Origin of the sequence: Microbulbifer magnicolonia, assembly GCF_035117725.1 — a bacterium.
Lineage (GTDB): Bacteria > Pseudomonadota > Gammaproteobacteria > Pseudomonadales > Cellvibrionaceae > Microbulbifer > Microbulbifer magnicolonia.
In genome coordinates this window covers 114,716-345,401 of the sequence record NZ_JAYEFD010000002.1, presented here as the reverse complement: position 1 = coordinate 345,401, position 230,686 = coordinate 114,716, and the positions used below count along the sequence as shown (strand labels likewise).

At 62.2% G+C, this 230,686-nt stretch carries 185 protein-coding genes, 2 tRNA genes and 1 pseudogene (2 of these 188 cut by a window edge); 133 read left to right on the top strand and 55 right to left on the bottom strand.

Features of this window, described 5'->3' with window-relative positions; translation table 11 throughout:
- Nucleotides 1-339 carry the beginning of an energy transducer TonB gene (locus RRF64_RS10755; protein WP_323845886.1) on the bottom strand. The gene continues 570 nt to the left of window position 1, outside the view, so only the first 339 of its 909 coding nucleotides appear in the window; the start codon lies at nt 337-339; its stop codon lies off the left edge, out of view.
- Nucleotides 340-400: 61 nt separating this feature from the next.
- Complete coding sequence (gene gshB / locus RRF64_RS10750; protein ID WP_323845885.1) at nt 401-1,357, bottom strand: glutathione synthase; 957 nt, start codon at nt 1,355-1,357, stop codon at nt 401-403.
- Between the two features lie 360 nt (nt 1,358-1,717).
- Between gshB and pilG the strand changes: the two genes are divergently transcribed.
- From pilG to RRF64_RS10720, 6 genes are all read left to right on the top strand, one after another.
- Nucleotides 1,718-2,113, top strand: coding sequence for a twitching motility response regulator PilG (pilG, locus tag RRF64_RS10745; protein WP_067084389.1), 396 nt, complete (start codon nt 1,718-1,720; stop codon nt 2,111-2,113).
- A 259-nt stretch (nt 2,114-2,372) separates the two neighbouring features.
- A complete protein-coding gene (pilH, locus tag RRF64_RS10740) occupies nt 2,373-2,735 on the top strand; it encodes a twitching motility response regulator PilH (RefSeq protein WP_323845884.1) in 363 nt (120 codons plus the stop codon).
- Nucleotides 2,736-2,752: 17 nt separating this feature from the next.
- Nucleotides 2,753-3,292 (top strand): chemotaxis protein CheW, encoded by a 540-nt coding sequence (locus RRF64_RS10735; protein ID WP_323845883.1) that lies wholly within the window; start codon nt 2,753-2,755, stop codon nt 3,290-3,292.
- 157 nt (nt 3,293-3,449) lie between these two features.
- Nucleotides 3,450-5,594: a methyl-accepting chemotaxis protein gene (locus RRF64_RS10730; RefSeq protein ID WP_323845882.1), complete on the top strand. Its 2,145-nt coding sequence runs from the start codon at nt 3,450-3,452 to the stop codon at nt 5,592-5,594.
- Nucleotides 5,595-5,744: 150 nt separating this feature from the next.
- A complete protein-coding gene (locus tag RRF64_RS10725) occupies nt 5,745-11,867 on the top strand; it encodes an Hpt domain-containing protein (protein WP_323845881.1) in 6,123 nt (2,040 codons plus the stop codon).
- Between the two features lie 59 nt (nt 11,868-11,926).
- Nucleotides 11,927-12,409, top strand: coding sequence for a chemotaxis protein CheW (locus tag RRF64_RS10720; protein WP_323845880.1), 483 nt, complete (start codon nt 11,927-11,929; stop codon nt 12,407-12,409).
- A gap of 95 nt (nt 12,410-12,504) precedes the next feature.
- Here the strand turns inward: RRF64_RS10720 and RRF64_RS10715 are convergent, their stop codons facing one another.
- Nucleotides 12,505-15,174, bottom strand: coding sequence for a penicillin-binding protein 1A (locus RRF64_RS10715; protein WP_323845879.1), 2,670 nt, complete (start codon nt 15,172-15,174; stop codon nt 12,505-12,507).
- Between the two features lie 146 nt (nt 15,175-15,320).
- Between RRF64_RS10715 and RRF64_RS10710 the strand changes: the two genes are divergently transcribed.
- From RRF64_RS10710 to RRF64_RS10660, 11 genes are all read left to right on the top strand, one after another.
- Entirely contained in the window at nt 15,321-16,397 is a 1,077-nt protein-coding gene (locus RRF64_RS10710) for a pilus assembly protein PilM (RefSeq protein WP_323845878.1), read from the top strand.
- Between the two features lies 1 nt (nt 16,398).
- Nucleotides 16,399-16,992, top strand: a complete 594-nt coding sequence (locus RRF64_RS10705) for a PilN domain-containing protein (protein ID WP_323845877.1) — start codon at nt 16,399-16,401, stop codon at nt 16,990-16,992.
- 2 nt (nt 16,993-16,994) lie between these two features.
- On the top strand, nt 16,995-17,615 hold the full coding sequence (locus tag RRF64_RS10700) for a type IV pilus inner membrane component PilO (protein ID WP_323845876.1): 621 nt from the start codon (nt 16,995-16,997) through the stop codon (nt 17,613-17,615).
- Nucleotides 17,612-18,142, top strand: a complete 531-nt coding sequence (locus tag RRF64_RS10695) for a pilus assembly protein PilP (protein WP_323845875.1) — start codon at nt 17,612-17,614, stop codon at nt 18,140-18,142. The genes RRF64_RS10700 and RRF64_RS10695 overlap by 4 nt, the downstream gene beginning before the upstream one ends.
- Nucleotides 18,142-20,358 (top strand): type IV pilus secretin PilQ, encoded by a 2,217-nt coding sequence (locus RRF64_RS10690; protein WP_323845874.1) that lies wholly within the window; start codon nt 18,142-18,144, stop codon nt 20,356-20,358. The genes RRF64_RS10695 and RRF64_RS10690 overlap by 1 nt, the downstream gene beginning before the upstream one ends.
- Nucleotides 20,358-20,882 carry a shikimate kinase AroK gene (gene aroK, locus RRF64_RS10685; protein ID WP_323846690.1) on the top strand — a complete coding sequence of 175 codons (525 nt, stop codon included), beginning with the start codon at nt 20,358-20,360 and terminating at the stop codon, nt 20,880-20,882. Before RRF64_RS10690 ends, aroK begins: the two co-directional genes overlap by 1 nt.
- 96 nt (nt 20,883-20,978) lie before the next feature.
- Entirely contained in the window at nt 20,979-22,064 is a 1,086-nt protein-coding gene (gene aroB / locus RRF64_RS10680; RefSeq protein ID WP_323845873.1) for a 3-dehydroquinate synthase, read from the top strand.
- Nucleotides 22,065-22,372: 308 nt separating this feature from the next.
- Nucleotides 22,373-26,821: a glutamate synthase large subunit gene (gltB, locus tag RRF64_RS10675; protein ID WP_323845872.1), complete on the top strand. Its 4,449-nt coding sequence runs from the start codon at nt 22,373-22,375 to the stop codon at nt 26,819-26,821.
- A 15-nt stretch (nt 26,822-26,836) separates the two neighbouring features.
- Nucleotides 26,837-28,255 carry an FAD-dependent oxidoreductase gene (locus tag RRF64_RS10670; RefSeq protein ID WP_323845871.1) on the top strand — a complete coding sequence of 473 codons (1,419 nt, stop codon included), beginning with the start codon at nt 26,837-26,839 and terminating at the stop codon, nt 28,253-28,255.
- 320 nt (nt 28,256-28,575) lie between these two features.
- Nucleotides 28,576-29,655: a uroporphyrinogen decarboxylase gene (gene hemE / locus RRF64_RS10665; protein ID WP_323845870.1), complete on the top strand. Its 1,080-nt coding sequence runs from the start codon at nt 28,576-28,578 to the stop codon at nt 29,653-29,655.
- A gap of 195 nt (nt 29,656-29,850) precedes the next feature.
- Nucleotides 29,851-31,221, top strand: coding sequence for a cyclic di-GMP phosphodiesterase (locus RRF64_RS10660; protein ID WP_323845869.1), 1,371 nt, complete (start codon nt 29,851-29,853; stop codon nt 31,219-31,221).
- A gap of 82 nt (nt 31,222-31,303) precedes the next feature.
- Here RRF64_RS10660 and asd read toward each other — a convergent pair whose 3' ends face one another.
- Genes asd through rsgA form a run of 3 tightly spaced genes read right to left on the bottom strand, consistent with a single transcriptional unit; the run spans nt 31,304 to nt 34,048 of the window.
- Complete coding sequence (gene asd, locus RRF64_RS10655) at nt 31,304-32,167, bottom strand: archaetidylserine decarboxylase (protein ID WP_323845868.1); 864 nt, start codon at nt 32,165-32,167, stop codon at nt 31,304-31,306.
- A gap of 37 nt (nt 32,168-32,204) precedes the next feature.
- Nucleotides 32,205-32,999 (bottom strand): sulfurtransferase, encoded by a 795-nt coding sequence (locus tag RRF64_RS10650; protein ID WP_323845867.1) that lies wholly within the window; start codon nt 32,997-32,999, stop codon nt 32,205-32,207.
- Nucleotides 33,000-33,001: 2 nt separating this feature from the next.
- Nucleotides 33,002-34,048, bottom strand: a complete 1,047-nt coding sequence (gene rsgA / locus RRF64_RS10645; RefSeq protein WP_323845866.1) for a small ribosomal subunit biogenesis GTPase RsgA — start codon at nt 34,046-34,048, stop codon at nt 33,002-33,004.
- Nucleotides 34,049-34,201: 153 nt separating this feature from the next.
- Between rsgA and orn the strand changes: the two genes are divergently transcribed.
- Nucleotides 34,202-34,741, top strand: a complete 540-nt coding sequence (gene orn / locus RRF64_RS10640) for an oligoribonuclease (protein WP_323845865.1) — start codon at nt 34,202-34,204, stop codon at nt 34,739-34,741.
- A gap of 201 nt (nt 34,742-34,942) precedes the next feature.
- Here orn and queG read toward each other — a convergent pair whose 3' ends face one another.
- The gene (queG, locus tag RRF64_RS10635) at nt 34,943-36,061 is read right to left on the bottom strand and encodes a tRNA epoxyqueuosine(34) reductase QueG (RefSeq protein WP_323845864.1); all 1,119 of its coding nucleotides are present in this window, start codon (nt 36,059-36,061) and stop codon (nt 34,943-34,945) included.
- Nucleotides 36,062-36,215: 154 nt separating this feature from the next.
- Here queG and RRF64_RS10630 point away from each other — a divergent pair, with 154 nt between their 5' ends.
- The 13 genes from RRF64_RS10630 (at nt 36,216) to RRF64_RS10570 (ending at nt 52,016) form a co-directional block, all read left to right on the top strand.
- Nucleotides 36,216-37,709, top strand: coding sequence for an NAD(P)H-hydrate dehydratase (locus RRF64_RS10630; RefSeq protein WP_323845863.1), 1,494 nt, complete (start codon nt 36,216-36,218; stop codon nt 37,707-37,709).
- Complete coding sequence (tsaE, locus tag RRF64_RS10625) at nt 37,709-38,212, top strand: tRNA (adenosine(37)-N6)-threonylcarbamoyltransferase complex ATPase subunit type 1 TsaE (RefSeq protein ID WP_323845862.1); 504 nt, start codon at nt 37,709-37,711, stop codon at nt 38,210-38,212. Before RRF64_RS10630 ends, tsaE begins: the two co-directional genes overlap by 1 nt.
- A gap of 230 nt (nt 38,213-38,442) precedes the next feature.
- Nucleotides 38,443-39,753 carry an N-acetylmuramoyl-L-alanine amidase gene (locus RRF64_RS10620; RefSeq protein ID WP_323845861.1) on the top strand — a complete coding sequence of 437 codons (1,311 nt, stop codon included), beginning with the start codon at nt 38,443-38,445 and terminating at the stop codon, nt 39,751-39,753.
- A gap of 114 nt (nt 39,754-39,867) precedes the next feature.
- Nucleotides 39,868-41,766 (top strand): DNA mismatch repair endonuclease MutL, encoded by a 1,899-nt coding sequence (gene mutL, locus RRF64_RS10615; protein WP_323845860.1) that lies wholly within the window; start codon nt 39,868-39,870, stop codon nt 41,764-41,766.
- Nucleotides 41,767-41,790: 24 nt separating this feature from the next.
- Complete coding sequence (gene miaA, locus RRF64_RS10610; protein WP_422732625.1) at nt 41,791-42,789, top strand: tRNA (adenosine(37)-N6)-dimethylallyltransferase MiaA; 999 nt, start codon at nt 41,791-41,793, stop codon at nt 42,787-42,789.
- 171 nt (nt 42,790-42,960) lie between these two features.
- Nucleotides 42,961-43,242, top strand: a complete 282-nt coding sequence (hfq, locus tag RRF64_RS10605) for an RNA chaperone Hfq (protein WP_323845859.1) — start codon at nt 42,961-42,963, stop codon at nt 43,240-43,242.
- A 139-nt stretch (nt 43,243-43,381) separates the two neighbouring features.
- Entirely contained in the window at nt 43,382-44,713 is a 1,332-nt protein-coding gene (hflX, locus tag RRF64_RS10600; protein ID WP_323845858.1) for a ribosome rescue GTPase HflX, read from the top strand.
- Between the two features lie 138 nt (nt 44,714-44,851).
- Nucleotides 44,852-45,997: an FtsH protease activity modulator HflK gene (gene hflK / locus RRF64_RS10595; RefSeq protein ID WP_323845857.1), complete on the top strand. Its 1,146-nt coding sequence runs from the start codon at nt 44,852-44,854 to the stop codon at nt 45,995-45,997.
- A 12-nt stretch (nt 45,998-46,009) separates the two neighbouring features.
- Nucleotides 46,010-46,882 carry a protease modulator HflC gene (hflC, locus tag RRF64_RS10590; protein ID WP_323845856.1) on the top strand — a complete coding sequence of 291 codons (873 nt, stop codon included), beginning with the start codon at nt 46,010-46,012 and terminating at the stop codon, nt 46,880-46,882.
- A 303-nt stretch (nt 46,883-47,185) separates the two neighbouring features.
- Nucleotides 47,186-48,382, top strand: a complete 1,197-nt coding sequence (locus RRF64_RS10585; RefSeq protein ID WP_323845855.1) for an ATP phosphoribosyltransferase regulatory subunit — start codon at nt 47,186-47,188, stop codon at nt 48,380-48,382.
- 164 nt (nt 48,383-48,546) lie between these two features.
- Nucleotides 48,547-49,869 (top strand): adenylosuccinate synthase, encoded by a 1,323-nt coding sequence (locus tag RRF64_RS10580; protein WP_323845854.1) that lies wholly within the window; start codon nt 48,547-48,549, stop codon nt 49,867-49,869.
- A gap of 155 nt (nt 49,870-50,024) precedes the next feature.
- Nucleotides 50,025-50,690: a PAQR family membrane homeostasis protein TrhA gene (gene trhA, locus RRF64_RS10575; protein WP_323845853.1), complete on the top strand. Its 666-nt coding sequence runs from the start codon at nt 50,025-50,027 to the stop codon at nt 50,688-50,690.
- A gap of 102 nt (nt 50,691-50,792) precedes the next feature.
- Nucleotides 50,793-52,016, top strand: a complete 1,224-nt coding sequence (locus RRF64_RS10570; protein ID WP_323845852.1) for a lytic murein transglycosylase — start codon at nt 50,793-50,795, stop codon at nt 52,014-52,016.
- Between the two features lie 48 nt (nt 52,017-52,064).
- On the opposite strand, the gene RRF64_RS10565 is transcribed toward RRF64_RS10570, so the two are convergent.
- Nucleotides 52,065-53,081, bottom strand: coding sequence for a succinylglutamate desuccinylase/aspartoacylase family protein (locus RRF64_RS10565; protein WP_323845851.1), 1,017 nt, complete (start codon nt 53,079-53,081; stop codon nt 52,065-52,067).
- Nucleotides 53,082-53,371: 290 nt separating this feature from the next.
- Nucleotides 53,372-54,229 (bottom strand): Stp1/IreP family PP2C-type Ser/Thr phosphatase, encoded by an 858-nt coding sequence (locus RRF64_RS10560; RefSeq protein WP_323845850.1) that lies wholly within the window; start codon nt 54,227-54,229, stop codon nt 53,372-53,374.
- 345 nt (nt 54,230-54,574) lie between these two features.
- Here RRF64_RS10560 and RRF64_RS10555 point away from each other — a divergent pair, with 345 nt between their 5' ends.
- The 7 genes from RRF64_RS10555 to ppc all read left to right on the top strand — a co-directional run bounded on the left by RRF64_RS10555 (nt 54,575) and on the right by ppc (nt 63,462).
- Nucleotides 54,575-54,706 carry a hypothetical protein gene (locus RRF64_RS10555; protein ID WP_323845849.1) on the top strand — a complete coding sequence of 44 codons (132 nt, stop codon included), beginning with the start codon at nt 54,575-54,577 and terminating at the stop codon, nt 54,704-54,706.
- A gap of 522 nt (nt 54,707-55,228) precedes the next feature.
- Entirely contained in the window at nt 55,229-55,690 is a 462-nt protein-coding gene (locus RRF64_RS10550) for a hypothetical protein (RefSeq protein ID WP_323845848.1), read from the top strand.
- A 62-nt stretch (nt 55,691-55,752) separates the two neighbouring features.
- A complete protein-coding gene (locus RRF64_RS10545) occupies nt 55,753-56,442 on the top strand; it encodes a fimbrial biogenesis chaperone (protein ID WP_323845847.1) in 690 nt (229 codons plus the stop codon).
- 2 nt (nt 56,443-56,444) lie between these two features.
- Nucleotides 56,445-57,137 carry a fimbrial biogenesis chaperone gene (locus RRF64_RS10540; protein WP_323845846.1) on the top strand — a complete coding sequence of 231 codons (693 nt, stop codon included), beginning with the start codon at nt 56,445-56,447 and terminating at the stop codon, nt 57,135-57,137.
- Between the two features lie 176 nt (nt 57,138-57,313).
- A complete protein-coding gene (locus RRF64_RS10535) occupies nt 57,314-59,632 on the top strand; it encodes a fimbria/pilus outer membrane usher protein (protein ID WP_323845845.1) in 2,319 nt (772 codons plus the stop codon).
- On the top strand, nt 59,629-60,513 hold the full coding sequence (locus RRF64_RS10530) for a hypothetical protein (protein ID WP_323845844.1): 885 nt from the start codon (nt 59,629-59,631) through the stop codon (nt 60,511-60,513). Before RRF64_RS10535 ends, RRF64_RS10530 begins: the two co-directional genes overlap by 4 nt.
- A 285-nt stretch (nt 60,514-60,798) precedes the next feature.
- Entirely contained in the window at nt 60,799-63,462 is a 2,664-nt protein-coding gene (ppc, locus tag RRF64_RS10525; RefSeq protein WP_323845843.1) for a phosphoenolpyruvate carboxylase, read from the top strand.
- Between the two features lie 70 nt (nt 63,463-63,532).
- Here the strand turns inward: ppc and RRF64_RS10520 are convergent.
- Nucleotides 63,533-63,619 (bottom strand) — tRNA-Leu (locus RRF64_RS10520).
- A gap of 178 nt (nt 63,620-63,797) precedes the next feature.
- Nucleotides 63,798-63,884, bottom strand: a tRNA-Leu gene (locus RRF64_RS10515).
- A 246-nt stretch (nt 63,885-64,130) separates the two neighbouring features.
- Between RRF64_RS10515 and rnr the strand changes: the two genes are divergently transcribed.
- The 5 genes from rnr to RRF64_RS10490 all read left to right on the top strand — a co-directional run bounded on the left by rnr (nt 64,131) and on the right by RRF64_RS10490 (nt 70,700).
- Nucleotides 64,131-66,824 (top strand): ribonuclease R, encoded by a 2,694-nt coding sequence (gene rnr / locus RRF64_RS10510; RefSeq protein ID WP_323845842.1) that lies wholly within the window; start codon nt 64,131-64,133, stop codon nt 66,822-66,824.
- A gap of 12 nt (nt 66,825-66,836) precedes the next feature.
- Nucleotides 66,837-67,592: a 23S rRNA (guanosine(2251)-2'-O)-methyltransferase RlmB gene (rlmB, locus tag RRF64_RS10505; protein ID WP_323845841.1), complete on the top strand. Its 756-nt coding sequence runs from the start codon at nt 66,837-66,839 to the stop codon at nt 67,590-67,592.
- Nucleotides 67,593-68,054: 462 nt separating this feature from the next.
- Nucleotides 68,055-68,549 (top strand): RNA polymerase sigma factor, encoded by a 495-nt coding sequence (locus tag RRF64_RS10500; RefSeq protein ID WP_323845840.1) that lies wholly within the window; start codon nt 68,055-68,057, stop codon nt 68,547-68,549.
- Between the two features lie 213 nt (nt 68,550-68,762).
- Nucleotides 68,763-69,317 (top strand): hypothetical protein, encoded by a 555-nt coding sequence (locus tag RRF64_RS10495; RefSeq protein ID WP_323845839.1) that lies wholly within the window; start codon nt 68,763-68,765, stop codon nt 69,315-69,317.
- 135 nt (nt 69,318-69,452) lie between these two features.
- Nucleotides 69,453-70,700: a tetratricopeptide repeat protein gene (locus RRF64_RS10490; RefSeq protein ID WP_323845838.1), complete on the top strand. Its 1,248-nt coding sequence runs from the start codon at nt 69,453-69,455 to the stop codon at nt 70,698-70,700.
- A gap of 17 nt (nt 70,701-70,717) precedes the next feature.
- Here the strand turns inward: RRF64_RS10490 and RRF64_RS10485 are convergent, their stop codons facing one another.
- Together RRF64_RS10485 and RRF64_RS10480 are read right to left on the bottom strand one after the other, a co-directional pair.
- Nucleotides 70,718-71,476 carry a 2OG-Fe(II) oxygenase gene (locus RRF64_RS10485; RefSeq protein ID WP_323845837.1) on the bottom strand — a complete coding sequence of 253 codons (759 nt, stop codon included), beginning with the start codon at nt 71,474-71,476 and terminating at the stop codon, nt 70,718-70,720.
- Nucleotides 71,477-71,560: 84 nt separating this feature from the next.
- On the bottom strand, nt 71,561-72,679 hold the full coding sequence (locus tag RRF64_RS10480) for a S8 family serine peptidase (protein WP_323845836.1): 1,119 nt from the start codon (nt 72,677-72,679) through the stop codon (nt 71,561-71,563).
- 483 nt (nt 72,680-73,162) lie between these two features.
- Between RRF64_RS10480 and RRF64_RS10475 the strand changes: the two genes are divergently transcribed.
- From RRF64_RS10475 to RRF64_RS10460, 4 genes are all read left to right on the top strand, one after another.
- The gene (locus tag RRF64_RS10475; RefSeq protein WP_323845835.1) at nt 73,163-73,729 is read left to right on the top strand and encodes an RNA polymerase sigma factor; all 567 of its coding nucleotides are present in this window, start codon (nt 73,163-73,165) and stop codon (nt 73,727-73,729) included.
- A 20-nt stretch (nt 73,730-73,749) separates the two neighbouring features.
- The gene (locus RRF64_RS10470) at nt 73,750-74,379 is read left to right on the top strand and encodes a hypothetical protein (protein WP_323845834.1); all 630 of its coding nucleotides are present in this window, start codon (nt 73,750-73,752) and stop codon (nt 74,377-74,379) included.
- Between the two features lie 43 nt (nt 74,380-74,422).
- Nucleotides 74,423-74,968, top strand: a complete 546-nt coding sequence (locus RRF64_RS10465; protein WP_323845833.1) for a hypothetical protein — start codon at nt 74,423-74,425, stop codon at nt 74,966-74,968.
- An 89-nt stretch (nt 74,969-75,057) separates the two neighbouring features.
- Entirely contained in the window at nt 75,058-76,377 is a 1,320-nt protein-coding gene (locus RRF64_RS10460; RefSeq protein WP_323845832.1) for a tetratricopeptide repeat protein, read from the top strand.
- A gap of 511 nt (nt 76,378-76,888) precedes the next feature.
- On the opposite strand, the gene RRF64_RS10455 is transcribed toward RRF64_RS10460, so the two are convergent.
- Complete coding sequence (locus tag RRF64_RS10455; RefSeq protein ID WP_323845831.1) at nt 76,889-77,764, bottom strand: alpha/beta fold hydrolase; 876 nt, start codon at nt 77,762-77,764, stop codon at nt 76,889-76,891.
- A gap of 255 nt (nt 77,765-78,019) precedes the next feature.
- On the opposite strand from RRF64_RS10455, the gene rpsF reads away from it, so the two are divergent.
- From rpsF to RRF64_RS10425, 6 genes are all read left to right on the top strand, one after another.
- Nucleotides 78,020-78,466, top strand: coding sequence for a 30S ribosomal protein S6 (rpsF, locus tag RRF64_RS10450; RefSeq protein WP_323845830.1), 447 nt, complete (start codon nt 78,020-78,022; stop codon nt 78,464-78,466).
- A 12-nt stretch (nt 78,467-78,478) separates the two neighbouring features.
- Nucleotides 78,479-78,709, top strand: a complete 231-nt coding sequence (gene rpsR / locus RRF64_RS10445) for a 30S ribosomal protein S18 (protein WP_020411626.1) — start codon at nt 78,479-78,481, stop codon at nt 78,707-78,709.
- A gap of 54 nt (nt 78,710-78,763) precedes the next feature.
- A complete protein-coding gene (locus RRF64_RS10440) occupies nt 78,764-79,597 on the top strand; it encodes a hypothetical protein (protein WP_323845829.1) in 834 nt (277 codons plus the stop codon).
- A 37-nt stretch (nt 79,598-79,634) separates the two neighbouring features.
- Nucleotides 79,635-80,081, top strand: coding sequence for a 50S ribosomal protein L9 (gene rplI, locus RRF64_RS10435; RefSeq protein ID WP_323845828.1), 447 nt, complete (start codon nt 79,635-79,637; stop codon nt 80,079-80,081).
- Between the two features lie 209 nt (nt 80,082-80,290).
- Nucleotides 80,291-81,733, top strand: coding sequence for a replicative DNA helicase (gene dnaB, locus RRF64_RS10430; RefSeq protein WP_323845827.1), 1,443 nt, complete (start codon nt 80,291-80,293; stop codon nt 81,731-81,733).
- Between the two features lie 18 nt (nt 81,734-81,751).
- The gene (locus RRF64_RS10425; protein WP_323845826.1) at nt 81,752-82,849 is read left to right on the top strand and encodes a winged helix-turn-helix domain-containing protein; all 1,098 of its coding nucleotides are present in this window, start codon (nt 81,752-81,754) and stop codon (nt 82,847-82,849) included.
- Between the two features lie 113 nt (nt 82,850-82,962).
- On the opposite strand, the gene RRF64_RS10420 is transcribed toward RRF64_RS10425, so the two are convergent.
- The 6 genes from RRF64_RS10420 to RRF64_RS10395 all read right to left on the bottom strand — a co-directional run bounded on the left by RRF64_RS10420 (nt 82,963) and on the right by RRF64_RS10395 (nt 90,677).
- The gene (locus RRF64_RS10420) at nt 82,963-83,631 is read right to left on the bottom strand and encodes a DUF6515 family protein (protein WP_323845825.1); all 669 of its coding nucleotides are present in this window, start codon (nt 83,629-83,631) and stop codon (nt 82,963-82,965) included.
- A gap of 214 nt (nt 83,632-83,845) precedes the next feature.
- Nucleotides 83,846-84,724: an agmatinase gene (gene speB, locus RRF64_RS10415; protein WP_323845824.1), complete on the bottom strand. Its 879-nt coding sequence runs from the start codon at nt 84,722-84,724 to the stop codon at nt 83,846-83,848.
- A 117-nt stretch (nt 84,725-84,841) separates the two neighbouring features.
- Nucleotides 84,842-86,092, bottom strand: a complete 1,251-nt coding sequence (nspC, locus tag RRF64_RS10410; protein ID WP_323845823.1) for a carboxynorspermidine decarboxylase — start codon at nt 86,090-86,092, stop codon at nt 84,842-84,844.
- A 128-nt stretch (nt 86,093-86,220) separates the two neighbouring features.
- Nucleotides 86,221-87,429, bottom strand: coding sequence for a saccharopine dehydrogenase family protein (locus RRF64_RS10405; RefSeq protein WP_323845822.1), 1,209 nt, complete (start codon nt 87,427-87,429; stop codon nt 86,221-86,223).
- A 237-nt stretch (nt 87,430-87,666) separates the two neighbouring features.
- Nucleotides 87,667-89,589, bottom strand: coding sequence for a biosynthetic arginine decarboxylase (speA, locus tag RRF64_RS10400; protein ID WP_323845821.1), 1,923 nt, complete (start codon nt 89,587-89,589; stop codon nt 87,667-87,669).
- A gap of 287 nt (nt 89,590-89,876) precedes the next feature.
- Nucleotides 89,877-90,677 (bottom strand): DUF6515 family protein, encoded by an 801-nt coding sequence (locus RRF64_RS10395; RefSeq protein WP_323845820.1) that lies wholly within the window; start codon nt 90,675-90,677, stop codon nt 89,877-89,879.
- A gap of 311 nt (nt 90,678-90,988) precedes the next feature.
- Between RRF64_RS10395 and panC the strand changes: the two genes are divergently transcribed.
- From panC to RRF64_RS10380, 3 genes are all read left to right on the top strand, one after another.
- Nucleotides 90,989-91,837: a pantoate--beta-alanine ligase gene (gene panC, locus RRF64_RS10390; RefSeq protein ID WP_323845819.1), complete on the top strand. Its 849-nt coding sequence runs from the start codon at nt 90,989-90,991 to the stop codon at nt 91,835-91,837.
- A gap of 11 nt (nt 91,838-91,848) precedes the next feature.
- A complete protein-coding gene (gene panD, locus RRF64_RS10385) occupies nt 91,849-92,235 on the top strand; it encodes an aspartate 1-decarboxylase (protein ID WP_323845818.1) in 387 nt (128 codons plus the stop codon).
- 92 nt (nt 92,236-92,327) lie between these two features.
- Nucleotides 92,328-92,963 (top strand): LysE family translocator, encoded by a 636-nt coding sequence (locus tag RRF64_RS10380; RefSeq protein ID WP_323845817.1) that lies wholly within the window; start codon nt 92,328-92,330, stop codon nt 92,961-92,963.
- A gap of 59 nt (nt 92,964-93,022) precedes the next feature.
- Here RRF64_RS10380 and RRF64_RS10375 read toward each other — a convergent pair whose 3' ends face one another.
- A complete protein-coding gene (locus RRF64_RS10375) occupies nt 93,023-93,376 on the bottom strand; it encodes a cupin domain-containing protein (protein WP_323845816.1) in 354 nt (117 codons plus the stop codon).
- Nucleotides 93,377-93,624: 248 nt separating this feature from the next.
- Here RRF64_RS10375 and acs point away from each other — a divergent pair, with 248 nt between their 5' ends.
- The 3 genes from acs to RRF64_RS10360 all read left to right on the top strand — a co-directional run bounded on the left by acs (nt 93,625) and on the right by RRF64_RS10360 (nt 96,272).
- Entirely contained in the window at nt 93,625-95,562 is a 1,938-nt protein-coding gene (acs, locus tag RRF64_RS10370) for an acetate--CoA ligase (RefSeq protein WP_323845815.1), read from the top strand.
- Between the two features lie 102 nt (nt 95,563-95,664).
- Complete coding sequence (locus RRF64_RS10365) at nt 95,665-95,889, top strand: DUF433 domain-containing protein (RefSeq protein ID WP_323845814.1); 225 nt, start codon at nt 95,665-95,667, stop codon at nt 95,887-95,889.
- Entirely contained in the window at nt 95,886-96,272 is a 387-nt protein-coding gene (locus tag RRF64_RS10360) for a DUF5615 family PIN-like protein (RefSeq protein WP_323845813.1), read from the top strand. The genes RRF64_RS10365 and RRF64_RS10360 overlap by 4 nt, the downstream gene beginning before the upstream one ends.
- A 77-nt stretch (nt 96,273-96,349) precedes the next feature.
- Here RRF64_RS10360 and RRF64_RS10355 read toward each other — a convergent pair whose 3' ends face one another.
- The 4 genes from RRF64_RS10355 to RRF64_RS10340 form a co-directional block, all read right to left on the bottom strand.
- Entirely contained in the window at nt 96,350-96,721 is a 372-nt protein-coding gene (locus RRF64_RS10355; protein ID WP_323845812.1) for a hypothetical protein, read from the bottom strand.
- A gap of 120 nt (nt 96,722-96,841) precedes the next feature.
- The gene (locus RRF64_RS10350) at nt 96,842-97,330 is read right to left on the bottom strand and encodes a hypothetical protein (protein WP_323845811.1); all 489 of its coding nucleotides are present in this window, start codon (nt 97,328-97,330) and stop codon (nt 96,842-96,844) included.
- A gap of 187 nt (nt 97,331-97,517) precedes the next feature.
- The gene (locus RRF64_RS10345; protein ID WP_323845810.1) at nt 97,518-98,216 is read right to left on the bottom strand and encodes a hypothetical protein; all 699 of its coding nucleotides are present in this window, start codon (nt 98,214-98,216) and stop codon (nt 97,518-97,520) included.
- Nucleotides 98,217-98,691: 475 nt separating this feature from the next.
- Nucleotides 98,692-98,952: a Rossmann-fold NAD(P)-binding domain-containing protein gene (locus tag RRF64_RS10340; protein ID WP_323845809.1), complete on the bottom strand. Its 261-nt coding sequence runs from the start codon at nt 98,950-98,952 to the stop codon at nt 98,692-98,694.
- 215 nt (nt 98,953-99,167) lie between these two features.
- On the opposite strand from RRF64_RS10340, the gene RRF64_RS10335 reads away from it, so the two are divergent.
- The 11 genes and pseudogenes from RRF64_RS10335 to RRF64_RS10285 all read left to right on the top strand — a co-directional run bounded on the left by RRF64_RS10335 (nt 99,168) and on the right by RRF64_RS10285 (nt 109,992).
- Entirely contained in the window at nt 99,168-99,539 is a 372-nt protein-coding gene (locus RRF64_RS10335; RefSeq protein ID WP_323845808.1) for a GFA family protein, read from the top strand.
- Between the two features lie 39 nt (nt 99,540-99,578).
- On the top strand, nt 99,579-100,022 hold the full coding sequence (locus RRF64_RS10330) for a hypothetical protein (protein WP_323845807.1): 444 nt from the start codon (nt 99,579-99,581) through the stop codon (nt 100,020-100,022).
- A complete protein-coding gene (locus RRF64_RS10325; protein ID WP_323845806.1) occupies nt 100,019-100,525 on the top strand; it encodes a DNA-deoxyinosine glycosylase in 507 nt (168 codons plus the stop codon). The genes RRF64_RS10330 and RRF64_RS10325 overlap by 4 nt, the downstream gene beginning before the upstream one ends.
- A gap of 63 nt (nt 100,526-100,588) precedes the next feature.
- Nucleotides 100,589-101,572 carry a TIGR00341 family protein gene (locus RRF64_RS10320; RefSeq protein ID WP_323845805.1) on the top strand — a complete coding sequence of 328 codons (984 nt, stop codon included), beginning with the start codon at nt 100,589-100,591 and terminating at the stop codon, nt 101,570-101,572.
- A 125-nt stretch (nt 101,573-101,697) separates the two neighbouring features.
- Complete coding sequence (locus RRF64_RS10315; protein WP_323845804.1) at nt 101,698-103,728, top strand: TonB-dependent receptor; 2,031 nt, start codon at nt 101,698-101,700, stop codon at nt 103,726-103,728.
- Between the two features lie 21 nt (nt 103,729-103,749).
- Nucleotides 103,750-104,127: a VOC family protein gene (locus RRF64_RS10310; protein ID WP_323845803.1), complete on the top strand. Its 378-nt coding sequence runs from the start codon at nt 103,750-103,752 to the stop codon at nt 104,125-104,127.
- A gap of 51 nt (nt 104,128-104,178) precedes the next feature.
- A complete protein-coding gene (locus RRF64_RS10305) occupies nt 104,179-104,562 on the top strand; it encodes a DUF6632 domain-containing protein (RefSeq protein ID WP_323845802.1) in 384 nt (127 codons plus the stop codon).
- 173 nt (nt 104,563-104,735) lie between these two features.
- Nucleotides 104,736-106,934: pseudogene (gene katG / locus RRF64_RS10300) on the top strand (catalase/peroxidase HPI).
- Between the two features lie 138 nt (nt 106,935-107,072).
- A complete protein-coding gene (locus RRF64_RS10295; protein WP_323845801.1) occupies nt 107,073-108,071 on the top strand; it encodes a serine/threonine protein kinase in 999 nt (332 codons plus the stop codon).
- A 191-nt stretch (nt 108,072-108,262) separates the two neighbouring features.
- A complete protein-coding gene (cysE, locus tag RRF64_RS10290; RefSeq protein WP_323845800.1) occupies nt 108,263-109,084 on the top strand; it encodes a serine O-acetyltransferase in 822 nt (273 codons plus the stop codon).
- A gap of 107 nt (nt 109,085-109,191) precedes the next feature.
- Nucleotides 109,192-109,992, top strand: coding sequence for a GNAT family N-acetyltransferase (locus RRF64_RS10285; protein WP_323845799.1), 801 nt, complete (start codon nt 109,192-109,194; stop codon nt 109,990-109,992).
- A 6-nt stretch (nt 109,993-109,998) separates the two neighbouring features.
- Here RRF64_RS10285 and epmA read toward each other — a convergent pair whose 3' ends face one another.
- A complete protein-coding gene (gene epmA, locus RRF64_RS10280; protein WP_323845798.1) occupies nt 109,999-110,952 on the bottom strand; it encodes an EF-P lysine aminoacylase EpmA in 954 nt (317 codons plus the stop codon).
- 121 nt (nt 110,953-111,073) lie between these two features.
- Nucleotides 111,074-111,643 carry an elongation factor P gene (gene efp, locus RRF64_RS10275; protein ID WP_323845797.1) on the bottom strand — a complete coding sequence of 190 codons (570 nt, stop codon included), beginning with the start codon at nt 111,641-111,643 and terminating at the stop codon, nt 111,074-111,076.
- Nucleotides 111,644-111,784: 141 nt separating this feature from the next.
- Between efp and epmB the strand changes: the two genes are divergently transcribed.
- From epmB to RRF64_RS10240, 7 genes are all read left to right on the top strand, one after another.
- Nucleotides 111,785-112,828, top strand: coding sequence for an EF-P beta-lysylation protein EpmB (gene epmB / locus RRF64_RS10270; RefSeq protein WP_323845796.1), 1,044 nt, complete (start codon nt 111,785-111,787; stop codon nt 112,826-112,828).
- 130 nt (nt 112,829-112,958) lie between these two features.
- Complete coding sequence (locus RRF64_RS10265; protein ID WP_323845795.1) at nt 112,959-114,683, top strand: hypothetical protein; 1,725 nt, start codon at nt 112,959-112,961, stop codon at nt 114,681-114,683.
- 109 nt (nt 114,684-114,792) lie between these two features.
- Entirely contained in the window at nt 114,793-116,880 is a 2,088-nt protein-coding gene (locus tag RRF64_RS10260; RefSeq protein ID WP_323845794.1) for an EAL domain-containing response regulator, read from the top strand.
- Between the two features lie 295 nt (nt 116,881-117,175).
- The gene (locus tag RRF64_RS10255; RefSeq protein WP_323845793.1) at nt 117,176-119,131 is read left to right on the top strand and encodes a M1 family metallopeptidase; all 1,956 of its coding nucleotides are present in this window, start codon (nt 117,176-117,178) and stop codon (nt 119,129-119,131) included.
- A gap of 257 nt (nt 119,132-119,388) precedes the next feature.
- The gene (locus RRF64_RS10250) at nt 119,389-120,426 is read left to right on the top strand and encodes an efflux RND transporter periplasmic adaptor subunit (RefSeq protein WP_323845792.1); all 1,038 of its coding nucleotides are present in this window, start codon (nt 119,389-119,391) and stop codon (nt 120,424-120,426) included.
- Nucleotides 120,423-123,527 (top strand): efflux RND transporter permease subunit, encoded by a 3,105-nt coding sequence (locus RRF64_RS10245; protein WP_323845791.1) that lies wholly within the window; start codon nt 120,423-120,425, stop codon nt 123,525-123,527. Before RRF64_RS10250 ends, RRF64_RS10245 begins: the two co-directional genes overlap by 4 nt.
- 26 nt (nt 123,528-123,553) lie before the next feature.
- Entirely contained in the window at nt 123,554-123,676 is a 123-nt protein-coding gene (locus tag RRF64_RS10240) for a hypothetical protein (protein ID WP_323845790.1), read from the top strand.
- 13 nt (nt 123,677-123,689) lie between these two features.
- Here RRF64_RS10240 and RRF64_RS10235 read toward each other — a convergent pair whose 3' ends face one another.
- On the bottom strand, nt 123,690-125,006 hold the full coding sequence (locus RRF64_RS10235; protein ID WP_323845789.1) for an erythromycin esterase family protein: 1,317 nt from the start codon (nt 125,004-125,006) through the stop codon (nt 123,690-123,692).
- 215 nt (nt 125,007-125,221) lie between these two features.
- Here RRF64_RS10235 and RRF64_RS10230 point away from each other — a divergent pair, with 215 nt between their 5' ends.
- On the top strand, nt 125,222-125,347 hold the full coding sequence (locus RRF64_RS10230; protein ID WP_323845788.1) for a hypothetical protein: 126 nt from the start codon (nt 125,222-125,224) through the stop codon (nt 125,345-125,347).
- A 56-nt stretch (nt 125,348-125,403) separates the two neighbouring features.
- Here the strand turns inward: RRF64_RS10230 and serB are convergent, their stop codons facing one another.
- Nucleotides 125,404-126,552 carry a phosphoserine phosphatase SerB gene (gene serB / locus RRF64_RS10225; RefSeq protein ID WP_323845787.1) on the bottom strand — a complete coding sequence of 383 codons (1,149 nt, stop codon included), beginning with the start codon at nt 126,550-126,552 and terminating at the stop codon, nt 125,404-125,406.
- 71 nt (nt 126,553-126,623) lie between these two features.
- Here serB and RRF64_RS10220 point away from each other — a divergent pair, with 71 nt between their 5' ends.
- From RRF64_RS10220 to RRF64_RS10185, 8 genes are all read left to right on the top strand, one after another.
- The gene (locus RRF64_RS10220; protein ID WP_323845786.1) at nt 126,624-127,727 is read left to right on the top strand and encodes a hypothetical protein; all 1,104 of its coding nucleotides are present in this window, start codon (nt 126,624-126,626) and stop codon (nt 127,725-127,727) included.
- A 129-nt stretch (nt 127,728-127,856) separates the two neighbouring features.
- A complete protein-coding gene (locus RRF64_RS10215) occupies nt 127,857-128,270 on the top strand; it encodes a MerR family transcriptional regulator (protein ID WP_323845785.1) in 414 nt (137 codons plus the stop codon).
- A 24-nt stretch (nt 128,271-128,294) separates the two neighbouring features.
- Nucleotides 128,295-129,464, top strand: a complete 1,170-nt coding sequence (locus RRF64_RS10210) for an isovaleryl-CoA dehydrogenase (protein WP_323845784.1) — start codon at nt 128,295-128,297, stop codon at nt 129,462-129,464.
- A gap of 258 nt (nt 129,465-129,722) precedes the next feature.
- Entirely contained in the window at nt 129,723-131,330 is a 1,608-nt protein-coding gene (locus tag RRF64_RS10205) for a carboxyl transferase domain-containing protein (RefSeq protein WP_323845783.1), read from the top strand.
- Nucleotides 131,331-131,459: 129 nt separating this feature from the next.
- Entirely contained in the window at nt 131,460-132,251 is a 792-nt protein-coding gene (locus tag RRF64_RS10200; RefSeq protein WP_323845782.1) for an enoyl-CoA hydratase/isomerase family protein, read from the top strand.
- A gap of 31 nt (nt 132,252-132,282) precedes the next feature.
- Nucleotides 132,283-134,280, top strand: a complete 1,998-nt coding sequence (locus RRF64_RS10195) for an acetyl/propionyl/methylcrotonyl-CoA carboxylase subunit alpha (protein WP_323845781.1) — start codon at nt 132,283-132,285, stop codon at nt 134,278-134,280.
- A gap of 2 nt (nt 134,281-134,282) precedes the next feature.
- On the top strand, nt 134,283-135,182 hold the full coding sequence (locus RRF64_RS10190) for a hydroxymethylglutaryl-CoA lyase (protein ID WP_323845780.1): 900 nt from the start codon (nt 134,283-134,285) through the stop codon (nt 135,180-135,182).
- An 89-nt stretch (nt 135,183-135,271) separates the two neighbouring features.
- Nucleotides 135,272-136,519 carry a DUF945 family protein gene (locus RRF64_RS10185; protein ID WP_323845779.1) on the top strand — a complete coding sequence of 416 codons (1,248 nt, stop codon included), beginning with the start codon at nt 135,272-135,274 and terminating at the stop codon, nt 136,517-136,519.
- A gap of 192 nt (nt 136,520-136,711) precedes the next feature.
- Here RRF64_RS10185 and RRF64_RS10180 read toward each other — a convergent pair whose 3' ends face one another.
- The 4 genes from RRF64_RS10180 to alaE all read right to left on the bottom strand — a co-directional run bounded on the left by RRF64_RS10180 (nt 136,712) and on the right by alaE (nt 140,013).
- Nucleotides 136,712-137,065, bottom strand: coding sequence for a DUF4870 family protein (locus RRF64_RS10180; protein ID WP_323845778.1), 354 nt, complete (start codon nt 137,063-137,065; stop codon nt 136,712-136,714).
- Nucleotides 137,066-137,211: 146 nt separating this feature from the next.
- A complete protein-coding gene (locus tag RRF64_RS10175) occupies nt 137,212-138,594 on the bottom strand; it encodes a response regulator (RefSeq protein ID WP_323845777.1) in 1,383 nt (460 codons plus the stop codon).
- A gap of 205 nt (nt 138,595-138,799) precedes the next feature.
- On the bottom strand, nt 138,800-139,492 hold the full coding sequence (locus tag RRF64_RS10170) for an aspartate/glutamate racemase family protein (protein ID WP_323845776.1): 693 nt from the start codon (nt 139,490-139,492) through the stop codon (nt 138,800-138,802).
- Between the two features lie 23 nt (nt 139,493-139,515).
- On the bottom strand, nt 139,516-140,013 hold the full coding sequence (alaE, locus tag RRF64_RS10165; RefSeq protein WP_323845775.1) for an L-alanine exporter AlaE: 498 nt from the start codon (nt 140,011-140,013) through the stop codon (nt 139,516-139,518).
- A gap of 260 nt (nt 140,014-140,273) precedes the next feature.
- On the opposite strand from alaE, the gene RRF64_RS10160 reads away from it, so the two are divergent.
- Both RRF64_RS10160 and RRF64_RS10155 read left to right on the top strand, forming a co-directional pair.
- Nucleotides 140,274-140,810, top strand: a complete 537-nt coding sequence (locus tag RRF64_RS10160; RefSeq protein ID WP_323845774.1) for a PadR family transcriptional regulator — start codon at nt 140,274-140,276, stop codon at nt 140,808-140,810.
- Between the two features lie 142 nt (nt 140,811-140,952).
- Nucleotides 140,953-141,435: a DUF1203 domain-containing protein gene (locus tag RRF64_RS10155; RefSeq protein ID WP_323845773.1), complete on the top strand. Its 483-nt coding sequence runs from the start codon at nt 140,953-140,955 to the stop codon at nt 141,433-141,435.
- Nucleotides 141,436-141,731: 296 nt separating this feature from the next.
- On the opposite strand, the gene RRF64_RS10150 is transcribed toward RRF64_RS10155, so the two are convergent.
- Both RRF64_RS10150 and RRF64_RS10145 read right to left on the bottom strand, forming a co-directional pair.
- Entirely contained in the window at nt 141,732-142,877 is a 1,146-nt protein-coding gene (locus RRF64_RS10150) for a beta-ketoacyl-ACP synthase III (RefSeq protein ID WP_323845772.1), read from the bottom strand.
- Nucleotides 142,878-143,110: 233 nt separating this feature from the next.
- Nucleotides 143,111-143,812 (bottom strand): ComF family protein, encoded by a 702-nt coding sequence (locus RRF64_RS10145; RefSeq protein ID WP_323845771.1) that lies wholly within the window; start codon nt 143,810-143,812, stop codon nt 143,111-143,113.
- A 178-nt stretch (nt 143,813-143,990) separates the two neighbouring features.
- Between RRF64_RS10145 and bioB the strand changes: the two genes are divergently transcribed.
- Genes bioB through bioC form a run of 3 tightly spaced genes read left to right on the top strand, consistent with a single transcriptional unit; the run spans nt 143,991 to nt 147,846 of the window.
- Nucleotides 143,991-145,031, top strand: coding sequence for a biotin synthase BioB (bioB, locus tag RRF64_RS10140; RefSeq protein WP_422732631.1), 1,041 nt, complete (start codon nt 143,991-143,993; stop codon nt 145,029-145,031).
- Nucleotides 145,028-146,233, top strand: a complete 1,206-nt coding sequence (bioF, locus tag RRF64_RS10135) for an 8-amino-7-oxononanoate synthase (protein ID WP_323845770.1) — start codon at nt 145,028-145,030, stop codon at nt 146,231-146,233. Before bioB ends, bioF begins: the two co-directional genes overlap by 4 nt.
- Entirely contained in the window at nt 146,230-147,846 is a 1,617-nt protein-coding gene (gene bioC / locus RRF64_RS10130; protein WP_323845769.1) for a malonyl-ACP O-methyltransferase BioC, read from the top strand. Before bioF ends, bioC begins: the two co-directional genes overlap by 4 nt.
- Before the next feature lie 30 nt (nt 147,847-147,876).
- Here the strand turns inward: bioC and RRF64_RS10125 are convergent, their stop codons facing one another.
- Nucleotides 147,877-148,362: a L,D-transpeptidase family protein gene (locus RRF64_RS10125; RefSeq protein ID WP_323845768.1), complete on the bottom strand. Its 486-nt coding sequence runs from the start codon at nt 148,360-148,362 to the stop codon at nt 147,877-147,879.
- A 283-nt stretch (nt 148,363-148,645) separates the two neighbouring features.
- Between RRF64_RS10125 and bioD the strand changes: the two genes are divergently transcribed.
- The 4 genes from bioD (at nt 148,646) to RRF64_RS10105 (ending at nt 152,357) form a co-directional block, all read left to right on the top strand.
- Nucleotides 148,646-149,335, top strand: a complete 690-nt coding sequence (gene bioD, locus RRF64_RS10120; protein WP_323845767.1) for a dethiobiotin synthase — start codon at nt 148,646-148,648, stop codon at nt 149,333-149,335.
- A gap of 105 nt (nt 149,336-149,440) precedes the next feature.
- Nucleotides 149,441-151,222, top strand: coding sequence for an acyl-CoA dehydrogenase C-terminal domain-containing protein (locus RRF64_RS10115; protein ID WP_323845766.1), 1,782 nt, complete (start codon nt 149,441-149,443; stop codon nt 151,220-151,222).
- A 261-nt stretch (nt 151,223-151,483) separates the two neighbouring features.
- A complete protein-coding gene (locus tag RRF64_RS10110; RefSeq protein ID WP_323845765.1) occupies nt 151,484-151,675 on the top strand; it encodes a DUF3094 family protein in 192 nt (63 codons plus the stop codon).
- A gap of 13 nt (nt 151,676-151,688) precedes the next feature.
- On the top strand, nt 151,689-152,357 hold the full coding sequence (locus tag RRF64_RS10105; RefSeq protein WP_323845764.1) for a nitroreductase family protein: 669 nt from the start codon (nt 151,689-151,691) through the stop codon (nt 152,355-152,357).
- Nucleotides 152,358-152,598: 241 nt separating this feature from the next.
- On the opposite strand, the gene RRF64_RS10100 is transcribed toward RRF64_RS10105, so the two are convergent.
- Entirely contained in the window at nt 152,599-153,060 is a 462-nt protein-coding gene (locus tag RRF64_RS10100; protein WP_323845763.1) for an EVE domain-containing protein, read from the bottom strand.
- 134 nt (nt 153,061-153,194) lie between these two features.
- Between RRF64_RS10100 and RRF64_RS10095 the strand changes: the two genes are divergently transcribed.
- The 9 genes from RRF64_RS10095 to RRF64_RS10055 all read left to right on the top strand — a co-directional run bounded on the left by RRF64_RS10095 (nt 153,195) and on the right by RRF64_RS10055 (nt 166,788).
- Nucleotides 153,195-154,295, top strand: a complete 1,101-nt coding sequence (locus tag RRF64_RS10095; RefSeq protein WP_323845762.1) for a sensor histidine kinase — start codon at nt 153,195-153,197, stop codon at nt 154,293-154,295.
- 4 nt (nt 154,296-154,299) lie between these two features.
- A complete protein-coding gene (locus RRF64_RS10090) occupies nt 154,300-155,130 on the top strand; it encodes a LytR/AlgR family response regulator transcription factor (RefSeq protein WP_323845761.1) in 831 nt (276 codons plus the stop codon).
- Nucleotides 155,131-155,236: 106 nt separating this feature from the next.
- A complete protein-coding gene (locus RRF64_RS10085) occupies nt 155,237-155,611 on the top strand; it encodes a hypothetical protein (protein WP_323845760.1) in 375 nt (124 codons plus the stop codon).
- Between the two features lie 215 nt (nt 155,612-155,826).
- Entirely contained in the window at nt 155,827-158,922 is a 3,096-nt protein-coding gene (locus tag RRF64_RS10080; protein WP_323845759.1) for an efflux RND transporter permease subunit, read from the top strand.
- A complete protein-coding gene (locus RRF64_RS10075) occupies nt 158,919-160,040 on the top strand; it encodes an efflux RND transporter periplasmic adaptor subunit (RefSeq protein WP_323845758.1) in 1,122 nt (373 codons plus the stop codon). The genes RRF64_RS10080 and RRF64_RS10075 overlap by 4 nt, the downstream gene beginning before the upstream one ends.
- A gap of 144 nt (nt 160,041-160,184) precedes the next feature.
- Nucleotides 160,185-160,853 carry a DUF6515 family protein gene (locus tag RRF64_RS10070; RefSeq protein ID WP_323845757.1) on the top strand — a complete coding sequence of 223 codons (669 nt, stop codon included), beginning with the start codon at nt 160,185-160,187 and terminating at the stop codon, nt 160,851-160,853.
- A 144-nt stretch (nt 160,854-160,997) separates the two neighbouring features.
- Nucleotides 160,998-162,935, top strand: a complete 1,938-nt coding sequence (locus RRF64_RS10065; protein ID WP_323845756.1) for a hypothetical protein — start codon at nt 160,998-161,000, stop codon at nt 162,933-162,935.
- 76 nt (nt 162,936-163,011) lie between these two features.
- A complete protein-coding gene (locus tag RRF64_RS10060; RefSeq protein WP_323845755.1) occupies nt 163,012-165,198 on the top strand; it encodes a mechanosensitive ion channel domain-containing protein in 2,187 nt (728 codons plus the stop codon).
- Nucleotides 165,199-165,378: 180 nt separating this feature from the next.
- Nucleotides 165,379-166,788: a rhomboid family intramembrane serine protease gene (locus tag RRF64_RS10055; RefSeq protein ID WP_323845754.1), complete on the top strand. Its 1,410-nt coding sequence runs from the start codon at nt 165,379-165,381 to the stop codon at nt 166,786-166,788.
- 31 nt (nt 166,789-166,819) lie between these two features.
- Here the strand turns inward: RRF64_RS10055 and RRF64_RS10050 are convergent, their stop codons facing one another.
- The 5 genes from RRF64_RS10050 to RRF64_RS10030 form a co-directional block, all read right to left on the bottom strand.
- Nucleotides 166,820-167,173, bottom strand: a complete 354-nt coding sequence (locus RRF64_RS10050) for a 2OG-Fe(II) oxygenase family protein (protein WP_323845753.1) — start codon at nt 167,171-167,173, stop codon at nt 166,820-166,822.
- A 15-nt stretch (nt 167,174-167,188) separates the two neighbouring features.
- Entirely contained in the window at nt 167,189-167,707 is a 519-nt protein-coding gene (locus tag RRF64_RS10045) for a P-loop NTPase family protein (RefSeq protein WP_323845752.1), read from the bottom strand.
- 338 nt (nt 167,708-168,045) lie between these two features.
- Nucleotides 168,046-168,579, bottom strand: a complete 534-nt coding sequence (locus tag RRF64_RS10040; RefSeq protein ID WP_323845751.1) for a hypothetical protein — start codon at nt 168,577-168,579, stop codon at nt 168,046-168,048.
- Nucleotides 168,580-168,681: 102 nt separating this feature from the next.
- The gene (locus RRF64_RS10035) at nt 168,682-168,969 is read right to left on the bottom strand and encodes a hypothetical protein (RefSeq protein ID WP_323845750.1); all 288 of its coding nucleotides are present in this window, start codon (nt 168,967-168,969) and stop codon (nt 168,682-168,684) included.
- Nucleotides 168,970-169,255: 286 nt separating this feature from the next.
- Nucleotides 169,256-170,674, bottom strand: a complete 1,419-nt coding sequence (locus RRF64_RS10030) for a hypothetical protein (protein WP_323845749.1) — start codon at nt 170,672-170,674, stop codon at nt 169,256-169,258.
- Nucleotides 170,675-170,835: 161 nt separating this feature from the next.
- Between RRF64_RS10030 and pepB the strand changes: the two genes are divergently transcribed.
- A complete protein-coding gene (pepB, locus tag RRF64_RS10025; RefSeq protein WP_323845748.1) occupies nt 170,836-172,146 on the top strand; it encodes an aminopeptidase PepB in 1,311 nt (436 codons plus the stop codon).
- A gap of 175 nt (nt 172,147-172,321) precedes the next feature.
- Nucleotides 172,322-173,470 (top strand): DUF3667 domain-containing protein, encoded by a 1,149-nt coding sequence (locus RRF64_RS10020; RefSeq protein ID WP_323845747.1) that lies wholly within the window; start codon nt 172,322-172,324, stop codon nt 173,468-173,470.
- A gap of 19 nt (nt 173,471-173,489) precedes the next feature.
- On the opposite strand, the gene RRF64_RS10015 is transcribed toward RRF64_RS10020, so the two are convergent.
- On the bottom strand, nt 173,490-175,013 hold the full coding sequence (locus tag RRF64_RS10015) for a UxaA family hydrolase (RefSeq protein ID WP_323845746.1): 1,524 nt from the start codon (nt 175,011-175,013) through the stop codon (nt 173,490-173,492).
- Between the two features lie 219 nt (nt 175,014-175,232).
- Between RRF64_RS10015 and RRF64_RS10010 the strand changes: the two genes are divergently transcribed.
- From RRF64_RS10010 to RRF64_RS09980, 7 genes are all read left to right on the top strand, one after another.
- Entirely contained in the window at nt 175,233-175,970 is a 738-nt protein-coding gene (locus tag RRF64_RS10010) for a FadR/GntR family transcriptional regulator (protein ID WP_323845745.1), read from the top strand.
- A gap of 241 nt (nt 175,971-176,211) precedes the next feature.
- Nucleotides 176,212-177,633: a glycoside hydrolase family 28 protein gene (locus RRF64_RS10005; RefSeq protein WP_323845744.1), complete on the top strand. Its 1,422-nt coding sequence runs from the start codon at nt 176,212-176,214 to the stop codon at nt 177,631-177,633.
- A 193-nt stretch (nt 177,634-177,826) separates the two neighbouring features.
- Entirely contained in the window at nt 177,827-180,340 is a 2,514-nt protein-coding gene (locus tag RRF64_RS10000; protein WP_323845743.1) for a glycoside hydrolase family 88 protein, read from the top strand.
- Between the two features lie 11 nt (nt 180,341-180,351).
- Complete coding sequence (kduI, locus tag RRF64_RS09995) at nt 180,352-181,194, top strand: 5-dehydro-4-deoxy-D-glucuronate isomerase (protein WP_323845742.1); 843 nt, start codon at nt 180,352-180,354, stop codon at nt 181,192-181,194.
- A gap of 105 nt (nt 181,195-181,299) precedes the next feature.
- Complete coding sequence (locus RRF64_RS09990) at nt 181,300-182,091, top strand: gluconate 5-dehydrogenase (RefSeq protein ID WP_323845741.1); 792 nt, start codon at nt 181,300-181,302, stop codon at nt 182,089-182,091.
- 110 nt (nt 182,092-182,201) lie between these two features.
- Complete coding sequence (locus RRF64_RS09985) at nt 182,202-183,581, top strand: glycoside hydrolase family 28 protein (RefSeq protein WP_323845740.1); 1,380 nt, start codon at nt 182,202-182,204, stop codon at nt 183,579-183,581.
- Nucleotides 183,582-183,602: 21 nt separating this feature from the next.
- Entirely contained in the window at nt 183,603-186,407 is a 2,805-nt protein-coding gene (locus RRF64_RS09980) for a TonB-dependent receptor (protein WP_323845739.1), read from the top strand.
- A gap of 249 nt (nt 186,408-186,656) precedes the next feature.
- Here the strand turns inward: RRF64_RS09980 and RRF64_RS09975 are convergent, their stop codons facing one another.
- From RRF64_RS09975 to RRF64_RS09950, 6 genes are all read right to left on the bottom strand, one after another.
- On the bottom strand, nt 186,657-188,150 hold the full coding sequence (locus tag RRF64_RS09975; RefSeq protein ID WP_323845738.1) for a mannitol dehydrogenase family protein: 1,494 nt from the start codon (nt 188,148-188,150) through the stop codon (nt 186,657-186,659).
- A 134-nt stretch (nt 188,151-188,284) separates the two neighbouring features.
- Nucleotides 188,285-189,700, bottom strand: a complete 1,416-nt coding sequence (gene uxaC, locus RRF64_RS09970) for a glucuronate isomerase (RefSeq protein WP_323845737.1) — start codon at nt 189,698-189,700, stop codon at nt 188,285-188,287.
- Nucleotides 189,701-190,107: 407 nt separating this feature from the next.
- Nucleotides 190,108-191,868 (bottom strand): sodium:solute symporter family protein, encoded by a 1,761-nt coding sequence (locus tag RRF64_RS09965; protein WP_323845736.1) that lies wholly within the window; start codon nt 191,866-191,868, stop codon nt 190,108-190,110.
- Between the two features lie 96 nt (nt 191,869-191,964).
- Entirely contained in the window at nt 191,965-192,759 is a 795-nt protein-coding gene (locus RRF64_RS09960) for a gluconate 5-dehydrogenase (protein WP_323846687.1), read from the bottom strand.
- The gene (kduI, locus tag RRF64_RS09955; RefSeq protein WP_323845735.1) at nt 192,759-193,616 is read right to left on the bottom strand and encodes a 5-dehydro-4-deoxy-D-glucuronate isomerase; all 858 of its coding nucleotides are present in this window, start codon (nt 193,614-193,616) and stop codon (nt 192,759-192,761) included. The genes RRF64_RS09960 and kduI (RRF64_RS09955) overlap by 1 nt, the downstream gene beginning before the upstream one ends.
- A 58-nt stretch (nt 193,617-193,674) precedes the next feature.
- Nucleotides 193,675-194,979, bottom strand: a complete 1,305-nt coding sequence (locus RRF64_RS09950) for a DUF4861 domain-containing protein (protein WP_323845734.1) — start codon at nt 194,977-194,979, stop codon at nt 193,675-193,677.
- Between the two features lie 1,019 nt (nt 194,980-195,998).
- On the opposite strand from RRF64_RS09950, the gene RRF64_RS09945 reads away from it, so the two are divergent.
- The 3 genes from RRF64_RS09945 to RRF64_RS09935 are packed head-to-tail and all read left to right on the top strand — an operon-like array spanning nt 195,999 to nt 198,783.
- Nucleotides 195,999-197,144 carry a mandelate racemase/muconate lactonizing enzyme family protein gene (locus RRF64_RS09945; RefSeq protein WP_323845733.1) on the top strand — a complete coding sequence of 382 codons (1,146 nt, stop codon included), beginning with the start codon at nt 195,999-196,001 and terminating at the stop codon, nt 197,142-197,144.
- Between the two features lie 11 nt (nt 197,145-197,155).
- Nucleotides 197,156-198,025, top strand: a complete 870-nt coding sequence (locus RRF64_RS09940) for a RidA family protein (RefSeq protein ID WP_323845732.1) — start codon at nt 197,156-197,158, stop codon at nt 198,023-198,025.
- On the top strand, nt 198,022-198,783 hold the full coding sequence (locus RRF64_RS09935; protein ID WP_323845731.1) for a creatininase family protein: 762 nt from the start codon (nt 198,022-198,024) through the stop codon (nt 198,781-198,783). The genes RRF64_RS09940 and RRF64_RS09935 overlap by 4 nt, the downstream gene beginning before the upstream one ends.
- A gap of 72 nt (nt 198,784-198,855) precedes the next feature.
- Here RRF64_RS09935 and RRF64_RS09930 read toward each other — a convergent pair whose 3' ends face one another.
- From RRF64_RS09930 to RRF64_RS09915, 4 genes are all read right to left on the bottom strand, one after another.
- Nucleotides 198,856-199,764 carry a sugar phosphate isomerase/epimerase family protein gene (locus tag RRF64_RS09930; RefSeq protein WP_323845730.1) on the bottom strand — a complete coding sequence of 303 codons (909 nt, stop codon included), beginning with the start codon at nt 199,762-199,764 and terminating at the stop codon, nt 198,856-198,858.
- Between the two features lie 17 nt (nt 199,765-199,781).
- A complete protein-coding gene (locus RRF64_RS09925; RefSeq protein ID WP_323845729.1) occupies nt 199,782-201,086 on the bottom strand; it encodes an Nramp family divalent metal transporter in 1,305 nt (434 codons plus the stop codon).
- Between the two features lie 191 nt (nt 201,087-201,277).
- Nucleotides 201,278-202,045 carry a FadR/GntR family transcriptional regulator gene (locus tag RRF64_RS09920; RefSeq protein WP_323845728.1) on the bottom strand — a complete coding sequence of 256 codons (768 nt, stop codon included), beginning with the start codon at nt 202,043-202,045 and terminating at the stop codon, nt 201,278-201,280.
- A gap of 44 nt (nt 202,046-202,089) precedes the next feature.
- Nucleotides 202,090-203,970: a glycoside hydrolase family 88/105 protein gene (locus RRF64_RS09915; protein ID WP_323845727.1), complete on the bottom strand. Its 1,881-nt coding sequence runs from the start codon at nt 203,968-203,970 to the stop codon at nt 202,090-202,092.
- Between the two features lie 333 nt (nt 203,971-204,303).
- On the opposite strand from RRF64_RS09915, the gene uidA reads away from it, so the two are divergent.
- From uidA to RRF64_RS09875, 8 genes are all read left to right on the top strand, one after another.
- Nucleotides 204,304-206,088, top strand: coding sequence for a beta-glucuronidase (gene uidA / locus RRF64_RS09910; protein WP_323845726.1), 1,785 nt, complete (start codon nt 204,304-204,306; stop codon nt 206,086-206,088).
- A gap of 11 nt (nt 206,089-206,099) precedes the next feature.
- The gene (locus RRF64_RS09905; protein ID WP_323845725.1) at nt 206,100-207,800 is read left to right on the top strand and encodes a sodium:solute symporter family protein; all 1,701 of its coding nucleotides are present in this window, start codon (nt 206,100-206,102) and stop codon (nt 207,798-207,800) included.
- Between the two features lie 15 nt (nt 207,801-207,815).
- Nucleotides 207,816-210,359: a beta-N-acetylhexosaminidase gene (locus RRF64_RS09900; protein WP_323845724.1), complete on the top strand. Its 2,544-nt coding sequence runs from the start codon at nt 207,816-207,818 to the stop codon at nt 210,357-210,359.
- Between the two features lie 132 nt (nt 210,360-210,491).
- Nucleotides 210,492-211,271, top strand: coding sequence for an SDR family NAD(P)-dependent oxidoreductase (locus tag RRF64_RS09895; protein ID WP_323845723.1), 780 nt, complete (start codon nt 210,492-210,494; stop codon nt 211,269-211,271).
- A gap of 54 nt (nt 211,272-211,325) precedes the next feature.
- Entirely contained in the window at nt 211,326-212,072 is a 747-nt protein-coding gene (locus RRF64_RS09890) for an SDR family oxidoreductase (protein ID WP_323845722.1), read from the top strand.
- A gap of 11 nt (nt 212,073-212,083) precedes the next feature.
- Complete coding sequence (locus RRF64_RS09885; RefSeq protein WP_323845721.1) at nt 212,084-212,926, top strand: fumarylacetoacetate hydrolase family protein; 843 nt, start codon at nt 212,084-212,086, stop codon at nt 212,924-212,926.
- Between the two features lie 20 nt (nt 212,927-212,946).
- Nucleotides 212,947-214,224, top strand: coding sequence for a phosphopyruvate hydratase (eno, locus tag RRF64_RS09880; RefSeq protein ID WP_323845720.1), 1,278 nt, complete (start codon nt 212,947-212,949; stop codon nt 214,222-214,224).
- A gap of 3 nt (nt 214,225-214,227) precedes the next feature.
- Nucleotides 214,228-215,247: a phosphotransferase family protein gene (locus RRF64_RS09875; RefSeq protein ID WP_323845719.1), complete on the top strand. Its 1,020-nt coding sequence runs from the start codon at nt 214,228-214,230 to the stop codon at nt 215,245-215,247.
- Nucleotides 215,248-215,336: 89 nt separating this feature from the next.
- Here RRF64_RS09875 and RRF64_RS09870 read toward each other — a convergent pair whose 3' ends face one another.
- A complete protein-coding gene (locus tag RRF64_RS09870; RefSeq protein ID WP_323845718.1) occupies nt 215,337-217,922 on the bottom strand; it encodes a hypothetical protein in 2,586 nt (861 codons plus the stop codon).
- 218 nt (nt 217,923-218,140) lie between these two features.
- Here RRF64_RS09870 and RRF64_RS09865 point away from each other — a divergent pair, with 218 nt between their 5' ends.
- The 9 genes from RRF64_RS09865 to RRF64_RS09825 all read left to right on the top strand — a co-directional run bounded on the left by RRF64_RS09865 (nt 218,141) and on the right by RRF64_RS09825 (nt 230,577).
- On the top strand, nt 218,141-218,890 hold the full coding sequence (locus RRF64_RS09865; protein ID WP_323845717.1) for a 6-phosphogluconolactonase: 750 nt from the start codon (nt 218,141-218,143) through the stop codon (nt 218,888-218,890).
- A 485-nt stretch (nt 218,891-219,375) separates the two neighbouring features.
- On the top strand, nt 219,376-222,099 hold the full coding sequence (locus RRF64_RS09860; RefSeq protein WP_323845716.1) for a TonB-dependent receptor: 2,724 nt from the start codon (nt 219,376-219,378) through the stop codon (nt 222,097-222,099).
- 134 nt (nt 222,100-222,233) lie between these two features.
- Nucleotides 222,234-223,421, top strand: coding sequence for a mannonate dehydratase (uxuA, locus tag RRF64_RS09855; RefSeq protein WP_323845715.1), 1,188 nt, complete (start codon nt 222,234-222,236; stop codon nt 223,419-223,421).
- Nucleotides 223,422-223,436: 15 nt separating this feature from the next.
- Nucleotides 223,437-224,957, top strand: coding sequence for a mannitol dehydrogenase family protein (locus RRF64_RS09850; RefSeq protein ID WP_323845714.1), 1,521 nt, complete (start codon nt 223,437-223,439; stop codon nt 224,955-224,957).
- Between the two features lie 259 nt (nt 224,958-225,216).
- Nucleotides 225,217-226,185: a sugar kinase gene (locus tag RRF64_RS09845; protein WP_323845713.1), complete on the top strand. Its 969-nt coding sequence runs from the start codon at nt 225,217-225,219 to the stop codon at nt 226,183-226,185.
- A 151-nt stretch (nt 226,186-226,336) separates the two neighbouring features.
- Entirely contained in the window at nt 226,337-227,317 is a 981-nt protein-coding gene (locus tag RRF64_RS09840; protein ID WP_323846686.1) for a TRAP transporter substrate-binding protein, read from the top strand.
- 157 nt (nt 227,318-227,474) lie between these two features.
- Nucleotides 227,475-227,990 carry a TRAP transporter small permease gene (locus tag RRF64_RS09835; RefSeq protein ID WP_323846685.1) on the top strand — a complete coding sequence of 172 codons (516 nt, stop codon included), beginning with the start codon at nt 227,475-227,477 and terminating at the stop codon, nt 227,988-227,990.
- 15 nt (nt 227,991-228,005) lie between these two features.
- Nucleotides 228,006-229,307 (top strand): TRAP transporter large permease, encoded by a 1,302-nt coding sequence (locus RRF64_RS09830; RefSeq protein ID WP_323845712.1) that lies wholly within the window; start codon nt 228,006-228,008, stop codon nt 229,305-229,307.
- Nucleotides 229,308-229,365: 58 nt separating this feature from the next.
- Nucleotides 229,366-230,577: a PQQ-dependent sugar dehydrogenase gene (locus RRF64_RS09825; protein WP_323845711.1), complete on the top strand. Its 1,212-nt coding sequence runs from the start codon at nt 229,366-229,368 to the stop codon at nt 230,575-230,577.
- Between the two features lie 73 nt (nt 230,578-230,650).
- Here the strand turns inward: RRF64_RS09825 and RRF64_RS09820 are convergent, their stop codons facing one another.
- Nucleotides 230,651-230,686: the end of a pectinesterase family protein gene (locus RRF64_RS09820; protein ID WP_323845710.1), read on the bottom strand. Its footprint extends 1,068 nt past the window's final position; only the last 36 of its 1,104 coding nucleotides appear in the window; its start codon lies off the right edge, out of view — the gene reads right to left on this strand; the stop codon is at nt 230,651-230,653.

Sequence of the window (230,686 nt, the reverse complement as noted above, 5' to 3'; positions counted from 1 at the left end):
CGGTCGCGCCATCTGCTGTTGTGGCAGCGGATTCACATCGCGGATCACCGTGTCCGCGATCTCGGCGCGGCGGTTACTGGACAGTTCCTTGGGGGGGTCGGCTGTACCGCTGGCCTGCTGGTTGTGCTGGGCCAGGTAGTCGGCATCCTCGGGGGCCTGGGCTGTGTGGTGTTGCGCCAGGGTCACCTCCAGCGTGGGCGGCGCCTGCCGGCCCTCCGGGGCGGCAAAAGCGACACCGAAAATCACCAGCGCGTGGAAGGCGCCGGCGAGAAACAGGGCGAACACAAAGCGGTCGTGCTGGGCGGCCTGAAGTTGCGTGCTGTTGGCGGTCGAATTCATTGTTCGTTATGGATTACTGCTTTTTATGTTCCGCTCAGCCTGTTCGCTGGGGCCGGCTAGTTTACCCCTTTTGGTCCAGCCGGTCTGTGACGGCGCTCATCAGCAGGCCGCCGATATCGGTGCCGTAGGCCGCATCTATCTCCCGTACGCAGGTGGGGCTGGTCACGTTGATTTCGGTCAGATATTCACCGATCACGTCCAGGCCCACGAACAGCAGCCCCCGTTCCTTCAGTGATGGTGCCACCTGCTCGACGATCCAGCGGTCGCGATCGGTCAGCGGGCGGGCTTCGCCGCGGCCGCCGGCCGCGAGGTTGCCGCGGGTTTCACCCGCCTCGGGAATGCGGGCGAGACAGTAGGGCACCGCTTCGCCGTCCACCACCAGTATGCGCTTGTCGCCGTTCTTGATCGCGGGGATATAGCGCTGGCCCATGATTTGCCTGCGGCCCCGGTCGGTGAGCATTTCCAGTATCGCGCCCAGGTTGGCGCCGTCCGGTTTGCAGTGAAAAACGCCGGTGCCGCCCATGCCGTCCAGAGGCTTGAAGATGGCATCCCGGTGGAGGTTGTGAAACTCGCGCAGCTTCTGCATGTCGCGGCTGACGATCAGCGGCGGGCAACATTGTGGAAAAGTGGTGGCAAAAATCTTCTCGTTGCAGTCGCGCAGCGCCTGCGGTTTGTTCACTATCAGTGCGCCTTCGCGTTCCGCCGCTTCGAGGATATAGGTCGAGTAGATGTACTCGTTGTCGAAGGGCGGATCTACCCGCATCAGCATGGTGTCGAGTTCACCGAGCGGCAATTCTGTGGCTTCCCCCAGTTCGAACCAGCGCGCGGGATCGTCGAATACCTGCAGCGCGCGGCCGCGCCCCATGGCGCGGCCGTTGTCTAGGTAGAGGTCACCCTGTTCAAAATAAAACAGCGCAAAGCCACTGCGCTGTGCGGCCTGCAGCAGTGCCAGCGTTGTGTCCTTCTTAAAGTTAATCTTGGCGATGGGATCCATCACCACTCCGAGAGAGTAACTCATACCGGTTTCCGTGCTGGTTGGAATTTCTTGAACAGGCGCCGCGTCTTGTCTGGAGCGCAGAGGCTTTCGGCCAGTGTCCGGCCTGCCGGGTAAGTAAGGTAAGAGTAGCCCGCCGCCGGTGCAACTCTTTAACGGTCGACCGCGCGCGACCCGGTCGCAGGTTGGCGATAAATTGTACTGTGTCGACGCGTGCCCGCTGCCTCCGGTGGATTCACTTGGGGTTCTGTGATAAAAGTTCCTCCCTATGTGCGACCTTGGCCAACCGAGGCGACCAGACCCCGCAAGTGGTTGAACAAAGGGTGCCGCTGGATCACTTTCAGGTGTGCCCGAAAATAAGTAAACAGGGGATTCAATAACACTATGGAGCTCAACTGGGAAAGCCTGACGGTGATGGTGATTGACGATAGTAAGACTATTCGTCGCACCGCGGAGACCCTGCTGCAAAAAGCGGGTTGCACGGTAGTCACCGCAACAGACGGTTTCGACGCGCTGGCAAAAATCGCCGACTCCCGTCCGGATATCATTTTTGTCGATATCATGATGCCGCGCCTGGATGGTTACCAGACCTGTGCGCTGATCAAGAACAACAGCGAATTCCGCTCGACGCCCGTGGTGATGTTATCGAGCAAGGACGGCCTCTTTGATAAAGCCAAGGGACGTGTAGTCGGCTGTGATCAATATTTGACCAAGCCGTTTAGCAAAAGCGAACTGCTGGGTGCAATCTCTGCCCATGCCAAGCCACATCACGCGGCCTGAGTGGTGAGCAGATAATAGTTGCGGCGAGTTGCTTCTCGTCGCGGAAGCATTCCAGGTTTCACCACCAGGCATCGGCCTGGGGAGGTGGTGCTGCAGAAAGCCCTGTTCCTTGTCCTGTTGGCGGGAATCGGGTGGCAATTGATCTAGGGCGAGTGAGCGGGGCGCGAATGGGTGCGTCGCTTGCTGATAATGACAACAAACCCGCGCAGTGCGGCGATCGCCGGTGCTGTTGCGGACAAGAAAAAGTCGCGGGGAACCAATGGCAAGAGTATTAATCGTTGACGACTCTCCAACAGAAACGCACAAGCTGACCACGATTCTGGAGAAGAATGGTCACGCCGTGATCGCTGCAACTAACGGCGAAAATGGTGTGGATGTCGCTCGCCAGGAGCGTCCCGATGTGATCCTGATGGATATTGTGATGCCGGGTCTGAATGGCTTCCAGGCCACTCGCCAGCTGAGCAAGGATGGGAGCACTGCGGGTATCCCGATCATTATCGTGACCACCAAGGACCAGGACACCGACCGCGTCTGGGGTATGCGCCAGGGAGCCCGCGCCTATCTGACCAAGCCTGTGGACGAGGGTAAGTTGCTGGGCACCATCGAGGAGGTGTTGGCCTAGCGGCCAGCTGCTTGCACGTGCAGTCACAGTCTCCCTATCTCGCACTGGTTGAGATCGCCAGGCGCGCCAAAGCGCAGGCTGCCGGCCTGCCCGGCCGTCAGGAAGTAAAACCCTACTGGACCGGCATCGGTTTCTCGCTGCTGGGTCATCGTTTTGTCGCGTCGATGGATGAGGTGGTGGAACTGCTCGAGGTGCCCCAGTACACGTTCATCCCGGGGGTTCAGTCCTGGGTGCGCGGGGTGGCCAACGTGCGCGGCCGCCTGCTGCCGCTGTTCGACCTGGCGGCGTTCTTTGGTGGTCATCTCAGCGGGCCGCGCCAGCGCCGGCGCGTGCTGGTCATCGAGCACGATAAGACGTATGCGGGATTGATTGTCGACGAGCTGCACGGAATGCAGCACTTGGCACTCGAATATGCCAAGGACGCGCCCGGCGACTTGCTGGAACCTTTCGCGCCGATGGTGAACGGTCAGTTTGTGCTGCAGCAGGGCCGCTGGCTGGTGTTTGATATGCAGGCACTGATCGGCGATTTTCAGTTTACAGATGCCGCGGCTCATTGAGTCGCGGCATGTTGATTTTCCGTCAGGAAACAATTCCGGGATCCGCAGGCAGTGTGAATTGTCGCACGATGACTGTGAGGTTTGTCTCGGGCAAAGCGTTAAATACGTTGGTGATAAAAAGAATTGGCCTGATGCACAGGTCCGCCAGGAGTAAATTATGAAAACAGGCTCCCAGAGTTCCTTTTCCGCGCTGCGCAGTAACCCCGCCGCGTTGTTTATGGGTCTGCTGGTACTCGCCACACTGGCGGGACTGATTGTCAGTATCTACCTGGTGCAGACCCAGGGCGATCGCGATAAGGGGTATCTGCAGCAGGTCGCGGAACTGCGTGCACTTTCCTATCAGGTGGTTTCCCACGCGCCGGCGGCGACAGCCGGTAACGAGGAGGCATTTGCCGAGCTGGAAAAGGTTATCGGTCAGATGGCCGCCACCTGGAGCCAGCTGCAGGGGGCGGATGCGGACACCCGTCGCGCGCTGGAATCCGAGCTGGCCGCTTACGGACAGGTCTGGCGTCAGGTGCGCGAGCAGGCCGACACCATTATCGGCAACAAGGACTCGATCATCTTCCTGAACGATGTGGCCAGTACCCTGAACGACTCGCTGCCGGAGCTGCAGGCCGAGCACAACAACATCGTGGAAATCCTGCTGGCCAATAACGCGCCGGCCAATCAGGTCGAGCAGGCCCAGTTGCAGGTCTGGCGCGCGGAGCGTATCGGCCGGAACATCGACAAGATGCTGCAGGGTGGCGATGACGCCGAGTCCGCGGCAGACCAGTTCAATACCGACGCCAGCCTGTTCGGTAAGGTGGTAGAGGGCATGAAGAGCGGTGACGTGGTGATGGGTATCTCCCGCGTGACCGACGAAGAGGCCCGCCAGTCCCTGGATGAAATTACCGAGCTGTTCGAGTTCGTGAGTTCCTCGGTGCGCGAGATCTTCGAAGCCACGCCGGCACTGTTCGCCACTCGCCAGGCCGCCGACGGCATCATCGCCTCCTCGCCACAGCTGCTGGAATCTCTGAGTACACTGAATGACCGCATCGTGAACCTGTCCGGTGAGCGCCAGCCGAACAACCAAACCATCGCCATCATCGCGGGTGTGTTCGTGCTGCTGATCTTCGGCATGATGATCGCGGCCTTCTCCGGTACCCGCCGCAGCCTGCGTGAAGAATCCGATACCAATGAGCGCAACCAGCAGGCCATTATGCAGTTGCTGGACGAGCTGGCCGATCTCGCCGACGGTGACCTGACCACCTCCGCCACGGTGACCGAGGCCTTCACCGGTGCAATTGCCGACTCCATCAACTACACGATCGACCAGCTGCGGGTACTTGTAAGCCGAATCAACGGTGCGGCCCAGGAAGTATCCGGCCTGTCGCAGGAAACCCAGCAGACCGCCCTGCACCTGGCCGAGGCGTCCGAGCACCAGGCCCAGGAAATTGCCGGTGCCTCCGCGGCCGTGAACGAAATGGCCGTGACCATTGACCAGGTATCGGCCAACGCCGCCGAATCGGCCCAGGTAGCGGAGCGCTCGGTACAGATCGCGAGCAACGGCGCCAAGGTGGTACAGAACACCATCAAGGGCATGGATACCATCCGCGAGCAGATTCAGGACACCTCCAAGCGAATCAAGCGGCTGGGTGAATCCTCCCAGGAGATTGGTGACATCGTAAGCCTGATTAACGACATTGCCGACCAGACCAACATTCTGGCCCTTAACGCCGCCATTCAGGCCAGCATGGCCGGCGACGCGGGCCGCGGCTTCGCGGTGGTTGCGGACGAGGTACAGCGCCTCGCGGAACGTTCCGCCGCGGCGACCAAGCAGATCGAGGGTCTGGTAAAGGCGATTCAGTCGGACACCAACGAAGCCGTAGTCTCGATGGAGCAGACCACCACCGAAGTTGTGCGCGGTGCCCGTCTGGCGCAGGACGCCGGTGTTGCCCTGGAAGAGATCGAGAGCGTATCCACAAACCTGGCATCGTTGATTCAGAACATTTCCAACGCGGCGCGCCAGCAGGCCTCCTCCGCGGGTCACATCTCCAACACGATGAATGTGATTCAGGAGATTACCTCGCAGACTTCGGCCGGTACCCAGGCTACCGCCCAATCCATTGGTAACCTCGCCAAAACCGCCAACGCCCTGCGCGAATCCGTCGCCGGCTTCAAGCTGCCGGAAGTGGAGAGCGTCGAGGACAATGGCGAACTGTACGATGTGGAATTGCCGGAAATGGGCGATGAGGATTTCTCACTGCTGGACAGTGACGAAGTCGATGCCCTCGAGACACGCGATGATCGGGTCCTGGCCTGATCGGCACTGAAAGTGTGTTCGATGCCCGATATGCGCTGAGCGGTGCAGGGCAGAAGATGGCGCACGGAATTACTTCCGGGTTTTCGCGGGCTGAAAACCGCACCGGGAAGCATTGCGCCCGCGTACAGAATGAATTACTGAGGACTTGGCGTGAGTCACGACAATCCGAACTTCCTGGCCCTCGACTGGCTGACGGGCGAGATCAATGAGACGCTGGCGCAGGCGCGCCAGCAGCTGGAGACGTTTGCCTCGAACGCCGGTGGCGCCGACGGAGAGTCCGCGGACACGGCGCTGCTGAAAAACTGCCTCGAGTTGATCCACCAGGTGCACGGCAGTCTGCACATGGCCGAGCTGACCGGCGCCGCCATGCTCGCAGAGGAAATGGAGCAGCTGGTTCAGGCACTGGCCAGCGGTGAAGTGGAAAACAGTGACGAAACGCGCGAGTTTCTGATGCGCGCTCTACTCGAGCTGCCACTGTACCTCGAAAAAGTATCCTTCCAGCGTCGCGACAATGCGGTGCTGTTGCTGCCCCTGCTCAACGATTTGCGCGCGGTACGCCGCGAGCGTCTCATCACCGAGGGCGCGCTTTTCTCCCCGGACCTCTCCCTGCTGGATGAGATCTCTGGCAAGCGCCAGCCACTCACCGCCGACAGCGCCAGGCTGCAGGAACTGGTGGGCAAACTGCGCAAGATGTACCACGTGGCCGGTGCGGGCCTGATTCGCGACGTCAACAGCGGGGAGAGCCTTGCCTATCTGGTCAAGGTGACCGAGAAGATGTCGCTGCTGTACAGCGGCAGTCCGCGCCAATCTCTGTGGGGAATTCTGCTCGGCATCTTCGAGGCCATCGGCGAACACCGCATCAACGTCCTGCCGGCGCTGCGCCAGCTGTTGCGCCGCATCGATGTGGAATTCCGCCTGCTGCAGGGCCGCGGCGCCAAGGTGCTGGACGCGCGACCGGATCGCGACCTGGCGCGCAACCTGCTGTTCTACGTGTATCTGGCGGGCCCGAATGGCACGCGCTGCCAGTCGCTGTACAAGACCTATGCGCTGGATAAGGCCGTCCCGGGTACCCCGCGTCCCGATACCGAGGACGCGCTGGCGATGGGTCCCGACGCGCTGGGAACCGCCGTGGCGGCGCTGCGCGAAGAACTGCAACTGGTGCGCGAAGCGCTTGAGCCCGGCACCGCCGGCGCGGAGCGGCCGCCGCTATCCGACACCGCCGCCATTGCCAAGCGCCTGGCGGATACACTCGGGGTGTTGGGCCTGGAAAGCCAGCGCGGTCGCGCGCGCGCGATTTACGAATGCCTGCGCGACGCCTCCCGCGGTGGAGATCTGGATGAGCTGCTGATGCGGGCCGCCGGCGACCTTGTGCAACTGGACAGCGCGCTGGCGGCGACCGTCGCGCGCAACAAGCGCGTGGATGACGATCAGCCGCTGATGGGCGACGCCACCGATACGGTACTGCGCGAGGCGCGCCTGGGGTTGGAGGCGGTCAAAGAGGCGGTGGTGGAGTACATCGCCAGCCACTGGGACGTCAGTTACCTGAACCGGGTGCCGGAGCGGCTGCAAGAGGTCTGCGGCGGCCTGGATATGGTGGGCTACAACCGCGCCGGTGAAATTGTCGGTGCCTGTAAACGCTATATCACTGAGCAGCTGATCGATGCGGCGGAGCAGCCGGAGTGGAAGCTGCTGGATACCCTGGCCGATGCGATCACCAGTGTCGAATACTACCTGGAGCGCCGCGCGGACGGCATCGAAGATGCCGACATGCTGCTGGCACTGGCCGAAGACAGTGTAGCCACGCTGGGCTTCGCAGTGACCGATGAAAGTCTGGTGTCGGCGGCGACCAGCCCGGTGAGTCCGGCCGGAATTGGGCCGGGGGGAAATACCGCCGATGAAGACGCGGTGTTGGACGGCTTCACCCTGGATGAAGATTTCGACAGCGCACCGGCGCGAGGCGCCGATGAGATCGCAGCCAGTGGCGAGGAGGACAGTTGGTTTGCCACTGCCGAGCCCGCTGAGGCCGACGGCGCCGATGCGCACGCTGCTGAGTCGGAAGACGCAGAGGCAATCAGCCCCCGCGCGGCAGCTGTTTCTGTGGTCCGCGAAACTGAAGCGGAAAGTGTGTCTGTGGCGCCAGTGCAGAACACGCCCACGCCGGTTCTGGCCGATGACGACGACAGTTTGATCGACGATGAAATTGTCGAGATATTTCTTGAGGAGGCGGCCGAAGTTCTCGACACCATCGGCCACTACTTCCCGCAGTGGGCAGCCAACTTTGCCGACCGGGATGCGCTGGTGGAATTCCGTCGCGGCTTCCACACCCTGAAGGGCTCGGGCCGCATGGTGGAAGCGCTCGAGATCGGCGAACTCGCCTGGGCTGTGGAAAGCATGCTCAACCGGGTGATCGACGAGACTGTCAAGCCGCAGCGCGCCCATGCGGAACTGGTCGAACAGGTGCGTCAGAAGCTGCCGTCGATGATCGAAGGTTTCCGCCTCGGCAGCGGCGACCCGGACGCGGCGCGCACGGCGCAGCTGGAGGGTTGGGCCAAGCAGCTGTCGCGGGGGGAAATACCGGCGGATCTGCCACTGCAGGACGCTCCGCATACTTCGGCAGCGGAGCGAGAAGAGCGAGCGCCACTCGGTGAAGACAACGACCAGTTGTGGGAGATCTTCGCCCAGGAGGCGGAGACGCACTTGGCGGCGGTGGAGGAATTCCTCGCAGACATGCGCGCTGCGGCCCCGCTCTACGGCGTGCCATCGGATCCGCTGCATCGCGCGCTGCACACCTTAAAGGGTTCCGCCCACATGGCGGAGGTAACGGTGGTGGCGCAGCTGGTGGCACCGTTGGAGCGCTTCGCCAAGGAGTTGCGCACCTATCAGGTAGCGATCGATGCCGACATTTACGACCTGATCAGCGACGGCGCGGACTATGTCCGCGAAGCGCTGGAGCAGATTCGCGCGGGCGAAGCGCTGGCGATCGAAAAATCCGAGCAGTTCCTCGCGCGTGTGACGGAACTTCAGGAGCGCGCTGTCGGCCACCTGATCCGCGAGCGCGAGGCCAATGAGCCGAGAGCGGTGGATCCACAGCTGCTGGCCGTCATCATGGCCGACGGCATGAAGGTACTGCTGGACGCCGATCAGATGCTGAATCAGTGGCGCGCCCACCCGGGCGAAAAGTCGCTGCTGACGCCGGTGGCGGAAGAACTGCATATCCTGCAGGAGGCGGCGAGCCGCGCGCAGTTGCCGACACTCGCCGAGCTGGCGCAGCTGCTGCTCGACGTCTACCGCAAGGTTATCGACGGCAGCCTGGAAGAGGAGCCCGCACTCTGGGCCGCGCTCGAGCAGGGCCACAACGAGTTGCTGGATCTGGTCGACGCAGTCGCCGCGGCGCAGGATCTGCCCGAAGTCAGCGAGGCCGTGGGCGAAGCGCTGCGCTATCTCGCCCAGGGTGAGAGTGGCACGGCCGACGAAGATGACTTCGACTGGGCGGAACTCGGTATCGACAGCGTCGATCTGCCGACCACCGATGCGACTTCGCACGAGAACAGCAGTGCGGAAGACTCCGACTTTGGCGAGCTGAGTTTCGACGACCTGGTCGTCGCCGAGGGTTCGCACGGCGCGGATCCGCTTCCCGCGGAGGCGCTCGAAGAGGCGCCGCCGGCCGCAACCGTCGAATTTGTCGAAGAGCCGACTGCGCCGGAAGAGAGTGCGGCGACCAAAGCTGCGCCCCTCGACGACATCGAGCTGCAAAAAGTGATCGCGGAGATCGATCCGGACGTAGTCGATGTATTTATGGAGGAGGCCGGCGAGCTGACCGATGAACTGGAAGAGCTGATCCAGGCGTGGGAGCAGGAGCCGGCCGATCGCAGTCAGGCGGAAGCGCTGAAGCGCGTACTGCATACTTTCAAGGGCGGTGCGCGTATGGCCGGCCTGATGGGGCTCGGCGAGGTAGCGCACCGCTTCGAAACCGTTATCGAGGGTATGCAGGGCAGCGCCCAGCCGTCGGCCGAGTTCTTTGCCGATGCGCACGCGATCTATGATCGCCTCGCCGGCGGCGTCGAAACCGTGCGCGCCTGGATGGCGGGTGAGCAGCTGGACGCCTTTGCGCAGCTGCTCAGCACCCGCTGGGCAGACGAGCAGCTGGCCGAAGATGCCGACCCCGAAGACTACGGCATCGAGTCGCGCGGCCTGCCGGGCGCGGCGGATCACAGCAGTGCTCCGGTGCTCGAGCCGGAAGTGGAAATGCCGCTGATCCAGGAGCAGGCAGAAGCCTCCGATGCGCCCGCGGCTGTGCCCGCCGCGCAATTGCCGGAACCGACTGCGGCTGCGCCCGCGGCGGAAGCCGGCAGCAATGTGCTGCCCTTCATCCGCAAGAAAAACCGGCTGGGCGAGCGCGATTCCGGCAATCCGTCGAGAAATCAGCCGCAGGAGATGGTGCGGGTCGCCGCTGAACTGCTCGAGGAACTGGTAAACCTCGCCGGCGAGACGTCAATCTCCCGCGGTCGCCTCGAGGAGCAGGTGAGTGAATTCGGCTTTGCGCTGGACGAGATGGATGCGACCCTGCAGCGCCTGAACGAACAGCTGCGCCGGCTCGATGCTGAAACGGAAGCACAGATCCTGTTCCGCCAGGAACAGCTCGCGGAGCAGGACGACTCCTTCGACCCGCTGGAGATGGACCGCTACTCCTCCCTGCAGCAGCTGTCGCGCTCGCTGCTGGAATCGACGTCGGACCTGATGGAATTGCGCTCCACACTCGGCAACAAGACGCGCGACACCGAGACGCTGTTGCTGCAGCAGTCGCGGGTCAATACCGAGCTGCAGGAGGGCCTGATGCGCAGCCGCATGGTGCCTTTCTCGCGCCTGGTGCCGCGTCTGCGCCGCATCGTGCGCCAGGTCAGCGCCGAGCTGGGCAAGCAGGTGGACCTGGTATTCTCCAACGTCGAAGGCGAGCTGGACAGGTCGATGCTCGAGCGGATGGTAGCGCCGCTGGAGCATATGTTGCGCAATGCGGTGGACCACGGTATCGAGACGCCGGAGCGGCGCGCCGCAACCGGCAAGCCGGAGCGCGGGCGCATCAATGTCGCGCTGGCACGCGAGGGCAGCGAGGTGGTGCTCACCATCAGTGATGACGGTGCCGGTATCAATCTGATGAAAGTTCGCCAGAAAGCGGTGGACAGCGGCCTGATGCGGCCCGACGCCGAGCTGTCAAACAGCGAGATCATGCAGTTCATCCTGCAGGCGGGCTTCAGTACCGCGGACAAGGTTACCCAGATCTCCGGTCGCGGCGTGGGTATGGACGTGGTGTCCGCGGAGATCAAGCTGATCGGCGGTACCGTGCATATCAATTCCCAGGCCGGCCTCGGCACGGAATTCGTCGTGCGGCTGCCTTTCACCGTCTCGGTCAACCGGGCGCTGATGGTCAAGATCGGCGAGGACCTGTTCGCGCTGCCGCTCAACACGATCGAAGGTATCGTCCGCCTGAGCCCGTTCGAACTGGAGCACTACTACCGCTCCAGCGATGCCCGCTTCGAATATGCGGGAGAGCCCTATCAGGTGAGCTACTTCGGCACGCTGCTGCAGTCGGAGGCGCAGCCGAAGCTGAGTGTCGAGGATATGCAGTTGCCGGTACTGCTGGTGCGCTCCGAGGACCATGCGATGGCGCTGCAGGTGGACGCGATCATGGGCAGCCGCGAGATCGTGGTGAAGAGCCTAGGGCCGCAGTTCGCCAGTGTGCAGGGGGTTTCCGGCGCTACGGTTACCGGTGACGGCACGGTGGTGGTGATCCTCGACGCCCACGCTCTGCTGCGGCGTCAGGCCGCGCAGCTGGCGCGGCCCGATATGCCGCGACTGGAGGTCGAATCCAAGGCGGAGGCGAAGCCGGAACAGCGGCAGCAGACGGTCATGGTGGTGGATGACTCGGTGACCGTGCGCAAGGTGACTTCCCGCTTCCTTGAGCGCGAGGGTTATCAGGTCAGCACGGCCAAAGACGGCCAGGACGCGGTGATCCAGTTGCAGGATCACATTCCGGACTTGATTCTGCTGGACATCGAGATGCCGCGTATGGACGGCTTCGAGGTGGCGCGGCATATCCGCTCCAGCAGCCGCCTGCGGGATATACCCATAGTGATGATCACCTCGCGTACCGGTAAGAAGCACCGCGACCACGCGATGTCACTAGGTGTGAATCACTATCTGGGCAAGCCCTACCAGGAAGAAGTGCTGCTGGCGACGATCCGCGAATACACCGGCGAGTCGGCGGTCGGCGGTTAGCGATTGGTAAACTTGTCCGAAGGTAGAGCTCCGGATGAATAACGCAAAAGAGATGGGCGATGAGTGGAGTTGAAGCACTGCCAGTGGATGTGCCGCAGGAAGTGAGCAGCTTGCTGCTGCCGCTGGCGGACGGCCAGCTACTGGTTCCGGTAGACACCTTGTCAGAGGTGATCGCGATGCAGACCCCGGTGGCCGCCTACGATGCGCCGACCTGGTATCTGGGCGAACTGAATTGGCGCGAGCAGCGCCTGCCACTGCTGTCGTTTGAAGTCATGCGCGGCCAGCCGCTGACCGCTGCCAGTTACAGCGGGCGCATCGCCGTGTTGAATACCGGCAATCCCCGCGGTGACCTGCCGTTCTTTGCGTTGATACTGCAGGGCACGCCGCGCCTGGTGCGGGTCACTCCGGATGAGCTGGCCCGGCGCGAGCGGGCCTGCCGCCAGGGTGAGTTGATGCATGTGGCACTGTCCGGTGAGGAGGCGGTAATTCCCGACTTGTCCGAACTTGAGCGCGCCTGTCTCGAGTACCGCGGCCGGCGGTAAAAAATGCCGGGGGCGAGTGCTTGCGGCCGCTTCGAAGACCGCAATTAGAAACGGGGCCAATTGGCCCCGTTTCTAGTTGCGGTGATAGGTGCAAGTCAGAACAGCTCTTCCGGCAGGGATTCGCTCGGCTGCTCGTCCCGCGGCTCGCCGTCGCCGTCACCGTCGCCGTCGTCATTGGAGTAGGCCGGCTGGTAGGAGCTGTATGTCTGGCGCCCCGGCACTCGGTCCGCGCGGAATATCTCGAACGTGCCGCCGCCCGAAGTCCGCAGCCCGGTGCGGGGATTGATGCGCACAGTCACGATGTCATCTGGCTGTGGCAGATGGCGTTCGGGCATTCCCTCCAGCGCGGTGGTCATAAAGTCGATCCAGATCGGCAGCGCCGCGGAGCCGCCATACTCATTCTTGCCCAGCTCACCATTGGAATCGAAGCCGACCCAGGCACTGGTGGCCAGGTGCGGGCTGTAGCCGGAGAACCAGGCGTCGCGGGGCCCGTTAGTGGTACCCGTCTTGCCGGCGATATCGCCGCGCTTCATCGCCAGCGCGCGACGCCCGGTGCCCTTCTTGATCACGTCCTTCAGGATCGAGTCCATGATATAGGTTGTCTGTGCCGACATGGCCCGCGGCGCGCGCGGGCGGGCCTGCTCGCTCGCGCCATCGAGCGGGCCGACTGCCAGGGTGCGCAGCTCGACCGGCTCCTCGCCGGGCTCCATCGCACTGGCCTCCATCTGCAGATCGGCCAGATCCAGCGGCTCCCGCGACAGTGGCCTGTCGTCGCCCGGCTCCGGGCATTCGTGGCAGACGGTCAGCGGCAGGGCCTGGTAGACGACCTCGCCATTGACGTCCAGAACGCGGTCGACCAGATAGGGCTCAACGCGATAGCCGCCGTTGGCAAAAGCCGCATAGCCACGCACCATCTCCAGCGGCGTCAGCGCCGAGCTGCCCAGTGCGATCGTCAGGTTGCGCGCCAACTTGCTGCGTTCGAAACCGAAGCGCTCCACGAAACCGAGCGCATAGTCGATGCCGAGCGCCTGCAGCAATCGGATGGAGACCATGTTGCGGGACATGTACAGCGCCTTGCGCAGCGGGGTCGGGCCGAGAAAGGTGCCGCCATCATTCTCCGGCCGCCAGACGTCCTGCAGGTTGGTTTCCTCGAATATGATCGGTGCGTCGTTGACCATACTGGCCGCGGTATAACCCTTCTCGATCGCCGAGGCGTAAATGAACGGCTTGAAGTTGGAACCGGGTTGGCGCGCGGCCTGGGTTACGCGGTTGAAGTGACTCTGGCGGAAGTCGTAGCCGCCGACCAGGGCGCGGATGGCGCCATCCTCGGGGGCGAGAGAGACCAGTGCGCCCTGCGCGGCGGGCACCTGCGCCAGATGCCATTCCTCCCGCACCCGCGGGTCTGCGGTATCTACACTCTGTTCGCCGGGATCGGCGAAGGGGTCGGGGGTCGGCGCTTCGCCGGCTTCGCTGAGCGCTTCAGCCGGGATTTCCGCCGCAGCGGCGCTCACCTCCACCCGGCGCAGGCGCACCACATCGCCGGGCGCAAACATCTCGTCGGCGGATTGCAGGCGCGGCCCGCGGGCATTTTCGGACAGATAGGGGCGAATGGACTCGAGCCCATTTTCCCAGGGGATCTCGACGACCCGCCGGTCGCGCAACTGCACCTGCAGGCGCTGCGCCTCGACGGCGGTGACCACTGCGGGTTCCAGACCGCCGAGGACTGGAATCTCATTGAGCAGATCGACCAGCTGATCGCTGTCGGTCAGCAGCTCCGGGTCCAGCCGCTGTTCCGGGCCGCGATAGCCGTGGCGGGCATCGTAGGTTTCCAGCCCGTGTTGCAGCGCCTCGCGCGCGGCATCCTGCAGGCGGCTGTCGACGGTGGTAATGATCTGGTAACCGTCGGTATAGGCACTGTCTCCGAACAGCTCAACGGCTTCCTTGCGGGCCATTTCGGCGATATAGGGAGCATCTAGGTCCAGATCCCGGCCGTGGTAACTGGCCGTGACCGGTGCGGTAATGGAGTTCTTGTACTCGTCCTGGTCGATATAGCCCAGCTCCAGCATGCGCTTGAGGATCCAGTTGCGGCGGAGCAGCGCGCGGGTCGGGTTGGCGATCGGGTTGTAGGTGGAGGGCGCCTTCGGCAGGCCGGCCATCATGGCCCACTGGGCCAGGTTCAGCTCATTGATGTCCCGGCCGTAATACACATGGGCGGCGGCCTGGAAGCCGTAGGCGCGGTTGCCGAGAAAGATCTTGTTGATATACAGCTCGAGAATGTCGTCCTTGGACAATTCCTGCTCGATCTGCAGCGATAGCAGGATTTCATTGAACTTGCGCACGAAGCGCTGTTCGCGGGTGAGGAAGAAATTGCGCGCGACCTGCATGGTCAGGGTGCTGCCGCCGGACTGGATCGAGCCGGTTTGCAATAATTGTGAAACAGCTCTCATCAACCCTTTAATAGAAACGCCGTTGTGGGAGTAAAATCCCGCGTCCTCGGCGGCCAGTACGGCCTTGATGAACAGCTCCGGTGTCTGCTCGATATTAATCGGGTTGCGCCGCTTCTCGCCGAACTCCCCGATCAGCTTCATATCTCGCGAGTAGACGCGCAGCGGGGTCTGCAGGCGGATATCGCGCAGACTCTCTACCGAGGGCAGGCCGGGCTTCAGGTACAGGTAGATGCTGGCAAAGGCCATGGCTGCTGCGGCGGCACCGGCGAGGCCAAGCCAGAGCAGGGATAGCAGGCGATTGCGGGCTTTTTCGGTCATGGAATCGCTTCTGTGTACGTCTTAGTAAGATCGGGTGAATAATTATACGAATATTGTGCGCTGATACCTATGCAATTGGCGGTTGCAGCTGTAATTTAAAGTGCTATAACATCAAACTCTCATAACCCACGGAAAAGATAAGAAAAATGGGGATGCTCCCTTTTCTCAACAAAGGCCCTAAGGCCATGCTGGGACTCGATATTAGCTCCACCGCGGTCAAGTTGCTGGAGCTAAGTCGCAATGGCGACAAATACCGGGTCGAATGTTACGCCGTAGAGCCCCTGCCTCCGAACGCGGTTGTGGACAAGAATATCAACGATATAGGCGCCACTGCCGAGGCCATCCGCAAGGTGGTGCGCCGCTCGAAGACACGCCTCCGCCAGGCCGCGGTGGCCGTATCCGGCTCGGCGGTCATCACCAAAACCCTGGAAATGCCCGCCGATCTTTCCCAGGACGCCCTGGAAGCGCAGATAGCGCTGGAAGCGGACCAGTACATCCCCTATCCGCTCGACGAAGTGAACCTGGATTTCGAAGTCCAGGGGCCATCGGACAAGGGCGAAGGCCAGGTGGAGGTACTGCTGGCGGCCTGTCGCAGCGAGAATATCGAACAGCGGGTATCCGCCCTCGGTGAGGCCGAGCTCCAGGCCGGGGTGGTGGATGTGGAAGCCTACGCGATCGAGCGGGCCTACACGCTGCTGGAGCGCCAGTTCCCGCCCCAGGAACAGCTGGTGGTGGCGGTGATCGATATCGGTGCGACCATGAGCGCCCTGTCGGTCCTGGTGGACGGTCGGACCGTGTACACCCGCGAGCAGTTATTCGGTGGGCGCCAGTTGACCGATGAGATACAGCGCCGCTACGGGCTCTCCGCCGAGGAGGCCGGGCTGGCCAAGCGCCAGGGCGGCAGCGGCCTGCCGGACGATTACTACCCCGAGGTGCTGGAACCCTTCCGCGACGCGGTAGTCCAGCAGGTCACCCGCTCCCTGCAGTTCTTCTACTCCTCCACCTCCTACAGCGACGTCGATTACATCCTGCTCGGCGGCGGCGTTGCGGCGATGGACGGGCTGGCGGATCTGGTCAGTCAAAAGCTCAACAAGCCCGCTGTCGTGGCCAATCCATTTCTGGACATGGCGGTGGCCTCCCGGGTCAACCGTCAGGCGCTGGCGAGCGAGGCGCCGTCGCTGATGATTGCCGCCGGCCTGGCTATGCGCGAGAAGGAGTACTGAGATGGCCAAGATTAACCTCTTGCCCTGGCGCCAGGAGTACCGCGCACAGAAACAGAAGGAATTCCAGCAGGTCGCCCTGCTGGTGGTGATGGCGGCCGGTGTCTTCGCCTTCTTGTGGATGAAGACCGTAGACGGTCAGGTGGCCAGCCAGAACGAGCGCAATCAGCTATTGCAGACGGAGATCGCCGCACTCGACAAGCAGGTACGGGAAATCAAGGACCTGAAGAAGCGCCGTCAGCAGCTCATCGACCGCATGCGCGTGATCCAGGAGTTGCAGGGCAACCGCCCGCTGGCGGTACGCTACTTCGACGAAATGGTGCGCGCGACACCAGAGGGCCTGTGGCTCACCGATTTGAAACGCAAAGGGAACGCGATGGAAATCGCCGGCGTGGCGGAATCCAATAATCGCGTGTCCTCCTTCATGCGCAACCTGGATCAGTCCGACTGGTACGAGTCTCCCAATCTCACCGGTGTAACCGCCAAGCCGGAGTTTGGTGAACAGGCCAGTGCCTTCCAGTTGACGGTCAATGTCAGCGGGCGCAAAAAAGAAGAGCAAGAAGACGCCGGTAACGACCTGGCTAAGAAAGGACCCTGATCATGGCACTGGAGGATTCGCTCAAGAAATTGAATGAACTCGATATCAACGATATCGACTTCTCGCGGGTTGGGGTCTGGCCGCTCGCCGGGCGCATTGCATTGTTGATTGTGATCGCGGCACTGTTGGTTGGTGGCGGTTACTATTTCATGATCAGCGACCGCTATCAGCAGCTGGAGTTTGCTGTAAATAAGGAAAGAGAGCTGTTTACGCAGTTCGAGAAAAAATCTTTCGAGGCGGCCAACCTGGATGCCTACCGCGAGCAGCTGGCGGAGATGGAGGAGACATTCGGTGCGCTCTTGAAGCAGCTGCCGAAGGACACCGAAGTGCCGGGATTGCTCGAGGATATCGATGAATTTGGTCGCGGCAGCGGCCTCACCATCCAGAAAGTCGCGCTGGAAAATGAGCAGGTCGGCGAATTCTACGTAGAGCTGCCGATCCGCATCGAAGTGCAGGGCGGCTATCACGAATTCGGTGCATTCGTGAGTGGCATAGCCGGCATGCCGCGCATCGTGACTCTGCACGATTTCGAGATCAAGGCAAATAAAAATAGCGGTACCCTGCTCAGTATGGTGATTAATGCCAAGACCTACCGCTATAAGGATCAGGGGGAAGAGGGATGAGTAAATACATTGCCCTGTTAGCCGCCCTCCTGGCGATGGGCGGCTGCAGCATTGATGGCGATCACAGCGATCTGCGCCAGAAGATGGTCGCGGTCAAGCACAAGCCCAAAGGCCAGATAGAGCCCATACCGACATTCACCCCCTACAGCCCCTATGTGTATAGCGCTGCCGCGCAGCGCAGCCCGTTTACCCGACCGGTACTGGAATCGGATCAGCGGCTGGTAGGCCGCCGGCTGGATATAGCGCCGGATCAGAACCGCCAGCGCGAACTGCTGGAAGGCTTCAATTTTGATGCTCTGTCGTTGGTGGGCACGCTGTCGCGAAGTGGTCAGCTGTGGGCGCTGATCGATGACGGCGAGGGCGGTATCCACCGCATCACCACCGGCAACTTTTTGGGCAAGAACCACGGGCGGGTGGTCAACGCCACCGCGTCACAGCTCGACGTATTGGAAATAGTACCGGATGGCACCGGTGGCTGGATTGAAAGGCCGCGGGCGCTGACTTTGGAAGAGAAGGACAACCGATAATGATCAACAAGCAACTCGCCAGAGTATTGGCTCCCTTCCGGGTTCTGTTGCTGGGAATGGCATTGATGCCCGGGGTATTGCAGGCACAGGTCAATCAGCTCAACGATATCCAGTTTTCCGAACTGCCCGGCGGTCGCGCCCAGCTGCGGCTGACCTTCAGTGATGTTCCGCCGGAACCGACCGGCTACACCATCGAACAGCCGGCGCGCATCGTCATGGATTTCGCCGGTGTGGAAAGCGCTCTGCCGCAGAAAAAATACTCTCTCGGAATCGGCAGTGCGCGCAGCGCGGTGGTGGTTTCCGGCGAGGACCGCACACGACTGATCGTCAACCTGGATGAGCTGCCGGTGTACACCAGCGAGCGCAAGGGCAATCAAGTCGTGCTGGAAATCGGTGCTGACTCTGCGACGGCGGCTGCTACCGTTGCCGCAGCACCCGTGCGACAGGCTCACGAGGAGGGAATGAGCCTCGGCGGACAGAAGCAGTTCCGTGCCGCAGGCAAGGTCTCCATCAGCAATGTGGATTTCCGCCGCGGCGAAGGCGGTGAAGGCAAGGTGATCGTCAGTCTTACCGATCCGGCGGTGAATATCGATGTAGAGCGGACCAAGGGCAAGATCTACCTGACCTTCCTCGGCGCCGAGCTGCCCGAATCCCTGCGCCAGCGCCTGGACGTCACTGACTTCGCCACCCCGGTCAACTCCATCACCGTGGACTTCGATGGTCGCAACACCGTGATCGCGGTCGATCCCGCCGGAACGGATTACGACTACCTGGCTTACCAGGCAGACAATGAATATGTGTTGAGCGTCAAACCGCTGTCCGCGGTGGCGGTACGTGAGAAACAGAAGGAGTTCCAGTTCAGCGGTGAGAAGCTGTCGCTGAACTTCCAGGACATCGAGGTGCGCTCGGTCCTGCAGTTGATTGCGGACTTCACCGACCTCAATCTGGTTGCCAGCGACACGGTACAGGGTCGCATCACCCTGCGCCTCGACGGCGTGCCCTGGGATCAGGCGCTCGAACTGATCCTGAAGGCTAAGGGGCTGGACAAGCGTCAGGAAGGCAACGTGATTATGGTGGCGCCGGCGGCGGAAATCGCCGAGCGCGAGCGCCAGGAACTGGAAACCCGCAAGCAACTGGAAGAATTGGCGCCGCTGCGCACCGAATATATTCACGTGCGCTATGCGGATGCGCGCGAGTTGTTTACTCTTTTCCAGGGTGACCGCCAGGGTGGGGGCGGTGGCGGTTTTAACCAGGGCAATTTTGCCGGCGGCCGCCAGGATGCCGATCAGCGCAGTATCCTTTCAACCCGCGGCAGCGCCATCGTCGACGAGCGCACCAATACCATCATCCTGACGGACACCGAGGAGAGGATTGCCCAGTTCCGCCAGCTGATCGAGGCGATCGACATCCCGATCCGGCAGGTGATGATCGAGGCGCGCATCGTCAATGCCAACTCCGATTTCCTGCGCGAGTTTGGGGTGCGCTGGAACTACACCGAGAGCCACAATATCGATGACGACAAGATCGGTATCGGCTCCGGTGCGCAGGACAGCTCCAGCGTTATCGGCAACGGTTCCGTGCCCAGCGTTTCCTCCCCGATCAGTATCCACGATTCGCCGCTGGTGGATCTGGGGATCGCCAACCCGGCCGGCAGCGTTGCCTATGCAATCCTGAAGGACAACTTGTATATCGGCCTGGAGCTGCAAGCTCTGGAAGATGTGGGCAAAGCTGAAGTTGTGTCTCAGCCCAAGGTGGTCACCGGCGACAAGCAGCGGGCCACTATCGAGTCCGGCACCGAGATCCCCTACCTGGAGGCGACCTCTTCCGGTGCCGCTTCGGTCACCTTCCGCGAGGCGGTGCTGGGACTGGACGTGACGCCCCAGATTACGCCGGACAACAACATCATTATGGAGCTACAAGTTAATCAGAATAGCGTCGGTGAGATTTTTTCATTGGGTGAAAATGTTCAGGTCCCACTGATCAACGTCAATTCGCTACAAACCAAAGTGCTCGTGCGCAACGGCGAGACCATTGTGCTGGGCGGCATCTTCGAGAGCAGCGTCGTGGAGGGCGAGACCAAGATCCCGCTGCTCGGCGATATGCCCTTTATCGGCCACCTGTTCAAGACCACCTCACGCCAGGATGACAAGCGCGAGCTGCTGATGTTCATCACGCCGCGCATCATGGAAGACGACATTTTCTACGACGCTAAGTGATCAACCGCGCCATCTTTCTTGTCGGTCCCATGGGGGCCGGCAAGTCCACCATCGGCAAACTGCTGGCGGCTCAGTTGCAACTGCCATTTGCCGACTCCGACAAGGTGCTGGAGGAACGTACCGGCGCCGATATTCCCTGGATCTTTGATGTCGAGGGCGAGGCGGGCTTTCGCCGACGCGAGAGCGAAGTGCTGCGGGAGCTCTGCCGCGGCCCTACCCAGGTGGTGGCCACCGGCGGTGGCATAGTGCTGATGGAAGAGAACCGGCGACGCCTGCAGAAGTACGGCTTGGTGGTCTACCTGCAGGCGAGTGTGGAACAGTTGTTGGAGCGCACGTCGAAGAGCGGCAACCGTCCGCTGCTGCAGGTCGAGGATCCGCGCGCACGTATCATCGAGCTGCTGCAGCAGCGCGATCCGCTGTACCGCGAAGTGGCGGATATTATCTGCGATACCGACCACTGTACCCCCAAGCAGGCTGCCCTGATGGTCGCCGAGCGCTTAGCGCAGGACGAGACCTCCCAATAGTCATCCGCGACCCTGTGCTAAAGTGCCTTCCGGTTTCGCACCGGCGGCGCCGCTGCGCGCGTGCGAAGTTCAACTCTGGCCAATTAGGAGGGCGCCGTGCACTGCCTGAATGTGGAACTGGGAGAGCGCAGCTATCCCATCGTTATCGGATCGCAACTGTTGGGGAACCCGCAGTATCTGCTGCCCTATATCCGCGGCAAGCAGGTTTGTGTGGTGACCAACGAAACTGTCGCCCCGCTGTATCTGTCCCGCCTGCTGGCCGGGCTGTCTGAATTCGATCGGGTCGATACTATCGAGCTGCCCGACGGTGAAGCCTTCAAAACCCTCGACACCGTCAACCGCATTTTCGACCTGCTGCTCGAACGCCGGCACAACCGCAGCACCACGCTGATCGCGCTCGGTGGTGGAGTCATCGGCGATATGACCGGCTTTGCGGCCGCCTGCTACCAGCGCGGCGTCGACTTCGTCCAGGTGCCGACGACGCTGCTGGCGCAGGTGGATTCCTCTGTCGGCGGCAAGACCGGCGTCAATCACCCGCTCGGCAAGAACATGATCGGCGCTTTCTACCAGCCGCGGGTGGTACTGGCGGACATGGATACTCTGGCGACGCTGCCGGAACGGGAGCTCTCTGCCGGCATCGCCGAGGTGATCAAATACGGCCTTATCTGCGACGAACCCTTTTTCCACTGGCTGGAGGACAACGTCGCGCGGCTGATGGCGCGGGAGCCGCAGGCGCTGGCCTACGCGGTGGACCGCAGCTGTCGCGACAAGGCCGCGGTGGTGACGGAAGACGAGCGCGAGTCCGGTCGCCGGGCGATGCTCAACTTCGGCCATACCTTCGGCCACGCCATAGAAACGGTGCAGGGCTACGGCCAGTGGCTGCACGGCGAAGCGGTGGCCGCGGGCATGGTCATGGCCGCGGAGCTGTCACGGCTGCGCGGCACTATCGAGGCTGAGCTGGTAGACCGCCTGCGCGCCCTGCTGGCCGCGGCAAAGCTGCCGCAGGCGGCACCGCGCGGCATGTCAGTGCAGCAGTTCCTCGACGCCATGGCGGTAGACAAGAAAGTACTGGACGGCCGGCTGCGCCTGATCCTGCTGCGCGCACTGGGCGACGCGCAGATCGTTGAAGATACGCCGAAGGAGCTGATTGCGCGGGCACTGCGCAACTGCGGCGCCGTGTGATATGCCGCACGCCATCCGGCTCTGTGTGAGGACTGATTACCATTGCCGGTCGTCAAAAGAAGATAAGTCGGTTTTGCTGCCCGTTGGCAGACGATAAGTCTGTCAAATCTTGCAATTGCAGATGTACGCAAGTAATATTGCGCGCCCCCGCGGAAAAACCGACGGGAAGGACAAAGCCAACAAGAACAAAAAAGCCCCGCAAGCGGGCTTTTTTTGTCTGGGGTAACAGGAAAGCGCGCGCGGTCTGCGGCGATTTCTCACTCAGGACATTAGTGCCGGGTCCCCGAACGATAACGATGAGGAATTCTATGGGTAGCGGTCTGTATCGGTTGGATGAGTTCAAGGACAACTGTGGTTTCGGTCTGATTGCGCACTTGAAAGGCGAGACCAGTCACAAACTGGTGCAGACAGCCATCGAGTCCCTGACCTGTATGACCCACCGCGGCGGCATCGCTGCCGACGGCAAGACCGGTGATGGCTGCGGCCTGTTGTTGCAGAAACCCGATGCATTCCTGCGCGCCGAAGCGCGCAATCTGCTGGGCGCCGAACTGACCGATACCTACGCCGTCGGCGCCGTCATGCTGCCGCTGGACGACGCGGCCGCGCAAGCGGGCCGCGATATTCTCGAACGCGAACTGCAGGCGCAGGGTCTGCGCATAGCCGGCTGGCGCCCGGTACCCACCAACCCGGAGTGTCTCGGCCCCATCGCCCGTGAGTCGCTGCCGCGTTTCGAACACCTGCTGATCAACGATGCGGAGCAAGCGCTGGGAGAGGCCGGGTTCAACGCTCGCCTGTTTGTCGCCCGGCGCAGGGCGGAGCAGCGGCTCAGTGGCGACGTTTATATCGCCAGTCTGTCCACCGGTGTGCTCTCGTACAAGGGCCTGATGATGCCGGCGGATCTGCCGAAATTTTTCCCGGAACTGGCCGACCCGCGGCTGGAGAGCGCCATCTGCGTGTTCCACCAGCGCTTCTCCACCAACACCATGCCGCGCTGGCCACTGGCGCAGCCTTTCCGCCTGCTGGCCCACAACGGCGAGATCAACACCATCACCGGCAACCGCAACTGGTCGGTCGCGCGCACGAGCAAGTTCGCGACAAAACTGATTCCGGAACTGGCCGAACTGGCGCCGCTGGTGAACCGCGAAGGCTCCGATTCCTCCAGCCTCGACAATATGCTGGAGATGCTGCTCGCCGGCGGCATGGAGCTGCACCGCGCGGTGCGCATGCTGGTGCCGCCGGCCTGGCAGAACGTCGAGGGCATGGACTCGGACCTGCGCGCCTTCTACGAGTACATCTCCATGCATATGGAGCCCTGGGACGGTCCCGCCGGCCTGGTGATGACCGACGGCCGCTACGCGGTGTGCACCCTCGACCGCAACGGCCTGCGCCCCTCGCGCTGGGTGATTACCAGGGACGACGTGATCACGGTAGCCTCGGAGATCGGCGTCTACGACTATGCGCCGGAAGACGTGGTCGCCAAGGGCCGCCTCGGCCCGGGACAGATGCTGTCGGTGGATACCCGCGACGGCAAGCTGCTGCACACGGCGGATATCGACAACATGCTGAAGCGCGCCCAGCCCTATAAGCGCTGGCTGAAGGACAAGGCGCGCCGCATCCGCTCGACCCTGGTGACCGCGCCGGTGGACAACAACTTCTCCTACGAGCAGTTCAAGGTCTACCAGAAGCTGTTCAGCTCCTCCCTGGAAGAGCGCAACAATGTGGTGCTCCCCATGGCGGAGTCCGCCCAGGAGGCGGTGGGTTCCATGGGCGACGACACGCCGATGGCCGTGCTGTCACACCACAACCGCTCGCTGTACGACTACTTCCGCCAGCAGTTTGCCCAGGTCACCAACCCGCCGATCGACCCGCTGCGGGAGACCATCGTGATGTCTCTGGAGACCTGCCTGGGGCGCGAGAAGTCGGTATTCGAGGAGACGCCCGAGCACGCGGACCGGGTCATCCTGGCCTCGCCGGTGCTGTCGCACATGAAGTACACGGCACTGCTGGAGCTGGACCGGCCCGGTTTCGAGGCCAAGATCTTCGACCTCAACTTCGACGCGGCACAGCTGGACTTGAAGAGCGCGATCGAGAAGCTCTGCGCCGATGTCGAGGCGTCCGTGCGCGCCGGCACCGTGATCGTCGTGCTGTCGGACCGCAATATCCGCGAGGACCGGCTGCCGATCGACGCGCTGCTCGCCACCGGCGCCGTGCATCACCACCTGGTGCACGCCGGCCTGCGCTGCGACTCCAACGTGGTGGTGGATACGGCCAGCGCCCGCGACGCCCACCAGCTCGCCTGCCTGATCGGCGTCGGCGCCACCGCCGTGCACCCCTATTTCTCCTACAGCATCATCAACCACCTGATCGACACCGGCGAGCTGCTGCTGGACGCGGCCGAGGCGCAGAAAAACTACCGCAAGGGCATCATCAAGGGGCTGCTGAAGATACTGTCGAAGATGGGTATCTCCACCGTGGCCTCCTACAGAGGCGCACTGCTGTTCGAGCTGGTTGGCCTGGACCGCGAGATCGTCGATCTGTGTTTCCCGGGTGCGCCCAGCCGCATTCGGGGCGCCGGCTTTGCCGAGCTGCAGAGCGATACGGCCGCCCGTGCGAAGAGCGCCTGGAAGCCGCGCAAGCCGGTGTCGCCGGGCGGCCTGCACAAATTCGTCTGGGGCCAGGAGTACCACACCTTCAACCCGGACGTGGTGAATACCCTGCGCCGCGCCGCGCGCACTGGCGACTACGCCGCCTACCGCGATTACGCCGAGCTGGTGAATCGGCGCCCGGTGGCGACGCTGCGCGACCTGCTGGGTTTCAGGGAGGGTATCGAGTCGGTTGCGCTGAATGAAGTGGAGCCGGCGGCAAACATACTGCTGCGCTTCGACTCTGCCGGCATGTCGCTGGGCGCGCTGTCGCCGGAGGCCCACGAGTCCCTGGCACAGGCGATGAACCGCCTCGGCGGCCGCTCCAACAGCGGCGAGGGCGGCGAGGACCCGGCGCGCTTCGGCACCGACAAGGTGTCCAAGATCAAGCAGGTGGCCTCGGGCCGCTTCGGCGTCACTCCGCACTACCTGGTCAACGCCGAGGTGCTGCAGATCAAGATCGCCCAGGGCGCCAAGCCCGGCGAGGGCGGCCAGCTGCCCGGCGGCAAGGTCAACGACCTGATCGCGCGCCTGCGCTACTCGGTGCCCGGTGTGACCCTGATCTCGCCGCCACCGCACCACGATATCTACTCGATCGAGGACCTGGCGCAGCTGATCTTCGACCTGAAACAGGTCAACCCGGATGCGCTGGTGTCGGTGAAACTGGTGTCGCGCCCCGGCGTCGGCACCATTGCCGCGGGCGTGGCGAAGGCCTATGCGGACCTGATCACCATTTCCGGCTACGACGGCGGCACCGCGGCCAGCCCGATCACATCGATCCGCTACGCCGGCTCCCCCTGGGAGCTGGGCCTGGCGGAAACCCACCAGACGCTGCGCGCCAACGACCTGCGCGACAAGGTGCGGGTGCAGACAGATGGCGGTCTCAAGACCGGCCTGGACGTGGTCAAGGCGGCGATCCTCGGCGCCGAGAGTTTCGGCTTTGGCACCGCGCCGATGGTGGCGCTGGGCTGCAAATACCTGCGAATCTGTCACCTGAACAACTGCGCCACCGGCGTCGCCACCCAGAACAAGGACCTGCGCGACGAGCACTATATCGGCACCGCCGAGATGGCGATGAACTTCTTCCGCTTCGTTGCCGAGGAGACGCGCGAATGGATGGCGCGCCTGGGCGTGCGTACCATCGAGGAGCTGGTGGGTCGCGTCGACCTGCTGCGCGCACTCGAGGGTGAAACCGACAAGCACAGAAAGCTGGATCTGTCGCCGCTGCTGCACACCGATGCACTGCTGGACAGCAAGCCGCAGACCTGCCGGCAGCCGAAGAACCAGCCCTGGGACAGGGGCGAGCTGGCGGAGCGCATGGTGGCGGAAATACTGCCGGCAATCGAAAGCCTGTCCGGCGGCGAGTTCAGCTACCGGGTCACCAACTGCGACAGATCCATCGGCGCGCGCCTGTCAGGCGAGATCGCCCGGCGCCACGGCAACCAGGGCATGGTCGAGGCGCCGGTGACACTGCACCTGAAAGGGGTCGCGGGCCAGTCGTTCGGTGTCTGGAACGCCGGCGGCCTGGAAATGTATCTCGAGGGCGATGCCAACGACTATGTGGGCAAGGGTATGGCCGGCGGCAAGCTGGTGATACGCCCGCCGCAGAACAGCGCTTTCGCGTCCCAGGACACCAGCATCATCGGCAATACCTGCCTCTACGGTGCCACCGGCGGCAAGCTGTTTGCAGCCGGCCGCGCCGGTGAGCGTTTCGGCGTGCGCAACTCCGGCGCCTTCGCGGTCGTGGAGGGCGCCGGCGATCACTGCTGCGAATATATGACCGGCGGCATGATCGCGGTACTCGGCAATACCGGCGTCAACTTCGGCGCCGGCATGACCGGCGGCTTCGCCTATGTGCTGGACCTGGAGCGCACCTTCTTCGACAAGTGCAACCACGAGCTGATCGAGCTGCGCCGCATCAGCAGCGAAACCCTGGAAGCCTACCAGAGCCATCTGCGCGAGGTGATCGAGGAGTATGCCGCCGAGACCGGCAGCGAATGGGGCGCCGAGCTGCTGGACGGCTTCGACGACTACCTGAGCAAATTCTGGCTGGTGAAACCCAAGGCGGCGAGCCTCGCGGGCCTGCTGTCCGATGTGCGCAAGCGCGGCGAATAAGAAGGGGTGACGACTATGAAAGAGAGACTGAGCAACGATTTCCAGTTTGTCGACGTGGACCGCAGCGATCCGCCAAAGAAGGACATCATCACCCGCACCAACGAGTTCGTGGAAATTTACCATCCGTTCAGCGAGCGCCAGGTGGCCAGCCAGGCACATCGCTGCCTGGACTGCGGCAACCCTTACTGCGAGACCGGCTGTCCGGTGCACAACTATATTCCCAACTGGCTGAAGCTGGTGACCGACGGCAACATCATGGAGGCGGCGGAGCTCTGTCACCAGACCAACACCCTGCCCGAGGTGTGCGGCCGCGTGTGCCCGCAGGACCGCCTGTGCGAGGGCGCCTGTACGCTGAACGATGGCTTCGGCGCCGTGACCATCGGCAGTGCGGAGAAATACATCACCGATACCGCCTTTGCGCTGGGCTGGCGTCCGGACCTGAGCCATGTCCAGAAGACCGACAAGCGGGTGGCGGTGATCGGCGCCGGTCCGGCCGGTCTCGGCTGTGCCGACGTGCTGGTGCGCAACGGCGTGCAGCCGGTGGTGTTCGACAAGTATCCGGAGATCGGCGGCCTGATCACCTTCGGTATCCCCGAGTTCAAGCTGGAGAAGTCGGTGATGCAGCGGCGCCGCCAGGTCTTCACCGAGATGGGCATCGAGTTCTGCCTCAACACCGAGGTGGGCGTGGACATCAGCTTCGAGCAGCTGCTGAGCGACTACGACGCGGTGTTCATGGGCATGGGCACCTACAACTACATGCGGGGCGGTTTCCCCGGCGAGGACCTGCCCGGCGTGCACGACGCGCTGCCATTCCTGGTGGCGAACGTGAACCGCAATATGGGCTGGGAGAAGAGCCCGGGTGAATATATCTCCGTCGAGGGCAAACGCGTGGTGGTGCTCGGCGGCGGCGATACGGCCATGGACTGCAACCGCAGTTCCATCCGCCTCGGCGCGAAAAGCGTGACCTGCGCCTACCGCCGCGATGAGGAGAATATGCCTGGCTCCCGCCGCGAGGTGGCCAATGCCAAGGAGGAGGGCGTCAGGTTCCTGTTCAACCGCCAACCGGTGGAGATCGTCGGCGACGCCAAGGTGACCGGCGTGAAAGTGGTCACTACCCAGCTGGGCGAGCCGGACGAGAACGGTCGCCGCCGCCCGCAGGTGGTGGCCGGCTCCGAGGAGATCATTCCCGCGGATCTCGTACTGGTGGCCTTCGGTTTCCGCCCCAGCCCGCCGGAGTGGCTGGCCGATCACGATGTCGAGATCGCCGACTGGGGCGGTGTGGTGGCGCCGGAGCGGCAGCAGTTCAAGTTCCAGACCAGCAACGAGAAGATCTTCGCCGGCGGCGACATGGTGCGCGGCTCAGATCTGGTGGTCACCGCCATCTGGGAAGGCCGCCAGGCCGCCGAGGGTATCCTCGACTACCTGGACGTATAGGCCGGGAGCGCCGAGCCCCAGCTCGGCTCGCGGGCCGCAGGCCCGCCCCCAACTGCACTTTGTAAGCAGGCAGGCGCAGCGGTGGCCGCCCGGCAAAAAACCTGATCGGTAAATATTTGCCAGACGGCCACCGCTGCGCCTTTCGAAGATGCGGCAAACACCGGGGCTCTTTACTCCTGTCGCTGATCGTTCCCGGCATCCCCGCTCTGCTGATTGATCCCACTGTCTTTCCGCTGTGGCTTGCGGTGGCCGCGAACCTGTCTTCCAGCCCCGCCCGCCTGTACAATAGCCGCCTTTTTAGCCAGCCAGTTGTACAGAACATGCCCGAAGCCAAGCCCTCCGAACTGAAAAACGACCGCTTTCTGCGCGCCCTGCTGCGCCAGCCAGTGGACCGCACGCCGGTGTGGATGATGCGCCAGGCGGGGCGTTACCTGCCCGAATATCGCGCCAGCCGCGCGCAGGCGGGCAGCTTTATGGATCTGTGCCGCAATACCGAGCTGGCCTGCGAAGTGACACTGCAGCCACTGGAGCGCTATCCGCTGGATGCGGCCATCCTGTTCTCGGACATTCTCACGATTCCCGATGCCATGGGGCTGGGGCTCTATTTTGAAGAGGGCGAGGGGCCCAAGTTCCGCAAGCCGCTGCGCAGTGTCGCGGATATCGAGGCCCTCGAGGTGGTCGACAGCGAGCGGGATCTCGACTACGTGATGAACGCGGTAGCCACCATCCGTCGCGAACTGAACGGCCGTGTGCCGCTGATCGGTTTTTCCGGCAGTCCCTGGACCCTTGCCACCTATATGGTGGAGGGCGGTTCCAGCCGCGACTTCGCCCGCTGCAAGGAAATGCTCTACCGCCAGCCGGCGTTGATGCACCAGCTGCTGACGGTGCTGGCGGACTCGGTGACCGACTACCTGAATGCGCAGATCCGCGCCGGGGCCCAGGCAGTGCAGATTTTCGACACCTGGGGCGGGGCACTCAGTCACGACGCCTATCGCGAATTCTCACTGCAGTATATGGCGCGTATCCTGCAGGGACTGATTAAAGAGGCTGATGGGCGCCCGGTGCCGGCCATCCTGTTCACCAAGGGGGGCGGTCAGTGGCTGGAGGCGATGGCGGACAGCGGTGCCAGTGCACTGGGGCTCGACTGGACGACGGATATTGGCCAGGCCCGCGCCCGCGTGGGCGACAGAGTCGCGCTGCAGGGCAACCTGGATCCAGCGGTACTTTACGCCAGTCCCGGGCGAATTCGCGCCGAAGTGGCGGCGATACTGGAGTCTTTCGGCCCGGGCTCCGGGCATGTATTCAACCTCGGCCACGGCATCACGCCCAAGGTAGACCCGGAACACGCGCGCGCGATGATCGAGGCAGTGCAAGAGCTGTCGCCCAAATATCACCTTTGAGCATTGCCATTTTGCGCGATTGTGCTAATTGTAGGGCGTTGTTGTGATGTGCATCACGATTTGACTGGGTGCCAATCACCAGGCGGCCGTGGTATAAATGGGCGCTTGTCTGTGCGGCCTCGATGTCGGGGCGGCGCTCGCGAGCGGTACCGCTAACACAAAATACAACAATATCATCGACGGCAACTTTCATCTGTGGCGATCGAACAGGCAAAAGTCTTTGTAGAGGATCTCCAGCGCGGCATGTTTGTGTCCAGGCTCGACCGGCCGTGGACACGCACGCCCTTTGCGCTGCAGGGCTTCTATATTCGCGATCTGGAAGAAATCCGCCAGCTGCAGAAATACTGCCGCTATGTCTACGTCGATATCGTCAAGACTGTCGGTGATGCCGGCGTCAAGCTGCGCCGCCTGACCCGGGCTACGTCGCCGAACAATCCGTCCCTGTCCTCCACCAGTGCCCGTGCCGGGCGTGCGCCGGCGCCTATCCCCTGCCGCCCGGTGCAGGTTTCCCGCGATACCTATCCTCAGCCGATCCCGGCGCGCCGCGAAGCGGATAAGGCGCGCAAACTGCACCGGCGATTACAGCAGGGCATGCGCGAAGTGATGGTGCAGATCCAGAGCGATCACCCGCTGCCGGTGCAGCAGGTTAATCGCATGGTGGAGGAGTTGGTCGAGAGCGTGCTGCGCAGCCCCGACGCCGGTGCCTGGCTGGCGCGCGTGCGGGACAAGGACGAGCACACCTACAGCCACGCCATTCGCGCCAGTATCTGGGCGGTGGTGTTCGGCCGCCATATCGGCCTGCGCCGGCACGATCTGGTGCAGCTGGGGCTGGCGACCCTGCTCAAGGACGTCGGCAAGCTGAAGATTGCCGACGAGGTGCTGCAGATGGCCAGGCGAGATCCGCGCAGAGAACTCGAGTACCGCAAGTTTGTCGATCACAGTGTGCGTCTGCTGTCGGCGGATCCGCAGACAGATCCGCAGGTGGTCAATATCGTCCGCGGTCACTGCGAGCGGCACGACGGCAGTGGCTATCCGGAGGGCCTGCGCGGCGACAAGATCCCGGTGTTGGCGCGTATTTGCGGCATAGTGACCTTTTACGATGAGGCGACCAATCCCCGCGGTGCCAGCCAGCCGGTCGCGCCGTCGCGGGCGGTGGCACAACTCTACGAGCTGCGCGGCGCCGCCTTTCAGGAGCAGCTGGTGGTGGAGTTTATCCAGGCCATCGGGCTCTATCCCACTGGCACCCAGGTCGAACTGTCCAGCGGCGAGATCGCGGTGGTGGTTGAGCAGACCTATGAGCGCCGCCTCAGGCCGAAGGTGATGGTCGTGCTGGACGCCAGCAAGCGGCCGTTGCCGGAGGCGCGCCTGTTCGATATGGCCGCGGACGAAGATCGCAAGCGGAAGTTGATCGACTGCGGCAAGCTGGGGCCGGAGGCCAAGGTCAGCATCCTGAAAGACGTGCAGCCCGGTGAGTATCCGCAGGTGGATGTGGCCGCGGTGCGCGACAGCTACCTGTTCAGCCAGCAGCGCACGCCGGGTCTGATCGCCCGGCTGCTGAAACGATAATTCCCCACCGAACTGCCCAGCCGGGCGATCTGTTCGATCGCCCTGTTCCATTGCCGTGTTCCATCGCCCGGCAGGGCGGCCGCTACTTTGCAGCCGGCAGAATGTCGCCGAAATGCGTCCCCATCTTCACTGGTGATTCCGCGCTCAGCGACTCCAGCCAGCGCACCTTGTCCGCGCCGAACAGCATGATCACCGTCGAGCCGAGCTTGAAGCGGCCCATCTCCGCGCCTTTTTCCAGGTGGATCGGCGCGGTCTCACCGTAACTGGTCGTACGTACGCGGCGTTTGTGCGGCGTCACGAGGCCGGCCCAGACCGTCTCGATACTGGCGACGATCATCGCGCCCACCAGGATCATGGCCATGGGGCCGGCGGTGGTATCGAAGATGCACACCACGCGTTCATTGCGGGAAAACAGCCGCGGCACTTTCTCGGCGGTGACGGTATTGACCGAGAACAGCTGTCCCGGCACATAGGTCATGCTCTTCAGGGTGCCGGCGATCGGCATGTGCACGCGGTGGTAGTCCTTCGGCGACAGATACACGGTGGCGAATTTGCCGCCGGTAAACTGCGCCGCGACCTGCGGGTCGCCGCCGACCAGCTCCAGCAGGCTGAAGTCGTGGCCCTTGGCCTGGAAAATCCGCCCGTTGTGGATCTCGCCGAGCTGGCTCACAGCGCCATCCGCCGGGCAGGCGAGGGCGTCCTCATCCGGTGCAATCGGGCGTGCGCCCTCCTTCAGGGCGCGGGTGAAGAAGTCGTTGAAGCTGGCGAAGGCGGTGCAGTCGGTCTGCTCCGCTTCGCTCATGTCCACATCGTATTTGTCCACGAACCAACGGGTGAAGGGGTCCTTGATCGATTTTATCTGCGTGTCTGCCAGCCAGCCGGCGGCGCGGGACAGCGCCCGCTGTGGAGTCACATACTGCAGTGCAGCAAACAATTTCGGGTGCATTTGCATAGGGTTACATCTGTTCCATTGAGGTTTCTATTTATTGTTCCACCGGCGTGTCGGGCAGGTTGCCCCACTCGCTCCAGGAGCCGGGGTAGGCGCGGATATCGAAGCCGAGGGACTTGCCCACCAGCCAGGTGAAGCCGGAGCGGTGATGGCTCTGGCAGTGGGTGACTATCTTCTGGCTGTCGTCGATGCCGAGTCGGGCGAGAAACTCGCGCGCGTCGGCGCGGATGCGCAGGTCGCGCTGCGGGTCCATCAGCTGGGTCCACTCGCAATTGATGGCGCCGGGGATATGTCCGGCCTTCATCGCCAGCACGCGCTCGCCGCGGTATTCCTGCGGCGAGCGGGCATCCCAGACGCGGAAATCAGGATCTTTCAGGTGCTGCTGAATCTGTTCCGCGTCCATCAGCGGTGCCGGGTCGATGGCAACCTCGATGGCACTGGGCGTTGGCTCGGCCGGCTCGGTGGAGAGTGGCAGGCCGGCGCCGCGCCAGGCGTGCATGCCGCCATTCAGGTAGCTGTAATTCTTGTGGCCGATGACTTCCAGTGTCCACAGGAAGCGCCCGGCCCAGCCGCCGCCCTCGTCGTCGCAGGCGACTACGTGGTGCTCGGGGCGCAGCCCGATGTGGCGGAACACCTCCGTCAGCCGTTCGGCACTGGGCAGCTTGCCCGGCGCCGGCGGCGTGCCGGCCATCAGAGCCTGAAACGGCAGGTGTACTGCCCCGGGGATATGCCCATCGAGGTAGTTCTGCGGCGCGCTCAGGTCGACGATCAGTAAATCCTCGCGCTCCAGCCGCGCGGCCAGCGCTTCCGGTTCGATAATCAAATCCACAATCAATTCTCCGATTCGAGGCTGTTGCGCAGGTGCAGGAAACTGCTCATGCGCCGCTCGCTGATATCGCCGCGCGCCAGCGCAGCGTTGATGGCGCAGCCGGGCTCGCCCTGGTGGCGGCAGTCGCGGAAGCGGCAGTGGCCGATAAACGGGCGGAACTCGACGAAGCCCTCCAGCAGCGATTGTTCGTCCATATGCCAGAGGCCGAACTCGCGAATGCCGGGGGAGTCTATCAGATCGCCGCCGCTGGGCAGGTGGAATAGTTCCGCCGCGGTGGTGGTGTGGGTGCCTTTCTGGGTCGCCGCCGACAGGGCGCCGGTGCGCGCGCCGGCGCCGGGCAGCAGCGCGTTGATCAGCGACGACTTGCCGACACCGGACTGGCCGACGAATACGCTGGTACCCTGGGCCAGGGTGTCGAGCAGTTCCGGCAATCCCTCACCGGTCTTGGTGGAGAGCCGCAGTACCGGGTAACCGAGCTCGGGGTAGGGGGCCAGCAGGTCCGCCAGTGCAGCGCGGTTGCTGTCGTCGATCAGGTCTATCTTGTTCAGCAGCAGCAGCGGGGCTATACCCACGGTCTCCGCGGCCACCAGATAGCGATCGATCGCGTTGGCGAAGGGCTCGGGATAGGGCGCGATCACGACCAGGATGCGGTCGATATTTGCCGCCACCGTCTTCAGGTCGCCATAGCGGTCCGGGCGCTGCAGCTCCGAGTGCCGCTCCAGGCGCGCGCCGACGACGCCATAGCCGCCACTGCTCTCGCCGGTGGCGGGGCGCCAGGCGACGCGGTCACCGGTCACCAGGGTGTTGATATTGGCGCGCAGATGGCAGCGCTGGCGCAGTTCCGGATCGCTTTCGCTCTCGACCAGCACCTGGGTCCCGTAGTTGGCGATCACCAGGCCGGTCTGTTCCGGCCCGTGATGGCCTTCATCCAGCGCCTGCTCGGCGCTCTCTTCCGCATTTTGTGCGCGCTTCTGTGCGCGCTCTTCGCGCTCCTTCTGGATCTTGGCGATCCGCCACTGCTGGCGCCGGTTCAGTTTGCGTTTGCTCATGGGGCGGGATTATAGAGCTTTTGTTGATGGTAGCCGCAGATTGCGGCACAGGGATGTGCTGTCATTGGCCAAAAAGCTGGAGCGAGCGGGCAAATAGCAGCTTGCAACGCCGGTTCAATGCGGTAACTTGCTCGAACCGACTAAGGAGGCCCTGTGGATCAGAATAATTTGATCTGGATCGACCTGGAAATGACCGGTCTCGATCCGGAAAAAGAGCGCATCATCGAAATCGCCACCATCGTGACCGATTCGAAACTCAATATCCTCGCCGAGGGTCCGGCGATGGCGGTGCACCAGAGCGATGCGCTGCTGGACGCGATGGATGACTGGAACACCGAACAGCACGGCGGCTCGGGACTGGTGGCGCGGGTAAAGGCGTCGGCGATTTCCGAGCGGCAGGCAGAGTGGGAAACGATCGAGTTCCTGCGCCACTGGGTGCCCGAGGGGGCCTCGCCGATGTGCGGCAATTCCATCGGTCAGGACCGCCGCTTCCTGGTCAAATACATGCCGGCGCTTGAGGCCTACTTCCACTACCGCAATCTGGATGTCAGTTCGGTGAAGGAGCTGGCGCGGCGCTGGCGCCCCGACATTCTCGAGGGGGTGAAGAAGCAGAGCAGTCATCTGGCGCTGGACGATATCCGCGATTCCATCGAGGAGCTGAAGCACTACCGGGAACATTTCTTCCGGCTTTGATGATATGTAGCCTGAGCGCTTGCCCTGCCCGCCATAAATTGGGGCTTCGTAAGATGGAAGGCGCAGCGGCGGCCGCCCGGCAAAAAACCTGATCGGTAAATATTTGCCGGACGGCCGCCGCTGCGCCTTGCAGCAGACCGTTGAAAGCCGCGATTCTTATAGGCCAGTTTAGCCACATAATGCTGCCAGGCGGGTCTGGCCCTAGGCGCCCTTTTTGATCTTGCGTTTTCTCCGCCGCCTACTGCGCAGGCGCGCCAGCGCCCAGTCGATATGCTCGGCCACCAGCGGCGTCGCGCCGCTCAAAGCCTGTTCCAGGGCGGCGACGATCGCCTCGTCCGGCTCTGCATTCCCCAGCGCCACCGCCAGGTTGCGCTGCCAGCGCTCATAGCCGATACGCCGAATCGCCGAGCCCTCCGTCTTGCGCAGAAACTCCGCTTCGCTCCAGCCGAACAGCGCCAGCAGATCGCCGTCGTCGAGGCCGTGGCGCGGGTGGAAATCCGGTTCCGCCGTGGGCTTGGCGAACTTGTTCCACGGGCAGATGATCTGGCAGTCGTCGCAGCCGAACACGCGATTGCCCGTCGGCTCGCGGAATTCCTCCGGAATAGGTCCCTGGTTTTCGATGGTCAGGTAAGAGATGCAGCGGCGCGCATCCAGCTGGTAGGGGCCGACAAAGGCGTCGGTCGGGCAGACCTTCAGGCAGGCGTTGCAGTCGCCGCAGCGGTTTGTCTCTTCGCTGACATCCACCGGCAGGGCCAGGTTGGTGTAGATCTCGCCGAGGAAGAACCAGGAGCCGGCGCTGGCGTTGATCACCATGCAGTTCTTGCCGATCCAGCCGAGACCGGCCTTCTCCGCCAGCGCCCGCTCCATGACCGGTGCGCTGTCGGTGAAGGCGCGGCCCCTCGAACCCGGCACAGAGGAGTCGAGGCCCCGCTCAGCGCAGAAGTCGTCGATTTTCTGCGCCAGTTGCGCCAGGCGCTTGCGGATCAGCTTGTGGTAATCGCGGCCGTTGGCGTAGCGGGACACATAGGCCTTGCCCGAATCCTTCAGTACCCGCACCGGCTGGGTGTCGGGCGGCAGGTAGTCGAGGCGCGCGCTGATCACGCGCAGCGTGCCCGGCTGCAGCAGTTCGGGGCGCCAGCGCTTCTCGCCGTGGGCCCCCATCCACTCCATGTCACCGTGGTAGCCGGCGTCCAGCCAGGCGCGCAGGCGCTCGCCGTGCTCCTGCAGCTGGCAGTCGGCGATACCAATCTGTTGGAAGCCCAGCTCGCGGCCCCAGATCTTGATCTGGTCCGCCAGCTCGGCGAGCAGGATTTCGGTCATGGAAGGCGATGGCTCTTTGCCCGGTGCAAGCAAAATGCGCGTCCGGGGCGGTATACTTTGCTGTCACATGCTCGTAGGCGACAGCGGTTCAGCCGCCTATTCTGCCACAGATTAATTTTTGACCACTAATCCTTGACCTCATCGCGGGAGCCGAATGGATACGCCTCAACCCCTGTACAGTGCCGAGTCGGTGCGTGAACTCGACCGCCGCACCATCGCCGCGCTGGAGATCCCATCCATCACGCTGATGAAGCGCGCCGGACGCGCCGCATTCACCCGGTTGCAGCAGCGCTGGCCCGAGGCCCGGCGCATCCAGGTGTTCTGCGGCGGCGGCAACAACGGCGGCGACGGCTATGTGATCGCGGCGCTGGCGGCGCAGAAACAGATTCCGGTGACTGTCTACGCCTGCGTCGATCCCGCCCAGCTCAGGGGCGATGCGCTGGAGGCCTGCGACTATGCGCGTCGCGAGGGCGTGCATATCGTCACGTCGCTGACGGAGCTGGACAGCGCTGACGGCCACACCGTGGTCGTCGACGCGCTGCTCGGCACCGGCTTTGCCGGTGAGCTGCGCGAGCCGGTCGCCCACGCGGTCGAGCGTATCAACAAGAGCATGGGCGCTGTGCTGGCGGTGGATGTGCCGTCCGGACTGGACGCCGATACCGGCAGTGCCCCGGTTTCGATGGCGGGGGCGGTGCGCGCCGATGTCACCGTGACCTTTATCGGCCGCAAGCTGGGGCTCTACTGCGGGCGCGGCGCGGCACTCTGCGGCGAGGTGGTGTACGAAAGCCTCGGCGCCCCGGAGCAGGTTTTCTCGGAGGTCGAACCGCTGGCGCAGCGCTACGACGGCGCCAGTGTGAAGCGCCTGGCCCCGCGCGCGGCGGATAGCTTCAAGAACCAGTTCGGGCACGTGCTGATCGTCGGTGGCGACAGCGGCTACGGTGGCGCCGCGCTGATGGCCGCGCAATCCGCGGCGCGCGCCGGTGCCGGGCTGATCTCCCTGGCGACGCGCCCGCAACATCTGGTGGCGGCGCTGACCCGCTGCCCGGAGGTCATGGCGCATCCGGTGATCTCGGGGCAGGAACTGGAACCGCTGCTGGAGGGGCCCGATGTGATCGCGGTGGGGCCGGGGCTCGGGCGCGCGCCCTGGGGCGAGCAGCTGCTCGCCCGCGCCGGTCGCGCCGAGGTGCCGCTGGTGCTGGACGCGGACGCGCTGAATATTCTCGCCGGCGGCCGCGTGCTCGCCGGTCTCAGGCGCGACGACTGGGTGCTGACGCCCCATGTCGGCGAGGCTGCGCGGCTGCTGGGCTGCGATAGCGCCGAGGTGCTCGCCGATCCGCGCGCGGCGGCCGTCGCGATTCAGCAACAATTCAGTGGCGTGGTGGTATTAAAGGGGGCCGGTACCCTGATTGCGCACGATCGCGGCGTGGACCTGATCAACAGCGGCAACCCGGGCATGGCCTCCGGCGGCATGGGCGACCTGCTCACTGGCTTGATTGCCGCGCTGCTCGGGCAGCATATGTCGCCGCTGGAGGCGGGGCGTCTGGCAGTCTGGTTGCACGGTGAGGCCGGCAACCGCGCCGCGGCGGACGGTCAGCGGGGGCTGCTGGCCACGGATCTGCTGCCCTGGATTCGCCGGCTGGTGGACTGATGGAAAGTGAATTGACGTTAACCCTGGCCGACGAGGGCGCCACCGTCGCCGCCGGTGAGACACTGGGCCGCGCCTGCCTGGCAACCGGCCTGCAGGGCGGTTTGACGCTGTTCCTGCACGGCCAGCTGGGCGCCGGCAAGACCACCTTCTGCAGAGGCGTGCTGCGCGCGTTTGGCCATCGGGGTGCGGTGAAGAGCCCCACTTATACGCTGGTGGAGCCCTACGACTTTCCCCGCGCCGATGGGGGCCCGCAGCGCGTCTTCCATTTCGACCTCTATCGGTTGGGGGATGCCGAAGAGCTGGAGTTTATGGGGGTGCGGGATTATTTCGCCCTGCAGAGCCTGAGCCTGGTGGAGTGGCCGGAGCGCGGCGCGGGTGTCCTGCCGGAGCCGGATCTCGAATTCGAGCTGGCGGTGCTCGATAGCGGCCGGCAGCTACACGCGGTGGCGCACTCACCGGCGGGCGACGCCGTGTTGAGCGCGGTACGAACCCTATTAACCTGACAATGAAATAGATGAATCCCCATCTATTTCATTGTCGCCCGCGAAATACTGGCGCAGATATGTGAATCTGCGGATATTTCGCCGACTCGCGCCGGCCTGCAGCCAGCGGCGGCACATCCCTGCGCCGCACTGACCCGTCAATCTGTTTGGTTGCCGGGTCAATAATCTGAAAAGCCAGATTTTCGGTGCAGGGAAAGGCAGCAAAAAATAAGCGACAGGGCAGAAGAACAATGAACTCAGTGCGGCAGCGAATTCTCGGCCTGGTGGCCATGTTAATGCTGGCTCTGCCGGTCAGTGCGGTGGAAGTTGAAGGCGTGCGCCTGTGGCGCGCGCCGGACCATACGCGCCTGGTGTTCGATCTCAGCGGACCGACGGAGCACAAGCTGTTCACCCTGAATGGCCCGCACCGGGTGGTGGTGGATGTGGCCGACACGACCCTGGCCGCGCAACTGGACGCCCTCGAGCTGGAAAATACCCCGATAGAGCGGGTGCGCCACGGCCGCCAGGACAAGAAAGACCTGCGGGTGGTGCTGGACCTGAAGCAGCAGACCCGGCCGCGCAGCTTCGCCCTGCGCCGCCACGGGGATCTGCCCGACCGCCTGGTGATCGACCTCTATGACGAGGTCGAGAACGAGGAGAAGACACTGCAGCAGGTCAGTCGCGAGCGGGATATCGTCATTGCCATCGACGCGGGTCACGGCGGCGAAGATCCCGGTGCGCTGGGTCCCGGCGGCCTGCGCGAAAAGGATGTGGTGCTGGCGATAGCCCGTCAGTTGCACAAGGCGATCGACGGCAGGCGCGGCTTCAAGGCGCAGCTGGTGCGCAGCGGCGACTACTATGTCGCGCACCGCGAGCGGGTGAACAGGGGCCGCCAGATGCGCGCCGACCTGTTCGTTTCTATCCACGCGGACGCCTTTACCCGCAAGGATGCCCGCGGTGCCGGGGTCTACGCGGTTTCCACCCGCGGCGCGACCAGTGAGACGGCGCGTTTCCTGGCCCAGCGCGAAAACGAGTCCGACCTGATCGGCGGCGCCGGCAGCCTGAATCTCGGCGACAAGGACGACACGCTGGCCGGAGTGCTGCTGGACCTGTCGATGACAGCGACCATGAATGCCAGCCTGGATATCGGCGCCAGCGTGCTGTCGCAGCTGGGCAGTATTACCCACCTGCACAAGAAGCGCGTGGAACAGGCCAACTTCGCCGTGTTGCGCTCGCCGGACGTGCCGTCGATCCTGGTGGAAACCGGTTTTATCACCAACCCGCAGGAGGCGCGGCAACTGCGCGATCCGGCGTTCCAGCGCAGACTGGCGCAGAAACTCAGCGACGGTATAGTGGCGCACTTCACCAGCCGGCCGCCGGCCGGCAGCTGGCTGGCCGCCAACTCCGATCGGGTCGACCGCCGCCACACCATCGCCAGCGGCGACACCCTGTCGGGCATCGCCGCGCGGTACAATGTGTCGGTCAACGACCTGAAGAAGATCAATGGCATCGACACCTCGGTGATCCGCGTGGGGCAGACGCTGACCATCCCCTCTGGCTGAACAATGGAGTTGTAGGAGCGGCCCATGGCCGCGATCGATGTCCGGGACAGCCGGAAAGTCCGATCGCGGCCATGGGCGGATGGCCGCCCCGCCGCTCCTACAGAGAATTTTGATATGTCCGATAGAATCCTGCAGTTGTCCCCCCGCCTCGCCAACCAGATCGCCGCCGGCGAGGTGGTGGAGCGGCCGGCCTCGGTGATCAAGGAGTTACTGGAGAACAGCCTCGACGCCGGCGCGACACGCCTCGATGTGGAGATCGATAGCGGCGGCATCAAGCGCATCAAGGTGCGGGACAACGGCAAGGGCATCGACAGAGAGGATCTGCCGCTGGCACTGGCCCGCCACGCCACCTCCAAGATTCACGTCCTGGAAGACCTGGAGGCCGTCGCCACTCTGGGGTTCCGCGGCGAGGCGCTGGCGAGTATTTCCTCGGTGGCGCGCCTGGCCCTGACCAGCAGTCGCGACGACAGCGGCAAGGGCTGGCAGGTGAGTGCCGAGGGGCGGGACATGCAGGCGCAGCTGGTGCCGGCGGCGCACCCGCGCGGCACCACCGTGGATGTGCGCGACCTGTTCTTCAACACGCCGGCGCGGCGCAAGTTCCTGCGCGCCGAGAAGACCGAATTCAACCGCGTCGACGAGACCATCAAACGCCTGGCGCTGTCCCGCTTCGACGTGTCCATCAGCCTGCGCCACAATGGCAAGGGCGTGCACAACCTGCGCGCCGGCAGCGGCCGGGTGGAGATGGAGCGCCGCGTGGCCCAGGTGTGCGGCCCGGCCTTCATGCAGAACGCGCTGCATATCGATGTGGAGCGCAGCGGCCTGCGCCTGTGGGGCTGGGTCGCCGAGCCGGCCTTCTCCCGCTCCCAGGCGGACCTGCAGTTTTTCTATGTCAACGGCCGCGCCATCCGCGACAAGGTGGTGAGCCACGCGGTGCGCCGCGCCTTCGCCGACGTGCTCTATCACGGCCGCCACCCGGCCTTCGTGCTCTACCTGGAACTGGATCCGGCGTCGGTGGATGTGAACGTGCACCCGACCAAGCACGAGGTGCGCTTCCGCGATAGTCGCCTGGTGCACGATTTCCTGTTCGGCAGCCTGCACCGGGCGCTGGCCGCTGTGCGCCCCGGGGATAAAGAGTTGCGGCCCGGGCAGTGGGAGGTAAGCGAGCGGCCGCAATCCGAGGCCGTCAGTGGAGTGGCCGCCGGTGAATTTGCCGGCCAGCAGACGATGCCGCTGACAGCGCGGCCGTCGCCGGACAGTCTGCAGCAGCAGATGAGCGCCTACGGCGCCCTGCACCAGCCGTATCAGGTGCAGCCGGGTATCGCCGAGGCGCAACCCCTGCCAGGCGGCCGTACCTGGGGCGACGACCAGTCCGGCCGACCGGCCGCTCCAGGTATTCGCAGCGAGCAGTGCTCGCCAGACGCGGACCACGGCCCGCCGCTCGGTTTCGCCCTGGCGCAACTGCACGGCATTTATATTCTGGCGCAGAACGCGCAGGGCCTGGTTGTGGTGGATATGCACGCGGCGCACGAGCGCATCGTCTACGAACAGATGAAAGCGGCCCACGCTGCCGGCGGCATCCAGGCGCAGCCGCTGCTGGTGCCGGTGAGCCTGGCCGTGAGTCAGCGCGAGGCGGACTGTTTCGAGGAGCGTAGCGAGGTATTCACTGCGCTCGGCTTCGTGTTGCAGCGCGCCGGACCGGAGACCTTACTGGTGCGGCAGGTGCCGACCATGCTGCACGGCGCCGAGGTGGAACAGCTGGTGCGGGATGTCCTCGCCGACCTCTTGGCCCAGGGCGGCAGTGACCGCATCGCCGAGCGCATCAATGAGACACTGGGCACCATGGCCTGTCACGGCTCGGTGCGCGCCAACCGACGCCTGACGGTGCCGGAGATGAATGCGCTGCTGCGGGATATGGAGCGCACCGAGCGCAGCGGCCAGTGCAACCACGGCCGCCCGACCTGGACCCAGGTGAAACTGGCCGATATGGATAAGTGGTTTATGCGGGGGCAGTGATCAATGCGGAATGATCAATGCGGAATGCGGAATGGTGATGAGGAAGAGGGCTCCGCATTCCGCATTCCGCATTCCGCATTGCCAAAGGCCATTTTCCTGATGGGTCCCACCGCCTCTGGCAAGACGGACCTGGCGATGGCGCTGGCCGATCGCCTGCCGGTGGAGCTGGTTAGTGTCGACTCGGCGCTGGTCTACCGCGGCCTGGATATCGGCTCCGCCAAGCCATCGCCGCAGGAGCTGGTCCGCTATCCGCACCGGTTGATCGATATCTGCGACCCGGCGGAATCCTACTCCGCCGGCCGCTTCCGCGAAGACGCACTGAAGGCCATGGCCGAGATTGTCGCCGCCGGCAAAATCCCGCTGCTGGTCGGCGGAACCATGCTGTATTTTCGCGCTCTACTGGAAGGTATGGCGCAGTTGCCGGAGGCGGATCCGGCCATCCGCGCGGAGATCGAGACCCGCGCCGAGCGCGAGGGCTGGCCCGCGCTGCACGCCGAGCTGGCCCAGGTGGATCCGGAGTTGGCCTCCGAATTGCACCCCAATCACTCGGTGCGAATCGAGCGCGGACTGGAGGTCTATCGGCTGACCGGCAGGCCGCTGTCGCAACTGCGCCGCGAACAGGCGCGGGATTCGCTGGTCGAGCACTACGACCTGCGCCAGCTGGCGCTGTTGCCGCGGGACCGGGCGCTGCTGCACGAGCGGATCGCCATCCGTTTCCGGCGCATGCTGGAGTCGGGTTTTGTCGACGAGGTCAGGGCGCTGCGGGCGCGCGGCGACCTGCACGAGGACCTGCCGGCGATCCGCGCGGTGGGCTACCGCCAGGTCTGGCAATACCTGGAGGGCCGCCTGACCTATGACGAGATGGTCGAGGCGGGCATCGCCGCCACGCGCCAGCTGGCGAAACGCCAGCTGACCTGGTTGCGGCGCTGGCCGGATCTGGCGGGGATTTACGCACAGGACATCGATGGTCGAGTGCGCAAAAATGACGAAATCTTGGCGGAGGCCTTGAAATTTCTCGCCTGAGCATCCATAACGTGGTTGGGCAAGCCCGCTCAGTCAGTTTATTCACAGAGTCCGGCCATTACCGGCTCTTTTTTATACGCGTATTCAACCTCAGTCGTCTCTTAGTCCACGGGTTTCGTGGGCGCGATTGCGGCCTGCATTCGCTTCCAGCTTTTGACAAGGAGAAAAAAGATGTCAAAAGGGCACAGCTTACAAGACCCTTACCTCAACGTATTGCGCAAAGAACGTATCCCAGTTTCCATTTACCTGGTTAACGGCATCAAGCTTCAGGGACAAATAGAATCTTTCGATCAGTTTGTAGTGCTGCTGAAAAATACTGTCAGCCAAATGGTGTACAAACACGCCATCTCTACCGTTGTTCCGTCCCGCGCGGTGCGCGTACCGCTGCTGAACCCGGCGGCGCAGCAGGGGGGCGAGGGCGCTGGTGAAGGTGGTGAACAAACCTTCGGTTAAACCGCCCTTATACAAGGTTTGATCTGCGCCTCGGCTCGCCGGGGCGCCTGCAGTTTGACGCCCTGGAATTTGTGGTCGTGTACTGCGGCTTCAATCAGGGTTCCGGGCGAAAGCTCGGTCCCGCAACAGAGATTTCCCATTGTTTTTCGAACGACCGGAATCCGGTGAACTGGCGGTGCTGGTACACCTTGAGCTGTCCGCGATAGACAGTCCCGACGACCCGCGTGAATTTGAAGAGCTGGCGCTCTCCGCCGGTGCAGACCCGGTGACTTTCATCTTCGGCCAGCGCGCCACGCCGGACCCCAAAACCTTTGTCGGCCGCGGCAAGCTGGAAGAGATCCGCCAGGCGGTGAACGATAACGGCGCCGAGCTGGTGCTCTTTGATCACACCCTGTCGCCCAGCCAGGAGCGCAATATCGAGCGCGAACTGAAGTGCCGGGTGCTGGACCGCACGGGACTGATCCTCGATATCTTCGCCCAGCGCGCGCGCACCCACGAGGGCAAGCTACAGGTGGAGCTGGCGCAGTTGCGCCATATGGCCACGCGGCTGGTGCGCGGCTGGACCCACTTGGAGCGTCAGAAGGGCGGCATCGGTCTGCGCGGTCCCGGTGAGACGCAGCTGGAGACCGACCGTCGCCTGCTGCGCGCGCGCATCGATTCCATCGAGAAAAAGCTCGACAAGGTGCGCCGCCAGCGCGAGCAGGGCCGCCGCGCGCGCGCCCGCGCCGAGGTCGCCACTGTCTCGCTGGTGGGTTACACCAACGCCGGCAAATCGACCCTGTTCAATCGCCTCACCGACGCTGATGTCTATGTGCGCGACCAGCTGTTCGCGACCCTGGATCCGACCATGCGCCGTGTGGAGCTGCCCAATGTGGGCGCGATGGTGCTGGCGGATACCGTGGGCTTCGTGTCGCATCTGCCGCACAAACTGGTAGAGGCTTTCCGCGCCACCCTGGAAGAGGCGGCCAGCGCCACGCTGTTACTGCACGTGGTGGATGCGGCGGCCGAGGACCGGCTGCATCTGATGGAAGAGGTGCAGAATGTACTCGAGGAAATCGATGCGGCGGAGCTGCCGCAGCTGATCGTGTACAACAAGATCGACCTGTTACAGGACTGCGAGCCGCGCATCGAGCGGGACGATCAGGGCGTGCCGCGCGCAGTATGGCTCTCCGCGGTAACCGGCGCCGGCAGTGACCTGCTGATCGAGGCGATCGCCGAGCGCCTGGGCGAACAGATGGTGCGCGGCCTGCTGGTGACAACGCCACAGCAGTCGCGGCTGCGCGCGCAGCTTTACGAAATCAATGCGGTGCAGGGCGAGCAATACCGCGACAACGGCGACTGCGAGCTGCAACTGCTGCTGCCGCGCAGTGATTTTCAGCGCCTGCTGGCGCCATTCGTCAACAGCGGCAGCGCACCGGCGTGGCAGCCATTGGTCGAAGCCGTGCAGGGCCGGGGGCTCGAGGAGGAATAACGGCCGCACTGGCGCGTTTGCGCGCGATCGTCGCGGCGAAGTTACCCCTTCGCGGGTCCTGGCGGCAATATTTCGCCGGCGAAGAATGCTAGAATCCGCCGGTACCAAAAGCTTAACGATTAGAGTTGGAGTATTTCGATGGCCTGGAACGAGCCGGGTGGTAACAACAAAGATCCCTGGGGGGGAGGCGGCAAGCGCAACGACGGCCCGCCTGATCTGGACGAATTGCTGCGCAAGCTGCAGCAGAAATTGAACGGCTTGTTCGGCGGCGGCCCCTCAACTGGCGCCGCCGGCGGCTCTGGCGGCTTCCCCTGGTCACTGGTGTTGATTGTGGTGGCGGTTCTCTACGGCCTGTGGGGCTTCTACCAGGTCAACGCCAACGAATCCGCCGTGGTGCTGCGCCTGGGCAAATACCATTCCACCGAGACTGCGGGCCTGCACTGGAATCCGCCGCTGATCGATACGGTCACCAAGGTCAACATGACCGAGGTGCGGACAGAGCGCACCACCGGGCAGATGCTCACCGAAGACGCCAATATCGTCGAGGTGGTGCTGACCGTGCAGTGGCATATCGATGATGCAGAATCCTATGTGCTGCGGGTACGTGACCCGCTGAAGAGCCTGCAGGAGGCCACCGACAGCGCGCTGCGCCACGTGGTCGGATCGCTGACGCTGAACGGTGTCATTTCGCAGAACCGGACCCAGGTATCGACGGATACCCAGCAGCGCCTGCAGCAGTACCTGGATCTGTATCAGACCGGTATTCGCATCGACGTGGTCAACCTGACCGATGCCAAGGCGCCACGGGAAGTTCAGGACGCCTTTGACGACGTCACCAAGGCACGCGAGGACGAGGTGCGTCTGCAGAACGAGGCCCAGGCCTACGCCAACCAGGTCATACCTGTCGCGCGCGGTCAGGCCCAGCGTATTCTCGAGGAGGCCGAGGCCTACAAGACCCGGGTGGTAGAGCTGGCCCGCGGTGAGACGGTGCGCTTCGAGAAGCTGCTGGCCGAATACCAGCAGGCCCCCGCGGTTACCCGGGAGCGCCTCTATCTGGATACCGTGCAGGAGGTCATGAGCAACACTACCAAGGTAATGGTGGATGTCGAGGGCGGCAGCAACATGATGTACCTGCCGCTGGACAAGCTGGCCCGGGACAGCAACGCCCAGGCGGTGCAGCGCAAAGATGTGTCGCCAAACGTGGTGGATGAGGTCTACCAGCGCATCGTCGAGCGCTTGCGGACCGAGGCTGCCAACAGCCGCCGCAGCCAGAATGTACGCTAAGGGGGTGACGCAATGAATAACAGAACACTGGTAATTATCGCCGCCCTGCTGCTCGCGATACTGGCCATTTCCTCCAGCGCCTTCGTGGTCAAGGAGACGGAGAAGGCGGTACTGCTCAAGTTCGGCCGCATGATCCGCGCCGACTATGAGCCGGGGCTCTACTTCAAGATTCCGCTGGTGCACGAACTGCGCAAGTTCGACGCCCGCATCCAGACGGTGGACTCGAGCCCGGTGCGGATGCTGAATGCGGAAAACAAGTTCATGATGGTGGACTCCTACGCGAAGTTCCGCATCTTCGACGTGAGCCGCTTTTATGTCGCCACCCGCGGCGACGAGCGCAATGCGGTGCGGCTGCTGTCAGAGCAGATCAACGACCGCCTGCGCAACCAGTTCGGTGTGCGGGACCTGCACGAAGTGGTGAGCGGCCAGCGCGACGAGCTGATGGCCGAGATCACCAAGAACCTCAACCAGGTGGCGCAAACGAACCTCGGCGTCGAAGTCATCGATGTGCGTGTGAAGCGCATCGACCTGCCGCCGGAAGTATCCGAATCCGTGTTCCAGCGCATGCGCGCCGGCCGCGAACTGGAGGCGCGCGACCACCGCGCCCGAGGCGCGGAGGCCAGTGAACGCATTCGCGCCAACGCCGACCGCCAGGTGGTGGAGATAGAGTCTGAGGCCTATCGCGAGTCTGAGCAGTTGCGAGGTGCCGGCGACGCCGACGCCGCGGCGATCTACGCCGCAGCCTTCAACAAGGATCCGGAGTTCTACCGCTTCACCCGCAGTCTCAAGGCTTACCGGGAGTCGTTCAACGACCGCGCGGACATGCTGCTGATCGAGCCGGACAGCGAGTTCTTCCGCTATCTGAAGGATTCGGAAGGCAAGTAAGGAATCTGCCTCTACTAAACAGGAAGGGGGCAAGGGCGGGCTCTGGGGCCGCCCTTGCCGGCGGCAAAACTACGTTAATCCCGCGCAAAGCCCTACCTTCCCGCCAACACTTGGTGGTAAAATCACGCAAACCGGGCCGTGCCCGGTTTTTTTAGTTATTCGGGCCATCCATGGCCCTCACCCTGCGGGCAGCCTGCGGCTGTACAAAACGGCATATCCGGCCGCTGCACGTATTCGCGGCGCCTCCGGCCCTGCCGTTTTGTGAAGGGCGCTCCCGCCACTGTTGACAACACACACATCACCATGACCCAAGCCGATCGCTGGATGCTGCCGGATGGCATCGCGGAAATCCTGCCCGCGGACGCCATGCAGATAGAAACCCTGCGCCGCCGCCTGCTGGACCTCTACCACAGCTGGGGCTACGAACTGGTGATACCGCCGATGCTGGAGTTCACCGAATCCCTGCTGATCGGCATGGGGCGGGACCTCGATCTCAGCACATTCAAAGTTACCGATCAGCTCTCCGGCCGAACCCTCGGCATTCGCGCCGATATTACGCCCCAGGCCGCGCGCATCGATGCCCACAGTTTCCCCCGCGCCGGCGCCAACCGTCTCTGCTATGCGGGCCATGTACTGCACACCCGCCCGCGCACGGCGATGGGCTCGCGTGCGCCGATACAGATAGGTGCCGAACTCTACGGTGTCGAGAGCCTGCAGGCCGACATTGAAGTCATCTCGCTGATGCTCGAGAGCCTGCAGATCGCCGGTATCGACAAGATTCACCTCGATCTGGGCCATGTGGCCATCTACCGCAGCCTCGCCAGCGCGGCGGGGCTCGACGTTGAGCAGCGCAGCGAGCTGTTTGCGCTGCTGCAGAGCAAGGCCAGCGCGGACGTGCAGCGCTGGGTTGCCGACAATGTGTCCGAACCACAGGTGGCCGCGTGGCTGCGGGCGCTGCCGCGCCTGGCCGGCGGGCGCGACTGCCTGGCGCGCGCGCGCGATCTGCTGGCGGGTGCGCCGGCGGAACTGGAGGCCGCCCTAGCCGATCTACAGCGGGTGGCGGAAGCCCTGGCGCAGCGCTATCCGGCGGTGGAGCTGTTCTTCGACCTGAGCGAAGTGCGCGGCTACGACTATGAGACGGGGCTGGTATTCGCCGCCTATACGCCGGGCCATGGCCAGGCGCTCGCCAATGGCGGGCGCTACAACGGCATCGGCGCCGCGTTCGGTCGCGACCGCCCCGCCACCGGCTTCAGTAGCGACCTGGTATCCCTGAATACGCTCGGGCGCGCCGCGCCGCCGCCGGAGGGCGCCATACTCGCGCCACTGCAAGACGGCGCGGACGGGGAGTCCCTGTGGCGGGCGGTGGAGGCATTGCGCCGCACCGGCGAGGTGGTTATATACGCGCTGCCAGACGGGGCCGAGGGTGAGGTACAGTCCCGCTGTGACCGGGAACTGGTCCTCGGTGAGGGTAACAACTGGGTGGTGAGGCCGCGCGGCTGATTCGCCCAAAAGCGACGGTGCGCTCGGCGCACCTCCGCGAAAGCTAAGATTAATCTGCTTGTAGGAGCGGCCGGAGGCCGCGATCGGAACACCGCGAGGCCTGCGCTGCTTCGCGACCTCCGGCCGCTCCTACGGGGAAAAACTTGAGTCAGAGATTTACGCAAATGGGCAAAAACGTAGTAGTGCTGGGTACCCAGTGGGGCGATGAAGGCAAGGGCAAGATCGTCGACCTGCTGACGGAAAAGGTATCGCTGGTGGTGCGCTTCCAGGGCGGCCACAACGCCGGTCACACGCTGGTAATCGACGGTGAGAAAACCGTGTTGCACCTGATCCCCTCCGGCATTCTGCGCCCCAGCGTGACCTGCCTGATCGGCAATGGCGTCGTGCTGTCGCCGGAAGCACTGCTGAAGGAAATGGCCGAACTGGAAGCGAAGAATGTGCCGGTGCGCGAGCGCCTGCGCCTGTCCCCGGCCTGCCCACTGATCCTGCCGGTGCACGTGGCGCTGGACCAGGCGCGCGAGAGGGCGCGCGGCGACAAGGCGATCGGTACCACCGGCCGCGGTATCGGCCCGGCTTACGAAGACAAGGTCGCGCGTCGCGGCCTGCGCCTCGGCGACCTGTGTAACTGGGACAGCTTCTGCACCCAGCTCAAGGAACTGCTCGAATACCACAACTTCGCCCTGACCCAGTACTACAAGGTGGAACCGGTCAGCTACGAGGAAATTCTCGAGCAGGCGGAAATCTGGCGCGATCAGCTGGTGCCGATGATCACCGACGTGGCGGACCACCTGCACTGCGCGCGCGAGAAGGGCGAGCACATTCTGTTTGAAGGAGCCCAGGGCTCGCTGCTGGATATCGACCACGGCACCTATCCGTTCGTGACCTCCTCCAACACCACGGCCGGCGGCACCGCCACCGGTTCCGGCTTCGGTCCGCTGTACCTGGATTACGTGCTGGGCATCACCAAGGCCTATACGACGCGAGTCGGCGGTGGCCCTTTCCCGACCGAACTGGAGTGCGATGTCGGCCGCCACCTCGGCGAGAAGGGACACGAGTTCGGCGCCACCACCGGCCGGGCGCGCCGCACCGGCTGGTTCGACGCCGTCGCCGTACGCCACGCGATTCGCATCAACAGCATCTCCGGCCTGTGTCTGACCAAGCTGGATGTGCTGGATGGTCTCGCCGAGGTGAAGATCTGCGTCGGCTACCGCAACAGCGAAGGTCAGGAAATTCCGGTGCCCTTCGACGCCGCCGGCTGGGAAGGCGTTAAACCCGTCTACGAAACCATGCCCGGCTGGAGCGACACCACCTTTGGCGTGCGCCGCGAGGCGGAATTGCCGGCCAATGCCCGCGCCTATATCGCCCGCATCGAGGAGCTGGTGGGCGCGCCGATCGACATCATCTCCACCGGCCCGGACCGCAACGAGACCATAGTGCGCGAGTCCTCCGCCCTGTGCGAGATGGGTATTCACAACCCCAGCATCTAGCGTGCGACCGGGTGTATCCCGGTTGCACTGTGAACCCCCGGTCCGGATCTGGCCTTGCTTTCCGCGGCCAGGCTGCCGATGATTGAACCAAGTTTAAGCATCTGGTCACAAATGTGTGCCAGACTTAACGCCGAACTGTCTGACCGGGGTGCCCCATGTCTTCCTCCATTGCCCACCGCTACAGCTTCGCGGAAGAAGTCGCGAACAGCATTACCCACGGCGTGGGTGCTGTGCTGGCCATCGCCGGTCTCGGCGTGCTCTGCGCTTTCGCCGCGCTGCGCGGCGACGCTTGGCATATCGTCAGCTCCAGTGTCTACGCCGCCACGCTGATTCTGTGTTTCGGCGCCTCGACCCTGTATCACGCCATCAGTCATATCCGCGCCAAGGAGATACTGCGCACCCTCGACCATTCGGCCATCTTCCTGCTGATAGCGGGCACTTACACACCGTTTACCCTGGTGACCCTGCGGGGGGCCGATACCTACCTGGGGTCCTGGGGCTGGTGGCTGTTCGGCATCATCTGGGGCCTGGCCCTGGCCGGGCTTATCATCCAGTTCACGCCGCTGAAGAGAATTCGCGCCCTGTCGATCACCCTGAGCGCGCTGATGGGCTGGGTGGTCATCGCCGCTATCAAGCCGCTGATAAACAGCCTTGAACCCGGCGGTCTGTGGCTGCTGGTGCTGGGCGGCCTCTGTTACACCGGCGGCATCGGCTTCTACCTCTGGCGCAGCCTGCGATTCCACCACGCGATCTGGCACCTGTTCGTACTGGCCGGGGGCGTGCTGCATTTCTTTGCCGTACTTTTCTACGTAATTCCCTGAGGCATTTTGATCGCCGTCACAGGCGGCAGAATCCGCCTTTCGGTTGGCACTATCCCGTTCTACCCTTGAGCGAGCAATCTGTTGCGCGTTGAAGGAACCACTATGCCCAGCCCACATCCACTATCCAAACTGGTTCGCCTTACCACGCTGCTCGCCATTCTGTTATTTACGAGCGCTGTCTCGGCGCAGCAGGCGCCCGATCCCAGCTTTCAAAAGTGGGTGAAGGATTTCCGCAGCACGGCCATCAAGAACGGCATCTCCGGCGAGGTTTACGATCGCGCCTTTGAAGGCATTACCTCTCCGGACCAGTGGGTTCTGGACAAGGCCGCCTACCAGCCGGAGTTCAAGGCGCCGGTCTGGCAGTATTTCGACAATCGCGTGCAGAAGCGCGCAGTCGAGAAAGGCAAGAAAGAGAAGCAAAAGCTGCAGCCATGGCTGGAGAAAATTGAGCAGCGCTTCGGCGTCGATCCGAATTACCTGCTGGCAATCTGGTCGGTGGAATCCAGTTTCGGCGGCATCCTCGAGAACGAGGAGGTCATGCGCAATGTTATCCGCTCGCTGGCGACGCTGGCCTACGCCGACCCGCAGCGCAAGAAGTTCGGCCGCCAGCAACTGCTGGCCGCACTGAAGATTCTGCAGAGTGGCGATATCGACGAGAGCCATCTGACGGGTTCCTGGGCCGGAGCCATGGGTCACACGCAGTTTATCCCCACCAGTTACCAGGCCTATGCGGTAGATATCGACGGCGACGGCAAGCGCGATATCTGGAATTCGGTCCCCGACGCGCTGGCAACTGCCGCCAACCTATTGGCCAGCAACGGCTGGCGCAAGGGCGAGCCCTGGGGCTTCGAGGTCACCATTCCCGAGCGCAAACTGCCCGCGGGCACCCTAACGATTGCCGAGTGGGAGAAGCTCGGTGTGAAGCGCGCCAATGGTGAGCCGTTCCCGGACCGAAATGCCAAGGCGGAACTGAAACTGCCGGACGGACGCAATGGCCCCGCCTTCCTGATGATGAAAAACTTTTTCGTGATCAAGCGCTACAACAATTCCGACCGCTATGCCACGGCCATAGGCCTGCTCGGCGACCAGATCGGCGGTGCGCCGGGACTGGTGAAAGACTGGAAGCGTCCCTTTACGCCGATTGACAGCGCGCAGGTGGAAGAGCTGCAAAAACTGCTGCAGGAAAAAGGCTTCTACAAAGGCGAAATCGACGGCAAAGCCGGCTCCGGTACGCGCAAGGCGATCCGGGCTTTCGAGGAGAGCGCCGGGGTCGAAGTGCAGGGCTACCCGAGCAAGGAGGTGCTGGAACTGCTCCAGTCGCAGTAGCCCATCCCATTTGCGCGGGCGCCTAACGCGTGCCCGCGCAATTCTTCACTAGAAATTTTCATCCGGCAGCAGGCTGTCCTGCAGCAGCTCGAGATTTTCCGCCACTTCGTGTGGCTCGTGGAAATAGGCGATGTGGTACATGGCCTCGCCCTCTTGTACCAGCGGAATATTCTGCTTGCCGATAATAATCCCGTCCGCATTGCAGAGCACCCGGTCCAGCTGGTGGCCGTAGGGATCCGCGATGGTGGCCAGCACCTCGCCTTTGCGCACGTGGTCGCCCAGGCCCTTCTTGTGATTCACGATGCCGCTGTCACTGGCGCGCAGCCAGCCGCTGCGCCGGGCCACGAAGGGCTCGATGCTGTGCTGTCTGCGCCCCTTTGGCAACATCTGCAGGTGGCGCAGCACATTGACGATACCTTTGACGCCGGCTCTGATACACAGTTCGTCGAAGCGCAGGGCCTCGCCGGCCTCATAGAGGAGGATGCGCACGCCCAGGTCCGCCGCCGCCTGGCGCAGGGATCCATCACGCAGCGTGGCGTTCAGCAGTACCGGCACGCCGAACGCACTGGCCATGCCGTGGGTGACCTCATCATCCAGATTGGCGCGTATCTGCGGCAGGTTGCTGCGATGAATGGCGCCGGTATGCAGGTCAATGCCGTAATCGCACTTGGATACTATCTCGTCGAGGAATACGTGCGCCATGCGCCCGGCCAGCGAGCCCTTGGCGGAGCCGGGAAACGAGCGGTTCAAGTCGCGTCTGTCCGGCAGGTAGCGTGAATGCTGCAGCACGCCGTAGACATTGACCACCGGTACCGCGATAAGCGTGCCGCACAGCGACTTGAGCGAGCGACTGCCGATCAGGCGGCTGATAATTTCGATGCCATTCAGTTCGTCGCCGTGCAGCGCGGCACAGACGAACATGGTCGGACCGCTCTTCTTGCCCCGCTGCACGTAAACCGGGATGGCCATTTCCGTATCGGTATAGAGCCGCACCACGGGCAGATCGATACGTCGAGCCTCGCCGCGCATAATGGACACGCCACCGATTCTGAAATTTTCTGCCATGAGCTAATCAACAGTGGAAAACGCGTTTGCATTGTAGCTTTTAGTCTTTGCCTCATCGTGGCGCGGCCCTGATACGCGACACTCTAGAAAAAAATCTCCGATTCGACTAGCAACGCGAGGCTGCTTCCATGGGGCCCGACTACACAATGGCTCGGCCGCCTGTACAGGTCGACGGGCTGTTGCTCATTCCACGACAATCGGACTGAATAGCTTTTCGAGCCATCACGCTACCGACTGCGTGAGACATTCTGCGGCTGCGTTAGTAGATCTAGATACAGAGAAAGGCAGTGTTAAGGGGTACGCACTATTAAATCGTCCAATTGAGGCCGATGCTTGAATGTGGGGTCTGGATTTGTTAAGTCTAATTGCGCATTGGCGGAAAATTCCAGTATGCCCGCGGTGATATTGTCTCGGCCACCAAGACAATTGGCGTGCTCGACCAGGCGGTAAGCGCAGCTCCGTGCGGATTCACGTGATGCGAGAAACCGTTCTATAGTGTTGTCGTCAAGATAATCTGTCAGGCCGTCACTGCACAGCAGCAGCACTGTGTCATCGGTCAAATACCAACTGCTGACTACGGGATCTACTGTTCGTGAAACACCAAGAGCCCGAGTGATCTGGTTTCGAATCTGCGAGACCTGCGCCTGTTCTGGTGTGATCTGCCCGCAGTCGATCAATTCCTGAACCACACTATGGTCACTTGTGAGGCGTTGTAGACCATGGTTATTCCAAAGATAGGCGCGTGAATCGCCGATGTGGGCGACGATGAGAAAATCTTGCCATACCGCCGCTGCTACAAGCGTGGTGCCCATTTGAGAAAATTGCGGCTGGTTATTTTTGGTGTCCAGAATCTGGCAATTTGCACTGCCAATGGCATCGATGAGTACTGCCCGCAATATATGTTGCCGTTGCCTTTCAGAGCAGGAAAGAAAAGTCTTGTCGACTAGTGCATTCAGATATTCATGCAAGGTGTCCACGGCGATCTGGCTTGCTATGGCTCCGCCACTGTAACCGCCCATGCCGTCCGCCACGATGAGATAAGCAAACGGAAATTTTGGATCTTTGTGCCAGAGGATGTTGTCTTCATTTTCGTCTCGTACCTGGCCGACATCGGAGCGGCCGTTCACTTCCAGCCTGATGGAACCCATGACAATCGTAAATCCTTCTTAATGTGTTTACCTGCAATGTCGAGACAGTTACGTTTCGGCGTGACAGGGAAATTATCGCGCTATTTCAGTAGTGTTTACTTCTTAGTGCCACAATTTCGAAGCCCTGAGTGATGAAAAATCCTAGTTTGTGGCTTTGCCTTTGATATTGCTTTTAGCATAGATGTTATGGCCTCAGTAGACCGGATAACGGCTGGATGAGGCTTCGACTGCTTGCTGTTTTGGCTGAAGCGGGCGAAGTACAACGACCTTGCCGACAGTAATGTGGAGGTGCGGATCACGGTGGCTGCCGGCCTGTTGGCTTCCAGCAACGGCTAGATGCTGGCGATGGCCACCTCTATGCAGAGCGGCGAATTCAAGGGCCTGCCGACCAGGTCGATGGAACTGGAAGAGGGTGATGAGCCCCGGCAGGCCGGCCGCACACGCGCCGCGCTGCAATCCGACGGCGTGGGGGGCTGATTGCTGAGTTGCCAGTTTGCCAAGAGAGGGGCGTGCGCCTGCCTCTCTGGATGGACTGCTGGCACCGTAGCCAACAAAGGCCAATAGACCTGCCGCCGCAGCCAAGCCTGTCATTCCTTTAAACCTATCCATTTTTTTGCGCCGGTGGCGTGATTGCTGTTCTGACGGCAATCACTCTACGCGATTTTTTTGTCACTGGCCTAGTCATAAAATTTTATTCTTGAGAAAAATTACCCAGTTCAGAAAGAAGTAAATGACTTTATTCAGACGAGAGTCTCGAAAAAATATCTGGGCCCTATACACTCAGTCATGATCGATTTGTGACCAGTGCAGGGTTGGTAAATGAAATTGCATCGACGAAAAAAGGAAACAAATGACCGGAAGTCTGTAATCGGCGGTGTTTGCTTTTTTGCGCACATTACCTATTTGTTCCGCTGTCACTGCGCCTTCTGGTTTGCATCGATTACAAGTCAATCTTTTCTTTCTCTCCGAGAGTTATGTTTGTAAAGGAGACACTAACTCATGAAACATTTACCCGCCCTCGGCGCTGCCGTCGCATTTATCGCAGCCGGAAGCGCATATGCCGCGACCAGCGTGAATATACCCCTGTCCGGAACACTGGACAAAGAATGCAATATTGACGCGATTTTGGATGGACCATTTAACAACCTGCAAATGGACACTACGGCAAATCAGCAAGCCGAACAGCTAGTTGCCAATTGCAACTATTCCGGCACTGCGACAGTAACCATTTCGTCCGCCAGTGGCGGCTTCCTAGTCGGCCCCACCAATGTCGGCTACACGTTAACGGTCCAGGGACTGCTGCCCGCCACGCAACTCGTCGCGCCGGCTGTCATCGGCATGTGGCCGGTGCCGGTGGCGAACGTGGATGCTCCCCGCAATTTGAGAATTAACCTGATCGCGCCTGCGACAGTCGCCGGATTGTATACCGATGTTCTGACCGGGCAGATAATGTTTAATTAACTTCCTGCAGCGGGCACTGGGTGCCAGTCCAGTGTCCCGACTGCGAGATAAGGATCGCTTTCATGCTGCGAAACCTGTTCTGCCCGTTGGTCGGTCTCCTGCTGCTCGCGCTGTCTGTTCAGAGCGCTCTGTCGTTTACTCTCCATCCAACGGTAAATGTGCTGACAATGCCGTCGGATATTACCGGCAAAACGCTGGTCCTCCGGAATCCCCGCAAGGTCGACTTGCCGATTGTCTTCGAAATCGTTGAGCGCAGTATCAATGAAGACGGCAGCGAGGTGACCACGCCCGCCGATGACGATTTTGTGATCTTCCCGCCCCAGGCCGTCGTGCCCGCGGGCAAGGCGCAGGCCGTGCGCATCCAGTGGGTGGGCGGTGCACTGTCGCAGTCGCGCTCCTTCGCACTGTTTGCCAGCGAGCAGCCCGTGGACCTCTCCGGCCTGGGCCGCTCCGGCGTCCAGACCGTTTTCCGGATCAGCGCGTCGATTCATGTGACCTCTCAGGACTTTGCGTCCAAGCCGGAACTCGTCCGCCATCGCCCGGAAGGGGACGGTGTGGTCGTATCCATTGGAAATTACGGCAATGAATTCATCTATATCGACATGCTGGGCATGAAGTTTGGCCAGAAGGAAATCGGTGGATTCGACCTGGGGAATATCGCCGGCAGAACGCTGATTACGCCGGGAGCTTTGCGGACATTCAAGGTGGGTGGTGTGCAGGGAACCCCAGAACTGATATTTAACAAAAGATGATAATGCCTGTTCGAAATTTTTTTTATGCTGTCACTATTCTCGTGATGGCCAGCATTTCTACAACGCTGGCGCAGTCCGTGACACCGACCCGACTGCAACTAAATCTCGACGAATCTCCCCACGCAGTGCTGACACTCTCTTCAACCAAGGCGGTTGAAGTGCCTCTGGAGTTCTCCATCGCACACTACTCCGCAGCGAGTGGGAGTCTAGAGATGCCGCTGGAAATATTGCCGCCGCAGTTGCTGCTGCGACCCGGGGAGACGAGACAGGTGACGGTAACCTGGCGTGGCGAAAGGCAGTTGCTGCGCAGTGCGTCTTATTATCTCGCGATTGATGAGCTTCCTCTCACCATTGCCGGATCAGAGAGCGAGGCGGAAATTCAGCTGTTGACCTCCTGGCGCTTACCGGTGCACGTGGAGGCCGGTGGAAATCCAGATGTCGGCTTCTTCCCGCCGTATGTGGATGGCAGCGCTTCCCTGGAATTGCGCAATACTGGCAGGCAATACGCCTTGCTGTCGGACTACGAAATCGGCATGGAAAGTAACCGCGGACACGTCGTTTTTGATGGCCTGGATATCGCCAGACTGCTCAACCGAGATGCCATTCTGCCTGGGCAGACGGTGTCGATCCCGTTGCGATTGATTGGAATCGAGGCCGCCGGACTGCAGGGCGCCCGGCTGCACAGGAAGGAATAGGAGCAGTGGCCAGATTGCGAAATTCTATGCTCAGCCTGCTCGCCGGCTGGTTGTTATTCCCGGGGAACACTATGGGGAATGACACCGCTACGTCGGGAGAGTCTGCCGATGGGCCGTTGCAGGGAGCTGCGCCGAACCTTATCTATATAAACCTACCGGTCTCGATAGACGGGCGCATGGCCGGCAACCTGAATGCCGGTGTTTCGGGCACGGCCCTTTACACGATCGACCGCCAGAGTTGGCTGGGCTTCGCCAAAGGACACTTCGATGCCGATGTGGTCGAGCGCATCGCGCAGGCCGCCGATGAGCAGGCAATTCCCGTCGGAGCATTTATTGAAGAGTTTGTCGATATCTTCTTTGACCCCGCCACGCTCGAGATCAAACTCGAGCTGGCGGATTCGCGCAGGCAAACGCACGAAGTATCCCTGCGCCAGAATATTGTCGATTACGATAATCTGTCGGACTACGATCTTCCCGGACGCTCCGCCTATCTTAATGTCAATCTGCAGCAGGAGTATCGTTGGGAGGACTCGGTTTCGGGTGAAGAGCGGCTCGATACTCTGGTCAATGTTGACGGTGCAGTGGAACTCTTCGGCAACCCGAGATTGCTGCTTGAGGGTGGCGCCTTCCGCGATTCCGTTGCCGGCGTCGATGCCGATTGGCAGCGCAGTGAGTTCCGCCTGGTCCACGACGATATACCGCGGGCCGTGCGCTATTCCGCGGGCGATATATATTATCGAGCGACGGAGTTTCAGGTATCTCCGCCCCTGTTGGGCCTGTCCATCGAGCGGGCCTATTCCGATATCCAGCCGCTGAGAAATATTACCCCGACCGGCACACGCAGCTTTACCGTAACGCAGCGCTCGACGGTAGAGATCTATGTAAATGGGTTTTTTCAGAATGCCTTGCGCCTCGAACCGGGACGCTACGACCTGAGCGAATTCGCCGTCAATGCGGGGGTCAATGAGGTTTCGCTGCTGATTACCGACCCCTCCGGCCAGCAGCGCCGAATCGAATTCTCCCTCTTTTCCGACCCAGTTCTGTTAAAGAAGGGTATTTCCGAATTTTCCTTCAACGCCGGTTACCAGCGCGGGCTCTCTAACACCACTGGCATAGACTACGACTATGAGGCGCCCGCCTTCTCGGGATTCTATCGCTACGGCCTTACCGACTATCTCACGCTGGGCGCCAATTACCAGGCTTCCGAGGTGCAACAGATCGCCGGCGGCGAAATCTCCTTCACGACACCCGTTGGCATTCTGGCTGGCAACCTGAGCGAGAGCGACCTGGAGGGCGTCGGACGCGGCTCCGCGGCTTCGCTGCGCTGGTCTTATGACTTCTTTGTCGGCGGAAATAGCCCCCACGAGCTGGATCTGGTCGCCGTTGCCAGGGATGACCTGTTTACCTATCTCGGCCAGGAAAGTCCCAATGCCCAGTACAAGTCCGAGTTGCGTGCGCGCTACTCGGCACCGGGGCCATTCGGCAGCTATATCAGTGCCAGCGCCCGCCATGCGGAAAGCTTTGTCGATACGGAGCCGGAAGAAAAGGTCTACAGCTTCGATATCACGCGCCGCTTCGGCCCCGTCAACGTTTCCGTCAGGTTCGAACAGGAGGTCTCCGAAATCGAGGAAGCGCGCGCGATTGTCCGCCTGTCTGCGCCGCTCGGTCAGCGACATTTGGCGAGTGCGCAGTGGGATTCCTTCGATGAAACCGGTGAACTGCTGCTGGGCAGGTATCAGTATGGCGCTGTCGGCGATTTTTCCGGCGCATTGGCGCTGCGCTCTGAAACGGATACGTACCGCGCCGACCTGGGCGCTTTGTACCAGGCGAATCGATTCCAGCTGGGCCTGGACCACAGCTATGTCCATTTTACCGATGTCGACCTGGAGCCGGCGCAGTTGACCGCGCTCAGGCTGGGATCCAGCCTCGCCTACGCCGACGGCAGCTTCGCGTTGGGACGGCCGATCAATGACTCTTTCATCATGGTGCGCCGCCACGAGACCCTCGATGGCAGTCGCATTCTGGTTGACGAACGCCAGGGCGGCTATGCGGCCATTGCCGACGATTTTGGGCCGGCGGTGGTGCCGGCGGTTAACAGTTACGTTTCCCAGCGCGTGCGCTGGGAGCCCGAGAGTCCGCCGTTCGGCTATGACATGGGCGAAATAGAAGGCAATGCGTTTCCGCTCTACCGTTCGGGCACGGCCTACATGGCCGGATCCGAGGCCTCGATTACCGTGATCGGTGAGGTTCAGGACACCCGCGGCGATGCCATCGGTATGATGGCCGGGCAAATCACAGCGACCGATGGACGTGAATTTGCACCGGTATCCACCTTTACCAATAAGCGCGGCCGCTTCGTCGCCCAGGGGTTGGCACCGGGCGACTACCGGATTGTCTTTCCCCAGCGGGGAGATTTGAGCGTTCGATTCCGTATCGAAGAGGGGGCGAGTGGGATTGTCGAGTTGGGTATTATCAGGGAGCGGATAGGACTATGACACGGCTTGCGCGGGTGCTGAGTTGGATACTGCTATTGTCGACCGGCGTTGCCGCATGGGCTGCGGATAACCATGAACAAGCTTGTTCCGTGCAGTCGGTCTCGATCGAGGGCCAGTCCGGCCTGGTCTATTACCCCTTCGCAGACCGCGATGAAGTCGGGCGGCTGCGGCTGATCATTGCTGCGCGGGGACAGTGTCGCTTCGGCCTCGCGCTGTTGCCGACATCCAGCGCCGAACTTCTGGGCCCAGGGCAGCCTGTGAGCGTGACATTCCGCGACATGAGCGACCGGATTCTGCCGATGAATGGCAATGAACAGCGGTGGCTGCGGTTTGAGCAAACCGCCCGTGGCGCCGAGGTCGATATTGCGCTCTTGCTTCCCCGCGGGCAGGCGCGTCGCGCCGGAGATTACGCGAATAACTTTGTCGCGCGGATTTTTGCCAACGGTCACCCGGTGCGCGAGATCGATTTCCCGTTTTCGATCCGGGTCGCGCCGCAGGTGGACCTGCGGCTGGCCGGTAATACAAAAGGGCAGCTGGGCAAGTCTGCGGGTATGAATTTCGGCAGATTGGAAACCGGCGAGAGCCTCTCCGCGTTGCTCGCCGTGCGCGCCAATGGCGCATACAACCTGACAGTTACCTCAGACAATCACGGGCAGCTGCGCCACACCTCGCTCAGTGGCGATAACACCGCCGTGCCCTATACCGCGTGGCTCGACGGGCAGCAGCTCTCTCTGCACGGCGGCGGAGACAGTCGCAGCTATTCAACACCGCACGACGGCAAGCACTTCAGGAGTATCACCGTTCAGATCGGAGATACGCGCGGGCGCGTGGCAGGCGATTACGGCGATTGTCTGCGTGCGACCATTACGACGTTGCAATGACAGGCCAAAGTTGTACCCGCTGAATGGAATTCGATGAGATTTCATTACACAACAGACGAATAAATGGCCGACACTGATGAGCCGGTCTTTTCGCTTATCTGCACAGAAATCTACCTTATAGAACTCTAATGCAGTTTTCTCCACTCACTGATTTCAAATGTAACTGTCGCGGCTGCTTCCGCTAGCGATTACGATCGACAATCTGTTGTCTTAGTTCCCCGTTCATTCGACCGAAAGCGTTGTTGGGAAGACGGGGCTAGTTGTGTCGCTTGGGAGAAAGAGACCGTGAATCAGGATCAAAACGCCCCGCTGCGGGAGGACGTGCGCCTGCTCGGCGAGGAACTCGGCGCAGTATTGCGGGAGCAGGCCGGCGAGAAGCTCTTCGAAACCGTTGAAACCATCCGCCAGGCGGCGGTGGAAAGCCGCAGCCACGGGGAGATGCAGGTCGGCCGCCTGCGCGAGCTGCTGGACCCGCTCGATGACGAAACGCTGCTGGAAGTGGCGCGCGCGTTCAGCCAGTTTCTCAATCTGGCCAATATCGCCGAGCAGCGCCACCGCGAGCGCCTGCGCCGGCACCACCAGCGCTATCCCGGCGATCCGGACACCGACCGCGGCCTGCGCCAGGTTCTGGCAGAACTGAAGCAGGCCGGGGTCGGCGGGGAGGCAATCCAGGCGACGCTGAGAGCCTTGTCCGTGGAGTTGGTGCTCACTGCCCATCCCACCGAAGTCACGCGCCGCACGCTGATTCGCAAGTACGACCAGATTGCGGACCTGCTCGCAGATCTGGACCGGCCGGACCTCAACCAGGAAGAGGTGGGCGATCTGCGCCGCCACCTGCGCGAGCTGATTCTGTCCGCCTGGAGCACCGACGAGATCAGGCGGGAGAGGCCCACGCCGGTGGACGAGGCCAAGTGGGGCTTCGCCACCATCGAACAGTCCCTGTGGCGGGCGGTGCCCGAGGGTATGCGGGAGATAGAGGCGGAGCTCGCGGCGGCCGGGCTTCCGCCGCTGCCCGCCGATTGGGTGCCTATCCGTTTCGCCTCCTGGATGGGCGGCGACCGCGACGGCAACCCCAATGTCACCGCGGCGGTAACCCGCGAAGTGCTGCTGCTGGCCCGCTGGATGGCCGCGGACCTGTACCTGCGGGATGTGGAAAACCTGCTGGCGGATCTGTCCATGCACCGCGCCAGCGACGAACTGCTGGCGCGCACCGGCCCGAGCCACGAACCCTACCGGCTGGTGCTGCGCGAGGTGCGCGATCGCCTGCGCGCCACCCGCGCACAGATGGAGGCGCGAGTGAATGGCCAGCCCGAGCCGCAAGGGGCGGGCTTCACCAGCGGCGCGCAGCTGTTTGAAGAGTTGAGCCTGATCGACCGCTCATTGCGCGCGGTGGGCCTGGCGGCCATTGCCGATGGCCAGCTCAAGGATACGCTGCGCCGGCTCAACTGCTTCGGCATCACGCTGCTGCGCCTGGATATCCGCCAGGAATCCACCCGTCACACAGACGCGCTGGACGCCATCACCCGCTACCTGGGATTGGGTGGTTACGCGGACTGGGATGAGGCGCAGAAGCAGCAGTTCCTGCTGGCCGAGATCGACAGCCGCCGGCCGCTGGTGGACGAGGCCTTCTATCGCAGCGATTTTTGCGATGACGACGTATTGCAGGTACTGGAGACCTGCAGGGTGATTGCGGAACAGGGCCCGGAGGGGCTCGGCGCCTATGTGATTTCCATGGCGAAAACTTCTTCCGATGTGCTCGCCGTGATGCTGTTGCAGAAAATCGGCGGGGTGCGCCAGCCGATGCGTGTGGTGCCGCTGTTCGAAACCCTGGATGACCTCAACAACGCCGGCGCAACCATGAGTGCGCTGCTGAATACGCCGCTGTACAAACAGCGGGTGCTCGACGGCCAGGAAGTGATGATCGGCTATTCCGATTCGGCCAAGGATGCCGGCTTCCTCGGCGCCGCCTGGGCGCAGTTCCGCACCCAGGAAAAGCTCACCGCCATGTTCCGCAATCACGGTATTCCGCTGACGCTGTTCCACGGCCGCGGCGGCTCCATTTCGCGCGGCGGCTCGCCCACGCGTATGGCGCTGCTGTCGCAACCGCCCGGGTCCGTGGCCGGCCGCATCCGCGTCACCGAGCAGGGCGAGATGATCCGCTTCAAGTACGGCCGCCCCTCGGTGGCCGCCTACAATCTGGAGCAGTATGTGGCCGCCACCCTGGAGGCGACCCTGATGCCGCCGGCGGCGCCGCGGCCGGAATGGCGCGCGGAAATGGACCGTTTGACGGAGGTATCGGTGGACAGCTACCGGCAGGTGGTGCGCGACGATCCGGCGCTGGTGGCCTACCTGCGCACCGTGACTCCGGAAACCGAGCTCAGCCGGCTGGCACTGGGCAGCCGGCCGGCGCGGCGCAAGCCCGGCGGCGGTGTGGAAACCCTGCGGGCGATTCCCTGGGTGTTTGCCTGGACGCAAATCCGTTTGATGTTGCCCGCCTGGCTGGGCACCGGTGCGGCGCTGGAGAGCGCACTGGAGCACGGCGACGAAACCGACAATCTGCGGGCGATGGATGAACAGTGGCATTTCTTCCAGGGCGTCGTCGACATGCTGGAAATGGTGCTGGCCAAGGCCGACACCCGGGTCGCGTCCTGGTATGAAGAGCGGTTGACGGATGACCCGGAGTTGATCCGGCTCGGCGAGACACTTCGTGAGCGTCTGGCCCGCACGGTGAGCGCGCTGCAGCAACTTACGGGGCGGGACAGTCTCCTCGACAACAACCCGGTGATGCGCTGGTCGATCCGCGTGCGCGACCCCTACACGGATCCGCTGCACCTGCTGCAGGCGGAACTGATGGCGCGCCTGCGCGAGCGCGACGCCGACCCGGTGCTGGAAAGCGCACTGATGGTTACCATCGCCGGTATCGCCGCGGGGATGCGCAACACTGGCTGAAGCCCGCAGTTTGTGATTGGGGCAGCGCAAACAAAAAAGGCCGACTCTCGCGAGTCGGCCTTTTTGGATTTGGTGCCCAGGAGAAGACTTGAACTTCCACGACCTTGCGGTCACTAGCACCTGAAGCTAGCGCGTCTACCAATTCCGCCACCTGGGCAATCGACGGTGTGCACCGTCGAGGAGGCGCACTATAGAGAATTTCCCGGTCGTGTCAATTCCCGTCCGTGACCGGCCCGGCCGGCTGTTGTCATCGGGGGGCTTTAATGTGAGGCGCACCGGCGGCACGCGCCAAAACAAAAAAAGGCCGACTCTCGCGAGTCGGCCTTTTTAGGAATTGGTGCCCAGGAGAAGACTTGAACTTCCACGACCTTGCGGTCACTAGCACCTGAAGCTAGCGCGTCTACCAATTCCGCCACCTGGGCAAATCAACGTGTGCTCCGTTGAGGACGCGCACTATAGAGATATGCCCTGGGGGTGTCAACGGGGCATCTGCGCTTTTTTCCACTTTTTTCGCGGCGGTCGGGAAATGCCCCGAAATCGCTTATACTGCGTGCAGAAGCGACTTTCCCGGAACCGGTAGTCACCGGTGCCAGTCGCCCATTCAATTGCCGGATTTCCTCCGGAAGCCGCCGAAGAATGTGTGGCTACCTCGAACAACGGATGCTGTTTTGACTCAAAAGAAACCTTCAGACCACCACGACGTCGACCCACATGCGGAGCGCGAGGCGGAAAAATACGACAAGCCTGTGCCCAGCCGCGAATATCTGCTGCAGCTACTCGAGCAGCAGCCCGGCCCTGTGCCCTGGGAGACAGTCGCCGACCTGCTCGAACTCGACGATGAAGACCGCCGCGAGGGAGTGCGCCGGCGCCTGATCGCCATGTCCCGCGACGGCCAGATCGCCAGCAACCGCGCCGGCGATTTCGGCGTGCTGGACAAGATGAGCCTCGTGCGCGGCCGGGTGATCGGCCATCGCGACGGTTTCGGCTTCGTCTCCCCGCGCGACGGCGGTGACGACCTGTACCTGTCCCACCGGCAGATGCGCAAGGTGTTTGACGGCGACGAAGTGCTGGTGCGAGAGACCCCCGGCGGCTTCCGCGGCAAGCGCGAGGGGGCGGTGGTGCGGGTCATCAAGCACAACACCACAGAGCTGGCCGGGCGCCTGTTCCGCGAGAACGGCATCTGCTTCGTGCGCCCGGACAACCCGCGCATCAATCTCGACATCATGGTGGCGGCGGAACGCGCCGCCGACGCCGGCCACGGCCAGTATGTGGTGGTGAAGATCGTCACCCAGCCGGGCCGCGACACGGTGCCCCAGGGTGAGGTGATAGAAATACTCGGCGACCACCTGGCGCCGGGGATGGAAATCGACCTCGCCATCCGCAACTACGGCATTCCCCACACCTGGCCCGCAGCCCTGCAGGCCGAAGTAGATGCCATTCCCATAGAGGTGGTGGACGAGGACAAGCGCGCGCGGGTCGATCTGCGCCTGCTGCCGCTGGTCACCATCGACGGCGAGGACGCGCGCGACTTTGACGACGCCGTCTTCTGCGAACAGCTGCCCGACGACGGCTGGAAACTGCTGGTGGCCATCGCCGACGTATCGCACTATGTGCGCCCGGGTACCGCCCTCGACGAGGAGGCCCACACCCGCGGCAACTCGGTCTACTTTCCCGACTTCGTGGTGCCGATGCTGCCGGAGAAACTGTCCAATGGCCTCTGCTCGCTGAATCCGCAAGTGGACCGGCTGTGCATGGTGTGCGAAATGCATATCGACCGCAGCGGCGAGATCCGCGACTACCGCTTCTTCGAAGGCGTCATGCGCAGCCACGCGCGCCTGACGTATACCCAGGTGGGGCAGATCCTCGCAGAGCGCGACAGCAGGAGCAGCGGCCTGCGCAAGCAGTTAGCCGCGCTGGTGCCGCACCTGGACAATCTGCACGATCTCTATAAAGCGCTGCGCGGCGCCCGCGACCGCCGCGGCGCGATAGATTTCGAGACCACCGAGACGCGCATCATCTTCGATGCCAACCGCAAGATAGAGCGCATAGTGCCGGTGACCCGCAACGATGCCCACAAGCTGATCGAGGAGTGCATGCTCGCCGCCAACGTGTGTGCGGCGCAGCTGATGGAGCTGTCGGAATTGCCGGCCCTCTATCGAGTGCACGACTCGCCGAAGGAGGAAAAACTCAGCAATCTGCGCGAGTACCTCGGCGAACTGGGCCTGCGCCTGCCCGGCGGCGCCGAGCCGCAGCCTGGCGACTTCCAGAAACTGCTGGAGCAGGTCGAGGGCCGGCCCGATGCGCATATCATCCAGATGATGATGCTGCGCTCGATGAACCAGGCCGTATACCAGCCGGAAAATCGCGGGCACTTCGGCCTCGACTACCCCGCCTACGCGCACTTCACCTCGCCGATCCGCCGCTATCCGGACCTGCTGCTGCACCGCGCGCTGCGCTGGCTGATTCGCAACGGCAGCGCCAACGAGCGCGCGGTGGTGAAAAAAATCCACGCTGTGCCCGGCGCCGAAGCCATTGAGCGCGAGCGAATTCTTCCCTACGACATGCCGGCGATGGTGCAGCTGGGCGAGCACTGCTCGATGACCGAGCGCCGCGCCGACGACGCCACCCGCGATGTGGTCAGCTGGCTCAAGTGCGAGTACCTGCAGGACCACGTCGGCGAGGTCTATCCCGGCGTGATCAGCGCGGTGACCGGCTTCGGCCTGTTTGTCGAATTGGACGATCTCTACGTCGAGGGGCTGGTCCACGTCACCGCCCTGCCGAAGGACTACTACCGCTTCGAGCAGGCGCACCAGCGCCTGATCGGCGAGCGCAGCGGCAAGCGCTACCACCTCGGCGACTCCGTCCGGGTGCAGGTGGCGCGTGTCGACCTGGAAGAGCGCAAAGTGGATTTCACCCTGGAAGAGCTGGTGCCGCGCGAGCATATAAAAGTCAGCGCCCGCGCCATGGAAATGGCGGTGGAGCATCAGCAGAAGCAAGAGCGTCGCGGCAAGCCGGCCCCGGCCGCGAAGGACGCCGACAGCAAACGCAGCGCCAGCCCCTGGGCGCGCCACACCGAAACTGCCGCCGGAGGCACGCCGTTTCGCAAGCGCAAGGTCGGTTCGACGGAAGCGTTGCCGGTAGCGGCCGAGGCGCCAACAGCGGAAGTTACTGAAGAGCGCGCGCCGGCAGCAGATGAAGCGGCGCCGCCGAAGCGCCGCGGCCCCAGACGCACCCCGCCGCGCAAGGGTGGCAAGCGTCCGGCCGTGGCCGCGCGCAAGGCGGCGCACAAGGCGGGCACGGCCAAGAATGGCAAGCCGAACAAGAAGAAAAAGCCTTCTTCCAAAGGCAAAAAGAAAAAGTAGTCGAGGGACATCTTGAGCCAACAACTGGTTTACGGCCTGCACGCTGTGCAGGCGCTGCTGAAAAGCTCGCCGCAGCAGGTGCAGGAGCTGTTGCTGCTGCGCGGGCGCAAGGACCAGCGGCTGCAGAAGATCATCCAGCAGGCGGAGAAGAACAATATCGCCCTGCGCTTTGTCGACCGTCGCGCCCTCGATGAGCAGGTTGGCGACGACGGCAATCACCAGGGGGTGCTGGCCATCTGTGCCGGGGAGACGAAGGTACAGGACGAGCGCTTCCTGCAGGAGCTGCTGCAACAGTTGCAACAGAGGAGTGAGGCGCCCTTCCTGCTGGTGCTCGACGGCGTCACGGATCCGCACAATCTCGGCGCCTGCCTGCGTTCCGCCGAGGCCGCCGGTGTGCACGCGGTGATCGCGCCGAAAGACAAGGCCGCGGGGCTGACCCCGACGGCGAGAAAGGTCGCCTGCGGCGCCGCGGAAGTACTGCCGTTCGTCACCGTCACCAATCTCGCCCGCACCCTGCAGCAGCTGCAGCAGCACGGCGTGTGGATATTCGGTGCCGCCGGCGAGGCGGAACAGGATGTCTACCAGAGCCAGCTGACCGGTCCGATCGCCCTGGTTATGGGAGCCGAGGGCTCCGGTCTGCGCCGCCTGACGCGGGAGCATTGCGATCACCTGATCAAGATCCCGATGGCCGGCGAGGTGAGCAGCCTGAATGTCTCCGTCGCCACCGGCGTCTGCCTGTTCGAGGCGGTGCGCCAGCGCGCCGGCTGATTCGGCGCATTTTCCGCAGTAGTCGGTCGCAATGGCCGGATTGCCTGCACCGCCCTCCTTTCCCATGGCCTGGCCGCATTGCGGCCCGGCATTCAGCACGCCATTAAATTCGAGCAGATTGCTCTTTCCTGGCCGGCGCCAGCGTCCGCTTATTCTAGCCGGTCGCCGCGAATCTGCATCAGAAGTCGCACTAGTTGATTCGCCATCCGCCAACTGCTTCCCCGGCTCCAGCGTTCACTGCTAAATTTTTCAGCGCGGTGCTTTAACGTGGAAACCGTTTCCCCGCCGCGCCGCAACGGAGTAACGAACAGTCAATGCAGTGCGTCGACGTATTTCTCTCCATGCGAGGCTAATAGTAGCCGATCATGTTCACCATTTAGTTAGTGGGGCTAGGGTCTGAGCGTCGGGCTGATCCGTCTTTTTCAGGGGCGTCGATCCCGTGAAGATCGATTTGTCGCGCTGATGCACCCGCATGTCCGCCGCTTGTATCGCATGGCGCATCGGTGGACGATGGATCCGCTGGAAGCGGAGGATCTGGTTCAAGACATTCTCACCACTCTGCTGCCGCGCACAGCCGAGCTGGAAGCGGTCGATTGCCTGGGGCCCTGGCTGATCAAGGTGCTTTACCGGCGCTACATCGATCGCTACCGTCGGCGGCGAAGGTGCCTGATCGAGCAATCCGTCTCCCGCGAACCAGAATTTTTTCTGCAAGCGGCAGACAGTGGTGACCTCCAGCAGCTGGAACTGCGCCAGGCGCTGTGCCACGCGTTGAATGCGCTGGACGACGTGAGGCGCGACACCCTGCTTCTGCACGACGTGGAAGGCTATACAGCGAGTGAAGTGGCGGAAATTATGGACATCAATGTCGGCACTGTGAAGTCGCGATTGCATCGCGCGCGACTGCAACTAAAAAAAATCCTGTTACAGGGAACCATCGACGCGCGCCAGCCGAGTTAATGGATAAGGATATCGGAGAGATGGAAGTGAGGAGCTCCATACGACTTCGGAAGAAGATCGCCAGGTGGCTGGAGAAATCCTGATTGAGATCGAATGCCGGGGTGCCAGAAAATTGCTTCGCCTGTCCGTGACGCCAGCTTCGGCGGCGTCGACAGGCGGGTCATTAACCAGGACGTGATCGTCCGATCAATCGGGTCAGAGAGGTACAGGAAAATGTTTAGGAAGGAAGTTCTCGCGGTGGGCGTGTGGATAGGTGCGCAGCTGTCTATGCCCGCACTTGCGCAGGAAGTGGAGGCTCCAAGTGAGCTGGATGTCACGCTGACGGTCGTGGAGGAAACCGAGCAAGCGCGCGATCTGCTCAATAACATCGAGTTGCCGCCGGATACGCGCGAATTTGTCGAAGAGAAGATGGCGGATCTCATGACTGCAGTGAGCGCGGCCCAGAATGGCGATGCAAAGAGCCGCGAGGACATTGAGGTGATGATGCAGGAAGCCATGACGCGCAGTCTCGAAATGGCGGACAACGCCAGGCTGTCTGCGGATGCCGCGAGCGAGGAAGCGCAGCGCGCGGCGGAAGTGGCGCGCGAGGCCGTCGAGGAGGCGGTAAAGAATGCGCTGTCGGGCGCCGATATCCAGGGCGTGATAGAGCAGATGATGCAGGATATTCTCAGCAACCTCCCGGACGATATCCGCAATGAGATGGACCTGGACATCGATGCCATTATCGAGCGCGCCCGGCAAAATCTGCCCGACGACTCCGGCGGCTGAAAGTGGCCGGATTTGGGGCCGCGAGTCCACACGGAAAAGTTGCGGATATAGGGATATACAGGGGTAAGAGAGATGCGGAAAAGAGCATTCCGAATTGCGCCCGCCTGCGCGGTTGCGAGCGTTTCGGTGCATTCAATGGCACAGAGCCAGTTTGCCGAGGGCGTCGATGCCTTCAAGCGCGGCGACTATCGACAGGCGCTGCAGCTGTTCGAGCAAGAGGAACTTTCCGGCAGTGTCAGCGCCAGGCTCAAATACAACATTGGCGTAACGCTGATCAAACTGGGCCGCTACGGCGAGGCCAGCCAGTATTTTCAACGCCTGCTGGCAGAGCCCGAATGGCAAGACCTCGCCCGCTACAATCTCGCTCTCGCCGCCGAGCGCAGCAATCGTAATATCATCGCCGCCAGACACTATCGCCGGGTGCAGGAGAAGGCCGATTCCCAGAAGCTGCGCAGCCTTGCCTCGAGCCGTTTGAATGCGCTGGCGGTATCCGGTCGCGAGCGCGCGGCGAAGCGCTGGGTAGGTACCGCCAGCTTGTATGCGGGGCACGATGACAATGCCTACGCGCTGCAGAACGAACTGCTGGCGGACTCGAGTGTCGGTGCGGATAATTTCGCGGAGATGGTTGCCTGGGGGCAGTACCGACTCGCCGGAACCCCCGGCGATGGCTGGCGACTGCACGGCTACGGCTACGGGCGGCGCTACCGCGAATTCAACATTCTCAACCTCACCAGTGTCAGTGCGGCGCTGTCGCGTGACCGTCAGTGGCTCGGCTGGGATACGGAAATAGGCGTGGCCGGGGAGATCGCCTACCTCGGCGGAGAGCAGCTGATGCATCAGGCGCAAGTCCTGGGCAGGCTCACGCGTGGCTTCGGTGAGGCCAGCATGACGCTCGCTTACATTCCCAGCTACTATGTCGGCGGAAAGGATTACGCCTATCTCGATGGCTGGCGCCAGCGCTTCGAGGCCAAGTGGCAGCGGCCGCTCTTCGCGGCGGAGATCAAGGCGTTCTACCGCTACGACACCAATGACCGCACCGATCTGGAAAGGGAAAACTTCGATTACTACAGTTATTCACCCGCGCGCCATGCGCTAGGCGGCGCGCTGGACTGGTCGCTGTCCACCAGCTGGCTTGTGGCGACCGGGGTGGAGTTCCGCCGCAGCGCCTACGATGGCACCAACCGCGTTACCGGCAGCGACGGCAGCGTGCTCAGCTACCGGCGGGAGTCGGAGCGGATCAAGTCCTGGCTCACGACCAGATACAAGATCACGCCGCGCTTCAGCCTGGATGGAAAATTAGTGGTTGTCGACAATAAGGAAAACCGGGACGTCTATACCTACGACAAGACTGAGGCGAGCCTGGGTATCAGCTATATCTTCTGACGGTGGGTGCGGGGCTCTCAGTCAATAGTGCTGTCCGCACTATTTGGGATGGCTTTTCCGCTGGGACCTGTGGCGGGGGTGCCATAGAGTTCCGCCGCCGGGCGGTACATGATCCACGAAGTCAGGATGTATTTGTCGCCGGACAGCGGCACATTGCCACGGTGGGTGTGGGTAAAGCCGCAGGGCGAAAGCACCAGGCTGCCCCTGCGGGGCTTGATCTTGGCGCCCTGGTAGCGGAATTCCGTCTCACCACCTTCTTCCACATCGTTCAGGTACAGCATCCAGAGCAGCACCCGGTGTAGGGATTTCTGTTCTGGGTCGATGGGGTGCGGGTAGTGCTCGGAATGCCAGTGGTAGTAGCCTCCGCGCGCATTTTCATAGTGCTGGAAATTGATCTGGTCCTGCTGGAATATGCCGTTGACCAGCATCTGCAGCTGTCGATCGCTGAGTCCACCGATATCCTTGCTGGTTAGATTGCGCAGCTCTTTAGTCGACTCGTCATAAATGCTGGGAGAGAGGGCTCCGGTCAGTAAATGGGGATAGCGGCGGCAGTACGCCATCAACCCGCGCAAGACCATGTTATTGATTTGAGCGCATTCATCTTTCCAGGTATCCCGGCCGGAGATAAACAGGTCGGAACTGTTCTTCTTGCTTGGGTCCACGCCAGAACCGGTTCTGCCCGCTTGCTTGTGCGGGTCCTCTGCGAAGCGTCGGATCATATGATCGCAGAATTGTGCCGGCACGAAGTTCTCAAACAGCAGGATCAGTGAGTCCATTTTTCTCTTATTCATAAAAAGGCCGGGCACCGGGGCCCGGCAATTGCTTATAAAACACCTAGCAACAACGGAGAAATGCAGGGACTACATGTGAATAATGGGGTCCGGATCGCCGTCCAGGTCGCCGTTGACGGTGCCGTCGCTGCCCGGATTGCCGTTGCTCATCATCATCACGGCGCAGGCGTGCGGCGAGGCCATTGAGGTGCCGGAGTAAGTCGTGGTGCCGCCCCCCATGGCCGTGGACAGTATGGAGACGCCGGGCGCCGCATAGTCCACCGGCGGATTGCCCCAGTTGGACCAGGAGGCCATGGTGTCGCTATCGTCGTGGGCGGAAATAGTGCGCACATAGGTGCCGTTGGCGCGCGCTGGCGAGTGGTTGTTGGCATCGTCACCGTCATTGCCGGCGGCAAGCACGAAGAATGCGCCGGAATTTTCCGAGGCAGCCACAACGGCATCGTCCAGGTCCTGGCTGACGCCGCCGCCGAGGCTCATATTGGCGCAGTCTCCCGGAGAGGCGTTGGCGCCCACATAGTCGACACCCGCGATCACGCCGGAGGTGGTGCCGGAGCCGCGTCTGTCCAGTACCTTGACCGGGATCACGGTGGCATTGGCGGCTACGCCGACCACGTCGATGTCATTGTCGATGGCGCCAACGGTGCCGGCGACATGGGTGCCGTGGCCGTGGTCGTCATCGATCTTGCCGGCGCTGGGTCCGGAAGTGAAGGCACTGAAGCCACGGCTGCCGTCCACGTTCAGGTCAGCGTGATCCAGATCGATACCCGTGTCGATAATCCAGGCGTCTCGGCCGCTGCCGTCAACCGGGCCGCCGACGCGGGGGATGCCCCAGGGAGTAACTTCGGCCTCGGAGCCGCCGCCACCGCAGCCGGGGCCGACGCAGGAGGGCGGGGCGCTGATGCTGACGATGCTGTCAGGCGTCATTCGCATAATGGTGGAATCCTTGCCGAAAACTGCACTGGCGGCGCTGCAGGAGAGGTTGAGTGTTGCCCCCTTGATCGTATTGCGGTAGACGAACTGCGCCGCAGCCTTGGCGTGCCCGGCGGCTTGCGCCTGGGCGACCAAGCGGTTGGTAATGCCTACCGCATCCGCGCCAGAGAAACTGTCGTGGAAGCGCACGATACAGCGGTTTTGCACGTCGGTGATGGCGGGCTCCGCAGAGAAGCTCGGTCTGTCGGCTTGAGCCATTGCACTCGCCGAAACGGCAATGGCCGCGGCTAATAGATTTTGTTTCATGTCAAAGAATACCTTGCGAATTTTTATTGGATTTAGGGGTCACCCCCCGAATGGATCGGATATCCGATCACAGGGCCGGGTAATACTTCGACGCAAAAACATAGAACTGCGCCTACCGGGCACAACAGATACCCGCGCACAACTCCTGTCGAGCCGGAACAGGGTAGCCTCGCCCTGCCCGTTGCTCGGCGATTGAAGCTAGCGAAGGACTTCTGCAATTACAATCCGATTGATGCCGATTTTTTAGAAAATAAAGTGCAATTTTTTGTCTTTATTTGAAATGATTTTTCGCTGGGACCTTTTTGAAGACCCAGTTCGTGTAAATATTTTCTGCCGGATGAATAATTTTTTGATTTTTTTTGTTCCTCGGGAACCTTTTTGCGGTCAGCTGCGTGTTAACAGGTCGATCGGAGACATCGGCAAAGGAGTAATGGGTTGAGCTTGACGCAGTTTTTCCGCGGACGCGCGGCGCCCGCGGACCGCTTCACCGCCCTGGTGCGCCCGCATCTGCGGCTGATGTTCCGCATGGCCTATCGCTGGACGCAGAGCCGGGCGGAGGCCGAGGACCTGGTGCAGGACGTGCTGACCCACCTGTTTCCCCGTGTCGAGGAGCTGGCCGCGGTGGACAAGCCGGGGCCCTGGCTGGTGAAAGTGCTCTACCGCCGTTACGTGGATCTCTATCGCCGCCGCGCCAGTTCGCCGGTGGAGGAGACCCTCCCCTGGAGTAGCGACGACGCCTTTTTCCAGGAGCGCATGCTCGACGAGCGTAACCACTACCAGCAACTGGAGCTGCGGCGGGTGTTGAACCGGGCGCTGGCAGAGCTGGACGACGGCTGGCGCGACGTGGTGTTACTGCACGATGTGGAGGGCTACACGGCGCTCGAAGTAGCGGAAATTCTGGAAATCAATGTGGGCACGGTGAAGTCCCGCCTGCACCGCGCGCGCAAAAAATTGAAAGCCGCGCTGCAGCTGGGAACCATTGATACATGTCATGCGTGTTAGCAGGAGTCGAGGAGGCGAGTATGGATTGCAATCAGGCGAAGCGAGAACTGGAACTGTTGCGCGAGCAGAACAGCAGTGCGCTGTTAATTCACCTGCGCAAGTGCAGTGGCTGCCGCGATCACGCCGAGGAGCTCAGGGTGGTGCGCCTGCTGCGCAGTATGCCGGCACCGGAGCCGGCCGAGGATTTCGAGGAGCGTGTATTGGCTGCGGCCCTGCCAAAGCAGCCGGAAATATCCCCGTCCCGCCTGCGGGGCTGGCAACTGGCGACTGCCGCCAGCCTGCTGCTGGCGGTCCTGGTGGCGCTGCCCCGCTGGCAGCAGCCGGCACCCGCCACACCCCCGGCCCTGGCTGCGCTGCCGGTCAGTGTGGCCGTGGATACACCCCGCACCCTGCGGGGTGCCACTATCCGGGTGTCGCTGCCGCCGAACTTGGAGCTGGAGGGCTACGGCGGGTCCCGCGAGCTGCAGTGGCAGGCGGATCTGAATGCCGGCTCCAACAGGCTGACCCTGCCGGTGCGCCTGCGGGAGGCGGGGGGCGCAGCGGAAATAATGATCTACATAGAGCACGGAGGCGCGCACAGGGAGTTTCGGGTGCCGGTCAAGTTTCGGCCCGTCGAGGCTCTCCCGTCCGACTCGACAACGATGATCTGAAGAACTTCTACAACTAGAGAAATGAGGCTCAATAAAAATGGATATGCTCAAGAAATCAATGGTTCTGGCGCTGCTTGTCTCCGCGCAGATCAGTGCGCAGGCCTTTGCCGATGACGACAGCGGCGACGACCTAGATGTGACAGTGACCGTGGTGGAGGCCGATGGCAGTGTCGAGGACGTGGTAAACGAGATCGAGCTGCCGGAAGAGGCCAGTGAAGTGGCGAAAGCGGCCGCAGCCTTCGGTCTGGAGGTCGCCAACGCGGCGCGCCAGCGTGGCGAAGAGGAGATCGAAGAGGAACTCGAAGAGTCCGAAGAGCTGGAGGCGGTGACTGAAGGTTCGGCGGCGCAGGCGGCAGAGGCGGCGAAGAACGCCCAGGAGGCCGCGCAGGAAGCTGCCAAGAACGCCAACGAGGCCGCACAAGAAGCGCTGAAAAACGCCCTGTCCGGTGCCGGCGGTGCGATGGAAAATATTCCCGAGAATGTGCTGGACAATATCCCCGACGACGTGAAAGAGCAGTTGCCGATCGATCTGGATTCGGTGATTGACGGCGCGCTCGACAATATCCCGGACAACACTCCGGGCACCTGAGTTCGATATCAACACTTTTGCGACGAGCCGATGGCCGGGCGACTGCTCCCGGCCGTCTTTGTTTTTTTGAGAGCGACGGAAAAATCACAATGTGGATACAGGCAATAAAAGCGGTATCGGTCGCGGGGCTGGTGAGCGCCTCGCTGATCGCGCAGGCGCAGGACTACTTTTCCCAGGGCACGGCGGCATTCAAACGGGGGGAATACCAGCGCGCCCTGGCGCTGTTTGAGTGGGAGCAGCAGAAAGGGCGTGCCAGCTCGAAGCTTAGCTACAATATCGGCGTCACTCACTTCAAACTGGGTAATTACCTTGAGGCCGGCAGTTATTTCCAACAACTGACGGGAGATCCCGAGTGGCGGGACCTGGCGCACTTTCAGCTGGGGGTGATCGCTGAAAAGCAGGGCCACAGGAGTACCGCCGTCGGCCACTATGCCGAGATCGAGTCCCGCGCCGATTCGGAAAAACTGCGCGCACTCTCGAGCAAGCGTCTCGCCGCGCTGGCGTCGGGTGAGTCGCGCGCCCCAGCGCCCGCCTCCAGGCAGTGGCTGGCCGTCGCCAGTGCCTCCAGCGGTTACGACGACAATGTCTTTGCCCTGCAGGACGATCTGCTGCAGAACTCTACGCTCGCCGAGGACAATTACTCGGAGCTGTTTGCCTGGGGTCAGTACCGCCTGCAGGGCACCGCCGCCGATGGCTGGCGAGTGCAGGGCTCCGGCTACAGTCGCAGTTACTCGGAGTACAGCTCGCTGGATGTGAGCAGCTACGGCCTCGGCCTATCCCGGGACCTGAACTGGAACGGCTGGCAGGCGGAGCTGGGAATCGCCGCCGATTCCACTTTCCTCGGCGGTGAGCAGCTCACCCGGGCGACCCGGCTGATCGGCCGTGTGCATCAGACTTTCTACGGCGCCAAACTTACCCTCGCCTATCTGCCGGCGCATTACAGCGGCGGCAGCGCCTACGCCCACTTGGATGGCTGGGGCCACCGTGTCGAGGCGAAGCTCAAGCGTCCGCTGGGCCGACTGACTATGAATGCGCTCTATCGGATGGATGTCAACGATCGCGGCGATCTAGAGGGCGTGGACGGAGCCTATTACAGCTATTCACCGGCCCGGCACAGTACCGCGCTGGAACTGGAATGGCCGCTACTGGACAACTGGGATCTCGCTGCCGGCGTGGAATACCGGAGCAGTGAGTACGACGGCGTCAACAGCCTGACGGACACCGACGGCACAATGAAACATGAAGTCCGCGAGGCCGACAGGGTCAGGTCCTGGCTGAAATCACAATACCACCTCTCGCCGCGGCTGCAGCTGGCCGGAAAAATCGCGCTCACAGACAACGAAGAGAACTTCGATATCTACAGCCATGATAGAACCGAGGCGAGTCTCGGCGTTCGCTACACCTTCTAATGCGCCAGAGCAGCGGTCGCCCCCCAAACTGGAGCGACCGCTGCTGCCTGGCCCGCCATTTAAAGGTCCGTTACGTTGAACCAGCGGGAAAAATAAATACCACCCGTTAAAAACATTCAGGCGAAAAAAAGGGGCTGGCAAGCCCCCGTTCATTCCATTCCGTTTGTTTTTCTTTGTTCCAGTCAGTCAGTTCTTATTGTTGTTGAGTGTCCCCGGTCTTTTGCGTCGCCGGGTTGCCGTACGGCTCATGCGCGGGGCGGTTCATCACCCGCGACGCGAGAATATATTTGTCATTTGAAGCCGGCACATTGCCGCGGTGTGTGCGGGTATGGCGCCGGGGCGGCCGGCGGACATCTCGGGAGAACCTACAAAGCGCTGGATCGGGCGCTCACAGTAATCCGCAGGCGCGGCGCCATCGAACTGAGCCATCTTCGGATCCCTCGGCTACTCCACCTGCAATCGCTGCGTCTGTCTGCCTGTATGTATTGAGACGGAGAGATTGAACAATACCTCAATCAGATATGGACGCGTGCCGGCTCGATGCACCCGCCGCATTAGCTGGGAGGGCGAGTTGCGTACCGGAGAGCCAGTTTTCCACGGTATCCAGTACGGGGCCGGGGTTCTTGATCCAGCTCAGGTGCGGATTGCCCTTCGGGTAGGTGGCCGGGACTTCCCGGGTCTCACCGCCGGGGATCGCCGCGAGCCTGCGCGCCGCTTTCAGCGGTGCAAATGGATCGCCGGATAGCGCGATATGCAGGGTGGGCTGACGAGTTTGCCGCTCGGGGCCGATCCTGCGCTCCGGCGGGAAGCGGCCGCTGACAATGGCTCGGGACCAGTCGTTCATGATGCCGCGCGCTTCGCGCCCGCCAAAACCGAGGCGCGCACCCGGGAAATAGCCGAGCAGATTGGCAATAGTGCCGGCGAGTGTGGCCATGGCCAGCAGGTAAAGGCGTTGCGCGCCATCCCAGCAGCGGAAGTGAATATGGCCGGAGGCAACACTGACGACCCGGGCGCTGCCGGTCAGGCCGGCCTTGGCGGCCAGCGTCGCTGTCTGGCCGCCGATGCTGTGCCCGAGGATCAGTGCCGGGCCGCCGGGAAAATCCCGCTCGAGCAGCCGCAGCAGCGCCGGTATGAAGGTGAATACCAGGTCACCATAATCGTAGTCAGCGCCGCGGTGGGGGCGGGGCTGACTGGTGCCGGTGCCCGGCAGTTCGGTGATGGCGGTGTGGTAGCCGCGCGCGCGCAGCTCCGCGAGCAGCTGCCGGTACTTGGCCGCGGGCACGCCGAGCGCCGGGATGACCAGTGCCAGCGGGGCATCGCCGCCGGACTGCGTGACGCTGACGGGCACTTGAAATGCGCCAAATGCGAGCTGGTGGAGCTGATCCATGGGGTTCCGTGTCGGTTTTCCGCTGTTGTCTCCGGACTGTAACCGGGGCCGGTGGGAGGGAGCCATGACCGAAATGGCCGCGACGCTAGCCCTATTCGGGCAGCGGACCGGTGCGCGGCATTGATCAACTTGCAACCAGTGGCGCAACTCCATAGAATACGCCGCCCGCAATGGTCTCCGCTTCAGGCTGGGGACCGTTGTACTCCTTGCCTTACCGGATTGCCCGGGAGGCTGTTTAACCCGTAAGGAGCGAAAATGCGTCATTACGAAATTGTATTCCTGGTCCACCCGGATCAGAGCGAGCAGGTGCCCGGCATGGTGGAGCGTTACACGTCTACCATCAAAGACAGCGGTGGTCAGGTTCACCGTCTGGAAGACTGGGGCCGTCGTCGCCTGGCTTACCCGATCAACAAGATCCACAAAGCCCACTACATCCTGATGAACGTCGAGTGCAGCGAAGAGGCTCTGGAAGAGCTGACCACCAACTTCCGCTACAACGACGCCGTGCTGCGCAACCTGGTGATTCGCGAAGACGAAGCCATCAGCGAAGAAAGCCCGATTATGAAGGCGGAAAAAGAGAGCCGCGAGCGCAAAGCTGCGCGCGCCGAGCGCTCTGAGCGTCGCGAGCGTGCCGAGCACGACTCCGCTGACGATTCCGAGGAAGATGAAGATTCTTCCGATAACGCCGAAAGCGAAGATTAAGGGGATTATCAGATGGCACGTTTTTTCCGTCGTCGCAAGTTCTGCCGTTTCACCGCTGAAGGCGTCAAGCGTATCGACTACAAAGATCTCGATACCCTGAAGGCCTACATCTCCGAAACCGGCAAAATCGTTCCGAGCCGTATCACCGGTACCAAAGCCAAGTATCAGCGTCAGCTGGCCACTGCGGTCAAGCGCGCCCGCTACCTGGCCCTGCTGCCGTACACGGACAGCCACGAAGCCTAAGCCCGGAACTTAGGTTTCTGTGCTTAGACGCTTTACAAGAGAAGCTATCTAGACGTGCGCGCCCTGGCCGAATTCATAATGCGCGGGCGCGTGCGGGCGGTGCTCATCACTATGGTGGGCATACCGCTGATCAGCCCGGCGGCGCTGGCTCTGGTGAGTCTGCGCCGCGGCAGCAGCGACGGCCTGATGGTTCTGGCCTGGGCCCTGCTGCCGGTGATCGCCGCGGGCATGAGCGGCTATATGTCACCGCTGATGACCGGCCTCGCGGCCAGTCATTTTGCCGCAGTCTTCTGCGGCGCGCTGGCACTGCGCAGTACGCGCTCCTGGGGTACCGCCCTGGTAGCCGTGACCGCTGTTGCCGCTGCGGGCATCCTGCTCACCGCCCAGTTCAGTGGCGGCCTGTTGCAGAGCCTGTTGCAGGCGGCGGAGGAGTCCGGCGGTGGCAAGGCGGAGCAGCTCAAGCAGATATTCGGCAGCGAGCCGCTCGCGACCGGATACCTGAGCTGGATCTCGGCCATCACCGCGACCCTGGCACTGGTGCTGGGGCGATACTGGCAGGCGCTGCTGTACAACCCCGGCGGTTTCCGCCAGGAGTTTCACCAGCTGCGCATGCCGCTGCCGCTGGCGGCGGTGTGCATGCTGGTGTGGGTCTACAGCCTGGTGACCCAGGACTATGTGTTCTGGGGCGCGGTGATCGCCTTCCCGATGGTGGTCGCCGGCATTGCCCTGATTCACTGGCTGGTGGCCAGCCGCGGATGGGGGCGGGGACCGCTGGTGGCGCTGTATGTCATGCTGGTGATCGCGGCACTGCCGCTGGCCGGGTTCCTGTGCGGACTGGCACTGGTAGATAGCTGGATAGATATTCGCGGGCGCTCCGGAAATAAATAGGCGCGACCCGTACAAAACTGAAATTGAGGAAACCGAGATGGAAGTTATTCTGCTCGATAAAGTAGGCAAACTGGGCAACGTGGGCGACCGCGTTGACGTCAAAGCCGGTTTTGGCCGCAACTTCCTGCTGCCGACTGGCAAAGCGATTCCGGCTACCGAAGCCAACATCGCCGAGTTCGAAGCCAAGCGCGCCGAGCTGGAAGCTGCCTCAGCTGCCAAAGTGGCCGAAGCCGAGAGCCGCGCTACCAAGCTGGCTGACCTGGTGGTGACCATTGCCGCCAACGCCGGCGACGAAGGCAAGCTGTTCGGCTCCATCGGCACCCGCGACATCGCCGATGCGATCACCGCCGGCGGCGTCGAAGTGGCCAAGGCCGAAGTGAAGCTGCCGCAGGGCGCACTGCGCGAAGTGGGCGAGTACGAAGTAGACGTACAGCTGCACTCCGACGTGATCGCCATCGTGAAGGTAGTCATCGAAGCCGAATAAGCGCTTCGCTGCACTCTCCCTTCCCTGTAGGAGCGGCGGGCGGCCGTCCGCCCATGGCCGCGATCGATCTGCACTAGCGGAATGAAATTCGATCGCGGCCAACGGCCGCTCCTACAGGGACGCAAGTCGCGCTACAATCGGGCGCTGGATTCCCCTTCTCTTGGAAACGGGAATCCAGCGCCCGATTTGTTTCTGCCCAATAGATATCTATGAACGACGAATACGCCGTCCGCGAAGAAGAACTGCAGACCGAACAGACCTCGCCACTGCCGCACTCGGTAGAGGCGGAGCAGTCGGTGCTGGGCGGCCTGATGCTGGACCCGGGTCGCATCGACAGCGTCGCCGAGCAGCTGAGCGAAGAGGACTTCTTCGTCGCCAGCCACCGCAAGATCTTCGCGGTGATGGTGGAGCTGAGCGACGCTCAGCAGCCGCTGGACATCATCACGCTGCATGACGCCCTGGCCAGCCGCGACCTGCTGGCGGAAGTGGGCGGCCCCGCCTACCTGGCCGAACTGGCCGAGAATACCCCGTCTGCGGCCAACATCGTCGCCTACGCCAAGATCGTGCGCGAGCGCTCCATGCTGCGCCAGCTGATCGCCGCCGCCGGCGAGATCAGCCGCACCAGCTTCAATCCCGGTGGCCTCGCCTCCGCCGACCTGCTGCAGATGGCCGAGCGTCGCGTGGCCGAGATCGCCGAGGGTCGCGCGAAAGAGGGCGGTTTCGTCGGTGTCGATGCGCTGCTGAAGAAGACCGTCGAGCGCATCGACGAGCTGTTCAAGAGCGAGGGCGATATCACCGGCCTGAGCACCGGCCTCACCGAGCTGGACCAGCGCACGTCCGGCTGGCAGCCGGGCGAATTGATCATCCTCGCCGCGCGCCCGTCCATGGGCAAGACCGCACTGGCACTGAACTTTATCGAGGCCGCCATGCTGAGCCAGGAGCGCCCGACGCTGATCTTCAGTATGGAGATGCCGTCGGACAGCCTGGTGATGCGGATGCTGTCGTCCATCGGCCGCATCGACCAGGGCCGCATCAGGAACGGCAAGCTGCAGGAAGAGGACTGGCCCAAGCTGTCCAGCGCGGTGCAGAAGATGAAGGGCAAGGCCCTGTATATCGACGATACTCCGGCGCTGTCCCCGAGCGAGGTGCGTGCGCGGGTCAAACGCACCGTGCGCGACCACACCAACCGGCTGATGCGGGACAATCCAAGGCTGAGCCGCGAGGACGCGGAGGCCAGGAGCCTGCCGGCGATGATCATGGTCGACTACCTGCAGCTGATGCAGGTGAAGGGCAGTACCGAGGGCCGCACCCAGGAGATCTCCGAGATCTCGCGCTCGCTGAAGGCGCTGGCGAAGGAATATGAATGTCCGGTGATCGCCCTGTCGCAGCTGAACCGCGGCGTCGAGCAGCGCCCGAACAAGCGGCCGATGAACTCGGACCTGCGTGAATCCGGCGCGATCGAGCAGGATGCGGACGTGATCCTGTTTATCTACCGCGACGAGTACTACAACGAGGACAGCCCCGACAAGGGCATGGCCGAATTGATCATCGGCAAGCAGCGTAACGGCGAGATCGGCACCTGCCGCGCCGCCTTCGTGGGCAAGTACACCCGCTTCGACAACCTGGCCCCGGAGTATTACCAGGGGGATTAACCCCTACTGGAGGCTGCATTGCTGTCGAATCAATCCATCCGCGCGCTCGTCATTGCGCGCCAGCATATCCACAGCCCCTGGGCCGGCGACCTGCCATCGCTGATCAGCCACCTGGGCGCACTGCAGCTGGACGCCATCCAGCGCATCACCCGCGCCCACCACCACCAGCTCTACAACCGCCTGCCGCGCTACCGGGAGCCGCAGCTCGCCCGGGCGGAACAGCGCCGCGAGATCTTCGAATACTGGTCCCACGCCGCCGCCTATCTGCCGATGGAGCACTACCGCTACGCCCGCGTGCGCATGGACCGCATCCGCGAGGGGCAGCGCCACTGGTTTGAGAAGAATGCCAGGCTGTGTCGCTATGTCCTCGACCGGGTGCGCGCCGAGGGAGCCCTGAAGGCCAGCGATTTCGTCACGGCCAAGGGTGGCTGGTGGGCGTGGTCCGACGAGAAGAAGGCGCTGGAGCAGCTGTTTCACGAGGGCGAGCTGATGGTCAGCCGCCGCGACGGCTTCCAGAAGGTCTTCGACCTGCCGGAACGGCTGCTGCCGTCCCATATCCGGACCGATACCGCCAGCGATCTTGACTACGGCCGCCACCTGGTGCGCACTTTCCTGCGCTGCCAGGGTATCGGACGGGTGGAGGAGATCGCCTACCTGCGCCGCCACGACCGGCCGCTGATTGCCGGGGCGGTCGAAAAGATGCTGCAGAGTGGCGAAGTCGTCCCGCAGGGGAAGGAGCTGCTGCTGGCGGAGGATGCCGCGTGCGCGCCGGGACGCGCGCCCAGAAGAGTGCGCCTGCTGTCGCCGTTCGATCCGCTGGTGCTGCAGCGCAAGCGGCTGCAGCGGCTGTTTGATTTCGATTACCAGCTGGAGTGCTACCTGCCGGCGCACAAGCGCCGCTATGGCTATTTCTGTCTGCCGATTCTGTACGGCGAGCGCTTTGTCGGTGTCGCAGACCTGAAGGCGGATCGGGAAGGCGGGGTGTTGCGCATCGAGGCGCTGCACTGGCGTGACGCGCCCGGTGCAGCGCTCACCGCGAGCTTCAACCGGGCCCTGGGGCAGTTCGCCCGCTTTCACGGGCTGGCCAGTGAGGTCGTAGCTCTGGAGCCGGGTTAACCAGAGAGCCCTGTGGGAAAGCTGCGCTGGGAGCCTGCCCTGCAGGCGATAGGCAGGCAGTCGGGGCCGCCGAAACGCTTGTCGCCTGCAGGGCGGGCTCCCGCAGGCAACGCTCAGATACGGACTACCACGTAGACTTCCTGTCCATCCCGCTGGGTCGGCATAAAGTAGTCGCTGCCGTAGCGGTAGTATTGGACCCCGTTGATCACCTCGGCCGAATAGCCCGACGGCAGGGCCTCGACCACTTCACCCGGCGCGTAGCCGGTCGCTCCGGGCGCAGGTGCGGCGGGTGCCGGCGCTGCCGCAATGGGCACACCGGCCGGCGGCGGCACTACGACATAGGCGCGGCTGGCCGGCTGCCACTGGTAATAGGCGTCGGCGTACTGGTAGTAGGTAAAGCCGCCGATCTGCACCTGCACGGCGCTGGCGGGCAGCGACACCACCGACGCGCCCAGCGGCGCCGAGACCACGACATAGCCGGACGGCGCCGGGCGGTAGAAGTAGCCGCCGTGGTAATAGTAGGGGCGGTTGCCCACGGCCAGGCTCACATAACCGGCGGGCAGAATTGGCGCGACAAAGCCGATCGAGAAACGCGGGCCGCCGTAGTATCGGGGCCCGTGATAGTGGTGCCGATGCCCGTACCGGTAGGGCTTGTACGGGCCGTGATAGCCGTGTCCGCCGCGCTCGTAGCCACGCGGTGCGGCGTCGGCGGGTGGACTGAAGGCGAATGCCGCCAGGGCCAGCAGGCCGGCGGCACCGAGAATCGCTTTTAGCGTCTTCACAACTTCTCCAGCGAAGTGATTACTTGCATAGGTTAAATTTTAACCCTTTCGCACAAGCTTTGGCCACGCCTGGCCGTAAAGAAGTGTCAAACGACGGGGCAGTCAGTGGCGATTGCGCTGTGCTAATCGCTGCCGGTGCCTGGCGCTACGCCTTTCTGCTGCGCCGCCTCAGCCCTCCCTGGTGCACTGCACTAAACCTTCCTGGTGCGCTGCACTAAACCTTTCTCGTGCGTTGCACTATCCCCATCAGCTTGTAGAGCAGTTGCGCGGCGGCGAAGTCGTAGGCGTGGAAGCCCTCGATGGGGGCAAACTCCAGCAGGTCGAAGCCGATGATCTCCCGCTGTTTCGCCACCGATTCGAACAGATTCAGCGTCTGGTACCAGCCCAGGCCACCGGGCACCGGCGTGCCGGTGGACGGGAAGACCGACGGGTCGATGCCGTCCACATCCAGCGTGAAGAACACCTTCTGCGGGAAGTCTGCCGGCAGCTGTATCTCCTGCACGTTGGTCGGCACCAGCTGGTGCGCGTCCAGGTAGTGGACGCCGTAGCGCTCGCGCGCCTGCACCTCCTCCTCACAGTAGGCGCGGATGCCCAGCTGGAACAGCGGAATGCCGGCTTCGACCACCAGCCGCATCACGCTCGCGTGGCTGTGCTTGTGGCCCTCGTAGCGGTCGCGCAGATCCGCGTGGGCGTCGATCTGCACGACGCCGAAGTCGGTGATACCGGCGTCGAGGTAGCCTTTGATCACACCCCAGGTCACCGAGTGCTCGCCGCCGATGCCGACCGGCATCTTGCCCTGCTCGAGCACGTCGCGGGTCGCCGCGGCGATATTGTCCATCACCTGCTCGGCGGAACCGGAGACGTTCACCGGCGAGCGCGTGTAGATGCCCAGTTCGCTCGGGTAGGAGAAATTGTCGAAGGTTTCCAGCTGCCAGGAGGCCTCGAGAATCGACGCCGGTCCCTTCGAGGTGCCGCCGCCGTAGGAGACGGTCTCCTCGTAGGGGATAGGCACTACGTGGAAAAAGGCATCCTCCGGTTTCGGCTGCTCGATTTCGGAACCCAGGAAAATGGGGAAGTCGTTTTCTGAAAGCATGGTTCTCGTCCTTTGTTGTAGGAGCGGCGGGGCGGCCGTCCGCCCATGGCGGCGATACCTGCGAGCCCGATCGCGGCCATGGGCCGCTCCTACCGCAATCCAAAAGTCATCAAGAGGTTAGGCACAGCCGCCGTCTTCGTTGCCGGAGCCGCGCCCGAGGTCTTTCCAGTCGCGACCGGAAAGCCGGTCCTTGAAGTCCTCGTAGCCGAATTCCTTGATGATCTTCAGCTCATCGGTCCCGGAGTTCCACAGCGCTATCGCCGGTAGCGGAATGCCGTTGAAGGTGTTGGTCTTGACCATGGTGTAGTAGGCCATTTCCTCGAACACCAGGCGGTCGCCGACCTTGAGCGGGTCATTGAAACTGTATTCGCCGATACTGTCGCCGGCCAGGCAGCTCTGGCCGCCGAGGCGGTAGTCGTGGGGCAGTTCGCCGGGGCGGGCGGCGCCGGTGATCTCCGGGCGGTAGGGCATCTCCAGCACGTCCGGCATATGGCAGGTGGCGGATGCATCGAGGATGGCCTGGTTCTGGCCGTTCCAGGCGATATCCACCACCTCCGCGACCAGTACGCCGGCGAACAGCGAGATGGCCTCGCCGGGTTCCAGATAGACCTGCACCCGATGCCTGTCGGCGAAGGCGCGCACCGCGTCGACCAGTTCGTCGATCTGGTAATCGCGGCGTGTGATATGGTGGCCGCCGCCGAAGTTGATCCACTCCATCTGCGGGAGCAGGTCGCCGAACTTCTCCTCCACCGCGGCGATGGTGCGTTCCAGCGGTTTGAAATCCTGCTCGCACAGCGTGTGGAAGTGCAGGCCACTGATGCCGTCCAGGTCCTCGCCATCGAACAGCGAGCGCACGATTCCCAGGCGCGAACAGGGCGCGCAGGGGTCGTAGAGTGCCGTGTGCCCCTCGGAGTGCTCCGGGTTGATGCGCAGGCCAAAGCGCAGCTCTGGGCGCTTTTGCTGCGCCTCGAGGCACAGCTGCTTATAGCGCTTCCACTGGGAGAAGGAATTGAAGATCAGATGGTGGGCGAACTGCAGTATTTCCTTGAGTTCGTCTTCCTTGTAGCCGGCGCTGAATACATGCACTTCCCTGTTGAGATCCTTGCCGCCGTATTCCTCGAATCCCAGTTTTGCCTCATACAGCCCGCTGGCACAGGTGCCGGACAGATACTCGGCGACGATAGGGCCGGTACTCCACATCGAGAAAGCCTTCAGCGCCGCCAGCACCTTGGCGCCGCTGCGCCTCTGCACGTCGGCCAGCACTTCCAGGTTGTCGCGCAGCGCCCGCTCGTCGACGACGAAGCAGGGCGAGGGCACGCGGCTGGGGTCGAAGTTGCCGAAGTAGTCAATGCGGGGAGTCAGATCCATAGTTGGCAATCGAATGTCGTGTAATTGTGGTTCCGGGGTATCTGGATCCCGGCCTGCGCCGGGATGACGATTGTTCCAAGTCTGTCGTCACACCGGCATAGATTGGTGTCCGGAAAAATCCCCGGCGATTACTGGAACGGCTTGTCCAGCCAGGTCTCCTGCCATGGCAGGCCGTACTGGTTCAGGTCATCCATAAAGGGATCCGGATCCAGCTGCTCCAGGTTCCACACACCCGGCTTCATCCACTTGCCCTCGAGCATCATCTTGGCGCCGATCATCGCCGGCACGCCGGTGGTGTAGGAGATCGCCTGGGACCCCACTTCCTTGTAGCACTCCTGGTGATCGCAGATGTTGTAGACGTAGTAGATCTTCTCCTCGCCATCCCCTTTGCCACCCTTGGGGGTGCCGCGCACGATATTGCCGATGCAGGTCTTGCCCTTGGTCAGCGGACCCAGGCTGGCCGGATCCGGCAGCAGTGCCTTCAGGAACTGGATGGGTACTATCTGCTGACCCTGGAATTCGATCGGCTCGATGCTGGTCATGCCGACGTTCTGCAGCACCTCCAGGTGCTTGAGATAGCTGGCACCGAAGGTCATCCAGAAACGCGCGCGCTCCATCTCCGGGTAATGCTTGGACAGGGACTCCAGCTCCTCGTGGTAGAGCAGGTAGATGTCCTTCTCGCCGATGCCGGCGGGGAAATCGAACACGCGCTTTTCTTCCAGCGGCTTGGTGGTGACCCACTCGCCACTTTCCCAGTAGCGACCGTTGGCGGTGATCTCGCGGATATTGATTTCCGGGTTGAAGTTGGTCGCGAACGGCAGGCCGTGATCGCCGGCGTTGCAGTCGAGGATGTCCAGGGTGCGGATGCGGTCGAAATGGTGTTTCTTCGCGTAGGCGGTAAACACGCTGGTCACCCCGGGATCGAAACCGCTGCCGAGCAATGCCATCAGGCCCGCCTTTTCGAATTTGTCCTGGTAGGCCCACTGCCATTTGTACTCGAACTTGGCCTCTTCCGGCGGCTCGTAATTGGCGGTGTCCAGGTAGTGCACGCCGGTTTCCAGGCAGGCGTCCATGATGTGCAGGTCCTGGTAGGGCAGGGCGACATTGATCACCATGTCCGGCTTTACTTTTTCGATCAGCTTCACCAGCTGCGGCACATCGTCCGCATCCACTTCCGCGGTATCGATCTTGCGCGGCAGCTTTTCCGCGATCTTGTCGCACTTGCTCTTGGTGCGGCTGGCGAGGGTAATATTCTCGAACACCTCCGGCACCTGCGCGCACTTGTGCGCAACCACCTGGCCGACGCCGCCGGCGCCGATGATCAGTACGTTGGCCATGAAAATCTCCTTATCTTTGCGAATCTGTGTCGAAGTCTCGAATTCATGTTCTGTAGGAGCGGCGGGGCGGCCTTCCGCCGGTGGCCGCGATTGGGCTGCGCGGGCTCACCGGACTCCGATCGCGGCCATGGGCCGCTCCTACGGCACAAGCCTGTGATTCCTGCGCCCTTGTTTCTCGAAAGCGCCTGCGGCTATTTCTCAAGAGCGCCCGCGGCTATTTCTCGAAAGCGCCCGCGGCTATTTCTCAAAATAGGTATAACCGCTCATGCTGGCGGTATAAGTGTGCAGAATCTGTTTGCGCTGCTGCGCGGTAATCCGGCCGTCTTTTACCGCGCGCTCGGCCAGCTTGCGAAAGCGCTCGAACAGCTCCTGCGGCCGGTACTCCACATAGCTCAGCACATCGGAAATGCTGTCGCCGTGAATTTCGCGACTGTAATCGAAGCTGCCGTCTTCGTGAATACGCACGCTGACGACGTTGGTGTCGCCGAACAGGTTGTGCAGGTCTCCGAGGGTCTCCTGGTAGGCGCCGACCAGGAAGGTGCCGAGGATATAGTCCTCGTTGCCCTTCAGGTCGTGCAGCAGCAGCGTCTTCTGCTCATCCTGGCGGCCGATAAAGCGGTCGATCTTGCCGTCAGAGTCGCAGGTGATGTCGGCGATGATGGCCGAACGCGTCGGCGCCTCGCGCAGCCGGTGAATCGGCACCAGCGGGAACACCTGGTCGATCGCCCAGATATCCGGCAGCGACTGGAACACACTCATGTTCGCGTAATAGATATCCGACAGCACCTCCGGCAGTGCGTGCAGGTCCACCGGGATCTCTTCCGCCTCGTTGAGCAGTTTGCGGATCTGCTGGGCGCCCTGCAGGAACAGGTTTTCCGCGTTGGCGCGCTCGCGCAGGCTGACCTGGCCGTGCAGGTACAGCGAACGCACTTCGTCGCGGTAGTAGAGCGCGTCGTTGTAGCTCTCCTGCAGGTTTTTCGCGCTGACGCTGTTCACCGCATCCTGCAGGTTCAACAGCATCTGGTGGTCGTCTTCGGCAATCTTGGTCTCCTTCAGCTCCACCGGCTCGAAGCGGGTGGTGTCGAGAATGTCGAACAGCAGCACCGACGAGTAGGCCACGGTGGCGCGGCCGGACTCGGTGATGATCACCGGGTGGGCGACGCCCTCGCTGTCCAGCGTGCCCATGATCGCCTCGACCACGTCCACGCAGTACTCGTCCAGGGAGTAGTTCTTGGAGTGGGTATAGTTGGTCTTGGAACCGTCATAATCCACCGCCAGGCCGCCGCCCAGATCCAGGTAGCCCATGGCCGCGCCTTCCTCGACCAGGTCGGCATAGTAGCGGCAGGCCTCCAGCACACCGGTGCGGATATCGCGGATATTCGGTACCTGCGAGCCCAGGTGGTAGTGCAGCAGCTTCAGGCAGTCGAGCATCTTGTGCTCGCGCAGCTTGTCGACCATCGCGATCAGGTCGTTACTGCCGAGGCCGAAGATGCTGCGGTCGCCGCTGGTGGCGTTCCAGTAGCCGCCGACCTTGGACGCGAGCTTAACCCGGACACCGATATTGGGGCGCACCTGTTCGCGCTCTGCGCAGCGGATGATGGTATCGACTTCCGATGGCGTCTCGACGACGAAAAATACCTGCATACCGAGGCGCTGCGCCTGCAGGCCCAGGTTGATGAATTCCTCGTCCTTGTAGCCGTTGCAGACGATCAGCGACTCGGTGTTGTCGAGAATCGACAGCGCCGCGATCAGCTCCGCCTTGCTGCCGGCCTCCAGGCCGTGGTTGAACTGGCGACCGGCCTTGGCGATCTCCTCGATCACCTGGCACTGCTGGTTCACCTTGATCGGGAAGACGCCGCGGAAGACGTTGCCGTAGCCGCAGTCGTCGATCGCGCGGGCGAAGGATTCGTTGATGCGGGCGATCTGCGCGTCGAGCAGGTTCTCGATACGCAGCAGCAGCGGCAGACCGAGGCCGCGCTCCGTCGCGCCGCGGGCGATATCCATCAGGGACACGCTGTGCGTTTCCCCGGCGGTATTCTCCACGCGAACGGTGACCTCGCCGGCTTCATTCAGATCGAAATAACCGGCGCCCCAGTTGCGGATTCCGTAGAGCTCTGCCGAGTCTTCGCAAGTCCAGTCTTTTACTTGTTGCAGTTTCATGGCGCCTGTTCAGTTACCTGTGTTCGGTGTAAGTGGCGGGGCGCGAATCTTGGGCCCAGAGGGGGCGGAAAGCAATAACTATAGATAACAAAAACACCATTTTTTAACAGGAAAAATTAAATTTTTATTCGGTTTGTCGCCTCTCTTTTTGCGTCTCGCAGCTTCTGTTTTTCCGAAGCTTTATTCGGTTCTTGCGCGGGGCTCGGTTGACGGCGCGAATAGCCCGGGCACAAAAAAGCGGCCCGGAGGCCGCAGAAGTTGGGGTGGTAAATTGCATGGGCGACCGATCAGAAGAATCCGGGGTTGGCGACGACGCGATAGCCGCCTCTGGGGCCGTCCCACAGATAGTAGGTGTCATAGGCCACGTAGTAGTCGAGTCCGCCCAATACCACGGTTACCGCGGTGCCGGGGAGGCTGTGCACTATGGCGCCGACCGGCGGGGCCGCTACCACATAGCCCTGGGCGGCGGGGCGGTAAAAGATGCCGTCGCTGTAGAAGAAGCCCAGAGTGCCGACGCTGATGCTCACGAAGCTGCGCGGCAGATGTCGCCAGCGGTAGCCGTAGTGGTAATGGGCCGGGCGCCAGCGCGGTTTGTGCGCGTGGTAGCCGGGACGGTAGTAGGGGCGGCGCGGCTTGTGGTGTCGACGTTTGTAATGGTCGTGACCGGTCCACTTGCGGTAATCGTGGTCGCGGCCCTTGTGGTGATCCCGGTCGCGTCCCTTGTGGTGATCCCGGTCGCGTCCCTTGTGGTGATCCCGGTCGTAATGCCCCCTGTCGTGGCCATTGCCGCGGCCCTTGTCGTGTCCGTTTCCACGGCCCTTGTCGTGCCCGTTTCCGCGGCCTTTATCGTGGCCGTTACCGCGGCCATTGCCGTGGTGGTCCTGCCTTTTGGGTGGACGGTGGCTGCCGCCCCGGTCGTGCCGGTCGTCGCGGGCCTGGGCGCGCTCCTTGTTGTAGGCTTTGCGGAACGCCGAACCGCTGATATCGGAATCCTGCTTGCCGCGGTAGTGGTCGCGGCCGTCGGCGAGTGCCGGTCCGGCGAGCAGCAGCACGCTGGCAGTGGCGATGGCGGTGATTATCTGTTTCATGGACGTTTCTCCTGAGCACTGATGGCTCTTTGCCGCTGGGCGGTCTCTCATACTGTGGGAGCCAGTTTGCCCGGCGCGGACTGAATCTTTCCTGAACCGAGCGAAATAATTCTGTCCCCTTTGGCGAAGCGGCACTCGAGGGGGAGAAAACCGAATGATGATTCTGCTTTCGGCCACTTATCCGCAGATCGCGGCCATATTGCGGTTTTTCGGTCGAAGTTGCCCGCAATTGGCTATTCCGGCGATATTGAGGGGCGCCGGCACAGCGAGTATGATGCCGCGCTGATTAACTCAATGCGGTAGTGATCGCGATGCAAGTCTTCCACCACGTGGCCAGCCTGCGCGAAGCGCTGGCGAAGGCCCGCAGCGACGGCAAGACCGTCGGCTTCGTGCCCACCATGGGCAACCTGCACGACGCCCATATCGAGCTGGTCAAAACGGCGCAACAGCACTGCGACCTGGTGGTCGTGTCGATCTTCGTCAACCGCCTGCAGTTCGGCCTGAACGAGGACTGGGACAAGTATCCGCGCACGATGGAGCGGGATATGGCGCGCCTCCGTGAGGCGGACTGCGACTTCCTGTTCCACCCGGACGAGAGCGAGATCTACCCGAACGGCATGGACCAGCAGACCCGGGTGGTCTGCCCGGCGATGACCGACGTGCTCTGCGGCGCCAGCCGCCCGGGCCACTTCGAGGGTGTGACCACCGTGGTGGCGAAGCTGTTCAACATAGTGCAGCCGCACAAGGCCGTTTTCGGCATCAAGGATTTCCAGCAGCTGGCAGTGATCCGCCGCATGGTCGAGGACCTGTGTATCCCGGTGGAGATAGTCGCGGCCCCGGTGCACCGCGAGGCCGACGGCCTGGCGATGAGTTCGCGCAACGGCTATATCACCCCGCAGGAGCGCCCGAAAGTGGCGGTGCTGAACCAGCAGCTGAACTGGGTGAAAGATGAGATAGCGGGCGGCCGCCGCGATTTCGCCACACTCGAAGGCGAGGCGAAGAAGCGCATCGAGAAGGCCGGCTTCCGCGTCGACTATTTCTCGGTCTGCAACAGCAAGGACCTGCAGCCGGCGGCCGATGACGACCGCGAGATCACGATACTCGGCGCCATGTACACCAGCGCCGCGCGCCTGATCGACAACGTATCCCTGGAGCTGTGAGGAGGGGAACCATGCAAATCGAGATGCTGAAGTGCAAGCTGCATATGGCCGCGGTGACCCAGGCGGAGCTCTGGTACGACGGCTCCTGCGCGATCGACCAGGATCTGGTGGAATTGGCGGGACTGCGCGAGTTTGAGAAGATCGATATCTACAACGTCAGCAACGGCGAGCGCTTCCACACCTATGTGATCCTCGCCGAGCGCGGCTCCGGCATTATTTCGATGAACGGCGCCGCCGCGCGCCGCGTGCAGGTTGGTGACCGCATCATCATCGCGTCCTATGCGCAGATGACGGAAGCGGAGGCCGACAGTTTCAAGCCGAAGCTGGTCTACCTGAACGAAAAGAACCGCGTCGAGCGCAGCAGCAATACGATCCCGGTGCAGCTGGCCGAAGCCTGAGGTTAGAAAAAGGCCCTGTAGGAACGGCGGGGCGAATGGCCGCCCCGTCGCTCCTACAGAGAATCTATTTTCCACTGCAAGGAGACAATCCCGTGTTCGGAATCGAGAATCTGTGGCTGTTTGTCGCCTCGGGAATCCTGCTGAATATCCTGCCCGGACCGGACTCCCTCTATATCGTCGGCCGCAGCGCCAGCCAGGGTTTCAGGGCCGGCTCCGCTGCCGCCCTGGGTATCGGCGCAGGTACCATGGTGCATGTCGTCGCCGCTGCGCTGGGCCTGTCGGTTGTCCTGGCGACATCGGCCACCGCCTTCACGGTCATCAAGATTATCGGCTGTGCCTACCTGCTGTATATCGGCCTCACGATGATCTTCAGCAAATCCGCCGGTGTTTCCACCGGGCCAGCCAAAACGGCCCCGCTGCCATTGAGAAAAATCTTCTACCAGGGCTTTCTCACCAATGTGCTGAACCCGAAGGTCGCGCTGTTTTTTCTCGCCTTCGTGCCGCAATTTATCGCCGCGGACAGCGACAGCAAGGCGCTGGCGTTTATCCTGCTGGGACTGATCTTCAACTTCAACGGCATGATCTGGTGCCACCTGCTGGCCTGGACTTCCGCGTCGGTGAGCAGCAGGCTGTCGGCCAGCGAGCGGGTGAAAAAATGGCTGAACCGTGCAGCCGGCACCCTGTTCGGGATCTTCGGTATCAAGCTCGCGCTGAGCAGCCAGGCTTAACGGGCCTGCCGCTCCGGCCGCTCCATGTATTCGCGGCGCCACCGGCCCTGCAGGGGAGATTATTCCTCGTAGATGGCGTAAAACTTCTTCACGCTGCCCACCGTCTCCCAGCTGCCCTCGAATCCCGCGGGAATACAGAAGGCATCCCCGGCCATCACCCTCTCGCTGTGGCCGTCCGCGTCGGTGATCACCGCCTCGCCGTCGATGATGTAGCAGAACTCGTCCTCGCTGTAGCTCAGCCGCCACTTGCCCGCATCGGACGACCAGACACCGCAGAAGAAGTTTTCTTTCGCATTGGTGAAGAAGTGCTCGGTCATCTGCTGTGGTCTGCCCGCCAGCAGCTTCTCCTCGGCCACCGGGCCGCTCTCCTGTGCGCCCTGTCCCGCGACGATGCGCAATAATTTCTTCGACATAACCTTGCCTCCGGGAAATGTGATCACATTTGTTCATTCTGCCATCCTCGGTTTCGAATGGCACGCCAAATTAGTCCGCCTGGAGGTGGATGCCGACGGATGTCGGGCTATTATGGCGGGCAAGGATGGACGGCAGTGCCATTTGACAGCGTTGTCACAAAATGTCCGGCAATGTTATAACTGGCCCACCGCCGCCGCGATTAGCAGAGCCGAAGTCCGGCCAGATAATACTAATAAGGGAGAAAACGATGTCAGAAGTGCACACTCGCCCCGTGCCCGCAGACTTTGCCGCCGACGCGCATATCCGCGCGGACGACTACCAGAAGATGTACCGCCAGTCGGTGGAGGACCCCGATGCCTTCTGGGCGCAGCAGGCCAAGGATTTCCTGCAGTGGCAGAAGCCGTTTACCCGGGTCGTTGACGAGGACTTGACGCGCGGTCACGCCGCCTGGTTCGCGGACGGCCAGCTGAATGTGACCGTCAACTGTATCGACCGCCACCTGCCGGCGCGCGCCGACCAGACTGCGCTGATCTGGGAGGGTGACGACCCGGCCGACAGCAAAGTCATCACCTATCGCGAACTGCACGAACAGGTCGGCCGTCTCGCCAACCTGCTGAAGGCCCGCGGCGTGCGCAAGGGCGATCGCGTCTGTATCTATATGCCGATGATCCCCGAGGCCGCCTACGCGATGCTCGCCTGCGCGCGCATCGGCGCCGTGCACTCGGTGGTATTCGGCGGCTTCTCCCCCGACTCGCTGAAAGACCGCATCCTCGACTCAGACTGCCGCCTGGTGATCACCGCCGACGAAGGCGTGCGCGGCGGCAAGAAGGTCCCGCTGAAAGCGAATGTCGACCAGGCGCTGGCCAATTGCCCGGATGTGCACACCGCGATCGTGGTGAAGCGCACCGGCGCCAATATCGACTGGAACAGCAAGCGCGATATCTGGTACGCCGAATCCGTTGCGGAGATGGAAGCGGACTGCGCGCCGGAGCCGGTGAACGCCGAGGACCCGCTGTTTATCCTCTATACGTCCGGCTCCACCGGCAAGCCGAAAGGTGTCATGCACACGACCGCCGGCTATCTGCTGATGGCGACCATGACCTTCAAGTATGTGTTCGATTACAGGGAGGGCGATGTCTTCTGGTGTACCGCCGATGTCGGCTGGATCACCGGCCACAGCTATATCGTCTACGGCCCGCTCTGTGCCGGCGCCGTCAGCCTCATTTTTGAAGGTGTGCCGACCTACCCGGATGCGTCCCGTTTCTGGCAGGTGGTCGACAAGCACAAGGTCAATACCTTCTACACGGCGCCGACCGCGATCCGCGCTTTGATGGGCGCCGGCGACGAATTCGTGAGCAACACCAATCGCAGCTCGCTGAAACTGCTCGGGACCGTCGGCGAGCCGATCAACCCGGAGGCCTGGGAGTGGTACTACAAGGTGGTCGGCGAAGAGCGCTGCCCGATCGTCGACACCTGGTGGCAGACCGAAACCGGTGCCCACCTGATCACACCGCTGCCCGGCGCTACGCCAATGAAGCCCGGCTCTGCGACCAAGCCATTCTTCGGCGTGCAGCCGGCGCTGCTGGACGAGAAGGGTCGAGAGATCGACGGCGAGGGCGAGGGTGCGCTGGTGATGAAGTCCAGCTGGCCGTCGATGATCCGCAGCGTGTACGGCGATCACCAGCGCATGATCGACACCTACTTCTCCAGCTTCCCCGGTTACTACTTCACCGGCGACGGCGCGCGTCGCGATGCGGACGGCGATTACTGGATCACCGGCCGTATCGACGACGTGCTGAATGTGTCCGGCCACCGCCTCGGCACCGCCGAAATCGAGAGCGCGATAGTGCTGCATGAGGACACCGCCGAAGCGGCCGTGGTCGGCTACCCGCACGACATCAAGGGGCAGGGCATCTATGCCTACGTGACGCTGAAGGCCGGCCACGAACCGAGCGAGGAATTGCGCAAGGCGCTGATCGATCTGTGCGTGAAGGAGATAGGCCCGATTGCGAAACCGGATATCATCCAGTGGGCCCCGGGCCTGCCGAAAACCCGCTCCGGCAAGATCATGCGCCGCATACTGCGCAAGATCGCCTGCAACGAACTCGAGAACCTGGGGGATACGTCGACACTGGCGGATCCATCCGTCGTCGACGAGCTGATCGAGCACCGCGCCAATCGCTGATCCCGTTTGAGCTTGAGAGGCCGGGGCCCACCCCGGCCTTGTGCATTGCCCGGGATGGGGAAGATCGCTACAGCTGGAAGACAGACTATCGAGGCTGCAGACATGTCCACCCTGAGCGAACGTATCACCATCAACCCCCAGCAGTGTGGCGGGCGTCCGTGCATCCGCGGAATGCGCATCCGTGTCTCCGATGTGCTGGATCTGCTGGCAAGCGGGCTCAGCGCTGAGCAGGTACTGGCGGAAATGCCCGACCTGGAACCGGAAGACATCTCCGCCGCACTGCAGTTCGCCGCCCGCCGCGTTGATCATCCGATTCTGGCTGCGTGACTATCTGGATTGAGGCTCAACTCTCCCCGGCGCTGGCGCCTTGGATTGCCGGGGAGTTCGGCACCGAGTGCTACTCGGTGCAACGGCTGGGTTATCGAGATGCTGCGGACAGTGAAATCTTTTTTGCCGCACGACAGGCCGGAGCAGTGGTCATGACCAAGGACAAAGATTTCACCTATCTGCTCGGCGAGCACGATCCCCCACCGCAGGTGTTGAGGGTCACCATAGGCTATACCTCGAATGCTCATATGTGGTCTGTATTGAAAAAGGTCCTGCCCGGGGCGGTTGCTCTATTTGAAAAATGGGAGCCATTGGTGGAGATTGGGTGTCAGTCGCTGATTCTTGATTGCAAGCAAGCCGGGCAGTGCCCGGCATGCTTATGAATGAAGTGAATTTCTCTTCTTTTCTCATCCATGGCATCCGTTATGGCGGATGCCATGGCTCTACTCTCCCTTATTTTTTAAGGAAATGGGGGTATGATCATTTCTTCGCAAGCTGGATTTATTCTGGCAAAGTAAGTCGAAGTTGACAGGGCGGAGCATTGTGAAGATGTGCAAGCCCTTACTTTTGCATTTCCGTCGGCACCGTAAACAAACGCGGTAGTCGAATAATTGTCACCTGATACAGACCAGCCATAAACATACGTCGATCCAATCGGCTGAGATTTCCAGATTTCAAAGTTGGCAATAGGTGCATTGCTGCCGCCTTCTTCCCAAAATATGGTGTGAGCCGTATAGTTGAGAACGCAACCCGTTTCAACGCCGGCAACATTTTTTGGTGCTTTCAGAACAACTGGTGGCGCTACGAAATAATTGGCAGCTGACTGGGCCATGGTTGCTAGGGCGACAACGTTTTCGTTGTTGGAGTTTCCAAAATTCTGAATATCTTCAGAATACCTTAAGGCGGCGGGGCAGCCAGTTATCGTGCAAATTACGTTATTTGTAAAAGCTGTTCAGATTTCAATCGTTCCGCCAATTTCTGGAGGTAGCACTATTTTTTCTCGCCAGCCATGGCTATCATCATAAAGGCCAGGATGTTGTGTAGTTGGCGGGCTTTGCTCAATATGGTGTGCCGCGCCAAGTAAGTGACCAAATTCATGGGCGCTTAAGGTGGGAGTGTCGGCACATCTGGTTTCAACTAGCGCAACATAGTCTATGTCCTTGCGGCGAAGATCTAGGCCATTTGTTGGAACAAATGTTGTTAATCCGTCGTCTCTCAGCCAGTTGTCCGATGTGGCAACTCCACATGCTCCATATACAAATGAGTCATAGACTATGATTATATCTGCTTGATGCTGAGACCGTAGGTTTGTATTGCCTATAGCAGTTTTTGCGTTTTGTAAATGTCCTAATGTCGTTGTTCCAGAGAAATCTGTTCCTAGTGGTACCGGAACGCCTCCGTTAATTAGGGTTATTGTTACGCCACCTGATTTCGCAATCATCCCAGAATTTTCCCAGGCTTTTTTCAAGTTTGTAAGAGAGGTTTGTGCCGCAGCTCGGTCATTTGAGGAGCTGGCGCCTGTTGTTTATACCCCAAAAACTCGAATTGTATTGTCAATGGCAAAAGTAAAGTTGCTTGCTAGGAAAACGCACAGAAAAAGAGCGTATTTTTTCATTTTTACTGCCCTCTTATTTCAGGGTCGTCGTAGATTTCTGTTTTTTTTCTAGATGTTCTTTGTATTTTTTCTTTCTCTCTTTAATGTCTGACATTCCCTGATAGATCAGTTTATCCTGGTCAAGCTCCATAAGTATGTGGAGGTTTGGGTTATTGTCTAATGGAAATATCTCATATTTATTTTTTGATCCAAGTGGTGAAATCTTCCCGTTTATCGTATATGCACGATTCCCGCCAGGGGATTTATCCATTCTTATTGGATCTTGACTTTTGTGGTCGTTTTTGTTCGAAATTTCGACGTCCTGAATTAGCAGTCTATGCAATGAAAGTGTCCTTACTAGTTCCTGCTTTTCTTTGTCATCTTCAATTGCGGATAAATTTGCATTTTCAGGAAGAATGGTTCCCACCCAGAACTGATTGGCATCTGCAATATTGTCAATAGAATCTCTATTAAATCGTAATTTCTCACCATTTGGCATTCGAACAATAAATTCTTTGTCATTTTTCAGTAGTAAGTCGAAATTCACTTTGACGACTTCATATTTTTTTGCAAAATACGTGTGTTCATAAAGCTGAGAATAATTTTCCGCCTCATCATTTTTGGATAGATTCTGGTTAATGACTATAAATAGGTTTTTATTCTCAGCATGTGAGGTGATTCCATACATCCATGCTATAAAAAAAAGGACGAAAAAAGATAGATTCCTTATCATTTTAGTTTCCCTTCGGAGGTTGGGGGCCGGGAGTTTGGATTCTTACTTCATAAGATCGGCAATGGCAACACTTGTAATGAATGCTGTGCCAGTATTTATTTGCCGGACACTATTGCTCCAAGGTTATTTGCTCATGAGTTATTAATGTAAATGTCAGTTACATCGAACCAAATAATTGCTTCTGCGCTAGAGGCTCGCCTCGAGTCAAACATTCTTAATGGATTAAGGCAGTCGTACTAAGGTAGTAAGCCCCTTGTCAGTGTTACTCGCTTAGGGCACTGAGCGAGTCGGGGGCTTACATTTGATATCGCTATTGATTGAATTTAGTAAATACCGCGCTTAAGCCATCTCGTTGTCTCAGTAGGAGATATCCTCCGCATACAAGCCTCATTCTATAGATCGTGTTTCGAATACGTGGAAGCAAAGCGAACTCATCACTCCCAAAAGGTGTCAGCAACGCCGTGCACTGGTCAGCTTAGGGCAAGCACTTCAAACGCTTCAGCGTTTTCTCAACCGCCGCATCCAGCGGAGTCAACGGCTCCCACCCGAGCGCCGATACCAGCTTCGCATTGTCCATCCGCACCCCCGGCTGCTGCCACAAGTAGCGCATCTCCAGCAGCTCGCGCAGAGTTTCCAGAAACGGCGCCAGCAGCCTGATCAGCCTCAAGGGAAAGGCCGCGATCTTCGGTGCTTTGCCGCTATGGCGGGCGACGACGCGGCGGATGGCATACGCCATCTGCGTGCCGTCCGCATTCCAGTGGCCAGCCATACACAACGAACTGGACACCCTTGGCGATGGCGGATCCGTCGGTAGTCGACGAGCTGATCGAGCACCGGGTCAATCGATGACATAGTTGGTGGTACAAAGAGCCGGGCATTGCCCGGCTTTTTGTTTTTCGGCACAGTAGCGCGAGCGGCGCACTCGCCGTTCGGCATGCGAGGAAACAGGCCATGATAGATGTCACGCACAAAGGCGGCTGCCACTGTGGTGCCGTGCGCTTTGAGGCCGGCGGAACGCCGAAGTTCGTCGCGCGCTGTCATTGCGACAGCTGCCGGCGGACCACCGGCGGAGCCTTCTCGACCTGGGTCGGTTTCAAAGACGAGCAGGTCACATGGATTTCACCGCCGGCGGTTTATCCGAGTTCCGAGGGTGTGAAACGGGGTTTCTGCAGCAACTGCGGCACGCCGCTTTCCTATCAGAGTGCCCAGTGGCCCGGCGAAACGCACTTCCTGATCGGTGTATTCGACGATCCACGGCAGTATGTGCCAGCCGGAGACGCTTTCGCAGATGAAGCGCTGGCTTGGTGCCTGCACCGGGACTGACAGGCGATGGGTATCACCGGAAAGGCGGCGAACATTGAGATGGATGAAGTAAATGGGGAGCAAGCGGTGACTGAACGGCAGTACCTGTGTGAACATTACAGATTCAACGCGGAGCAGCGGCTGAAGGGCTTCAATTTTTTTGTCGTGCTGTCGATGTTCGCAGAGGGGGGCATCTTCACTGCGGTCGAAAAGGGCTTTCACCCACTGAGCCTTGCGCTGCTCGGTGGCTTTGTCGTAATACTGTCGGCGGTATTCTGGCTAGTGGATGCGCGCAGCCGCCAGCTGTTGAGCCTCGCGGTGCCCGGCCTGAAACAGCTGGAACAGGAATTGCCGGAAAAGAGCCGGATATTTTCCCGGGACAGCGCGCAGAAAGGCGCCGTCGTTCGCTATACGTTTGCGATCCGCGCGCTGCTGATCGGGCAGTTTATCTTCGGCGCCGGTGTGGCCTGCTATGGCCTCTATCACTGGATCCTGTCGCTGTGACTACAGTGCACAGTTTCGAGCCGATAGCCGCAGCCGATGCGACGTGCCTGATTCTCGGCTCAATGCCGAGTGTCGCCTCGCTGCGAGCGCAGCAGTATTACGCACACCCGCGCAATGCTTTTTGGAAGATCATCGAAGCGGTGCTGGAGCTGGACACCAGCCTCAGTTACCGGCAGCGCTGTGCCGCTCTGACAACAAATCGAATAGCACTCTGGGACGTGCTGAAGACCTGCACCCGCGCCGGTAGTATGGACTCGGAAATCGTCGCGTCGTCGATAGTGCCGAACGATTTTGCCGGCTTCCTGAAACTGCATCCGCAGATAACGCAGCTGTATTTCAATGGCGCCAAGGCGGAGCAGATGTATCAGAGATACGTGCTGCCGGACCTGCCCGCACCCCTTGCCGATATCCCCACCCAGCGGCTGCCGTCGACCAGCCCGGCTCACGCGGCCATGACGTACGCCGATAAGCTCGCTCGCTGGCGGGTAATCGGCGGCGTCTAGATTGCGCCCGCACTAAACTCTCTGGACAATCTCTGGCGGTGGCAGCTGCGGGCGGGCGCGCGCATGAAACTGATTGAAATCACGGCTCCGGCGGAATGTGTCGATTGTATATCCGCCATCGCCGAGGAGCGTGAGGCGCAGGACTTCCGCCTGGGCCCGGCGGACCAGTCCGGGCTGCACACCATGCGCATGCTCGCCAGCGACGATCGCGTACAGCCGATTCTGGATGCGCTGCAGACGACGCTCGCCGCACAGGCCGCGGCGCGGGTGCTGGTCATCGCCGTGGAGGTGTCGCTGCCCCAGGCGACCGATGAAGAGCGCAAGAAGGAGGATACCGCGCTGGCCGCGCGCGAGGCGCTCTACGACACGGCAGAAAAGAGCGCACGACTGGACCTGAATTACGTCATTCTGGTGCTGTTGTCGACGCTGGTGGCCGCTATCGGCCTGATGGAGAACAATGTCGCCGTCGTCATCGGCGCGATGGTCATTGCGCCGCTGCTGGGTCCGAATATGGCGTTCGGTATGGGCACGGCGCTCGGCGATACGGCGCTGATGAAACAGGCTTCCAAATCCCTCGCCGCCGGTATTGCCATAGCCATTGCGATGTCCGCCCTCATTGGCATTTTCTGGCCGATCGAGAAGCTGAATCCGGAGCTGTTGAGCCGTACCGAGGTCAACCTCGCCGCGGTGGCACTGGCGCTGGCGTCCGGCGCCGCCGCGGCCCTGTCGCTGACGACCGGACTCTCCAGTGTGCTGGTGGGCGTGATGGTCGCCGTGGCACTGCTGCCGCCGGCGGCCACCGTTGGCTTGATGCTCGGCCACGGTCGCTGGGAGCTGGCGGCGGGCGCGGCACTGCTGCTGGCGGTCAATATCGTCTGCGTGAACCTGTCGTGCAAACTGGTATTTCTGCTCAAGGGCATAGCGCCGCGGACCTGGTGGCAGAAAAAAACGGCACGCCGCGCCATGCGCAATTACATCGGTATCTGGGCCGTAACGCTGGTATTGCTGGTGCTGGCGATCCTGGTGCGCAACCGGTTGGGGCTTTGAAGCGGGCACTGCGCACTTCCATGCACTATAAGTTTTGATTCGGTAAAGAGCGGGTGACGGAACGCCGCGGTGGCTTATGTCTGGCGGCGGGAATGCCGAAAACCCGGAAAAATCGAGGAATAATCATGGAGTTGATGATCTCGCTGCTGCTCGCCGTCGCGACCGGCAATGCACAATCCGAGCGGCCCGCCGAAGCCCTGGAGGAGGTTTCGGTAGTCGGCCGCCGCATGAACCTGACCGGCGAGGCTATCTCCGCGTCCGAGGGCGAGGTGGGCCCCGTCGAGATAGGCACATGGCCACTGCTGCGCACCGGCGACCTGATGGAGCTCGTGCCCGGCATGGTGGCCACTCAGCATTCCGGCAGCGGCAAGGCGAACCAGTATTTCCTGCGCGGTTTCAATCTGGACCACGGCACCGACTTCGCGACCTTTGTCGACGGCATGCCGGTTAATCTGCGCACCCACGGGCACGGCCAGGGTTACACCGATCTCAATTTCCTGATTCCGGAAACCGTTGCTAGGTTGCGCTACCGCAAGGGACCCTATTATGCCGACATTGGAGATTTCTCCTCCGCCGGTGCAGCGCACTTCAGCATCGCCGATCAACTGCACCGGGGCATGGCGGAGGCCAGTGTCGGCGAGTTTGGCTGGCGCCGTGGCTTGATCGCCAACTCCAGCGCTTTCGCTTCCAGCCAGCTGCTCTACGCCGCCGAATGGCAGACCTACGCCGGCCCCTGGAGCGATATCGATGAGGATGTGGACAAACTGAACCTGCTCGCGCGCGTCAGCGGCGACCTCGGCAGTGGTCGCGGCCACATGACCTTGATGAGTTACGACAATCAGTGGAACTCGCCGGATCAGATTCCCGCGCGCGCAGTGGCGCAGAATATCATCGACGCCTACGGCTCCCTCGACCAGACCCTCGGTGGCGAGACCACAAGACGCAGCCTGTCCGCGGGCTGGGCGGCACCGCTGGCGGGCGGCGAGCTCAGCGCCAGTGCCTATGCAATCGACTACGAATTCTCCCTGTGGTCGAACTTCACTTATCTGCTCGACGACGCCGATAGCGGCGATCAGTTCAAACAGTTTGACGATCGCAACGTCTACGGCTTCGAACTGGCGCAGCAATGGGGCCGCGAAAAATCCGCTTGGGAGCTGGGGCTGCAGGGCCGGCGCGACGATATAGACAGCGTCGGGCTCTACCGCACCAGTGCGCGCGAATATGTCTCCACCGTGCGCGAGGATGCGGTCCTGGAAGACAGCCTCGGCCTCTACGCCGCGCACCAGTACCAGCTGAGCGAGTCAGTGCGCAGTTACCTGGGCGTGCGCTACGACCACTTTGAGTTCGACGTGGACGCGTCTCGGCCTCAGAACAGCGGCGCCGAGTCCGATGGCGCTACTTCGGTGAAGGCGGGTCTGGCCTGGCAGCCGCTGCCGGTCGCCGAGTTCTATGCCAGCTATGGCCAGGGACTGCACTCCAACGATGCCCGCGGCACTGTGACTGAAGTCGACCCTAACAGCGGCGACGCGGTGTATCCGGTGGATCCTCTGGTGGCCTCCACCGGCTGCGAGCTGGGCGCGCGGGTATTCGTTACCGACCGGCTACACAGCACCCTGGCGCTGTGGAATCTGCAGCTGGATTCGGAGCTGCTGTTTGTCGGCGACGCCGGCAACACCGAGGCCAGCCGCCCGAGCGAGCGGCACGGCTTGGAACTCGGGATCTACTGGTTTGTTTCCGATTATCTGAATACCGAACTGGAACTGGCCTATACCGATGCGGTCTTCGCCGACAATGATCCGGCGGGCGATGACATTCCCGGCGCCATTCCATTTATCGCCAGCGCAGCGGTCGACTACAGCGGCGACAACGGCTGGTTTGCCGCGCTGCACCTGCGCCACTTCGGACCCTACCCGCTGATCGAGGACGGCAGCGTCGAATCCGAAGGTTCGTCCCTGGTGAACCTGCGTGTCGGCTTCGAAACCGCAGACTGGCGCATCCATCTGGATTTGCTGAATGCGCTGGATTCCGACGATCACGATGTGGATTACTTTTACGCGTCGCGCCTGCCGGGCGAGGCAAGAGAGGGCGTCGAGGATATTCACTATCATGTGTTCGAACCGCGCGCGCTGCGCGCGTCGGTACGCTACAGATTCTGATCAATAGGGAGCAATACCGGGATGCTGGATCATATCGGTCTGCACGTGCACAGCTATGAGCGCAGCAAGGAGTTCTACCGACTGGCGCTGGCGCCGCTCGGCTACGAGTTGATTCTCGAGTACGACGAGTGGGCCGGGTTCGGCTGGGCCGACAAGCCGGACCTGTGGATCAAGGGCGGCAAGAGCACGGCACCGAATCTGCATATTGCTTTCCGTGCAGAGGACAGAAACACGGTGCGGGAATTCTACAGAGTGGCAATCGATGCCGGCGGCAAGGACAACGGCGCGCCGGGCGTGCGCGAGCAGTACCATCCGGATTACTACGCAGCCTATGTGCTGGATCCTGACGGGCACAACATCGAAGTTGTCTGCCATATCCCCGGAGATCTCGAGGAGTGACCTCATTGAGAACCGCAGGCCGGCGCGCGCAGCAAACCGAGAGCGAGCGACATGGATGAATCGAGCAGGAACAGGTACCTGAAAATTGCGCTGGTGGTTTTCGGGTTGATATTTATTTTTGGTATCTACCCGATGATGATGTGGGTCTGGCCTTCCGGCTGGGGCTGGACGCCGCGACAGCCGGAATACGAGCAGATGATCATGGGCATCTATGCGACCCTGGGGGTGTTCCTGATCCGGGCGGCCAGGAATCCCGCGGCCAACGCCAGCCTGATCTGGTTCACCATCTGGTCGAGCATCGTGCACGGCGGCATTATGTTCGCACAGGCGCTGGCCGATGAGACGGAGCGCGCCAATCTGCTCGGCGACGTACCGGCACTGTTCCTGATCGCGGCTGTGCTCTGGTTTCTTATGCCTAAAAGAGCTGGCACTTAATTTTTCCAGCTGCGGAGCTTGTAGAAAACTATCTGCGTCATTTATTTTTTTATGATTGATGCCGAACATAGAGTGATTTTATAAGGGCGGTAACCACGTCTAATTTCTCGCACATTGCGCATCCCTATAGGCTTTGACCGCTCAATAGAAAAAGCCATAAGGAACGCAATCCAATGCTCAAGAAAATCCTACCGTTGGCAGTGGCGCTGGCTGCCGCCATCTCTGCTGGCGCCAGCGCCAGTGATGCGCCCATGTCAAACCAGGACTGGTGGCCCATTCAGATCAGTCTGCAGCCGCTGCGCCCGCACGCGGAAAAATCCAACCCGCTCGGCGAGGATGTCGATTACGCAGAGGCCTTCAACAGCCTCGATCTCGATGCGGTTAAAAAGGATATCGAGAAAGTACTGACCACCTCGCAGGACTGGTGGCCGGCGGACTACGGGCACTATGGTCCCTTCTTTATCCGCATGGCCTGACACAGTGCCGGCACCTACCGTGTCTACGACGGCCGCGGCGGGGCCGGCGGCGGCCAGCAGCGCTTCGAACCGCTGAACAGCTGGCCGGACAACGTCAGCCTGGACAAGGCGCGCCGCCTGCTGTGGCCGGTGAAGCAGAAATACGGCAACAATATCTCCTGGGCGGACCTGATGGCGCTGGCCGGCAACGTCGCGCTGGAATCCATGGGTTTCAAGACTTTCGGCTTTGCCTGCGGCCGCGAAGACGAGTGGGAAGCGGACGTTGTTTACTGGGGCTCTGAGCGCGCGTGGCTGGGTAACGACAAGCGTTACGACGGCAAGAAACTGGAAAAATCGCTGGCCGCAGACCACATGGGTTTGATCTACGCAATCCGGAAGGTCCCAACGGCAACCCGGATCCGCAGCTGGCCGCGGAGCGCATTCGCGATACCTTCGGCCGCATGGCGATGAGCGACGAGGAAACCGTGGCGCTGATCGCCGGTGGGCACACCTTCGGCAAAGCCCATGGTGCCCACAAGCCGGAAGAGTGCCTGGGCGCAGCACCGGGTGGTGCGGCGCTGGAAGAGCAGGGCTTCGGCTGGAAGAACAAGTGCGGCAAGGGTAACGCCGAAGACACCATCACCAGTGGGCTGGAAGGCGCCCGGTCTGTGAATCCGATCGCCTGGAGCTCCCAGTTCCTGGACAACCTGTTCGGTTTCGAGTGGGTGAAGACCAGGAGCCCGGCGGGCGCTACCCAGTGGCAGCCGAAGAATGCGGATCAGGCGAAGTTCGTGCCGGACGCGCACATTCCGAACAAGCGCCACGCGCCGATGATGTTTACCACCGACCTGTCGCTGCGCTTCGACCCGGCATACGCCAGGATTGCCGAGCGCTTCCACAAGAACCCGGAGGAGTTCCAGCTGGCCTTCTCCAAGGCGTGGTTCAAACTGACCCACCGCGACCTGGGTCCGCGCGCCCGCTACCTGGGTGACGAGGTGCCGGAGGAGGTGCTGATCTGGCAGGACGCGATCCCTGAGGTCGACTACAAGCTGATCGACGACAGGGGCATCAGGGTCCTGAAAGCCAAGGTGCTGAGCAGCGACCTGACGGTACCGCAGCCGGTGCGCACTGCCTGGGCTTCCGCCGCCAGCTTCCGCGGCAACGATATGCGCGGTGGCGCCAATGGTGCACGGATCCGTCTGGCGCCGCAGAAAGACTGGGCGGTAAACAATCCGCAGGAACTGGATCGAGTTCTGGATCGTCTGGAGAAAATCCAGCAAGACTTCAACCGCAAGGCGTCCGGCGGCAAGCGGGTTTCTGATCGTTCTGGGTGGTGCGGCTGCCATCGAGCAGGCGGCGAATAAGGCTGGTTACGACATCACAGTGCCATTCAAGCCGGGCCGTAACGACGCCGCGCAGGAGCAGACCGACGTACAGTCCTTCGCGTTCCTGGAGCGCAAGGCCGACGGCTTCCGCAACTACTATGCCGGCGAAGCGCACTTGGCGCCGGTGGACATGCTGATCGACAGCGCCAACCTGCTGACCCTGAGCGTGCCGGAAATGACCGTGCTGATAGGCGGACTGCGTGCATTGGGTGCCAACCACGGCGACGCCAGGCACGGAATGTTCACCGACAAGCCGGGCACCCTGAGCAACGACTTCTTCGTCAACCTGCTGGATATGTCCACCCAGTGGTCCGGGTCGGCAGAGGAGAACGGACTCTACGAGGGTCGCGATCGCCAGAGCGGCAAGCTGAAGTGGACCGCCACTCCGGTGGACCGGATCTTCGGCTCCAACTCCGAGCTGCGCGCGGTGGCGGAAGTCTATGCGATGAACGGCAACCGGGAGATGTTCGTCGACGACTTCGTCGACGCCTGGACCAAGGTCATGACACTGGACCGATTTGATCTGAAATAGACAGAGCGTTACTGACACCGCAACCCCGCAGCGGTACTTGAAAGCGGCGGCGCGATTGGCGCCACCGTTTTTATGTGTTTGTCCCCGCTAGCTGCCCCGCGTTAGCATAGCCGTCCTGTGCAATCCCCCGGACTCGTTATGCCCCAGAGCCACCACCACTCTCACCATCCCTATGAAGCCCTTACGCCGGATGTGGTTATCGACTGCGTCGAGAGCGCCGGGCTGATCTCCGATGCGCGCATCTTTCCGCTGAACAGCTACGAGAACCGCGTCTACCAGGTGGGCGTCGAGGGCGGCGAGCCGCTGATCGCGAAGTTCTACCGCCCCGGCCGCTGGAGCGACGAGCAGATCCTGGAAGAGCACCAGTTCACGCTGGAGCTGGCCGCGGCGGAAATTCCGGTTGTCGCACCTTTGCAATTCGACGGTCGCACGTTGATGGAAGCCAAGGGCTTCCGCTTCGCGCTCTTCCCGCGCCGCGGCGGCCGCCAGCTGGAACTCGACAATTTCGAGCACCTGGAGCGGGTGGGCACCATGCTCGGCCGCATCCACGCGATCGGCAACGCCAAGCCGTTTGTGCACCGCCCGGCACTGACGCTGCAGCACTTCGCGATCGACAGCCGCGAATTCATCCTCGCCGGCGACTTTTTGCCGCGGGAGAACCGCGTCGCCTACGAGTCGGTGACCGGCCATATCATCGAGCGGATAGCGCCACTGTTCGAACGCGACTGGCACACGCTGCGTCTGCACGGGGACTGCCACAGCGGCAACTTCCTGTGGCGCGACGACACCCCGTGGTTTGTCGACCTGGACGACTGCCTGACCGGGCCGGCGATCCAGGATATCTGGATGCTGATCTCGGGTAACCGCGCCGAACAGACCGCCTACCTGGATGCGGTGATCGAGGGTTACGAGACCTTTGCCGAGTTCGATCCGCAGCAGGTGCAGCTGATCGAGCCGCTGCGCTGCCTGCGCCAGATGCACCACGCCGCCTGGCTGGCGCGCCGGTGGCAGGATCCGGCCTTCCCGCAGGCTTTCCCCTGGTTCAATACCCCGCGCTACTGGGCCGAGCATATACTGGCACTGCGCGAACAGCAGTCGGCGCTGCAGGAGCCGCCGCTGACGCTGGGGGCTGTATAAAGCCATCAATGTAAGGGCGCTAAACTTTTCAGCTGGCGAGATGCGAGGTCATGGCGCCGGTGGCCATCCGGCAGAGACGCCTGTAGCTGGTAAAGAGTACCGATGAGGTTTTTTGCCATATGGCCACCGGTGGCAGGGCCGATTCGAAGCCACAAAATTGGAAGTGGTCTTAAGTGACGGAGTTGGTGAATATGGAAGCGATTCGAACAGAGAGCAAAACGGACGAGCTCTGGCAACAGATCCGCACCGATGTGGCCCAGCAGGTGGAGCGCGAGCCGATACTGGCGAGCTTTCTGCACGCCACCATTCTGAACCACAACACGCTGGAATCCGCGCTCAGCTTTCACCTGGCAAACAAGCTCGACAACGCGGTGGCGCCGGCGCTGCTGATCCGCGAAGTGATCGACGAGGCGCTGGAGGCGGATCCGTCGGTTGGCCGCGCGGCCCGCGCGGACCTGAGCGCGGTCTACCAGCGCGACTCCGCGTGCAACTCCCTCTACGAACCCTTCTTGTACTTCAAGGGTTTCCACGCACTGCAGGCCTACCGCGTGGCCCACTGGCTGTGGCAGCAGCAGCGCCGCTCGCTGGCGCTGTTTTTACAACACCGCATCTCCGTCGTGTTCAGCGTGGATATTCACCCGGCCGCGCGGCTAGGAGAGGGCATACTGCTCGACCACGCCACCGGCATCGTGATTGGCGAAACCGCGGTCGTGGAAGACAATGTATCGATCATGCAGTCGGTGACACTCGGCGGCACCGGCAAGGAGAGTGGCGACCGCCACCCGAAAGTGCGCCATGGCGTACTGATCGGCGCCGGCAGCAAGGTGCTCGGCAATATCGAGATAGGCCAGTGCGCGCAGATCGCCTCCGGCAGCGTGGTGCTCAAGTCAGTACCCGCACACAAGCTGGTCGCCGGCGTGCCGGCGCGCGTAATCTGCGCGGCCAGCTGCGCCGAGCCGGCGCTGTCGATGGACCATTGCGCCCTTACCCAGGTCGACCGGCAACTGCGCTGACCTCCCGTAATATTGCGCCAGCTTTTGCCGCACCAGCGCGGTGCGGCCGCCGGGATGCGGCCATACTGCGAGCAAGAAGAAGGATAAACGGAGCTATCCTTGTAGGCATGAAATACAGTCTCAGCGCCAAAAACCTCGTGTGCCGGAATCTTGAGTCCCGCGCTAGTTACTGCGCCGGGCTGCTGAATCCGGATCACACGAAAGAAATAACCGGCGTCGTGCGCAGCGACAGCGGCCTGCTGTCGCACACCTTCAACCAGGCGGTAACCAATACGGTGATGCCGACGCGCATACTGCAGCGCTTCGTCGTCGACTACTTTGCCGAGCGCCACTGCCCTTTCACGCTGTGGCACTGTGCGAGCAAATCTCTCGACGACGCCGAGCTGGCGGAAGTCGGTCTGCAGCGCCGGGAATCGCTGGTGGCCATGGCGGTGGAGGTGCAGCGGCTGGCCGCGGAGGAGGAGTTGCCGGAATCATTGCGGGGCAAGCTGGAATTTGCCCCGGTCGCCGCTGATGACCTGGTTACTTACGGCGCTATCCAGGCCTCGCTGTTCAATGGCACCCGCGAGGGACCGCAAATAAAGAAGTTCTACCACCTGTTGCAGGAGGTGCCGGCGCAGAAGCGCAGCCGGCTGAAGCTTTTCCTCGGCAGGCTGGACGGCGAGGCGGTGGCGGCCGGCTGCCTGTTCGCGTCCGCCGACGCGCTCGGCTTCTACGACCTGGTCACGCTGGAGGAGTACCGCGGCCGCGGTATCGGCCGCGCATTCTTCTCGTATCTGGTGGAGCAGGCGCTCAGCAGCCACCACAAACACGCGGTGGCCCTGGCACCGCCAAAGCGACAGGAGTTATTGCTGGAAGCCGGATTCTTTGCCGTCGGCGAGGTGATCCACTACCAGTTCGAACCCTGAGGTCGATCAGGCGCGTTCGATCGGGAAGGCGATCACTTCGTCGATGGAGGCATAGCCGCCCGCCAGCATCAACAGCCGATCTATCCCCAGCGCCACCCCGGCGCACTCGGGCATGCCCGCCTCCAGCGCCGCCACCAGCCGCTCTTCGAACGGATAGACGTGCAACTTGTGCATGCCGCGGTAGCGGTGGTCCGCCTGGAAGCGGTGCAGCTGCTCTGCGGCGTCGGTCAGTTCCCAGTAACCGTTGGCCAGTTCCATCCCGCCGACATAGGCCTCGAAGCGCCGCGCCACCGGGGTGCCGGTTTCGTCCTCGAGCACCTTGGCCAGCGCCGCCTGGCTCGCCGGGAAGTCGTACAGCAGGGTGATGCCGTCGCCCATCGCCGGCTCCAGGCGGTGGCTCATCAGCAGATCCAGGCATTCATCGCGGCTGGCGGGAATAAAGGAGAGTTCCACTTCACGCGCGGCACAAACGTGCAGTTCCTGTTCCGAGGCCGCGTGCGGGTCCAGCTGCAACTCGCGCAGGAACAGCTCGCGATAGCTCAGCGACTGCACCTGGGCAACGTTAAGCACCCGGCTCAACAGCTCGCCGACCTCGCTCATCAGGCGCCGGTCGTCCCAGCCGCAGCGGTACCACTCCAGCATGGTGAACTCTGGGTTGTGCCGGCCGCCGGCCTCGCCCTCGCGGAATGCCTTGCCGAGGTAGTAGCAGTCACCGATCCCCGCGGCCAGCAGGCGCTTCAGGCCGAACTCGGGGCTCGTCGCCAGGTAGGCGGGGTCCCCGTTGCACAGTGCGGTGATGGAGTCGATATGCGGATCGCTGGTGGCGCGACGGGACAGCACCGGCACCTCCACTTCGAGTACCGCGCGCTCGGCAAAGAAGCGGCGGATATCCGCCAACAGCGCGCCGCGGCGGCGCAGCGCTTCGATCGAGGAAGTGGGTTGCCAGGGAGTTTCTGTCATTTATCGGAGGACTCATGTAGGAGCGGCGGGGCGGCCATCCGCCGGTGGCCGCGATCGATCTCGGGTTAAACCACCATCGATCGCGGCCGTGGGCCGCTCCTACAGGACAACAATAGGGCAATCAATCTTTGGCGCGGCCCAGGTACTCGCCGGTGCGGGTGTCGACCTTGATGGTCTCGCCGATTTCCAGGAACAGCGGCACCTTGACCACGGCGCCGGTGGACAGGGTCGCCGGCTTGGTGCCGCCCTGGGCGGTATCGCCGCGCACACCGGGGTCGGTATCGGTGATCTCGAGAATCACGTGGTTCGGCGGTGTCACCGCCAGCGGCATACCGTTGTACAGGGTCACGGTGCAGACGTCCTGCTCTTTCAGCCACTTGGCGGCATCGCCGACGGTAGCGGCGCTGGCCTGGTGCTGCTCGAAGGTTTCCGGTTCCATGAAGTGAAAGAACTCACCGTCGTTGTACAGGTATTCCATTTCGCGATCCATCACGTCCGCCGACTCGAGGCTCTCGCCGGAGCGGAAGGTGCGCTCCCAGACGCGGCCGGTCTTCAGGTTGCGTAGCTTGACCCGGTTGAATGCCTGGCCCTTGCCGGGTTTGACGAATTCGTTTTCCACGATGGAGCAGGGGTCGCCGTCCAGCATTACCTTGAGGCCGCCCTTGAATTCGTTGGTGGAGTAACTAGCCATGAAATCCTCTAAATATTCAGAACCTTCGGGAGTCTGGACAGGGGCCAGGCCGCCCTTTCAATTTTTGCCCTTTCAAATTTCGCATAAGTGCTTAAAATTTGCGCGCTCTGCGCAACCTCCAGCACCATGAAACGGCCGCCTATGATACAGCACGCCTCCGCTCCCAGTGAAATAGTCGCTCGCGAAACAGCCGCCGACAGCGCGAGCCGCCGCTGGCAGGACGAGCTGGCGGACCTGGTCACCGATCCGGCCGAGTTGATCGAGCTGCTGGGTCTGAGTCCCGAGCAGCTGCCGGCCGCGCTGCGGGCGAGCGGAGCGTTCGCCCTGCGCGTGCCGCGCCCCTTCCTCAAGCGTATACGGCCTGGCGACCCGCGCGACCCGCTGCTGCTCCAGGTGTTGCCGGGAGCGCCGGAATTGCAGGCGAGCCCCGGCTTCAGTGCCGATCCGCTGGAAGAGGCAAAGGCCAATCCGGTACCCGGCGTGGTGCACAAGTACCGCGGCCGCCTGCTGCTGATAGCCGCCGGGCAGTGCGCGGTCAACTGCCGCTACTGCTTTCGCCGCCAGTTCCCCTACGGCGACAACCACCTGAGTCGCCGCCAGTGGCAGGCGGCGTTGGACTACATCCGCAGCCGCAGCGAGGTGCGCGAGGTGATCCTGAGCGGTGGTGACCCACTGGTGCTGAACGACCGCCAGCTCGGCTGGCTCGCCGCCGAGCTGGCGGAAATCCCGCACCTGGACAAGCTGCGCGTGCACACTCGCCTGCCGGTGGTTGCCCCCAGCCGCATCAACGACGATCTGCTCGCCTGGCTCACCGGTTCGCGACTGAAGCCGGTGCTGGTACTGCACTGCAACCACGCCAACGAAATCGATGCAGAAGTGCGCGCGGCCCTGGCAAAGCTGCGCGGCGCAGGCGTGACGCTGCTCAACCAGGCGGTGCTGTTACAGGGTGTGAACGACAGCGCCGAGGCGCTGGAGGACCTGAGCGAGGCGCTGTTCGCGGCCGGGGTGCTGCCCTACTATCTGCACCAGCTGGACCGGGTCCAGGGGGCGGCCCATTTCGAAGTGGCGGACGAGCACGCCCTGGCACTGGTCGAGCAGCTGCGCCGGCGCCTGCCCGGCTACCTGGTGCCGAAGCTGATGCGAGAAATTGCAGGAATGGCATCAAAGTCGCCAGTTAGTAGCTAAAAGTGGCTATTTGCGCCTAATGGGCGGATGACGAATGTCGCAATTTTGACGTCTAAATCGACGCATTGCGCTTGTTCCCGGAAAAGCCCCCTTCTTATACTGCTTGCAAACCGAGGGATGGTTATTTGCAATGCAGGATGCCGTTCGAGATGTCGCTGCCGCCAGGGCAGCCGAGGTACAACAAAAACTCTTCGCCAAACTCCAGTTGCCGGCCCTGTCGCTGCCGGCACTCAGCTGTGGCTGTGCCACCGAGCGCCAACTGTCCGGCTGGCTGGAGCAATACGATCTGCAACCCTATCAACTCGCCGACCAGCAGCGCCTGGGCGGTCTGCTATCGACCCTGATCGACGAAGTGGCGCACTGGCAGGCGCCGGCGGGCAAACGCCTGCCGGTGCTCGATTTGCTGCGCGAGTACACATTGGCCTGCGTCGAAGCCATGGCGATCCAGCGCGCGGCTCTGGCCAGTACGCAGACGGCGGAACTGCGCAAGACAGTACTGGCGGCGGTGCGCCTGCTGCAGCAGCTGGGCAAGGCCTTTGCCGGTATCGCCGCGCAGCTGCAGGATGAGCGCGGCCTGGCGCTGCTGCTGCGGGAGCGGCGCGCGCGCTGCCTGCAGCGCGCTGTGGACAGCTATGCGAGGGTGATTCACGTAGTTTCACTGTTCGGGCTGGGCACGCCGCAGCACTGCTGGCGCAATATGCAAATATTGTTGCGCGTCGCGCAGCTGTACAAGCTGGAGGCGAAGCAGGTGGGCGACGGGCTGCACCCGCGGCGCAAGGGCAGCACCTCCGGTGCCTATCTGCAGGTGGCATTGTTCGCCAGTGCCAATCCGGCGCAACTGGATACCCAGGAGCAGGAACAGCTGTGGGCGCTGACCCGCGACTGGAGCCGGGCGGCGCAAATCGTGCTCGCCTACAGCGATCGCCGCAACGGGCTGCTGGCATCTCTGGCGCTCGACCAGCCGCCGGTGCCCGCCAACCGCCTGGGCAGCTGCAAGGTGGACCTGCGGCACTTTACCGCCCCTCAGGGCTGGAAAGTGGATCTCGTCCATGTGCTGACCCTGCTCGAACGGGAGCTGAAGCGGCGCTACGACCCGCTGCTGGAAAAACTGCAGCGCGGCTGGGCGTCCCAGACCGGACGCAGCGAGCGCCGTACTCCACTGCAGCAGACCTGTGACGTTGTCGTCGGTATCGGCGCCATCTGCCATCATCTCGGCGCCCGCGGCTCCGAGCAGGATTCCGCGCCGGAGGACTTTTTCCGGTGGTCCGAGCCGGACAGGGATCACCTGTGTATGGATGTTGATTCGGTGGACTTCCGCTCGGGCCAGACGATCGGTGAATACGATGTGGTGCTGCCCTGTGCGCCGAGCCTGGGCCGGGAAACGCGGGCCCGCACCCGCGGCGTAGAGAAGGTTGCCGAGCGCTACCGCCCGCAGGTCGCCAATGTGCTGAATTGCAGTGGTCGCGGCGTGGGGCTCAGCTTGCCGCCGTCCAGTTGCGCCGCGCTGCGCGTGGGGGAGCTGGTGGGTATTCGCCTGCAGGACAGCTGGCAGGTGGCCCTGGTGCGCTGGCAGCACACGCTGCCCGATCACAGCCGCGCCGGTGTGGAAGTGCTGGCCGCCGAGGCCATGCCGGTGCAGGTGCGGCGCCACACGGCCGCCGGCCACCTCTCCGCACCCATCGCCGGCTTGCTGGTCAAGTCGACGCCCGAGGACAAGCCGGCGCTGATACTGCCGGTACCCCTGTTCAAGTGCCACGACAGCCTGGAATTGTTGGCATCGTCCAATCCCCAGTCGGTCACCCTGCATCGTCAAACACTCGCCACCGGCAGTTTCGCGCGCTTTGAATTTGTGTGACCTGGGTCGCGCACTCGCTCATCGAGCGCCCTTGTATGCGGCCATCGCCGCCCCCTAAACTTAGGGGTTCGCGGCAGGGGTACGCCGCCTATAAGTAATTGAGCGAATAATGAGCAGCAACGACACCATCCGACTTCTCCTGATTCACGATACGCCGTCCGAGGCCCAGCGCCTGGTGAGCATGCTGCATAACGCCGGTCGTTCCAACCGGGCGCAACACGTTGCCAGTGAGGCGGCGCTGGCCAAGTTACTGCAGGACAAAACCTGGGACCTGCTGATCGCCGCCGAGAACAGCCAGCAGGTACCGCCGGCCGTGGCGCTGCGCACCATCAGCAAACTGCAAAAAGATGTGCCGGCGATACTGCTGAGCGAACGCAGCGGATGCCAGCCGGTGGTGGAGGGTTTGAAGCTGGGTGCGCGGGACGTGGTCACCGTCGACGAGGACCAGCACCTGCTGCTCGTCATGCAACGGGAACTGGCCGCCCTGGCCAATCGCCGTCAGGCCCGTCTGCACGACCGCCGCTACCACGCCACACTGCAGCGCGCGAAGGAGCTGCTGGACAGCTCCAAGGACGCCATCGCCTATGTCTCGGACGGCCTGATCGTCTACGCCAACGACTCCTTTGCCGAGCGCTTCGGTCACGGCAGCGGCGAAGATGTCGAGTACCAGCCGCTGATCGACATGCTCACCGAAGGCGAGCAGGACGAGGCGCGCGAGTTCCTGAAGCAGTGCGCGATCGACAACAACGAAGTGGAAGCGAGCGAGTGGAAATTCACCGCCAAGACCGCTTCGGGCAGTCCCATGCCGACCCGCGCCGAGGTGCTGTCCACGACCTACGACGACGAGCGCTGCCTGCAGGTGCGCATTGCCAGCCGCGGCGGCGACACGGAGCAGCTGGAAGCACAGCTCAGTGACATCAAGAACCGGGATCCGCTCACCGGCCTCTACAACCGCCAGCATTTCCTGCAGCAGCTCGGCGCGGCGATCACCTCCACCGCCGGTTCCCAGCGCACCGGCGGCCTGATGTTTATCGAGGTGGACCGTTTCGAGGAGACGGTGCAGAAGGTCGTGGGGGTGGCCGGCGCCGATGCGTTGCAAAAGAAAATGGCGCAGTTGCTGCAGTCGAGCCTGCGCCGCGGCGATGTAGTGGCGCGCTACGGCGAGGAGAGTTTCTGCCTGTTGATTCCGGATACGACGCCGGACAGCGCCGAGCACCGCGCCAGGGAAATTACGCGGAAAATTGCCGATACCATCTTCGATGCCGCCGGCAAGACGCTGCAGGTCACGGTGTCCGTGGGCATATCCCTGTTGAGCGAGGCTTCCGGCAGTGCGCAGACTGTGCTGGACCATGCCCTGGAAGCCCATGACCAGGCGCTGCAGAAGAGCGACAGTGGCGGCACCGTCGCCCTCTACGAGCCCGACAGCAGCAAGCAGGGCGACGCCGACACCTATCACCGCGCGCGAGTGGCGCAGGCACTGGAGGCGGGCAAGCTGAAACTGCTTTACCAGCCGGTCCTCAGCCTGCAGGGCACCGGCGAGCAAATGTACGAAGTGCTGGTGCGCATGGTGGATGGCAAAGAGCAACTGGCGCCGCAGGCCTTCCTAGAGGCGCTCGGCGATGCGGGACTCTCCAGCAAGATGGATCGCTGGGTGATCCTGACTGCGATCAAGGCCGCCGCCGCCGAGCGGGCCGCCGGCAAGGAAGTGACCCTGCTGCTGCATATCACCGCCGCGTCGCTGACTGACAGCGGTCTGCCCGCCTGGCTGGGCGTGGCCTTCAAGGCCGCCAAGGTGCCGCCCAGGTCAGTAGTATTCCAGCTGCGCCAGGAAGACATCACCAGCAATCTGCACGCCGCGCGCGACTTCACCAAACAGGTGCAGGACCTCGGCTGCCGCGTGGCGGTGTGCCACTTCGGCACCGGCCTGAATCCGTTCAAGGCGCTGGAGCACGTGAAAGTGGATATCGCCAAGGTGGATCCGTCCTTCGTGCGCGAGGTGCAGGACGAGGGCGAGAGCAGCGATACGCTCGCCAGCCTGGTCAAACAGCTGGGCGAGGCCAACACCAAGGTGATAGTGCCGCACATCGAGCAGGCCAGCATGTTGCCCACGCTGTGGCAGACGGGCACCGACTATATTCAGGGCTATTACGTGCAGGCACCGGCGGACGAGATGAATTTCGATTTCAGTCTCGACTGATAATTTGTCAGGCTTCGCGGAAGAATACCGGAGCCAGATGCGCAGGTCCTGATGCCGGGGGCCGCCACCGCACTGAGGCCCGCAACCGCCTCCTGTCCTTTTCTGCATTCATGGAGTGCATTCCTGCATTTCACCCGCTACGCGGGCAGACTTTGGCGGTGCAAGTCTGCTCCCTGCAGATTTGTCCGCATTCCGCATTCCGCATTCCGCATTCATCATTGCACTCGGCTCCTGTATCCTGTGCCGCGATCTAACAGACGCAAAATCGCGAGTACAACCCTATTGGAGCCATCCCATGTTGCCCCGCTTACTCTGTACCAGCTTATTTGTCGGCACCCTCGCCCTGGCGGGTGGCTGCTCAAAATCCGAACCGCCCGCGGAACCCGAGGCCAAGGGTGAAACTGCCGCAGCACAGCCGGCGGATACCGCAAAGCAGGCGCCTGCGGACAAGGCGCCGCAATCCGGCGTCGATTACCACTCCTTTGCCAACACCGACGATTATCGGGTGCAGCACATCGATCTGGACCTGAACGTCGATTTCGAGCGCAAGGTGCTCGAGGGCGAGGCGAAGCTGCAGTTCAAGCGGCTGAACGACAAGAACCGGCCGATGATCCTCGATACCCGCGGGCTCGAGATCGAGTCGGTCAAGGCCGGCCACGGTGAGAAGATGGATCCGGTCAAGTTCTCCATGGGTGAGAAGGACGATCACCTGGGCACGCCGCTGAAGATCAACCTGCCGAAGAACGCCACCAGAGTTGCCATCCAGTACCGCACCTCCCCGGACGCGTCCGGCGTGCAGTGGCTGGAGCCGCAGCAGACCGCGGGCAAGGAACACCCGTTCCTGTTCACCCAGGCCCAGGCCATCCACGCGCGCAGCTTCGTGCCGCTGCAGGATTCGCCCAAGGTCCGTATCACCTACAACGCTACTATTCGCACACCGGAAGCGCTGCGCGCGGTCATGAGTGCGAACAACGATCCGCAGGCGGAAAAGGACGGCGTCTACGAATTCGAGATGCCGCAGCCGATCCCGTCCTACCTGCTGGCGCTGGCGGTGGGCGACCTGGAGTTCAAGCCGATGGGCGAGCGCACCGGCGTCTACGCCGAGCCGTCGCTGCTGGACGCCGCGGCTGCGGAGTTCGAGGACACCGAGTCCATGCTCGAGGCCACCGAAAAGGTCTACGGCCCCTACCGCTGGGACCGCTACGACCTGCTGATCCTGCCGCCGAGCTTCCCGTTCGGCGGTATGGAAAACCCGCGCCTGAGCTTTATCACCCCGACCGTGATCGCCGGTGACAAGAGCCTGGTGGCGCTGATCGCCCACGAGCTGGCCCACTCCTGGTCCGGCAACCTGGTCACCAATGCCAGCTGGCGCGACCTGTGGCTGAACGAGGGCTTCACCACCTACCTGACCAACCGCATCATGCAGAACGTCTACGGCGACGAGCGCTACCGCATGGAAATGGCGCTGGGCTATGACGACCTGCAGGCCGATCTGAAGGACAAGGACGACCGCGACGAGATCATGGCCATCGACCTGCGCGGCCGCGATCCGGACGAGGTCTTCTCCAATATCCCCTATGAGAAGGGCTCGCTGTTCCTGTACGAACTGGAACAGAAAGTCGGCCGCGAGAACTTCGACCAGTTCCTGCTGGACTACTTCAACAACTTCGCCTTCCAGAGCATCACCACGGAAGATTTCGTGAAATATCTGAACGAGACGCTGCTGAAACAGTATCCGGACAAGCTGGACGCCGAGCGCATCAACGAGTGGATCTTCGAGCCGGGCATTCCCGCCGGTGCGCCGCACCCGCAATCCGACGCCTTCACCAAGCTGGATCCGGTGCGGAGCCAGTGGCTCGACGGTGAGATAGCGGCGCAGGATATCGACACCGGCGACTGGACCTTCCACCAGTGGAAGTACTTCCTCGACGGCATGCCGGAGAAGCTGAGCGAGGCGCAGCTGAAGGAGCTGGACGAGGTCTTCGGCCTGACCGAGTCGCAGAACAATGAAGTCGCGTTCAGCTGGCTGATGATCGCCGTGCGCAACAACTACCAGCCGGCCTACCAGCGCCTGGAGCAGTTTCTCACCGGCATCGGCCGCAACAAGTTCCTGCGCCCGCTGTACCGCAACCTGGTGGAGACCGGACAGGGCGAGCTCGCCAAGCGCATCTTTGAAAACGCCAAACGCGGCTACCATCCGCTGACCGTCAAGGTGAACAGCAACATCATCTACGGCGACGACGGCGAGTAACCTCTCCGTTCAGCCTTCTCCCCAGTCCCTCTGCCCACCCTCCGCTCCCGCTGGCGAGGGGTCGGGGCAGAGGGCTGTCCCGCCCGGCAAGCCTGCCAAATGTAAATTTATGTAAACCCTTCGGCCCGCCGCGCCGTATCATTTAGGCTTGCGTTCGGCGCAACGCCGGCCCCAGCCATGGCCAATGAATCCCGGTCCGCGAGCCCACCATTGATTGCCCGCGGCGGAACCCTTTTGATGTAACAACGACAAGAATCATGAAAACTTTCGGCGCATTCGCTCTCAGCCTGCTATTTCTCCCCCCCGCGCTACTGGCCCAGAGCGGCGGCCCGGTGCCGGTGCGTATCGAGCCGGTGCAGGAACAGCAAATCGACAATCGCCTAGAGGCGCTGGGCACCGCCAAGGCCTGGGAGTCCGTGTCCATTCGCGCGAGCGAGACGGAGCAGATCACTCGCATCGCGTTTGAGAGCGGCCAGAGAGTGAAAGCCGGCGACCTGCTGGTGGAACTGAGCCACGCTGAGGAAAAGGCGGAGCTGGCCGGCGCGCGCGCCAGCCTCGAGCGCTACCAGCGGGATGCCGAGCGGTTGCAGCGGCTGGAGCGCGACAAGCTGGCCACCCGGGAACAGCTGGACGCTGCCAGTACGCTGGTCGCCGAGACCCGCGCGCGCATCGCCGCGCTCGAGGCGCGCATCGCCGACCGCGTGATCCGCGCCCCCTTTGACGGCCAGCTGGGCCTGCGCAATATCAGTCTCGGCACACTGGTGTCGCCGACGACGGAAATCGTCGCGCTGCAGGACATCTCCCGGCTGAAACTGGATTTCACCCTGCCCGAGCGCCAGCTGCCGCTGATCGACGGCGGCATGGCGATCCGGGCGCGCAGCCAGGCGCACCCGGGGCGGGTTTTCCGCGGCGAGGTGATGCTGGTGGAGGCGCGGGTGGACCCGCAGACCCGCGCCTTTACCGTGCGCGCGCAACTGGATAACCGCGACGGCCTGCTGAAACCCGGCATGCTGCTGACGGTCGAGATCGTCAGCGACCAGCGCCAGGCGCTGACCATCCCCGAGGCGGCGCTGGTGCCGCTGGCGGACACCCAGTCGGTCTATGTGCTGGAGGGAAGCGAAGCCGGGCAGGTGGCGCGCCTGCGCCAGGTTGAGCTGGGCCGCCGCTTTCCCGGCCGCGTCGAAGTCCTCTCCGGCCTCGGCGCGGATGACCGCGTCGTGACGCGCGGCACGCTGCATATCCGCGACGGCCAGGCAGTGGTCGCCGAGCCGGCGAGCGGGGTGGGCGCGCTATGATCCTGAGCGATGTCTCGGTCAAACGGCCGGTCTTTGCGCTGGTGCTGTCACTGCTGCTGGTGGTGTTCGGCCTGATCAGTTTCGACCGATTGCCGCTGCGCGAATACCCGGATATAGATCCGCCGATCGTCTCCATCACCACCGACTACCCCGGCGCCTCGGCCGCGGTGGTCGAGACGCGTATCACGCGCATGATCGAGGACCGGGTCGCCGGGATCGAGGGCATCAAGACCATCTCCTCGTCCAGCGTCGACGGCCGCTCGCGCATCTCGATCGAATTCACCATCAACCGCGATGTGGACGCCGCGGCCAACGACATCCGCGACCGGGTGTCGGCAGTCTTCGACGACCTGCCCACCGAAGCGGACCCGCCGGAGATCGAGAAGGTCGACAGCAACGACGACGTGATCCTGTGGCTGAACCTGACTGCGGAAAACCGCACCATTCCCGAACTCTCCGACTACGCCAACCGCTACCTGGTGGATCGCTTCTCGGTGCTCGACGGTGTGGCGCGGGTGCGGGTCGGCGGTGCCAAGGATTACGCGATGCGCATCTGGCTGGACCGCAATGCGATGACCGCGCACGGCGTCACCAGCGGCGATATCGAGCGCGCGCTGCGCGCAGAGAACCGCGAGCTGCCGGCGGGTTACCTCGAATCCAGCGATCGCCAGTTCACGCTGCGGCTGCAGCGCCAGTTCCGCGCCGAGGAGGACTTCGCGCGCCTGGCCATCGCCACCGGCGCCAACGGCCATGTGGTGCGCCTCGCCGATGTGGCGCGGGTCGAACTCGGCTCGGTGGAGGAGCGGTCCACCTTCCGCGGCAACGGCGAGCCGATGGTCGGCATCGGCATCACCAAGCAGTCCACCGGCAACATCATCGCGGTGGCCGAGGCCGCCAAGCGCGAGATGGAAAAGGTCAACGCCGACCTGCCCGAAGGCATGCGGCTGGCGCTCAGCTACGACTCCTCGGTGTTCGTCAGCGAGGCGATCAAGGAGGTCTACACCACGCTCGCGATCGCGGTCATTCTGGTCGTGCTGGTGATCTACCTGTTTCTCGGCAACTGGCGCGCGACCCTGGTGCCGGCGATCACGGTGCCGGTGTCGCTGATCGCCACCTCGATGCTGCTCTACGCCTTCGGCTTCAGCATCAACCTGCTGACGCTGCTGGCGCTGGTGCTGGCGATCGGCCTGGTGGTGGACGACGCCATCGTGGTGCTGGAGAACATCTTCCGGCGCATGGACGAGCTGGGCGAGCCGCCGCTGCTGGCCGCCTACCGCGGCGCGCGCGAGGTGGGCTTCGCGGTGGTCGCGACCACGCTGGTGCTGGTGGCGGTGTTCGTGCCGATCACCTTCCTCCAGGGCGATATCGGCCGGCTGTTCTCCGAATTTGCGCTGACCATGTCCGCGGCGGTGATCTTCTCGTCGCTGACGGCGCTGACGCTGTCGCCGATGCTGGCGTCCAAGCTGATCAAGCCCAGCGACCGCGGCAACGGCCTGACCCAGCTGATGGACCGGCAGATGGCGCGCGTGCAGGCCTCCTACCGCCGCGGCCTCGACGGCCTGCTGCGCCGGCGCTGGATCGCCGCTGCGGTCTTCGCGCTGGTGATGGCGTTCGCCGCGCTGGCGGTGAAACTGATTCCGAGCGAATACGCGCCGCGCGAGGACCGCGGCGCCTTCTTCCTGTTGGTCAACGGCCCTGAGGGCGCCAGCTACCAGTACATGCAGGAGTACATGGATATCATCGAGCAGCGCCTGATGCCGCTGGTGGACGCCGGCTATGTGCGGCGGCTGCTGGTGCGCTCGCCGCGCTCCTTCGGCACCTCGGCCACCTTCAACTCAGGTATCGTGATCCTGACGCTGGCCCCCTGGGACCAGCGCCCGTCCGGCTTCGAGCTGATGAATATGGTGCGTGACAAGGTCAGCGACCTGTCCGGTGTGCGCGCCTTCCCGGTGATGCGCCAGGGCTTCGGCGGCGGCCTGGGCAAACCGGTGCAGTTCGTGCTCGGCGGCGCCAGCTACGAACAGCTGACGGAGTGGCGCGACACATTGAACGCGGAGATCGCCAAATCCAACCCGGGCCTGCTCGGCGTCGACTGGGATTACAAGGAGACCCAGCCGCAGATGCGCATCGACGTGGATTACGAGCGCGCCGCGGATCTCGGCGTGCTGGTCAGCGAGGTGGGCTCGACGCTGCAGACAATGTACGGCTCGCTGCGCGCCACCACCTTTATCAACGACGGCGAGGAGTACGACGTGATCCTCGAGGGCGAGCGCGAACTGCAGCGTACCCCGGCGAGCCTCGACAGTATCTATGCGCGCTCGTCCACCAGCGGCCAGCTGATTCCGCTGGCGAGCCTGGTCAACGTGCACGAACTCGCCGATTCGCCCAACCTGCAGCGCTACAACCGCATCCGCTCGATCACGCTGGAAGCCAACCTGGCGGACGAGCTGGTGCTCGGCGATGCCATCGACTACCTGAACACCCTGGTGGCGGAGAAACTCGACGGCACGCCGGTGGTCGATTACAAGGGCCAGTCGAAGAACTTCCAGGACTCCGGCAACACCATCCTGTTCGCGATTCTGCTCGGCGCGCTGGTGGTGTTCCTGGTGCTGGCGGCGCAGTTCGAGAGCTTCGTGCACCCGCTGGTGATCATGCTCACGGTGCCGCTGGCGATGGCCGGTGCGCTCGCCGGCCTGCTGGCCGCGAGCCAGTCGCTGAACATCTACAGCCAGGTGGGGCTGATCATGCTGGTGGGCCTCGCGGCCAAGAACGGCATTTTGATCGTGGAGTTCGCCAACCAGCTGCGCGACCGCGGCCTGGCGTTCGGCGAGGCACTGCGTCAGGCATCGGCGACGCGCCTGCGCCCGATCCTGATGACCGGCATCACCACCGCCGCCGGTTCGCTGCCGCTGCTGCTGTCCTCCGGCGCCGGCTCCGAGACCCGCGCGGTGATCGGCAACGTGGTGTTGTTCGGCGTGCTGGCGGCGACGTTGTTCACGGTTTTCATCGTGCCGGTGGCCTACGATCTGCTCGCGCGCCGCACCGGTTCGCCCGGCGAAGTGGAACGCGAAATCGACAAGCTCGAACAACAACACCAATAACCCGGCCCGATCTGGAGATAGAGACGATGCCGAAGCTGGTTTTTCCCGCGCTGCTGTTGCTGTTCGCGGTCGGCTGCAGCAACAGTGCCTGCAACGATCGCGGCGGGCCGCCGCTGTCCTTCCCGCATGCGAGCGTTACCCACGGCTAGCAGCCGCAGGGCTTCAGAAACCCCAGGGGTAGGTATCCGGCGGCGTCGCACTTTCGGTGGCTTCGATATGCAGCGGGTGCAGCGCGCGGGTTTCATCCAGGTAGACGAATGCGTCGTAGCGCCGCGCCAGTTCGGTCGGCACATAGTTGCCGCGCTCGCGCCGCGGGTCGTAGACCACGCCGACCGCGCGGTGACCGCGGGCGGTGGAGAACTCACGACGGTCGCCGACCCGGTCCAGCAGCAGCATCCCGTTGTCACCTAGCGCCGCGTGCAATGTGCCCTCCCAGCTGGGCTCCGGTGACGGCGGCAACGCCATGCGCTGCATGTCGGCGCCCCAGTGGCCGCCGGCGATGACGCTGCCGCGATGACAGCCGAAGCCGACCAGCCGCACCCGCTGGGAACCCCATTCCTCGCGCGCCAGCTGGCCGATATTGTGCATGCCCACATGGCGCATATCCGTCGCGCGGGCGTCGCCGATGTGGGTGTTGTGGGCCCAGACGATGCCCCGGGTATCCGGGCCGTGATGCTGCATCAGGCGGTTGAGCGTCTCCATCATATGGCTGTCGCGCAGGTTCCAGGAGCCGGCGCCGCCCGCCATCATGGTGCGGTAATAGCGCTCCGCGCTGACCATGACATGGGCATTCTGCTCGGCATCGAAGTCCCCCTCCGGATCCGAGTCGAACGGCGGGTGCCGGCGCGCCAACTGCAGCAGCAGGCCGATCACCTCGTCGGCGCAGTCGTGTTTGGAAACCGCGGTATGCCGGGCGTAGCGCTGTTCGTCGCGACCGTAGGGCTGAAAGCAATTGAACACCCGCTCGGCGGCGGGTATCGACTGCGGGTCGTTGTGGCGCAGGTGCTGCATGATCGCGTCCAGGGATTCCCACAGGCTGTAGACGTCCAGACCGTAGAAGCCCACCGGCCGCCCGGGCGAGCCGGCGTTGTGCTTGCGCAGCCACTCGGCGAAGGCGACCATTTCCCAGTTGGCCCACATCCAGGTCGGCCAGCGATCAAAACCGCGCAGCACGGTTTCGGCCCGCTCACCGGACTGGGGGTAGCCTTTGACATAGCGGTTGACGCGATAGCAGTCGGGCCAGTCGCCCTCCACCGCGATGAAGTCGAAGCCGTGCTCCTCGATCAGGCGCCGGCTGATGGCGGCGCGCCAGAGATAGAACTCGGAGGTCCCGTGCGAGGCCTCCCCCAGCATCACGATGCGGGCGCCCGCCAGCGATTCGATCAACGGGTCCAGATCGTCGCGGTGGCGCAAAGGGTGGGACAGTGCGCGCAGGCTGTCGCGGAATTGGGTTTCGCTATCGCTGTCTGAAACTGGCATAGGTTCGGCGGGTTGCAGCGGGTCACTCACAGGTTTGTGCGCGGCGGCGACGCATCGGGGCGAACCGGCCTGCGCTCCCTGTCAGGATAGTGTTCCGAACGCTGTCACGCGCAGCCAATTTATTGGCGGCTGTTTCGACCGCCCACTGTTCAGCGCGGAACCCTTTGCGTAATCTGCAATCCGAACAACACCGGCGCTGATGGAGAGGGGCTGTCATGTGGAAAAGGATATTCTTGGTGTCGCTGCTGGCGCTGTCTGCGGTCAGCTGCGGCGGCGGCGTCAGCGTCTGCACCGATAGCAACAAATCGCGCCCGCTGCCTTTCCCCCACGCGATGGCGTGATCTGTTGCATTTCTCCGCGTTGCATTTCTCGGCGTAGAAGCGGCCACAGGCTGCTTCTAAATAAGCCTTTCTATCTGCCGGTCGTTCAGGCCAAACAGGTACAGCGCCGCATCCAGCCCGAAACTGTCGATGGACTGCGGCGCCTCCAGTCGCACCTTGGGTTTCGGGTGAATCGCGATGCCCAGTGCACCCAGGTTCAGCATCGGAATGTCGTTGGCGCCGTCGCCGACGGCGATGACCCGCTCCAGGCCCAGCCCCAGCTCGTCCGCCATCTGCTGCAGCAGTTCCCGCTTGCGCATGCCGTCGACGATCGGCTCTATCACGCCGCCGGTCAGGGCACCGTCCGCGAATTCGAGCTGGTTGGCGTGGATGAAATCCACCGGCAGTCGTTCGCGCTGCAGGTAGTTGGCAAAAAAGGTGAAGCCGCCGGACAGAATGGCCGTCTTGCAGCCCAGCGCCCGCAGTGCGCGCAGCAGTTCCTCGGCGCCCGCCTTGAGCGGCAGCCGGGTGGCTATCTCCGCCAGGCGCTGTTCGGAAAAGCCCTTGAGCAGCGCCATCCGCTTCCTGAAACTGGCGCGGAAATCCAGCTCACCGCGCATGGCGGCCTCGGTGATCGCGGCCACCTGGTCGCCGATTCCGGTGATCTTGGCCAGTTCATCGATCACCTCCGCGTCGATCAGCGTCGAGTCCATGTCGAAGCCGGCCAGGGCCGGAACCCGCTGGCTGCTGCCCGGTTGCAGCACCAGATCGGCGCCGAGTTTCTGCGCCTGCTGCAGGCAGGCGTGTTTGGCGGCGGCAAATTCCAGTTCGGCACCCAGCTGGAAGCGCAGCACGGTGCGCTCGCGTCGCTGGGCCAGGGTGTCGACCGCGGTCACCGGCCAGTTGTGCTCGGCGAAGAAGCGCAGCAGTTGCTGCAGTTGCGCCAGGCTGGCGTCCGGCGAGAGCAGGGTGACGCACCAGGGGGCGTTGACCGGGGCGGGCTCCCGCGACGGCGGTACCAGTTCACAGCTGGTGATATCTTCGAAGGGCGCGCTGCCGCGGTATTCCAGGCCCAAGCGCGCGTAATCGCCGGAGTAATCCAGGTAGCGCAGGGTGCAGTCGATCGGTGACTGGATTATCTGCGCCAGCGGCAGGTGGAATTCTTGTGTGGTCGGCATCTCGCCCATGGCGCTGGTCCCTGCGGTTGCGGAAAGTTGGAGGCGCATTATAGCTCCCGGAGCAATCTTCGCTAAAATCGGCACAATTCTTACAACGACAAAAATCCCAGCGGCCCCCTATGCTTGCCTCCATCGTTTCCAAGACCCGAAACCTGCCGCAGCTGATCGCCGGATTGCCGCAGCGCACACAGCAACAGCTGCTGGCCGCGGCCATCTGGCTGGTGCTGGCGCTCTTCTGCAGCGCGGCCCTGGGGCATTACTACGGCCAGCAGAAGTCTGCGGCCGTAGCGCGGGACAGGGCCGCGGCTGCGGCGGCGGCGACCTTTCTCGCCGGCCAGAGCCTGGAGCGCATCGTCGCCGGCGACCGCATCAGCATGCAGCTGCTGGCCCAGCAGATGCTGGCGCTGCCGGCGATCAGCGGCATCGCCGTGCAGGATGTGGAATCCAACACCCTGGCGCAGGTCGGCGATACGGAGCGCGGGGAGTCCCTTAACGTCCCGGTGGTTCTGCACGACAGCATTGCCGGCAGTGTCAGCGTGAATCTGTTGCCGGGCAGTGGTGTCGACTTTCCCTGGGCCAGCCTGCTGCTGAGCCTGGTGTTTGCGCTGCCGTTCAGCGCTGCCGCGGCGCTGGCGGCGATCACGGTTTCCCCGCTGGCCGCAGGCGCTGCCGCACGCCGCGCGGTCCCGGTGGTGCAGCCGCGGCCGGTGCCGCAGGCACGGGCGGAGCCGGAAATCGTCGTGGGCCTCTATATCCGCCCGCTGAACTGGGCGCAGCTGGGCAATCAACTGAGCCGCACTGCGCTCGACAAGTTGCAGCTGGAGCTGGCGGAGCGCCTGCAGCTGCTGCGGCGCATCTACGACGCGCGCCCGCTGCAGCACGCCGGCCCGCAACAGGGGCTCGGCTTCTGCGGTGAAGACGCGGCCTTCCGCGCCGTCTGTTGCGGCCTGCTGCTGCGGGAGCTGCACAGCGCCAGCCGCGCCACCGGTCTGCAACTGGCGCTGGCGGTGGTGCCGGCGCAGCCGCAGTCCTTCGACTTCTCCGGCGAGCAGCTGCTGGCGCAGTCCCGCGGCCTGTCGCTGCACGCGGATCTGCTCGCGGACAAGTCTCTCGACGGGCGCATCGAGCACCACGGCGCCAGCTGGGGTGCCGAAGTGACCGGCCTGGTGCCGAGCTATCAGAGACTGCTCGACAATCAGCTGCGCCAGCTGCTGAACGCCTAAACTCCCTCTATTGCCGTCCTCCCTTGTCTGGTGACTGATCACCAGATGGAGGTCTATTTTTGTCATATAGTTGACGTTTACGTTAACGTAAACTCCTGCTAGGCTTCAGCGCGTCCAGAGGAAGTTGCCATGACAGCCAAAGCCGCTACTAACACCGAACAGCCCGCCAGCTACAGTATCTCCGAGCTGGCGCGGGAGTTTGATATCACCACCCGCGCCATCCGCTTCTATGAGGACAAGGGGCTGCTCAATCCGGCGCGCCGCGGTCAGACCCGCATCTACAGCCCGGAGGACCGGGTGCGGCTGAAACTGATCCTGCGCGGCAAACGGCTGGGTTTCTCCCTCGACGAGAGCCGGGCAATCATCGATATGTACGACCCGGCCCACGGCAACGTGGAGCAGCTGCAGCGGCTGCTGCAGCACATAGAACAAAAACGCGCGCAGCTCAACCAGCAGCTGCGCGACATCCAGAGCCTGATGGGTGAGCTGGATGAGGCGGAGGCGCGCGCCCGCGCCTCGCTGAAACACAACATAGAAAACTGACGAAATAACCGTTACGGAGTCGCTATGAATACCTCCTACCGCACCCTGAACTTCGGTCTCGGCGAAGAGATCGATATGCTGCGCGATATGGTCTACAAGTTCTGCCAGGCGGAACTGGCGCCGCGCGCCGCACAGATCGACGAGGACAACCTGTTCCCTGCGGATATGTGGAAGAAATTCGGCGAGCTGGGCCTGCTCGGCATGACCGTGGAGGAGGAGTTCGGCGGCTCCAACATGGGCTATCTGGCCCACGCGGTGGCGATGGAGGAGATCTCCCGCGCGTCCGCGTCGGTCGGCCTGTCCTACGGTGCCCACTCCAATTTGTGCGTAAACCAGATCCGCAAGAACGGCACGCCGGAACAGAAGGCCAAATACCTGCCGAAGCTGTGTTCCGGCGAGCATATCGGCGCGCTGGCGATGAGCGAACCCAACTCCGGCTCGGATGTAGTCAGCCTGCAGCTGCGCGCGGAGAAGAAGGGCGACCGCTTCGTCCTGAACGGCAACAAGATGTGGATCACCAACGGCCCCGACGCCCACACCTATGTGATCTACGCGCGCACCGAGCCGGGCATCAGTTCCGGCGGTATCACCGCATTTATCGTCGAGCGCGATTTCCCCGGTTTCACCCAGGCGCAGAAACTCGACAAGCTCGGCATGCGCGGCTCCAACACCTGTGAGCTGGTATTCCAGGACTGCGAGGTGCCGGAAGAAAATATTCTGGGCGAACTGAACGGCGGCGTGCGCGTGCTGATGAGCGGTCTCGACTACGAGCGCACCATCCTCTCCGGTGGCCCGGTGGGCATCATGCAGGCGTGCCTGGATGTGGTGGTGCCCTATGTGCACGAGCGCAAGCAATTCGGCCGCGCCATCGGCGAATTCCAGCTGATGCAGGGCAAGATCGCCGATATGTACGCCGACCTGAACGCGAGCCGCGCTTACCTCTACGCGGTGGCCAGGGCCTGCGACCGCGGCGAGGACTCGCGCAAGGACGCCGCGGCGGTGATCCTGTTCACCGCCGAGCGCGCGACGCAGATGGCCCTGCAGGCGATCCAGACCCTGGGCGGCAACGGCTATATCAACGAGTACCCCACCGGCCGCCTGCTGCGCGATGCCAAACTGTACGAGATCGGCGCCGGCACCTCGGAAGTGCGCCGCATGCTGATCGGCCGCGAACTGTTCAACGAGACCCGCTGAGCCGGGCGCGCCGAGCCCCAGCTCGGCACGCGGGCCCCAGGCCCGCCATCTTGGCGCTAGACGGTTTAGTGGCGGCGCTGCTGCCGGGGATGACCTTGCGGGACACGGGCTAGGCGCCCCCCCCGGGAATACATCCCTGTAGGTTCGGCGGCGGCCATCCATGGCCGCCGACGGTCCCGCAAACGAATCCCGGCATCAGCGCCTTCGTATCGGACACCTGAGTTGTTGGCAGCTACAGAGAATCGTGAATCAGAATTTATGAACCAGCTACAGAGCAAAATTAACCCCCGCGACCCCGCCTTCGCCGAAAACCGCGAACAGATGGAAAAACTGGTCGCGGACCTGCGGGAAAAGGTGGAGAAAATCGCCCAGGGCGGCGGTGAGCGCGCGCGGGAAAAACATCTGGCGCGGGGCAAGCTGCTGCCGCGGGACCGCATAGACGCGCTGCTGGATCCGGGCAGTCCCTTCCTCGAGTTTTCCCAACTGGCCGCCCACGATGTCTACGGCGAGGACGTACCGGCGGCCGGTATCATCACCGGTATCGGCACTGTGTCCGGCCAGCCCTGCGTGATCGTCGCCAACGACGCGACGGTAAAGGGCGGCACCTACTATCCGCTGACGGTGAAAAAACATCTGCGCGCGCAGACCGTCGCCGAGCAGAACAATCTGCCGTGTATCTACCTGGTGGATTCCGGCGGCGCCAACCTGCCGCGCCAGGACGATGTGTTTCCGGATCGCGAGCACTTCGGCCGCATCTTCTTCAACCAGGCCAACCTGTCGGCACAGAACATTCCGCAGATCGCCGTGGTGATGGGCAGCTGCACCGCCGGCGGCGCCTATGTGCCGGCGATGGCCGATGAATCCATCATGGTGAAGGAGCAGGCCACCATCTTCCTCGCCGGCCCGCCGCTGGTGAAGGCCGCCACCGGTGAAGAGGTGTCCGCGGAGGAACTCGGCGGTGCCGAGGTGCACTGCCGCACGTCGGGCGTGTCCGACCACTACGCGAACAACGATGTACATGCGCTGCAGCTGGCGCGGCGCTCGATTGCGCGGCTGAACCGCATCAAGACCCCCGGGCTGGATATCCGCAAGCCGATCGAGCCGATTTATCCGCCGGAAGAGATCTACGGCATAGTGCCGAAGGATGCGCGCCAGCCCTATGACGTGCGCGAGATTATCGCCCGCACCGTAGACGGCTCCGAGTTCGACGAGTTCAAGGCGCTCTACGGCACCACCCTGGTGACCGGCTTCGCGCGCATTCACGGTTACCCGGTGGGTATCGTCGCCAACAACGGCATCCTGTTCGCCGAGAGCGCGCAGAAAGGCGCGCACTTTATCGAGCTGTGCGCGCAGCGCCATATCCCGCTGGTATTTCTGCAGAACATCACCGGTTTCATGGTCGGCAAACAGTACGAGGCCGGCGGCATCGCCAAGCACGGCGCCAAGATGGTGACCGCGGTGGCGACGGCCAGGGTGCCGAAGATCACGATACTAATCGGCGGCTCCTTCGGTGCCGGCAACTACGGCATGTGCGGCCGCGCCTATGATCCGAATTTCCTGTTCATGTGGCCCAACGCGCGCATCTCGGTGATGGGCGGCGAGCAGGCGGCCGGCGTGCTGGCGCAGGTAAAGCGCGACCAGATGGAAGCGCGCGGAGAGTCCTGGAGCGCGGAAGAGGAGCGGGCGTTCCGCCAGCCGATCGTCGACGACTACGAGCACCAGGGGCACCCCTACTACGCGTCGGCGCGCCTGTGGGACGACGGCGTCATAGACCCGGCGGATACCCGCCGCGTGCTGGGCCTGTGTCTGGCCGCCGCCAGTCACAAGGAGCCGCAAGAGACGACGTTCGGCGTATTCCGCATGTAACCCGGGCAATACGCTGTAGGAGCGGCCCATGGCCGCGATCGGATTCCAGAGAGTCCCGACAGATTGATCGCGGCCATGGGCCCCTCCTACAAAAATCAGTGGGCGCGCAAAATATTTAAGGAATCCACTATGAGCGACAAACTGCTAACCGAAATCGACAGCGAAGGCGTGGCCACGGTCACCCTGAACCGGCCGGAAATTCACAACGCCTTCGACGACGCGCTGATCCGCGAGCTGGGCGAGACTTTCGATCGCCTCGGGCAGGACCCGGCAGTGCGCGTGCTGATACTGGCATCCAACGGCAAGAGCTTCTCCGCCGGCGCCGACCTGAACTGGATGAAGCGCATGGCGGACTACTCCGAGGAGGAGAACCGCCGCGATGCCGCCGCCCTCGCCGCCATGCTGCACAAGCTGGACATCTTCCCGGCGCCAACCATCGCGCGCGTGCAGGGCGCGGCGTTCGGCGGCGCCGTCGGCCTGGTCAGCTGCTGCGATATGGCGGTGGCGAGCGAGCGCGCCAGTTTCTGTCTGTCGGAAGTGAAGATCGGCCTGCTGCCGGCCACGATCAGCCCCTATGTGATCAATGCCATCGGTGCCCGCCATGCGCGCCGCTACTTCGTTACCGCCGAGCGCTTCTCTGCCGAGCGCGCCCGGCAGATCGGCCTGGTGTCGGAGGTCTGCGCCGAGGGCGATCTGGACCTGACGGTACAGAACCTGGTGAACGCCATTACCGACAACGGCCCGCGCGCCGTGGCCATGGCCAAGCAGCTGGCGATGTCCATGTCCAACCGCGTGATCAACGAGGAACTGCAGGGGCAGACCAGTGCGCTGATTGCCGCGGTGCGGGTGTCCCCGGAGGGGCAGGAGGGGCTGAGCGCTTTCCTGGAGAAGCGCGCGCCCAACTGGATGAACGGTGGCTGAATAGCAGCGACAAACAATTGTCAGGGTTTTTATGATTCGCAAACTGTTAATTGCCAACCGCGGCGAGATTGCCTGCCGCATCATCAAGACAGCCCGTCGCCTCGGTGTGGCCACGGTGGCGGTCTATTCGGACGCGGATGCCGATGCGCTGCATGTGCAGCTCGCCGATGAGGCGGTGCACCTGGGACCGGCGCCGGCCAAAGATTCCTATCTGGATGTCGACAAGGTTCTGAGCGCGGCCAGGCGCACCGGTGCCGACGCGATACACCCGGGCTACGGCTTCCTGTCGGAAAACGCCGGTTTCTGCCGCGCCTGCGATGCGGCCGGCATCATCTTCGTCGGCCCGCCCGCCGGTGCCATCGATGCGATGGGTTCCAAGTCCGCGGCCAAGCGCATCATGGAAGAGGCCAAGGTGCCGCTGGTGCCCGGCTATCACGGCACCAACCAGAACGCGGATATTCTCGAGGGCCACGCCCAGCGCATCGGCTACCCGGTTCTGCTGAAGGCGGCCGCCGGCGGCGGCGGCAAAGGCATGCGCCGCGTCGACAGCCCGAGCGAGTTCCACAGTGCGCTGGCGGCGGCCAAGCGCGAGGCGATGAACGCCTTCGGCGACGACCTGATGCTGCTGGAGCGCTATGTGGTCAGCCCGCGCCATGTGGAAATCCAGGTGTTCTGCGACCAGCAGGGCAACGGCGTCTACCTGTTCGAGCGGGACTGTTCGGTGCAGCGCCGCCACCAGAAGGTGGTGGAAGAGGCCCCGGCGCCGGGGCTCAGCGAAGACCTGCGCGCGCGCATGGGTGAGGCGGCGCTGCGCGCCGCCCACGCCATCGGCTATGTGGGCGCGGGTACGGTCGAGTTCCTGCTGGATGCCAGCGGTGCCTTCTACTTTATGGAGATGAACACCCGCCTGCAGGTGGAGCACCCGGTGACCGAGATGATCACCGGCCAGGACCTGGTGGCCTGGCAGCTGGCGGTCGCCGCCGGTGATCCGCTGCCGCTGCACCAGGACGACCTGCACATCCTCGGCCACGCGCTGGAAGTGCGCATCTACGCCGAGGATCCGGACAACGACTTCCTGCCGTCGACAGGCAAGCTGGTGCGCCACCGCCCGCCACGGGAAAGCGAGAGCGTGCGGGTCGATACCGGCGTGCAGAGCGGCGACGAGATCAGCGTGCACTACGACCCGATGATCGCCAAGCTGATCTGCCACGGCCGCACCCGCAAGGAGGCGCTGGCCAAGCTGGACCGCGCACTGCAGGAATACCAGATTGCCGGCGTGCGCCACAATGTCGAGTTCCTGCGCCGGGTCATCAATCACAGCGCCTTTGCGGCGGGCCGCGTGTCCACGCATTTTATCGAGGACTACGAGGCGGAAATCCTGCAACAGGAACAACAGCTGACACCGCTGAAGTGCGCCGCGATCGCCGGCTACCTGAACCAGCGCGAAATACAGGATCTGCGCGCGGCCGCGCCCGCGGCCGATCCGCACTCGCCCTGGCACAGCGGCGACAACTGGCGCTCAGGCCTCGCCGCCAGGCGTGCGCACAATGTCGAGTACCGCGGCCACCACGCGGAAATTTCCTTTATCGCCCGCGGCGACAGCGTCTACTGGCAGTGCGACGCGCTCGAAGGTGACATCCACACCGGCGAAATCCGCGTGCTGCCCGGCCGCGAGCTGGCGCTGGTGGACGGCCGCCGGCTGAACTTTTCCAGCGTCGATACCGAGCAGGGCGGTGCCATCTTTATCGATGGCACCCAGGTGGAGTTCAAACTGCTGCCGCCGGATCTGGGCGAGAGCGGCGATCAGGCCCACGGCCTGGATGCGCCGATGAACGGCACCATCATCGCGCTGCTGGTGGAACCGGGCACCCAGGTGGAAAAGGACCAGCCGCTGCTGGTGATGGAGGCGATGAAGATGGAGCACACACTGCGCGCCCCCGCCGCCGGCACTGTGCAGCAGTTTTTCTGTGCCGAGGGCGAGCTGGTGGACGGCGGCAGCCTGTTGATCGACTTCGAGGCGGGAGAGTGAACATGAGTCTTCCAAAGCAGGTAAAAATGGTCGAGGTGGGTCCGCGCGATGGCCTGCAGAACGAGAAGCAGCCGATTTCGGTCGAGACCCGCATCGCGCTGATCGACCGCCTCAGCGCCAGCGGCCTGCCGGTGATCGAGGCCGGCAGTTTCGTCAGCCCGAAATGGGTGCCGCAGATGGCCGCGAGCGAGGAAGTGCTGGCGGGTATCCAGAGAAAATCCGGTATCGTCTACAGCGCGCTGACGCCAAACATGCAGGGCTACGAGCGCGCGCTGGCGGCGAAGGCGGACGAGGTGGCGGTATTTGGCGCGGCCTCCGAGGCCTTCACGCAGAAGAATATCAACTGCACCATCGCCGAGAGCCTCGAGCGCTTCCGGCCGCTGCTCGAGCAGGCGCACAAGGACGGCATTCCGGTGCGCGGTTATGTGTCCTGCGTGCTCGGCTGCCCCTACGAGGGCGAGATAGACCCGCTCAAGGTGGCGGAGGTCAGTGGCGCGCTGCTGGATATGGGCTGCTACGAGATTTCCCTCGGCGACACCATCGGCGTCGGCACCCCCGAGGCGGCCAAGCGTATGATCGAACAGGTCACCGCCAGAGTGCCGGTGGAAAAGCTGGCGGTGCACTTCCACGATACCTACGGCCAGGCACTGGCCAACATCTATGCGGCGCTGCAGATGGGGGTGGCGGTAGTGGACTCCGCCGTGGCCGGCCTCGGCGGCTGTCCCTATGCCAAGGGCGCCTCCGGCAATGTGGCCAGTGAGGATGTGCTCTACCTGCTGAACGGTCTCGGCATCGAGACCGGCGTGGACCTGAACCTGCTGGCCGAGGCCGGCAATTTCATCTCCGCCGAGCTGGGCCGCGAGAGCAATTCCCGCGTGGCCAGGGCGCTGGCACCCGCCTGATTCCCTCCCCCCCCCCAGCTCCGCGTTCCCGGCCCCGTCACACAGAATCTGTTAAGATCGGCGCAAATCTTTCCTATCGAATGTTTGCCATGAAATTTCTGCGGATATCCCTGTTTTGCCTGCTCGGACTGGCCGTCGCTGCGGCACTGGCAGCGCCTGGATTCATCGGCCCCAAGGTCGAGGAAATCTGGAAGCAGCAGCTCGGCAGGCTCCAGGGGGGCGATACCGCTGCATACCGGCGCGGCTGGTTCGGCGCCGAAACCGACACCGAGCTCACCGGCGCGGATGGCAAGACCGGGCTGCACACCGAAATCAAGCACGGACCGCTGCTGTTCACCGCGCGCGGCCCGCGCCTGGGTCTGGTCTACAGCGAGACCCGGCTGTCGCCCGAACAGTTAGCACCGCAACTGCGCGCCCAGCTGGAGAATATCTACGGTCGCCTGGAGCGGAGCCCGCTGGTGCTGGAATCCCTGGTACAGGCCGACAACCGCGTCATCAATACCCTGCGTCTCGATCCCTTCACGCACAGCGACGGCAGCGGCGAACTGGTTTTCGACGGCGGCGAGGTGCTGCTCGAGACCGATTACAGCGGCGCCCTGCTGACCGGTACCCTGGCGCTGGGCTCCCTGCGGCAAACCCGCGCTGGAATGGAAAAACTGTACACCGAAGCGCTCAGCGGCGAATTCCAGTTCGTTCCCGGCGAGGGGGGCGAGGCGACGCTGCGACTGCCGCTGCTGCGCGCCGAGTCCGAATCGGGTCCGCTGGAGCTGCGCGATATCAGCCTGCAACTGACCCTGGAGCAGCTGGCCGCCGGCACACTGAAAATGGTCTCAAATCTGCAGCTGCCGCAGGTGCAGTCGGCCACGCCGGTGACCTCACTGCAGCAGCAGATGACCCTGCCGGAGATAGGCACGGCGGATCTGGTCCACTACCTGCGCGCGCTGCTGCCGGCGGCCGCGCGCAACTGGCCGCAGCAGCTGCAGCGGCCGCTGCAGTTACAGCAGCAGCTGGCGGTGCAGTCCCGCAACGGGCCGGTGCTGGTGGATGCGGAGCTGGACTGGAGCGGCATGCCGGCGGCGAGCGCGCGGCGGGCCCGCATTGGCGCCGAACAGTGGTTGGCCCCGCTGACCGGATCTATGACATTCAGCGCGGCGGAACAGGCACTGCTGCAGTCGCCACTGGTGGGGCAGGCCATGATGCTGCGCCAGTACGGGCTGTTGATGGAAAAGAACGGCGAACTGCAGATGCATCTGCAGGTGGACAGAGGCCAGTTGCAGGTAAACGGGCAGCTGCTGCCGCCGGACCTGTTTATGCTGGCGTTGACTGGCGATTTCTAAAGTTCGGGACTGGATGCCGCTAGGGGTTCTGAACGGCCCTGCAGTCGGTGGCCGCCCGGTAAAAAACCTCATCGGTAAATATTTCCCGGGCGGCCACCGACTGCAGGACCTCGCATTGCGCAAGCGCATTCCGCTTGCGCAGTTCAATGTGGCGCGATTCAGTCGGAGGCTTTAGCGGGAGCGAGACCTGAATTAATAGGCGGGACGATTGTCCGCCAGCGTCAGCCAGCCGCGGATCACCCGGTAGACGGCCCATACCCAGGCGATGCCGAGGATCAGGAATCCCAGTCCCAGCAGCCACCAGGTCAGAGAGCCGATCACTGTCCACAGCAGCCAGTACCAGAAGGTGCGGATCTGCCAGCGGAAATGGGATTCCGCCAGGGTGCCGCGCACGTCGCCGCGCTTGAAGTAATTGATCAACACTCCGACAAAAAAGGGCACGGCGGTAAACAGGCTGATGGCCTGAATCAGATAGACCAGCGTGGCCAGGTCGCGGCCGCTCTGTTCGCGGGCCTCCTGGGTCTTGGCGGGGAACTGCTCGGACATGATTATTTTTCTCGCATGGATTTCAATCCACTATTGTGCGGGCGCAGAGCGGTATTTCAACTCGGTGCATTCCTATTGCTGATACCGGCCGGCTGTCCGGCGCCGGCCGGCCGGTTAGTGAGCCTGTTGTTGTGAGCCTAGACTTTTTATTTCAATGCCCACTCGGTGTGCACATTCTGCTCCCGCCAGGCCTTGAGCTGCTGTATCGATTCGCGCATCAGGTTCAGCAGTTCGGTGCGCTGGTGGCGACAGTACTCGCGCTCGCTGTCGATCGACAGTCGGGCGCCCAGTGCGCGCAATCGAGCGGCCACCGCCTCCAGGCCGATTTCTTCGGCACTTTCGGCGATCGCCTGCGCCTGCCGCTCGGCGTCCAGCCAGTGCCGGCCGGTCAGGGCGCTGGTCAGCGCCGTGGCGCGCTTCGGCAGGGTGGCACTGCGGTCGCTGAGCAACTCGGCAAATGGCAGGTGGCCGAGCGTGTCGCGCTGCCGGCAAAGTGTAGTGACGTTGAGCAGACGGGTGGGCCGCGGCGGTTTCTGTTTGGCGGCGGCGATTTTGTTGCGGCGCACAACCCAGCTGAGCAACTGGTGCAGCTGGTTTTCCGATAGTGGTCGCGGCAGCACGCCGGTCAGGCCGCGGGCTTTATAGCGCTCCTTGTCGCCGACACGCAGCTCGCCCAGTAGCGCGAAGATCGGTATTTCGGGGCCGACACCGCGGCGTATCTTTTGTGTCGTTTCGACGCAGTCCATCAGGGGCAGCTGGCTGTCGATCAGGATCAGGTCGAACTTCTGCTGTAGTGCCGCATCGGCGCCATCGATCCCGTTGTTTTCCCATACCACTTTGTGTCCGAGCGCCGTCAGGTCATCGCGCAGCGATTTCTGACGTTCATTCTCCACCAGTAGTATCGACAGACTCTGGCTCTTTGCCTCCGGGCGCTGCTCCGGCAGCGTCAGCGCCACCGTTTCCGGTTCGCCGATTCGCTGGATTTCCTCCAATGACTTGGTTGCAGTCTGCAGCTGACGCTGCGCCATTTCCACCAGCTGGCTTGCGTCGGCGTCGTCATCGCCGCTGCGGGCCAGTTTATTGAGCGAATCTTGTAGGGCATCCAGAGGCTGGCGCAGCTGGTGAACGGTGATTGCCACCAAATCGGATTTCTCCTGGCGCAGCTGCTTGATATTTTGCCGCGCTTCCTCCAACAGTCGCTCGCGTGAGAAGAGCTGGCTGCCATAGGACTGCAGCTGTCGATAGATTCTGTTGTTTTCATCTTTCAGGGATGCCGCCAGTTGCTCGCCTTCGGCAGTTTCGCGGAGCAGGCGCAGCCAGGTCATCAGAGCGAAGACCGAGACAACCAGCAGAAGGGTGCCCAGTATCGCCGGCCAAAGCAGTGCCACCCGGGTGTCGGTGAAAGAGAGGGGCGCCGCGGCGACGGCGGTCGGGAGCAGGGCGGCGATACCGAGCAGATGTCGTGCATGGGCGGCGCGCAGGCCGAAACAGGGAGAGGTTGCTCCCCCGCGAAACATGGTTATGTTCATCCTTGTTACCACTTGTGTTGGTGCGGCGGACTAAATCCTGCAGTCCGCATTAAATTGCTCTGAGAGATACCTCCATCGGATTCAGGTCAGTTACATACTGCAATCCGACGGCATTCACAAGTGTAATTTGCTTGTCGGTGATGTGTGATGGGAACATCAGTGCCAAGTGAAGCTTTATGCGCTGAATTATCGGAGATTGCGTATCTTAGGCCGCCTGTGGCAGCCGATCCTGCAACAGTTGCAGCATGCGCTCGGACGGCAGGAAGAGGCGGATGCCGTCGCAGTGTTCGAGCAGCTCGCGATAGAAATAGTCGAAGTGGGTGCAGCCGAGAATCAATATCTGCACGCCGCTTTTCACCAGCGCCGCGACCAGGTCGTCCAATGCATGCTGCTGCACGATCATTTCCGGCGTCAGGCCGTCCTCGATGTCCTCGACGATCTGCAGGTTGCCGATGCCGATAACCTTGGCGGTCTTGTTGCGGGAGAGAATTTCGCGCTCGATATTGGCGCAGCTCTGGCAGTTGGCCGCGAGCAGGCCGAAATTGCGGTAGCGCTGGGTCAGCTCCGCGTACACTTCCAGCGGCGACACCACCTCGATCGGGGCGGCGGCTTTCACCGCGGCCATGTCGACGGCACCGGACAGGGAGTTGCAGTAGATCATCGCCGCCTGGGCGCCGGCCTGGTGCAGCTGTTCGATGGCCCGGATCAGCTGCTGGGTCAGGGCGCCGCGCTCCAGTGCCTGCAGCTGGGTCTGGGCCTGTGGCGATGCGGACAGGGATATGCCGATGCCGCGCACCTGGCGCGCGGCCAGGAACTCCAGCCCAAAACGGGTATCGGTGGCGGTACCGGCGACCACGCCCAAGGTCATGGCGCTGCTTTCAATGGCGTTGGTCAACACGGTCTAATCCTCTGTGGCGATTCTCAGGCGAGCGCGCGGGGCTCGATCAGGGGGCGTCTATTTATCCATATCCGGCGCAGCCAGTCGAGATAAATTCCGTAGGGGCGGCCGAGCGCGCCGGCGATCGTCATAAAGGTGATGCTGGCGGTGGCAATCTCCGCCCAGCTGGCGCCGCCCAGCAGCATATTGCTCAGGTAGAGCGGGAACTGGAAGCTCAGGAACACGAAGGTGTCCACCAGGTAGGCGTTCAGTGCGCTGCCACCGCCGAAGCGGTTCACGACCCAATTGCGGTAGAGGCTGAAGGGGCGCGCGATCAGGGTGTTGAAGACAATGGCCAGCAGGCGTACTTTCAGGTGCTCCTTCCAGCCCATGCCGGCCAGGCCCAGCTCGATCGGGATGGCGATGGCCCAGGAAAAGCTGTTCATCGCGAAAATGTCCAGCATCAGCTCGCGGCGGCGTGAGGGGGTGCGCACTTCGCTTGCGGAAACTGCGGATTCCGGTGTCAATGCAGGGGCGGACATGGGATTGAGGACCTCTGGAAACAACAAGCCGCCGGCGTGAGGCCGGCGGCTAATCAAGGCTGGCGATTATATCCACAATTTGCGCAAAGGCTAGTCTCGCATATCAAATTAATGTCGATATCGATATAACCATCCTATTGTTTTTGATGTTTGTGACATGGATATTTCAGGCTGCCCGCCCGGTCGAAGGGGCCCGCATGCGCACACTGCGCCCAGTGCGGTTAATATGAAACTCTTTGCATAAGCCCACTGGAGATCCGATGTCCCTGCGCTACGCCGTCCTCACCCTGCTGGATATAGAGCCCGGCAGCGGCTACGACCTGAAACGCCGTTTCGAGCGCAGCGTGTCGCACTTCTGGAGTGCCAGCCACCAGCAGATGTACCGGGAACTGCACAGGCTGCACGACGAGGGTCTGCTGGACTGCGCCGAGCAGCCCCAGGAGGGCAAGCCGGACAAGAAGGTCTACAGCCTGACTGACAGCGGACGTGAGGCGTTGCGGGAGTGGGTGCAGCGGCCGGCGCCGGCGCAGAAAATCCGCGAGCCGTTTCTGATCCAGCTGTTCGCCGGCCACCACCTGAGCCGCGACCAGGCGCGCGACGCGGTACAGCGCCAGCTGGACGAACACCGCGCGCTGCTGGACAGCTATCTGGAGCAGAACGAGCGCGTGCTGAACAGCGATTCCGAATTACAGGAGCGCTACTGGCTCGCCCACCAGACCCTGCTGCTGGGGATAGAGGCGGAAAGGACCTGGATAGCCTGGGCCGAGAGGATGTTGCGGGAGCTGGAACGGGGATGAATCGGGGGCCGCAATCGTGGGAGTGCGGCTGCACCTTTGCGGCTGTCGCGGCATTGTCGAATGCGATTTCCGATTCTGGCCGGAGCCGGCCGTCCACTTGAATTAGTCTGCTGTCACTTGGTATCACAAGGGGCAGATTTCCATGACATTTGCAGTAACGCCTATTCGCGAGGGTTTTCTGCGCAAAGTCCGCATATCCGGTATTGACGATCAGGGGCAGCCGGTGCGGCAGTTGCTGGCAGAGGGTGGCGAGCCGTGCCGCGATGTACTGAGACGGGCACGGCCGGGCGAGCCGATTATTCTCTCCAGTTACTGTCCTTTCACGCGGCCGGGGCCCTACCGAGAGTACGGCGCCGTTTTTGTGCTGGCCGGGCGCCAGCAAGCGACCGGAGAGCCTCTGCGCCCAACCGGCACGGTCGATTCCTACCTGCGACAGACCGCGCCCGTGGTGCTGCGGGCCTACAGCGCGGACGAGGACATTGTCGCGGCTAAATTGGTGGAGCCGGGCGTGTTGGCGGTGGAAGCTGCGGAGTACTTTGCCCGCGATGACGTCGATTTTGTGCTGCTACGCTTTGCCGTCTATGGCTGCTATGCATTGCGCCTGGATCGCGTTGGGGGGAGATAGCTTCAGGCTCAATAACAAAGCCGGGCACCGCCCGGCCCAGCTAGTTGATAAACCCCACCGTTCCCTCGAAGCAGGAGCTGTGGCGGCAAAGCACTAGGACGGGTATTTCGAAACGCTGTGAATACATCCCTGTAAGCTCCGTCGGCGACGGTCCGGCCGCTCCAGGTATTCACGGCGCCTTCGGCCCTGTCGCCGACGGTTCGAAATACCCGTCCTAGCACTTTTCCTTAAATTCTGGCTGCAGGACTTTGTCAGCAGCCTGAGCCGGGCACTGCCCGGCCTTTTCTGCCGCTCGTTTAAATGGCAACTTTTTCCAACACCAGGCTGCCGATCGAATAACCGGCGCCGAAAGAGCAGATCACGCCGCGATCACCGGGCTGTAGATCGTCGCTGTAAAGGTTGAAAGCGATGACCGAACCGGCGCAGCCGGTATTGGCATAGCGGTCAAGCACGATCGGCGCGCGCTCGGTATCTGCATCGTCACCCATCAGCTTCTTCGCGATCAGGTTGTTCATGTTGATATTCGCCTGGTGCAGCCAGTAGCGGCGCACCTCGCCCGGTTCGCTGCCGGCCTCGCGCACATGGGCCTCGATGTGCTCTGCCGCCATGGGGCAGACTTCCTTGAACACCTTGCGGCCGTTCTGGCGGAACAGCTTGCCGGGGCCGAACGGATCCACGTCGGCGGCGCGGGCGGTGTAGCCGAAGTTGGAGCGGATGTTGTTGGAAAACACCGTCTTGGCCCTGGTGCCTAGCACCTCCCAGGCGGTATCCACCGCGCAGCTTTCGCGCCGCTCGACCACGCTGGCCACGGCCACGTCGCCGAAGATGAAGTGGCTGTCGCGATCGGTGTAATCGATCTGCGGTGAGGCCAGCTCCGGGTTGACCACCAGCACCGCGCGCGCGCTGCCCGCGCTGACCGCATCCACCGCGCGCTGCAGGGAAAAGGTCGCGGAAGAGCAGGCCACCTCCATATCGAAGGCGAAACCGTCGATGCCGAGGGCGTCCTGTATCTCGATCGCGATCGCCGGGTAGGCGCGCTGCAAATAGGAGGCGCCGACAATCACCATGTCGATGTCTTCGGGCTTTTTGCCGGCTTTTTCCAGCGCCAGCTTCGCCGCCTTTACGCCCATCTCCGCCTGCAGGCAGAGTTCGTCGTCGTCCCGCTCCGGCAGGTAGGGGCGCATGCGTTCCGGATCGAGGATGCCCTCGCGAGTCACCACGTAGCGGCTCCTGATGCCGGAGGCCTTCTCGATAAAATCCGCCGAGGACGGCGGTTTGGCCGCCAGCTCACCGGCCTCGATTTCGGCGGCGTGTTCGCGGTTGTAAAGTTCCGCGTGGGCGTTGTAGGCCTCCACCAGCTCCTCATTGCTGATGGCCTCCGGTGGCGTCCACAGGCCGGTACCGCTGATAACGATACCGCGCGGCAGTTTGTATTCACTCATCGCTGAATCCTTGGCCCGCGGCAAAAAAGAGGCTGCGCGAGCAACTGTTTACTCATTAAACGTTAGCAGTGCCGGGCCCGGCACAAGGGGTGCACCAGGCAGGCAAGCGGCGGTTCTTGCGATCGGGGGACGTGCTTGCCCCGGACGCTGGGACGCCTTGGCGCCCAATTCCGCCAGGGGCGCGATTGTGACGGGATTGCCAATTCTGGTCTATGTGCTGACGAGACGGGGGATCACGGTGTTCTGGCCAGCGCGAAGGCGCTGATGCGCCGGGCGCCGGCGTCGAGCAGTGCGCGCGCCGCCGCCTCCAGGGTGGCGCCGGTCGTGATGACATCGTCCACCAGGCCGATATGCAGGCCGTCGACAGTGCCGTGCACCGCGAAGCTGCGCTGCAGATTGCGCAGGCGCTGTGCGCGCTTCAGCTGCTGCTGGGTCTCGCTCGCGCGGCGCTTGCGCAGCAGGCGGTTGGCTACCGGTATCTGCCACTGGTGCGCGAATTCCGCGGCGATCAACTGCGCCTGGTTGTAGCCGCGCCGCCAGTAGCGCCGCCAGTGCAGCGGTACCGGCACCAGCAGATCCGGTCTCTCCGCCTGCGGTTCGATATGGAGCGCCGCCAGCCGCGCCAGGCTGTGGCCGGCGGTCAGATCCCTGTGGTACTTGAAGCGCTGCACCAGCTGGCCGATCGGGAACGCGTAGTGCCAGGCGGCGCTGGCGCTGGCGAAACTGGGCGGATGTTGCAGGCAGTGGGCGCAGCTGCCGGCCGCCCCGGCGAGCGGCAGGGCGCAGCGGGCGCAGGCGCCGTGGAGAAAGGGCAGTCCCGCGCAGCATGCCGCGCAGAGCCCGCTGTCGCCGGCACTTTCACCGCACAGCAGGCAGCGCGCCAGCCGCGGCACCACGGCGCCTGACAAAAACTGAGTAATCGGTCTGTAAACCATTCCCCGGCTCTTTGGTTGACAGTGATCCGGCCACCGCTAAACTGGCCAGTCTGCACTACTGATCAATGTAGGAGCGGCGGGGCGGATGGCCGCCCCGCCGCGCCTACGAAAATAACTACCGGGGAGATTAAGCCCAGTGACCGCCACCCAGCAAATGACCGCCGCCTCTTCGCAATACATGAAGAGCCGCCATGACTGGACCCGCCAGCAGGTGCTGGAGCTGTTCGCGCTGCCGTTCAACGACCTGCTGTTCAGCGCGCAGCAGGTGCACCGGATGCATTTCGATGCCAACCGGGTCCAGGTCAGCACCCTCTGCTCGATCAAGACCGGCGCCTGTCCGGAGGACTGCGCCTACTGCCCGCAGAGCGCCCGCTACGATACCGGCCTCGAGCGCGAGCAGCTGATGAAGGTGGAGAAGGTGCTGGAGGAGGCCCGCGCGGCCAAGGCCGGCGGTGCCACCCGCTTCTGCATGGGTGCCGCCTGGCGCTCGCCGAAGAAGAAGGACATGCCCTACGTGACCCAGATGGTGCGCGAGGTGAAGGCCCTGGGGCTCGAGACCTGCATGACCCTCGGCATGCTGAATGACGACCAGGCGCGGGAACTGGCCGACGCCGGCCTCGACTATTACAACCACAACCTGGATACGTCGCCCGAGTACTACGGCGAGATCATCACCACCCGCACCTACCAGGACCGCCTGGAGACCCTGGGCCGGGTGCGCGCCGCGGGCATGAAGGTCTGCGCCGGTGGCATCATCGGCATGGGCGAGGGCGAACAGGACCGCGCCGGCCTGCTGATGCAGCTGGCCAACCTGCCGGAGCACCCCGAGTCGGTGCCGATCAACATGCTGGTCAAGGTGGCCGGCACGCCGCTCGAGAGCGAGCGGGACCTGGACCCGTTCGAATTTATCCGCTGTATCGCCGTGGCGCGCATCATGATGCCGAAATCCCACGTGCGCCTGTCTGCCGGTCGCGAGCAGATGAGCGACGAGATGCAGGCCCTGGCCTTCCTCGCCGGCGCCAACTCGATCTTCTACGGCGAGAAGCTGCTGACCACCGCCAACCCGGAAACCAACCGGGACATGCAGCTGTTCAAGCGCCTCGGTATCCAGCCGGAGGAGTACCAGCAGTACGCGGATGAGGCGGCGGTGGAAGCCGAACTGGCGGCGCAGATCACCGAACGGCAAAACGATCCGTATTTCTACGACGCGGCCAAATGACCCCCACCCGCAGCCTTGAAGAAACGCTGCGCCTGCGCCTCGACGAGCGGCGCGCGCGCGGCCTCTACCGCCAGCTCAAGACCCTGGCCGCCGCGCCGGGGCCGCAGGCAATGGTGGATGGCCGCGAGCTGCTGACCTTCAGCAGCAACGACTACCTGGGGCTCGCCACCCACCCGGACGTGATCGCCGCCCAGCAGGCCGGCGCTGCGCTCGGCGCCGGCGCCACCGCTTCGCACCTGGTCAATGGCCACCTGCATATACATCGTCAGCTGCAGGACGCCATTGCCCATGTCACCGGGCGCGAGGCAGCGCTGGTGTTCTCCAGCGGCTATATGGCCAATGTCGGCACTATCTGTGCGCTGGTGGGGCGCGGCGACAATGTCATCTCCGACAAACTCAACCACGCCTCCCTGATCGATGGCGCGCGCCTGTGCGGCGCCGCCAGTCTCCGCTTCGGCCACAGTGATCTCGATGGACTGCAGCGCCAGCTGGGGCGGGCGGCGGACAGCGGCGGCAATACCCTGGTGGCGGTGGACGGTGTCTACAGCATGGATGGCGACTGCGCGCCGCTGGCCGAGATGGCCGCACTCTGCCGCGCATACGGCGCCTGGCTGATGGTGGACGAGGCCCACGGCTTCGGTGTGATGGGCAGTGCGCAGTTGCCGTCGGCCGGCAGTATCGCCGCGGCGGGCCTGGCGCAGGGCGACGCGCCGGTGATGATGGGCACCCTGGGCAAGGCGGCCGGCAATGCCGGCGCCTTTATCGCCGGCTCGAAAGCATTGATCGATTACCTGGTGCAGTTCGCGCGTCCCTATATCTATACCACCGGCATGCCGCCGGCCGTGGCGGCCGGCGCGCTGGCGGCCATCGGCGTGATGCAGCGGGAGCCGGAGCGGCGCGCGCGACTGCGGCGCAATATCGACCATTTTCGCGCGCGCGCGGCGGCACTCGACTTGCCGCTGGCCGAGTCCGCCAGCGCAATACAGCCGCTGCTGCTCGGCTGTGAAAACGCGGTGATGGCGGTGGCCGCCGAACTGCAGGGCCGCGGCTTCCTGGTCGGCGCCATACGCCCGCCGACGGTGCCCGCCGGCACCGCGCGCCTGCGCATCACCCTCAGTGCCAATCACAGTGAAGCGCAGATCGACCTGTTGCTCGGCGCGCTGGCCGAATCCCTCGACAAGATCCGCGCGGTGGCCCCGTGAAACCGATAGCGAGCATCGCGCTGCTGCACGGCTGGGGCGGCGACCGCCGCATCTGGCGGCCGCTGCTCGAGGCGCTCGGCGACGATTTCCCGGTGCCGGTCCACTGTGTCGAACTGCCGGGCTTCGGCGACGGCGCCGCAGTGCGCTGGCCGGAAGAGGCGGCGCTGCTGCGGCAGCTCGACCAACACTTGCCGGAAAACTGCCTGCTGGTCGGTCACTCCCTCGGCGGCATGCTGGCGGCGCGCCTCGCTGCACTGCCGGGGCAGGACAAAGTGTCCGGCCTGATCACCATCGCCGCCAATGGCGCCTTCGTGCGGCGCGGCGACTGGCCCGGCATGCACCCGGATACCTTCGACGATTTTCGTCAGTCGATGGCCGCCGAGCCGCAGGCGACCTGGGAAAAATTCTGCGGCCTGCAGGCCCGCGGCGACGGCGCCATGCGCGCGCTGCTGAAGCAGCTGAAACAGTGGCGCCCCGCGTCGATCGGCGGCGCCTGGCTGGATGCGCTGGATTGTCTCGGCCGCCTGGACACGCGGGCCGCTTTACAGAGCTTGCCGGTGCCGGCGCTGCATCTGTTCGGCGCGCAGGACGCGCTGGTGCCCGCGGCCGCGGCGGAGAAAATGCGCGCGCTGGGTGCAGCGGTTGAAGTTATGTCCGGCTGCGGCCACGCGCCGCAGGTCTCCGCGCCGGAGCTGATCGCGCAGAAGATCCGCGCCCTCCTGCGCGAACCGGCTGCGGCCGATACGCCTTTCGACAAGGGCGCCGTGGCCAGATCCTTCGGCCGCGCCGCCGCCAGCTACGACGCCTGCGCCCACCTGCAGCGGGCCGTGTGCCGTCAGCTGCTGGCCGAGGCCGACAGTGTCTGGGCGCCGAAAACCATTCTCGACCTGGGCAGCGGTACCGGCTACGGCAGCGCGCTGTTGCGCCGGCGTTTTCCGCAGGCGCGGATCATCGCACTGGACCTGGCCGAGGGCATGCTGCAATACGCGCGCAGCGAGCGCCCGCTGGCGGATGCCTATATCGCCGCCGACGCCGAGCAGCTGCCGCTGGCGGACGGCAGCGTGGACCTGGTGTTCTCGAGTCTGGCGCTGCAGTGGTGCTACCGCTTGCCGCAACTGTTCGCCGAGTTGCACCGGGTGCTGGCCAGCGGCGGCCGCTGCCTGGTCGCAACCCTGGGGCCGGGAACGCTGCGGGAACTGAAAGACAGCTGGGCGCAGGTCGACGGCGGCGTGCACGTCAACCGCTTCCTGCCCCGGGGCGAGTGGCTGGCGTCCGCCGCGGCAAGGGGCCTGCCCGGCGAATTGCGCCGGGAGACGCGGGTGCTGCACTATGAGCAGGTGCAGCAGCTGATGCGGGAACTGAAGAGTATCGGCGCGCACAACGTCAACCGCTCGGCCGAGCGCGGCATGATGAGCCGCGGCAAACTGCGCCGGCTGGCGCAGGCCTATGAAGCGCTGCGCGGCCCGGCCGGGCTGCCGGCCAGTTACGAGGTGATGTATCTGAAGCTGGCGAGAACCGCCGGGGAGAGAAGGGATCTCAATGTAGAAGCGGCCCCAGGGAACGCCGAGCTCCAGCTCGGCTCGCGGGCCGCAGGCCCGTCCCAGGGGGGCTAGTAGCGAGAGTGCCGACGAGAGTGCCGACGATCAGGGGTAAATATCGATCGGCGTCGGCGTTTTCACCATCGCCCAGATCTCGTCCATCTCGCGGTTGGTCACCGCGATACAGCCGTCGGTCCAGTTCATCTTTTGCAGGTATTTCTCCATACCCTTCCACTGCGGCTTCATGCCGTGAATCATGATGTCGCCACCCGGGTTCACGCCCAGCTTGGCCGCGCGGGCGCGGTCGGCCTTGTTCGGGTAGGAGATATGGATAGAGCGGTAGAAGCGGCTCTGCGGGTTCTTCCAGTCGAGCGTATAGCGGCCCTCGGGGGTGCGCTCATCGCCCTGCCGGGTCTTGTGACCCCTGGGGTTCTCGCCAAACACCACCTTGTAGCTCTTGACCACACGGCCGTCGCGTTTCAATTGCATCAGGCCCTTGGATTTATAAACGACTACTTGGTCGACGGGTTTGATTGTGGCGGAGGCGAACAGCGGCGCCATCAGCAGCAAAGCAAAAGTCAGGTATCGCATGGTCTCTTCAAGCAGTTGGGGTGGTTGTCAGTTTTTCCGTGGTTCCGGTAGCTTCCCTGCTGTGTATTCCCGCAGTGGGAATTCTTTTTTGACAGCGTTGTCTTTTACTGTCCGCCCAGTGCGCGCCTGGGCATATTTTTAGGCAATTATCCTCACCCGAGGCGCAGGGCCTTGTTGGTATTGGTTAAAAATTGCTCTATGTGGGTAACTTATCATCAAGTAGACGGCGTTTAAAGAGGCGTCAAGAAAAAAGTCGAAATTCCCTGGTTAGAGGATTGTTAGCGTGACCCGAACCTACTTTGTCGCCGGCACCGACACCGAAGTCGGCAAGACCTATGTGACCGCAGCCCTGCTCGCAAGTGCCGCAAATGCCGGATTAAAGACGGCGGCGGTGAAGCCGGTGGCCTCCGGCTGCGAGTGCACCCATGATGGCTTGCGCAATGCCGATGCGCTGTTGCTGCAGAAGGCGATGACGCTGGAACTGCCCTACCAGCAGGTCAATCCCTTCGCGCTGGAGCCGGCCATAGCCCCGCACATCGCCGCCATGGAGGCCGGCAAGCAGCTCAGTGTCGACCGTATGGCCGGTGTCTGCCGCGGCGTCATGAGCGCCGGCGCCGACCTGGTGCTGATCGAGGGTGCCGGTGGCTGGCGCACGCCGCTCGGTCCCAGGGCCTTCCTGTCCCAGCTGCCGCTGATGCTGAATATCCCGGTGATTCTGGTTGTGGGCATGCAGCTGGGCTGTATCAATCACGCGCTGCTGACCGCGGAGGCCATCCGCCGCGACGGCCTGCAGCTGGCGGGCTGGGTGGGCAACTTCGTCCACGAGGGCATGGCGCGGCCGGACGAAAACCTGGCCACGCTGAAGGCGCTGCTGCCGGCGCCGCTGCTGGGCGCGCTGCCGTTCGATGAACGGGCTGACTACCGGCGGGCGGCGGACTACCTCGATCTGGGGCCGCTCACAAACCACCCATAACGGCGAATTGAACGCCAGTTCCGGTCCGTCAGCGCAGTTGACAAGATGCCGCTTCGCGCCTAGATTCAAACAACTGTTTGAAACACCTGAATGAGGACCGGGAGCATGGCCGAGTACAAGGCGCCACTGCGGGAGATGAACTTCCTGCTGCACGAAGTATTTGCTGCGGATCAACTCTGGGCGCGTCTGCCCGGACTGGACGGCGCGGTGGACCGCGAGACCGCGGATGCGATCCTCGAGGAGATGGCCAAGCTCGCCGCCAACACCCTGGATCCGATCAACCGCTCCGGCGACGAAGAGGGCTGCCACTGGAACGACGGCGTGGTGACCACGCCGAAGGGTTTCCCGGAAGCCTACGCCACCTTCTGCGAGGGCGGCTGGGGCGCGCTGCTCGGCAATCCGGCATACGGCGGCATGGGCATGCCGAAGACGCTCGGCGCCCAGGTCGAGGAGATGATCAACTCCGCGAATATTTCCTTCGCCCTCTACCCGGTACTCACCGCCGGTGCCTGCCTGGCCATCGACGCCCACGGCAGCGAGGAACTCAAAAACCGCTACCTGCCGAAGATGTACGAGGGCACCTGGTCCGGTGCCATGGACCTGACCGAGCCCCACGCCGGCACCGACCTGGGCATTATCCGCACCAAGGCGGAACCGCTGGATGACGGCAGCTACAGCATCACCGGCAGCAAGATATTCATTACCGGCGGCGACCAGGACCTGTCCGAGAACATCATCCATCTGGTGCTGGCCAAGCTGCCGGATGCACCCAAGGGCCCCAAGGGCATCTCCCTGTTCCTGGTACCCAAGTACCTGGTCAACGAGGACGGCAGCCTCGGCGAGCGCAACCACGTCAACTGTGGCTCCATCGAGCACAAGATGGGCATCAAGGCTTCCGCCACCTGCGCGATGAACTTCGACGGCGCCAAGGGCTGGCTGGTCGGCGAACTGAACAAGGGCCTCGCGGCCATGTTCACCATGATGAACTACGAGCGCCTGGGCGTGGGTATCCAGGGGCTGGGCGCATCCGAGCGCTCGTATCAAAACGCACTGGAATACGCCCGCGACCGCATCCAGAGCCGCTCTCCGGCCGGCCCGCAGGCGGCGGACAAGGTCGCCGACCCGATCATCGTGCACCCGGATGTGCGCCGCATGCTGCTGACGCAGAAGGCGCTGATCGGCGGCGGTCGCGCCCTGTCCACCTATGTGGCGCAGTGGCTCGACATCGCCAAGTTCGGCGAGGGCGAGGAGAAGAAGAATGCGGAGGCGATGGTCGCGCTGCTCACGCCGGTCGCCAAGGCCTTCTTCACCGACAAGGGCCTCGATTGCACCATCATCGGCCAGCAGGTATTCGGCGGCCACGGCTATATCCGCGAGTGGGGCCAGGAACAGCTGGTGCGCGATGTGCGCATCACCCAGATCTACGAGGGCACCAACGGCATCCAGGCGCTGGACCTGGTCGGCCGCAAGACCGTCGCCAACGGCGGCGCCCTGTTCGAGCTGTTCGCCGCCGACGTGCAGGCGTTTATCGATGCCGAGGTCGATCGCGAGGAGATGGCCGAGTTTATCCAGCCGCTGGCGACGGAGCTGCAGCGGCTGCGCGAGGCCACCGAGAAGATGGTCGCCGCCGCGCAACAGGATCCGCACGCGCCCGGCGCCGCGTCGGTGGAATACCTGCACCTGTTCGGCTACGTCGCCTATGCCTTTATGTGGGCGAAGGTGGCTGCGGTAGCACTGCCGAAGATCGCGCAGGACAGCTTCTACCTGGGCCAGGTGAAGACCGCGCGTTTCTATTTCGCGCGCCTGCTGCCGCAGACCCAGGCGCTGGCCGCCAGCGTCAACGCCGGCAGCGCCACGCTGATGGATATTGAGGACGAACTCTTCTAATCCGTGTTACCTGTAGGAGCCTGCCCTGGGGCGATTGCCAGAAATGGAGCGCAATCGATCGCCAGCAGGGCTGGCTCCCACAAAGTGCCCAGCATCGAATTTGATCTGCCGATCAGGCCCCGCACTGCGGGGCTTTTTTAATTCGGGCCATCCCTGGCCCTCACCGCAGGGTGCCTTCGGCATCCCAATTTGCTCCCGGCACTTTTGTGTGCCTGTGGATTCTTCTAGACTCGGGCAAACAATAACGAGCGCAGAAGCCCCATGAGCGACGAACCCGAAAAGAAACTCTCCGAAGAGGACCAGGCCAAGGTCGACAGATATCTGCACCGCGGCGTCAACGAAGTGGAGCGCAAGCCGTTCCGCCCGCTGCTGCTATTGCTGGTGATCGTCGGCGTGCTGACCCTGCTGTCGCTGGTCAGCATCATTATCGCGCGCACCAAAGGCGTGGTGTGATGGGGAGGGTGTGATGGCCGGCAAGGAAGGCTTCGTGCCACTGCAATTCGAGCGCCTCGACGACGCGGAGATGGTCCGCCGCAGTCGCGCTTTCTGCGAACAGATGAAGCGGCGCCGCAGCGTGCGGGATTTTTCCGCCGAACCGGTGCCGCGCCAGGTGATCGAGCAGGCGATTCGCACCGCCGGCAGCGCCCCCAGCGGGGCCAATATGCAGCCGTGGCATTTCGTCGTGGTGGAGCGCGCGGAGGTCAAGAAGCAGATACGCCTGGCCGCGGAGGACGAGGAGCGCGAGTTCTACCAGCGCCGCGCGTCGCAGGAATGGCTGGATGCACTGGAACCACTGGGCACCGATGCACAGAAGCCGTTCCTGGAGAAGGCGCCCTACCTGATCGTGATCTTCCTGAAGAAATTTTCCGGAAGTGAAACGGGCGAGAAACTGAAGAACTACTACACCAGCGAGTCCGTCGGCATCGCCACCGGCATGCTGATCGCCGCGCTGCACAACGCCGGCGTCGCCACCCTGACCCATACACCCAGCCCGATGAAGTTCCTCAACGAGATCCTCGGCCGGCCGGCGACGGAGAAGCCGTACATGATCCTGGTGGCGGGACTGCCGGCGCAGGGGGCGCAGGTGCCGGCGATCGAGAAGAAGCCGCTGGAGGAAATTGCCGATTTTATCTAGCCAAATGGAGGGATGGAGCTTCTGTTCACTCTATTGGACCTGAAGGAACCCCTCTGTAGATGCGAAGGCCCTGCTGCCGGTAGCTGTTTGCGGGACTGTCGGCCGGAGGGACCCGGCCGACAAGCCTCCAGGGATGGATGCACGGCGTGTCCCGCAAACAGCTACCGGCAGCAGGGCCGCCACTGAACTTGCTAGGGTGACCTAAATTCAGGCCCTCCCAGAGTGAACAGAAGGTTCGGCCCTACATGTCACCCAGCGCCACTATGGCCTTCCATTCTTTCTCGGTCACCGGCTGGATCGACAGCCGCCCCTGCTTCACCAGCACCATCTCCGCCAGCGCCGGGTTCTGCTTGATCTCCGCCAGCGGCACCGGCCGCGCGAACTCGCTCTGCCAGCGAATGTCCACGCAGAACCAGCGCGGGGCGGCGCCGCTGGCCTTGGGGTCGAAGTATTTGCTCTCGGGGTCGAACTGGGCCGGGTCCGGGTAGGCCGCGCGCACCACCTCGGCGGTGCCGACGATGGCCGGGACCTTGCAGGCGCTGTGGTAGAAGAGGACGCCGTCGCCCACGCCTACCGCGTCCCTGAGAAAGTTGCGCGCCTGGTAGTTGCGGATGCCGTCCCAGCGGCCGGTCTGGCCTCTTTCGGCGGCCAGGTCGCGGAGGCTGTATTCGTCCGGCTCGGATTTGAATAACCAGAAGTTCATGCGGCAGTCTGTCCCTGTGCTGCGCCGGTTGGTATTTCACCAGCGATTCGCGCCATTTAGTATGAAGCCCTACGAAAGTGTCAAATCGGCGTCCCTGCCCCCGATGAAAGGGCGGCGGCGTGCCCCGGGAGTTTATGGGTAATAACGCATTTCAATGGCTGTCCACACGACTGGCGATGCAGCGCTGGCAGTACTGGGCGCTGCAGCTGTCCGGCTGGGGCGGCTACACGCTGCTGATCTTTGTCGGCAGCTTCTTCTGGGTCAAGGACCACTGGCTGCACGCCGGCTATATCGCCGGAGCCACCGCGACCGGTGTGCTGCTGTCGGAGGTCATGCGCCGCGGTTTCCAGAAGCTCTGGGACAAGCCGCCGGCCACCCGCTTCTTCGGTTCACTGGTGATGGTGATACTGGCGGCGGCGCTGTGGGCGGCAATCAAGTTCGGCGCCTCCCTGTGGCTTTACGGCATGTCCAAGGAGGAGCACCCGGCGGTACAGGCGATCTACTGGTTTACATACTCCTTCCTGATCCTGATGACCTGGGCGGCGCTCTACTACGGCATCAAGTATTACCAGGCCTCCCTGACCCAGCAGGAAAAGGCACTGCGGGCGGAGTCCATGGCCCACCAGGCGCAGCTGAAGATGCTGCGCTACCAGCTGAACCCGCATTTCCTGTTCAATACGCTGAATGCGATCTCGACCCTGATCCTCGACAACGAGGGGCGCACCGCCAATGATATGGTCGCGCGCCTGTCCCAGTTCCTGCGCCACTCGCTGGACAACGACCCGATGCAGAAGGTGACCCTGGCCAAGGAGGTGGAGGCGCTGATGCTCTACCTGGATATCGAGAAGGTGCGCTTCGCCGACCGGCTGGGGGTGAACCTCGACCTGGAAGGCGATTCGCCGCGGGCGCTGGTACCGAGCCTGCTGCTGCAGCCGCTGGTGGAGAACGCGATCAAGTACGGTATCTCCCAGCGGGAGTGGGGCGGTGAGGTCGCGATCAAGGCGCGGGTATTTGCCGGCGAGCTGCTGCTGGAGGTGAGCGACAATGGTCCGGGGGTGCCGGAGTCCGAGCTGGCGCGCCTGGGTTCCAGTTCCGGTTCCGGCTACGGCGTCGGTATCCGCAACACCTGCGAGCGCCTGCGCGCGCTCTACGGCGACGAGCAGAAAGTGCGCTTCCGCAACCGCCCGGAGGGCGGCCTGGCGGTCCATATACGCATTCCCTTTGAACAGGAATAACTCTATGAGCGGCACAGCAGAACAACTGACGGCCTTAGTGATCGACGACGAACCCCTGGCGCGGCGCGGTCTGCGCCTGCGGCTGGATCAGCTTGGCGGTGTCGAAGTGATTGCCGAGTGCGCCAATGGCCGCGAAGCGCGCGAGAAAATTCTCGAGCTGCAGCCGGATGTGATTTTCGTCGATATCCAGATGCCCGGTGTCAGCGGCCTGCAGCTGGTGCAGCAGATTCCGCCGGCGCAACTGCCGCAGGTGGTGTTCGTCACCGCCTACGACCAGTACGCCGTGGAGGCCTTCGAGGTCAACGCGGTGGACTATGTGCTGAAACCCATCGAGGAGCAGCGCCTGGCGGTGGCGCTGTCACGAGTGCGGGAAAAACTGGCCAGCGCCGATATCGCCAGCCAGCGCGAGCAGCTGCTGGAGGCAGTGGCGGACCTGACCAAGGAGTCCCCGGAGGCGCTGGAGCAGAAACTGGTGGCGGGTACGCTGCAGGGGGAGTGGAGCGGCAGCGCCTATCCGGACAAGATCGCCATCAAGGACTCCGGCAAGATCACCCTGGTGCCGGCGCGCGAGATCGACTGGATAGATGCCGCCGGCGACTATATGTGCGTGCACGCCAATGGCCAGACCCATGTAATGCGCATCACGATGAAGGAGCTGGAGCAGCAGCTGGATCCCAAGCTGTTCCAGCGCATCCACCGCTCCACCATCGTCAACCTGAGCCGCGTGCGCGAGATCTGCGCCCATATCAATGGCGAATACCACCTGGTACTGAACAACGGCGAGCGGCTGAAGATGAGCCGCAGTTACAAGAACAAGGTGCAGCACTTTCTGTGATTGGACCGGGCCCCGGTTCCCTGTCTGTCGGCAGCATCAGTCAGATTGGGGATCGGCCTTCGCAGTGAATAAACTTGCTTCCAACTCGAAAGAGGAGGAAGTTCCCATGCGTTTTCTGATTCCCCTGATCCTGATGTGCTCTCTCGCCGGCTACAGCCAGGCGCAGGAGCAGATGCGCCAGCTGCCCGAAGATACCACCCAGATCCAGTATCTGGGGCAGACCTATTACCAGCACGGCAATGACTTTTACCGCTTCAATCCGGACGGCGGTTACTACTATGAAGTGCAGCCGCCCCGCGGCATGATCCGCTACGAACAGCCGCACTTTCACCGCCTCGACCTGCCGGAACAGCGCGTCCGCATCGACAGCGAGGAGGGTTGCCGCAACCAGGCTGCCGAACTCGCCAATCGCAATCCATCCATGGGCGGCAAGGTCTATACCCGAGAGTTCAACCGCTGCATGAGCATGATTGGTCAGTAATAGACAACAACGGATTTGTTTCCGCGCCGGCCCGCTTCCCCTTTGCCGGGCCGGTGCGGAATTGAATTTTTAACCGCGTTGGCGCGCATCGCGAGGCGTGGCGGAGCGCAGACGTCCTACATCCGCTAAACAGTTCCGCTGGTCGCAACCCCCTTGCACCAGAATAGCAACCGATTAGCCTTGCCCCATTACTAAAAAATCAACAGGTCCAGGGTATGGCGCTCACCAGAGCCGCACTGAAAAATCCCGCCGCCACCGCGGTGGCCGTGGTCCTGGCCGTGCTGCTCGGCGCCTTTCTCGCCAGCCGCCTGCCGGTGCAACTCTTCCCCGATATCGAAAACCCGCAGATCACCATCGCCGCCGGCTGGCGCGCCGCCTCGCCGAAGGAGGTGGAGGCGGAAATCGTCGAGCCGATCGAGTCGGTGCTGCAGGGCCTCACCGGCCTGGAAATGATGCAGGTCAACGCCGGCCGCGGTTTCGCCTGGGTGAACCTGGAGTTCACCATGGGCACCGATATGGACAAGGTGCTGATCGACGTCATCAGCCGCATGAGCAGCCTGCCGCCGCTGCCGCGCGACGCGGAGCCGCCGCGGGTGATGCTCGGCGGCTGGGGCGGCGACGCCACCGCGCTGACCTATTTCTTCCTGCAGCTGCTGCCGGGCAATCCCAACAGCCTCGAGGACTACACCGGTCTGATCGAGGATGTGCTGCGGCCGGAACTGGAGTCGGTACAGGGTGTCGCCAGTGTCGAGGCCCAGTCCGGTCGCGCCGGCCGCGAGGAGCTGCAGGTCGTTTTCGATCCGTGGAAGGCCGCCGAGCTGGGCATTCAACTGCCCGCGGTGACCGGCCAGCTGGCCTCGGCGCGGGACGTGTCCGGCGGCTTTACCGACGTCGGCCGGCGCCGCTACACGCTGCGGTTTGTCGGCGAGTACGATCCCGCGCGGCTGTCGGAACTGGTGCTCGAGTGGCGCGACGGCCAGCCGGTGCGCCTCGGCGATATCGCCGAAGTGAAGGTGGCGCCCTCCGAAAACGGCGGTGTGACCACTCAGAACGGCAACCCGGCCGTGTCCCTGCGCATCAACCGCACCAACAACGCCAATATGCTCGCGACGCTGGAACGGGTGAAGGACAAGGTCGCCGAGCTGAATGAGACGAGCCTGAAGGATGAAAAGCTGGTACTGGTGCAGTCCTTCGACGCCTCGGTATTCGTCTACCGCGCGCTGAATCTGCTCGGCGGCAACCTGCTGCTGGGCATGTTGCTGGCGGTGGGGGTGCTCTGGTGGTTTATGCGCCGTATGCGCGCGACCCTGATCGTCGCCGCGGCGATTCCGATCTCCCTGCTCGCCACCTTCGTGGTGCTGTCCGCCGCCGGGCGCAGCGTCAACGTAATCTCCCTCGCCGGACTCGCCTTCGCCACCGGCATGGTGCTGGATGCGGCCATCGTCGTGCTGGAGAACATAGTGCGCCTGCGCGAGAAGGGGCTGGGCGCACAGGAGGCCTCGGAAAAGGGCGCCGGCCAGGTGTGGGGCGCGCTGCTCGCCAGTACCGCCACCACCGTGGCGATATTCCTGCCGGTATTCTTTCTCAACAGCGTCGAGGGCCAGGTATTCGGCGACCTGGCGCTGACCATCGCCGTTGCGGTGGTGTTTTCGCTGCTGGTGGCGGTCGCCGTGGTGCCGCTCGCGGCCAGGCAGTGGCTACCGGATATTTCCAGTGAGGATCGCCTCGCCGGCCTGTGGGAAAAGATCACGTCCGGGGTCATGGGCCTGACGCGCACGCCCGCGCGGCGCTGGCGGGTGATCGGCGCCCTGCTGTTGCTGCCACTGCTGGCCACCTGGCTGCTGCTGCCCAAGCTCGACTATCTGCCGCCGGTGAAGCGGGACGCGGTGGACGTGTGGATGAACTTCCCCGCCGCCACCAACGTCGAGACCATCAAACACGATATCGTCGACGAGATAGACAGGCGCATGGCGCCCTACATGCGCGGCGAGCGCGAGCCGGCGCTGAAGAACTACTACATCATCACCTGGCCCAACGGCGGCACCATGGGTGTGCGCGTCAAGGATATGGACAAGGCCGTGGAAATGGAGCGCATACTGCGCGAGGAGGTCCTGGTGGACATCCCCGATTTCCGCGGCTTCGCCGCCCGCGGCAACCTGTTCGGCCAGTTCGGCGGCGACCGCGAGATAGCCCTGCACCTGCAGTCCCGCGATGCCGAGGGCCTGATGAAGGCCGCCGCCCGCGGCGTCGAGGTAATCGGCGAGGTGATGCCCGGCGTGCCGGTGCAGCCGAATCCGGGCCTGTCCCTGTCCGAGCCGGAGCTGACCGTCTACCCGAACGACCGCGCCATGCACGAGCAGGGCTGGAACCGCCAGGATATGGGCAGTCTGGTGCGCGCCCTCGGCGACGGCCTCTACGTCGGCGAGTACTTCAACGGCGAGAAGCGCCTGGACGTGATCTTCAAGGCGCGCGAGTGGAGCACGCCGGAGCAGCTGCAGAACACGCCGCTGGTCACCCCGCGCGGCGCCATAGTGCCGCTGAACCAGCTCGCCAGCGTCGAGCGCACCGTCGGCCCCGGCAGCCTGCGCCGGGTGGACGGCCGCCGCACCATCACCCTCAATATCGTGCCGCCGGACGATGTCTCCCTGGAGGAGGTGCGCGCGCAGATAGAGGCAGACATACTGCCGCAGATTCAGGCGGCCATGCCCGCCGACGGCAACATACTGGTCGGCGGCAACGCCAGCGACCTGGACAAGGCGCTGGAATCCCTGTCGCGCAACTTTGTCCTGGCACTGCTGATCCTGTTCCTGCTGATGAGCGCGCTGTTCCGCTCCCTCAAGGACGCGGGGCTGGTACTGTTGACGGTGCCGCTCGCCACCGTCGGCGGCGTGCTGGCGCTGCAGCTGCTGAACCTGATCGGCTTCCAGCCGCTGGATCTGCTGACGATGATCGGTTTCGTTATCCTGCTCGGGCTGGTGGTGAACAACGCGATTCTGCTGGTGCACCAGACCCGCGCCGCCGAGGACGAGGGCGCCACCCGCGTCGAGGCGGTGGAGCAGGCGCTGCGCCTGCGTCTGCGCCCCATCTTTATGAGCACCCTGACCAGCGTATTCGGCATGCTGCCCTTGCTGGTCGCGCCGGGTGAGGGCAGTGTTATCTACCGCGGCCTGGCGGCGGTGATCGTCGGCGGCATGGCGGTCAGCACACTGTTCACGCTGGTACTGCTGCCGGCCCTGTTGCAGACGGGGCGCATACCCCTGCCGAAGTTCGCGCGCCTGCGCGGCCTGGTCACAGCGAGGAATGAAACGTGAGAAAAGCTATTCGATGGACGCTGCTGGCGGTGGCCGCGCTCTCACCCGCGGCGCTGGCACAGGGCGAGGCGGCGGTCGCCGTCGACCGCGCGGAACTGCGCGAGATAGCGCCCAGCCAGTGGTCGGCGGGCAGGGTGGTCAGCCGCCGCGATATCCGCATCTCGTCCGAGCTGGACGGCGCCCTGGAATATGTCGCCGAGCCCGGCAGCCTGGTGAAGAGGGGCGAGCGCCTGGCCCAGCTGGACGCGACCCACTGGCAACTGCAGTTGCGCACCAGCGACAGCCGCGTCGCCCAGCTGCGCGCGCGCCTGACCTACCTGGACGCGCAGCTGCAGCGCCTGTCCAAACTCGCCGAGACCAACAGCACTTCGCGCGCGGCTCTGGAGGAACAGCAGGCCGAGCGCGAGGCCATGGCCCAGGACCTGGTGGCGGCGCAGATAGAGCGCGACCGCCGCGCCTATGAGCTGTCGAAGACCAGAATCAATGCGCCCTTCGACACCCTGGTGGTCAGCCGCGAGCAGCAGGCCGGCGAGTATGTGCGCACCGGCACCCAGCTGCTGCGGGCGCTGGATATGTCGCAGCTGGAAGTGGAGGCGGATATCCCGCTGGCGGCGCTGCCGCTGCTGAATGCCGGCGACCCGATTGCGCTGCGCGCCGATGCGGTATCGCAGACCGAGGGCGCGCGCGCCGGCACGGCGCTGCTCGAGGGGCGCGTGCGCCAGACGGTGCCGGTGGCCAGCGACAATTCGCGCCGGGTGAAGCTGATGGTTAGCCTGCCGCAGGCGGTCCCAAAAGACTGGGGCTGGGTTGCCGGCATGCCGGTGCAGGTGGCGGTGCCGGTGGCGGCGGCGCGACAGGCGGTGGCGGTGCCGCGGGATGCACTGGTGCTGCGCAACGGCGATACCTTCGTGTTCCGCATAGACGCAGACAACAAGGCCGAGCGCCTGCCGGTGACCACCGGCAGCGGCGACGGCGAGTGGATCGCCGTGCAGGGCGCGCTGGGCGATGGCGACCGCGTGGTGGTGCGCGGTGCCGAGAATCTACAGCCGGGCCAGGCGGTCAAGGTGATGTCCGAGATGGCGGTGCAGAGAGAGGAGGAAGCAGGCGCCTCGATTTAGCCGCCGGGTTGTGGTGACTGGCGCGCGATTGGAGCGGGACTGGGGCGCATTGGGGCGCAATTGGGGCGCAATTGGGGCGCAATTGGGGATAGGCGCGGCCGCTGAGTAAACTTCTTAATAGTTTGCAGCAGAGGGTACGCCGTCATGCACTACGCGATTGCACTCCTGTTCAGTCTCGCCGTCGGGCTCACCTGGGCCCAGGACCGGGTGAGCGCCCTGCCTTCCGGCGCCTCGCAGATCCTGGTGAACGGCGAAACCTACTACTACTCGCGCGGTTCCTTCTACCGGCCGAGCCAGGGCGGTTATATCCGCGTGGAGGCTCCGCTGGGCGCGCGGGTGCCCAATGTTCCCGGCAGCAGCGGTACCTTCCTGATGGGCGGCGATCGCTACTTCGTCACTTCCAGGGGCACTTTCTTCCTGTACGATCCCCGCGGCGACGACTTCGCGGTCATAACCCCGCCCTACGGCTGGCGCGACTACTATAGCGCGCCGCCGGAAGTCACCTCGCTGCCGGCTCCGACACCGGCGCCAGCGCCGCCGCCAGTGGGATTTCGCCCGGTCTACCCGAGCCCCGCTCCCGTCTACCGCACCGACGGCTACTACGGGCGCTACCGCCCTGACATCTACGGCGACTACTACGGCGGTTACTACGGTCGCTACCGCTTCCGCGACGACATTTACGACGAAACCTATCGCGAGCGCCGCGAGACCTGCCGCCGCATCGCCAACGATCAATCGCGCCGTGACAATGTCGGCCCCTACCGCCGCCAGCCGGGCGGCTACTGGGACGAGTACGCGCGCTGCATGCGCTAGTCGCAAGCCTCGCAGCCAGCGGACAGCCGCGGCCTGATGGCCGCGGCGACGGCATGCGCGACTCCCGCCGCGGCAAGCCCTCACACCAGGCGATCAGCTTCTAGGCTTTAAGGGTCTCCGTTGCAGTTGTGCCGAGGGAAGGCCATGTCGAGGGAAAAGGATTTTTCCGCACTCTGGCGGGCGTGCTGCGCCCTGCTGCTCGCCCTGTCGCTGTCCGCCTGTGGCGGGGGTGGCAGTGGTGGCGGAGGAAATGACCGAAACAGCGGTGCAGATACCGCCGCGGCGCCGGATCCAGGCGATCGAGCTGTGGTCTGTGAAACCAGCGATGCGGGCCCTACCTCTGAGCAGTGCGGCCAGCTGTTTGTCGGCATCACCGATCTGGAAGGGGACTTTATCCGCTACCAGGTGGAGCTGGTGTCGCTCAGGCTGCAGCGCTTCGACGGCACCGTGGTCGAGGTGCTGCCGGCGGCGAGCACGGTGGATTTCGTCGAATACGCCGATCGCGCGGAGCTGGTCACCGCGGCGACACTGGAGATCGGCAACTATGTCCGCGGCGAGATCACCCTCGATTTCACCGATGCGGATGTCCGCGTCGATGTGGACGGCCGCGCCGAACCTGCGCGGGTTGCCTTCGAGGACGGCATCAGGGTGCGCCGTGTGACCCTGGCCCTGGTGCTGGACAACCGCCGCCCGCTGATCATCCAGCCCGAACTGCCGGCGCTGCTGGAGCTGGACTTCAATCTGCTCGCCGCCAACAGCGTCGACACCGTTTTGTTACCGCCGCGGGTCACCCTGTTCCCGGTGGTCACCGCGGAAAATGACCCGCCGCTGCCGAAGCCGTTCCGCCTGCGCGGCCCCCTGCTCAGCGTGGATGAGCGGCAGGTGTCCTATCGCATTGCGGTGCGCCCGTTCGACGAGGAGTCCGGGCGGCAGGGCGGCGTCAATATCGAGATCCGCGGCGAGACCGACTGGGAGATCGACGGCGAGCGCCTGTTCGGTTCCAGCGGTCTCAGCGCCCTGGCGGCGCTGCCGCCGGACACGGAGACGCTGGCGTTCGGCGTCTTCGACCGGGCGCGGCGCACTTTTATCGCGGACCTGGTCTACGCCGGCAGCAGCGTGCCGGGTGATACGCTGGATACGCTGAAGGGCCATGTGCTGGCGCGCGAGGGCCCCCTGCTGCGGATCATCGGCGCGCGCCTGTTGCGCACCGATGGCAGCGTCGACTTCTTCGACCGCTTCGATTTGCTGCTCGCGCAGAACACCTTCGTCAGCGTGCCGCGCTTTCCGCTGCGGCAGGAGACCGTGCAGGGTATTTCTGTCGGCCAGCGCATCGCCGCACTCGGTCACTGGGATGAAGAGCGCCCGCAGCTGGACCTCGGCGAAGGGCGCGTGCGCCTGCTGCCGACGGTGCTGGATTCCTTCCTGAATGCCCGCGTCGAGGACGAGATGCTGGTCACGGCGCTGGAATTTGGCGGCCGCGACGCCCTGCTGTTCGACTACACCGATACCGGCACCGAAGAGGCGCTGGATGCGGATCCCGACAACTATCAGGTCGACATCAGCGACTTGATCGTCGAGCCGCTGGCGGTGGGGACGCCGCTGCGCTTCCGCGGCTATGTCACACCCTTCGGCAGCGCGCCGCCCGACTTCGACGCCATCTCGATAGAGGATTTCAGCCTCGGCGGCGCGCAGTTTCTGGTGAGCTTCCTCGGCGACGGCAGCGACATTCCGTTCCTGACGCTGGACGCCACCGGACTCAGCGTCAACCTGGCGCAGGAGTTGCTCGGGTTCGATCACTACATTCGCCGCGGTGCCGTCATCGACGACCTGCTGTCGCTGTTCACGGTGCCGCGACTGCTGCCGGTGGAGGAGGGCGGCCTGTTTGCCATCGCCGACGACGGCATCGTGTACATGTATTCCGATTTCGGCGACTTCGCCACCGACCTCGACCGGCTGCTGGCCGCCGGAGCGCTGGTGAAGCGCGTCTACGCCGAGGGTGGCTACAGGACCGATGCCAGCACCATGTCGGCGAACAGCCTGATCGTGGTTGCAGACGAACTGGGTAACCTGATAGTGCGCTAATCGCGCTCGACTACACTCACATAATGCGGATTCCCGGGCATCCGTGTTGTTTCATGCCCCGGATTTTCACGGACAGATGCGCACTATGGCGGGCGACTGCAGTTACTCCCCCCCTAGTTTTCCCCCCTTTGGCCGCGCCCACTGCGTCCGCAGCGGTGTCCGCACACTGCTGACCCTGCTGCTCGCCCTGCTGTTTACCGGCAGCGCCCTCATTGCCAGCGCACAGCTGCCGGGCAACAAACCCAAAGAATTCGAGCCGGTCATTCCGGACTTCAGCGCGCCCTCCGCGGACTGGTGGACCGGCTGGCCGGATGCCTCCGCCGAACAGCGCAAGCAGTGGCTCGAGGCCCTGGACAAGGCCTGGCAGGAATGGCGCGAGAAACTGCCAGATGACGAGGAGCTGCAGAAGCGCGCCAAGTCAGTTAGCCAGGGTATCAAGGGCGTCGAAGCCACCTGGAAGAAACACCAGGAATTCCAGAAGGTCTCGGTGCTGCCGGATGTGACTTTTCCGGAGAATCCGGATGTACTGGCGTGGGCCAAGGCGGATGCCGCGATCAGCCGCGGCCGCCAGCGGCTGACGAGCCTGCAGCTGGAGGCGCGCCAGCTCGACGAAACGCTGAACCAGTCGCTCAGCCAGCTGCGCAAGCAGGTGCTGCTGCTGCGCGAGGCCGGTGACGAGGCGGAGAAAGAGGCGGCAGCCCTGGCGCTGCTGCTGGCGCAGATCAATCACCTGAACATTATCGAACAGCTCCAATCCCTGGAGGAGTTCCTGAGCGGCTGGCAGGAGCAAATCGGTCTGGCCGAGAGCCAGCTGCAGCAAATGCTCGATGCGCTGCAGTACAGCGAAAAGGCGGCCAAGGCGCTGGAAAAAGATATCCAGGAGCAGAGCGATAAGATCGAGCGCATCGGCTCGACGCGCGCCAGTATCCAGGGCACACCGGAGCAGTCCACCGACCCCGACAAGAATATGCAGAGGGATCTCACGCTGATGCAGCTGGAGGTCGACCTGCTCGAGGGCTACCTGAAAAAACACAAGGCCGAACTGCTGCAGTCGATCAATCGGGTCCTCGACGAGGGACAGGAGGATCAGGCGCTGGTGGTCAGTCGCGACCTGCTGCTAACCGCGCGCAATATCATCGATGATACCTCGCGCGAACTGAACATCCGCCAGCGCCAGATATCGGCCTGGCAGGGCGAGGAGGGCGAAGACCTGAGTCGCTGGTGGCGCTACTTCGAACGCATCAACAGCGGCCTCGGCCGCGCCAACGACCTGATCGAGGACATCGAGCGCTACGAGGCGGCGCAGCTGCAGGTTTACAAGGAGCGCCAGGGCTGGTGGGCTACGGTGCGCGAGCGCGCCAGCTATATGGCCGGCCAGGCCTACAGGCGCTGGCGCCAGTTGGCGGACTTCCAGCTGTTCACTATCGGGCAGGAACCGATCACCCTGCGGGATATCGCCAAGATCATTTTTGTGATGGTGTGCGCCTGGCTGATTTCCGGCTTTACCCGCCGCTTCCTGAATCGCCTGGTGCGCAAGAAGCACGCCAGCGAATCCTCCATGTACAACCTCGGCCGGGTGCTGCACTACAGCATCATCGCCATCGCGATTCTGGTGGCGCTGAGCATGCTGGGGCTGGACACTTCCAAGCTGGCCATAGTGGCCGGTGCCCTGTCGGTGGGTATCGGCTTTGGCCTGCAGGCGATTTTTTCCAATTTCATTTCCGGGCTGATACTGCTGTTCGAGCAGCCGCTGCGGGTCGGCGACCTGGTGGAACTGGAGTCCGGGGTCTTCGGCCGCATCCGCGATATCAACGTGCGCTCGACCCGCATCACCACCCGCGACAATATCGACATACTGGTGCCCAATACCGAGTTCGTCGCCGGCCGCGTGATCAACCACACGCTGGACGACCCGGTGCGCCGTATCCACATACCCTTCGGCGTCGCCTATGACTCGGATCCGGACCTGGTGCGCGAGGCGGCGATGGCGGCGGCGGAGCGGGTCGGCATCACCCACACCGACTGGAAGCGCAAAACGGAAGTCTGGCTGATGGAGTTCGGCGACAGCGCGCTGAATTTCAAGCTGGTGGTGTGGATCGACAGCAACATGATCTCGCCGCTCGGCGATCCCTATGCGCTTTATAACCTGGAGCTGCTGCACGAATTCCGGGAAAAGGGCATAGAGGTGCCTTTCCCGCAGCGCGATGTGCACCTGCGCAGCTGGGACGCAACCCTGCCGATCAGCCGGCGCGCGCAGGAATAGCCGGCTGCGGGCGTTGCCACCGGGTGCATGCACCCGATGGCAAGGCGCTGGCCCGTACCGCCACGGGGACACGACGACTGCCCGCACTCCGGTCAAAATTTGCCCGGAGTGTTTGTTATCCGAACGGTGCCCCTGTATTCTGGGGCCCTGTTTACCACCCTCAAATCAAGGCCGGGTCCAGTGCTGATCATCCCCATCCAGAACAAACCGGACTGGCGCCGGCCGCCGCTGATGTGCTTCGCCCTGCTCGCGCTCAACCTGCTGGTGTTCGTGCTCTATCAGGGCCGCGACGAGGCGCGCTGGCAGAAGGCGGAGGACTACTACTTCTCCAGCGACCTGCCGGACTTCGAGGAGCAGCGCTTCCTGGTCTACGTCGACGAGCTGCACCCCGAGTGGCGCACCCAGGTGGATGTGCAGGGCGAGGACTTTGTCTACAGCGAACTGCTGTGGAACCCGGAGTTCCACCACTGGCTGCTGCCGCAGTTGCGCGCGGAAGGGCAGTCGGAATGGCTGGCCCAGCGCCAGCAGTTCGCCGAGCTGCGCGACCGGCTGAGCAGCATCGCGTTGGGTCTGACCCCGGCAGAACCCAGTGTCGCCGGCCTGTTCGGCCACATGTTCCTGCACGGCAGCTGGGACCACCTGATCGGCAATATGCTGTTCCTGCTGCTGTTTGGCCTGTCGGTGGAGCTGGCCCTGGGCGGGCTCTGGTTCGCCGGCCTCTACCTGCTCGGCGGCCTCGCCGCCGCCGGCCTGCATATGGCCGTGGAGGCGGGCAGCCAGGTGCCGATGGTGGGCGCCTCTGGCGCTGTGTCGGCAATCATGGGTATGTTCGTCGCCGTCTACGGCGTGCGCCGCCTGCGCTTCTTCTATACCGTCGGTTTCGTTTTCGGCGAGTTCAGTGCGCCGGCGCTGCTGGTGCTGCCGCTGTGGCTCGGCAAGGAGCTGTTCGGCTACTTCTACGGCGATGCCGGCATCGCCTACTGGGCCCACACCGGCGGTTTGCTGGCCGGCTTCGCCGCTACCCTGCTGTTGCTCAGCCGGCGCGCACCACTGGAGCAGCTGCCGGTGGAAGAGGAGGCGCCGTCGCCCCAGCAGCGCGCGCTGGCCCGTATCGACCGCTTCCAGGAGGAGGGCAAGCTGCTCGAGGCCGCCGACGCCGCCACCGCCGCGGTGCGCCAGTACCCGCAGTCGCTGGTATTGATCGAAAGAGCCATAGAGCTGACCGCCGCCGCACCCGAGAGCGAAGCATTCCACCGCGCCAACCTGGCGCTGTTCGCCCAGGCCGGCAATGTCGGCATCGACGGCCAGACGCTGACCTCCGGCTATCACCGCTATCTGCAACAGGCGGCCCAACCGCGCGCGCTGACGACCAAGGTCTGCCTGCTGCTGGCCCACCGCGCCGCGCAGGACAAGAACTGGAAGTGGCTGGAGGAGCTGCTGCGCCGCCTGCAACAGCAGCAGGTGGTGCACCCGATACTGCCGAAGTTGAGCATGGCATTGGTCGGCCACTACCGGCGCCTCGGCGACGAGAGTCGCGCGCGCGAGGCGCTGCATCTTTTCCCAGGGGAGGAGGTTACTCCTCAGCAGTGAATGCGCCGGCCGGCAGCCACTGCGGTCCCGGCTAGGCGTTTCTTATCCAGCCAATACTCAGTAAGTAGCGATTGCCCAGCTCAACTTTTGTTACCGCGTGCTCGCAGATATCCGGGCGGAAAAACTTGATCCTGGCGCTTTGATAGATTGGCGCGGCGCAAACAAACTCGCCGCCGCTTTTCGCCTTCCGTAACACGATGTTCAGCCGATAGTGCCTGCCGCCGGTCACGGCGTCCCTGTGAGGCGGCACTTCGCAGCCCTGCGGGAACTTCAGCAGGTAACAGTCAAACTTCAGCGGCCAGCGGGCGCCCAGGAGCAGCATCTTTGCGTAACCGGTCTTTTGCCGGCCTACGCGCCACCGCCACAGGTCGTTGAGATTGCTCATGATTTTCCCATTGCTCTATTCCGATGGAAGGCCGAGCAAAAACCGCTCGATGTCAGCCGGCGACCTCAGGTGGAAAACCCGCTTGGTGTCGCGTGAATCGGCGACGAGCTGGCGGTATGCCGGCGTCAGTTTGCGGTGACAGAGCCACAGGACGCGATAGCTGTTCAGTGTGCCCGTTAATATCGGACTATTGTCGGGCCAGCCTTCAGGATTGGTAACCAGACCTTTCAACAGACGCTTGGTGACCCACAGGCCATGTGTCAGCAGAGGAAGATCGACGTAAACAAGTGTGTCCGCGTTCGAGAAGCGTTTCCAAGCCGATGCAACACAGCCAAAGCCATCGATGATCCAGGCGGGGCGATCGAGCAGCTCGCTATGTAGCTGCAGGTATTGATCGCGCGGTATCTCTGCACCGCCCGGTCGGTATTGTATTTTGTCGAGCGAGAATAATGGCAGGCCAGTAGTCTCGGCCAGCCGTCGGGCCAGCGTAGACTTGCCGCCGCCGGCATTGCCGAATATCGCGACCTTCTTCATAGTGACTCCTGTGTCTTTAGTTGGAGCCCGGAAAGTGGACACTAAAAACCCGCCTCCTGGGCGGGTTCGGAAAGCTGTCTGCGCATCGGTAACCCACCACTCCTACGGAATGATGGTGATAATTTGATATGGCTGCTGCGCAGGGTTTGTTTTCATCGCTCAATCGTCTGCTATTGGATTTTTGAAGTCAATCACAGATGGAACAATGCCTGAGATGGCGGCTGGCAGACCTGGGCGAAGTGCCGGCAATTACGAGCAACGACTTCGCAGCTGACCGCCTTCAGGCACTGAATTATTGTCGGTTATTGGTTTGTGAACGATGTGTAGCCTCAGGCCCGTCAGTCTCGGTCAAACTTCACTGAATTAATGGCCGCCAAGGCGGCCTTAGTATCGGCGGCGGGTGAATCGGCAAATCCCTGGGTATGAAGTGATATCACCTGCGAACCGACGACGGCGCAGTACATAGTGCCCGACATCTTGAGTCCGGAGCTGGTTCCATGCCATTCGGCGCGAGCCGCGGGAGTGCCGTCAAGTAATACTTGGGTGAACTCTGTTGATTCGAACGATTCTCTTTGGCGCTGAACGGCTGCGAGAAACTGCGCTAAATAATAGTTGGCCGCCTCACCGAGCTTTTCGGCCGGCAAGCCATCGAGTTTGGAGCCGAAATCGTAGGTAGTAATTTGCAGTAGCGTGCCACGCTCCTGCCCCGGGATTTTCTTCACGTAGGCGTTGACCTGTGCCCCGCTTTGGTGGGACGCGGCAATCGGGCCTTCAAAACCGCTCGGAATGGTAATTGTTACCGGGCCGCTCTGTGCGAAAACCGGGCCGGTAAAAATACAGGCAATTGCGAGCCAAGGCAGAATTTTTTTCATAGGTGCTTTCTCCTGAGCTGAAGCCCCCGTGGATTGTTTTTAAATGCGGCCTGGATTCCGCAGGGATTCTGAACTGCTTTTTTCATGCCAGTAGCCACTGTATCAGTCAGGTCCGACCTTAAGAATGAAGGTTAGCGTTTCGGTATCATTGTAGACACCGGTAATTTCCCAGCATCCGCTACCGGGAAAGCGCATGCCTACCAGCATAGAATGCCAGTCGTGATCCGGATCCGCGCTGTAGCCGGATGTCGCATTTTTTATTTCGATTGAGTCCGCGGGAGTGTCCAGGCGCCGAGCTGAAATGACCAGATTTGGCGTTGGTTCTCGCTCTGCATCATAGCCGCGCCGCCACCACCAGAATTTATCGAAGTATTCGTGTTTGGAACCCATGCCGTTCCACACGCCATCCCGTGGAATCAGGGCGGCCAGGGCTTCACTGCCGTACCATCAATGGGAAGAGTCTGGGCCAACCGGAAGCGCGCCAGTCGCAGCGAGCGGCGATTCCTCTGCAAGGGTCACCTCGCAAGCCGACGCATGCGCAGCACCGGCGATGTGAAATAGGCAGCAAAGGTTTCATTCTGCATCCCAAGTGTTTCTTGGGCGTATAGCGCCTGAGTGCAGGTGCGGCCGACGCGACAAGCGTCGCTTCAATATCCCCTCACGACATCTAGCCTAGTCAGGTAGCCACCTGTGCGCCAGCGAGTACCTTCTCCAGCGTGTCCACCTGTTTGCGCAGGTTGCTGTCGGGAAACTTCTGCCGCACATAGGTCAGCAGCTTCCGCGCCAGGTCCTCGCGATTGAAGCCGTCGATATAAATTTGCGCCAACAGTACATAGGCCGCATCCAGATGGCGGTAGTCCCAGTCCTCCTTGTGCAGGTTGTTCAGCAGCTGTGCCGCGTGGCGGTATTTCTGCTGGCGGTAGAGTGCCTCCGCCAGGCTGTGGCGCAGGTGAGACTTGTCGATCGTCGGCAGCGGGTCGGTGGCAAGGTAGAGTTCCGCAGCCTTGTGGGCGCGGTTCATGCGGATGAATTTCTCCAGCAGATGCGGTCCCAGCTCGCGCAATGCCTTCTTGTCCTGGGTCGCTAGCAATAGGCGGTAGTAGCGCTCGTTCAGGGCGGGGTCGTCCGGGAAGCGCCGCAGGCATTCCACCAGGGTGCGGCGCGCGGCTTTGAAATCGCCCTCGCGCATCAGTATCTGCGACTCCGCCAGGGCGCGGGCGCGGTCGAACTCGCGCTCTTCCAGATAGTCGACTTCGTCGTCCCGTTCGGCAATGATCCCCAGCCGCTGTTGCCGCGCCAGGCAGATATAGCCCATCATCGCGCTGGTGACTATGTAGAAGTAGCTGGTGCTCGCCGCCACCACCGGCGCTATGGCCCAGAGTGGCAGCTTGCCGCCGATCAACAGCAGCAGGTAGCCGGGCGCGGCGGATACGGCGCTGGTGGCGAGCCACAGCAGCCAGTAGGGCCAGCCGATAATCAAGGTGAACTGCAGCAGTTTCAGTGGGTTGATGGCCGCGCGCAGGCTCTTTTCCAGCGCCAGCACGATCATCGCCGCCGGCGCCAGCAGCGACAGCGCAAGCGAGTAGAGTTGCAGTGCGCCCTGGCTGAATGCCATCAGCTTGTAACCGACGAAGCCGGCGATCAGCGTCATGCCGATCACCTTGGCAAACAGCGGCGCGCTGTTGCCGTCCAGGGCGTCGCCGAAGGCCGGCGCCTGCAGCTGGCCGCCGGCAAGACGCTCGATCACCAGCAGGTTGTAGCGGGTTACCAGCGCCACCGTCGCGAGCAGCAGTGCCAGCGACAGGATGCCGAAGCCGGAGATCAACAGGCTGGCGCCGGTGGCAAGCGCCAGCACCGTCAGGGGGCCGGGCTGCAGGGCGTATTTGAAATAGAAGAGGCCCATCTGCCAGAAGGGTTTGGCGCCGTTGCTGGCGCCGATAAAGTCGATCGGCTTGTGGCACAGCGGACAGTCGGGCCGACCGTTGGGGTAGTTGGCACTGGCTCCGGGAATGCAGTCGCCGCAGTAGTGGCGGCTGCAGGGCTGGCAGCGCCAGGCCGCCGCGGCGGCAGAATGGTAGTTGCAGGACTCGGCCATGAATACTTCCCTATGCTTTTGTTATTTCCCGCCGCCAGTTTATCCGCCGCGGTGCTGGCGGCGCAAACATCGGTGCGGGCTCGCCGGCCTGTTAGAATGCTGGCCGATCGCATGCAAAACTCGCAGAAGGTTTTCACAAGTTTTTTTACAGAAGGTGTTGTATGACAAAGGCAATGCAGGTTCAGTTGGTTGAGGAAGCGGCGGCGGAAACCTGGGGTGACAAGGCGCTGCTGAGCTTTACCAGTCGCGGTGCCACCGTGCACGCGACCAAGGTCACCGGAGCGCCATTGGTGGCCGCCCAGCGCGCCGCGCGCCGCCTGGACGGCATGGGCGTGTCCAGCGTCGCCCTGGCCGGCGACGGCTGGGACCTGGAACGCCGCTGGGCCTTCTGGGCCGGCTATTTCAATCCGCGCAACGACAACCAGATGGACTGGGGCACCGACAAGGCCGCGGAACTGAAGGAGCTGGCAGCCCGCGAGACGGCGGCGCGCTGGGTGCGCGAAATTACCAACGGCACACCGGAGGAGGTGTCCCCGCGCGTGCTGGCGGAGAGCGCCGCGGAGATGTTGCAGAAGCTGGCGCCGGCGGCGGTCAGCTACAGGCTCATCGCCGGCGACGACCTGCTGAAAGAGGGCTTTGTCGGTATCCACAACGTGGGGCGCGGCAGTGTGCGCGAGCCGGTCATGCTGCAGCTGGACTATAACCCAGGCGCTGAAGGCTCCAGCCCCACCGGCGACGACAGCGCACCGGTGGATTTCTGCCTGGTGGGTAAGGGCATCACCTTCGATTCCGGCGGCTACAGCATCAAGCCTTCCACCGGCATGGCGACGATGAAATCCGATATGGGCGGCGCCGCCATGGTCACCGGCGGCCTGGCACTGGCAATCGCCCGCGGCCTGCAGAAGCGGGTCAAGCTGTACCTGTGCTGCGCGGAAAACCTGATTTCCGGCCAGGCCTTCAAGCTCGGTGACATCATCAAATACAAGAATGGTGTCAGCGTCGAGATCCTGAATACCGATGCGGAAGGGCGCCTGGTACTGGCCGACGGCCTGATCGCCGCGTCGGCGCAGGAGCCGCGCTGGATCCTCGACGCCGCCACCCTGACCGGTGCGGCGAAAATGGCGGTGGGACGCGATTACAATTCGGTGTTCAGCTTCGAGGACGACACCGCGCAGAAAGTGCTGGATGCAGCCGCGGCGGAGAATGAAAAGGCGTGGCGTTTGCCGCTGGAGCCATTCCACATGGAACAGATACCGTCCGGCTTTGCCGATATTGCCAATGTCGGTATCGACGGCAGCGCCGGCGCCTCGACGGCGGCGGCCTTTCTGGCCCGCTTCGTCCGCGATCAGGGGCGCCACTGGGTGCATATGGACCTGTCCGCTTCCTATCAGCCGGGCGCCAATGATCTGTGGTCCCAGGGAGCCAAGGGCCACGGCCTGCGCACCATAGCGCGCTTCCTGCAGGAAAATTGAAGTCCGGATTTAAAAAAGTCCGCTGACTTATCGGGGCCGCGGCGGAGTATCCGGCCGCGGCCCTTCCTTTTATAATTCCTCGCCAAGGTTCGGGGATGCGGAAAGCCGCAGGGAAGTGCCCACAGTGTTTTCCAGTTTTCCCTGCGTTCAAAAAAGCAAAAAAGACAGCACTTGAATGACGAGCTCCCCACAAGCGCCGGAAGCCTCCGCTAATCCCGCCGCGCACTGCGCCAACTGCGATACCCGATTGCTCGGCCCGCACTGCTATGTCTGCGGCCAGCCGGTAAAGGGCATGGTGCGGCATTTCTCCAGTATCCTCGGCGATCTGTTCGATACGCTGCTGGCCCTGGATTCGCGTATCGGCCGAACTCTGGGGCCATTGCTGGTGCGCCCGGGCTTCCTGTCAGCCGAGTATTTTGCCGGGCGGCGGGTGCGCTATGTCAGCCCGGTGCGGCTGTTTATCTTCCTCTGTCTGACCACCTTCTTTATCGTGCAGCTCAGCAGCGACTGGAATATCAAGTTCTTCGACGGCGAAATCGCACGCGCGACTACCGTGGAGGAGGTGCAGCGGCTGCGCGACGAGACGCTTGCGGATCTGGCAGAAGCGAAAATAGACAGTGAGGAATCGCCGGCGGCGCAAGAGGGCCTGGCACTGGCCGAACGCAAGGTGCGGCAACAGGCGGAGGCGCGCATCGCCGAGCTGCAGGGCAGGGCACCCCGGGGCGGAAATCCAACTGTGGAAGCCTCCGCGTCCGCCGGCGACTGCCTGTTTCGCCTCGGCGGCGGCTGTTGGGATCCCGAGGCCGAGCCGGTCCAGGTGGATGCCTTCCCCCAGGCGCTGAATGACTGGCTCACTACCCAGGCAATAAAAGCCAGCGACAATATGGGGATCATTCGGGAAGATCCCAATCGCTTCAAAGACGCATTGCTCAGTGCTATTCCATCGACGCTGTTTGTCTTGCTGCCAATTTTCGCGCTGATGCTGTGGACGCTGTATCTGTTGCAGCGCCGGCTATATATGGAGCACTTGATCGTGGCGCTGCACAGCCACGCATTCCTGTGCCTGGCGCTGTTGCTGGTGACGCTGGCGGTCGATTTGCAGGAGTGGCTGGAGGGATACGCCGCGGTTGAGATTGTAAGTGGCTGGGCGATTGCGCTGTTACTGTTGTGGATGCCGCTCTATCTGCTGTTGATGCAGAAGCGTGTCTATGGCCAGGGCTGGGGCATGACCCTGGTGAAATTCTTTGCGCTCGGCGTCAGCTATTCCGCGCTGCTGGGGCTCGGCGTCACCTTTACGGTAATCAGCAGCCTGGCGTGGCTGTAGCGGTTTTTTTAACGGGCTTTTAAATAACGGCACCGATACGCCAGGGTGCAAACTCGTTGTCGCCGTAGTCGAGCAGCTCGCTCGCGCTCTTCTCGCCGGACGCGATGGCGAGTATGCGCTGGAAAATCATTTCCCCGCACTCGGCCACCGAGCACTCGCCTTCGAGAATGCCGCCGCAGTCGATGTCCATATCTTCGCGCATGCGCTGGAACAGCTGCGAATTGCTGGCCAGCTTGATGCTGGGCACCGGCTTGGCGCCGAAGGCGGAGCCGCGCCCGGTGGTGAAACAGACCACGTTGGCCCCGGCCGCTATCTGCCCTGTGACCGACACCGGGTCGAAACCGGGGCTGTCCATAAATACCAGCCCTCTCTTCTGCACCCGCTCCGCGTACAGGTAGACATCCTGCAGCGCACTGGTGCCGCCCTTAGCCTGGGCACCGAGGGATTTTTCGGCAATGGTGGTCAGGCCGCCGGCCTTGTTGCCCGGCGAGGGATTGTTGTTCAGCGCCACGCCGTTGATTTCGGTGTAGTGCTCCCACCAGCGAATGCGATCCACCAGTTTCTGTGCCACCTGCGGCGTTACCGCGCGGCGCGTGAGCAAATGCTCGGCACCGTAGATCTCCGGCGTCTCCGAATAGATTACGGTGCCGCCGTGGCGTACCAGCAGGTCTGCCGCCGCACCCAGGGCCGAGTTGGCGGTGATACCGGAGAAGGCATCGCTGCCGCCGCACTGCACGGCCAGTGTCAGTTCGGCGGCGGGTATCGATTCGCGCACACAGGCATTGGCCGCCGGCAGCATGGCGCCGAGCTTGGCCACGCCGGCCTCCACCGCAGCGCGGGTGCCGCCGGCGCCCTGAATAGTCAGCGCCTGGAACAGCGGGCCAGTCTGCAGGCCGCACTCGCGCAGCAGGCTGCCCACCTGCATCGCCTCGCAGCCGAGACCGATCAGCAGAACGCCGGCAAAATTCGGGTGGCCGATATAGCCGTGCAGCGTGCGCATCAGGGTGCGGTAGCCCTCGTCGCCGGTGGACATGCCACAGCCGCTGTCGTGGCCCAGGGCGACGACGCCGTCCACATTGGGGAAGTCCCGCAGCATGCCGCTGTTGTTGAAGTGCGCGGCAATGGCGCGCGCCACTGTGACCGAGCAGTTGACCGTGGAAACAATGGCGAGATAGTTGCGCGTGCCGGCGCGGCCGCTGGCGCGGCGGTAGCCCTGGAAACAGGCCCTGGCTGCCGGGTCGATATAGTCGATCGCCGGCACCTGGCTGCAGTAGGCGTAATCGGGCCTGTGGGCGCCGACTTCCATATTGTGTTCGTGCACATGTTCGCCGGCGGCGATATCGCTGCTGGCGAAGCCGATGATCTGGCCGTATTTCAGGACCGCGTCGCCGCGGGCGATGGGGCGGACCGCCACCTTGTGCATAGCCGGCACCTCGGTGCGCAGCTCGAGCAGGGCGCCGCGCCAGTTCACCAGGCTGCCGGCGGGCTGGCGCGCGCGGCTCAGGGCGACATTGTCGACTTCGTGAATATGAATAAGGTCCATCTGTCTACTGACTCCGCAAGGCGCTCGCGGCCAGAAATCTTATTGTTGTGGCGCTTTACTCTGTGAATGGTCGCAATCTAGCACTATATTGGTAAGGCCGCAATCTCAAAAATTGTCAGTTTTGGTAAGACTGTTGCGGCAGATCATCTGTTGTTGCGGCTTAGCCCCATCTGCTAAACTGCGCCACGGCTTCATTATTACCAATTGGAGAAACACCACATGCAGGGTGCGCGACTGTACCAACAGGTGGCGGAACAGCTGGCCGCCGCCATCGCCGCCGGCGACTATCCGCCCGGCACCCGCCTGCCGGCGGAGCGCAAGCTGGCGGAGCGCTTCGAAGTCAGCCGCCCCACGGTGCGCGAGGCGATCATCGCGCTGGAGATCGCCGGCTGTGTGGAGGTGAAGGGCGGTTCCGGTGTCTATGTGGTCGACGCCAACGCCGGTACCTTTAAGGCGACCGATTCCGATATCGGCCCCTTTGAAATCCTGCAGGCACGCATCATGTTCGAGGGCGAGGCCGCCGGTCTGGCCGCCCGCCAGATGAGCGATGACGAAATCGCCGAGCTGGAGCAGATACTGCAGGAGATGATTGCCGAGAACGCCACCGAGGCGAAGGCGGAAGTGGCGGACGAGAAGTTCCACCTGCACATTGCCCGCGGCACCCACAACGATGCGGTGGTGTCGGTGTGCGAACACCTGTGGCAGCTACGCAACAGCTCGTCCATCTCCGCGCGCATCCTCGAAAAGGTGCGCCAGGCCGGCTCCAAGCCGCGCATCGAGGAACACCTCAAGATCCTCAATGCCATCAAGCGCCGCGACGCCGAGGCAGCGCGCAACGCGATGCGCGACCACCTGCAGCGCGTGGTGCAGCAGTTGCTGGACGCCACCGAGGCCGAGGCCCTGGAGGCCGCGCGCCGCGAAGTCAACGCCGCCCGCGAGCGTTTCGCCCTGCCCTGATCTGTGCGCGAGTGGTCGGTGGTTGGTGTTCAGCCACCGACCTCAGGCCACCGACCAGCAACCACCGACCACAGATTACTGATTGCCGATTACCGGTCATCGCGCCCCGCCTCACCTGACCGCATTCCTGTTGCCTCTCCACAATTGGTATGACAGACTCCTGAAATCCTCCATTCTGGTCTTGCCGCTTTGGCGGACGCGGAATCCTGTCGCACAACAATAATTTTTCGGGAGGCGAACGATGAGACTCAGCAGGCGCAGTTTTCTGCAGTCAACCCTGGCGCTGGCCGCGCTGCCGGCCGTGTCGCAGGCCATGAGCCGGCCACCGCAGGCCGAATACAGCGGCCCCTGGGCCGCGGTGCCCGGGATTCTCGCGGCCATCCAGCGCCCGCAGATCCCCGCGCGGGAATTCAATCTCAAGATATTTGGCGCCAGCGGCGACGGCAGTGGCGACGACAGTCGCGCCTTTGCGGCGGCGGTCGAGGCCTGCCGGGAGGCCGGCGGCGGCCGCATCGTGGTGCCGCAGGGCAAGTACCGCAGCGGCCCGATCCATCTCGTTTCCAATACCGAGCTGCACCTGCAGGAAGGCGCGGTGCTCTCCTTTATTCCCGAGCCTGAGCGCTACCTGCCCGCGGTGAAGACCCGCTGGGAGGGCATGGAGCTGATGGGCTACTCCCCGCTGATTTACGCCCACGGCTGCCAGAATGTAGCGCTGACGGGCAAGGGTCTGATCGACGGCGGCGCCGACTGCGATACCTGGTGGCCCTGGAAGGGCGAGAACACCAAGTGCGCCCAGAGCTCGAACGACGGGGATACCCAGCATGCGGCGCGGCGAGCGCTGTTCGAGGACGCGGAAAAAGGGGTGCCGGTGGCGGAGCGGCTCTATGCCGGCGGCAGCTACCTGCGCCCGCCGCTGGTGCAGTTCTACGAGTGCCGCAATGTGCTGATCGAAGACGTCACGCTGGAGAACTCCCCCTTCTGGGTGATGCACCCGGTGCTCTGCGACAGCGTCACGGTGCGCGGCGTCACCGCGCGCAGCCACGGCCCCAACTCCGATGGTTGCGACCCGGAATCCTGCCGCAACGTGCTGATCGAGGACTGCCTGTTCGACAATGGCGACGACTGCATCGCCATCAAATCCGGCCGCAATGCTGACGGCCGCCGCCTGGCCACGCCGAGCGAGAATATCGTGATCCGCAACTGCCGCATGCGCGACGGCCACGGCGGCCTGGTGCTGGGCAGCGAGATCTCCGGCGGCGTGCGCAACGTATTCCTGGAAAACTGCGTGATGAGTAGTCCCAACCTCGAGCGCGGCCTGCGCATCAAGACCAACGCCATGCGCGGTGGCGAGATCCACGACATCTACGTGCGCAACGTCAGTATCGGCGAGGTGAAGGACGTCATTGTGATCAACTTCTTCTACGAGGAGGGGGACCAGGGGCAGTTCGACCCGCAGGTCTACAACATCTTCGTCGACAGCTTGCGTTGTCAGCAGGCCCAGCGCGCCTTCCACATTCGCGGCTTCGCCCGCGCGCCTATTCGTGGCCTGCATATCTCCGACAGTGTCATTGAGAAGGCGGCCTCTCTCGGCGTGATCCAAGAGGTAACTGGCCTGACCGTTAGCAAGGTCGCCATCAATGGCAGGCCGTTCCAGCCCGGCTGATTCGCAATCACAACCTTTGGGGCTGGCCGATTGGCGCCCAATACAACGGCGATAGCTGTATACAACCAAAAGGCATTAATTGGTCAGCCAAAAAGTTGTCAGGTGGTCATCCGTGTGCGATCATCTGGCCCATCAAATAATAAGCGGTAATACCAAATAGGTTTTACCACATAAAAATGAGAGAGAAGCAGCGATGTTCGTGAAACAGTTTGGCCAGCTGAGCCTCATTTCTCTAGCGCTGGCGGCGCTCGCCTCCTGTGGTGAGTCACCCGAAGCTGCGAAAACCGATAGCCCCAAAAACGGCGCGGGTGCCCCCGCATCGGCTTCCAGCGAAGTTGCCCGTCTGGAACTCCACAACTCCTCCAGCTTTGCGCGGCTGGATGAGGCCGTCTATCTCAGCTACCACGAACTCGGTTTGCCGGCTGATTTCGAACCGGCACTCGCCGTGTGGAAACAGTCCACAGCCCTCCCGGTCCAGGCAATCGACAAAGACGCCGATGGCGACAAAGACGGCATTCTGTTTGCCCTCGATATTGCCGCGGAGGAAACGCTTCAGCTGCGAATCACCGAGTCTGACCCCGAGCCTGCTGAAGCGGCACATGGAGAAAATCCCAAGCGCACACAGGCAGAAATTTCCCGCAAGACTGGCGGCCGCTGGGTGGAGCGGAAATACGAAGGCGGACACTTCCAGAATGTGAGCGCACTGGATGTGCCGGCGGAGCACACCGACCACTCCTACTTTATTCGCTACGAGGGGCCGGGTATCGAATCCGACCTGGTCGGCTATCGCGTGTACCTCGACTGGCGCAACGGCTTTGATGTTTTCGGTAAGCGCACCCGCGAGCCGGTGCTGCAGGATGTCGGCCAGGATGGTTTCGACTCCTATCACGAGATGTCTGACTGGGGTATGGATATCCTGAAAGTCGGCAGCGCACTGGGCGTCGGTGGCTACGGTTACTGGGACGGCGAGAAAACCATCCGCGTAAGCGATGTGCAGAACTGGTCGGCGACTATCGCCGAAAACGGCGAACTCTATTCCTCCTTTGCGCTGCGCTACAGCGGCTGGCGCCCGAGCGAGGGTCAGCAGACTGATCTGAACGCTACGCTGGCCATGCGCGCCGGCAGCCGCCTGGTGGAGGTAGAAGCACAAACCAGTGCCGAACTGGAAAATATGGCAGCCGGTCTGGTGAAGCTGCCCGGCACTAAATTGCTGGTCGGCGATCTGGATATTACCGGCAAGGCGTGGACTTATATCGGCACCTACGGACCGCAGAGCCTCGACGGCAGCAAGCTCGGTCTCGGACTGCTGGTGCAAAAGCAGGATATCAAGCAAATCACCGAGGACGAGCACAACCAGGTGGTGGTGCTGAATCCCCGTGGCCAGCAGGTTCACTACTATTTCACTGCCGCCTGGGAGCTGGAAGCGTCGAGTGCGCACGGTCCAATCACCGACGCCGAGCAGTTCGAGGTCTATCTGGCGCAAGAGGCGGAAAAGCTGACCATGCCGCTGCGCAAGAAGCTCAGCACCCGTGCCACCGAAGCCGAATTATCGCAACACCTGACTGCGGAAGTCGCCCTCGAGTGGAGCCGGCGCCTGGCGGATGCCGAGTTGCAGCGCCACGTTCCGCACTTCGCCTATGGCGGTTTCGATCCGCTGCGCAAGCGCCCCAGCAATTTCGAGTACACCACCGGGCTGTTGGTGCAAGCCATTGACGATCTCAACAGTGTCAGTCCGGATTCGCGCTACGCGCGCGCCGTCGAGCAGGTGATGGGCTCGTTCGTCACCGAAGACGGCGACATCAACAGCTACGACATGGCCAAGTACAACATCGACAGTATCAATTCCGGCAAGATGCTGCTGCGACTGCACGAGCGCAACCAGCAGGAAAATTTCAAGGTGGCTGTGGACACGTTGCGCACGCAACTGGAGCAGCACCCGCGCACCTCGGAAGGCGCCTTCTGGCACAAGCAGCGCTACCCCTTCCAGGTGTGGCTGGACGGCGTCTATATGGGCATGCCGTTTCTCGCCCACTACGAAAATCTGTTTCATGAGCAGCCGGACTTCGACGAAGTGCTGGCGGAATTCAAGCTGGTGCGAGAGCGTCTGCGCGATCCGCACAGTGGCCTCTACTACCACGCCTGGGATGAGAAGCGCCAGCAGGTATGGGCCGATAAAGAAAGCGGACTATCGGAATTTCACTGGTCCCGCGGCATGGGCTGGATGGCGATGGCACTGGTGGACGTGCTCGACTTCATCCCCGCCGAAAATGCCGAGCAGCGCGCGTACCTTGTCGACATGATCGCCGAGCTGGCCCCGGTGCTGGAACGTTACCAGGACGCCGACACCGGCACCTGGTACCAGATCACCGACAAGCCGTCGGCGCCCGGCAACTATCTCGAAGCCAGTGGCAGCAGCATGTTTACCTACTTCTTTGCCAAGGCGATCAACAAGGGCTATCTGCCGGAATCCTACGTGCCGCTGGCGAAGAAATCCTATCGCGGGCTGCTGAATGAATTTCTGCAGGTCCACGCCGATGGCAGCGTCAGCCTGACCAATATCTGTGAAGTGGCCGGGCTGGGTTACGGTCGCGACGGCAGTTATCGCTATTACATGAGCGAGCCGGTGATTGCCAATGACCCGAAAGGCGTCGGTCCGTTCATCATGGCCGGCGTGCAGATGTCCGAGCTGTTGAACAAACGAATCTAATGGGGGTACCGATGAGCACTGTATACGACGAGCGCTTTGCCACACATCCGCGGGATTACACCAGCTACGATACTGACAGGTTGCGGGAAGAGTACCTGGTGCCGCTGCTGTTCGAGCAGGATACCGTCCTCCTGACGTACACCCATGTGGACCGGATGATCGTAGGCGGCGTCATGCCGGTCGAACACGAAGTGTTGCTGGAAACCGTCGAACCGCTCAAGGCCGATTATTTTCTCGAGCGCCGCGAACTGGGCGTCATCAATATAGGCGGCCCCGGTTGCGTCGAAGTGGATGGCACCGTCTACGAAGTGGGTACCAAGGAAGCCTTGTATGTGAGCCGTGGCTCCCGCGAGGTGAAATTTTCCAGCAACGTGAAAGCGACGCCGGCAAAGTTCTATCTGAATTCCACACCGGCACACCGCGCCTGCCCGACACGCAAGGTGGGGCAGGGGGATGCACAGGTGATCGAGCTGGGCAGCAGTGAAACCTGCAACCAGCGCACCCTGCGCAAGCTGCTGGTCAGCGACGTACTGGAAACCTGTCAGCTGCAGATGGGCATGACTGAGCTGGCGCCGGGTAGCGTCTGGAACACCATGCCGTGCCACACACACAGCCGGCGCATGGAAGCTTATATGTATTTCAATCCGCCGGAAGATCAGGCGGTGTGCCATTTCATGGGGCCGCCGCAGCAGACTCGCAGTATTTGGATGGCCAATGAGCAGGCGGTGATATCGCCGACCTGGTCGCTGCACTCCGGCGTGGGCACCAGCAACTACACCTTTATTTGGGGCATGGCCGGGGAAAATCTGGACTACGGCGATATGGATGGGGTCAAGCCCTGCGAATTGCGCTGACCTGGGAACGCGGAGTTCCAGCTCCGCACCGGGCCGCAGGCCCGCTCATGCAGGAGCGAGCGCAATGTCTGCGTCAAAACGATAAACGATTCAGGTTCAATTGAAATGGCCAACTCAATGTTCGATCTCAGCGGCAAGCTGGCGCTGGTCACCGGCGCCACTCATGGTCTCGGTATGGCGATGGCCGAGGGTCTGGGTATCGCCGGTGCCAAGCTGGTGATTACCGGCCACTCCTCCCAGGAAAAACTGGACAGCGCCGTCACTCGGTTGCGCGACAGGGGTTTCAATGCACACGGCTATCTGTTCGATGTCACTGACGAACCAGTCGTGGCCGATATGGTCGGCCAGATCGAGCAGGAGCAGGGGCCCATCGATGTGCTGGTCAACAATGCCGGCATCATCCGCCGCGTGCCGCTACTGGAAATGGAATTAAAAGACTGGCAGCAGGTAATCGATACCAACCTGACCGGTGTCTTTACCATGACCAGGCCGGTGGTGCGCCGCATGATCGAGCGCGGCGCCGGCAAGGTCATCAATATCTGTTCGATGATGAGCGAGTTGGGGCGCGATTCGGTATCCGCTTATGCCGCGGCCAAAGGCGGCCTGAAGATGCTGACCCGCAATATGGCTACCGAATGGGCCCGGCACAATATTCAGGTCAACGGCATTGGTCCCGGCTACTTTGCCACCAGCCAGACAGCACCGATTCGCGTCGATGGTCACCCGTTCAACGATTTCATCATCAGTCGCACCCCGGCCGGGCGCTGGGGCAACCCCGAAGATCTGCAGGGTACGGCGGTTTTCCTCGCCAGTGATGCGAGCAATTTTGTCACCGGCCAGATCGTATATGTCGACGGCGGCATTCTGGCAACGATTGGCAGGCCGAGTAATGAATAGGCAGTACCGGAAGATTGCCTGCTAGCGAGTGGCGGGTAATCCAAGCTGAGCATCCTGTCCGGTCGGCAAAAAATAATAAGGGCGAGCAATACTCGCCAATGGATGTGGATATGAGAGAAAGAAAACACAGAAAATTCCTGCCTGCGCTTTTCATCGCCTGGGCGCCGTTGATATCGCTCAATGTTTCTGCGAGCGACGGCGATCCGTGGACGCTGGCCGAGCAGATCGTTGCCGATATCGAACGGCCCCGTATCCCCGCCAAGACCTATCACATCACCGATTTCGATGCGCCGGCAGAGCCCGGTGCGGATGCGCGTCCGGCAATACTCAGGGCAATCCAGACAGCCGCGCGCAATGGCGGCGGCAGGGTGGTCGTCCCGAAAGGCACGTGGCTCAGCAAGGGTCCCATCGTGCTGCAGAGCCATATCGAGCTGCACTTGCAGGAGGGCGCAAAGCTACTGTTTTCTCCCAACCCGGAACACTATCTGCCGGCGGTGAAGACGCGCTGGGAGGGGACAGAGGTCTATACCTACTCGCCGCTGATCTACGCCGCCAATGTCGAGGATGTGGCAATCACCGGCAAGGGAATAATCGACGGCAACGCAGGCAGTGAATTCAAGTCGTGGCACGCCAAGCAAGAGGCGGACATGGTGCGCCTGCGCAAGATGGGCGCCGGCGGCGTGCCGGTGGAAAAGCGTATTTTTGCCGAGGGTACTTATTTAAGACCACCGCTGGTGCAGTTCTTCCACGCTAAGAGAGTCTTGCTGGAAGACTATACCTCATTGAATTCCCCGTTCTGGGTCAATCATCTGGTCTACACCGATAGCGCGACAGTGCGCGGAATCCGCGTAGAGAGCCATTTCCCGAACAACGACGGTATCGATATCGAGTCCAGCCGCAATGTCCTGGTGGAGGACAGCTGGTTCCGCACTGGCGATGATTCGGTGGTGGTCAAATCCGGTCGCGACCTGGACGGCCGCACTATTGCCGCGCCGAGCGAGCGCATCGTCGTGCGCAACAACGACATGGGCGGCGAGGACGGCATTGCGCTCGGCAGCGAAATGTCCGGTGGCATTCGTGACGTTTTCTTTACCGATAACGTTCTGCGCGAAGGTATCTCTGCCTTCCGCTTCAAATCCAATCTCGATCGCGGTGGGCTGGTTGAAAATGTCCACCTGCGCAACCTGAAGGTGGAGTCTTTCGAGAACCTGTTCTGGTTTCAGCTGAATTATCCGGGCGAACTGGGCGGCTTCTTTCCCTCTACCTACAAGGACATAGTCTTTGAAAATATCGATGTGAAAAAGATCGGTACTTTTCTCGAAGTTCACGCGCCTGCCGCTGCGCCACTGCGAAATGTGCAGTTCAGGGGAGTGAGTGTTGAGCAGGTGGAAACACCGATGATCATAGAAAATGCGGTAAATATCAGTTTTGAAGCAGTAAAACTTGGGAGTCAGCAGATTGATGGGGTACTGAGCTGGCGAGAACAATAAAAGAGAGAAGGAGAGTTAGCGATGACTAGATATCAATTGAAGCCGTTGGTGTTGGCCATGGCGGTGGTTGCCCCGGCTGCAATCGCACAGGAGCAGGCACCGTCCGAAGAAGCCCAGATTCAGCCCCGGGGTGAGGTACTGGAGGAGGTTTCCGTAACCGGCTTCCGTCAGTCCCTGCAGAGATCGCTTGATACCAAGCGCATGAGCGCCAACAACACTGACAGCATTATCGCCGAGGACATCGGCAAGATGCCGGATCTCAACCTGGCGGAATCGCTGCAGCGGGTGCCCGGCGTCGCCATCAGCCGCGAGGGCGGTGAGGGTCGCAATATCACTGTACGCGGCCTCGGCCCGGGCTTCTCCCGCACGACTCTGAACGGTATGGAAGTGCCGGCCAGTACCGGCGGCCTGGATTCCTCAGGCGGTGTGAACCGCGGCCGCGATTTTGACTTCAACGTATTCGCGTCCGAGCTGTTCAACAAAATCACCATCCACAAGTCGCCGGTAGCATCGGTGGAAGAGGGTGGACTGGCGTCGACGGTGGAACTGTCCACGCCGCATCCATTCGACAATCCGGGCCAGCAGATTGCCTTCGGTGGCCAGCTGACCGCTGACAGCTTTGCTGGCGAGTCGGATCCGCGCATGACCGGTATGTACAGCAACACCTTCCTCGACGACAAGGTGGGTGTACTGGTGAGCGCCGCCTATTCCGAGCGCACCGTGCGCCAGGAAGGTTTCGGTACAGTGCGCTGGACCGGACCCGCCAGTAACGGCGGACGCAGCTGGGCCAATACCGATGCGGATACCGTTATCAACGGCACGCCGAACTCTGGCGCCAACTACCCCGGTGAGAGCTTCGACCAGACACAGTTGCTGGATTACATGTGGGCACCGCGCCTGCCGCGCATGGATTCCTTCAACCGCGAGCAGGAGCGCCTCGGCCTGACCGGCTCGCTGCAGTTCCGGCCGAACGACCGCATGGAGTTCTCGCTGGATGTGCTGAACTCTCAGCTGAAGGCGGATGTGACCTCCTACAACTACTTCGCGCAGTTCCGCAACTCCTTCCAGAGTATCTCGCCGACCAGCGTGACCCTGGATGACAGCGGCCGCTATATCGTTGCCGGTGAGTTCGAGAACGTCACGCCGCGTTCAGAGAGCCGCGGCCAGTTCAGCGATTCCGACTTCACCCAGACGGTACTGTCGGGCAAATTCGATATCGCCGACAATATGCAGCTGAACGTGATGTACGGCAACGCGGTGTCGGAGCATGTCGAACAGCAGTACCGCTTCAATATCACCGCTGCCGAGGGCCACTCCTTCGCCTACTCCTTCCTCGACGACAGCGATATTGCCGAGATGTCGTTTGGTTTCGATACGCTCGATCCGGCCAACTACGTCTGGTCCGGCCCGACTCTGCGCCACGAAGTCGTGCGCCGTGACAACGACACCTTCCGCGCGGACCTGACGATCGAGGACGACAACTCCAATATCAAGACCGGCCTGATCTGGAACAACCGTGAAATCGATTCCCAGTTCTGGAACCCGACCGAGGGCACGATCAGCACACCGGACTTCCTCGACGAGTCGGTGACCAACGAGCTGGCCGATGTGGTCGATGGTTTCTCTGACGGCATCGACGCCCCCGGCGGCTTCCCGGACAACTGGCTGGTGGCGGACTTCAATGCAGCCAAGGCGGCCTATGGCGCCGGTCAGTTCACACTGGACCCGGACAACTCCAACACCTACAACATCACCGAGGAAACGCTCGGCGGTTATGTGGAAACCAATGTGAGCACCGAGTTGCTGGGCAAACCGCTGACGTTTAACGCCGGTCTGCGCCTGGTGGATACCACCGTAACCTCGAAAGGTGTCACCAGCGATGGTATGGGCGGCTATGTGCCGACCGAGCTGGAAGACAGCTACACCGAGTGGTTGCCGTCCACCAACGTGCTGTGGGAATTCCAGGAAGACCTGTATCTGCGCGTCGGCTTGGCCCGCAACCTGTCGCGCCCCGGTCTCGGCAGCATGGCAGGCACCGTGGACGTAACGCCGATCAACGGTAACGTCTCGGTCGGTAATCCAGGCCTCGAGCCGATCCGCGCCAACTCCGCCGATATCGGTATCGAGTGGTATTTCGCCGAGGAATCACTGCTGGCACTGACGGTGTTCCACAAGCAGATCGAGAGCTTTATCACCGGCACCACGCTGAATGGTCAGGAGCTGCCGAGCGATATCCGCGCAATCGTCGCTGCGCGCCCGGAATACGATCCCAGCAGTCCACTGTACGAGCCGAGTGCCCTGTCGCCGAACTCTGATGACTGGAACATCACTACCAGCGAGAACGGTGAAGGTGCCGATCTCGACGGCTACGAGATCTCCTACCAGCAACCGCTGCGCTTCCTGCCGGGCTGGGCGAGCAACTTCGGTGTGCTGGCGAACTTCACCCATGTAGAGTCCGAGGCCGAGTTCGGCAACGGCGTGGTCGGGTCGCTGGAAGGGCTGTCGGAAAACAGCTACAACCTCGGCGTTTACTACGAAACCGATCTGTTCGGTGGCCGCCTGATGGTGAACAGCCGCGACGACTATGTCACCGACCAGACCGGCTCCGACGACAATGCCTCGCACGGCACCACTGGTCCGACCCGCTTGGATCTGTCCGCGTTTTACAATGTGACCGACTATATGAAAGTCACACTGGAGGCGATCAACCTCACCAACGAGACCGAGCGACTCTACACCACCGGTCCGGAGGGCGATCTGGACCTGGTGCGCGAATACAACAGCACCGGTCGCGAGGTCTTGCTGGGATTGCGGATGAATTTCTAATCCGCTTCGGATCCCTGCCCCGGAGCTCCGGGGCAGGGCTTTTTTATGCAGTACGAAAGGCAGGTGAAAAACCTGCCTTTTGTGTTGTGGGAAAAGCTAATTTTTTCCGAGCGAGACCGATGGCCATCTTTTCAATGACTTCATCATCAGCCGCAGGCCCAACGCTGTAGGATCGGCGGGGCGGATGGCCGCCCCGCCGCTCCTACATTGGGTTGTTTCGGCGGGCGAAAGGATCAGGGAAGAGGGCAGTCAGGCGGGGCTCTCTTCCATCAGCATACGCAGGCTATTGAGTACCCCGTGCTCATCCAGCGATGTCAGCCAGGTGGCGAGCGCGTTGTGCAGCCGCTGGCTGTATTGCAGATCCTCGCCGAATACCGGCGCAAACCGGAGGAAGGCTGCAGCCAGTTCGCGTGGATCATCGCGATGTTGGTCGCAGATGGATTTCAGCTCTGCGGCCAGAGGATCGGAAACCTCGATCGGGTTGCCGGCGTCATCCACCGCGGACACATAGCGGATCCAGCAGGCCAGGGCAAACGTCAGCAATTCGATCGAACCGCCGCTTTGCAGCTGGTGGCGCAGGGTGCCGAGCCAGCGCTGCGGGATCTTCTGTGAGCCGTCCATGGCGATCTGCCAGGTGCGGTGACGCAGGGCCCGGTTTGAGAAGCGCTCCAGCAGCTGCCGCTGGTAATCCTCCAGGTCGAATCCTTCCGGCGCCTCGACCGCAGTACTGGCCTCGGTGGCGAGAAACCGCTGCGCCATCGATGCAAAGGCGGACTCCGCCATTACATCGGCCACAGTCTCGAAACCGGCCAGGTAGCCGCTGTAGGCGAGCAGCGAATGACAGCCGTTGAGCAGACGCAGCTTGATCAGCTCATAGGCCTCCACATCGTCGACAAAGGTCGCACCGGCACTGTCCCAGTCCGGGCGGCCGCGCAGGAAATTGTCTTCGATGACCCACTGACTGAAGGGCTCCGCCATCACCGCCGCGTTGTCGCGCACACCGAGCATTTTTTCGAGGGCGTCGCGATCGGCGTCGGTGGTCGCCGGCACTATGCGGTCGATCATGGTGCAGGGGCAGCGGGTGTTTTCCCGCATCCAGTCGACGAGCTCAGCGTCCACCTGTTCGGCAAACTCGAACAGCACCCGCTCGAGCAGCTTCCCGTTACTGGGCAGGTTATCGCAGGAGAGCAGAGTGAAGCCCGGCAGGTCTTTCTGTTTCCGTTCCTGCAACGCATAGACGATAAATCCGAGCGCGCTCTGCGGTGCTTCCGGGTTGGCGAGGTCGTGCTGGATGTCCGGGTGGCGTAAATGCAGCGCGCCGCTGGCCGGATCGTGGCAATAGCCCTTTTCGGTCACGGTCAGGGATACGATGCGGATTTCCTCGCGGACCATCGCGGCCAGCAGCGCACGCGGACTTTCCGGTGCGACAAAGACGTCGGTCACGCAGCCAATGACTCGCACCTTTTCGCCGGCGTTGCTCTTTTCCACCAGCGAATAGAGGTAATCCTGCGGCGCCAGCTGATCGCGTACGGTAGGCGAACGCAAGCTGGCGGCGACTATGCCCCAGTCAGTCGCACCGCTTTCCAGTACCCGCTCTGTATACCAGGCCTGGTGGGCGCGATGGAAGGCGCCTATGCCCAGGTGGATGATGCCCGCACGCAACTTGCTGCGCTCGTAAGTGGGTTTGATGATCGATTCTGGCAGCTGATCCAGTGTGTTCCTGTTCAGGATTTTCTCATTCATAGATTTTTCCGAAGTCCCTTGTAGGAGCGACGGGGCGGCCATCCGCCGGTGGCCCCGATCGAATTTACCGGGATCCCCGGACATCGATCGCGGCCATGGGCCGCTCCTACATTGAAATACCGAGTCCTGCATTTTTAGAGCTTATAGGCCTGCTTCGCCAGCGCATAACTCAGGTCGTGTGCCAGTTCAAATGCCTCGTCCTCCGCCAGGCGGTGGTCGGTCACCAGCTGGGCGAGGAAGCCGCAATCCATGCGCCGCGCGACGTCGTGGCGCGCCGGGATGGACAGGAACGCGCGGGTGTCATCGTTGAAGCCGACGGTATTGTAGAAGCCGGCGGTCTCTGTCACCTGCTCGCGGAAGCGACGCATGCCCTCGGGGCTGTCGTGGAACCACCAGGACGGCCCCAGCTTCAGTGCCGGATAGTGTCCCGCCAGCGGTGCCAGTTCGCGGCTGTAACTGGTCTCGTCGAGCGTGAACAGGATGATGGTGAGGTCCGGCTCGTTGCCGACCGCCTCCAGCAGCGGGCGCAGCGCGTGGACATAGTCGGTGCGCGACGGAATATCCGCGCCCTTGTCGCGGCCGTAGCGCTGGAAGACCAGCGGGTTGTGGTTGCGTACCGAGCCGGGGTGGATCTGCATCACCAGGCCATCGTCGAGACTCATGCGCGCCATCTCGGTCAGCATCTGGCCGCGGAACAGTTCCGCATCCTCGGCGGAGGCGTGGCCATCGCGCACGCGAGCAAACAGCGCTTCCGCCTCGGCGCGGCTCAGGTGGGCGGTGGTGGCCGTCGGGTGGCCGTGGTCGGTGGAGGTGGCGCCCATACGCTTGAAGAATTCGCGGCGGTTGCGCAGTGCGGCCAGGTAGCCGGCATAGTTACCGGTGTCCTCGCCGGTGATTTCCGCAAGCCTGCGCAAGTTATCGGCGAAGCCCTCGTAGTCCGGATCCAGCACCGGGTCCGGCCGGTAGGCGGTAATGACGCGACCGCTCCAGCCGCTGTCGAGAATTTTCTGGTGGTGGCAAAGGTCGTCCAACGGCGACTCGGTGGTGGCGATCACCTCGATATTGAAGCGCTCGAACAGCGCGCGCGGCAGGAATTCCGGCCTCTTCAAACAGCTGTCGATACGCTCGTAGTAGTGTTCCGCGGTGCCGCCGTCCAGCGCCACATCCAGCTCGAACACATCGTGGAAGACGCTGTCCAGCCACATGCGCGACGGTGTGCCGCGGAAGAGGTAATAGCTTTCGGCAAAGCGCTGCCAGATGGCGCGCGGGTCTGTCTCCACCGGCGTGCCGTCGCGGCTGCGAATGCCGAGACTCTCCAGCGGTACGCCCTGGCTGTAGAGCATGCGGAATACGTAGTGGTCCGGTTTGATCAGCAGCTCGGCCGGGTTGCCGAACGGCCGGTTGTCGGCGAACCAGGCCGGGTCCGTGTGGCCGTGGGGGCTGATGATCGGCAGGTCTTTGACGCTCTCGTAGAGCTTGCGCGCGATATCCTGGCTGAGTGCATCGGCCGGAAACAGGCGATCGGGGTGCAGTTGCAGAGGGCGTGTCATAGGGGCGTGCTCTTTTTATTAACTCTATATTCCAAGCTTAACGCGGTGCCAGTTCCACTGGGTATATCGGCCAGGGCAAAAAAGCCCGCCCCTGGAACGGGGCAGGGGGGTACGCGGTACTAGGCCAAACTAGATAAAGGGCAGACCGCGTCAGGCGTGGAGAAACCCAGCATGAGTCTGGAGTTGTGATGGTGCCAAAAATTGGCCATGCCAGTCAATGGCTATGGTAAGGCCTTGCTTGTTTTCATCACGGCGCAGGTCTGAGTTGGGCAGTAACCTCTGTGCCAAAAAACACTGGAAAATTATGCCCTATTGCCTGTTATTACGCTTGCGTTAGCTGAATATGCCGGTAAGGCCAATTTTTATGTACTGCTCCGGCTGAGGGGATTGTCCTCGCAGAGCGGCCACTACTTTGCGAGAAGCCGCGTCTGCGTCACCGGCTCGGTAGCCTGGACGTCTGTCCCATCGATGACGCGAATATTTCCGACCGTTTTCCAGATGCCGAGTAGGGCCGCAAATCCAAGGCCCAGTGCATAATCGGTATTGCCGTATAGTGCGTGGCCAGTGCCGAACAGCAAAGCGTAGACACCCAATACCGCCCACATCATGGCAGTCACACCTGCTCGTACGCTTTCGCCTGAGAGGTATTCACGATTGATGCGGTCAAACTGTGCCAGAGTCACCGGGTCGGTTTTCGGTGTCAGTAGTGTGACAGCCACCCATCCGACGGTGGTGATGGCTACGGACAGAATAAAGATCTGCCACTGTGCAAACCCCAGATCGGTAAAGGTCAGAAAGCTGCTGGTGGCGAAGGAAATCACCATGGCCGAGATTTCTGACCAGGCATTAATGCGATGCCAGAACCAGCGCAGCAGGAACAGCAATCCGGTGCCGGCACCGACCGTCAGGAGCAGGTTGAAGCCTTGGCTCGCACTTTCCAGCTTAAGCGCGAGCAGCGCCGCGAGCACCATCAACATTACGGTAACTGCTCGCCCGGCCATGACCTGCGCTCGAGGAGATGCGCCCGGGGCTATAAACCGTACATAAACGTCATTCACCAGATAGGACGCACCCCAGTTGAGGCTGGTGGATATGGTGGACACGTAGGCCGCGACGATGGAAGCCAGTACCAGACCCAGCAGTCCCGCCGGCAGAAAGGTCAGCATCGCGGGATACGCGAGGTCATTCCTGACGATCGCCGGGTCCACATGGGGCAAGGCGCTCTGCAGGCTGGCGAGATCGGGAAACACGATGAGCGATGCCAGCGCGACCACTATCCAGGGCCAGGGGCGCAGCGCGTAATGTGCGAAATTAAAAAACACGGTTGCGGCCACAGCGTGGCGCTCGTCTTTTGCCGCGAGCATACGCTGGGCGACAAATCCACCGCCGCCGGGTTCAGCTCCGGGGTACCAGCTCGCCCACCACTGTACGGCGAGAGGAACGACCAGTAGCGTAACCAGTGCGTCCACATCAGAGAAATCGGGCAGCATGGCCATCTTGGGTAATACATCGCGGTGTTGGAACAGGGCGTCGAGTCCGCCGACGGCTGGATGGTCAAGTGCAAAGTACGCCGCCAACAGCGCTCCCGACATGGCGATCACAAACAGTATGAGATCTGTGATCAATACGCCCAGTAGCCCGCCTGCAGCGGAAAAAATCACGGTGATTCCGCCGGCGATCAATACCACAGCCTCCGGCGACAGGCCGAACAGCACTGCGCCAAATTTAATTGCAGCCAGGGTCACACTGCCCATGATCAGAACATTGAAGAAAACACCCAGGTAGACAGCGCGGAAGCCGCGCAAGAATGCGGCGGGCTTGCCGCTGTAGCGACGCTCGTAGAATTCGTTGTCGGTGGTTACACCCAAGCGTCGCCAAAGCTTGGCGTAGACGAACGCGGTCAGCATACCTGTCAGCAGAAAACACCACCAGCTCCAGTTGGAAGAAACGCCACCAGTGCGCACGAGATCGCTGACGAGGTTTGGGGTGTCGGCCGCAAAGGTGGTCGCGACCATGCTGGTTCCCAGGAGCCACCAGGGCATCCGCCGCCCGCCGAGGAAATAGGCTTCACTATCCTTGGATGCGCGTCGTGCCACCAGACTGCCTATCAGCAGTATGGCTCCCAGTGTTACGGCGATTATTGTCCAATCGAGCGTTGTGACTTGCACTGCTGCCCTCTCTTATTATTCTTTCGTCCGTGTTTGGACGCGGCGTCGGTATCACTGACAAAGCCGAAGGTTCCACTGCCCTTGATCCGACGCGAATCAGGCTTCACCATGAGGCTTGCCGATGGTGGCCAGAATACCGCCGTCGACGTAGATCACTTGCCCGGTTACGAAATTGCTGGCGCTTGAAGCCAAGAAAACCGCCGCGCCCTGCAGGTCGTCGGGATCACCCCATTTCCCCGCCGGTGTCCGATTGATGATGAACTCGTTGAACGGATGGCCGTCGACGCGAATGGGTTCGGTCTGGCTCGTGGCGAAATAGCCCGGGCCGATGCCGTTTACCTGCACATTGTGGCGCGCCCATTCGGTGGCCATGTTGCGGGTCAGCATCTTGAGTCCGCCCTTGGCGGCGGCATAGGCGCCCACGCTGTTGCGGCCGAGTTCCGACATCATGGAGCATATGTTGATGATCTTGCCACCGCCCCGATGGATCATGCCGGGTACCACTGCCTTGCTCATGATAAAGACGCCGGTCAGATCGGTGCTGATCACTTCGTCCCACTCACTGACGGCCATTTCGAGCAGGGGAATCCGCTTGATGATGCCCGCGTTGTTGACCAGGATATCGATGGGGCCGACTTCCGCCTCGATTCTGCTGACGGCCGCCTGGACTTCCGATTCGTCGGTCACGTTAAAGCGATAGCCGTAAGCCTCGATATCTTCCGCGCGATAGGCCTCGACGGCCCGTGAGATTCTTTCCCCGCTGGAGTGGCCGCTGATAACGAGGGTCGCTCCCGCACGGCCCAGCCCCCTTGCCATCGCCATACCGAGACCGTGGGTGGCGCCGGTCACCAGGGCGACTTTGCCGGTCAGGTCGAAAAGCGACAGGTCCATCATGCGGTTTCCCCTCGTGCCAGGTCTGCCGGGAAAATCTTGTCCATATCGTCGTAGTCCATGTTCTCGCCGGCCATACCCCAGATAAACGTGTAGTTGGATGTACCGGCACCGGAGTGAATAGACCAGGTCGGAGAGATAACCGCCTGTTCGTTTGCCATCCAGATATGGCGGGTCTCCTCACGAGGGCCCATGTAGTGGCAAACCGCTTGGTCCGCGGGCACCTCGAAATAGAAATAGGTTTCCATGCGACGGCTGTGGGTGTGCGCCGGCATGGTGTTCCACACGCTGCCCGGCTTAAGCTCGGTCATGCCCATTTGCAGCTGGCAGGTTTCTACCACCTGATTGACCATCAGCTTGTTGATGACACGGTGATTCGAGGTCTCCATGGCCCCGAGTTCGACCTTGACCGCGTCCTCGAGTGACAGCTTTCTTGTCGGGCAGGCTTTGTGTGCACAGGCGGAGTTGAGATAAAACCTTGCGGGTTTGTCGACATCGTCGCTGGAAAAGGTCACTTCCCGATTTCCGGCGCCCACATAGAGTGCGTCTTTATAGCCCAGCGGGTAAGCCTCGCCGTCGACCGTAACCCGACCCGGCCCGCCCACGTTGATGACACCGAGTTCGCGGCGATCCAGGAAGAAGGGGGCCTTGAGTGGGTCGATAGTTTCCAGGGCCACTTCGCCAGAAACCGGCATGGCGCCGCCGACGATAAACCGATCTATTTGCGTGTATACGAGTTTCAGTTTGTCGGCGACAAACAGGCCGCCGACATGGAAGTTCTCGCGCAGGCGTCTGTTGGTGTAGGTGGCGTAATCCTGGGGATGCACGGCATGGCGAACTTCAAATTCTACAATCATGGCTATATCCTTCATTGATCATCTGTTTGGGAGCAACGGGAATTGCGCAAGGCTCCGCTCAATCTTCTGCGTTGCGCGCGATCAGCACCGGCTGCGCAAGCTTCTCTATTTCTTGCGCGAGGAATGCCTCAAACGCGCTGCGGTCGCTGATGCCCTGAGCCTCGCCGGACCAGACTGCACCAAAGTAATATTCGAGCCCTGCGCCGGTGTCCTTCATGACCACCGCGTGGTTATGTTGGTCCTCGACAAGCTCACGGGCATCGCTCTTGCGATAGAAAATGAATTCACCGAGTCCGTCATTGAAGAGTGTTTGCTCGCCGAAGGTGGCGAGATAGGCCCAGTCGCTGTCATCGCCCAGATCCCCGGTTAGCACCTCAGCCGCATCGTGCTTGCCGAGGCCGATCGCCATATTCGGCAATGTTTCACTGGTGCCCAGCTTCACGTATACCAGCGGGCTGCCTGCGGTCATGCTGAAACTCGCATCCAGGTCGGCCTTGTGTTCAGACAGGTTCCAGCCTGCATAGTCGATCGTAAAGGAGGCCATGATCTGTCCGCTGTTGGTGACGGTCGCGCTGCGGCCATCGGTTTGCTCGACACGGATCACTTTTTCGCCATTCCAGAAACCGAAGCCGCCCATCCCGAGACTGTCGCCAACTTTCAGAATATCTGCACCCCAGTCGGACATCTCATGGTAGCTGTCATAGCCGTCGAGACCGATTTCCTGGAGCTTCAGGCCGGGCTGTTTCTTGCCAAAGATATCGAAGCCATTGCGCCAGTCGAGATAGATGCGGTAGGCCACGCGATCGGATTCGATTCCTGGGCCTTCGTAGCGGATCCATTCACTGTGATCGGTATACTGCTCCGGCAGGGTTATGGTATCGACATTGATAAATTCGCCACCTTCGTAGCGCTTGCCGTTCCACTGTCCGCCCTCTTTTATGGAGATTTCCGCTTGAGCGCGGGCAGGCCGTTTTGCGAGTTCCGCAGCCAGCGCCGCGTCATCGATCAGCTGAATTTCCTGCTTCGCCAGCGCATCCAGGTCGACAAGGATGGAGAAGAGATCCGCGGTATCGTCACCATCCGTATCGATGAGCTGCCCGCTCAGCAGTGTATCGCCTGACTTGGCCACCAGATGCCTGGCTTCCTGTGCGGACAGGCCCAGTTCGGCAAGTGGCCAGGTGAGCCGCGTGTCCCGACGTATAAAATCCGACGGATTACTCGCCGTAAACGTAGCCACCGCGCTTGCCGCCGTCTCCGCGACCGGTGCGGAGACATTTTCGCCACAGCCGGCGAGCAGAAGTGCACCGGCCAGCGCTGTCAGGCAGTGGGTGGGCTTGAGGGTGGATTTGCTGGGACGAGTCATGAATTTTCTCTCTTACTGGTTGATCTTTCCGAAAATTTACGACGGAAGTTTGCCGGTGGCGGCCGGGATGGTGTCCGGGCACACTCAAAATCCCTTCGATTGGGGTTGTTGGCAGTCGGATAACCCGTTGGTCGGACTGACTGTACGGCGGATCTCTCGGCCGAAATAAGCTCTGATTTTCCCGCGGTCGAGTGACCCGGCAGCCACCGCTGGCATGACGATGGTGAGAAGCCCCTGTCATGTGCGGGCACAGCGGGTCTTTCGGGTTAGGAAGCTATTTTAATTATGAGAATTTTCTAACGATAAAATGATTCATTTGGTGAGATGAGAACAAAGGGAGGGTTGTTCTCAAGGGCTTGTTATTTTCGCTGCATATCCTGTCTCGAAAATTATCAATGTCCCAGGATTATGGCAAGTCCGGTGGCTGGTTTTAAACGGCATGGACCGAGGTTTTTATCTTGTCGTTACGCGACATGATGACATCTTGGTGTCGACGTGCCGCTGTCTAGGTAAGGGGCGCACAGCCTGCTGTCCGATGTGAAAACATCGGGGAAATTTAATGAAAAATCACAGTATTTATCGGCAATAGGTCTGGACATGTAAGTATGCGATCGATAGCATGGATCCAAACATGCCGCGCGCTCACCTGCGGAGGTATACGGTACATAATAATAAGTAGAAAATCACATAAAAAATCATCTTCAATTAGGATGAGCTGGACCGATTGTTCATTATCCCGGCAGTATCAGTATCGATTTTTTTATCAATTCCGGCGCCGGGGAAATTTCAGTCGTGCAGATCGCGTACTGCGCAACAGAATTTGGGGCGGCTGCAATACACTTACTTCCCTGCACCTGATCATGTCCCGGCTCCGATCACTTGAATTGTCGCCGCCCTGGCGGATCTCGCTGCGCCAGTGAACAGAGTTCATGCGGTGCATGGAAGTCTGCAGCGGCATCATTAATCCGACGTCGAATTGGCGGAGTGTCGCCTTCGGCCCGGAACCAGGTAGGTACTTTATGACTCCAGCGATAACAATAAAACGGTTTCATTTTGAAGAGGTGGTTGTCCAGGCCAGACCCGGTGTGATCGATTCCGCGGAGGTGCGCAAACCGCTACATATGCTGCCGGTCGGCGGCAAGCGGGAATGGAGTATGCAGTTCGACGAACTGCCCAAACTCATTCTGAAACTCGAGCTCTCCGATGGCACAGTGGGCTACGGGGAGTTCTACCGCGACCACAACTGGACGCTTGTCCGTGAAGTGGCAGAGAGTCTGCTCGGCCAGGATATCCGTACTATCTGCCTGCAGGATCTGCCCATTCCCCTATGTCGCGAATACGACGGTTTTGAGTGTGCCATCTGGGACGCCTACGCAAAGCTTCTCGGGGTTCCGTTGTACATGTTGCTTGGCGGCGCAGTGCGCGATCGGGTTTACGTGGGGGCCTGGTCCAGCCACCGTACGGTCGATGAGTCCGGCTTGGTGGCGAAGAAGTATGCAGAGCAGGGCTACGACTGTATCAAGTTCAAGTGCGACCTGAACGATGACGTGGTTGGCTGGTGTGAACAGATCAAGCGTCACGCGCCGGGCATGAAAGTGATTTTCGACCCGAATCAGCGCTGGGAAAATTCGGGTGAGGCGCGCCGCCGGTTGCGGGGCCTGGAAGCTGTAGGCAACGTGCTGTTGCTGGAGGATCCTATCTGCAAGTGGATGTTGCGCGACTATGCGGAACTGCGCAATTTTACCTCCATCCCGATCGTGCAGCATGTTTCCCTGCCTTACGTTTACCAGGGGCAGCGCGTACACGACGCCATCAGCGTGATTGAGCACAACGCGGTGGATGGTTTTAACTTCAACGCGGGTCTGGCCAAGTTCCGGCAGCTGGATGCGATCGCTTCCGCCGCGCGAAAAAACTGTTGGCACGGTTCGGAGGCGGACTTGGGTATTCTCGAATCCATGTATCTGCACCAATCTGTCGCTGCAAAAAGCTGTGTGTGGCCGGGCGATATCTTCGGGCGCATGTTGCGCTCCCACTGCCTGCTCAAATCCCCGATCCGATTCGATCCCCCCTATGCATTTGTACCCGACCAGGGGCCCGGTCTCGGCATCGAACTCGATGAAGAGGCGATCGCCGCCCACCGCGTTTCAACTGCGACTGTTGAGTGAGGGTGTAAAGAGTGAGTGTGTTTGATAATCCATTTGATGGCGATGCGGATCGTGGTGAAATATGGGAAATCCTGGTTCGTCGCGACCTCGAGGCCTTTCTCAGTGCCGACTGGGACGCAACGAAGGGCGACTTCGTCGAAGAGGGCTTTTTTGGCATCGACGGCCAGAATAAAAACAACCCCGATCAGTGGGTCATGACGTTCCCGGATCTGGCTTCCTACCGGGATGTGTGGTTACAGGCGGCCACCGCATCGGCCGCCGAGTCAGACCGGCGGGCGGTGCGTGAGCCACTCTACGCTGCGTCGCGTCTTAAGAGCATCGACATCAACGGCAGTCACGCTATCGCGCACAAGGAAATCAAGGGTGCGGTGCCGAAGCGGGACGGCAGTAGGGAGATTCTCGACTGGCAGACACTTTACGTGATGCGAAAGGAGGACGGCCGTTGGAAAATAGCCTCCTTCGTCGGTTATCTGCCGTCGGTCATGGGCGCCGACGGCGTCGCGCCAGTTACGGCCCCGCCGGCACAGCAGCATGTGACAGCAGGTCCCTACTCGCCAGTGTTGAAGGTGAACGCCGAAGAACTGGTCGTCATCTCCGGCCAGTGCGCCATCGATATGTCGGGCAATATCGTCGGCGAAACTTTCGAAGAGCAGACTCGCTACACGCTGGAAAACTGTGCGCGCCAGCTCACCAATGCCGGCTGTGGCCTCGAAGACGTCTTCAAGGTCAATGTCTACCTGCCGGATCTCGGTGACTGGGAGCGCTTTAACGAAATCTATGTAGACTATATGCGCAAGCCCTATCCGGTCCGCACGGCAATTCAGGCCGGATTGCTGCCGGGCCTGCTGGTGGAAATTGAAATGTGGGCGGCAAAACGATGAAGTGGGAAAACCTGACCAGCCCCGCGTTGAATGAATTCGATCGCAAAACCCCTGTGATTTTAAATGTCGGGGCCATTGAGCAGCACGGGCCACACCTGCCGCTGGTAACCGATGCACTGATTGGCCGGCATTTTCTCGAACTGGCAGAACAGGCGCTCGGCGACCAGGTACTGGTCTTGCCGCAAGTGGCGGTCTGTTGCAGTGAGCATCACATGAGTTTTCCGGGCAGCCTTACCGTCACCCATGAAACCATGCTGGCCTATGTCTGTGATGTCCTGCAGTCGGTGATTGCGCACGGCTTTACCAATATCGTCCTTTTCAACAGCCACGGTGGCAATCTCGCCATCGGGCAGGTCATCATGGAAAAACTGGGGTACCGCTATCCGGAAGTGGATTTCTTTATGCTCACCTGGTGGAAGCTGGCCCCAGAGGCCCTGAAGTCGCTGCAGGAGAGCGACTTCGGTGGTGTAGGACATGCCTGCGAATTCGAAACCTCGATGGTTATGCACATTGCCCCGGAGCTGATCGATGCGGACACGGTCCGGGACACTCCGCTGCAATCCACCTTTGCCTGGGCGGATGCCGATCTGTTGACCGGCAGCCGCGGCGCGCACCAGCGCTCGATGTCCCAGCTGACCGCGGGCACCGGTGTGTACGGTGCGCCGAGTTACGCCACGGCGGAAAAAGGTCGGAAAATTTTCCAAGTAGTGACAGACGAGCTGGTGGCGATGCTGACCGAGATACGGTCCGCTGCCTAGCCTTTTGCCGAGATTGGTGCGGCCGCGAGTCGCGCGCCCGCCCGAACGGGGGCGAAACCGCGGCCCGCGCCGCTATGTGTTGAGGTATTCCCGTTGCAGCCACTCCGCTGCCGCTAGGTAAGCCCCGTCCAGGTCGGGCACGGCGGATTCGTCGCCGCCGATATCCAAGCCCAGGTGCCCTTTGAATCCCACGCGATTCAATGTCTCGAAGAAAATATCCCAGCGGATTCTGCCGTCGCCGATGGCCAGGTGCTCCACTTTTTTGCCGCCATTGTCGGAGATATGGATATAGTCGACGTGATCCTTGAGTCGCATGATAGACAGTGACAGGTTGTCGCGGATCACGAACTGATTGGCGGTGTCCAGGGTGAAACGCAGGTTGTCACGTTTGACCGCGTCGTGGAAGTAAAGATAGGCGTCGGTGCTCGAAGCCAGCAGCCCTTCGGCCGGATGCATGTGGTAGCTGAGGCCGTATTTGGCCGCGATGTCGCAGGCGTGTGCGTAGGTCTCGACAAGGGCCGCCCAGATATTTTCCCAGCGCACATCGTGCGGTAGGAATGCCGATGTGAGCACCTCTTCGTTGTAGTGGCGCACCACCGGGATATCTGCCGGGAACTGGTAGGGCGGCAGCGGCGCATTGTCCAGCACGCCTCTGGCGCCGAACAGTTGCGCGATTTCACAACCGCGTTCAAACAGCGCCAGCTGCTTTTCCCTTTCCCGTTCGTCGAGTGATGAGAGGCCCGGTAGCACCACGCAGAAGTAGGGCACCGCGAGACCGAGTTTCTTGATCTTGTCTGCAATACGGTGACGGTACTCGTAGACGGTCATCAGGTGCTCTTCGCGGATCCCTTCGAGCTCGACTGAGGAAAAACCCAGGGACTGCATCTCCTCCAGATACCTTTCGGTCAGCTCGGCCTTCGGTGGATAGCCGTATTTGGTGATGCTGTATAGATAGGCGCAGACAATGCGTTCGTGAAACATGGTAAAACCCTTGTTTATTAGAGTGCTTTGATAATGCCGATGACGCCGATCACGGCCATAAAGATGGTGAACAGCGTCATGGCTACGAGCATGAAAGTGGAGAGCGGAGTCGCAGTCTGCTCACCCATGACTGCCTTGCGGTTCTGCAGGATGGTCATCAGGATCAAAATGATCGGCGTGATGAGCAGAGCGAACACCTGGGTGATGATCATTACCAGTACCGGCCGGCCGCCAAAGATGGGCACAACCAGACCGAGGGCTGCATAGAAAACCACGATGGCCTTGCTGCCTGTCGAGGACAGGTCCATCGGCTTGTTGCGATAGTCGGCCAGCAGCAGCGGCACCAGCATGTAGTGTGGAAACAGGGAGGAAAGGCCGGCGCAGACAATACCGACCACAAAAATCGAGATGGCAAATCGGCCTGCCAGTGGTTCCAGCAGCTGGATCATGTCGATGGCATTTTCCACATGCAGCCCCTGTGGGTGCAGAGTGCCGGCAGCCGCGGCCATGATGGACAGGCTGAGGAAAAACATCAGAAAGGAAGAGATGAAGGCATCGCGCTTTTCCAGCTTGAGATCTGATGCTTTCCATTGCTTTTCCTTAACGGTTATCGATCGGGCCACGTAAAGGACGCCGCCCATGGTGGTGCCGATCATGCCGGCGACAATGAGGCCCGCATTCGCAGTGTCCGGGATGCTGGGCACCAGCCCCGCTATGACCACCGATGCGTCCGGGATCACCATGGTCGCAGTCATCAGGAAGGAAATGCCCATCAGCGCCACAAACAGCGCCAGCAGCTTTTCGATGAATCCGTATCGATTGTTGATCAGGAGAAATACCAGCATGCCCCCGAACAGGATCGCGAGCAGTATGGTGCTGATACCCTCGCCGTCTGCGGTGAGGGGTTTTGACCATTCGTGGACGACATCGGTGATGATGGCCATGACGCCGATGCTGGACACCATTTCAGTGAACACCAGCACCACCAGGACAAACAGCGCCACGTGGCGGCCGAAATGTTTGCGAAATGCCTGCAGCGCGCTTTCGCCGGTAATCAGCGTATAGCGTCCGAAATAGACAATCAGGAAGTAAGTGAAGACGCAGGACAGCAATACTGCCCACGACAGGATCATGCCGTGTGACGCGCCTGCAGAGGCCATGGTAGTGATGCTTCCAGTGCCGATGTTGTAGCCGACAAGAAACAGCCCCGGCCCGATGGTGGACAGGAACAGAGCGAATTTCTTCCACAGCGATTTTGTCGCCGGCGCCGCACCGCTCGCCGCCGCCCCAGCGTTCGTTACAGCCAGTCTCTCGTTGGTCACAGTCATCCCCTCGTTATTATTCGTGTTCCGCACAAGCTACTGCGATGTCAGACATATGACAAGTGGAGATTTTGATTTGTCGACAATCGTGCCGCCGGGAGGGGGGGTAATCTAGCGCGGCCGCTTGTGGTAGGTCCGGCTAGCCTTGCGCCGCACCCCTGCGGCAGGGGCGAGCGCGCATTACCGGGGGATCAGGAGGTGGCCAGCTGCTGGCGCATATGGAAGGCCTTGCGATGGCGCTCGACGCTGTTGGCCAAGTGACGACGGGCGGCTTTCCGCGCTGCTTGCGGGTCGCCGGCCTCGATTGCCTGAACCATGGCCTTGTGCTCAAGCTGAACCTCTTGCAGGAGGCTGGCCTGGCGGTCGCTTTCGCTGGTTCCGGGCTGGCCGATATCGTATTTCATCAGCAGGTCGTGGGGTGGGATCAGATGCGACCCGAGGAAATTCAGGAAGCGCACGAACTGCGGGTTGTCGGCGGCAGCGGCGATGGCATTGTGTAACTGGAAATCGGCGCCAGACGCGTCGACGCCTTCTGCGATGCAGTTATCGAAGGTCTCCAGGGCCGCATGCATGTCATCAATATGGCTCTGGGTGCGGCGCTGGGCCGCCGCGCCGGCCATCTCGATTTCCACGGCCATGCGGAGCTCGAGCACATTGATGATTTCCTCTAGGGTCGCGAGTTCTTCCGGGCGTATGCGGAAGCTGTCCTGACCGGCGTTTTCTGCCACGAAGGCGCCGACGCCCTGTCGTGTGATCACCAGGCCGTCGGCTTTCAGGGCTGCAACCGCCTCCCGCACTACGGTGCGGCTGACATCCGCACTGTTCACCAGTTCCTGCTCGGTGGGCAGCTTGTCCCCGGGTGCGAGTTCCCCGCTCAGGATTTGCGACCGGAGTTGCTCGATCAGCTCCGCTGTCAGTGACATGCGCTTGCGCAAGGGTTTGATGATTTTTTGAGTCATGTCTGGGTACTTTAGGGTGTTACAGTTTGCGGAGTCGTCGCATTTTATTCGGCAGCGACGGTCTCTGCAGTTGATCTTTCGGTCTCCAGCAGCTTTTCCATTGAGCTCGCCATATACAAGAATGCACCGAGACCGCGGGGGTCATTGAGCCGTTTCGGCTGCTGGTCGTATTGCTCGTCATTGAACAGGATCGGTGTGCCCTTGACGATGCCCTGCACGCGGCCGTTCGCATCGACCTGGGCCGTTACTGCTTTCCAGCCTTTTATGGTCGCGTCGAGATACTGGTCCCGTTCCAGCCAGCCATTGCGGATACCCTCGGCGAATGCGCGCACGAACATGCTGCTGGCGGAAGTTTCCAGATAAGTGTCGGGGTTGTCGAGTACCTGGTGCCAGCGGCCCTCGACGCTCTGCAGTTTCAGCAGGCCCGCAGCATGCTTGCGGTAGGCGTCGAGTATTGCCGGATAGGATGGGTGCCTTTCGTCGAGCGCCAGCAGTGCGTCGGTTTTCGCCATGATGGTCCAGCCATTGGCGCGTCCCCACTTGCTGGAAGTGTGCTGCTTGTTGTGCCCGAAGTAACCGTGCCAGTACACACCACTCTCTTCGTCTCGCAAGTGGCGGTCAATTTGCAAAATCTGCTTGATGGCCTCGCTCTCGTAGGCCGGGTTGCCCTCGGCTTTCGCCATGCGCATCAGGATGCCGGCTCCCATAAACATGTCATCGGCCCAGATGGTCAGCGGTACGGGATTGATCCGGCCAATGCTGCCGTCGGCAAGTCGCGGAATGTCATTCATGATGTGTTCGGCGGCGCGCTTGGCGATCCGATAGTCGGCGCTGTCAAGGCCCTTGCCGCTGGCTGCGCCGTAGGTGCGGATATAGCGCTCGGCGAATGGCAGTGAAGTGACCCCGGTATCGTCGAGGAGCGCATAGCGGAAATAGTGCCCGAAGGGACTGTGCAACAGGCCGTGGGCCTCGCGTTCACCGGCGATCATGTCCCTGTTTTTCAGGAAAAAGCTCATGTGGCGATTGATGTAGTCGCTGTAGTCGAGCTGCTCGAAGGTATCGCTCACGGTATACAGGGAGTCCAGAATCGTGCCGGTGAAATAGCGCCAGTCGGCAAATTCCAGCTTGTCGCTGTGCTTGCGGTGTAGGTGCACCCGCGGCAGGTCCCAGCGCAATTCTTGGCCTGCCAATCCCGGGTAGGTCCGGGTGAAGTCAATGCTGTCGGCTTCAAGTGGATGTTGTGCGGTAAAGTCGTGGCGTTCGCCATCAACCGGCCCGGCAACCAGGTAGTGCAGGTACTCGGGTGCAAGCTCCAGCTCTGGCGGGCTGAAAGAAACCCGGTGGCCGAGAGAGGCCCCGCTGGCACTGAAAAAACCGAGCCAGACCCGCGCTTCGTCCCCTGCAGGAGCCATTTTCACGATGAGTTCGTGCTCGCTGCCGGGCTGCAGATCGACCTCTACATAGTGGTTCGCGGCATAGCGATCGTAATCTGCGCCGCGGGGCTTGTGGCTGGTCTCGGTCGTGCGCTGATAAATGACCCGGTCATCGAGGATGACGCGCACCGTGCCCGCGGAGTGGGAGATGCCAAAGCGGGCAGTCGACAGCTTGTCCAGGGGGAGCACGTGGACCGGTTGCTCGTTGTTGACGCTTACGTGGGCGCGGGCGAAATAGATCCCATCGGTGGAAGCGGTCAGCGAATCGTAAAAGTCGATATGGCTGTAGCCTTCATCGAGCGCGCGCGGCAGGGATGGTTTGAAGGCGAAGGTCGTATCCGCGACGAGGCGATCTGCGACGCTCTGTGCCACCCTGGCCGGATCCGGAATCGTTGCTGAGGAGAGGGGCATTGCCGCCGCCTGCAGGCTGAGCCCCAGCGCTGTGCAGCTCAGCAGAATGTGTTTCGACCAGTGAAGTGCCCTGTCTTTCATAGATTATTCCCCTTACTTCCCTCTTTTTATTGGCTGGATTTGGGCTTTGGGGGCTGCGAGGCGCGCCGCCGAGAATTCTGACGCAGATTATCTTGTCATCATATATCTGACAAGATATATTTCGGGTCGAACCGAGTATTGTCTGTCATCCTACAACTGGGCTGGCTGCCAATCCGAGCCGGGGTTTTCAGCCGGAGGGTGCCCCGTTGTTGGCGGACCGGATGGTGTGACAGTGCGGGCGGGTGATGGAGCGGCCGTGGCTAAGCGCACAAGGATGATGCCATCGAGCATCTGTACATAAGAATAATTTTACTGAAGGTCTGAGGGGGCGCTGTGCTATTTCCCAAGTCAAATGCCCACAGGGATATCGTCGATTGCTCGGGGGTCTGGGGTTTCCGTCCGGATCCCGAGGGGATGGGCTTCGAAGCCGGATGGCAGGCGGGCTTCGACCCCACCCATGAATGCGCCGTCCCCGGTAGCTGGAACGAGCAGCTACAGGAATACGAACTGATGAACTACGTGGGCGGCGCCTGGTACCAGCGCGAGGTCCATATTCCCTGTCACTTTTCCGGCAAGCAGGTTTTACTGCGCATCGGCTCTGCAGACTTCCAGAGCAAGTTGTGGGTCAACGGCCGGCTGATTGCCGAGAACGACCTTCTCTGTCTCCCATATGATGGCGCGTTGGACGGCCATATCGCACCCGGCGAGAAAGCCAGAATCGTCATCTGGGTGAGTAACGAGCAGCAGTATCAGTCGATTACGCCCGCCGTGGCCATCGATGACTATATCCGCGAGCAGCGTATTCGCGACGAACAGTTCCCGGCGACACGCCCGGACTTTTTTCCCTACGGCGGCATCCAGCGCCCGGTGTTGCTGTGCGCAATCCCGCAGTCACATATCGCCGACGTAAGCCTCCGCACCGGAATAGACGGCGACGCCGGCCTGCTGACAGTCACGGCGCAGGTCGAATGCTGCGCCGGGGCGCAGCTGCGGATCGCCGTGTCAAACGGCCTGGCGCAAACGGTGCCGGTCGTCGGCGGCTTCGCCGTCGCTGAGTTTCGCATCGAGGGCTGTCGCTTCTGGTCGCTGAAGGATCCCCATCTCTACGACGTAAGCCTCGCCCTGGAGTTGGACGGCGGCACGGTGGACAGCTATCAGTTGCACGCCGGCGTGCGCGAGATCGAAGTGCGCGGCCGGCGGCTGTACCTGAACGGCGAGGCGGTGTTCCTGCGCGGCTTTGGCAAACACGAGGATTTCCCCGTTCACGGCCGTGGCCTGAACCTGCCGCTGATGGTGAAGGATTTTGGCCTGATGCAATGGATGGGTGCGAACTCCTTTCGCACCTCACACTACCCGTATGCGGAGGAAATTCTCGACTACGCGGATCGCAAGGGCGTGCTGGTGATTTCCGAGCTGGCTTCAGTGAATCTCGATTTCCGGCTCGCGGATGAGGAGACGCTGCTCAATCACCGCCGCACCCTGGAGCGCCAGATCGCGCGGGACAAGAATCACCCCAGTGTCGTTATGTGGTCGGTGGCCAACGAGCCGGGTTACCTCGGAGAGCAGGAGTACCGCGGCAAGGCCAGCCACAGTTACTGGAAAAACCTTTGCGACTATACCCGGGAACTGGATCCCAGTCGGCCGGTGACAGTGGCCAACGTGGGGCGCATCAGCACCGACGACCCTTCGTTTCACTATGTGGATGTCGTGTCCATCAACCGCTACTACGGCTGGTATGACATGCCGGCCCAGCTCGACCGGGCCGCGCTGCGCCTGCAGCGGGAGCTGGACGATATTGCGGCGGAACACGACAAGCCGATTTTGGTGCTGGAGTTTGGGGCTGACACCCTTGCCGGCGCCCACAGCACTACGGACCAGCTGTTTACTGAGGAGTACCAGGCCAAGTTTCTAGAGGCTTACTGCGATGTCATTGAAAAGCACCCGAATGCCGTGGGCACTCATGTATGGAATTTCGCCGATTTCCGCACTGCCCAGAATCATCGCCGGGTAATCCTGAACCTCAAGGGCGTATTCACCCGCACCCGTGAACCGAAACTCGCCGCTTTCAGGCTGAGGGACCGCTGGTCGGTGCCCTTCTCCTACAGCGACGATGTATAGGGAGCGGCAGTATGTTCGGTCTTACTTATCTTGACCTTGGCGTCATCTTTACCTATTTCGCCGGGCTCAGCTGGATCGGCGCGCGCACCTATGCCTCGGTGAAAAATACCGGCGACTATTTCATGGGCGGCCGCCGCTTCAATAAATTCCTGATGATCGGCCACGCGATGGGTACCGGCACACACACCGACCAGCCGGTAGCGGTGGCCGGGGCCTGTTACCAGCACGGTCTGGCCGGCATCTGGTACCAGTGGATGTGGATGTTCAGTACGCCCTTCTACTGGTTGCTGTCGCCGGTCTATCGACGCCTGCGCTATGTCACTACCGGTGACTTCTTCGAGAAGCGCTATGGCAAGACACTGGGCGCTTGGTATGCGGCCATGGGGCTGCTCTACTTCACGACCAACTGCGGGCTGATGCTGAAGGGGACGGGTACGACCATTGATGTTGTTACCGGTGGACAGGTCCCCAGTGATTACGCCGTGCTGATCATGACCGGGCTGTTTGTGACCTACAGCATGATCGGCGGACTGGTGGCTGCTGTGATCACCGATTTCATTCAGGGACTGTTTATTCTGGTGCTGTCTTTCCTGCTGATCCCCTTTGCGCTGAACGCCGCCGGTGGTATTGGCACGATTCACGAAGGTCTGCCCGCCGAGATGTTCAGTTTCATTGCGCCCGAGGAAATTACCCTCTTTTTCATTGTCATGGTCATCCTCAATGGTCTGGTGAGCATCGTGGTGCAGCCGCATCACATGGCTGTTGGTGGCGCAGGCAAGGATGAGATGTCTTGCCGTATGGGCTGGACTTACGGCAACTTCGTCAAGCGACTGATGACGCTTGGCTGGGCCTTTGTCGGCGTGTTCGCCGCGTTCCTGTTCCCCGAGCTGGGTAACGAACACCGCGAGCAGGCTTTTGGCCTGGCGGTCAACAGCCTGCTGCCGGCGGGGCTGGTCGGCCTGATGCTGGCGTCGATGGCCGCCGCGGTCATGTCCAGCTGCGACAGCTTCATGGTCGGTGGTTCGGCGCTGTTCACCCGGAATTTCTACGCCAAGTACTTCAACGCCAATGCCAGCGAGGGACACTATCTCACCGTGGCGCGGCTGGCGTCTCTGGTGGTTGTGGTCGGTGGCGTCCTCTATGCCTTCTGGCTCGATACCGTGATCCAGGGCGTGCTGTTGTTGTGGAAGTTCACAGCCTTCTTCGGTGTGGCCTTCTGGATGGCGCTTGTCTGGCGACGCGCCAACCGCTACGGCGTCTTCACCAGCCTCTTCGCCATGGTCGCCTGTGTACTCATCACCAGTGACATGACAAGCTATAGCCTGGGATGGGATATCGAATATCAGATCGCGCTCTATTTGCCGGTGGGATTCGCAACGTTCATTGTCGCGAGTCTGCTCACTCGGCCAGAGAATGATCGGCAGTTGGACGACTTCTATACACTGCTGAAAACCCCGGTAGGCGAAGAGGCCAATCTCAAGGCCGCGGGCGTCGATATCATGCTGGAGGGGGACAATATCCAGCAGGTGGATGACCAAAAAGGCCCCCTGCTGGAGCGCGGGCACAGCCTGTTGCTGGTGGACCTGTTGTCGCTGCATAAGAAGTTCAATTTCCACCATTACCGCATCGACCTGCTCGGCTTCGGCCTCGCCTGGTTGTTAGTCGGCGCCTTCATCCTGCTGGGGATTGGCCTCGCGCGGGTCGGGGCATAGGAATCAGAGGTGACTATGAACAAGAACAATAAACTTCGCGCTTCGGCCACCAGTTGCCTGGCGCTTCTCGCCTGCCTGACGGCAGCACCCACCACTGCGGCAGAAACCGTGATAGTGCCGGCGCCACAGGAAGTCAGTTTTGGCAGGGGCAGCTTTGATATAAACGACGAGCCCATTGCGCTGTCAGTAGCGAGTGGCGGGGTCGACCTCTCCCTCGAGCTCGAACAGCTCAGGGGTGAGCTGGCCCGCGCCGGCGCCGTGCTGGCCGGCGGGGGCGATGCGGCCGGTGTGACGGTACACCTCGAGCTCACGGGCAGTGGCAAGGCGGGTGATGAGTCCTACCGGCTTCGTGTCGAAAAGCGGCGCGTCACGGTAGAGGCCGCGTCTGAGCCGGGGCTCTTCTATGGGGTGCAGAGTCTCAAGCAGCTGCTGCGAGCCCACGCCGCGGCCGGAGCCATTCCGGTACAGTCGATCAGTGACTGGCCGGATCTGAAGTTTCGCGGCGTGCTCGACGACATCAGCCGCGGTCCGGTGCCCACCGTCGACTATATCCGCCACCAGATCGATCGGCTGTCGGAGCTCAAGTTCAATCGCCTGTCCTATTACTCGGAGCACATCATCCAGACCCGGAGTCACCCGGAAGTGGCGCCGCCGGCCGGGTCCATCTCCATACCCGAATGGAAGGGACTGTCCGCCTACGCCCGGGAGCGGCATGTCACGCTGGTGGGCAATTACCAGTCCTTCGGTCACTTCGAAAAATCCTTGGCCCACCCCGCAGTGCGGGCACTGGGTGAAAAGGACCGGATGATCTCCCCGGTGCTGCCGGAAAGCCGCGCCTTTCTGAAGGGCATGCTGGACGAGGTCATTCCGGCCTTCGATGCGCCTTACTTCTGCATCAACAGTGACGAGACCTTCGATCTCGGCCAGGGTTACTCGAAGGTCGCGGTGGATAAAAAGGGGCTGGGTGAAGTCTATGCCGACCACATCAACTGGTTACATCAGCAGGCCAGCCGCCACGATGTGCGTATGATGCTGTGGGCGGATATCGTGGCCAAACACCCGGAGATAGCGCACCGCATTCCCAAGGACACGATCATGATGCCCTGGGATTACAGCGCCACCGGTGACTTCGTCGGCATGATTACGCCACTCGCAGAGGCTGGCTACGACGTGATCGCGACGGCCGGTATCCTCAACAGCTATCGCATCATTCCCAATTTCGACGAGGCGCGGCAGAACCTGCGCAACTTTATCGGCGCCGCTGTGGAGACCGGCATTCTAGGTGCATGGACTACCGTGTGGGACGACGGTGGTATGGCGCTGTTCAACCACGACTGGTATGGGCTGGCCTACGCCGCGGACCAGAGCTGGCACGCCACCGGCAGTGTCGAAAAGGACGATTTCGAGCGCCGGCTGCGCGCCGGGGTCTACGGTGCGACCGACAGCGCATTCACCGACGCGCTTGATGTGCTGTTCGAACTCGACGGGCTTAAGCCGACCCGCGGTTTCAAGGACCAGATTTTGTGGCGCAACGCCATCCCCTCGCGCGGCGAAACGGGGCACATCGATGCTGCCGGCTGGGCTGATGTGCTCGAGCGCGCCGGCCGGGCGGGGGAGCTGATGGGCGAGGCCCGCCTCGCAGTGTATCGCGAGGACGCGGATGTGTATGTGTTCTCCGCCGCTTTGTTCGAAACGCTCGCCAAAACACGTCTCAATGCGCTGGATGCGGCCGCCAACTACAGTTTGGCGTCGCGCTATCAGTTCCAGGACCCGCTGCTGGCGCGGCGGCATCTGCTCAAGACTCTCGACCTGTTGAGCGAAGTGGCCGGCGGCTGGCGTCAGCTCCACGACCGCTACGAAAGTCTGTGGCTGCGGGAAAATCACAGCTACTCGCTGGATCACGTGCTCGATCGTTACCGAGAGCACATCGACAACTGGTCCGACGCGCATGCGCGGGTCAAGGTCAGCCTGCGCGATCTGGATATGGCGCGCGCGATAGAGGCGCCCACAAACGTGCGCCTGTCGATCGAGCCACTATCGGGACAGTACTTCATGGGCTGGCTGGAGCTGGATGCGTTCCCGGCCGGCGATACCGCAGCGCCCCTGGACGTCGATTATCTCGCCGAGAGCGGTGGTGAGGCCGCGGCCCGGCCAAAGGTGACCAATACGATAGTGTCGGATGGGCGCAAGTACCGCTGGCACAGAGTGCTGGCGAATGCCCCGGACGTGGTGGATCTGCTCAGCCTGAATCCCAGTGCCCCCGAACAAACAGTGATTTACGAGTTCGCCGAGCTGACCAGTCCCGATGATCGGCTTGCCAAGGCGACCGTGGGCTCCACGGGTTCGATTGAAGTGTTCGTAAACGGCGAAAGCGTATACCGGCACGATGGCGAGCGACCGCTGGTTATCGATGAGGATACCATTCGCCTGCCGCTGAAGACGGGCAAGAACTACGTATTGCTCAAGCTCGTCCGCAACGGCGGAGACATGAAGTTCTCATTCAGCCTGCCCGACAGCCAGGTCGCCGCGCACAAGAACCGCTATCAGATTCTCAACTAGCAATGTCGAACCCCAGCCCGCCCGGCAGTGCTTGCCGGGCGGGCTCGGGGCAAAAAAACACTTTCACCATCTTGGGTGTTACTTGTATGATGTCTGACTATAGTCTGATTTTCGCTGGAAAGGGGTGAGCGAATGAGGCGGTTTGCGGAGGTGGCCGTAATGGTCACGGGTGCTTCCAAAGGTATAGGTCGCGCGATCGCCGAGCGCTTCCTGAGTGAAGGCGCGCGAGTCGGCGTCCTCGATGCGGATGTGGCTGCGGGGGAGGCGTTTGCGCAGGCATGTCAGTCGATAGGGCAGACAGCCTTTTTTGCGGCGGCCGATATCGCCGATACCTGCGCGGTCCACGCGGCGATGGCCGATCTGACCGGGGCCCTCGGTGGGCTGCAAGTTCTGGTGAACTGCGCCGGGGCCGTGCGCGGCGAGAGCTTGGAAGAGACCGACGACGAAGTCTGGCGTTGGAACGTGGAGGTCAACCTCAACGGCGCCTTTATCGTATCTAAGGCCGCACTGCCGCACCTGCTCGCTAATGAACGCTCCGCGATCGTAAATGTGTCATCGGTCAACGCGCTGATGACGATCGGCGTACCCGCCTACAGCGCGGCGAAAGCGGGCATGCTCGCCATGACCCGCAGCTTTGCCACCGAATATGCATCTCGGGGCTTGCGCACTAACGCGGTGCAGCCCGGCACCATTCGCACTTCGGCCTGGGATGATCGCATCAAGAAGCGCCCCGACGTGATGGAAAAAATGAATGCCTGGTATCCGGGCGGCGCGGTCGGTCGACCGGAAGACGTCGCGGGTGCGGTGACCTTTCTCGCCTCGGAGGACGCCGCCTTTATTAACGGCACCAGCCTGGTGGTGGACGGAGGTTTGACCAGTGGCCACCACCGCATGATTCAGGACTTCCTGTAAACCAACGACCGCAATAACAACAGTAACAACAGCAATAAAAATAGGCCGTACCGTATGGGGACTGAAAACAAGCTTGCCGGCAAAAAGGCGCTGGTTACCGGGGCGGGGCAGGGGATCGGAAGGGCGATAGCACTCGCCTATGCCGGGCAGGGAGCGCAGGTTGTTGCCGCGGATATCAATGAGGAGAGCCTCGGTGATATCGCGCAGAAGGATGGCATCACCGCCTATTGGCTCGATGTCAGTGATTCCCGGGCGATCGATGCCTGCGGAGCGGCGCACCCGGACGTGGATATACTCGTCAATTGCGTCGGAGTCGTACATCACGGCGCCCTGCTCGATTGCCGGACAGAGGATTTCAGCGAAGCCTATCGCATCAATGTGGAATCCATGTTCCACACCATCCGGATTTGCCTGCCCAACATGTTGTCCCGCAAGGACGGATTGATCATCAATATCGCATCCGCCGCGGCAGCGTCCAGGAGCGCAGTCAACCGTTTCGCCTATGCCACCAGCAAGGGCGCGGTGGTCGCGCTCACCAAGTCGGTGGCCATCGACTACATCAAACAGGGTATCCGCTGTAACAGCATCAGTCCCGGCACCATTTTCACGCCGTCTCTCGAAGGGCGGATTGCGGCCGCCGGCGACAGTGAGCAGGCGCTGCGCGATTTCGTCGCGCGGCAGCCGATGGGCCGCCTCGGCCAGCCGGAGGAGGTCGCGGCGGTGGCGCTGATGCTGGCGTCGGATGACGCCAATTTTATGTCGGGGTCGGACATCGTCATCGACGGTGGATTCAGTTTGTAAGGGGGATATTTATGAAGCTGGTTCGATTTGGAGAGCGCGGGCAGGAAAAACCGGGAATGATAGACGCGGCGGGCGCGCTGCGGGACCTGTCGGGGTACACCGATGATATTACGCCAGCCTTCCTGGCCGGAGAGGCTTTCGTCGCGCTGGCGGAAATGGACTCGACCGAATTTCCGGTGGTGGAGGCTTCCCCCCGGTTCGGCGTGCCGGTATCCCACGTCGGCAAGTTTATCTGCGTCGGTCTGAATTACGCCGATCATGCGAAAGAGGCCGGCATGCCGCCCCCTGAGGAGCCGATCCTGTTTATGAAGGCCACGTCCGCCCTGCAGGGGGCAGAAGATACGGTGGTGCTGCCGAAGGGGCACAGCAAGTCGGATTGGGAGGTCGAACTAGGTATCGTCATCGGCAAGCACAGCAAGAATGTCGCTGTGGAAGATGCGCTGGGCGTCGTGGCTGGTCTGTGCGTAGTGAACGACCTGTCAGAACGCGCCTTTCAACTGGAGCGTGGCGGCCAGTGGGTGAAGGGCAAAAGCTGTGACACTTTTGGTCCAGTCGGCCCCTGGCTGGTGACACTGGACGAGGTTGGCGATCCGCAGAACCTGCGTATCTGGCTCGAACTCAACGGCGAGATGGCGCAGGACAGCTCCACAAACCAGATGATTTTCCCGGTGGCAGAGCTGGTGTCGTACATCAGTCATTTCATGTCCCTGCAACCCGGCGACATCATCTCCACCGGTACCCCGCCCGGCGTGGCGGCGGGGATGAAAAACCCGCGCTGGTTGAAAGCGGGTGACCGCATGCGCCTTGGCATCGACAAGCTGGGCGTACAGACACAGCAAGTCATCGAAGAGTAGCGGGGCGCACTGTGTCGGCAATGAAGATCCGTTCCCTGGTCGGGCGCCAGGTCTGGGACAGCCGCGGACGGCCAACGGTCGAAGCGGAGGTGCGACTGACCGGTGGCGGCTTTGGCCGCGCAATTGCACCGGCCGGGGCGTCCACCGGTGGCGGTGAGGCGCTGGATCTCCGCGATGGCGGTAGGCGGTTGGGCGGTTATGGCGTCAATGCCGCGGTGGCGGCCATCAACGATTGCATCGCCCCGGCACTGTTGGGGTTGGATGCCGGCGACCAGGCCCTCCTCGATCAAACCATGATAGAACTGGACGGAACCCCGACCCGCAGCCGACTGGGCGGAAATGCCATGGTCGCCGTGTCCATGGCTGTGGCCCACGCGGCCGCATCCGCTGCGGGGATGCCACTGTGGCAGTACCTCGCCGGGGATCGGGTGCACGATATCCCACTGCCGGAAATCCAGATATTCGGAGGCGGAGCACACGCCAGAGGATCCATGGACCTGCAGGATTTTATGGTGGTGCCCTTCGGTGCCGGCAGCTTCGCCGAGGGCCTGGAGTGGGTCGCCGAGGTCTACCTGGCTGCAGGGCGCATTATGGATCAGCGCGGCAAGTGCGCCGGCGTCGCCGATGAGGGCGGTTACTGGCCGCTGTTCGACAATAACGAGGAGGCCATACGGACCCTGGTCGAGGCGATCGAGCAGGCCGGCTATGACCCGGCTACGCAGATGGGGATTTCCCTCGATATTGCCGCCAACCAGGTTCACGACGGCAAGGGTTATTTTCTCAAGGCCGAGCGGCGCCACCTCTGCGATGAAGAATGGTTCGAAATGATGCTGCGCTGGGTGCGGGAATACCCGGTGGTGTCCATCGAAGACCCGTTCATCGAGACGGACCTCGCGAGCCACGCCGCGTTTATGGCCGCGGTGGGCGATCGCGTGCAGGTCATCGGTGACGACCTGCTGGTGACCAGTGCCGAAAGGGTAAGGGCAGCGGCCGAGGCCGGGGCCTGCAATACGCTGCTGTGCAAGCCGAATCAGGCGGGGACCCTCACCGAAGCGAAACAGGCTCTGGATTGCGCCCATCAACAGGGCTGGAACGTGATTGTATCGGCGCGCTCCGGTGAGACCGAGGATACGTCCATCGTCGACCTCGTCTACGGATGGGGCGCGCGGCAGTTCAAGGTGGGCTCCTTTGCCCGTTCTGAGCGGATGGCCAAGTGGAACGCCATGATCCGGCTGGAAGAGGCGTTGCGCGGCAGGGCTGTCTATGCCGGCGCGGCGCCACTGTACTTGGGGCGCTAACCGATGGCGCAGGAGGTTCCGGACTTCGTACGCGAGGGCCTGCGCAATATGCGCTTGCTGCGCGACGGCGAGCGCATCCAGGCCACCTCATTGACCGGTGGCGTGTCATCGGACATCTGGCGAGTCGATCTGCTCGGGGCCGGGGACACTCGCAGCTATTGCATCAAGCGGGCGCTGGCCCGGCTCAGGGTGGCCGACGAATGGCAGGCGCCCGTGGAGCGCGGCTACTACGAAATTCTGTGGCTCAAGGAGGCCTTCGCCATCCGGCCACAGAATATCCTCGAAATTGTCGGTGAGGACCGCTTCACCGGTAGTTTCGCCATGGAGTATCTGCCTGCCGAGGACTACGCGAGTTGGAAACAGCTGCTCGCCGCGGGGCGGGTGGGCGTGGATATCGCCCGGGCAGTGGCGTCCGCCATCGTCAACATTCACGCGCAGACTGCGGGGGATCCGCGTATCGCGAGGAAATTTGCCACCGACGACATGTTCATGTCGCTGCGGCCCGCCCCCTATTTTCTGACGGCTGCGCGGCGCAACCCAGCGTTGGCGCCCGTGTTGCAAGCGCTGGTGGAACGCCTGATGCAGACAAAGCTGGCGTTAGTCCACGGTGATCTGAGCCCGAAGAATATTCTCGTTGGCCCCCGGGGGCCCTTTATCGTCGACGCCGAAACTGCCTGGTATGGCGACCCTGCCTTCGATCTGGCCTTTTGTCTCAATCACCTTCTGCTCAAGTGCCTGTGGCGGCCGGCTTCACGCGATGAATTTCTGGATGCCTTTACCGTTTTCCGCGACAGCTATGTCGAAATAGTTTGCTGGGAGCCTGTGCATGGTCTCGAGCGGCGCGCGGTCAGTCTGCTATACGCGATGATGCTGGCGCGGGTGGATGGGAAGTCTCCCGTCGAGTACCTTTCCGGCGCGGCCGACCAGAACCTGCTGCGCGGATTTGCCAGTGAAGGGCTATTGCAGCCGGAGGCCACACTGGCCGCTGTGCGGGATCGCTGGCGGCGGACCTTAGCCGCTTAAACAGGACGGGGCGGTAGACAGCAGATCTCTGAAAAAGGCCGCGAGCCATTGGTTCGCGGCCTTTTCTGTTTGGGTGGTTGCTTGCCGCGTCAGCGCCGGGCGATAGTGAGTGCCACACGCTTGCGGGCGGGCACATCGATCTCGAGCTGCTGGCCGGGCCGCACGACGCTGATTTGCTCCCCGTGGATGTCTGCGCCAGAACCCTTCAGTGACAGGTGGTAATCCCCGGCGGCGAGTTGCCACAGGCGCAGGTTGACCGGGGCGTGTTCTGCTTCGCTGTTGATGAACAATTCCACGGTCAACCGGTCCCTGCTGCTGTCCCGCACCAGGGCGGCAAAACCGTCGGGCGCATCCTGCCAGGTGACCGCCGCATAAGGTGCGGAGGTGCGCACGCCGCCGGTGAGCATACCCAGGTTGGCGGGCACGGCATCTTCCTCGCTGATGTAGACGCGGTCCGTGAACAGGGCTTCGCTGGTTCGCATTGGGAAGTTGTAGCGGATGCTGTCCAGTATGGGTGTTGCCGCATCCGCGAGTTGGCGGTCGTCTCCGCTCAGTCGGAATTTGATATAGGCGCTGCCGTGCTCCATCAGCAGTGCATCGTAGCGACGGTCGTCATACAGCAGGCGCCACTGCTCGAGCACACTCCAGAAGCCCGGTTGCGACGCCAGGGTGGCGGCAGCCCAATCGCGGGAGCCCTTGGTGTATTCACCGGCCGGTTTGGGAGAGGCGGCGAGATGGGCGGCGACCAGGTCGGCACTGGCGTAGAGCGGTTGCAGCAGGCTGTCGTCGCCGGTGAGCTGGGCGACGGACAGGAACAGGTCGTAAATCTGCTGGCCGGATTCATGCTCCCAGTTGAAATAGTCCCAGAACATATTGGCGTCGTACCAGTTGGGCTCATCGCCGTTGATGCTGCCATCCGCGGCGCGAACCGAGGCCGGAATCAGCCCGGCCGGCTTGCCCTTGGCGTCGCTCATGGCCGCCTTGCGCCAGCCCTTCGCCCACTCATGCAGACCACTGATCACTCGTTCGTTACCCGTTGCCCAGGCGTAGTACATCACCGCCTTGGCCGCACGGCCATTCATTGGGACGTCGCGGTTGCGGGGCGGGCGCTCGTCAATGGTGTGGGCGCCGAACCAGGCCGATTTAAACAAGCGGGCCCCGTCCTGTTCCACCGTCCAGCGTTCCAGGAAGTGGCGTGCCGAGTGAGACAGCCGCTCTACGTAGAGCGGATCCCCGAGATAGCTGAGCAGGGGCAAGGTGTCAGAGATAGGCTCCGAGGCGTGTTCCACGTCCTTGGGCTTCTTGAAGTAGCCATCCTCCAGCCGGTCGCTGTGCCAGACGCCGGTCGCCAGCTTCCGCCAGCCCTCGGCGGTGACTGGATCGCCGGCCAGGAAGGGCAGAGCCCACCAGCGCAGCATTTCCACATCATCGCCGTACTTGCCGCCCAGCTCGCCATTCTCGTCCTGCCGCTCCTGCACCCACCAATTACTCAGCAGCCGGGTGCGGCACAGCATCTCGCTCTGGCCCTCGCTCCAGGCCGGCGCCTGTTCCGCTGCGCTCAGTTTGTCGCAGACGTCGGGCTCATCGATCTTGCCGCCGACGTACATCTTGAGCAGGTTGTCCTGGGGGTGCTTCCCGGCGAGGTATGCGAGGTCGGGCGCAATCCAGCCATCGTGATGGCGGCCGTGACTTTCTCGGTCGATCCAGTACAGGAGGCGGCCGCGCTGATAGCGGGCCCGCTCGTACAGCGGGTGGTTCTTATCGGCAGTGCTCAGTAGCCCGTCGATCAACATGATGGCCTGGTTGTAGCGGCCGAACATGCTGAGCCCGGTTTGCATGCGGGCCCATTCCCAGCCGCGCAGGCCTTCGAAATATTCCTCGGCGCGGGCAAGCGCTTCTACCTGTGGCAGCCAGTAGGCGGCGAACTGATCCGCGGGATTCGCAGCGAGCCGGTTTCTGAAGTGAATGGCGATGGCATCGAGGGACTCGGTGCTGTTGAAATGTCCGGCCGCCTTCAGCCGCAGTAGATCCTGGGCGTCCGCCCGGCCGATGTCCCGGGTCGGTGTGGGCGCTTGCCCGGCGCGGACAAATTGCAGCCCGTTCAGGCGCACTTCATCTTCGCCGCCCTTGAACACCAGCTCCAGGCTGTCTTTGTCCACGGACACGGGACCCTGCCACAGGCGGTATTCGGGTCGCAGGCTGGTCACCGGTTCTGCGGGGCGCTCGAACTTGTGCCAGTTGAGTGCGAGCGGGCGGCCGTTGGCAGTCACAGTGGCGGTATTTACAAACTCAGTACCGGACTCCATCCAGAAGTTCAGCAGCCACTCACCTTTCGGCAGGTCGATGCGGAAGCGCAATTCCTCCCCCCCCAGGCTGTCGATGGTCAGGTCGTCGCGACTGCGGGAGAGTTCATCGCGCTGCAGGAGCTCCGGGGTCTTGCCGCCCGGCAACCAGCCATAGCCCCGCTGCGGCGCATAGAGGCTGTCGCTCTCGAGAAGCTGGCTACCGGCGTAATGCCGCTGCGCTGTGCCGGCATCGAAGGTCAGGGCGGCCCCCTGCGCCAGCAGGTGATCGAGCTGGCTTTCGGCCTGAGTCGCCTGAGTGCTCAGCGCCAGCAGGCTGCCGAAGGTCGCCGCGATGGTCGAGCGGGTCCGCCCCACAGGAATGGATGTCATGGTGCTTCCTTTATTATCGGGTGTTATCGAGCCTGTTATTGATCTCTATCGCCGGGCCATCGCCAACGGTAGATGTATGATGTACTATAACAGCACTTTCACCGGATTGGCCTATTTGTCGGCGAACCGATTGGGCTTTCCTGCCAATGTAACCCCTGCGGGCAAAACCCATCATCTTGCAGGCGGCATACTAATAACAATTGACGAGGAACGTATCTGTGCGTGTGCAAGTTCTCGATACCGTGAAGGAGATGGCGGCGCGCGCTGCCCGTGACGGCGCGGCGGCCATCCGCACGGCCATTCGCGACAGGGGCGAGGCGACCATCGTTCTGGCGACCGGTACCAGCCAGATCGAGATGCTGGCGGTGTTGACGCGGGAGGATATCGACTGGTCGCGGGTGATGGCCTACCACCTCGACGAATACTGCGGCATAGACCGCGATCACCCCGTCAGTTTCCGCCGCTATATGAAGGAGCGCTTCACCGACCGGGTACCGGGGCTGAAGTCTTTTACCTGGATCGATGCGGACGCGAATGACCTTGATGCCGAACTTGTTCGCCTTGGTGGTGCGATAGAGCAAACGCCGGTGGATGTGGCGTTTATCGGCATAGGTGAGAATGGCCATCTGGCCTTCAACGAGCCGCCGGCGGACTTCGACGCCACGTCACCCTATATCCTGGTAACGCTTGACAGCGTATCTCGCCAGCAACAGGTGAACGAGGGCTGGTTCGGGCATATCGACCAGGTACCGGAGGTCGCGATTTCCATGAGTCTGCGCCAAATCCTAAAGGCGAAAACCATCGTCTGTACTGTCCCGGACGCTCGCAAGGCCAAAGCTGTGCGCGCTGCCATCGAGGGCGAGATCCAGGAGGATTGCCCGGCGTCCATTTTGCGTGTTCACGCAGATGCCTCTCTCTACCTGGATCGGGCCGCCGCATCGGGGCTCAGGTTCTTTGCCCGCTTCTAGAGCGCGGTGTGGCACGGGGCTGATTGGTCCCTGAAAACGCGGCGAGCCATTTGGCTCACGGATTCCAAAGTGATGCGTTAGCGCCTGTTGCGTTATTGGCAAAGAGCGACTGACAGGTGATTACTCTGATGGTGAAGTGATTGGCTGCTATCCGGCAGCCGTGCAGTCTGTCCGCCACTTTCACTGGCGTGTAATTCTGCTATCGTTCCCATGCAGTCAGTTCGCTGGTGGCCACCTGCCAGTGACGTTGCTTTTGGCGGAGAAGGGCGTCAAGCCTGCCAGATGGTTTCTTTGCCCCATTACTCAATTGCATTTTTTTCGAAGCCACCCCCGGAAATCAATAGAAGCGGTTTGATCGAGCCGGCGTAATGTGCTATCAACACACATCAGTCATATGATGACTGATGTGTTGTAGAGTGATGACGCGTCGAAAACCGGCACGAATCTTAATAATAAATAGCAACCGATCGCCTCGGGGAGGCTTTATGTTTCCTAAATCTCAAACTCTAAAATCGGCTCCCGTCCGGACTCTCCTGGCCGTTTCCATAGCTGCTTCCGCACACGCACAGGCGCAGGACGTCGAGAAAAAGCCCACTGATAACGATAACCTCTATGAAGAGGTTACTGTCGTTGGTACTCAGGCAAGTCTGCAGCGCGCGCGCGATCTTGAGCGTGCATCTGATGTGTGGAAAAACGTGGTCGCCGCGGATGATATCGGCAACTTCCCCGACCAGAACGTCGCCGAATCACTGCAGCGCCTGCCGGGTCTGTCGATCAGTCGCGACGAGGGCGAAGGTCGGTTTGTTAGCGTCCGCGGCCTGTCGCCAGCATTCAACAATGTCACGATCAACGGCGTCCGCATGGGCGGCACCGGAGAAGAATCTCGCGACAATATCGTTTCGCTCGACACAGTCCCTTCCGATCTGCTGAACGGTATCGAAGTGTCCAAGGCATCGACTCCGGACATGGATGGTGATGCCATCGCCGGTACCGTCAATCTGAAGACGCTGACCGCTTTTGACCGCAAAGGTGACTCTTTCACAATGCGGACTGAAAGCAGCTACAACGAGCGCTCTGGTGAGATGTCGCCAAAAGTTTCCGGTAGCTACACAAAGCTATTTGATACCGCTTTTGGAGCAAATACGCTGGGTATCGCCCTGACCGGCAGCGGTTTCGAACGCGATATTGTCCTGGACGACCTGCGCGTCGCCCGCTCTGACGGCACCGATCTGATAGCCCGGGAAACGGCTCAGGGGACCTACTATCAGCCGCAGGAGATTGACCAGCGACTGGAAATCGGCACTCGCACCCGTACCGGTGCCACCGCCAATATTGCGTTCCGCCCGGATGATAACAATGAGCTATACCTCAATCTGACCGCATCGAAGTTGCGCGACGAGGATATTCGCGTGCAGCAGGAGTGGGAGACCCGTCGGGCAACGGGCAGCGAAATCAAGGTTATCGGTCCCAATACAGGTGTCCTCGATGACGTGGATCTGGAAAAGCAGATTTTCTACAAGGACACTACCAGCAAAAACTTCAGCGCAAGTCTGGGGGGCGAGCATATGCTCGACCAGTTTGAGCTGAGCTATCAGCTGGATTACTCGGAGAGCAGCTACCGCAATCCGCTGGGTACTCGCGGCCAGTTCCGCGAGCGCGATGAGTTGGTGAAGTACACGTCTAGCGAAGATGGTGTAACGATCGATGCAACGCCGGATACCGATGAGTACAGCCGAAGCAAGAGCGGTGTGGATATTACCGATCCATCCAAGTTTACCTTTGACAATGTCCTGATCGACGATGTGAAATCCGAAGACGAGATCTCTTCCGCCCGTTTGGACGGCAAGTGGAACCTCGAAATCGGTGGTATGCCAGGGGCTATCAAAGCCGGTATTAAAGTACGGGACCGCAGCAAATTCCAGGACAAGGAACAGCTGGACATGAGCCCGGGCGATTTTGGCTTTGATGTGACTATGGCCGATATCGGTTATTACAATCCTAAAAATACCAATCTGGATAACTTCAAGCTGATTCCGGATCTCGACGCCGCGAAAGAACTGTTCTTCCAGGCTCGCGACGCGATGGTGCCCACCGGCTTCAATACCAGCAACCCGAACGACGACTTTACCATTGACGAAAAAATCAATGCTGCTTACGTAATGAGCCAATTTGATCTCAATGATCAGTGGAATGTGATAGCGGGTGCCCGTGTTGAGCAGACCAAACTGGACTCCGCCGGCAATATCACAGAAAACCTAATGACCTGTAATGACGCGGAATGCAGCACGTTCACGACTACCCAGGTTCTGGGTGAGGATATCATCGGCTCACAGGACTTTAGCGATGTGCTGCCGAGCTTGCACTTCCGTTACGAGCCCAGCGATGACCTTGTATTTCGTTTGGCACTGACGAAGGCCGTCAAGCGTCCGTCCTTTAACGAAAACCGTCCGAATATCGGCATCATTACCATGGAGCAGGAGGACGGCAGCTTTACCAGGGCTTACACGGGAGGCAATCCGAACCTGGATACGCTTAAGGCCAATCAGGCAGATTTCCTGGTTAGCTGGTATCCCAGCGACAACCTCGCCCTCAGTGGTGGTATCTTCTACAAGGATATCACCGACTTCATTGTCGAGGGCACACTTGAGGGAGCAGCGGTAACTCAGGCCGGTTTCGCCGTGGGCGATGGTACCCAGACCGGTGGATATGATGTCGTTACCACTTTCTTCAACGGCGAAGAAGCAAAGGTGCAAGGGGTAGAGCTCAATTACTTCCAGTCTTTCGCAAGTGTTCCGGGGATATTTGTCGACGGAAACGTGACGTTTGCAGACAGCACCAGCCGCGTAGAGCAGATCCGCCCCGGCGAGACCTTCCGCCTGCCGGATCAGCCCAAAATGGTCGGCAACCTCTCTGTGGGCTACGAGAACGACCTGCTGTCTCTTCGCCTATCTGGCAACTATGTTGGCGAAAAAGTGGAAACCATCGCATCTGATTCGGCAGCCGACGAAATTCGCGAAGCTCGCTTCTCGATGGACTTCGGCGCTCAGTACTATCTATCGGATACAATGAGCATCTACATTGACGCCATCAACTTGAACGAGGCCAAGGACGTTCGCGTGTTCCGCAACGGTGACAATGCGCCGCGTATGTTCGAGAGCGTTCAGGACTACGGCCGCACCCTCCAGCTTGGCTTCCGCGCAAACTTCTAAAAGCGGAGCGCTAAGCTAATCGGAGCGGGTGGCCGGCAGTAATTCGCCGGCCGCCCGACACCGCTTTGGCAATGCATAAATCGGCTGGTCAGCACAGCCGTTGACAAGAAGTCCATTAATTAGGAACGATGTATATGCAAGAGACTTGGCGCTGGTTTGGGCCCGGTGACACTATTTCCCTCGGGCATATTGCTCAGGCAGGCGCTACCGGTATCGTCACATCCCTGCACGAGCTTCCCACGGGCGATCTGTGGCGTGAGGAAGATATTGCCGAACGCAAGCGGCTTATTGAGTCAGCCGGACTGATCTGGTCGGTAATAGAGAGTATCCCGGTGCACAACGACATCAAGGCGCGCACGGGCGACTTTAATAGGATGATCGATAATTATCGCGAGTCAGTAATCAATGCGGGCAGGGCAGGCGTCACTACTGTTTGCTACAACTTCATGCCGGTGGTTGACTGGACCCGCACCAGCCTGAGTTACAAGCTGAAAAATGGAAGCCAGGCGCTTCGTTTTGAAATGGCGGATTTCGCAGCTTATGACATACACGTATTGCGGCGTGCGGGTGCGGAAGCCGATTACGACCCGGACGTGCTGAAGAAGGCGAACCGACGTTTTCAGGAAATGAGCGGCGAGGAAGTGGATCAGTTGGAGCGCAATATCATTGCAGGGCTGCCTGGTGGCGAGGGATCCCACGACCGCGATAGTATCAGGTATTCCATCCAGCAGTTTAATGAACTGGGAACAGAGAAATTTCGGGAAAACCTCTTCCTCTTTTTGCAGGAAGTCATTCCAGCGGCGGAATCTGTCGGGGTGAAAATGTGCATTCATCCAGACGACCCTCCCTTCTCACTTTTCGGTTTGCCGAGGGTGGTGTCCACAGCTGACGACGTCAGAGCGCTGCTCGAGGCTTTTCCCTCTCCTGCCAATGGATTGACACTTTGCGCGGGCTCTTTTGGTTCCCGCGCCGATAACAATCTGGTTGCAATGGCGAGGGAGTTTGCGCAACGGGTCTACTTCGTTCACCTGCGCAATGTGGTGCGGGAAGCGGATGGCTCATTTTACGAGTCCGACCATTTGGCCGGCGACAATGACATGGTCGGTCTGGTAGCGGCGCTGTTGGAAGAGGAACGTCGTCGCAGCCGGACCGGCGCTGCCAGTGAGATTCCGATGCGTCCGGATCACGGGCTGTTAATGGGCGATGAACTTTCGACAGGTGCGGTAAAGCCGGGCTATTCTTATATCGGCAGATTGAAAGGACTTGCCGAAATCCGCGGAGTTATTCACGCACTGAAGTGCTTAGAACCTACAGGCAGCTAAAGCGGGTCCGCGGTAATGCAGCGTCTATCGCTTGAATTGATGAATTCCGATGCGTTTGAAGACGCGAGCCGCGTTGTTCGCCGACCCGGTTACAATCCGGAAAATCTTAACGCCGGCATTGTTCATATCGGTATCGGAAATTTTCATCGCGCACATCAGGCGGTCTATGTGGACGACCTGCTGGCAAAGAGTGGGGAAGACTGGCGTATAACCGCCATTAGTCTGCGCAAGCCTGACATGCGCGATCGCATGCAACTCCAAGATTGTCTCTACACCCTGTGCGAAAGCTGCTCGGAGGGCGAGCACTTGCGTGTGATCGGATCTGTGGAGTCGGTGCTGGTGGCGCCGGAAAATCCCTCCGCAGTAATCGATGCGCTCGCCAGTGAAAATACCTACGTGGTAACGGTAACCGTTACAGAAAAAGGATATTACCTGATTCCGGGTGAGTGGGAACTCGATCTGGCAAATCCGGATATTGCCGCAGATATTGCCGACTCAGAATCGCCAAAGACTCTGTTCGGCTTTCTGCTCGCAGCCTGCAAGCTCAGAAGGGAGAGGGGGCAGCGGGGCTTCAGTATATTGAGTTGTGACAATCTACCGGAAAACGGTGGACTGCTGAAATCCTGCCTCCTGGCCGTCGCCCGTCTGAAGGATCAAAGTCTCGCATATTGGATAGAGGAAAATCTCGGGTTCTGCAGCACCATGGTGGACTGTATGGTGCCGGCGACCACTGTGGAACTGGTCAAGCGAATTCAGTCGGACACCGGTTACCGGGACATGGCCTGTCTGCAGAGCGAGGCATTCCGCCAGTGGGTGATCGAGGACAACTTTGTCACCAAGTGCCCCGATTGGAGGGCCGTCGGGGTCATGGTTGTTGAAGATGTCGCACCCTTTGAGCGCATGAAGCTGCGGCTGCTGAACGGCAGTCATTCGGCGCTCGCCTATATGGGAAGGCTGCTCGATTACAACTATATCCACGAGGCAGTTGGAAATGAGCTGCTGCAGCGGTTTGTCGTTGCGCTGATGCGCCGGGAGCTGATGGCTACTCTGGCCGGTGTCGAAGGAGTGGATTTGCCACGCTACTGCGAGCAGGTATTGGCACGCTTTGCGAATCCCGCCATTCCCTATACCTGTATGCAGGTAGCGTCTGACAGCAGCCAGAAATTGGCGCAGAGACTTCTGCAGCCCGCCAACGAACTGAATGCGCTGGGGCGCCCTTGCCCGATGATTTGCGTGGTAATAGCGGCGTGGCTTGCCTTTCTGTTCCGAAGTCGCTGCGCGGGCAAAGAGACCAATATTGGCGACCCGGGCGCGGCCGGTTTGATCGGCGTGATGCAGAAGCTGGGAAATATGGGAAACTTCCCCAGCGACAATCACGTGAGAGTGCTGTTAATGCGTGCTGGAGTCGTGCCCGCAGCCCTCCTCAGCAGCGATGCCTTTGTTGTAGCAGTTGCCCGAGCTTTGGGGCTGATACTCAAGGAAGGGGTGGAAGCCACCTTGGCGGCGGCACTGCGCATTGAGGCTGAGGGCGTGTAGCCGGCCATCATATCGCGCAGGGAAGTCGCAGCATAAATTCCGCATTGACTTTTGATCGGTTACGCAATTCCCGAAGTCCGGCTCAGGTGCGATATGGTCCTGGTCCGGATTTGCCGAAGTTTCCGGTCTGTCTGATTACTTGTAGGTTGCTATAGTGTGCAAAATTGGTTATACCACTTTTCTTGGTGGTAAGGCCTGAGCGTTGGGTCAAGGTCACATGAATATTGCTATGGCTGCTGCAGATAATAGGGGGAACACCGTGAAGATAGCCGCCCTGGGGGAAGTCATGGTGGAGTTGGCTCCACAGAAAGCGCAGAGCGGGGGCACCACGCTGATGGCGCAGTCGTTTGCCGGCGATACCTACAACACTGCGGTCTATATGGCGCGGAACGGTGTCGAAGTCAGTTATGTCACACTGCTCGGCGACGATCCCTTCAGTGAACAGATGCTGGCGCAGATACGCGCGGAAGGCATTGATACCTCGGCCATCGCCCAGCTGCCGGGGCGCTGTCCTGGCCTCTACGCGATTCAGAACAGCCCGGACGGCGAGCGCCAGTTCACCTACTGGCGCGGCGAGTCGCCCGCGCGGGAGCTGTTCGCCGAGGCGGGCGTGCGAGTGCAGCTGCAGGCTTATCTGCAGGGTATGGATTACCTCTATCTCTCCGGTATCACCCTGGCTATCATGGCTCCGGATGCGTGTGAGCACTTACTAGCATTTTTAACCGCGTTCCGCCGCGATGGGGGGCGCGTCGCCTTCGACAGCAATTACCGGCCGCGCCTGTGGCGTTCTGCCGATGAAGCGCGCGAGGTTCTCGCGGCTTTCCTGATGCAGACAGATATTGCGTTGCTGACGTTGGAGGATGAGCAGGCGCTGTGGGGCGACCGCAATGCCGGTCGCTGCCTCGAGCGCAACGGGCGCTTCCGCTTGGCGGAGCTGGTACTGAAGCGCGGTGCCGAGTCGGTGTTGCTGCAATACGACGGCGAGCTCAGCGCCATTGCCGTGCCCCGGGTGCCGGAAATTGTCGACACCACCGGCGCCGGTGATGCCTTCAATGCGGGCTACCTGGCGGCGCGCCTGCAGGGCGAGGAGCCGGAATCCGCAGTGAGTGCCGGTAACCGCTGCGCGGCGGCGGTCATCCGTCACCGCGGCGCGATTATACCGGCCGCCCAGTACGCCGGTGGCTGCGTTGCCGGCCGCGGGGAACCCGCGCGATTGGTGCGCGCCTGAGGGGGCCCTGTCGCGGCGTTGCAGTGGGCGGCACCGGCCTATAGAATGGTAAGACCAATTTGGTCTGCCGCACGGTCGGGTATCGACCCGTGCACTGCCCGTAGCAGTAAGAACCTGTAGCAATAACAATAGAGAGCAGGTACACACGATGATGAAGAGAGCACTGCCACTCAAGGTGGCGGTTATGTCGCTGCTGCTAGTGCTGGCCAGCTGCGGTTTCGAGCAGTCGCAGACGGTGCTGAAACTGGCCCACACCCTCGACCAGCAGCACTCGGTGCACCGCGCCATGGAATTCATGGACGAGCGCCTGCGCCAACTGTCCGGCGGCAGCATGCGTATCGACATCTATCCCGGCGGCCAGCTGGGCAGCGAACGAGAGCTGATCGAGCTGTTGCAGATCGGCAGCCTGGGGATGACCAAGGTCTCCGCCAGCCCGATGGAAGGCTTCGTGCCGGAACTGAAAATCTTCAACCTGCCCTACGTATTCCGCGATTCCGATCATTTCTGGAAAGTGCTGCAGAGCGATATCGGGCGCGAGCTTTTAATCGCCGGCGAGCGCGCGCGTCTGCGCGGCCTCGGCTATTTCGACGCGGGCAGCCGCAGTTTCTATGCCAACGACAAGCCCATCCATACGCCCGCGGACCTGAACGGTCTGAAGATCCGCGTGCAGAACAGCCAGACCGCGATCAAGATGGTCAATACCCTCGGCGGCGCGGCGACGCCGGTCAGCTGGGGGGAACTCTACACCGCGCTGCAGCAGGGCGTTGTCAACGGGGCGGAAAACAACCCGCCGAGCTTCTACCTGTCCAAGCACTACGAGGTTTCCAAGTTTTACACGCTCGATGAGCACACCTATGTGCCGGATATGCTGCTGATCTCCACCGAGGTGTGGAAGAAACTGAATGCGGAGCAGCAGGCCTGGCTGCAGCAGGCGGTGGAGGAGGCGGTCGCCTACCAGCGCACCCTGTGGCAGGAATCCACGCGCGAATCCCTCGCCGCGGTCGAGGCCGCCGGGGTGCAGGTGATCTACCCGGACAAGCAGCCGTTTATCGACGCGGTGCAGCCGCTGCACGCCAGTTATCAGGGTACCGAAGTCGGCGAGCTGCTGGCGCAGATAGCGCTGATTCAATAAAAAATAACACTGTAAGAGCGGCGGGGCGGCCACCGCCGGTGGCCGCGATCGATATTCGAAGGATTCTCAACCATTGATCGCGGCCATGGGCCGCTCCTACAGAAATCACAAGAACGCGAATACCAAATAAATATAAAAAGGTAACGCTGCAATGATCATGAAGCGAATAGACCGGCTGCTGGAGCTTGTGCTCGGCAGTCTGCTGGCACTGATGGTGCTGGACGTCACCTGGCAGATACTCACCCGTTTCCTGCCGATGAATCCCAGTTCCTATACGGAAGAGCTGGCGCGTTATCTGCTGGTGTGGATCGGCATCCTCGGCGCGGCCTACGCCTATCGCAAGAAATCCCATCTCGGCATCGATCTGCTGACCAATGCGCTGCCGGAAGGTCTGCGCAAAAAAGTACAGCTGCTGACTATTTCCCTGTGCTTCGCCTTTGCGGCCGCCACCATGGTATTCGGCGGTATACAGCTGGTCATGCTCACCTTCGAACTGAATCAGCTTTCCGCCGCGCTGAGCATTCCCATGGGTTTCGTATACAGTGTAATTCCCCTGTCCGGCACACTCATCTGCATTTTCAGCATCGATCAGCTGCTGCAGGTTTTGCGCGGCGAAATTCCGGCCGCGCACGACAGCGCAGAGTCAACAGAAATGGCGTCAGCCCAAGGTTAGTGGTAGGAGATCAACATGGAAATTTCTGTCGCCGTACTGCTGATCAGTTTTCTGATTCTGCTCGCCTTGCATGTCCCCATCTCCGTCAGTATCGGTATCGCCACGCTGCTGACCATGCTGGTCACGATAGACCCGCTGCCCGCGCTGATCACCATGGCACAGCGCATGGCCACCGGTATCGACAGCTTTGCGCTGCTGGCGATCCCGTTCTTTATCCTGTCCGGCATGCTGATGGGCAGCGGCGGTATCGCCCGGCGCATCATCGCGTTCGCGCGGGTGCTGGTGGGCATGCTGCCGGGCGGGCTGGCGTTCGTGAACATCATCAGCTGCACACTGTTCGGTTCCATCTCCGGTTCCGCAGTCGCGGCCACCTCTGCCATCGGCGGTTTTATGATTCCGTCGATGAACAAGGAGGGTTATGACAAGAATTTTAATACCGCGGTGACCGTCGCCTCGTCGACCACCGGTCTGCTGATTCCGCCGAGCAATATCCTGATCGTGTTTTCTCTCGCCAGCGGTGGCGTGTCGATTGCCGCGCTGTTTATCGCCGGTTACCTGCCGGGACTGCTGCTGGCCCTGGGGCTGATGATCGTCTGCGGTATCTGGGCCAAGGCCAAGGGCTACCCGGTGGGCGCAGTGACCCCCTGGCGCGAGGCGTTGCAGAAAACCTTCGATGCGATTCCCAGCCTGTTCCTGGTGGTGCTGGTGATCGGCGGCATTATCAGCGGCTTCTTTACCGCCACCGAGGCCAGTGCCATCGCGGTGCTCTATTCGCTGCTGCTGTCGGTATTGATCTATCGCGAGGTCAAGCTCGACCAGCTGCCGGGCATTCTGGTCAAATCGGTGGAGACCACGGCGATCGTGATGTTCCTGATCGCCGCTTCCTCGGCCATGTCCTGGATTCTGTCCTACGAGAATATCCCGCAGACCATCAGCCAGGCGCTGATCACCATCAGCGACAACCCGCTGCTGATACTGCTGACCATCAACTTGATACTGCTCGCCGTTGGTGCCTTTATGGACATGACGCCGGCGGTACTGATCTTCACGCCGATATTCCTGCCGGTGGTGACTGAGCTGGGCATGTCGCCGCTGCAGTTCGGCATTGTGATGATCCTGAACCTGTGCATCGGCCTGTGCACGCCGCCGGTGGGCAGCGTGCTGTTCGTCGGCGCCAGCATCTCCAAGACCTCCATCACCAGCCTGATCCGGCCGCTGCTGCCGATGTACGCGATGATGTTCCTGGTGCTGATTCTGGTGACCTATGTCCCGGCGATCAGTGAATACCTGCCGCGCGCGCTGGGCTTGATCGAATAGATTGGCAAGGCGGCCGCAAGCGGTTAGGGTGGCGATAAATTGTTGAGAGGAACCGATTATGCGTTTTTCCCTGTTTATCGCCGCCGCGGCATTTTCAGTGTCCGCGGCCGTTCGTGCCGAAATCAGCCTGCCGCAAGGGTTTACCGCGACGGTGTTCGCAGACCAGCTGGGCGCGACGCGCCACCTGGCGGTAGCCGATAACGGCGTCGTCTACGCCTCGCTGATGCGACCGGAACAGGGCCACGGCTTAGTGGCGCTGGTGGATAGCGACGGCGACGGCAGTGCCGACCAGCGTGAATATTTCGGCGAGGGCTCCGGCACCGGGCTGGCGATTCACGACGGCCACCTGTATTTCAGCTCTGATACGGAAGTGAAACGCGTTCCGCTGGCCGCAATGCCGGTGCCGGGCGCCGCACCCCAGACCATCGTGTCCGGCTTCGCGCCCCAGTCACAGCACGCCACCAAGCCGATGACCTTCGACGGCAAGGGCAATATGTATGTAACCGTGGGTGCGCCATCCAATGCCTGCCAGAAGCAGGCGCGCACGCCCGGCAGCCCGGGCCTCGAGCCCTGTCCGCAGCTGGAATCGCAGTCCGGCATCTGGCGCTTTGCCGACGACAAGCCGGGTCAGCGCCACGGTGTCGATGGCGAGCGCTATGCCACCGGAATCCGCAACGGTCTGGCGATGGACTGGAACCACAGTGCCGGCGCACTCTATTTCGCCAGCCACGGCCGCGACCAGCTTTCACAGCTGTTTCCCAAGTACTACAACGACGCGCAGAATGCGGAGCTGCCCGCGGAGGAATTCCATCGGGCGACGCCCGGTGGCGACTACGGCTGGCCCTACACCTACTGGGATCCGATGGCGAAGGCGCGCATGGTCGCACCGGAATATGGCGGCGATGGCCGCAAGCGCGCCGCTGCGGGGAAATATCCCGAGCCGCTGCTTGGCCTCCCCGCCCACTGGGCGCCCAATGACCTGATCTTCTACACCGCCGACAAGTTTCCGGCCGAATATCGCCACGGTGCCTTTATCGCCTTCCACGGCTCCTGGAACCGCGCGCCGCTGCCGCAGGCCGGCTTCAACGTGGTGTTCGTACCGATGAACGGTGCCGGCCAAGTCAGCGGTGAATGGAAGGTGTTCGCCGACGGTTTCCGCGGTGAGGATTCCAACTACCGCCCCACCGGCCTGGCCCAGGGCCCCGACGGTGCCCTCTATATCGCCGACGACCGCTACGGGCGCATCTGGAAAGTGACCTATAGCGGCTGATAGCGATGGCACGGCTTGGCGGGCCGCAGGCCCGCCGATCGCGACCAACGGCCGCTCCTGCTTTTGGTTGCTCCTAGTTGTCGATAAAAGTCGGCATCCAGTCGTCGAG

What these genes read in the sequence shown, in the direction of transcription:
- dnaB (WP_323845827.1), top strand. Translation starts at nt 80,291, where the DNA reads ATGAACGACGAATACGCCGTCCGCGAAGAAGAACTGCAGACCGAACAG.
- RRF64_RS10115 (WP_323845766.1), top strand. Translation starts at nt 149,441, where the DNA reads ATGGCCGAGTACAAGGCGCCACTGCGGGAGATGAACTTCCTGCTGCAC.
- RRF64_RS10375 (WP_323845816.1), bottom strand. Translation starts at nt 93,376, where the DNA reads ATGTCGAAGAAATTATTGCGCATCGTCGCGGGACAGGGCGCACAGGAG.
- RRF64_RS10320 (WP_323845805.1), top strand. Translation starts at nt 100,589, where the DNA reads ATGAAACTGATTGAAATCACGGCTCCGGCGGAATGTGTCGATTGTATA.
- RRF64_RS10310 (WP_323845803.1), top strand. Translation starts at nt 103,750, where the DNA reads ATGCTGGATCATATCGGTCTGCACGTGCACAGCTATGAGCGCAGCAAG.
- RRF64_RS10155 (WP_323845773.1), top strand. Translation starts at nt 140,953, where the DNA reads ATGACATTTGCAGTAACGCCTATTCGCGAGGGTTTTCTGCGCAAAGTC.
- panC (WP_323845819.1), top strand. Translation starts at nt 90,989, where the DNA reads ATGCAAGTCTTCCACCACGTGGCCAGCCTGCGCGAAGCGCTGGCGAAG.
- uxuA (WP_323845715.1), top strand. Translation starts at nt 222,234, where the DNA reads ATGCAAGAGACTTGGCGCTGGTTTGGGCCCGGTGACACTATTTCCCTC.
- efp (WP_323845797.1), bottom strand. Translation starts at nt 111,643, where the DNA reads ATGGCTAGTTACTCCACCAACGAATTCAAGGGCGGCCTCAAGGTAATG.
- epmB (WP_323845796.1), top strand. Translation starts at nt 111,785, where the DNA reads ATGATACAGCACGCCTCCGCTCCCAGTGAAATAGTCGCTCGCGAAACA.
- bioF (WP_323845770.1), top strand. Translation starts at nt 145,028, where the DNA reads ATGACCCCCACCCGCAGCCTTGAAGAAACGCTGCGCCTGCGCCTCGAC.
- RRF64_RS09840 (WP_323846686.1), top strand. Translation starts at nt 226,337, where the DNA reads ATGAAGAGAGCACTGCCACTCAAGGTGGCGGTTATGTCGCTGCTGCTA.
- RRF64_RS10005 (WP_323845744.1), top strand. Translation starts at nt 176,212, where the DNA reads ATGAGACTCAGCAGGCGCAGTTTTCTGCAGTCAACCCTGGCGCTGGCC.
- RRF64_RS10085 (WP_323845760.1), top strand. Translation starts at nt 155,237, where the DNA reads ATGCGTTTTCTGATTCCCCTGATCCTGATGTGCTCTCTCGCCGGCTAC.
- RRF64_RS10260 (WP_323845794.1), top strand. Translation starts at nt 114,793, where the DNA reads ATGAGCAGCAACGACACCATCCGACTTCTCCTGATTCACGATACGCCG.
- RRF64_RS10470 (WP_323845834.1), top strand. Translation starts at nt 73,750, where the DNA reads ATGGATTGCAATCAGGCGAAGCGAGAACTGGAACTGTTGCGCGAGCAG.
- RRF64_RS10070 (WP_323845757.1), top strand. Translation starts at nt 160,185, where the DNA reads ATGCACTACGCGATTGCACTCCTGTTCAGTCTCGCCGTCGGGCTCACC.
- hemE (WP_323845870.1), top strand. Translation starts at nt 28,576, where the DNA reads ATGCCCGAAGCCAAGCCCTCCGAACTGAAAAACGACCGCTTTCTGCGC.
- epmA (WP_323845798.1), bottom strand. Translation starts at nt 110,952, where the DNA reads ATGACAGAAACTCCCTGGCAACCCACTTCCTCGATCGAAGCGCTGCGC.
- RRF64_RS09850 (WP_323845714.1), top strand. Translation starts at nt 223,437, where the DNA reads ATGCAGCGTCTATCGCTTGAATTGATGAATTCCGATGCGTTTGAAGAC.
- speA (WP_323845821.1), bottom strand. Translation starts at nt 89,589, where the DNA reads ATGAAACTGCAACAAGTAAAAGACTGGACTTGCGAAGACTCGGCAGAG.
- RRF64_RS10030 (WP_323845749.1), bottom strand. Translation starts at nt 170,674, where the DNA reads ATGGCCGAGTCCTGCAACTACCATTCTGCCGCCGCGGCGGCCTGGCGC.
- pepB (WP_323845748.1), top strand. Translation starts at nt 170,836, where the DNA reads ATGACAAAGGCAATGCAGGTTCAGTTGGTTGAGGAAGCGGCGGCGGAA.
- RRF64_RS10065 (WP_323845756.1), top strand. Translation starts at nt 160,998, where the DNA reads ATGTCGAGGGAAAAGGATTTTTCCGCACTCTGGCGGGCGTGCTGCGCC.
- RRF64_RS10305 (WP_323845802.1), top strand. Translation starts at nt 104,179, where the DNA reads ATGGATGAATCGAGCAGGAACAGGTACCTGAAAATTGCGCTGGTGGTT.
- RRF64_RS10295 (WP_323845801.1), top strand. Translation starts at nt 107,073, where the DNA reads ATGCCCCAGAGCCACCACCACTCTCACCATCCCTATGAAGCCCTTACG.
- RRF64_RS09825 (WP_323845711.1), top strand. Translation starts at nt 229,366, where the DNA reads ATGCGTTTTTCCCTGTTTATCGCCGCCGCGGCATTTTCAGTGTCCGCG.
- RRF64_RS10185 (WP_323845779.1), top strand. Translation starts at nt 135,272, where the DNA reads ATGAAATTTCTGCGGATATCCCTGTTTTGCCTGCTCGGACTGGCCGTC.
- RRF64_RS10365 (WP_323845814.1), top strand. Translation starts at nt 95,665, where the DNA reads ATGTCCACCCTGAGCGAACGTATCACCATCAACCCCCAGCAGTGTGGC.
- RRF64_RS10535 (WP_323845845.1), top strand. Translation starts at nt 57,314, where the DNA reads ATGGCCGGCAACCTGAATGCCGGTGTTTCGGGCACGGCCCTTTACACG.
- RRF64_RS09960 (WP_323846687.1), bottom strand. Translation starts at nt 192,759, where the DNA reads ATGGACCTGTCGCTTTTCGACCTGACCGGCAAAGTCGCCCTGGTGACC.
- RRF64_RS09990 (WP_323845741.1), top strand. Translation starts at nt 181,300, where the DNA reads ATGGCCAACTCAATGTTCGATCTCAGCGGCAAGCTGGCGCTGGTCACC.
- RRF64_RS10705 (WP_323845877.1), top strand. Translation starts at nt 16,399, where the DNA reads ATGGCCAAGATTAACCTCTTGCCCTGGCGCCAGGAGTACCGCGCACAG.
- panD (WP_323845818.1), top strand. Translation starts at nt 91,849, where the DNA reads ATGCAAATCGAGATGCTGAAGTGCAAGCTGCATATGGCCGCGGTGACC.
- RRF64_RS10460 (WP_323845832.1), top strand. Translation starts at nt 75,058, where the DNA reads ATGTGGATACAGGCAATAAAAGCGGTATCGGTCGCGGGGCTGGTGAGC.
- RRF64_RS10210 (WP_323845784.1), top strand. Translation starts at nt 128,295, where the DNA reads ATGAATACCTCCTACCGCACCCTGAACTTCGGTCTCGGCGAAGAGATC.
- RRF64_RS09835 (WP_323846685.1), top strand. Translation starts at nt 227,475, where the DNA reads ATGAAGCGAATAGACCGGCTGCTGGAGCTTGTGCTCGGCAGTCTGCTG.
- RRF64_RS10015 (WP_323845746.1), bottom strand. Translation starts at nt 175,013, where the DNA reads ATGGACCTTATTCATATTCACGAAGTCGACAATGTCGCCCTGAGCCGC.
- RRF64_RS09975 (WP_323845738.1), bottom strand. Translation starts at nt 188,150, where the DNA reads ATGAATGAGAAAATCCTGAACAGGAACACACTGGATCAGCTGCCAGAA.
- bioB (WP_422732631.1), top strand. Translation starts at nt 143,991, where the DNA reads ATGAAGAGCCGCCATGACTGGACCCGCCAGCAGGTGCTGGAGCTGTTC.
- RRF64_RS10330 (WP_323845807.1), top strand. Translation starts at nt 99,579, where the DNA reads ATGGATGAAGTAAATGGGGAGCAAGCGGTGACTGAACGGCAGTACCTG.
- RRF64_RS10060 (WP_323845755.1), top strand. Translation starts at nt 163,012, where the DNA reads ATGCGCACTATGGCGGGCGACTGCAGTTACTCCCCCCCTAGTTTTCCC.
- RRF64_RS10195 (WP_323845781.1), top strand. Translation starts at nt 132,283, where the DNA reads ATGATTCGCAAACTGTTAATTGCCAACCGCGGCGAGATTGCCTGCCGC.
- RRF64_RS10215 (WP_323845785.1), top strand. Translation starts at nt 127,857, where the DNA reads ATGACAGCCAAAGCCGCTACTAACACCGAACAGCCCGCCAGCTACAGT.
- queG (WP_323845864.1), bottom strand. Translation starts at nt 36,061, where the DNA reads ATGACCGAAATCCTGCTCGCCGAGCTGGCGGACCAGATCAAGATCTGG.
- RRF64_RS10545 (WP_323845847.1), top strand. Translation starts at nt 55,753, where the DNA reads ATGCTGCGAAACCTGTTCTGCCCGTTGGTCGGTCTCCTGCTGCTCGCG.
- RRF64_RS09905 (WP_323845725.1), top strand. Translation starts at nt 206,100, where the DNA reads ATGTTCGGTCTTACTTATCTTGACCTTGGCGTCATCTTTACCTATTTC.
- RRF64_RS10355 (WP_323845812.1), bottom strand. Translation starts at nt 96,721, where the DNA reads ATGGCCCAGTCAGCTGCCAATTATTTCGTAGCGCCACCAGTTGTTCTG.
- rpsR (WP_020411626.1), top strand. Translation starts at nt 78,479, where the DNA reads ATGGCACGTTTTTTCCGTCGTCGCAAGTTCTGCCGTTTCACCGCTGAA.
- RRF64_RS10180 (WP_323845778.1), bottom strand. Translation starts at nt 137,065, where the DNA reads ATGTCCGAGCAGTTCCCCGCCAAGACCCAGGAGGCCCGCGAACAGAGC.
- RRF64_RS10555 (WP_323845849.1), top strand. Translation starts at nt 54,575, where the DNA reads ATGGCCACCTCTATGCAGAGCGGCGAATTCAAGGGCCTGCCGACCAGG.
- alaE (WP_323845775.1), bottom strand. Translation starts at nt 140,013, where the DNA reads ATGTCCGCCCCTGCATTGACACCGGAATCCGCAGTTTCCGCAAGCGAA.
- pilH (WP_323845884.1), top strand. Translation starts at nt 2,373, where the DNA reads ATGGCAAGAGTATTAATCGTTGACGACTCTCCAACAGAAACGCACAAG.
- RRF64_RS09870 (WP_323845718.1), bottom strand. Translation starts at nt 217,922, where the DNA reads ATGACATCCATTCCTGTGGGGCGGACCCGCTCGACCATCGCGGCGACC.
- RRF64_RS10485 (WP_323845837.1), bottom strand. Translation starts at nt 71,476, where the DNA reads ATGGACTCACTGATCCTGCTGTTTGAGAACTTCGTGCCGGCACAATTC.
- RRF64_RS10620 (WP_323845861.1), top strand. Translation starts at nt 38,443, where the DNA reads ATGAACTCAGTGCGGCAGCGAATTCTCGGCCTGGTGGCCATGTTAATG.
- RRF64_RS10160 (WP_323845774.1), top strand. Translation starts at nt 140,274, where the DNA reads ATGTCCCTGCGCTACGCCGTCCTCACCCTGCTGGATATAGAGCCCGGC.
- hfq (WP_323845859.1), top strand. Translation starts at nt 42,961, where the DNA reads ATGTCAAAAGGGCACAGCTTACAAGACCCTTACCTCAACGTATTGCGC.
- RRF64_RS10585 (WP_323845855.1), top strand. Translation starts at nt 47,186, where the DNA reads ATGACCCAAGCCGATCGCTGGATGCTGCCGGATGGCATCGCGGAAATC.
- serB (WP_323845787.1), bottom strand. Translation starts at nt 126,552, where the DNA reads ATGCGCCTCCAACTTTCCGCAACCGCAGGGACCAGCGCCATGGGCGAG.
- RRF64_RS10050 (WP_323845753.1), bottom strand. Translation starts at nt 167,173, where the DNA reads ATGAGCAATCTCAACGACCTGTGGCGGTGGCGCGTAGGCCGGCAAAAG.
- RRF64_RS10690 (WP_323845874.1), top strand. Translation starts at nt 18,142, where the DNA reads ATGATCAACAAGCAACTCGCCAGAGTATTGGCTCCCTTCCGGGTTCTG.
- RRF64_RS10010 (WP_323845745.1), top strand. Translation starts at nt 175,233, where the DNA reads ATGCAGGGTGCGCGACTGTACCAACAGGTGGCGGAACAGCTGGCCGCC.
- RRF64_RS10495 (WP_323845839.1), top strand. Translation starts at nt 68,763, where the DNA reads ATGTTTAGGAAGGAAGTTCTCGCGGTGGGCGTGTGGATAGGTGCGCAG.
- RRF64_RS10480 (WP_323845836.1), bottom strand. Translation starts at nt 72,679, where the DNA reads ATGGCTCAAGCCGACAGACCGAGCTTCTCTGCGGAGCCCGCCATCACC.
- RRF64_RS10340 (WP_323845809.1), bottom strand. Translation starts at nt 98,952, where the DNA reads ATGGCGTATGCCATCCGCCGCGTCGTCGCCCGCCATAGCGGCAAAGCA.
- nspC (WP_323845823.1), bottom strand. Translation starts at nt 86,092, where the DNA reads ATGGATCTGACTCCCCGCATTGACTACTTCGGCAACTTCGACCCCAGC.
- RRF64_RS09930 (WP_323845730.1), bottom strand. Translation starts at nt 199,764, where the DNA reads ATGTTTCACGAACGCATTGTCTGCGCCTATCTATACAGCATCACCAAA.
- RRF64_RS10125 (WP_323845768.1), bottom strand. Translation starts at nt 148,362, where the DNA reads ATGCGATACCTGACTTTTGCTTTGCTGCTGATGGCGCCGCTGTTCGCC.
- RRF64_RS10540 (WP_323845846.1), top strand. Translation starts at nt 56,445, where the DNA reads ATGCCTGTTCGAAATTTTTTTTATGCTGTCACTATTCTCGTGATGGCC.
- RRF64_RS10395 (WP_323845820.1), bottom strand. Translation starts at nt 90,677, where the DNA reads ATGAAACAGATAATCACCGCCATCGCCACTGCCAGCGTGCTGCTGCTC.
- RRF64_RS10570 (WP_323845852.1), top strand. Translation starts at nt 50,793, where the DNA reads ATGCCCAGCCCACATCCACTATCCAAACTGGTTCGCCTTACCACGCTG.
- hflC (WP_323845856.1), top strand. Translation starts at nt 46,010, where the DNA reads ATGAATAACAGAACACTGGTAATTATCGCCGCCCTGCTGCTCGCGATA.
- RRF64_RS09980 (WP_323845739.1), top strand. Translation starts at nt 183,603, where the DNA reads ATGACTAGATATCAATTGAAGCCGTTGGTGTTGGCCATGGCGGTGGTT.
- miaA (WP_422732625.1), top strand. Translation starts at nt 41,791, where the DNA reads ATGCGGAATGGTGATGAGGAAGAGGGCTCCGCATTCCGCATTCCGCAT.
- RRF64_RS10190 (WP_323845780.1), top strand. Translation starts at nt 134,283, where the DNA reads ATGAGTCTTCCAAAGCAGGTAAAAATGGTCGAGGTGGGTCCGCGCGAT.
- gltB (WP_323845872.1), top strand. Translation starts at nt 22,373, where the DNA reads ATGGGTAGCGGTCTGTATCGGTTGGATGAGTTCAAGGACAACTGTGGT.
- RRF64_RS09890 (WP_323845722.1), top strand. Translation starts at nt 211,326, where the DNA reads ATGGGGACTGAAAACAAGCTTGCCGGCAAAAAGGCGCTGGTTACCGGG.
- uxaC (WP_323845737.1), bottom strand. Translation starts at nt 189,700, where the DNA reads ATGACACGCCCTCTGCAACTGCACCCCGATCGCCTGTTTCCGGCCGAT.
- RRF64_RS10230 (WP_323845788.1), top strand. Translation starts at nt 125,222, where the DNA reads ATGTGGAAAAGGATATTCTTGGTGTCGCTGCTGGCGCTGTCTGCGGTC.
- hflK (WP_323845857.1), top strand. Translation starts at nt 44,852, where the DNA reads ATGGCCTGGAACGAGCCGGGTGGTAACAACAAAGATCCCTGGGGGGGA.
- RRF64_RS09900 (WP_323845724.1), top strand. Translation starts at nt 207,816, where the DNA reads ATGAACAAGAACAATAAACTTCGCGCTTCGGCCACCAGTTGCCTGGCG.
- RRF64_RS10700 (WP_323845876.1), top strand. Translation starts at nt 16,995, where the DNA reads ATGGCACTGGAGGATTCGCTCAAGAAATTGAATGAACTCGATATCAAC.
- eno (WP_323845720.1), top strand. Translation starts at nt 212,947, where the DNA reads ATGAAGATCCGTTCCCTGGTCGGGCGCCAGGTCTGGGACAGCCGCGGA.
- RRF64_RS09860 (WP_323845716.1), top strand. Translation starts at nt 219,376, where the DNA reads ATGTTTCCTAAATCTCAAACTCTAAAATCGGCTCCCGTCCGGACTCTC.
- RRF64_RS09915 (WP_323845727.1), bottom strand. Translation starts at nt 203,970, where the DNA reads ATGAAAGACAGGGCACTTCACTGGTCGAAACACATTCTGCTGAGCTGC.
- RRF64_RS10100 (WP_323845763.1), bottom strand. Translation starts at nt 153,060, where the DNA reads ATGAACTTCTGGTTATTCAAATCCGAGCCGGACGAATACAGCCTCCGC.
- RRF64_RS10500 (WP_323845840.1), top strand. Translation starts at nt 68,055, where the DNA reads ATGCACCCGCATGTCCGCCGCTTGTATCGCATGGCGCATCGGTGGACG.
- trhA (WP_323845853.1), top strand. Translation starts at nt 50,025, where the DNA reads ATGTCTTCCTCCATTGCCCACCGCTACAGCTTCGCGGAAGAAGTCGCG.
- kduI (WP_323845735.1), bottom strand. Translation starts at nt 193,616, where the DNA reads ATGATTGTAGAATTTGAAGTTCGCCATGCCGTGCATCCCCAGGATTAC.
- RRF64_RS10145 (WP_323845771.1), bottom strand. Translation starts at nt 143,812, where the DNA reads ATGGTTTACAGACCGATTACTCAGTTTTTGTCAGGCGCCGTGGTGCCG.
- RRF64_RS10530 (WP_323845844.1), top strand. Translation starts at nt 59,629, where the DNA reads ATGACACGGCTTGCGCGGGTGCTGAGTTGGATACTGCTATTGTCGACC.
- RRF64_RS10265 (WP_323845795.1), top strand. Translation starts at nt 112,959, where the DNA reads ATGCAGGATGCCGTTCGAGATGTCGCTGCCGCCAGGGCAGCCGAGGTA.
- RRF64_RS09885 (WP_323845721.1), top strand. Translation starts at nt 212,084, where the DNA reads ATGAAGCTGGTTCGATTTGGAGAGCGCGGGCAGGAAAAACCGGGAATG.
- speB (WP_323845824.1), bottom strand. Translation starts at nt 84,724, where the DNA reads ATGCTTTCAGAAAACGACTTCCCCATTTTCCTGGGTTCCGAAATCGAG.
- RRF64_RS10405 (WP_323845822.1), bottom strand. Translation starts at nt 87,429, where the DNA reads ATGGCCAACGTACTGATCATCGGCGCCGGCGGCGTCGGCCAGGTGGTT.
- RRF64_RS10090 (WP_323845761.1), top strand. Translation starts at nt 154,300, where the DNA reads ATGAGCGGCACAGCAGAACAACTGACGGCCTTAGTGATCGACGACGAA.
- RRF64_RS10490 (WP_323845838.1), top strand. Translation starts at nt 69,453, where the DNA reads ATGGCACAGAGCCAGTTTGCCGAGGGCGTCGATGCCTTCAAGCGCGGC.
- RRF64_RS10095 (WP_323845762.1), top strand. Translation starts at nt 153,195, where the DNA reads ATGGGTAATAACGCATTTCAATGGCTGTCCACACGACTGGCGATGCAG.
- RRF64_RS10465 (WP_323845833.1), top strand. Translation starts at nt 74,423, where the DNA reads ATGCTCAAGAAATCAATGGTTCTGGCGCTGCTTGTCTCCGCGCAGATC.
- RRF64_RS10560 (WP_323845850.1), bottom strand. Translation starts at nt 54,229, where the DNA reads ATGGGTTCCATCAGGCTGGAAGTGAACGGCCGCTCCGATGTCGGCCAG.
- gshB (WP_323845885.1), bottom strand. Translation starts at nt 1,357, where the DNA reads ATGAGTTACTCTCTCGGAGTGGTGATGGATCCCATCGCCAAGATTAAC.
- RRF64_RS10695 (WP_323845875.1), top strand. Translation starts at nt 17,612, where the DNA reads ATGAGTAAATACATTGCCCTGTTAGCCGCCCTCCTGGCGATGGGCGGC.
- RRF64_RS10455 (WP_323845831.1), bottom strand. Translation starts at nt 77,764, where the DNA reads ATGGATCAGCTCCACCAGCTCGCATTTGGCGCATTTCAAGTGCCCGTC.
- RRF64_RS10020 (WP_323845747.1), top strand. Translation starts at nt 172,322, where the DNA reads ATGACGAGCTCCCCACAAGCGCCGGAAGCCTCCGCTAATCCCGCCGCG.
- RRF64_RS10045 (WP_323845752.1), bottom strand. Translation starts at nt 167,707, where the DNA reads ATGAAGAAGGTCGCGATATTCGGCAATGCCGGCGGCGGCAAGTCTACG.
- kduI (WP_323845742.1), top strand. Translation starts at nt 180,352, where the DNA reads ATGAGCACTGTATACGACGAGCGCTTTGCCACACATCCGCGGGATTAC.
- RRF64_RS10720 (WP_323845880.1), top strand. Translation starts at nt 11,927, where the DNA reads ATGAGTGGAGTTGAAGCACTGCCAGTGGATGTGCCGCAGGAAGTGAGC.
- RRF64_RS10040 (WP_323845751.1), bottom strand. Translation starts at nt 168,579, where the DNA reads ATGAAAAAAATTCTGCCTTGGCTCGCAATTGCCTGTATTTTTACCGGC.
- RRF64_RS10200 (WP_323845782.1), top strand. Translation starts at nt 131,460, where the DNA reads ATGAGCGACAAACTGCTAACCGAAATCGACAGCGAAGGCGTGGCCACG.
- RRF64_RS10630 (WP_323845863.1), top strand. Translation starts at nt 36,216, where the DNA reads ATGGATACGCCTCAACCCCTGTACAGTGCCGAGTCGGTGCGTGAACTC.
- RRF64_RS09895 (WP_323845723.1), top strand. Translation starts at nt 210,492, where the DNA reads ATGAGGCGGTTTGCGGAGGTGGCCGTAATGGTCACGGGTGCTTCCAAA.
- RRF64_RS09920 (WP_323845728.1), bottom strand. Translation starts at nt 202,045, where the DNA reads ATGACTCAAAAAATCATCAAACCCTTGCGCAAGCGCATGTCACTGACA.
- RRF64_RS09950 (WP_323845734.1), bottom strand. Translation starts at nt 194,979, where the DNA reads ATGACTCGTCCCAGCAAATCCACCCTCAAGCCCACCCACTGCCTGACA.
- mutL (WP_323845860.1), top strand. Translation starts at nt 39,868, where the DNA reads ATGTCCGATAGAATCCTGCAGTTGTCCCCCCGCCTCGCCAACCAGATC.
- RRF64_RS10715 (WP_323845879.1), bottom strand. Translation starts at nt 15,174, where the DNA reads ATGACCGAAAAAGCCCGCAATCGCCTGCTATCCCTGCTCTGGCTTGGC.
- RRF64_RS10110 (WP_323845765.1), top strand. Translation starts at nt 151,484, where the DNA reads ATGAGCGACGAACCCGAAAAGAAACTCTCCGAAGAGGACCAGGCCAAG.
- RRF64_RS10205 (WP_323845783.1), top strand. Translation starts at nt 129,723, where the DNA reads ATGAACCAGCTACAGAGCAAAATTAACCCCCGCGACCCCGCCTTCGCC.
- asd (WP_323845868.1), bottom strand. Translation starts at nt 32,167, where the DNA reads ATGCACCCGAAATTGTTTGCTGCACTGCAGTATGTGACTCCACAGCGG.
- acs (WP_323845815.1), top strand. Translation starts at nt 93,625, where the DNA reads ATGTCAGAAGTGCACACTCGCCCCGTGCCCGCAGACTTTGCCGCCGAC.
- RRF64_RS10255 (WP_323845793.1), top strand. Translation starts at nt 117,176, where the DNA reads ATGTTGCCCCGCTTACTCTGTACCAGCTTATTTGTCGGCACCCTCGCC.
- RRF64_RS10335 (WP_323845808.1), top strand. Translation starts at nt 99,168, where the DNA reads ATGATAGATGTCACGCACAAAGGCGGCTGCCACTGTGGTGCCGTGCGC.
- RRF64_RS10565 (WP_323845851.1), bottom strand. Translation starts at nt 53,081, where the DNA reads ATGGCAGAAAATTTCAGAATCGGTGGCGTGTCCATTATGCGCGGCGAG.
- RRF64_RS10580 (WP_323845854.1), top strand. Translation starts at nt 48,547, where the DNA reads ATGGGCAAAAACGTAGTAGTGCTGGGTACCCAGTGGGGCGATGAAGGC.
- rsgA (WP_323845866.1), bottom strand. Translation starts at nt 34,048, where the DNA reads ATGAGCAAACGCAAACTGAACCGGCGCCAGCAGTGGCGGATCGCCAAG.
- rplI (WP_323845828.1), top strand. Translation starts at nt 79,635, where the DNA reads ATGGAAGTTATTCTGCTCGATAAAGTAGGCAAACTGGGCAACGTGGGC.
- RRF64_RS10670 (WP_323845871.1), top strand. Translation starts at nt 26,837, where the DNA reads ATGAAAGAGAGACTGAGCAACGATTTCCAGTTTGTCGACGTGGACCGC.
- RRF64_RS10220 (WP_323845786.1), top strand. Translation starts at nt 126,624, where the DNA reads ATGCTTGCCTCCATCGTTTCCAAGACCCGAAACCTGCCGCAGCTGATC.
- RRF64_RS10240 (WP_323845790.1), top strand. Translation starts at nt 123,554, where the DNA reads ATGCCGAAGCTGGTTTTTCCCGCGCTGCTGTTGCTGTTCGCGGTCGGC.
- cysE (WP_323845800.1), top strand. Translation starts at nt 108,263, where the DNA reads ATGGAAGCGATTCGAACAGAGAGCAAAACGGACGAGCTCTGGCAACAG.
- RRF64_RS10000 (WP_323845743.1), top strand. Translation starts at nt 177,827, where the DNA reads ATGTTCGTGAAACAGTTTGGCCAGCTGAGCCTCATTTCTCTAGCGCTG.
- RRF64_RS10235 (WP_323845789.1), bottom strand. Translation starts at nt 125,006, where the DNA reads ATGCCAGTTTCAGACAGCGATAGCGAAACCCAATTCCGCGACAGCCTG.
- RRF64_RS09945 (WP_323845733.1), top strand. Translation starts at nt 195,999, where the DNA reads ATGACTCCAGCGATAACAATAAAACGGTTTCATTTTGAAGAGGTGGTT.
- RRF64_RS10285 (WP_323845799.1), top strand. Translation starts at nt 109,192, where the DNA reads ATGAAATACAGTCTCAGCGCCAAAAACCTCGTGTGCCGGAATCTTGAG.
- RRF64_RS10035 (WP_323845750.1), bottom strand. Translation starts at nt 168,969, where the DNA reads ATGGGTTCCAAACACGAATACTTCGATAAATTCTGGTGGTGGCGGCGC.
- RRF64_RS10175 (WP_323845777.1), bottom strand. Translation starts at nt 138,594, where the DNA reads ATGAACATAACCATGTTTCGCGGGGGAGCAACCTCTCCCTGTTTCGGC.
- RRF64_RS10250 (WP_323845792.1), top strand. Translation starts at nt 119,389, where the DNA reads ATGAAAACTTTCGGCGCATTCGCTCTCAGCCTGCTATTTCTCCCCCCC.
- RRF64_RS09875 (WP_323845719.1), top strand. Translation starts at nt 214,228, where the DNA reads ATGGCGCAGGAGGTTCCGGACTTCGTACGCGAGGGCCTGCGCAATATG.
- RRF64_RS10710 (WP_323845878.1), top strand. Translation starts at nt 15,321, where the DNA reads ATGGGGATGCTCCCTTTTCTCAACAAAGGCCCTAAGGCCATGCTGGGA.
- pilG (WP_067084389.1), top strand. Translation starts at nt 1,718, where the DNA reads ATGGAGCTCAACTGGGAAAGCCTGACGGTGATGGTGATTGACGATAGT.
- RRF64_RS10080 (WP_323845759.1), top strand. Translation starts at nt 155,827, where the DNA reads ATGGCGCTCACCAGAGCCGCACTGAAAAATCCCGCCGCCACCGCGGTG.
- RRF64_RS10550 (WP_323845848.1), top strand. Translation starts at nt 55,229, where the DNA reads ATGAAACATTTACCCGCCCTCGGCGCTGCCGTCGCATTTATCGCAGCC.
- RRF64_RS09830 (WP_323845712.1), top strand. Translation starts at nt 228,006, where the DNA reads ATGGAAATTTCTGTCGCCGTACTGCTGATCAGTTTTCTGATTCTGCTC.
- RRF64_RS10350 (WP_323845811.1), bottom strand. Translation starts at nt 97,330, where the DNA reads ATGATTGCGAAATCAGGTGGCGTAACAATAACCCTAATTAACGGAGGC.
- RRF64_RS09985 (WP_323845740.1), top strand. Translation starts at nt 182,202, where the DNA reads ATGAGAGAAAGAAAACACAGAAAATTCCTGCCTGCGCTTTTCATCGCC.
- RRF64_RS10315 (WP_323845804.1), top strand. Translation starts at nt 101,698, where the DNA reads ATGGAGTTGATGATCTCGCTGCTGCTCGCCGTCGCGACCGGCAATGCA.
- RRF64_RS10245 (WP_323845791.1), top strand. Translation starts at nt 120,423, where the DNA reads ATGATCCTGAGCGATGTCTCGGTCAAACGGCCGGTCTTTGCGCTGGTG.
- tsaE (WP_323845862.1), top strand. Translation starts at nt 37,709, where the DNA reads ATGGAAAGTGAATTGACGTTAACCCTGGCCGACGAGGGCGCCACCGTC.
- RRF64_RS09935 (WP_323845731.1), top strand. Translation starts at nt 198,022, where the DNA reads ATGAAGTGGGAAAACCTGACCAGCCCCGCGTTGAATGAATTCGATCGC.
- RRF64_RS10730 (WP_323845882.1), top strand. Translation starts at nt 3,450, where the DNA reads ATGAAAACAGGCTCCCAGAGTTCCTTTTCCGCGCTGCGCAGTAACCCC.
- RRF64_RS10150 (WP_323845772.1), bottom strand. Translation starts at nt 142,877, where the DNA reads ATGAGTGAATACAAACTGCCGCGCGGTATCGTTATCAGCGGTACCGGC.
- rpsF (WP_323845830.1), top strand. Translation starts at nt 78,020, where the DNA reads ATGCGTCATTACGAAATTGTATTCCTGGTCCACCCGGATCAGAGCGAG.
- RRF64_RS10345 (WP_323845810.1), bottom strand. Translation starts at nt 98,216, where the DNA reads ATGATAAGGAATCTATCTTTTTTCGTCCTTTTTTTTATAGCATGGATG.
- RRF64_RS10105 (WP_323845764.1), top strand. Translation starts at nt 151,689, where the DNA reads ATGGCCGGCAAGGAAGGCTTCGTGCCACTGCAATTCGAGCGCCTCGAC.